Raw genomic sequence first — 230686 nt, forward strand, 5'->3', positions numbered from 1 at the left:
CCAGCAGATAATGCACTTCCAGTGCACGCGTGATCTTCATGCGGTCATTGGGATGCAGCCGGCGCGCGGAGACGGGATCCACCTCACCCAGCTGCCGATACAGCCAATCCGCCTCCTTTGTTTCAGCCTGTCGCGCCAGATGTGCTCTGAACTCCCAATCAGCTGGCGGGCCTTCCCACAGGCCATGCAACACCGTACGCACGTAAAGCCCGGTCCCCCCGACCAGCAACGGAATCTTTCCGTTGCCGTGCAATCGGGCGATTTCGGCCAACGCCTGCCGGCGGAATTCGCCTACGTTGAACGGCTGATCCGGCTCGACCAGGTCGATGAGGCGATGCGGCACCCCCTGCCGTTCGGCCAGGGTCGGTTTGTCAGTCCCAATGTCCATCCCGCGATAGACCTGCCGGGAATCCGCCGTCAGCACCTCAGTGCCCAACGCCTTGGCCACCTCAATGGCAATCCCGCTCTTCCCAACGGCCGTGGGACCGACGAGCACGACAAGCGGCCTTGCCGCTTGAGAATTGTGCCTTATGAATTGCGAATTATGAGGTCCGGCCGCCATGTCAACCTTAACGCTTCAACATTGGCCGTTATCGTGCTCATGCGCGCCCGAAGATACGGGCCAGTTTCTCTTCCGGCAGGCGGAGCGCCACAAGTCGCCCGTGCGGGCAGGTCGGCGGCAGGCCTTCCTGAATCCACTCCTCGACCAGTCGTTTCATTTCTGGCAATTCCAGCGCACGGCCGGCGCGCACCGCTCCGTGGCAAGCGAGCGTTGTCATCACCGCGCGCAGTTTCGTGTCGAGGGGCGAGGCCGTACTCCACTGCGACAGGTCGTCCACCAGATCGAGCACGAGAGCGGCATAGTCCAGCGGCTTGAGCAGCGCTGGCACCGCGCGAATGACAAAGGTGTGCGCGCCAAACGGCTCCAGTGTCAATCCGGCCTGCTGGAGCTCGGACAGATGGCGATGCAACAAGACGGCACCTGCCGCTGGCACTTCGACCGTTTCCGGGATAAGCAGCGGCTGGGACGGCACCGCGGTGCCGAGCCGAGTTCGGCAAAATCGTTCAAACAGCACTCGCTCATGCGCCGTGTGCTGATCGACTACGCAGAGTTCTGATCCGATCTGCACCACGATGTAGGTACGGTCGATCTGGCCTAATGGGATCACATCCTGGGCTAATACGGATGTGTGGGCCGCTGCCGATTCCTGTACCATACCCACGCCCGCTGTCACTTCGGGGCTAATGTCCGCCAAACTTGTCTGCGGCCCCATCTGTGTTATCGCCTGAGGGACCGCCTCATTCCAGATGACGAATGACGGTTGGCGATTGACGAAGCCCGGATCCGGCCTCGCCTCCGATCCGATGGCTGCGCCGACCGCCTGTCTGACCATCTGAAAGAGCTGATCCTGATCGGCAAACCGAACCTCCCGCTTTGTCGGATGCACGTTCACGTCTACGCGGTCGGGATCCACGTCAACGAACAGTACAAACTGCGGGTGCTGCCCCTTAGCCAGATAGGCGCCGTAGGCCTGATAGACCGCCTGCACCACGGCGGCATGCTTGACCGCTCGTTTATTGACAAACAATTCCTGTGGATTGCGTCCCGATCGCTGATGCGCGGGCTTGATCGAGAAGCCAGCCACCGTGAGACCGCCCCGTGCTCCGGATACCACCACCGACTGCTCGACAAACCGCAGACCATAGACTTGGAGGACACGGTCACGGCAGGAGAGTGCGGCCGGATAGTCACACACCTCCTGCCCATTGTGGGTCAGCCGGAACCGAACGGCGGGCCAGGCTAACGCTGCCTGCTGCACGGTCTGGCAGATGTGGGAAAATTCGGTGGCCGTGGTCTTGAGAAATTTCTTGCGGGCGGGCGTGTTGAAAAACAGGTCCTCGACTTCGATCTGCGTACCAGGCGCCGCAGCCGTATCCTCCGATTTCACGAGTGCGCCGCCGGCCAACCGTAGTCTGGTTCCGGCCGGCTCACTTCGCGGCGCGGTCACCAGTTGCACCTTCGACACGGACGCGATGGACGGCAGCGCCTCGCCGCGAAACCCGAGGGTCCGGATGGTAAAGAGGTCGTGTTCGGACCGCAACTTACTGGTGGCGTGACGCTGGAAGGCCAGCGCGGCATCCGCCGGCAACATGCCCTCTCCGTCGTCGCTGATACGGATGAGCTTGCGGCCGCCGTCCTCGATATCGACCGTGATCTTCGTGCTGCCGGCGTCTAAACTGTTGTCGACAAGTTCCTTGACGACCGCGGCGGGTCGCTCGACCACCTCCCCGGCGGCGATCCGGCTGACCACCTCGTCCGGCAGAACTCGGATTTTTCCGACGCGGCTGGCCACGCTCATCGCAGTTCTGCGAGCTTGCCTTTCGCCAGCTTGGCCTCGTTGGAATCCTTGTAGTCCTGGAGCACGCGCTTGAGATATTCACGCGCCTTGGCGGTATTGCCTGTTTCCACCGCCGCCAGGCCAAGCTTGTAGAGGGCTGGGGCGACTTTTTCGCTGGTGGGATATTCCGTAATCACCTTCTCAAACGAGTGCGTGGCCCGCACATGGTCTTTCGACCCATAATAGGACTCGCCGAGCCAATAGTGCACGTTCGGCACGAGCGAGGTAGAGGGGAAATCCTGGAGAAACCGTTGAAACCCGCTGACGGCCAGATCGTAGCGGCCGTTGAGATAATCATTGTAGGCCAGATTGTACGCCGAGGTCGGTGAAATGTCCGGCGTGCCGGGGAGCGCCTCAGGACGGGGCGGCAGCGTCACCGGCTTCGCCTGGCGGGACGGCTCGGCCGGGAGCGGGTCCGTCTTCACCGACAAACCCGACTGCCCTTCTTCCAACTTCCCGAGCTTCCCCTCCAACGCTTTCAAACGCGCCGTCAACTCATCCAGCTGTTGTTTGAGGCCGGCGCTGACTTTCACACCGTCGCCGGCGTCCGTTCCCCCTCCTCTGGATTCCAGCGCCTGCAGACGCTTTTGCGTCTGCGCCTGCATCTTGGTCACAGTGCGTAAATCTTCGCGGACCTCAACAAAATCGGTGTGTGTGGCACACCCGGCCAGCGTTGCAATCAGCACCAGACCGAACAGCCGCGCGGTGATGGACAGGCAATGGGCCATACGCTCCTACTGGTGATCGTACTGCGGAAAAAGGTTACTGCGGTTGCGCCAATTTCTCCAGCGCCTTGCCGGCCTCGGGCGTTCTCGGATAGGCCTCGACGACCTGCTTGAACGCAGAGGAAGCGCGCGCCTTGTCGTTCAGCGCGGCATAGGCAAACCCCTTCTTGAGCAGGGCAGCCGGCGCCTTGGCGCTGTCTGGATAGGTTCGCTGCACGCGATCGAAGGCCTCTACTGCCTGGGCATAGTCCTTGGCGCCATAGTAACTCTCGCCCATCCAATACTGGGCATTGGCCGCCAGCTTTGAATTGGGATGATGCTCGATGAACCCCGCAAACTGCTTTCGGGCTGCCTCGTAATCGCCGTCCTTAAAGGCCTGGAGCGACCGTTCGTAGCTCTTCTCTTCACTAATCCCGGATGGTTCATTCGGTGCAGGAGCCACCCCCGCCGCGGTAGCGGCCCCCTCGTCTCTCGCCTGACGGGTGTCGGCGGCGCCAGTTGCGCGCGTTGCCCTCTTCCCTTCTTTTCCCTCTTTGCCGGGCTTGGCGCCCTTGCTCGCGCCGGCCTGCCCCATGCCTCGCAATGCCTTGGCCATCTCGTCCAGGCGGCGGTCCTGCTCGGCTTCCCGCGCCTCGATCGCCTCGCCGACCGTCCGCAGCGCCTTGGCCACTGAATTCACACTCTTGTTGACCTCCGCGACGTGCGCGGACAAGTCGGCCGTCTGCTGCTCGTCCTGCGTGAGCTTGTCGCTGAACTTGGTCAGTGCCACCTTGAATTCCGTCAGCACCTGTCCGAGCTGTGCCAGTTGCTTATCCTGGCCGTCCAGCCGCGCATCCACGGTCCTGGCCAGCGTACCAACGGTCTCCGCCAATTTCACCAGTTCCCCATGTGTGCGGTCACGCTCGGTTTTCAGCAGATTGGCCTGGTCGTGCTGAATCTTTTCCAGGACGTTCAGCCGCGCGGACGTCTTGTTGTCCACATCGTCCAGTCGCCGCTGCATGGCATCGAACCGGTTGGCGCCCTTGTCCAAGTTGCCGCGCAGCTGCGGCAAATCTTCCTCGCGAAGCGTCGCGAGCTCCTGCTTAAAGCTCGCCCGGGCTTCCCCGATCATCTGATCGAGGTCCGCCCGCGCCTTGGCGAGCTTGGCGGACTGGTCCTTATCCTGCTTGACGAGGTCGGATGGCTGCACGCAGCCGGCCATCCCAGCCAGCAGCACACAGATGCTCACTACCCCTGCGATTTGAATGTGCCCGCGTCTTTGCCGCTCGCCGCTTGCCACGCGCCCCTTGCCCTCTTGGTTTATTTCACCTTCACCACGAGATGGCCGCGCCGGTTCTTTTGATAGCAGTCTTCATTTTGTTCGCGGCAGAACGGCCGGTCCTTGCCGAACGATGCCACGGACAACCGCTTGGCTTCCACGCCTAGATCCACCAGATAATTGCGTACGGCCTTGGCCCGCTTCTCACCCAACACCAGATTGTAGGCCTGCGTGCCGCGCTCATCGCAGTGCCCCTCGATCGTAAGCGCCCTGGCCCCATTTGCCTTCAACCACTGGGCATCCGTACCCAACGATTTCTTGGCGTCGTTCGTGATTGCCCAGCTGTCAAACGTGAAGAACGCGTCCTGGAGGCCGGAGCCGGCCGTCGCCGCCGCCTCCTGCTCCATTTCCTGCATCCGCCGTACGTCCGAGGACGGTTCGGCTTTTGCCACGGCAACGTTGTCCCTGACTCGCTCCTCCCCCGGAAGCGTCAGCGGCGCCGGGAGCGCCGGTTTCGCCTCGGCTGTGGTTTTCGAGCCCGACGTCCCCTCGATTGTTTTACTGCACCCCTGCGCAAACAGCACGAGGCATCCCACCATCATCATCGCGCAAATGGATCGACTCATTATAATCACCATTCCCCCCCCTGAATCGGACATGATTATCGCTTTTCCGCAGCTGGCCCCACCCTGGCGATCTCGACGGGCGACCAGGCGGGCATACTATCGCGGCCGCTAGCGGAGGTCAATTGCTCCTGTTCCTTGCCATCACTGTTGATCATGTAGAGATGGGTCTTCCCTCCACCTGTCGAGCTGAACACCAGATGCCGCCCGTCCGGAGACCAGGACGGCGAGTCGTCGACTCCCGCACCCGATGTTAATTGCTGCCGTTTCTGCCCATCCGGACTGATCAAGCAGATTTTGTACTGCCGCTGCTCGTTCCGGCACACGTAGGCAATCCAGTTGCCGCGCGGCGACCAGGCCGGTGCCGCATTGTAATCGCCGTCGAAGGTCAGCCGGCGGACATTGGAGCCATCGGCGCTCATCAAGTAGATCTGGGGCCTGCCGCCCCGATCGGACGTGAAGGCCAGCTCCTGCCCGGTCGGCGCCCACGCGGGCGACAGATCGCCCGCCGAGTGGACCGTGAGCCTCGTCAGCGCCTTGCTCTGCATGTCCATTGTGTAGAGTTCTGAATTGCCGTCCTGGCTGGTGGCAAATGCCAGCTTCGTACCATCCGGCGAAAGTGCCGGCGTGATATTCAATCCGGCCAGTGACACCAGCGATGACCGCTTACCGGTCGCCAAATCCAGCATTTCGATAGTCTGCCGCGTCCGGCTCTGATAGGACGTGAAGACAAGATACTTGCGGTCCGGCGACCACTGCGGCGTGATATTCAGAAATCCGTCGGCCGTCAACTGCCGAGCTCCGTGCCCGTCATATTCCATGACAAACAGTTCCTTGGCACCCTTGTGCTCCGATACATAGACGATGCGCGTCTGCGCGATGCCCGGCTCGCCGGTGTAGCGGGCGACCAGCTCGTCTGCCAACCGGTGCGTCATCTGCCGCAACAAGGGCCTCGATCCGACATACCGCTTGGCCGCGCCGATCTCTTCGCTGCCGTCGTCATAGACAAACCGATCAAGCAAATAATCGGGCTCGCGTACGCCGATCACGCCCCAGACCAGCACCTTGATGCCGGCGCCGACCGCCTGGGTGAGTTTGGATTTATCCGGTTCCCCGGTCGCCGGGAGCCCCACGCCCAGTCTGCCCGTCTCGGCCACGGCGAAGACCTGCGAGCGGCGCAGATCGGCCGCCAGCACGGCGGCGGCGTCCTGTCCCGGATGCGCGGGCACCGTGCCATCCTGAAAGCCCAGTACGCCGATCGGGATCTTTTGAAAATCCGGACGCGTGGCTTCAAGATAGACGTCCGCAGCATCGGATTCCAACAACGCTCCGGCCAGTCCGACTCCTGCCAGACCTAGCATGCAGCTCGCCAGCATCCTGGCTGCACGACTCCGTAGCATCATCATCCGACCTCTTCGGCCACGATAAAAGTAAAATGCGTCTCCAAGATGTCCTCTGTCACGGACGGCGGAAAGGCCGGCAACTGCCCGACTGACTGGACCGCCCGCTTGCCCGCATCGTCGTAGTACCCGTTTCCTGACGCGCGCTCAATTTCCACGTCGCTGATCCTGCCGGACCGATGCAGGCGAAACTTGATCACGACCTGATGGGATTTCCCCGTCAAATTGACCGGCGGCGCCACCCACTGCTCGCTGATCCTGGCCTGTACCAGGCTCAGATACCGGCCCAGCCCCGACGGATCACCCGTCGCCTGAATGGCCGTGACCGGTTTCAGCGACGCCTTTGGTTTCGATGCGACAACCGGTTGCTGGTGCGGCTGCTTCAGCGCGTCCAATTCCCTGGCCACGTCGGACAGTGACGGCGGTTTCTCCCGCAACTTCGTATCCACTGGCACGTCAGGCAGCTTGTTGAGTACGCTGCGCGAGCCCGGCTGGACCGGCTTGTAGTCACCCAGTCGCGGTGCCGCCGGCGCCTGCTCGATCCCCTTGAGCGCAGCCCGCAATTTGCTGTCCGCCGCTTTTGCCGCGATCGTCTCCTTGAACGACGGCAACACCGGCGTCTTTGACGCGATCGGCGCACTGGCCCGCGCCCTTGGCTCCGCCTGCTTCGGGGTCGGCGGGGGAGCGGCTGGCGGCGCAGCCTGGGGAGACGGCGCGACCGGGGCCTCGGGCTGAGGTTCCGGCTGGGGCAGCGCGACCAGTGTCACGTGCGTGGCCGTCATTCGTTCCACTTTGGGCGGCAAATGGAACCCCGCCACAGCCGCCAGCACTGCCAGATGCAGCGCCAGCGACACGATGACCATACGCCGCAGCGGCGCCACCGAGACATCGGGCTTTTCTGCCTCGCTCCATGCCGGCCATCCTGAAGGCAGTGCCGCCGTCATCGTTCCTGCTCCAGTCCTATTGGATCCGCTCAGCCGTCGCCTGCGCGCCAGGCACGGGATCCGTCACCATCCCGAGTTTTTCGATACCCGCCCGCTTGACCTCGTCCATCACCTGCACCACAGTCCCATAGGGCACGGCCCGGTCCGCCCGCAAGTAAATCGAGACGTCCGCGTTCTGCCGCTTGGCCTGCTTCAGTTTGAAGCCAAGTTGATCAAGATTCACCGGATCCTTGTCCAGGAACACTTTTTGATTGCGTTCAATCGTCAGGACAAGCCGCTCCTCCGCCTTGATCGTGTTGCTTTTGGAAGTCGGCAGATTGAGATCCATCCCGCGGTAGAGCATTGGTGCCGTGACCATGAAGATGATCAGTAGCACCAGGACCACGTCCACGAGGGGAATGATATTGATCTCAGCAAGAAACCGGCGCCGCCGCGTATCGAACATCATGGAACGCGGGTTTCCACTTTCGTCCGCGTCGGTAGCGCATTTAACAATTCGATGCTAAACGACTCCGCGCGAAAGACCGATTTCCGGATTCGGGTTAGAAAATAATTGTAGGCGATCACGGCAGGGATAGCTGTCAGCAGGCCGGCCGCGGTGGCCACCAGCGCCTCCGCCACGCCGGGCGCCACAGTGGAAATACTGGCCGTGCCCATCCTGCCGATCTCCTGAAAGGCATCGATGATCCCAAGCACCGTGCCCAGCAGCCCGATAAATGGCGTGATGTTGCCCGTCGTCGCCAGAAACGGCAGAAACGATTCCTGCCTCGAAATCTGGCCCTCCATAACGTGCCTGACGACGCGCTCCAGGTACTGGCGGTCCGGCGTGTCCTCCGCGTGACGCGCGTCATGCCCAGGGGCAATGCGATCCATAATACTCAGAAACACGGCCGCGCTGGGGCTCACCGTTATACGGCGGGCCTGCTTCCGCAGATCATCTCGATCCTTCGTGTCCGTGTAGGCATTGAGGAACCGCTGCTCTTCGCGGTCCGCCGCACGGAAGCCCCGCCATTTTGCGATGATGATCGCCCAGGAAACGACCGAGAAGATGAGAAGAACGAGCAGGACCAGCTTGGAAACGATTCCCAGCGATGCCATCGTGCCCACGGCGCTGGTCGGCATAAGGCTCCCTACAGTCACTGCGCCGCACAGGGGCGGCGCAGTGACCAATCAGAACATCTGGAACCAGAAAATTGGCGGGGCCGACGGGATTTGAACCCGCGACTTCCAGATTGACAATCTGGCGTCCTAACCAGGCTGAACGACGGCCCCGTTAACAAATATGAGACGGATATAGGCTGAAGATCAACGAAGGGGAAAAGGCCGTAAAAAATATATGGCCCACGTTCGCCTGCGTACTCTGCGTCCCCGCTTTTTCTCTCCCCTGTTGGTAGGCGGAACAGGGATCGAACCTGTGACCTCTGCCTTGTAAGGGCAGCGCTCTACCAACTGAGCTATCCGCCCGAATATTTAAAATTGCCAAATAATCGGCGATGGTATCAAGGCCTTTACGGGATGTCAACCGCACTAAATCGTCATCGGTAATGACTGCACCGTGGCGAGCAACCACGAGGCTCGTCCCCTTCCATACGCTGCCCCCCCGCACAACGCATCACCTGGGACTGGCCCCCTTCACTTCTTCAGCATGCGACGTGTCTTCCGCGGGAACCGGTCCCGGTGGAGTTGTTTGAGCCGCGCGCGCTCCACATGCGTGTAGATTTGCGTGGTCGCGATGTCCGCGTGTCCCAACATCGCCTGGACGGAGCGCAGATCCGCGCCATGATCCAGCAGATGCGTCGCAAAGGAATGTCGCAGCATGTGCGGCGAGACCGGCTTCGTAATCTGCGCCTGCCGCACCCGCGCGCGTAGCAGCTTCCAGAATCCCTGCCGCGTCAGTCTGCCACCGCGCCGCGTGACGAAAACATGGGGAGAGGTCCGTTTCTTCAACAAGACCGGCCGTACTGCCTCAAGATAGGCATCGAGTTTGCGCCGGGCGGGCTCACCCATAGGCACAACCCGCTGCTTGCTCCCCTTACCCTGCACCAGCACATAGCCGACCGTCAAATTCACCTGCGCCTGCTCAAGCCCAACCAGTTCCGACACGCGCAACCCGGTGGCATACAGCAATTCGAGCATCGCCGCATCGCGGACGTCCTCCGGTGTGTTGCTGGCTGCCACCCGAAGTAGCCGGTCGACTTCATCCGCCGTCAACGTCTTAGGCAGGCGCAGCCAGCGGCGTGGCACCGTGACGTCGGTGACCGGGCTGAGTCGGATCAGCCGCTCCCGGGACAGAAACCCGAACAATCCGCGCACGGCGGAAAGGCAGCGGCCCGTGGAGGCCGGCGAGAGCTTGTCTTGCGTCAGACTTCCGACGAAGTCCGTGATGAGTTGGCGTGAGACCCGAGCCGGATCGCTGATACGACGGGCTTTGAGAAAGAGGTGCAGCTTCCGCAAATCATTCCGGTAGCTTTCGAGCGTGTTGCGCGCGACTCCGCCTTCGATGCGCAAGGTGCCGAGATACCGGTCGATAAGCCCCTGCATGTCCATGGAATGGCTCGACTATAGCGAAGCCTCCGCGCGAAGACAATCACGCAACACGCACCCTGCATTGCCTTGACACCCTTGCGCGCGCCTCCGTATAGTCGGATCAACATCCAATACCCCCTGATGCAAATTTCTGCTGGCCGCACACGATCCCACGCCCTGCTTCTGTTGGCCGTCATGCTTCTCGCAGCCCTTTCGGACGACGCCGCCATCGCGCAAACGGCGACACCCGGCCCGCCGAGCGAGCGGGCCGCGGAGATCATGATTGAACAGGCACGGGGGCTAATCGAAACGCACCAGGACGACGCCGCCGTGGCCACGCTCAAGACTTTTCTCTCTGCCTATCCCAATTCGGGGTTCGCGGGCGACGCCCACCTGCTGCTGAGCACGGCGCTGCTTCACAACAAACAGCCCACCGAAGCCTTGTTTTACCTCGAACAGCTCATAACGGAATATCCGACGTCTCCGCTGATCGACCGCGCCCGCCTGCTTCTGGCAACGGCCCATGCCGACCTCGGCAATCTGGACCAGGCCCTGGCCTATCTTGCGGAAGCTCGCAGCCTCAATGATTCAGCGGACACCAAGCGCGAGGCGCTCAAGCTTAGCGGGGAGACCCTGATCACCAAGGGCGATTTCCCGCACGCCATCCAGGTCTGGCTGGACGAATTAAATCTATCCCCTGAGGAGGAACGCCCCGCCGTGCGCGAGCGCATCCGGACGCTCATTCAGGACAAAATGGACCGCAAGGGGCTCCTTCGCCTGCGGGATGCGTACCCGACCACCTTCCCCGGCGACCTCGCGCTGATTCGCCTGATCGAGCTGTACACCGCACGCGGCGAGGACCACCAGGTCGAACGGAATCTCAGAGTCTTTCTGAATCGGTTTCCCTCACACAACTATGCTAAGACCGCTTCGGAAAATCTGCAGGTATTGAAGGGCCGGCTCAAGGCCAGCCAGCATGTCCTTGTCGCCCTGCTGCCGACCTCCGGACGGCAGAGTCCCTACGGCACCGAGGTCTATAATGGGATCAAGCTGGCGCTCGAAAAAGGCCGGGACACGCTCGGCCTGACGTCGGTTGGCTTGATCGTCGTCGACAGCGAGACCGACCGCAATCTGCTGAAGTTTCAACTCTGGGACGTGCTCAACGAGTACAAACCGCTGGCCGTCATCGGACCGCTCTATTCAAAGGACCTGCCGCTTGCGGCGGAACTGGCCGAGAAAACCAATACGCCGTTCATCACACCGACCGCCGCGCTGGCCGACGTCCGCCGCGTGGGCGGCTATCTGTTCAACACGGCGACAAGCTTTTCACAGCAAGCCCGCCGGCTCGCCGACTATGCCATTCAGTATCTCGGCTACAAGCGATTTTGCATCCTGCACGCCGACACGGCCTACGGACAGGAGCTGGCTCGCCTGTTTGGCCAGGAGACGAAACAATTTGGAGGGGAAATCATCGCCGTCGAGTCCTACAAAGAAACGGACATGGACGTCGGCGCTCAGATCAAGCGTCTGAAAGCCGAGGACCTCAAGAAGCACGGCCACGCGAAGACCGTCCCCATGAGCAAGGGCGGCACACGCGTCGTGTACGAGCCGGGCTTCGACGCGGTGTTTCTGCCCGGCCGATCCGCGCAGATCGGCCTCATCACTGCGCAACTGCTCTTTCACGATGTGAAAGTTGGGTTTCTCGGCAACAGCACATGGAACTCGCCGGATCTGCTGCGCTATGCCGACCGCACGATCGAGGGGGATGTCTTCGTGGACGGCTTCTTCGCGGACAGCCCCGATACGACCGTACATGATTTCGTTGTCCGCTACCGCCTGCGCCACCAGACGGACCCGACAAGTTTCGCTGCGCAAGCCTACGATGCTACACGGCTTGCGCTTGAGGCGATCAAGCGCGGTGCCACGACCGGTCGCGCGGTTCGCGAGGTACTCGCCAACGCCCCTGACCTGCCTGCGCTCAGCGGCACGGCGGCCTTCGGCGCCAATGGCACGCTCAACCGACGGCTCTATGTGATCGAGATCAAAAAAGGGAAGTTCGTCCAGGTCGATTGATGAACTCGCTGCCGCAAATCCTCCAGACGATTTCCTACATGGCGCTACCGCTGCTGCTAGCCATGGTGCTTCACGAGTACGCGCACGGCTGGGTCGCCGACCGCTACGGCGACTCCACCGCAAGGATGGACGGGCGCCTGACGATGAACCCGCTGGCGCACATCGATCCCTTTGGCACGGTGATCCTGCCGCTGCTCTGTCTGATCCTGCCTGGCGGTTTTTTTCTCGGCTGGGCTAAGCCGGTCCCGGTCAATCCAGGACGGCTACGCAATCCGCGCCGCGACATGGCGTTGGTCGCTGCGGCCGGCCCCGGCATGAATTTGTTATTGGCCATTGCGAGCGGACTCCTGCTAAGCGGGCTGCTGGCAATCGATCCGACCCTCATGGCCTCCTGGCCGCCGCAGCCCGGGCAGTCCCCGCGCCGCGATCTCCTTGGCATGCTGCTGCTGCCGATCGCCGCCATGGCGCTCTACTCCGTCTTTATTAATGTCCTACTGATGGCGTTCAACCTCATTCCCATCCCGCCGCTCGACGGGGGACGCATTCTGGTGAGCCTGCTGCCGGCCGGCCCTGCCCTCACCTTGAGTCGACTCGAGCCCTATGGCATGCTGCTGATCGTGGCTCTGATCATGTTCGATCCACAGATCCACTTTATTCGTCTCATCACTGGCACGCTCGTCAGGGCGATGGCCGGCACCATTCTCTCCACCACAGGGGTGATCGAGTGAGCGCGCCGATGGCCGGCAAACCGCGCGTCCTCAGCGGCATGCAGCCGAGCGGGCTGCTACACCTAGGGAATCTGCTGGGCGCCCTGGAGAACTGGAAGGATCTTCAGGAAACGCACGAGTGCTTCTTCTTTGTCGCGGACTGGCACGCGCTCTCGACTAATTATGAAAACACATCACGCATCAAGGAATTCAACCGCGAACTGCTGATCGACTGGCTCGCAGCCGGCATCGATCCGAACCGCTCCACGGTGTTTCTCCAATCTCGCGTGCCCGAGCACGCGATTCTTCACTTGCTGTTATCCATGATGGTGCCTATCCCCTGGCTGGAGCGGAATCCCACATATAAGGAAAAGCAGCAGGAAATCGCGGAGCGCGATCTCTCGACCTACGGGTTTCTCGGCTACCCCGTCCTGCAGGCGGCCGACATTCTCCTGTATAAGCCGGACGTCGTGCCGGTCGGCAAGGACCAGTTGCCTCATTTGGAACTTACACGCGAAATTGCCCGCCGGTTCAACATGCTCTACAAGCCGGTCTTCACGGAACCGAAGGAGCACCTCACAAAGTTTCCCAAGGTGATGGGTACCGACGGCCGGAAGATGAGCAAGAGCTACGGCAATACAATCAATCTCTCCGACGCCGAACCGGTCGTGCGCCAGAAACTAAAAACGATGGTCACGGACCCCGCGCGCGTGAAACGGACTGATCCGGGCAACCCGGACGTCTGTCCTGTCTTCGAATTTCACAAGGTCTTCTCGCCCCAGGCAACCATTGACCAGGTCACCCGTGACTGCCGGACTGCCGCCATCGGCTGTATTGATTGCAAAAAGATGGTCGCGGATGCGATGGTAGCACGCATGGCGCCCATCTGGGAGGGCCGGACGAAGATGAACGCGAAACCGGGCCAGGTGGAGGAAATCGTGCAGGATGGCAGCGCGCGCGCCGCCGCGGTGGCGCATCGGACGCTGGAGGAAGTCAACGACGCGATGAATACGGGGCAAGGCGGACTATGAGGGCCCGGTCATTGACTTCGATGACGCGGCCTAAGTACGATACCGCCCTCGGTGCCGGTCGGAACGCGACCGGCATTTTTTGTTTGTCGGATTTGTAATCGCGGAGCCTCACGCAAGCATGTCCATTCGGATCGGCATCAACGGCTTCGGACGGATCGGACGCAACGTACTGCGGGCCTCGCTAGGCAACTCTGCCTTCGAGTTTGTCGCTATCAACGACCTGACCGACGCCAAAACCCTCGCCTATCTCCTGAAATACGATTCGGTCCACGGCACGCTCAACGCTGAGGTGGACGCCCGGGAGGACAGCCTGGTGGTTGACGGCAAATCCATCAAGGTCCTGGCCATGAGGGACCCCAAGGAACTGCCTTGGAAGGCGCTGGGCGTGGACATCGTGATCGAATCCACTGGACGCTTCACCGACCGTGAAGGTGCCAGTAAACATCTTTCTGCCGGCGCCACTCGGGTGATCATCACTGCCCCGTCCCCGAATCCGGACGCCACCTTCGTCATGGGTGTCAATGAACAGACCTACGACGCTGCCAAACACACTATTATTTCCAACGCCTCCTGCACGACCAACTGTCTCGCGCCCGTGGCCAAAATCCTGCTGGAGCAGTTTGGCATCAAGCACGGCATCATGACGACGATCCACTCCTATACAAACGATCAGCAGTTGCTGGACCTGCCGCACAAGGATTTGCGGCGCGCGCGCGCCGCCGCCCTCTCGATCGTCCCCACGAACACCGGCGCCGCCAAGGCGCTGCATCTAGTGCTGCCCCAATTGAAGGGCAGGCTCGACGGCATGGCCATCCGCGTACCGACGCCGAATGTCTCGCTCGTGGACCTGACAGTGGAAGTCGAGAAGGACTGCGACGCGGCGTCCGTCAACGCAGCCTTTAAGCAGGCCTCCCAGAGTTCCCTCAAGGGCATCCTGAAATATTCCGAAGCGCCGATTGTCTCTGTAGACCAGAACGGCGACCCCCATTCGGCCACGCTCGATGCTCCGCTGACGACGGTCGTCGATCGCCGTAGTGTCAAAGTGCTGGCCTGGTACGATAACGAGTGGGGCTATTCGTGCCGGGTCCGCGACCTGATCGCATTCATCGCATCGAAGTCCTGATTGGATCCCAATCGCAACCGCACGGCTATGACGACACGTAAGCAAACAATCGAAGACGTCGTACTGCGCAACAAACGCGTGCTGATCCGGACCGACTTCAACGTCCCACTCGACCACGCGCTGCAGATCGCCGACGACACCCGCATCCGCTCCACGCTCCCGACCATCAACCGCGCAGTGGACGAAGGCGCTAAGGTCATCCTCTGCTCGCACCTGGGACGCCCTACAAGCCAGACCGACACGAAATACAGTCTGGCGCCCGTCGCCAAACGGCTCCAGCGGCTCCTTGGTAAGGAGGTCACCTTCGCGCCGGACTGCATCGGGCCTTCGGCGGAAAGGCTCGTCGGCAAGATGAGCCCGGGTGACGTCCTGCTGCTGGAAAACCTGCGGTTTCACGCTGGCGAGGAAAAAAATGACGAGGCCTTCGCGAAATCCCTAGCGGCCTTGGCCGATGTCTACATCAACGACGCCTTCGGTGCGGCGCATCGCGCCCACGCGTCCATTGTCGGCATCACTAAATTCGTCAAGACCGCCGCCTGCGGCTACCTATTGAAAAAGGAAATCGAATACCTGGAGGGCGCAGTCGCTAATCCGATGCGCCCCTTTGTCGCGATTCTCGGTGGTGCCAAGGTGTCCGGAAAAATCGGCGTCATTGAAAATCTCGGCAAGCGCGTAGACAAGGTTATCATTGGCGGCGGCATGGCCTTTACCTTCATCAAAGCCATGGGCATGGAAATCGGCAGCTCGCTGGTCGAGGACGGCATGCTCGACTTCGCGCGCGGCGTGCAGGAGCACGCGCTGGCGCGCGGCGTGAAGTTCTACCTGCCGGTCGACTGTGTCGTGGCCGCCAGCCGCGAGCCAGGTGCCGAGACGAAAATCGTTCCCGTGCAGGAAATCCCCAAGGGCTGGTATGGGCTGGATATCGGACCGGCCTCCGTTAAACTCTTTGGCGAGGCGGTGCAAAACGCCAAGACGATTCTCTGGAACGGTCCTATGGGTTTATTTGAGAACGACGCCTATGCGCGCGGCACACAGGCAATGGCTCACTCGGTCGCCAATGCCTATGCGCTCACGATTATCGGCGGCGGCGACACGGCCCTGGCCGTCCATCTCGCCGGCGAAACTGAAAACATGTCCTTTATTTCTACCGGAGGCGGCGCCGCGCTCGGACTGCTGGAGGGCAAGGAACTTCCCGGGCTGGCTGCGCTGCCGGCCATCACCGCGTGAGCACCGCGCCCTGCCGCATCAGACACGCCACTCCCCACGAGGTCCCGTGCGCCGCCACCTGATCGTCGCCAACTGGAAAATGCACAAAACGGCTGTGGAAGCCGCCGCCTACGTTCGCCGACTCGCGCCGCTTGTCCGTCAGGCTGCGCACACTGAAATCGTCTTGGCGCCGCCGTTTACCGCCCTCTCCGTCGCATCGGTGCCGGCGGGCCGCCGGTTTGCCTTCGCCGCGCAGAACCTTCATTGGGAAGACGCCGGGGCGTTCACAGGAGAAGTGTCGGCACGGATGCTTGTAGCGCTGGGCTGCACCTACGTCATCGTCGGGCACTCGGAACGCCGGCGGCTGTGCGGCGAAGACGATTCGGTCATCAATAAAAAAATCCTGGCCGCCACCGGACACGGTCTCCGTCCGATTCTCTGCATCGGCGAATCGCCGGCTGAAAGGCGGCAGGGACAGACGACCCGCGTGGTGACCCGTCAGCTTCAGAAGGGCTTGCGCGGGATTACGTCGCAGGACGCGCGGCTGCTCACGATCGCCTATGAGCCGGTCTGGGCCATCGGCACCGGCATCGCAGCGTCGCCCGAGCACATCCACGCCGTGCACCTGACGATCCGGGCCTGCCTCGTGAAAAAATGGGGCGCGCGCGTAGCCAACCGCATGCGGATTCTCTACGGCGGCAGCGTCAATCCGGACAATGTCGTGGCGTTTGTGCAATCACCAGAAGTGGATGGCGTACTTGTCGGCGGCGCTTGTCTTGACCCGCGGACCTTTGCTAAGATCGCGCGCCGGTGTTAATCGCCTAACCGACCCCAAAAGGAGCCCATGTATACCCTGGCCGTCATCATTCACGTGCTGGTCTGTTTTCTAATGATTGCGTCCATCCTGCTGCAATCCGGCAAGGGTGCGGAGATCGGCGCGGCCTTCGGCGGCTCCAGCCAGACGGTCTTCGGGAGCCGCGGCCCGGGCACATTTCTTAGCAAGGTCACCATCGCAGCCGCCATCATTTTCATGTTGACCTCCATCAGCCTGGCCATCCTGTCCAAAGAGCGGACCTTCTCCTCGACCGTGATCGACCTCAACAAGCCGGCTCCCGCTGCCCCGGCCCATCAGGACGGCGCCACACACGACGTCCCGGCGACCGGCACAGCGACGCCTTCGGCCTCAGAACCGACCAAGTAACAAAAAGCTAAGCGCATGGCTTATAGCGAACGGCTATGCGCAGATGTGCCGTTGGCAGAATTTCCCGGCAGGTCTCATCTCGGCTGTTCAATGGGTCTCTGCGCAAGACCGCAGGAAACCTGACGACTGCGGCCTACGCTTTTCGGGATGTCGCAAGGAAGCAGGCGACTGAGCGCGCGGCTAGGAGCCTTTAGCAACCGACGTCAGACGCGGGTGAGCCACGCGGAGTGAGCCTTGTCCTCTCCGCGCACAATCTCGAAGAAAGTTTTTTGTAGTGACTTCGTGATGGGCCCTGGCTTTCCATTGCCAATCGTGCGCCCGTCCAACTCGCGCACTGGCGTCAGTTCTGCCGCAGTGCCAGTGACAAACACCTCATCGGCCACGTACATGGCGTCACGCGTGAACCGCTCTTCCGCCACGGGAATGTTCCGCTCCCTTGCCAGTTGCATGACGGCGTTGCGGGTGATGCCTTCAAGAATCGAGGTCAGCGGCGTCGTGATCAGCCGGCCACCGCGCACGATAAACACATTCTCCCCCGTCCCCTCAGCCACATAGCCGTCCGGGTCGAGCAGGATCGCCTCTTCGTAGCCGTCCGCCTTGGCCTCGCACTTGGCCATAATCGAATTGACGTAGTAGCCCGACACCTTGGCCCGCGTCAGGGACACATTGACATGATGACGGGTAAAGGACGAGATTTTCCCTCGAATGCCCTTCTCCAGCCCTTCGTCGCCCAGGTAGCTGCCCCATTTCCAGGCCGCGATGGCCACCTTGATCGGATTGTCGCCCGGAAAGAGCCCCATGGCGCCGTAGCCGATATAGACCAGCGGACGGATGTAGCAGGCGTCCAGCTTGTTGACCCGCACGGTTTCCACGATCGCGTCGGAGATCTCCTTCCGGTCAAACGGCATCGTCATCAGGCAGATGTGCGCCGATTCGAACAGCCGGTCCACGTGCTCAGGCAAGCGAAAGATGGCAGAGCCGCTCTTGCCCTTGTAGCAACGGATGCCTTCAAAGGCTGCGAGTCCGTAATGGAGAGAATGGGTCAGAATGTGGACGTTGGCGTCCGCCCATTTCACGAACTTCCCATCCATCCAGATTTTTTCACTTGGCTCCAGCATCGCGCGAACTATAACAGCGGCTGCGAAGAAGCGTCAAGCATTCGGCCGGAGTGATATGCGGGTTGATTCGCGGAAACAGCATCGCACTGCCGCGCCGCGCGTGTCACTATTTTTTGTCGAGTACGCACCACATTCGCCGCGTCTGCGATTTCTGGTCAGAAATTATCTGTCCCGTAAAGAAGCTCACATAGTAGGCCAGGATGTGATCGGACGGGTGCGGCGTTGAGGACCAGAAAATGTCCGACCGGATGTTCGAGAAGGGATGTCCGTCCGGCAGCGACGGATCGTTACGGCCAAGCTCAATGAGCATGGCTAGTTCGTCCTTGGTCGGCGCGCGCCAGCCTGTCTGACCGCCAACTGTCTTCGTCTTGCACCGCGTGACCGACGCGCTCCAGACATCAAACTCCTTGTCCGGCGCCTGTTCCCAAATCAGGCCGGTCTTGCTGTCCTTGACCGCCTCGCCATTTAACAGCGGCGTGAACCGGTCAGCAGCAGTCGCCACGCTGCCCACCTCCAACAGTATTGCGAAAACAATCACCCCACCGCGCACGAAGATTCTCTCCTTAAATGTGGTCGCATCATACGCCTCCGCCCGACCTCTGTGAAGCTGTCCCAAAGAGTCAAAATGAAAGCCGCCTGCGCTTGACACTCTGAAAGACCTCATGTTACAAACGAGGTCGCTCACGGACTAGTGAAGTCATCTTTAGGCCCACCAGTTGCCGTAAGCACTGAAACCGTTCTCAGTTTGAGGATGTTCAAAAAGGCCGACCCGCGCGAGTGCAGTGCGCGAAAAGCCGAGGTGTACTGCGTCTAAGTACGTTGGGGCGGGACGCAAGCGAGAACACCGCTGGCGGGGATTTTCACCATCCTGCAAGAAGGCATAAGATGTACGCAATTGTTCAAACAGGTGGGAAGCAGTATCGGGTTCAGCCCGGCGAAGTGCTCCAGGTTGAGTCCCTTCCGGGTAACGCCGGCGATACGGTCGAGTTGAAACAGGTTTGCTTAATCAACGGCGACAAGGGGCTTCAAGTAGGCACGCCCTGGGTGGACAGGGCCTCAGTGAAAGCGGAAATCGTCCGTCAGGGCCGCACCCGCTCGATCATGATTTTCAAGAAGCAGCGGCGGAAAAACTACCGGCGAACCAAGGGACACCGGCAGGGTTTCACGCAGCTTCGCATCACGGCAATTTCAGCGTAGCGAAACCGGGACGCGCCGGTCGTGAAGCGTCAAGCCCAACACTAAACGAAATCTGCTTCACGAAATACGAGGAACGTAAACCATGGCAACAAATAAAGGCGGCGGATCTACCAGAAACGGCCGTGACAGCAATCCCCAGTATCTCGGCGTGAAAGCGTACGGCGGTCAGACGGTACCCGCCGGCACGATCATCGTCCGCCAACGCGGCACTAAGTTTTTTCCCGGATTCAACGTGGGCGTTGGCAGGGACCACACGATCTTTGCCCGCATCGCTGGCGTCGTTAAGTTCGAAGGGGAACGCGCTCGTCGGCGGGTTAGCGTCTACCCGTCTGAGTCCTAACCACGCCTTTCTCGCGGCTTCTTCCAGAATCTCGCTAAATCCGCTATCCTCTCCCCAGCCGCGTTCAGGCGGCTGGGTCGCGCTATTGGAATTTCTATGTTTGTTGATGAAGTCAAAGTTTTCGTGAAAGCCGGGTGCGGCGGCAACGGCGTGTGCAGTTTCCGACGGGAGAAGTTCGTCCCGCGCGGCGGACCTGACGGCGGCGACGGCGGCAACGGCGGCAACGTTATTATGGTCGCCTCACGGCGGCTGACGACACTACTCGACCTTCGCTACCAGCAGCAGTACGAAGCCGGGAACGGCGGCAACGGCGGCGGCTCCCGCTCGCACGGAAAAACCGCGCCCGACGTTGTCATTCCGGTTCCATTGGGCACGATCATCAAGGACGGGCAGACCGCCGAAATCCTGGCTGACCTGACGGCGGAGGGCCAGCGCCACGTCGTCGCACGCGGGGGGCGCGGCGGGCGTGGCAACTCGCACTTCGCGACGTCGACCGTGCAGGTCCCCACGCGCGCCGACCCCGGCACACCTGGCGAGGAACGTTGGCTGCATCTCGAATTGAAACTGCTGGCCGATGTCGGCCTCGTCGGATTTCCCAACGTGGGCAAGTCCACGCTGATCGCGGCGATTTCAGCCGCACGGCCCAAAATCGCCAACTACCCGTTCACCACACTCGTGCCGAACCTTGGCGTTGTGGCAGTGGACGACGAACAGAGCTTCGTTATCGCTGATATTCCGGGCCTCATCGAGGGCGCGCATGAGGGGAAAGGCCTTGGTACGCAGTTTCTCCGGCACATCGAGCGAACGACGTTTCTGCTTCACCTCGTGGACATCTCTGAGTGGGCCGATGATCCGGTTGAGAGCTTCGAGACACTGCGCCGCGAACTGACCGCCTACGATCCCTCGCTCAAAACGCGGCCCTTCGCAATCGTCGGTACCAAACTGGATCTCAAGGGTAAGGGTACGCGGCTTGACGAATTGAAGGCTTTTTGCAAAAAGCGGCGGTTCAAATTTTTTGCGGTATCGTCCGCCACGCGCGAGAGTCTGGATCAGTTAGTCCAGTACATAGGCCGGCGCGTCGCCACGCTGAGGGCTGAATGCGAGACCGTCTCTTAAAAGACGCGACACGTGTCATCGTGAAGATTGGCAGCAGCCTCGTGGCGTCCAAGGGTATCGGTTTGCGTCCGGAGCGGATCGAGCAGCTCGCCGCTGACATTGCCGCACTCAAGAAAAGCGGCCGCGACGTGCTGGTCGTCTCGTCCGGCGCCATTGTCTCCGGCATCCGCAAACTCGGCCTCACGGCCTACCCAAAGAACCTGCCGGAGAAGCAGGCCGCCGCCGCCGTCGGCCAGAGCCGGCTCATGTGGGCCTATGAGAAAGCCTTCGAAGCGCTCGGGCAGAAGGTCGCGCAGGTTCTGCTGACGCAGCAGGACCTGGCGGATCGTAAGCGGTTCATGAACGCCCGGAACACGCTCACCGCCCTTCTCGAATTCGGTGTGATCCCGATCATCAACGAAAATGACACGGTCGCCGTGGAGGAAATCCGCTTCGGCGACAACGACAACCTGGCCGCGCTCGTCGCACATCTTATTGACGCAGACCTACTGGTGATTCTTTCCGACGTGGCCGGACTCTACACGGAGGACCCACGCACGAACAACCAGGCTACGCTGATTCCGGTGGTCGCCGACATCACGAAAGATATCGAGCGGCGGGCTGGTGCTACGCAGAGCTTCGAAGGCACTGGCGGCATGGCTACCAAGATTCAGGCGGCCAAGAAAGTCGCTGAATACGGTGGCGCCACGCTCATTCTGAGCGGCGAGCCGTCCGGACTCCTACCATCCATTTTCGACGGGGCTGAAGCCGGCACGATCTTTCTGCCGAAGGGCAAGCGGCTGACCAGCCGGAAGCACTGGATCGCCTTCACGCTCAAAGCCAAGGGCCAGCTCACGCTCGACGACGGCGCGATTGACGCCCTCGTCAAGCGGGGCAAGAGCCTGCTGCCCTCCGGCATCACGGCCGTGAGCGGCGAGTTCAACGCCTGCGATGCCGTGGCCTGCGTGGACCGCCATAAAAAAGAAGTCGCTAAGGGGCTGGTGAATTTTTCTTCGGACGCACTGAAGCGGATCAAAGGCATGAAAACCGCCGAGATTCAGAAAGTCCTTGGCACACAGGAATACGATGAAGCGATCCACCGCGACAACCTCGTGATCCTCTGAAGGTCGAGGGTGAGGCTGCGTACGGAGATGAAAAAACTATCCTCGTTTCACCCTTAACCTTAACCTGCCCTATGCGCATTGGCTTATTTGGCGGCACATTCAATCCCATCCATAACTGCCACCTGACAATTGCGACACAAGTTCGCACCCGCTTTGCTCTTGATCAAGTTCTGCTCATTCCCGTCGGGGATCCGCCGCACCGATCGAACCGTGATCTGGCGCCGGCTGCGCACCGCCTTGAAATGGTCCGGCTGGCTATTGCCGGCAACCCGACCCTTGCCGTTTCCGATGTTGAAATCCGTCGTCCCGAAAAATCCTATTCGATCGATACCGTCCGGATTCTGCGCCATCAGTATGGTGCCGGGGTAGACCTCTATTTCATTCTCGGCCTTGACGCCTTTCTTGAATTCCCCAGCTGGCGGCAGGCCCCGGAGTTATTGGCGCTCTGCCATTTCGTCGTCGTGTCCCGCATGGGCGTCTCTTTCGTGCCGCTGGCAGACCGCCTGCCCCTGCCGAAGCTCTCCCGCCAGGCGCTCGAAGACCTGGATCGTCGAGTGACCGACCGACTCGACGTCCCGGTCCCCGGCGGCACGAGCCTAGCCCTGCTGTGTCTGCCACCCTGCGATATTTCAGCCTCGGACATTCGGCAGCGGATTCACAGCCGGTCCGACGTCGCCTTATTGTTGCCGGCCTCTGTCAAATCTTATATAATGGAGCATAACCTTTTTCAGGAGGAGCTCAATCGTCCCGGATTCTAAGGCTAGGGCCCTCGCTATCGCGCACGCGTCGCTCGAGAAAAAAGCTGACGACGTCGTGGTCCTTGATGTTGGGAAGCTCACCTCCGTAGCCGATTATTTGGTAGTCTGTTCGGGCGGGTCGGACCGCCAGGTTCGCGCCATCGCGGATCACATCGATGGCAGCCTTGCCCAGCAACAGATCTCCCCCCTCAGCATTGAAGGCCTCTCCTCGTCGCAGTGGGTGTTGCTGGACTATGGGGATGTGATTGTGCACATCTTCCGCGCTGATATCCGCCATCACTACGCGCTCGAACGCCTCTGGAGCGACGCAGCACAGACGCGCGTCACTGATACAGAACCTGCGTCGGCTCTGGCCGCCGCAACGGCGCCCGCACGCGCCGGATGGTCCCGCACACGGGAGCATCGCTAGGTTATGCTGCGCCTGCTGCTCACCGTCTTCGTCGTGATCGTGGCCGTTGTGCTGGCCTTTCGATTCCACGAACTCAACCCAAACTCCGTGACGCTCCGCTTGAGCGCTGGCGCCGGATACGAACTTAGCCTCGCCTCGCTGGTCCTGCTGTCCATTGCCATCGGCGCTGGACTGGCCTCGTTGCTCGTCGGCATTCGCGAAACGATTCACGCCATCATGAACTTGCGCGGCGACCGGCTGCTCCGGCGTAAAAGCAAGGTCGCGACCCTGCACCGCGAAGGGACCAATGCATTTCTCTCGAAGCGGACGGCGGAGGCCATCGGCCTCTTCCAGAAGTGCCTCTCACTCGACCCCAACCATGTGGACTCCCTGCTGTGGCTGGGCAACATCTACCGGACGGAAAAGAATTACACTGAAGCTATCCGGCTCCATCGCAAGGCGCGCAGCATCGAGGAGGGCAACATCGCAGTGTTGCTGACCCTGGTCAAGGACCTCGAAGACGCCAAACGGTTTGAGGAGGCCCTCCAAGTCCTTCGTGACATTCTCAAGCTGGACTCCGCCAACCTGACGGCGCTGATGAGCAAACGCGACCTGCTTATTCGCCTGGAATCGTGGCACGAGGCACTGGAGATCCAGCACCGCCTGATGAAGGCGCACCTGACGGAAGCCGGCCAGCAACGGGAACGTACCGAGCTCGTCGGCCTGACCTATGAGGTCGGCCGGCACCTGCTCGAGCGTGGCAAGCCAGACAAGGCCCGCCACTATTTCCGTGCGGCCATCAAGCGGGACAAGCAGTTCCTGCCGGCCTACATCGGCCTTGGCGAGATCCTGGTGCAGGAAGGCAAAACGAAGAACGCCGCAGAAATTTTCGAAAAAATCTATACCAAAACGGGCAATATGGTTCTCCTGCACCGTCTGGAAGAACTCTATCTGGAGATGGGCGAGCCCGGTGAGATTATCCGCGTCTACCAGCAGGCCATCCAGCGGGATCCCCGCAGTCCAGCGCTCAAGTTTTATTTGGGCAAGCTGTTCTACCGCTTGGAGATGGTGGACGAAGCCTACGATCTGCTCTCCGGTCTGGAGGGACCATCGGACCAGATGGCCGACTACCACAAAATCATGGCTAATTTGTATCTGCGCAAGCAGCAGATGGATCTGGCCATAGACGAATTGAAGAAGGCCCTTGGCTTCAGGAAAAGGGTCGTCGTGCCCTACCGCTGCACCCAGTGCCAGCATGAGTCCGCCGACTGGTCGGGCCGCTGCAGCCGCTGCGGTGCGTGGAATTCGTTCGTGGCGTTGCCCTGGGTGGACGCCTCCAGCGGGGCCACGCAGGCCGACGAACGCCAGAGCGAACCCCGGTCCATCGCCTACCGCGGCATTGGAACGCCCTACGAAACCTTATGAAAGGAACCGCGCCGATGACTGCGTACCAGACCTATGCTGAGAAAGCGCTCCGCGACGAAGTCCTGACGCGTACTGAGTGTCGGGACGTGCTGGCGACGCCGGATGCCCGCGTGATGGATCTGCTGTCAGCCGCCTTCACAGTGCGCGAACGCTATTTTGGCAGGAAAGTCCGCCTCCAGATGCTGCTCAACGCCAAGAGCGGCGCTTGCCAGGAGGACTGCGGCTATTGCTCCCAATCATCCGCGTCCACTGCTGACATTGAACGGTACGGGCTGGTTTCAAAGGAGTCGATGCTGGACGGCGCGCGCCGCGCCGCTGCCTCCAAGGCGCAGCGCTACTGCGTCGTCATCAGCGGGCGCGGCCCGAGCGACCGGGAGATCGAAGCCATCGCGGACGCAGTTCGCGCCGTCAAGCGGGAGATTCCCATCCAGGTCTGCTGTTCCATGGGATTGTTGAACGAGTCCCAGGCCCGTGCGCTGAAGGCAGCCGGCGTGGATCGCATTAATCACAACCTCAACACCAGCGAGGCCTACCATCCGTCCATCTGCACGACGCACACCTACAAGGACCGCCTCGACACGATCGAGCATGCCCGCGCTGCTGGACTGGAAATCTGCTCCGGCGGCATCATCGGCATGGGCGAGCAGGACGAGGACCTGATCGATCTGGCGCTAGCGCTGCGCGAGGTCCGACCGGATTCCATCCCCTTAAATATGCTGCACCCGGTTGAGGGAACGCCACTGCAAAACTGCAAACACCTGACGCCGCAACGCTGTCTGAAAATTTTCAGCCTCTTCCGATTCCTGCACCCGCGCACAGAACTGCGCGTGGCGGGTGGGCGCGAGTTCAACCTCCGCTCGCTCCAACCGATGGCCCTCTACGCCGCCGACTCCCTCTTCGTGAACGGTTACCTAACCACTCCGGGCCAGCTCGCGCCAGATGCCTGGAAGATGATCACCGACCTGGGCTTTGAAATCGAAGTGGACTACGCTTCGCAGAAGTGCTGAAATCAGCCCTCAGCCCGATAAATGGAAGCCGCCCGCTCCCCCATTCATAGTTCTACGCTCACTCGTACCTAAGCCCGTTCACAACCGATTGGTTTGACGCCCACACGGCCGGCAGATAACTGGCCACCAACGCCACGCCGACCGCCAATACGACGCCCTCAAGCACCAGCCAGGCGGGAAACTGGAACTGGATGGTCCAGCCAAAGGATTGCTTGTTAACCACGTGAATCAGCACCAGGGACATCAAGACCCCGCCGGCCACGCCCAGAGCAGCGCCTAACGCACCGAGATAGAGACCTTCCCAGAGAATCAACCGCCGAATCTGCCTGGCGCTGGCGCCGATTGCCCGCAGCGTGGCCAGTTCGCGCTGCCGCTCCAGCACCGATGTCAGCAGCGTATTAACGATACCCAGCAGCGCGATTGCCACCGCGATGCACTCTAACGCATAGGTTACCCGGAAGGTCCGATCAAAGATCGCAAGAATTTCACGCCTGATCTCCGCATTGGAAATCGTCACACTCTGTCCGACCTGTCCCATGACCTCGTCCACCCGCCTCCGCACCGTGGCGGCATTAGCGCCCGGCATTAGATAGACCGCAATGACCGTCGTCGTGTCGTCATCCCACAGCGACCGATAAAGCGAGCGATCCATGACCAGCTTGCCACCATCAGTCGCGTAATCGTAGAACACGCCCATTACGGGAAATGACCGCTCGCCTTTAGGTGTCCTGAGTGCGATCGCCCCACCAACCTGCACGCCCAGTTTGCCGGCCAGCACCTCCGACACCACGACGCCCTGCTCCGATACGGCCCGGTGCAACCGCTCCGTCGAGTCGCCCTCCAGAAACAGATAGCGGCTCCTTTCAGCGTGCACCCGCAGGTCCCGCGCGACCAGCGAAACGGGCCGGCCATCAATCTCGACGGACACGTCCCGGTACGTGTCCACGGCTGCCACGCCGGGGACGGCAGCCGCCAATTCGCGCCAGGCGAGCGGCAGCCTCTTGGTCCGCGTGCCGTTGTCTTCACCTGCCAGCCAGTCGGGAGACGCCACGACCAAATCGGCCATCACCGTCTGATTGATCCAGGCCTCGACCGTCTGGCGAAAACTCTGGATCATGATCCCGACGCCCAGCATGATCGCAATACCCACCATCAATGCCGACACGGTGATCGCATTGCGCCCGGGCGCGCGCACGATCTGCCCGGCCGCGATGAGCCCCAGGACGCCCAGCTCGCCCGAGCGCGCCGTCTGCACGCGCGTCGCCAACACGCCGCCACGTTGCACCAACAACGGTGCCAGACAGGAGAGACCCAGCAACAGGCACAAGGCTGCCGTGTAGCCAAAGACCGGCATGCCGTGGACCGGGCCCGGGATCGCCAGTACGCCGGCTAGCGCCAGACACCCGACACCAAACCAGGCGAATACACTCAGGTGAACGGTTTGCGTCTGTTCGTATTCGCCTGGCGCCAGGGCCCGGGCCGGCGCGGTGCGGGCCGCGTTCCAACTCGGCGCCAATGCCCCCAACACGGCGACTGCCGCACCGATGAGTCCGCCTTCGCACAGCAGCGCCAGCGTGAGCGGCATGGTTACGTCCACGGCCCCCACCGGCGCATAGAGATCCGATACGGTGCGCCCCATCAACAAGACCAATCGCTGCGCCAACAGCACGCCCCCTCCGCTGCCTAGCATCCCGCCAATCACACCCATCACCGCCGCTTCGACGGCGAACAGCACACCAATGTCGGCACGTGAGCAGCCTACGGCACACAGAATACCAATCTCACGTCGGTGCCGGACGACCGAATAGTCAACCGTGTTGTAGATAAGAAACAAGCCAATCAGCAGACCAACGCCGCTGAGCGTCGCCAGATTGAGCTGGAAGGATCGTACCATCCGTTCCACTTGCTCATTGCGACGTGCTGGGCGCTGGACGGTCAGCGGCGGCGGGAGCGCGGCGGCAATGGCCGCCGCCACGTCAGATGTCGAACGGGCAGGATCCGTCACCAGATCGATCCGGTCCAGTTTGCCGAGCGATCCAAACAGCGATTGTGCGGCGGCAATGTCCATCACCGCCAGGCGTTCCCACGCCATGTGGATCCCCGCCTCTGACTCCACCACGCCGCGTACCACGAGTCGGTGCACTGACGTTCCAATGCGCACATCGAGCGCATCGCCTGCCGCAAGCTCCCAGTCAGACGCCAATTGCGCGCCGATGAAGACCGCGTTCGGCTCCAGCAGCGGATCAAGGGTCAGCGCCGCCCCCTCTCTGGTCCGGATCCGGAACGATCGGAGGTCTGCCGTTTCGAGCAGATCAAACCCCAGCACCGTGAGCGAGCGTCCCTGCTGCGCCCCCGACGCCACGCGCACCCCCTGCTGAAGGACCGGCGAGGCCGAGACAACCCCCGGTATATTCCGCAACAGGCCGATGACCCGCTCGTCCACGCCCAACTCACTGCCGGAGACCTCAAGCGTGGCTTTTCCGGCCACCGTAAGCACCGTCTCCTGAAACGATCGCAGCACCTCCACATTAGCCGTGCGGATGGCGACCGACACCGCCACGCCCAGCGCGATGCCGAGCACGGTCATTACCGTGCGGATCGGCCGCTTTACCAAATGGGACCGGGCAATCATCAAAAACGCTGTCAGCATTTTGTCGCCCCCAGCCCCTTCAGGAGTCCTACGTATTTACCGATACGGAACGTGTGCTAGATTTTATCTACTGTAATCTTCAGCACCATCCTTGATATGGAGGAAGGGCTCGGTGCTGTTTGTACAGCGCAAGACGAGGTGTTAGACAGGTTCCAATCAGGCGGCTGCCTCCCGCCCTGACGTCTCGTCACAAGCAAATTCTCTGCCTTGTAGCCGAAAGACTGACGAATTGTGAAATCGGAAACCGTTGCGGTTCACCGATGCAATCCGATGCAGACGCTGAAAGTCCGGAATGTGGCGCCACGGCTCCAGCAGGCTCTCGTACTAGGCTGTCGGCCAACTAACTTTCTGTCGTGACGGGCCCTTATAATCCCCTCAATTTTCCGATGCAGGCGTCCGGAGAGGCATAACCCTTCTTCTCAAGTACCGCGGCCAGTTCGGCCTGGATACGGCCGAAGACGCCCAGCCCCTCGTCCACCAGCACGGTTCCAATTTGCACGGCCGAAGCGCCACAGAGGAGATGTTCGAATACGTCCTGCCCGGACACCACGCCGCCAGTGCCGATGATCGGCAGCTGCCCCTTGAAACGCGTCCAGAAGGCGTGGACATTGGCGAGCGCTACGGGCTTGATGAGCGGCCCGCCAAGGCCGCCGAATCCACCTTTCGGCTTAATCACCACGGTTTCCGTTGCCGGATCCAGGACTAACCCGTTACCGACTGAATTGATGAGTGACAGAAAATCCACGCCTGTGCGCCTGAGTACCTGCGCCATGGCATCGTGGTGCGCGGGATCGAAATAGGGCGGCAACTTCACGCCCATCGGTACGGTGATGACCTTCCGCACCCGTGTGATCAGCCGCTCCGATGCCTCCAGGTCGTAGCCGATCTGCGGCTTTCCCGGAATATTGGGACACGACAAATTCACTTCGATCAAGTCCGGCTTGCTGGCGTTGATGGCGGTCGCAATCGTGAAAAAATCGTCCTCGCAGAGGCCGGCCACGCTGGCGATCACCGGCTTGCCAAATGATTTGAGTCGCGGAATGAGCTCTGCGTAGGCACGATAGCCCAGATTGGGTAGACCCATCGAATTGATGGAGCCCCCAGGGAAGGCATAGTACCGGGGCGTCGGATTGCCCTGCCGCGATTCGACCGTCATGGATTTGGTGACGATCGCCCCGGCTTCAGACCGTCCCAGTGCCTCCAATTCCTCTCGCGTCACACAGAGGGCACCCGCCGCATTCATCAGGCAGGTAGGAAACCGCACGCCCGCGATGGTGACAGAGAGATTGGGGCTCACGCGGTCACCTCTAATCGGCCGTCCCGCATTCGGCAGATCCGGTCGGCGCTCCGCGCCGCCTCTTGGCTGTGCGTGACGAGCAGAACGGTTTGCTTCAATTCCTTCGACAGGGACCGTAGCAGGGCGATGATGCTCTCCCCGCTCTGCGAATCCAGATTGCCCGTTGGCTCGTCGGCCAGAATCAGCCTTGGCTTGTGCACGAGCGCCCGCGCAATGGCCACCCGCTGCTGCTCGCCCCCGGACAATTCACCGGGCCGGTGTTGCCCGCGCTGTTCCATACCGACTCGCGTCAGACTATCGGCCACGCGTGTCCGAACGGTCCCACGGGGAGCGCCCTGGAGCAACAGCGGCAACGCGACATTTTCCTCCGCGGTCAGCGTGGGCAGGAGATGAAAAGACTGGAAGACCATGCCGATGAGCGAGCGCCGCAGTTCTGTCCAATCGCCATTCGACAGAGCGCGGGTCGACCGCCCGTCAAGCTGCACCTCCCCCGATGTCGGATGGTCAAGCCCCGCCACCAGATTGAGCAGCGTGCTCTTGCCGCATCCGCTGGGCCCCATCAGAGCGCAAAACTCGCCGTCTTTCACATGCAAACTGACATCCCGGAGCACCGGCACATCAGCTTCAGCACGGCGATACGATTTTGAGACATGCTCAAGTCGGATCACGGTGCCGCCTGCGATGACTGCCATGACATTAGTCCCTCATACCATACCCGCTCGCGCCCTCACAACCAGATGGATCGGAGTCGTTACGGATCAATGTTGAACGTTCAATTTTTAATTTTCAATTCAATATTCGGCACCCGACAGTGAAGATTTCATATAAGAGTTTCCACCATGCCACTGTTTTTCTAAGTTATAGATTTTAAAGGATTGCCCCTTGGCGGGGCCAGATGATTTAAACCTCGGACTCCTGAGCCAAGAATACGGCAGAACACGCTGCGAGGCCGGGGCCACGGAGGTTTACGTCGGCGCCCTCGCGAAAACGGTTTGCCCGATCTCCCAACGATACGCACGGCCCGCCAGTGTCATGTATTGTCATGCGGAATAGCTTGACATTTTTCTGACCTGCTTCTATCGTCAGTTCTTGGTGTTTAGGATCCGGACAAGCACGACGATGGCCGCATCCACACAGAACGATTTACTGACAGCGGCGGAAACCTGCCGCCACCTCAAGGTCACGCCGCGCACGCTCTATCGGTACATCCAGAACCGCCACATGCCGGCCTTTAAGCTGGGCAAGGAGTGGCGGGTCGTGCGCTCCGATCTGGACCAGTGGTTGTGCAGCCAGCCCCCTGCACAACATCGTTCAGTCTGAAAGGACGTTCGCGCGAATGTTTTCCGGCGAGTACAGTTGCAAATTGGACGAGAAAGGTCGCTTCCTTGTACCGACCCTCCTGCGCGAACAGCTCGAAGCCGAGGGCAACGGCGTCGTGTTTCTCAAGGGACCGGAACGCGCGCTTTGGGCCTACTCGCCGGCCGAATGGGACAAGGTGCTGGAACGGACGCGCGCGAAGCTCGACGAAGACCAGAGCCGGCTGTTCATGCACTTCGTCGTCGCGGAAGCCGGGACGTCCGACGTAGACAAGGCCGGGCGCATTCTCATCCCCGGCAAACTTCGCAAACTGATCCCCGTGGAAGACGATCAAGAAATCGTGATCATTGGCCTCTACAACCATCTCGAAATCTGGAACCCCTCCGAGTGGCGGCGCTATGTCAGCACCTCGGAAGACAAGCACGAACAGAACCTGAACAAGATTCTGAATCTTCTGTAATCCTTTGCCGCGACGCGCACTCAGACGCCTCAGCCATCCCGCGCCAGTGCCCGTGCGCCTGACCTCCTATCGAACCGGCGCGGCAGCCTCCTCCGCGCGCCCGATCATTCCCGTTGCCATACCGCGCACGAAGCGGATACACCCGGCGCTGGCGGGTCTCCCGACGCAGGCAAAGCACAGAGCCGTAGCCTTTCACGCAGCCGTCGCACCGGACCGACTGACGATCACGTTGCCGGTACCGCCCAGCATCAATCATCAATATGCGACTGTGAACAATCGGCGGCTTCTATCCGCGGAAGGGCGCGGGTACAAGTCAGAGGTCGGACACCATGTGCTGGTGGCCCTGGCCAAATCCCCGCACCGCGAGACGCTGCGGCACACACTGCAGACGAACTATCTATCTCTGGCTGTCCGGTTCTATTTCGCCTCGCCGCTCCGGCGTGACGTGGACAGCGGCCTGAAGATCACCCAAGACGCCCTCTGCGAGGCCTTGGGCATCAACGACAACCGAGTCCTGGAAATCCACCTTTACAAAGCCCTGGACACCACCTATCCCCGCATCGAACTGGCCCTGACTACGATTACCCGATAGTCCAGGTCCATTTCACTCGTATCTCAACGCATCAATCGGATTCAATCGTGACGCTTTGTTGGCCGGGTACAGCCCAAAGAACAGACCAACGACAAGCGAGAAGGCGAAGGCAGAGACGATGGATTCGACCGAGATGATCGTCGGCCATCCGGCAATCGCCGTCGTCATACGCGCCGACAGCACACCCATCACGATCCCCAGCAGCCCGCCGAAGAGACTCAATGTCATAGCCTCGATCAGAAACTGCAAAAGAATATGACGCCGCTTGGCGCCTACGGCCATCCGCACGCCAATCTCGCGCGTCCGCTCCGTCACGGACACTAAGAGAATATTCATGATGCCGATGCCGCCAACGAGCAACGAGATGGAGGCGATGGCAAACATCATGACCGTAAGCGTCTGCCCCGTCCCCTCCTGCACCGAGGCGATGTCGACCTGCGTGCGGATGGTAAAATCATCCGCCTGCTCGGGCTGGAGCCTGTGCCGCGCCCGCAGCACCTCGCGGATCTGCGCGTCGGCCTCCGGCAGATCTTCCGTCCGGTCAGTGGAGGCGAAGATGGCCCCGATGGAGCCAAGGAACTGTGTCCCCAGCACTTTCCGCTCTGCTGTGGTAAAGGGGATGAAAACAATGTCGTCTTGATCCGTCCCCTGCGCTGACTGGCCTTTGGGAGACAACACACCGATCACCGTGAAGGGCACATTCTTGAGCCGGATAGTCGCCCCCACCGGCTCCTCGCCTGGTTCGAACAGATTGCCTACGACCGTCTGCCCCACCAGCGCCACGCGTGCGGCCACGTCCATGTCCATCTGCGTAAAGGGCACCCCGCTCGCAAACAACCAATCCCGCACCATCAGATAGCTGGGAGAAATCCCATTGACCGGCGCATTCCAGTTCTTGTTGCCGTAGACAATCTGCATCACGTCCCGCTTACCCCAAGCTGTATCGGTCAGTAGCGGGACCCGTTTTTTCAAGTCCAGCGCGTCGGCCACGGTGAGCGTCACTCCGCTACCCTGCCCGCCGCGCACGCCGCCCGTCGTCGTGGCGCCGGGCAGGATGATGATGACGTTGGTCCCCATGCTGGCCACCTGCGAGCGCACGACGGCCTTGGCGCCTTCGCCGATGCTGGTCATGGCGATGACCGCGCCGACGCCGATCACGATACCCAACACCGTGAGGCCAGCGCGCAGGCGATTACGTCCGAGAATACGAAAGGCCGTGGTGACGGTGAGCAGAATGAACGCGCCCATCTGGAGCCCCCATCAGTCGAGAAGCGAAAATCGTGAAATGTCAGAAGCTGGAATCATGTCCCCGGCCTCCCCATGCGTCTACCGCTTCACGCTAAACGTCTCATGCATCTTCACCCAATCTTCCTGCACCTGCCCGTCCTTGATGACGATTTTGCGAGCGGCATAGGCCGCGATGTCCGGCTCGTGCGTCACGACCAGCACGGTCATGCCGTCCTGCCGATTGAGACTTTCGAGGACAGCCATAATCTCGCGACTAGATTCAGTGTCGAGGTTACCGGTCGGCTCATCGGCAAGCAGGAGTGTGGGCATGGTCACCAGCGCCCGGGCGATGGCCACTCGCTGCTGCTGACCGCCGGAAAGCTGCGCTGGATAGTGGTGCTCGCGTCCAGACAATCCCACGCGCGCCAGCGCCTCCACCGCCTTGGCCCGCTGCTCGCGCAGCGAGAGCCCGCGATAGAACAGCGGCAACTGTACGTTCTCCAGCGCGCTAGTTCTTGGAATTAGATTGAAATTTTGGAAGACGAAACCGATCCGATGGTTGCGGAGCTCGGCCAGCTCATCGGTCTCCATCCGCCCGACGTCGATCTCGCCCATCCGGTAGCTGCCACGGGTGGGCGTGTCAAGGCACCCGACGATGTTCATGAAGGTAGATTTGCCGGAGCCGGACGAGCCCATGATCGCCACGAACTCGCCCTGGTCAATGGAGACGGTGAGGCCGCGCAGCGCCTGCACTTCCAGGTCGCCAAGCCGGTAGATTTTCCAGACGTCCTGACAGTCGATTAAGGACGCCACGTGCGTACCTCGTTGTGCGTGAAGCGTGGCGCGAGGGCAGGACCACGTGGATGCACAACTAAGAACGAGCGACGCTTCACGGGGTCACAACCCGCGATCCCGTCCGCCTGGCCGCCGCGGTTGATGCGGCCCCCCGCCACCGAACCCCGGAGGTAGATTATTCGACCGCGTGGACTTCAGCGCTTCCAATCCGACGATGATGGAATCGCCCTCCTTGAGGTCCCCACTGGTGATTTCGGTGACCAGTCCATCAGAAATCCCAGTCTGCACCGCCACCGGCTTCGGATCACCGGACGCATTCATTTTCCAGACTGTCTTCGCTCCGCTCCGCTCTTTGAGCGGCGCCGCCCCCGGATGGCCAGATGACCCGCCCGCGCCCTCGGTCATTTTGGGCGGCACAAAGCGCAGCGCGGAGTTCGGCACTTTCAATGTGTCGTCCTTGCGCGCGACGACAATGGAGACGTTCGCCGTCATGCCTGGCTTCAACTGCAGGCCCGTATTATCCACGTCGACGACAACGTCGTAGGTCACCACGTTCTGCACGCTGATCGGCGAGTTGCGTACCTGGCGGATCTTGCCCTGGAACCGCTGGCCCGGATAGGCGTCCACCGTGAACGCAACCTCCTTCCCTTCCGTGATGCCGCCGATGTCGGCCTCGCTCACGTTCGCGTTCACCTGCATCTTCGTCAAATCCTGAGCGATCATGAACACCACAGGGATGGACATGCTGGCATTTATCCGCTGCCCGACTTCGACCAGACGCGAGATGACGATGCCGTCGATGGGTGCCTTGATGACGGTATAGGTCAGGTCGAGCTCGGCCGCCTCCAGCGCCGCTTGTGCCTGCTTGACCGCGGCTTCCGCCACGGCCAGTTGCGCCATCGCGCCTTCGTGAGCGGTCACAGCCACGTCTACATCGTTCTGCGAAACAAACTGCTGTGTGATGAGGGACTGCACCCGGTCAAGCTCGCGCTTGCGTTGCAGGAGATCGGCCTTGGACTTGAGCACTGCCGCCTTAGCGTTGGCCAGATTCGCCGACGCCTGGTCGCGCCGCGCACGGTACGGGAAGGGGTCGATGCGGGCGACCACGTCGTTCTTCTTCACGACGGAATTGAAGTCCGCGTGAAGGCTTTCTACCATGCCCGTCACCTGGCTGCCGACCTGGACCATTGTCACAGGATTAATCGTACCGGTCGCATTGACGACCGACACGATCGCGCCCCACTCGACCGGCACGGTCTTGTAGCGGACAGGAATCTTCCGCTCGCCGCTAAAAAATACGTAGCCCCCTATGGCCACGCCCACCGCGAGAATGCCAGCGATCCAAATCACTTTCCGTGTCATGCTGTGGTATCCATACACACTGTGCTTGCACTCATTGTGCAGCCAAACCGGCTCAAACGCAACAGGCCATCCGCCGGGTGGAGAATGGCCTGCGCAGCGCTGCGACCGCGGCGCCTATACGCCGCGAGAGTCCCCGTTGTTACTGGGAAGCAGTGATCCGATCCTTGATGGCGTCAAGCTTCGGCTTTGGCAATATGCCTCGCAAGACGAGTTCCTGTTTCACCTTGTAGGGCCGTCCGGCGACCACCTTGGCCGCCTCCTCCTGGGTGAGCCCGAGCATTTCGAGCTGCTTCGACAAGGCGGTATTGACGTTCACAAGCCCGGCAGCAGCCGGATCCGCAGGCGCAGAGGTCGGCACCGGCGCCACGGGAGCAGCGGGCGGCATCGGCACGGCCATCGGAGAGGCCGGCGGTTCCTTGATCGCCCTCTGGTACTTGGTCACCGTGGCTTTGAGCGAATCATTCTGCTTCTTCAGGGAGTCATTGACCTGTTTGAGCGCGCGGTTCTGCGCGGCGAGATCGCGCGAGCGCTGATCCAGATCACGCATGCGGGAATCCTTGCCGCCTCGTTCTTTGTCCAGACTGTCGTTTAGACGCTGCAACTCGGCGGAGGCTAGTTCGGCATCCGCCGTTAGTTTGCTCTTCTGATCCCGAAGACTTTTGACCTCGTCTTCGAGAGCCTTCTTTTGCAGCTGCACCCGCTCGGCCTTCTCTTTCGCCTCCTGGGTATCCGCCATCGCCTGCTCGTACTTACTCGAACTCACGCAGCCACTTGCGACCATCGCCGCTAGCGCCAGCACACCCATCACTGCTCCGCTTTTCATGTCTTCCTCCACCACCGACCAGAAAAAACTCCAAAACTTACGACTCTGTGTAGTGCATCCCATGAAATTTGTCAACCGAAACAATGATTTATCGTGTTTTCGGCTTCCGTGGCTGATGGGTCGCCCACTCGACAGGCCGGACAGACACAATACCGCTCAGCATCAGCCCTAAGCCCATCCCGCTTGGAAGGCCGGGCATTCGAAGAGTTGACGCCGCCCAACAACTCTGTGAAGATGCGCGCCGCCATGAATGTGTGGGGGCCGGAACTGGCTGTCATTCTCGGGATTGTTGAAGGACTCACCGAATTCCTGCCGATTTCTTCCACCGGCCATTTGATTCTCATCGGGCACTGGCTGGGTTTTACCGGCGAGACCGCGGCGAGCGTCGCGATTTCCATCCAACTGGGCGCAATCCTGGCCGTGGTCGTCTACGAGCGACAGAAACTGTCCGCTTTTTTCTCGCAGGCCCTAACGGAGCAGGCGTCGCTCAGAGCATCGTGCGGGACGACCGGTTGGATGGACGCGCTCACACAATCAATGACCCAGCACCGGAACCTCTGGTTTCTGATCGGCCTCTTCGTGGCCTTTCTCCCCGCAGCCGTCCTCGGTCTGCTAAGCCACCACTGGATTGAGACCCATCTGTTTAATCCGCGCACCGTTGCCATCGCCTCCATCATAGGCGGGGGCATCATCATGGGCGTGGAGGCGCTGAAACTCAACCCGCGCGTAACCCAGTTGGGGCAGGTCGGCGTGCGGACGGCTTTCTGGGTCGGCGTGGCCCAGTGCGTCGCCCTGATCCCTGGCGCCTCCCGTTCCGGCGCCACGATCATCGGCGCCCTGCTGCAAGGCATGGACCGCAAGACCGCAACGGAATACTCCTTTTTTCTGGCCCTACCGACATTGATCGCCGCAACCGGCTACAAGCTGTTGAAATCGGCAGCCACGTTTTCCTCGCACGACCTGATGGCGCTTGGGCTGGGCATGATCGTCGCGTTCTTCGTGGCTTGGGCGGTCATCGCCGGCTTCCTGACCTTTGTCCAGCGGCACAGCTTGATGGTCTTTGCCTATTACCGCATCGCCATGGGCGCACTAGTACTCTGGATCATTCCGTAGAGAGGAACTGTTGGGCTGCTGCTACCATGAAAGCCTACGCCCCCTGAGCGGCGGACAACAAAGACACGCTTCACTCCGACGTGATGAGGACCGATAAAGCGCCAGCGCTGCAACTGGCGAAGGGATACCTGCCCAGCTAAGCGAGGCCGATACGGCGGTCACAACCAAAGACGATCAGTACTGCTACACCCAGCCGATATTATTTTTCTCAACCGAAAAGCAGAAACAGTTCTACGCAAAGAGCGGATCTATCCTGCCGCTTTCCGCTTAAACTTTAGCTAATTCTTCAACTGTTGTGGCGCGGGCTCTGCTTCGTGCTTCTCGAAAGCCAAATGATAGACCAGGAAGCAGACGCCGGCACTGATGGCCGCATCGGCCACATTGAAGGCCGGCCAGTGATACGCACCAAGGTAGATATCCAGAAAGTCGATCACTTCGCCGAACCGCACACGGTCCAATAAATTTCCAATCGCCCCTCCGAAGACCGCCGCCACGCTGAGCTGCCCGATCCAATGCGTGGGCTTTAGCCGTACGAAGATCGTGCTCAATAAAACCAGCGCAAGGATGGACGTCACCCCAAAAAAGGCCAGCCGAAACCCGCTGCTGCTGGACGCCAGAATGCCAAAGGCCGCGCCGGGGTTGCGGATGTAGGTGATGCTGAAGAAATCTGGCACCACCGGAATGGACTCGTGCAGCCGCATGGACTGCGTGATCTGGAGTTTCGTCGCCTGATCGAGCAACACGGTGATGACGCTGACCAACCCCAGCAGCACGTAACGGGCCGTCGGCTTACTCACTGGATTACCTCCACGCAGCGGTCGCAGAGGGTCGGATGATCCATGAACGTCCCAACCGCCGGCCGGTAGTTCCAGCAGCGCTCGCATTTGCTGCCTTTAGCCTTAATGATTGTGACAGCAAAGTCTGGCTTGAGTGGCAGATTTGTGACTGGCTTCAGATTAACCTGTGACACAATGAACAAACTCGGGAGAATATCTTTATGACGGTCCAGAAGTTTAAATTTGTCTGGATTAGCTTCAATCAGCACTTCCGCTTCCAGTGAGGACCCAATAGTTTTGTCCTTGCGTTGGATTTCCAATTTGGCCTGTACGTCAACTCGAACTTCCAACAGTTTCTCCCACTGCGCTGCAAGTTCCTTGGCTGGCTTACCATCTGTCCATTTCGGAGAGGCCTCCGGGAACGATGCCAAATGCACGCTGGCCGCCTCCTTGCGTGCCGCCTCTGGCAACATCTGCCAGATTTCATCTGCCGTGAAGCTCAGCACTGGTGCCATGAGCTTCGTTAGCGCCACCACCACATCATACAAGACGGTCTGCGAGCTACGCCGCTCGTGCGCGTCCTTGCGGAAGGTGTAGAGCCGGTCTTTCAGAATATCGAGATAGACGGCACTCAAATCTACCGCGCAGAAATTATTCAGCGTGTGGAAGATGGTGTGGAATTCATAAGCGTCGTAGGCCGTTTGGACTTTTGGAATCAGTTCGCCCAGTCGCAGTAGTGCCCAGCGATCTAATTCCGGAAGCTTCTCGTAGGCCACCCGGTCCCGAGCCGGATCAAAGTCGTAGAGATTGCTCAGCAGAAACCGGCAGGTATTGCGGATCTTGCGATAGGCCTCAACGAGATGGCCTAGGATCTCCTGTGAGATGCGGAGGTCTTCCCGGTAATCCTGCGCGGCGACCCAGAGCCGGAGAATTTCCGCTCCGGATTGCTTGATGACGTCCTGTGGTGCCACCACGTTACCGACCGACTTGGACATTTTCTTTCCCGCTCCATCCACGACAAAACCGTGGGTGAGCACCGCTTTGTAGGGCGGCTGACCGTCCGTCGTCATGCCGGCGAGTAGCGTGCTGTGGAACCAGCCGCGATGCTGATCCGAGCCTTCCAGATAGAGGCCCGCTGGCCACCACTGATGTGGTTTGAGCACGGCCGCAAAGCTCACACCCGACTCGAACCAGACATCGAGAATGTCTTTCTCCTTTTCAAACTCCTTTCCCCCACACGAACAGACCGTTCCAGCAGGCAGCAGTTCAGCCGCTGTTTTCTGGAACCAGACATCTGCGCCCTGCTGCTCAACCAAGCCGGCCACATGCTCGATCAGTCTTTGATCAGCCAAAACTTTTTTGCAGGCTTTGCATGTGAATCCAGGAATCGGTACGCCCCAGGACCGCTGACGCGAGAGGCACCAGTCTGGCCGGTTCTCGATCATGCCGAAAATGCGATCGCGCCCCCAGGGCGGAATCCAGCCCCTGCGCGCGGCCATCTCATCAATGACGCCAAGGGTCTTTTTCCGAAGATCGTTTTTCTCCATCGAAACGAACCACTGCTCCGTCGCACGGAAGATCACCGGCTGCTTGCATCGCCAACAATGTGGATAGGAATGGCTCAGGCTGTCCGATCCCAGCAGTACGCCTTTCGACTTGAGCGTTTCAACAATCGCAGGATTGGCCTTAAAAACATGCTGGCCCGTGAAGTCGTTTACGCGCGCAGTAAAGCGTCCCGCGTTGTCGACCGGTGCAAGGATTTCCAACTGCTCCGCCTTTGGCGCGACGGCGTTATGCTCCAGCACAAGGATATAGTCCTCCATGCCGTGCCCGGGCGCGATGTGCACACAGCCGGTGCCTTGCTCCAAAGTGACGAAGTTGCCAAGCAGCACCGGTGAAATGCCATCCGTCAGCGGACGCTTTGCTCCGAGCCCCTGAAATACCTGTCCCTTTTTTGCCCCCAACACCGTGAAATCCGACACCGCACAGGCCTTGGCAAATGCATCCACCAGTGGCTTGGCGATGACGTAGGCCTCGCTGCCAACCTTTACCACGGCATAGTCGAACTCCGGATGGAGACAGACGGCCTGATTAGCAGGAAGCGTCCAGGGCGTGGTGGTCCAGATGACCACGGAGAGTGTGTTGACGCCGGAGAGTGCAACGCCGATCTTTTTTTCGACAGTTGCCGGGCCATCCACGAGCGGAAACTTCACATAAACCGACGGCGAGGTGTGATTCTCGTACTCCACTTCCGCTTCCGCCAGCGCGGTCTGGTCCTGTGTACACCAGAGAACTGGCTTGAGGCCCTTGTACACACAGCCCTTTGCGACAAACTTGCCGAACTCGCGCAAAATTGTCGCCTCGTAGCCCGGGTTCATCGTCAAATAGGGATGGCCCCAGTCGCCCAGCACACCCAGACGCTTGAACTCGTCGCGCTGGATCGCGACATATTTCTCAGCGTAGTCGTGGCAGAGCTTGCGGATCGCCGTGGCATCCAGGTCTTTTTTCTTGTCGCCTAACTCTTTCAGCACTTGATGTTCGATCGGTAGACCGTGGCAGTCCCAGCCCGGGACATAGGGCACGTGGAAACCAGCCATTGTTTTCGACTTGATGATGATGTCTTTGAGGATTTTGTTCAGCGCATGGCCGATATGAATACGGCCGTTCGCGTAGGGTGGCCCGTCGTGCAGTACAAACAGCGGACGGCCTTTCCCCGCATGCTGAATCTTCTCGTAGAGCCGCTCCTCCTCCCAACGCGCGAGCATCTCGGGTTCCCGCTGCGGCAGGTTCGCCTTCATCGGGAAGTCAGTCTTGGGCAGGTTGAGGGTCGCTTTATAGTCCATTGTTTCGAATTAAGAACGGTGAATGATGAATTGTGAAGTGCACGGGTGGTTGAATCCGAAATTCAACCTTCGGCTTTCACAATTCGAAATTTCCAGTTAGCTAATCGCCATCATGCGGTCAAGCGCAACCTTGGCCCAGCGTTTCTCGTCATCCGGCACCACGATGGAATTGGCGACATGCCCGCTGGCCAGGTTTTCCATCGCCCAGCAGAGGTGAGGCGCATCGATGCGGAACATGGTAGCGCACTGGCAGACTGTGGAAGAGAGGAAGTAGACGTGCTTGTCGGGCTGCTCTTTCTTGAGTCGGTTGACCAGGTTCAATTCCGTCCCGACCGCCCAGGCGGTGCCAGCCGGCGCAGCCGTGACTGTGCGGATGATAAACTCCGTCGAGCCAACCTGATCAGCCTTGTTGACGACATCTTCGTGGCATTCCGGGTGTACGATCACCTTGATGCCAGGATATTGTTTACGGAAATAGTCCACGTGCGCCGGCTGGAACATCTGGTGCACGCTGCAATGCCCCTTCCAGAGAATGAGCTTCGCGCGCCTGATCGCCTCCACGCTGTTGCCGCCGCGGGGCTGGAACGGATCCCACACAATCATCTCCTCGCGCGGTAGGCCCATCTTATTGGCCGTGTTGCGGCCAAGATGTTCATCGGGAAAGAACAAAATCTTTTCGCGGCGCGCCCAGGCCCACTCGATCACCGCGCGCGCATTAGATGACGTGCAGGTGATACCGCCGTGCTCGCCACAGAACGCCTTAAGCACTGCCGCAGAATTCACATAGACCGCCGGCAGGACGGTCTCTTCGACCGGAATCACGCGGCCGAGTTCGTCCCAACACTGGTCTACCTGCTCGATTGCCGCCATATCGGCCATGGAGCAGCCGGCAGCCATGTCCGGCAGGATCACGGTTTGATTGGAGCGGCTGAGAATATCAGCCGTTTCGGCCATGAAATGGACGCCGCAGAAGACGACGTACGGACGGTCGGATTGCCGCTCGGCGATCTGGGCCAGCTTGAGGGAGTCGCCACGAAAATCTGCATGCACAATAACTTCGTCGCGCTGGTAGTTGTGGCCAAGGACCATCACGCGGTCGCCGAGCGCGCGCTTGGCCTCGGCGGTTCGCTGGAAGAGTTCTTCAGCGGAACGTCCTTGATATTCAGCGATGGTTCGCGGCTCAGAGGTGATGGCCTTCACGATCTCACTCCCCCCGCCCAACCCCTCAAAACTCCACGGGTTGTGAATGCGTTGCCATTGTACGCGAGGAGTTTCAGACAATCAATGCTGCCTGCACGGCAGTGACCGCCCTACTGCGGGGAACGATGCGCGGCCATCTGCGTCGTGCGGGGCCTGAAAAAATCCTCAATGTGTTCTGCGAATACCCCTCTTGTTTGTTTGGACCTACAGCCTAGCGTTTGGCACGCCCTCTTCACCTCATCACGGCCGGCAATGCCGGACAGACTCGTCGTTGACATTCCAAAAAAAAGGGGAGTACGATGCGGCGTAGCTAGGGGGGCCTTGCGGCTGAGATGTGGCCCGCGCGCCACACTCCCTCTGAACCTGACCTGGATAATGCCAGCGTAGGGAAGCGGACAGAGCGTGGATCCTTTCAAACGCCGCCGTTCCCTCCGCTGGGAAATGCCGGCGTTTTTATTTGGGCCAGCAGAAAGGACACGCTATGAGTCTCACGGGAAACGGCTCCAACGGCCACAAGGGGAATGGCAGCGGCCACACCCCCACCGCCTCTCTGACAACGACCCCCTTCCCAGCCTCTCGAAAGGTCCATGTGGACGGCACACGCGGTGTCCGCGTGCCGATGCGCGAAATTAGCCTGACTCCGACCCGTTCGACCAACGGCGACGCGCCGGTGCCCAATTCCCCAGTCACCGTCTACGATACGTCCGGTCCCTACACGGACCCGGCCGCGACGATCGATGCCCGCAAGGGCCTCGCGCCTCTGCGCTGGCAATGGATTCTGAATCGCACCGACGTGGAACAATTGACCAATGTGTCATCTGAATATGGCCGACTGCGTGCGGCGGACCCCAAACTGAACGAACTGCGGTTCCAGCACATTCGCAAGCCGCTGCGCGCCAAGCACGGCATGAATGTTTCCCAGTTGCACTATGCCCGCAAAGGCATCATTACGCCGGAGATGGAGTTCATCGCGATTCGTGAAAATCAATCGCGCGAGTTCGCCCTTGAGCTAATCGCTAGAAACGGACACGGCGGCGGTGTTGCGCAGCATCCTGGCCAATCATGGGGCGCCAAAATTCCAGATAGGATCACACCTGAGTTCGTGCGCGACGAGGTCGCCCGGGGCCGCGCGATCATCCCGGCCAACATCAACCACCCAGAAAGCGAGCCGATGATCATCGGCCGCAATTTTCTCGTCAAGATCAACGCCAATATCGGGAACTCAGCCGTCGCCTCTTCGATTGAAGAAGAAGTCCAAAAGATGATCTGGGCCATCCGCTGGGGTTCGGACACGGTGATGGACCTCTCCACCGGCAAAAACATTCACGAAACCCGCGAATGGATCATCCGCAACTCCCCCGTGCCCATCGGGACCGTGCCGATCTATCAGGCGCTGGAGAAAGTCGGCGGTAAGGCAGAAGACCTGACTTGGGAAATTTACCGTGACACGCTGATCGAGCAGGCTGAGCAAGGCGTGGACTATTTCACAATTCACGCGGGGGTGCGCCTGCGTTACGTACCGATGACCGCGAAGCGGATGACCGGCATCGTCTCTCGTGGCGGGTCCATCCACGCCAAGTGGTGCCTTGCGCATCACGAGGAGAATTTCGCCTACACGCACTTCGAAGATATTTGTGAGATCATGAAGGCCTACGACGTCTCCTTCAGCCTCGGGGACGGCCTACGCCCGGGCTCCATTGCTGACGCCAACGACGACGCGCAGTTTGCCGAACTGGAAACGCTGGGTGAACTCACCCAGATCGCCTGGCGCCACGATGTACAGGTAATGATCGAGGGCCCCGGCCACGTTCCGATGCATCTCATTCAGGTCAACATGGAGAAGCAGCTCAAGGAATGCCACGAGGCGCCCTTCTACACGCTGGGGCCGCTGACCACGGATATCGCTCCGGGCTACGATCACATCACGTCCGGCATCGGCGCTGCGATGATTGGCTGGTACGGCTGCGCGATGCTCTGCTACGTGACGCCGAAAGAACATTTGGGCTTGCCGGACAAAGAAGACGTGAAGGTCGGCGTCGTCACCTATAAGATCGCAGCCCACGCCGCCGATCTCGCCAAGGGACATCCGGGCGCGCAGGCGCGGGACAACGCCCTTTCTAAAGCTCGGTTTGAGTTCCGATGGGAGGATCAGTTTAATTTGTCGCTGGACCCGGACACGGCGAAGGATTTCCATGACGCCACTCTGCCAGACAACGCAGCGAAGGTGTCACATTTCTGCTCCATGTGCGGTCCGCATTTCTGCTCGATGAAGATCACGCAGGACGTGCGGGACTATGCCGCAAAGAAGCAACTCGACGAGCAGCAAGCCATCCAGATCGGCATGAAGGAAAAGTCGGACGAATTTAAAAAAACCGGTGCGGAAATTTACCGTTGAGGCAGACCATGGTCAAAAAACCAACACCCGCCCCATTAAGGGAACGTGACATCACCCGACAGATCGCCCGGGAATACTACAAAGAGTTCGACCAGCTCATCGAGAGCGACGTCATCATCGTCGGCGCGGGGCCATCGGGCCTCATCTGCGCGCACGATCTCGCCACGATGGGCTTCCGCACACTGATTGTGGAGCAAAGCCTCTCGCTGGGTGGCGGCTTTTGGTCCGGTGGCTATCTGATGAACAAGGCGACCATCTGCGCGCCTGCCCATGAAATCCTCGAAGAACTCAGCGTCCCCTGCAAGAAGATCAAGGACTGCGAGGGCATGTACATCGTGGACCCGCCCCATGCCACCGGTGCCCTGATCCACGCCGCCTACAAGGCCGGCGCCAAGCTCATGAACCTGACCCGCGTAGTGGACCTCATCCTGCGCAAGGATGGGCTACTGGAAGGCGTCGTTGTGAACAACACGACCGCCGAGATGGCCGGCCACGACATTATCCATGTGGACCCGATCGCGCTGGAGAGCAAAATCGTCGTGGATGCCACTGGCCACGATGCCGTCGTGGTCCACCTGCTGAATAAGAGGAATCTCTACAAACAGGTGCCGGGCAACGGTGCCATGTGGGTGTCTCGTTCTGAGCAGGACGTGATGGACCACACGGGGGAAGTCTATCCCAACTGTTTCGTGGTAGGATTGGCCGTGGCCGCCGTGCACGGCACCCCCCGTATGGGCCCGGCCTTCGGCTCCATGCTCCTATCAGGACGCTACGGCGCAGAGCTCATCAAAAAGAAGCTCAAACAGGAATAGCACGCATCATTCAGTACGCGTCAAACGAGGCTTTCTTCTGCACAGTTGACACATGACGGCTAACGACTGACAATTGACCACCCATGGACGTCCAAGATTTCCTCATACAAGGCGAAGGCCGAGAAGAAGATAAAAAAGAAGCCTGGCGTTTTTTCCAGCAAGCCTACGAGTACCAGATGAAAGGCGACCTGGAGGAAGCCGTAGACCTCTACAAGAAATCCATCGCGACCCATCCGACGGCCGAAGCCTATACCTTCCTTGGCTGGACCTACAGTTTTATGGGCCGGCTCGACGACGCCATTGAAGAATGCCGCCACGCCATCAAAGTGGACCCGGAGTTTGGGAATCCCTACAACGACATCGGCGCTTACCTGATCGAGCAAGGACAATTCGATGAAGCCATCCCCTGGTTTCAACAGGCCATGCAGGCCAGACGCTACGAAAGCCCGGCCTTCCCCCACCTAAACCTTGGCCGTGTGTACGAAAAAAAGGGCCAGTGGGACCGGGCCATGGACTCCTACAAGCAGGCGCTGACGCTCAATCCGCAGTATGCCCTGGCCAAGAAAGCGCTGGGCCGGCTTATCGGAATGCTCAACTGACCTGGCTTCTCCGGCGTATCTCGTTTTTAGGCTTGTTTCGGTGACGTCCGATCCGATGAACCAGATGATTTGAACAAACCAGATAAACCCAATGAACCAGAAAACCGTGCTGATCGCTGTCAACGACATTTTTTTCTACACGAAAGTCCGTGATGCGCTGCTGCCCCACGGCTATGCGCTGGAACGAGCACGCTCGCAGGAAGAGGTACCGGCCAAGGCCGCCAGTTTCAGCCCCTGCGCTATGATCCTGAACATGAACGACGAGAAGTTGAACGCCTTTGAGGCGCTGGCGCAACTCAAGGCGCAGGAACAGCTCAAAACTCTCCCCGTGCTGGCCTTTGCCAACCACGAAGAAGTGGACACCTGGAAGCGGGCAAAAGAGCTGGGTGTGACCAAGATTGTCTCGCGCAATGAATTCTCGTCGCGCACGCGCGACCTGCTTGAGGAAATGTTGAATGTTCGATTGTGAATGTCGATTGCAACGTTACCTATCCGCCCTCTCACAATTTTCATGAAGCGCTCATCTCTACACGACCGGCACACCGCACTTGGGGCCGTCTTCAGCGAGGTTGCCGGCTGGACAATGCCGAAGCACTATGGCCACTCTGACGCTGAGTACAAGGCCGTGCGAAACAGCGTTGGTATCGCCGACCTGTCGCACCGCGGCCGGCTCAACGTCGTCGGTGACGACCGCGTAAAATGGCTGCAGGGAATCATTAGCAACGATCTCCTGCCGTTGAAGCCAGGCCAGGGCCTCTACTCCAGCTTTCTCAACCACAAGGGTCGGATGCTGACCTACTTCCGCGTGTATTTACTCGCTGAATCGCTGCTCGTTGAAGACGTGGGTGAAATCGGCGAAGTGACGCTGCAGGCATTCAAAAAATTTCTACTCTACGGCACCAAAGCCAAGATGGAAAGCTGGGCCGACTCCCGTGGACTCTTACTGGTCAGTGGTTCAAAGGCCGCCGAGCTGATCAAGGCTGCCTTCGGTGCCGACGTAACCGGTCTGAAACCGATTTCCTGCCTCCCCTATGAAATCACCGGGCAGCAAGGGCTATTCCTGAGGACAGAAGAAACTGGCGAAATGGATGTGGAACTTTTGCTGCCGTCAGATGGTTTGGCCGCAGCGTGGGATCAGTTGCTCAAGGCCGGTGCGTCAATGGGCGTGCAGGCCTTTGGAACCGACACACACAACGTCCTACGCCTGGAAGCAGGCCTCCCCATGGCCGGTCATGACATCACAGATGAAATTGTCCCGCACGAGGCCAATCTTGAGGGCAAAGCCTTCAGCCTGTCGAAGGGCTGCTATCCGGGGCAGGAACTGATTGCGCGGATGGATACCTATCACAGCGTACGACGACATCTCGCTGGATTGACGCTGAGCAATGCAGAGATTCCGAGCAAAGGTGACAGGCTATTCAGCGGCGATCGCGAAGTCGGCTGGATCAGTAGCGCGGTGCAGTCACTGGCGACTGGGAGCGTGATCGCACTAGGATTCCCCCTGAAAGATTTCTGTGCACCCAACACCGTGCTGGAGGTGGAACACGACGGCCGTCGATATCAGGCGACGGTACACGCACTCCCCTTCTACACCCGCCGCTGATTACTTTTCTGGAGTGCGAGATTCAGAAACCGCTTTGGCGAGCGCCAGCAAGCTCTTGCGCGCGTCATCATCAAGCGCCAGCGCGATGTGGGCTTCTTCTCCGTGCATCAGACGAAGGCTCAGGAACGGTTCTTCCTGCCGCTTTTCCTTGTTTTCCCAAGCCGCGTCCACGAGCTGCACCTTATCCAGCTCACCAACTGAGATAATGTCGTAGCGGAAATAGGAATCGCCGATGACCATGTCGAAGAAAACCTTGCCGCCCGTCAGCAACAGTACGTTGAACCGCCCCTGTTCCTCATAGCCTTCCGGCAAAAACTTATTGATGTGCAGCAGCGCGACTTTGCGGTCGCCCAGCGCCGCCTGGACATTGACCTTCAGTGCATCGTAGTCGATCTGCAACGCCTGCTCGTCTGGGCTTGTCGCATCCGCCGCCGCATCCCTGATTTTCTCGAAGACCTGTCCCGCCGTCATTGCCCCTGCCATGTGTACTCCTTCGTCAAATTGGATGGCTGCAAACGGATGGCACAGTACCCGATCGCGCTTTCGGATTGCAAGCGACCTACAGGGCTTTGATTGCGTAGGTGAATCGAGTGCGCCCGGTGTCATCGACGATTTCCAGCCGCAGCTCGGTCTTTTTCACCGTGATCACGCCAAAATTGTAGAAGCCCCCTTCGCTGTGCAGGGTTGCCGGCTTGAAAGCGGGGTCGGGTGGCAGAGGCAGGCCCGGAGCGGCCGACAGAGGCCCAACGATAAACTCATGGAAATCCGCTGTGCCATCATTGTTTGGATCGTAGGCATTGACCTGCGTGTAGTGGACGTCGCCGGCCAGCCAGATGACGTTGCGGACTTGGCGCTTGCTCAGCGCATGGATGATTGCACGGAGTTCCGTGTGAAACCCTGTTCCGTCCATTGCGCCCACCCAACTGTCGTTGCCCGGGACCTGGACCGTGCCTCCCTTGGGATTCGACAGCGGGACGCTAGTCACGATGAATTTCCAGGTGGCGGGCGAACGGTCCAGGCTGTCGATTAGCCATTCGCGCTGCGCCGTCCCGAGCATGGTCTTGGCCAGCCCATCCGGCTTGGCGTTCAGATCACGATATTGGCGCGTGTCGAGAATAAAGACCTCGGCGTCCGCGCCGCGGCGAAATGATCGATAGAGCCTTGCGGGATCGTCCGCCGGAGTCCCGATGGGCCAATATTCGAGAAACGCCTGGCGGCCGGCCGACATCTGAGGATCCGCGAGACCTGAAAAATTGTTCCGCACCTCATGATCATCCCAGATCGTATAAACTGGAATGGCTTCCAAAAATCTCTGCAGCGCCGCCGAGCCCCGCTGATAGCGATGCTTGGTGCGATACTGCTCGAGGGTCGATGCCACAAAGTCCGCGCCCGGCACGTTCGGCGGCGAGGGGCAGGTGTCGTCGGCATAGATCGTATCACCTAGCATGATGAAGAAATCCGGCTTGACTTGCAGGATGCGGTCAAAAATCGGATAGCCGCCCCAGAGATCGCGGCAGCGCTTCTGGCCACCCAGATCGCCGCTCCACGCGAACATCACTGGCTCGCTGCGGGTGTCTGCCGGTGCGGTGCGGAACGTCCCACTCCCCGTCTCTTCCACAATTTGTCCAGTGGACAGCGCAGCGGACCGACGTGCCGTCACGCGATATCGATAGGACGTCGCGGGCTGGAGGTTATCGATTGACACAGTAGCGGTGAAGCTCTGTTCCGGAGACGTCGTGAGAGCGCGAGTCCCCGTTAACTCCGCCCCCCTTCCGTCAGGCGCCCACTCGAGCTCAACACGCGCGGGGCCGGACGTCCGGAACCAGATGCGGGCCGTGCGGCTAGTCACGTCCCCACTGGCCACACCCTGGGGGAGCGGTACTGTCGTCACCGCCACCTTCTCATCGGATGCCGGCGTGGCGACCGGCGGGGCCAACTGCCCGCCCATGCAACCAATCAGAAGGAGCAACACTGGAACTGGTAGACCGATTGTCCGAAGCAACACAATCATGATGCGTCTGACATACTGGAATGGCTGGAGTGCGTCAAGCTGTGCTTTCGAGCCGCGCGTGCCGCCTTGCAATCCCGCCGGACGCTCCGGCATACTGCCGTCACGGAATTAGGTATGAGTGACTACGGCACCTGTCTTGTTCCCAACTGTACGCAAAAGCCTTATGCCCCGGCGGGCACCTGCACGGCTTGCAAGGATCATTTTCTGGAATTCCTGAAGTGGCGGCGGCGGAAGAGCGCGCAGATGTTTCACTCCTATGCCGCAATGACCATGCCGGAGCGAGATGACGTGGCGGCGGAATGGCTCAAAACCGTCAAAGTCGAATAAACGACACGTTACTCGTCACCCGTTATTCGTCATCTGTTCAAAAAAATGCACCGTTCTCGTCTACGATTGACGCATGGCGTCTGCGCTATCGCATCACTGGCGAGCCGTGGTGATGGATGATTTTCCACTCCTCGCCCACCCGCTCGTAGAGGTTTGTCGCCAGCACCTGGCTTACCTGCTTTTCGTCTGCTGATTGTTGCGCCGTGATATTCTCCGTGCAGATCACCCAGGCTACATCGCCCGCCACTTGGATCTGAATCTCCGTTAGCTCGAACCGCATGGCAAAGGTGTTGTTGAAGATCAGCACCCAGGAATCACGCACCTCCGGCCAGCCGACGCGCAGCGCCCAGCCCGGGTGGACACAGGTCACATACTCCTGATGCGCCCAGAGGCGGTCCATCTGCGCGATGTCCAGACTTTCGAAGGCCAAGTAAAACGCCTGATTGACGCGGGTGACTTCTTCGATTCGTTCTTTAATCATGGGAGTCGTCCACGTATGCCGGTCAGGCCGACGCTAACATGCGTACTTCTCGCTGCGGCAACGGCATCTCAATCCGATGGGCACGAAACTGCTCGATCACGGTTTGGTAGAGCTCCGCCTGAGCCGTTCCGTAATCGGTGATCTTCACCCAGGGTTGAATCGACAACACGATCGCGGAATCGCCAAGTGTTGCAATCCCCACAAGTGGCTCCGGATACTTCAGCACGCGCGGATGGATTGCAACGATCTGCCGCGCCAGCCTGAGCGCATCCGTCAGATTGCTTCCATAGGCCACGCCGACCGATAGGTTCAACTGACGCATCACGCCGTAATTGCGTAGGACCTCACCTACGATCTCCCGATTGGGCACCACCACCTTGGACTGATCCCTATGGCGCAGCACGGTTGAAAATAGGTCGATCGACACCACTTCGCCATGGACGCCGATGATCTCGACGTACTCGCCAACGCTGAAGGGCTTGGTAATGATAATCGTCAGGCCAGCGACCACGTTGCTCAGGACGCCCTGCAACGCGAGACCGGCACCGAGACCGGCAACGCCGATACCAGCGATCAGCGGCGCGATCTGCACGCCGAATTTATCGAGCGCTGCAAGAACCGCGAAGGCGAACACGCCGCCCCGCACAACCCGAGCGATGAGACTCCTTACCGGCGGCTCCATATCCTGGCGGTCCAGCCAGCGCTGCACAGTCCCGCCCGCCCAACGGGCCAGCAGTGCGCCTACCGTCAAGATGGTTAGCGCCCCGAGCACCTGCAATCCGTAGCGGAAAGCCAGATTCGTTACAAGATCCATCCAGGACATGACGGCATCCGGTGTCATTTTCACATTCATGAGCGGGCCTCCTTGTAGCGTCCTGACTGCCAATTCACAAGCCAGACACCTACGAGAATCAGTACGATACCGGCAATTTTTGGCGCGTCCATTGCCTCACCCAGAATCATGACCGACAGCAACAGCGCGGACACAGGAATCAGATTGATAAAAATGCCCGCCCGCGACGGCCCCACTCCCTTCACCCCATGAAGCCAGGCCTGCTGGCCGAGGGCTGTCGGAAACACGATGAGAAACATCACTGCCAACCAAGCCGAGGTTGTGACGGAGTCCGTGCCCACAGCCAGCGCTTTTTGATCCGTCCACAGCAATGGAATCTGCGGCAGCAGCGAAAAGGCCAGCGTCGTCCAGTTGACTGTCAGCGGTGAGAGCCGCTCCATGATATGGCGACCGCCAATCGAGTAGAGTGCCCAGCAGACCTGCGCCAGCACGACAAGTGTACCACCCAACCATGGATTGGCGCCCGCTCCTCCAGATGCTCCCGCCGTGGATACAAGCGCCACACCGCCGAACGAGACCGTGCAGCCCAGCACCACGACGCGAAACGGCAGATCACGAAGAATAACAGATGCCAGCAGTGCCGTGATGACCGGCGCGGCCCCGATGATGACGCCGCCCACCGCCGCCTCCACGTAGCGAAGGCCAAACAGCGTCAGCAGATGGTTACCCAGCACGCCGAGGCTCAACCCCGCCAGCGTGGCCAGGTCGCGCGCCGACAACTTGGTCGTCGCCCCCTCCTGCCACCACCACAACGGAACCAACAGGGCCAACGCCCCGAACCCGCGCAGCATCGACACTTCGACCACCGACAGGGAGCCAAGGGCCCACTTCTGCGCGACGATTGAGGCGCCCCACGACACCGCCGCGAAGGTCAGCCCGCCGAAGGCGATCGTTTCGGAAGATTTCATCATCGCTCGCATCTCGCGAAGCGTATCGTAATGTACGTCGAGGAGAAGATTTTCTTCACGCTTCACGCTTCAGATCTCGTGGCTTGACAACAAGGACGCCATCGCGGATGGTCACAAGCACAGCGTCCACGGACTGGTCCCCGGCCACAGTCCGGTTTAATTCTCGAATGGCCGCCGTGGAGTCATCCGGCGGAGACTGCTTCAAGACACCCCCGGACCACAGGACGTTATCGATAAGAATGAATCCAGATGGTGACAGCAGCTCCTTGGCGCGCCGGTAATAATTGACGTAGTTGACCTTATCCGCGTCGATGAACACAAGATCGAACGGACCGGTCACCGTCCGCATCGTCTCTAGCGCCGGACCCAGCTTGATGTCGATTTTCCCGCCCTGCGGGCTCTTTGCAAAATACTTCCGGGCAAGCGCGGCCGGTTTCTCGTCGATCTCGCAGGTGATAACTTCGCCGTCGGCCAGCAACGCCTCCGCAAAACAGAGCGCGCTGTACCCAGTGAACATCCCGATCTCCAGTACGCGCCGGGCACCGGACACTCGCGTCATCATTTTCAGAAATGCGCCCTCAAGCGGGCCCACGATCATCTGCGGCAGGTCCATTGTACGATAGGTTTCCTCGCGAAGCGCCTTACACACCTCAGATTCCGCCCATGAATGGGAAGCGGCGTAGTCGTCGATGTCGGGGTGCCTCAGGTCTTTCATTAGTAACCCATGGCTGCATTTAACTTTGCCAGGACGACCGGCGGCACGGTGAATTCGTGCGGCACCTCGATCCGGTGTGGCACCAGCAGGATCGTATGAAACGAAATATCGCGGATTCCCAACTTGAAGTCTGGCCGCTCGGGCGTGCTCAATTCGACTACCTCCACGGAATTCGTAATCGCGCCCGTGTCCTGCGGGCTGTAATGCGCAACCACCGCCTCCAGAATATTCAGTGCCTGCGTGTTGGGCTCGATGTCCTTAGAAGCCTCCCGCAGTAGCGGCACGACCGCCTGAGCTTCCTTCGCCACGTTGAAATTTGCCACCCGCCCCTTGTGTCGCAGGGACATGAGATCGTTGTCCAGATCCTTGCTGAAGGCACCGTAGGCATAGCGGAAGAATTCGCCGTGAAACCCCTTCACGCCCTTATTGAACATCTGCAGCGCGGAAAGAAACGCCAGCTGCTGGAGCTTGACATCGTTCATGAGCGTAGGCGGCTGGTCATCCTGCGCATCATCGCGGGCACGGTCGAGGGATTCCACCTGGCACAGCATATACACGAGCAACGCACGATCTACAGCGATCTGATCCGGCTTGCGCATGGCGGGACTATAGTGCGCCATCTGATTCGGGGTCAATGCGATATTTCCCTGCTTGACGCGCTTTGGCCAAATTCGTTTTAATACCGCCCATGCCGGTCCGGCCCCCCACGCACAAGCCGCCCAAAGATATTGGCTTGCTCAAGGACCACTTGGCCAAGCATCAGCTCAAGCTGACACGCCAGCGCGAGGAAGTGCTGGCCGTCTTCCTGCAAAACGAGCACATCACCGCTGAGCAGATGTACCGCCTGCTCAACAAAAAGGACCCGCATATCGGCCTCGCCACCATCTACCGGACCCTGAACCTGTTCTGCGAGGCGGGACTGGCCCAGGCCCGCCACTTTGGCGCGCAGACGCAATACGACAACGTCGCCCACAAGGGGCATCACGATCACCTCATCTGCACTGGCTGCGCCAGGATCGTCGAATTCGAAAACGAGGAAATCGAGCGTCTCCAGAGCCAGGTCGCGTCCCGCCACGGCTTCACGATCACCAGCCATAAACTCGAGCTCTACGGGCTGTGCTCCCGCTGCCGTCACTGACGGACACTGAAAAACCGCCTCCTCACATTCATTAAAAATTGACGACTTTCCTGTTTTTTTGGTATCGTATTGAGAAGATGAATCAATATCGTTTTCACAATCTGGCGACGATGCTCGCCTTCTGCGCCTGTCTCGTCGTCGGGGCCGCCGTCCCGGCTGCCGAGCCAGACACGCTGGTCGTCTATTCGGGCCGCGCCGAGCGGCTGATCAAGCCCGTACTGGACGCGTTCCAAGCCTCGAGCGGCATTCGGGTCGAGCTCCTCTCCTCCGGTACGACCGAACTGGTGAATCGTCTCCGGGCCGAAGGCTCGCGGACGCCGGCTGACGTCTTCATCACGAATGACGCCGGTAGTCTGGAACGGGCCCGCGAATTGAAACTGCTGCAGCCGGGCAATCTCTCTGACGTAGACCGCGCCATCCCCGCCCCCTACCGAGCGGCGGACAATAGCTGGATCGGGCTGTCAGGCCGGCTCTGGGTGATTGTGTACAACAAGAATCTGGCAAAACCATCCGACGTGGCGTCTCTCCTCGATCTGGCCGAGCCCAAATGGAAGGACAAGATCGCGATTCCCAATGCCGGCAGCGAATATCTTCAGGCCGGCGTCTCTGTCATGAAAGTTGTCCATGGCGAGGCGCGCATCAAGCAGTTTCTACAGGGGTTGAAGACCAATGCCGGCGCGCAAATCTATGGAAAAAGCTCGCAAATCGTGGAGGCGGTAGCCAAGGGGCAGGTCGTACTGGGTATCGTCAACCACTATTACATCTACCGCCATCTGGGAACCACGCCCGATGCCCCGATCGCGCTGCTCGTGCCCGATCAGCAGGAAGGGAAAATGGGTGCGATTTTGAACGTCGCTGGAGTCGGCATCACGGCCCAGACTAGGCATCTTGATGCCGCCAAGCGGCTCGTCGCCTTTCTGGCGTCCGAAGCGGGACAAAAACAATTCGCCGATCTCAACAAGGAATACCCGCTCCGGCCTGATGTCACCGCCGACCCGGCGCTGCCGGACCGCGAACAACTCCGCATCGCTGCCGTCCCGTTGACCCGTCTCAGCGAACTGCGCGAGCCAGCCATGGCACTTATCGAATCGGTCGGCCTTCGGTAATTCCATGTCGGCCCTCACCGCCGTCAGACACACCGCCGGCAGCCCCTTGTCAGTGCTTGCGCTGACCGTCGCTGCGCTCTTGCTGGCCCCGCTACTCTACGTGGTGACGCTGGCACTCTCAGTCGATCCCGCTGTCTGGCAACGTCTGTGGGCCACACGTATTCCAGAACTCCTAACCAACACGGCATGGCTGGCGGCCGGCACCGCTTTGGGGACCTGCCTTCTCGGTCTCTCGCTTGCCTGGATTGTCGTCCGCTACGAATTCCCCGGCCGTCAGATCTGGGAATGGGCCCTCGTGTTACCGTTGGCCATGCCGACCTACGTTTTGGCTTATGTCTATGCGCATCTGGCCAGCCTTGGTGGCCCGCTCGACGACCTGTGGCAGCACTTCGCCGGTCCGCAAAGCCATCTGCCTTCGCCGCAGAGCCTTGGCGGCACCACGCTGGTCATGACGCTGGCCACCTTTCCCTTCGTGTATCTGCTCACCCGAGTTGCGCTGCTGAACTACAATGTGTCGTTCGACGAAGTGGCCCGTTCGTGCAACGCCTCCCGCCTACGCCGCCTGTTTGGTGTTACACTGCCGTTGTTGCGGCCGGCCATTGTTGCCGGCTTGTCGCTAGTGATCCTCTATGTCGTGTCAGATTTTGGTGCCGTGTCCCTACTCCGCTTCCAGACACTGACTTACGCGGTCTATCAGCAGATGACCGGCCGCTATGATACCACCGCCGCCGGTGCCTTGAGCCTACTTCTGGTCATCTTCGCCCTGCTCTTCTTCGCAGCTGAACGCTGGTTCCGTCAGCGCAGCCGTTTCTACCAATCGAGTGGACGTTTCCGAACATGGGACCGCTGTCGCTGCGGCACGGGAGGCACGACACTGATCCTGCTTTATCTGGGCCTCGTCCTGGGTGCCGCATTTCTCGTACCGGCCGGCCTGCTCGTCGAATGGAGTCTTTCTGCCATTGCACAGCACGCCGTGGATCAGCGCTTTTGGGGCTTTGCCGGAAACAGCATGATGCTGTCTGGACTGGCGGCCACCGTGGCCGTTCTGCTGGGCACCCCGCTGGCATCGCTCGCCAGCCGAAAACCGTCCCGCGTGAATCTATTCTGTCTGCAGGCGGCTTATGCCGGCTACGTCGTGCCGGGACCGGTCGGCGCACTCGCGCTGCTCGTGCTGTGTTTGCACTTCGCACCCTGGTGGTACGGCACGGCCGTTGTCGTCGTGCTGGCCTACGTGATCCATTTCCTGCCGGCCGGATTGCAGTCGCTCGAGCCAGCCTTTCAGCAGATCAACCCGAACATCGAAGAAGCGGCGCGCTCGCTTGGCCTCAATGCCTGGCAAGCCCTGCGCCGCGTTACCCTGCCGCTGATCAAAAACGGATTTCTGGCCGCCTGGGTGCTGATGTTTTTACAGAGCATGAAGGAATTGCCTGCGACCTTGCTGCTCCGTCCGGTCGGTTTCGACACGCTGGCCGTGCGGGTCTGGTTGGAAGCGAGCGAGGAATATTACCAACTGGCCGCCCCGGCTGCACTGCTGATCGTCCTGCTGGCACTGCCAGCCTTGTGGCTACTCGTGGCCAGGGACTGGCGGGCATCGATGCGCACATGAAACCGACTGTCTCCGCACAACCAGACTATGGTGCCGCTTCACAAACCCACAGCCGGCGGCCTGTCGTCCTGGACCTCCGTGCCGTGAGCTGCCGGTACGGCAAAGATCGGGCTGCGATCATCGACATTTCGCTCACGGCACAGGAAGGCGAAATCCTTTGCCTGCTCGGCCCATCCGGCTGCGGCAAGACGACCACGCTGCGGGCCATCGCCGGATTCGAACCGGTGACGGACGGCGAAATCCGGCTCGGCGGACAGCTCGTGTCATCGCCGGATATCTGCACGCCACCGGAAACGCGGCGCGTCGGTATGGTCTTTCAGGAATATGCCCTATTCCCCCATCTGCGCGTGGCCGACAACGTCGCCTTCGGACTGCACGAGCTGCCCCGCGAGGAACGCACCGCTCGCGTACAGCGTATGCTCACGCTGGTCGGCCTGACCGATTTCGCACGCCGCTTTCCCCATGAGCTCTCCGGCGGCCAGCAGCAGCGCGTGGCGCTGGCACGTGCACTCGTCCAACAGCCGGTCGTGCTGCTATTGGATGAACCATTTAGCAATCTCGATCCGGACATGGCGAGTAAAATGCGGCAGGATCTGCACGATCTTCTGCGGCAGACAAACACCACAACCGTTCTGGTGACCCACGATCACAATGAAGCCTTCGCCATGGCCGACCGCATTGCCGTGCTCAACAACGGGCGTCTGGAGCAGTTCGACACGCCGGAGACGGTTTATCACACGCCGTCCACGCCCTTTGTCGCAGATTTCGTCGGGCAGGCCGACTTCATTCCGGGCACCATCCACGGTGACCTTGTGGCCACGGAGGTCGGAGAATTCCCGACTTCGTCGGAATACCGGGGCGGTGCCGACGTGGAGGTTATGGTCCGGCCAGACGACATTCACATTCTCCCGCTAGCCACGGCCAAGGCCTATATTCAGGCCCGGCAGTTTCACGGCTCCGAAAATCTCTACACGATCAGCCTGCCATCCGGCCGGATCGTGCACAGTAGCGAACCCTCGACCACTGTGTATCCCGTCGGTACGCCGGTGGAGTTGCACGTCATCGCCACTCACACGGTCCTCTTCGAGCGACACACCAACCGCTCCTGACCGCCGGCAGCGGCCCCTCATGTCGCAAGCCAGGAAGCAGGCATCCGGAAGCCCAAATATTGTATTGACAGCATACTGCCATTTTTGTTATTGATACTAATTATCAAATTCAATTTTTAGCGCTCGCTGCGCAAGGACTGTCGCATGGAAGGCTTGAAAGAAGCGGTGGATTACGGGGTGATCGGGCTACTCCTGGCGCTCAGCGTCTGGTCAGTAGCCGTGGCCGTCGAGCGCTGGGTGTTCTACCGCCGCGTGGACGTGCGCCAGTTCCCCTCTCTGCAGGAATGTGAAATTGCCCTGACCCGGCGACTGGTGATCATCGGCACGGTCGCCGCCAACGCCCCCTATATTGGCCTGCTGGGCACTGTGCTGGGCATTATGCTCACCTTCCATACAATGGGTACCTCCGGCACCATGGCTGTGAGCACGATCATGATCGGCCTAAGCCTGGCCCTCAAGGCCACGGCGGCCGGGCTACTGGTGGCCATTCCCTGCGTGGTCATGAACAACGTGCTGCGCCGCCGCGTGACGGAATTGATCGCCCACTACAAGGCCTCGCATGGATCGTGAACTCGACCAGATCAATGTGATCCCGCTTGTGGACGTCATGCTGGTACTGCTGGTCATCGTGCTGACCACCGCCACCTTCATCACCACCGGACAGATTCCGGTGGACCTGGCCAAGTCGAAGCAGGCGGGCGACCGGAAAGACGTGTCGTTGATCCTCACGTTGACGAAGGAAGGCCAGCTTTTTCTGAATGAGCAGTCCGTGACGCGGGAGGGCCTCCAAATCGCGATGGCTTCTCATCCGCGCGAATCGCTGGTTGTTGTGCGCGCCGACCGCGTGACGCTGCTGGAACGATTTGTCGAGGTCGTGGATGAGGTCCGTGGGCTGGGATTCCGTCAGGTCAGCCTGGAAGTAGTGAAACTGTGAGTACGCTAGCAATGCCCGACAACCAGCTGATCCATTCCTCTGCGTTCAGCTGGGCTTTTTCGGTCCTGTTCCATGCCGCCGCTGTCGCTGCAGCGGTTGTCGTACTGTCGGATCTCCGCCTGGCGCCGCAGCCGGAGCCCTTCAAATGGGATGTCTCCGTGGTCGAGCCGATGATGCAGCCCAATACGACGCGCCAGGCACAGCCGACACCGCCGCCCCCCCCGCAGCAGGAACCGAGCAGCGAACCGGTGAAACCGCAACCGGTGGTTCAGGCGGTGCAGGCCGTTCAGCGTGTGGTGCAGCAGGAGGTGCGGACGGTCACGCCGGTCGTGCAGCCAACCCCTCAGCCGATGGAAACTATCGCCAGAACTGCGCAGCCGATCGAGCCGGTTGCTGCGCCGATCCAGCCAGCCGACGCCCCTGCAGCCCCCGCCGCCGCTCCAGCCGTCAGCTCCGAACCGGCCCCTTCAACCGTCGCCGCCGCGGCGGTGACGCAGATGCCGGTCCGGTCCGCGCCGGCCCCACAGCGGGACTATGGCTGGCTAGCCGAAACGCTCCGGGACCGGATCGAGGAATTGAAACGCTATCCACCGATGGCCCGGATGAACAACTGGCAGGGCAAGGTCGTGCTCAAATTCGTGGTAAAGGAAGACGGGACGGTGGAAAATCTTGAGGTCGTGCAGAGTTCTGGCCATACCGTGCTCGACGAGGCAGCGATGGATACCATCCGACGCGCCTCCCCCTTGCCCCTGAAGCACGAACTAGGCAAGCCGCGGGTCACCTTCCAGTTCCCGATCAATTACATGTTACGTTGATCAGGAGGTGTTATGAGTATCCGGTATCGATCACTAGCATTCGTCGTTCTGGCCGGCAGTCTGTACGCAGCCACCATTGGATTGGCCGGTGAATTGGCCACCAAGGAACCTGAGGAAGTTGCCGACGAAGAGAAAATTAAATGGGCCCAGGCCGCCAAGATCTCTCTCATAGAGGCAATCAGAACGGCCACGATGCACACACCGGGGCAGGTCATCGAAGCGGGACTCCACGCCATCCACGGCCGCCTACTCTATGAAGTCGAGGTGGTAAGCAAAGACAACCGCGTTGTGGAACTGCTCGTAGATCCCCAAACCGGCAAACTCATACAGCAGGGAGAACTCAAGAAATGATTTCGCCAGCCATGAAGCTTGGAATCCCCATCCTGCTTGCCATGCTCCTGACTTCCGGTCCGGCCGCTGGGGCGCAGGGCAAGGCGGACAAATCATTCCAGGCTGTCCTGACCGACGCCCAGGGCGTCGAAACAGACGTAAAGAACGTCATTTTCTATTGGGAGGAAAAGATCAGCGAGGTGGCCTTTGTCCCCCACGAACTCAAGCAGATCCCAGTCAAGCGTGGCACGACAACGGTCAATGTCAAGTTCGACACGATCAAGATTATTGACGTGAAGCCGTCATCTGACCCCAAGATCCTGCCTACGCTGATGATCACACTGACCAACGGCAAGACCGGCGAATTTACGCTGGCGATCGACGGCAAGTTTAAGGGTGAGTCAGACTTCGGTGAAGTTGAACTGCCCGCCAGCGGTTTAAAGAAGGTGGTTTTGAAATGAGCCGCACGACTTCAGTATCAATGGAACTTTTCTGGTTGCCACGCCCCCCGACCACCCATCGCTATGATGGGATGGTTGTCGTTTCCCTGATTTAACCAGCCCTACGAAAGGAACGGTCATGCATCCCGATATTGTAAAATTGAGAATGAGAATTATAACTATTCCTGTTGTTTTGCTAGCTCTCACCGCAGGGGCAGGGTCGGCCTCCTCTGCCCGAGCGGCGGACGCCGATGCGCCGATCGTGCTCGATGAGCCCGTCAAAGCTGAAACCAAGAAGCCAGACGAAAAGGCGATCAGGCTGCCTCTGACCGAGGTCATCGGCCTTGGCGAACATGCGTTGGAGCACATCCCCGGATCCGGCCGGGTCGTTACGAAGGAGGATCTGGAGCAGAACCACCGCTTTACGATCAATGAGGCTCTGCGCGAAGTCCCGGGCGTCAACGTGCGAGACGAGGATGGATTTGGTCTACGGCCGAACATCGGCATCCGCGGCCTCAACCCGACTCGGAGCACCAAGATTCATATCATGGAAGACGGCGTGCCCATTATGCTTATGCCCTATGGGGACCCCTCCTCCTATTACTTCCCCCCGCTCTTCCGGTTTGACCGGATCGAGGTGCTCAAAGGGAGCGGGCAATTGCTCTACGGCCCGCAGAGCGTCGGCGGTGTCATGAACCTGATCACGCGTATGCCACCCGCCACGCCGGAGGGCCACTTCCAGCTCACTGGCGGCAACCTGAGCTACGTCAACACGCACCTCGACTACGGAGGGATGTGGGGCAAAAGTGGCTATTTTGTGGACTATACGCACTACCAGGGCACCTCACCGCGCTTTTTCCAAAACCGGACTAAGGTAGACGACGTGACGTTCAAGAACGTGCAGGAACTGAGCGACCGTACCACGATCCTCTCGAAGTTTAACTATTATCGGGAGGATTCCAACATCGGCTACCAGGGCATCACGGAGCAGCAGTGGGGCCAGGACAAACATCATTCGCCGTTTCATAACGACAACATGGACTTTCGGAGACTCGGATTTCATGTAGCGGTCAATCACATGCACACCGCCAACCTGACTTCCACGACCAACTTTTTTGGACACTACATTTCACGGGATTGGGGGCGGCAGATGCAGGATAAGGACGGTGTTTCAGGAGGAACCTGCACACTCTCATCTGGCAGCGTGGGTGGCGACTGTGTCACCGGCAACAGTATTAACGCCAGTGCCACCCAGGCGCTGCCAGCCAACGGGCGGTTCGTCAATGCCCGCAAGTACTGGGTTTACGGCGTGGAACCACGGTTCCACCTGGACCACAAGCTGCTGGGCGTAAACTCAGAATCGGACTTCGGCGTCCGCTATATGCATGAACAGTCGGAGCGCAAGCAGTTCATCAACATCTCTTCAGGCATCGGGACGACATGCCCGACGACCCAGACTGGCTGTCTGGGCGAGGACACGCTGCGCACCACCAACGCCTATTCGATGTTCTTCCAAAACCGGTTCCACGTTACCGACAAGGTTACGATCACGCCCGGACTCCGCGTGGAGCACGTGAATTACGATCAGCTCAACAAACGCTCCAATAACGGCGTTGGTGCATTCGCAAAGAGCCACCTCACCGAGGTGCTGCCGGGCATTGGTATAACCTACTCGCCGGTCAAGCAGTACACAGTGTTCGCCGGCGTCCATAGGGGATTCGCGCCGCCGCAGATCTCCGATGCCATTCAGTCCGATGTCGTGACGGATCTGAAAGCGGAAAAAAGCATCAACTATGAAGTGGGCCTGCGCGGGCAACCGGTCCACTGGCTCGGCTTCGAGACGACCCTATTCCGGATGGACTTTGAGAATCAGATCATTTCGCAGACGGTGGCCGGCGGCTCAGGCTCCACAAATACCAATGCGGGACGGACAGTCCACCAGGGTATCGAGCTGGGCACCAAGATGGACCTGCTCGATTTGGCGCGGAACCGGCCGGACAAAAACGAGGACATAGTGCTCGATTTGAATTACACCTGGGTGGGCCAGGCCGAATACAGGGGTGCACGGAACAGCACCATCACGGGCTCCGCACTTCTCACTGGAGAAGCATCGACCTTCAGCGTCACCGGGAATCGCCTCCCCTATGCGCCGAAGAACATGCTGACCGCGGGACTGGGCTACGCCAACCGTGGCTGGGGCTTCGACGCGCGAGTGGAATCTCAGTGCATCAGCGACATGTTCGGCGACGACCGGAACACTCACAATCCGACGCCGAACGGCCAGCGCGGCATCATCCGTGGCTGGTGCGTCGTGAACGCCTCGGCCAACCAGTACGTGAAGGCGATCGACACGACGCTCTTCCTCACTGGGAAAAACCTATTCGATCAGCAGTTCATGGTGGACCGGACTCGGGGCATTTATCCGGGCCTGCCGCTGCTGGTGCAGGGCGGCGCGAAGTGGACGTTCTAGCCTTGATGCCAGAGCATCCAGAGACGGAACCGACGTGCGCAACATGGCCACCGCGACTACCGTCACGGTGGCAGAGCCGGTTCAGTCGGGCACGTATCAGAAAAAACCGGGAACGAGCGGACGGGCCTGATCAGCCGGCTTCCTTGTAGCCGCAGTCCTGGTTGCGACACTGGATGCTGGTGCCGCTCTGTTTACTAATCTTCTCGACCAGGAACGGCGCCTTGCAGTTGGGGCAGACTTTGTTGACGGGCTTGTCCCAGAGCGCGAACTCGCAGTTGGGATAGTTGGCGCAGGCGTAGAAGGTGCGGCCCTTCTTGCTGCGTTTCTGGACAAGGTTGCCGCCATCCTGTGGGCATTTGACACCGAGCGGAATGGCTTTGGTCGTCTTGCAGTTCGGATAGGCCGAGCAGGCCATGAACTTGCCGAACCGACCGATCTTGATCACCATCGGCGAGCCGCATTTCTCGCACTTCTCATCAGTGGTCATGTCCTGCTTGGCGATGATCTTCACCGTACCGTCCGGCAGCCGCTCGAAGTTTTGCGTGTTCCGGCAAGGCGGATCCTCTTTATAGCCCGGGCAGGCAAGAAACTTGCCGTTTCGCCCCCACTTGATTTCCATCATCCGTCCGCACTTTTCGCAAGCGATGTTGGTCGGCGGCTCGACGATATCCTTGGGGCCCGCAATGTCCTTGGCCTTCTCCATGTCCTTGGCAAAGGGCCCGTAGAAGTCCCGCACGGCCTTCACCCAGGGCTTCTCCCCTTCCTCCACCTCGTCGAGCTCCTTTTCCATCAGCGAGGTGAAGTCCACGTTCAGAATGTCCGGAAAGCCCTTGATGAGAAAATCGTTGACAGTCTTGCCCGTCTCGGTCGGGATGAACCGGCCCTCGATCTTCTCGACATACTTGCGGTCCTGGATGGTTGAAATGATCGCTGCGTAAGTCGAGGGGCGACCAATGCCCTTCTCCTCCAACTCCTTGATCAGCAGGGCCTCGTTGTAGCGCGGGGGCGGCTGGGTGAAGTGCTGTTTGGGCACGATGCCCGGGACCGTCTGGCCGTCCTGCTGCATTAGCTTGAGCTTTTCACCTTCGGCCAGTACCGGCAGTTGTCGTTCGGCCTCTTCGTTCTCCTGGTCTGCCTTGCGGCTCTGCTCGGTGAGCTCGGCGTCCTGGCCTTCCATATAGACCGCGAGATGGCCGGGGAATTTCACCACCGTCCCGTTGGCTCGAAAGACATACCGCTCTTTCGTGGCCTGCGGCACACAGTCCACCCGCGTCACTTCCATCACGGCCGGCGACATTTGTGACGCGACGAACCGGTTCCAGATTAGCTTGTAGAGCTGATAGTGATCGCGATCCATGAACTGTTTCACGGATTCGGGATCGCGATGCGCGGAAGTCGGACGGATCGCTTCGTGCGCCTCCTGTGCTGCCTTCTGCGTTTTGTATACGTTGGGCGTCCCTGGCAGGTACTCAGCCCCAAACCGCTCGCGGATGATCTGCCGCACATCTTCCGTTGCTTCAGCAGAGATGCGGGGCGAGTCGGTACGCATATAAGTGATCAGCCCAACCGGTCCTTCCTTGCCGATTTCCATCCCTTCATAAAGCTGCTGGGCAAGCGTCATCGTTTTGCGAGCCGTAAACCGAAGCTTGCGCGACGCTTCCTGCTGCAGACGGCTGGTGATGAAGGGCGCGACCGGGTTGCGTCGCTTTTCCTTCCGCTCGATGGATTGCACCGCGAAAGTCTTGCCCTGAACGTCGGCCACGATTTTCTCAGCCACTTCGCGTGACGGGACAACTGCATCCTGGCCGTTGAAGCTGTGCAGGCGCGCGTCAAACGGCGGCGGGTTCTTACCGGCCAGCGTGGTGGTGATGGACCAGTATTCCTCCGCCCGGAAGGCTTCGCGCTCCAGCTCGCGGTCACAGATCAGCTTCACCGCCACGGACTGGACACGGCCCATGCTGAGCCCGCGGCGCACCTTCTTCCAGAGCAGCTGGCTGCCTTGATAGCCGACAACGCGATCCAGCACCCGGCGGGCCTGCTGCGCATTGACCAGCTTCATGTCGATTTCACCAGGCGACTGCAACGCGCGCTTGATGGCGGATTCAGTGATTTCGTTGAAGCGGACACGGAAGATCTTCTGGTCGGCTGGCTTCTTTTTACCCTTGGGCTTTTTTCCGCCTCCGAGTTCCTCAGCAATGTGCCAGGCAATGGCCTCGCCCTCTCGATCCGGGTCGGGCGCCAGGTAGACTTTGTCCACTTCCTCAGCTTTTTTCTTGATGTCGGCCAGCACCTTGGCCTTGCCTTTGATAGTGACGTAGTGCGGCTTGAAGTCGTCGTCGAGATCCACGCCGAGCTTGCTCGTCGGCAGATCCTTCACGTGGCCAACCGAAGCCATGACCGTATAACCGCGCCCCAGATACTTAGTGATGGTCTTGGCTTTCGCCGGGGACTCGACAACGATGAGCGACTTTGCCATTTGACAACGATCCTAAACGTGTTGTGAACGAATCAGCACTGCAGGGGCTGAGATATATACCCGAGTCGGGCGATTTTCAAGCTTCTGCACATTTTACCCCCCTGATACAACCAGGCTCCGGCGGTTCACAGATTACGCTTATCAGCTCCAGCCGGGCGTGGAGCCGCACCACTGCATCAGAGCGCGACGATGTCATATTGCTCTAAATGTAGCAACGGATCGGGCTTGATGACGAACTTGACTCGGTACTCGCGTTGTATGGATTCGACCCCGCCATATTCCTCCCCGCTGAGCAACTCGGCTACGGTGGGGTGCACGCCGATGACAATGATCTGATCGTCTGTCGTGCCTTCGAGCCGCTGCAGCTCGCGGAAGACCTCGTAAACCACTGTCGTCGGCGATTTCGTGTAACCACGCCCGTCGCAATAATGGCAGGGCTGCGACATGGTACGCAGCAGGTCCTCGCGTACGCGCTCTCGCGAAATCTCGATGAGTCCCAGGTCCGAAATCCGGGAAATGCGCGTGCGCGCCTTATCGCCCGACATAGCGTCCACCAGTGCCTGGTACACGCGTTCGCGATTTTTCTCCCGCTCCATGTCGATGAAATCGACGATGATGATGCCGCCGATGCCGCGCAGCTTGATCTGGTATGCAACTTCCTTGACGGCCTCAAGGTTGTTCTTGAGGATTGTCTCCTCCTGATCACGTTTGCCGACGAACCGGCCGGTGTTGACATCGATAACCGTCATGGCCTCGGTGTGATCGACGACGATGTAGCCGCCGGACTTGAGCCACACCTTGCGGCTCAAGGCACGAGCGATCTCCATTTCCACACCCAGATGATCAAACAGGCTCTCCTCTCGATTGTAATAGTGAACGCGCGAGACCTGATCGGGCAGGAAGCGTTTCACGAAATCACGAACGGCGTCGTATTCCTCCTTCGAATCAATGAGTAGACGATCCACCTTCTTTGAAAACAGATCGCGGACGATACGGAAACTCAAGGACAGGTCCGCATGCAACAAAGCGGGGGACGCCCCGCGCTCGCGCTTGCTCAACACATCGTTCCAGAGAGCTTCGAGAAACTCCACGTCGGAACCCAGCTCCTCCTCCTTCACACCCTCGCTCACCGTCCGCACGATGAACCCGTGGCCCGGCTTGCGCAGGCGCTTGACGATCTCCTTGAGGCGGGCCCGCTCCTCGTCGCGGGGAATCCGGCGGGACACACCCACGTGCTCGACGCCCGGCATGAACACCAGATACCGCCCCGGCAGCGAGACGTAGGTCGTCACGCGGGGACCTTTTGTCCCGATCGGCCCCTTAGAAATCTGGACCATCAGCTCCTGCCCCTCTTTAATCAATTGTTCGATGGGCTGGCTCGACTGGCGGCGCTTCGGGACTTCCCCACCCTTGTCGCCATCTTCCTCGTCGCTATCGATCAGCGTGTCGCCCGCCTCCGCGTCAACCGAGAGATCTGATACGTGCATGAAAGCTGCCTTGTCCATCCCGATATCGATGAACGCGGCCTGCATGCCGGGCAGCACCTTGACCACCCGGCCCACGTAGATGTTTCCGACAAAATCCTTCTGTTTGGCGCGATCGATGTACAAATCCGTCATCACGCCGTTATCTAAGACCGCCACGCGGGTTTCCTCCCGCGAGACATTAATCGCAATTTCTTGTCCCATACTCACCTTCTGCGCCGATCGCCGACGCGCTGATTAATAGAGCAGCGTCAGTCGACGCTGTGTAATGTTGAGCACCCGTCCCAGCGCAGCCATTATGGCCACGGTCGAACTGCCCTTAATTCATGATGGAAGCGGGATTGCTCCATGCCTTCCTGAATTTCATTTTAGTAAAAGAGAGTCAGACGCCTCCGTTTGATGTTCAGCAGCAGGCCTAATGCCGCCATGGTGGCCACGGTGGAACTTCCGCCGTAACTCATCAGGGGAAGCGGGATGCCCACGATAGGGAAAACTCCCGCCGTCATACCGACGTTGATGATCAGGCAGAACGACAGCATCGCGATCAGGCCGGCGGCCAGCAGCGTGCCAAGCATATCCTTGGCTTTGACCGCAATTTCTAGCGACAACCAGATCAAGCCCGTGAACAGTCCCAGCAGCACCAGCACCCCTAGAAATCCCCATTCTTCCGCATAGACGGAAAACACGAAATCGGTGTGCCCCTCCGGCAAAAACTTCAACTGGCTCTGCGTCCCGCCGTAGAGGCCTTTCCCCAACACCTCGCCCGACCCGATCGCGATGCGCGACTGCAAGCCATGATAGCCCCTCCCACTCGTGTCGTAGGCGGGATTCACGAAGGTCATGATCCGTTCGCGCTGATAATCATGCAGCGATTCCCAGACCGCCTCCCAGGCAAACGGAAACAGCATCACCGCAAATAGCAATAGCAGCCCCATCGCCTTGGACCGCATGCCGACCACCAGCAACATCGAGAGGTAGACCGAGAAATAACTCAACCCGCTGCCCAAATCGGGTTGCTTGACGATCAGCAGCAACCCGGGGAGCATGATCAGCCCCGGCAGCACCACCCGCTGCGTCCAGCCCTGGCGTGGACTCTTCGCATAATAGGTCGCCAGCGTCAGCACCAGCACCAGTTTGGCAAACTCTGACGGCTGGAACACCAACGGGCCGATGGGAATCCAGCGCTGCGCGCCGTGGCTGGTCTTGCCAGCCACCAACACGACGGCCAGCAGCACGAGCAACAGCGCATAGAGCACATAGGACATTCGGGCGATCTTGTGGTAGTCCACCATCAGTGCGACGACAAAGGCCACGCACCCAATCCCGATCCACCCCAATTGTTTGAGATACATCGGCGTCCCCAGCTGCGCGTAGGTCACGCTGTAGATGGACAGGACACCGAGCGACAGGATCGCCGCGATCAGGCCGAGGAACCGCCAGTCGAACTTGTCGAACGCCAGCGAGTGGTTGTCCAGCATACGGTCAATCATGATGGCTCCGCATCGCGACTGCCACGCGCGGCGCGTCTCTCGTCACCGACTCCATCGGCTTTGATTTGATATAGGCTTCGATCACCTGCCGGGCCAGCGGTGCCGCCGCCGTGCCACCGTGCCCCATGTTTTCCACGAGCACCGCCACGGCGATGTGCGGATCGTCGGCCGGTGCATAGGAGACGAACCAGGCATGGTCACGCAATTTCTTGGCGACATCCCTATTTTTCTTTCGGTCGTTTTTCTGGGATACCGTCTGCGCTGTCCCAGTCTTACCCGCAATCCTGACCAGCGGCGTGCGTGCCCGGGCGGCTGTGCCACGCGTGACCACCCCTTCGAGCGACTCGTGGAGCAGTTCGTAGGTTTCCGGCTTGAGCGCGAGCCGGGGACGTGGCACGGACGGCAATTCCAGCACCTGCGTCGTCGCCCGATCCTTAATGGCCCGCACGACGCGCGGGCGAAACGACTCGCCGTTGCTAGCCACCGTCACCATGACCATCGCCATCTGCATCGGCGTCACGGTCGTGTAGCCCTGCCCGATAGCGACCGAGATCGTCTCGCCCGGCAGCCAAATTTCGTTTTTCACTCGCGTCTTCCAGGCCGTAGATGGCACGATCCCGACCCGTTCGGACGGCAGCTCCACGCCGGTCTTTTGTCCCAGCCCGAACCGATCGGCATACTCCGCGATCGCATCGATGCCCAACCGATGACCGATCGTATAGAAAAACACGTCGCAGGAGTTCACGATCCCGTCCACGACATCCATCATGCCGTGGCCCTGTTCCTTCCAATCGTGATACACGCGCCTGCCGAACGGAAACCCGCCCGTACAGCGGACCTGCGTGCTCGTGTTCACCGTACCGGTCTCGAGCCCGGCCGCCGCCACGATGATCTTGAACGTCGAGCCCGGTGGATACTGCCCCTGCAAGGCGCGGTTGGTCAGCGGATGGCTCTCGTCCGTGACGATCTTATCCCACTGCTTGGGCGTCAGTGCGTGCGACAAGATGTTCGGATCGAAGACCGGCCGGCTTGCCATGGCTAATACATCGCCCGTCCGTGTCTCGATTGCTACGATGGCGCCGGCCTCCTCGCCCAACAACTGCTCGGCCAGCGTCTGCAAGTGGACATCGATCGTCAGATAGAGATCGTCGCCGGCCTGTGGCTTCTCAACCTCGACCGTCCGCTTTTCATGGCCCAGCGCATCCACCTCGACCAGCTTCTGCCCGACACGCCCGCGCAAAAACCGGTCGTAGGTTTTTTCAACCCCGTACTGGCCGATGATGCTGCCCAGGTGCAGCTCGGCATAGTCTGGCTTCTCCAGCTGATCCGACGACACTTCGCCCACGTAGCCCAGCAAATGCGCGGCCGTGGAGCCACCGGGATAATTCCGCTGGGACTCCGCGCGCACCGTCACACCTGGCAGATCCAGCCGGTGAGATTCGATCAGAGCCGCTTCGCGAAGCGTCAGCCCATCCTTGACCTTCCGCGCAAGCAGTTTACTACCGCGTTCGGCCAGTTTTTTACGGACTGTCGTCTCATCGAGGCCGACGAGCTTCACCAGCGCCTCCTCGAGCGCCTTGCGGTCCTTCACATCCTCCAGTGTCACGTAGAGACCGAAATTGAGCACGTTGTTGGCCAAGAGCACGCCCTGCCGGTCGTAGATCAGGCCGCGCACCGGTTCCAGCACAACCGCCCGCCTCCGATTGTTCTCTGCGAGATCGCTGTAGTAGCTCCCCTCACCCACCTGGAGATACCAGAGCCGGCCCGTGAGCACCCCCACCACTAGGAGCAGACTGATCTTGAACAGCGATAGCCGCTGATGAAGGTCCCTCAGTTCCTCTCGCCGTATCCCGTGATCTGTGCTCATACGGTATGGCCGTTACACCAGCGCGTCGTCTTGCTTGAGCAGTTTTTTAGCCAGCACCCAGTACAGCGTGATGCCCAGCACAGTGTCGAGTGCCGCCTCCGGCAGGAGCACTGATTGGGCTACCGCCAGGGCCTCTTCGTGCTGACCCGCGCCGGTGATGAGAAACACGACGCCCGATGCAAGCGATAGCCCCGCCAGCACCGCCCCCGCGGAGACGAGTGTGGCACGGGTCAGATAGTGCCCTGCGACGCCAGCGATAAGGCCGACCGCCCCCTTCGCCAGCGCATTGGTCCATCCATCGCCGGCTGAAAACAAATCCTGCTGCAACCCCAGCAACAGCCCCATCCCCACGCCGTCCGTCATGCGGCCAAAGAGACCGATCAGACTGATGGCCACCACGCACAGATCGGGCCGGATCCCGCCGACGCTGGCATGCTCGAGCACCGTCACCTGAACCGGCACAAGACCCATCGCCAAAGTCAGATAGAGCAGCGACTTCATGACGGCTTTGCCCCTTTCGCAGCAGCTGGAGCAGCAGGCTCCTCGGCGCGCGGCGTCGTCACCACCAGCACTTCCTCCAGTTTCGTAAAGTCCACCTCCGGCTCCACGTCAGCCGCCTGAAAAAGCACCCCCTCCTCCTTCTCGATCCTTGTGATGGTGCCAATCGGCACGCCTTTGGGAAATTTGCCCGTGAGTCCGGACGTTACCACTGGATCACCCACGCGCACCGTCGAGAGCAGCGGAATGTATTTCAGGCGGGCTTTGCCGGCGCGCGTGCCCTCGATAAGGCCCTCGTCGCGTGTCCGTTGCACGAGCGCCGGCACGGCATTGTTCGGATCGGTAATCAATAATACGACAGCAGTGGTGGCGGTGGTCTTGACGACGCGCCCGACCGCTCCGGTGGGCGTGATCACACTCATTTCGACTTCGATTCCGTCGCGGGCGCCCTTGTCGAGAATGACACCCTGGTACCAGTTGGTGGCATCGCGGCCAAGGACCTGTGCCGCGACCGTGCGAGACGGCGTCCTCCCCTGGAACTTCAGGAGTTCGCCCAGACGGTGGTTGGCCGACGCCAGTTCACGCAGGTCGGCCACCTGCCCGTGCAGGAACTCAATTTCCCGTTTTAATTGCTGATTTTCTTCATGGATGTTGCGAAGAGCGACGTAGTGGTCCCAGGCGCCCCCGGCACGGCGGTCCGCCTCGGAGAACAATTCAAGCGGCAGCGAGACGATGTCGGCGAGAGGCACTCCGATGGCCTGGAGCAGCCCCCGGCTGTGTCTGGGCAAAACGAGCACAAACAATAGCAGGCTTGCGCAGAGCGCGAGCAGCACTCGCCTAATTACAGATGTCGTTCGAAACATGAACCATCCCTGGGCGGGATGGGGCCCTTACCGCGAGCTGCTGTATTGGGACACCACCGTGACCTTGCGCAGCAGGTCCAACTCGTCCAAGACTTTCCCGACCCCCAGTACAACGGAAGTCAACGGATCGTCTACGGTGATGATCGGCAGATTAGTTTCCTCCCGCAGCCGGATATCCAGGCCTTTCAGCAAGGACCCGCCCCCGGTTAGAACAATCCCACGATCGATGATATCGCCAGCTAGCTCCGGAGGGGTGTTCTCCAGGGCCACCTTGATCGCATTCACGATCGTACTGATGGGCTCCTGAAGCGCCTCCCTAATTTCAGCGTCATCCACCCACAACGTTCTGGGGATGCCCGAAATCAGGTCCCGCCCTTTAATCATTAAGGTCTTTTTCTGCTCGAGAGGATAGGCCGAGCCGATCTCCAACTTGATATGCTCGGCCATGTGTTCCCCGATGAGGAGGTTGTACTTTTTCTTGATGTAATTCAAAATTGCGTCTTCCATGCGGTCGCCAGCCACTTTGACGGATTCGCTGTAGACGATACCGCCCAGCGAGATAACCGCGATGTCTGTCGTGCCCCCACCGATATCCACCACCATGTTGCCGGATGGCTCGGTGATCGGCAGCCCGGCCCCGATGGCAGCCGCCACCGGCTCTTCAATCAAGTAGACCTCGTGCGCGCCGGCCAGCTCGGCGGAGTCGCGCACCGCACGCTGCTCCACCTGCGTAATGCGCGACGGCACCCCGATGATGATCCGGGGCCGCACGAACATGCTGCGATTGAGCGCCTTGTTGATGAAATAGCGGAGCATGCGCTCGGCCATTTCGAAGTCCGCGATCACACCCTCTTTCATCGGACGGATCGCCGTGATGTTGCCTGGCGTACGGCCGAGCATCTTCTTAGCCTCCGCGCCAAAAGCCAGCGCCTGCTCGGTCTTCTTCTCGATCGCCACAACGGAGGGCTCGTTCAACACGATACCTTTACCGCGTACGTAAACCAGCGTCGTCGCAGTGCCAAGATCAATTGCAATGTCGTTGGAAAACCAGCCGAGGACTTCCGAAACAAATCCCACTGTCTGCTCCCTTATGCCCGCTTACTCGTGTAATTCCAATTGACCACTATCCAGGACCTGCGTCCGCGCGATTTCGTCACCAAGCCGGGCGCCCTGGTCGTTTCCAATCAGCAGCAGCGCTTCAAATAGCACGATGCCACCCGCCAGCAGCCAGCCGACATAGGGCACCAGAACTAACAGATACGCAAATACCAGCGGCAGATTGCGAATGATGGATTCCCTGAACCCCGAAAATTCCTTCGTCCGTGGCACCACCGTCTGCAACCCGATCAGCCGCTTCCCCAGACTCTGCCCGCCGGGAAATCCGTCGGCAATCAGCGCGTATGCCAAACCGGCGAGCCAACCGATTGGTGATAGTACCTGGCTGGACGCCGCCACCAGCAATCCATCAATCGCCTTGGCGAGGAACCGGTTGAGGACGTGCGCTTTGGGATAGACCCCGGTGTACAACGGGCTCGTTTCCCACGTATCCTCCGCCAAGCGACCTCCTCGCAACGGGCCGCAAAGTATAACAAAACTCCCCCGAGATCACAAATTTAGCCCCGCGAAGGTCGAATAGGATTCCTGCCCTTGCGTTTCACTGGAACGACCAGTAAAATCGCCCTCGCTATGATTAAACTACTGCGTGAAGGCAATTATCGGTATCCGTGGCTGCTCAAGGGCGCCATGGCGGCGATCGCTATCACGTTTATCGTCGGCATGGGCTGGTGGGGCTACGGCGAGGCACAGTCCGACGCGGTTGCCACCGTCGGCCCGCTCAAGGTCTCGCGCGACGAGTTCACGCGCCGTCACAAAAACATTTACGAATTCAGCAAAAAGCAGAAGCTACCCGACACGTTCAAGGAAGAAGTCCTCAAGGAGATTGCCGTCGAGCAGATTGTCGAGGAAAAACTCTGGCGGCTCGCGGCCGAGGAGATGAATCTGGCTGTCTCTGCTGCGGACCTGCGCGACGCCATCATGCAAATCAGGGATTTTCAGACCAACGGACAGTTCGATCCCGAGTTGTACAAGCGCCTTCTGGCCTTTAATAAGCTGACCCCGGCCCAGTTCGAAGCGGAATACTCCAGCCGTTTGCTCGGCGACAAGGCCATGACCGTCATTCTGGACGCCGTGGCACTGACACCGGCCGAACTGGCCGAAGCCAAGGCCCTCATGGCCCGCCCGTCTTCATCCGAACCAGTTGCCGGCCTGTCTGCCAACGACCGCATTCTCCAGGACATGCTGGTTCAGAAGCAACAGCGCGCGCTGGTCGCCTTTAAAGACGCCATGCGCACGAAGGTGCAGGTGACGATCAGAAAAGAAATACTCTAGAATCGCCCCGCATTCACTCTCGCCCTACTGCACCAACATCGCATCCCCGTAACTGTAGAACCGATACTTCTCCCTGACCGCCTCGGCATAGGCCCTGCGAAGCGGTTCTATGCCAGCGAAGGCTGAAACGAGCATGAGCAAGGTCGTTTTCGGCAGGTGGAAGTTAGTCATCAACACGTCCACAACCTTGAAGCGGTAGCCCGGGGTGATGAAGAGACCAACGTCGCCCTGCCTAGGTTGTACGGTGCCATTTGAAGATGCGACTGACTCAAGTGTGCGCACAACCGTGGTGCCCACCGCCACAATCCGACCACATGATTTTTTGGTTTCGTTGATCGCATCCGCCGTGGCCTTGGAAATCTCTGCCCATTCTGTGCCCATTCGGTGTTCTTCGATTTTTTTCGCTGTCACAGGACGGAACGTAGCCGGCCCGATGTGGAGCGTTACCGTGGCAGTCCGCACACCCTTGGTGTTGAGCGCCGCCAGCAGCCGCTCCGTGAAATGCAGCCCCGCCGTCGGTGCGGCAATCGCACCGGCCTTGCGCGCAAAGCGCGTCTGGTACCAGATTTTATCCAGTTCGGTGGGCTCACGTTTGATGTAGGGGGGCAGGGGCATCCGCCCGACCATCTCAAGCAGCGCAGGCACAGAGGAGGAAAACTGCATGATGATCCCGCCCGCTCCCTGCTCCATCACCGTCGCGGTCGCACCGCCGTCCAGTTCGATCACCTGCCCCTGTTTCGTACCCTTGCAGAGCACTTCCCAGCAATCTGTTGCGACCGGCCTGACCAGCACCAGCTCCACTTGCCCGCCGCCCGGTTGTTTGCGTCCGCTCAGGCGTGCCGCGAGGACTTTCGTATCATTGACGACGAGGAGGTCACCGGAGTTCAGCAGCTCCGACAGGTCCGCAACACGACGATGACCACAGGCCTCACCGTTCTTCGGTACAACGAGGAGGCGCGCTTGATCGCGCGGTTCAACTGGATGATCCGCAACCAACGAAGGATCGAATGGAAAATCGAATTCGGAGAGGAGCATTACTGTGCGAGCGCTGATGCGCGACGGATTTCAGTACCCGGAAAGTAGTAGGAGAGAATGGTGGTGTACGGATAGCCGCGCTCTGCCATTTCCTTAGCGCCCCACTGGCAAAGCCCCACAGCGTGGCCAGAGCCGCGTCCCGACAGAACCACCTCCATCCCCATGGACTCCACGTTGAACTGCGTGCTGAGGATAACCGAGTAGCCGATCAGACGGCGAAAATCCTCCCCTCGCAGAATCAATTCGCCGCGGGAATGAAGAATCCTGAGCTTGGTCACCCGGCCGGCCCTGCTGTAGGCAAAGGGCGTGAGGCTCGCAATCGCGCCCACGTCCACGCCCTGCTTTCGGAACGTCGCTTCCAAGTCAGCGAGTTTTAATACCGCACGCCACTGGTAGCGCGGCGCGTTTACGTCAAAGGGGCAGTCCACGCCTTTTAAGTACGGCAAGTCCTTGGACCAAACATTCATCGCATCTTCAGTCGGGCCGGCCGCCGTGGACGAAAAAGCCGCATAGATCGGCGCGTTTTGATAGGCCACGGCCAGCCCGCGCGTGGATTCTACCGCCTTCTGCACACGCTGATCCACGCCCTGCCGCCCCTGATAGACCTGGTCCTGAACGGTTGAAACGAGATCGTACTCGCGTGCCTTGTTCAGCATCCGCTGATAGAGGGCATAGGTCCGCGCGACAACGGCCTGGGCCTTGAGCGCCTCCAGATGCCAGCCCGGCGACATTTCGGCTGGCACGACACCCTTGATGTATTCCTCCAAATCCACATCGTTGACGAGGGCCAGCCCGCTCCCGCGCGTCAGCACTTTCAACCCCCCGCCGACCGCCAGCGGCTTCGCATCACCATTCCCGCTCGTCACTACCAGATCGCCACCGCGGCTGCGGATCGTCACGACATCGGCTGACACCCTCACGCCGTTGAGTGCAATTCCGCCCGCCGCGGGGCTGACCACGACCGAACTGGAAAAGGCGCGGGTGTCCCTATTCGGCACATGGACCATCACGCCTCGCTGGGCAAAGATTTCGACCCGCTGCACGTCCTGCTGCATCAGCACGCGCACCGTGTCATCAGCAAAACTGATTCCGGGGAGTAGGAGGACGCACGCTGCGAACAACGCCGCAACCGGCATGGTTACCGTTTCGAGAACAGATAGATGAGCAGGCTTAACACGACACTGATCACAATGCTCGTCGTCAGCGGAAAGTAAAAACTGACCCCCTCTCGCTTGATGGAAATATCACCCGGGAGTTTCCCAACCCAGCCGAACCACTCGCTTAACGGCCCACTTTCAGCGTGCCCCTTGGCCAGCAACAGGACGACTATGCCAGCGAGCATCAGCAGCCCGCCCGCCACCAGCAGCATCTTTCCCAAGCCGTCGAGTTCCGGCATGGTCCGGCTCACTTGATCAGATGTTCCGCAATCTGAATGGCGTTTAGCGCCGCCCCCTTGCGTAGATTGTCGGACACGACCCAGAGATTCAGTCCATTCGTGATCGAGAGGTCTTCGCGGATCCGGCCGACGTAGACCGCGTCTTTGCCGGACGCATCGATCGGCATGGGATAGAGCTTCTTCAAAGGATCGTCGTAGACCAGCACACCCGGCATGGCCGCCAGCGCCGCGCGCGCGTCGTTGGGTGAGAGCGCGCGCTCCAGCTCAACGTTGATTGCCTCTGAATGACAGCGCAGCACCGGCACACGCACGGTGGTCGCGGTGATCCGCATTGTTGGCGCTCCCAGAATCTTCTGCGTTTCACGGACGATCTTCGTCTCCTCCGAGCAGTCACCATCCTTGCCGAATGACCCGATGTGCGGGAGTAAATTAAACGCGATCTGGTAGGGATAGACCTTGGCTTCCACGTCGCGGAAAGACAGGAGCGCTTTAGCCTGGTCGACCAGCTCGTCCATGGCGGCCAAACCGGTCCCCGACACCGATTGGAACGTCGTCACCACCACCCGCTTGATGCCCGCCGCCTCCTGAAGCGGCTTGAGCGCCATGACCAGCGGCGTGGTTGTACAATTTGGGATCGCTACAATGCCGCGTGGCATTTGTGTCAGCGCCTGCCCGTTGACTTCCGGCACGACCAGCGGCACATCAGCGTCCATGCGGAAGACCGAACTGTCGTCGATCACAACCACACCGGCAGCACCCAGCTTTCTGCCGTATTCCTTGCTAATCTCGTCAGTCGCGGAGATCAGCGCAAAATCCACGCCGGCGAAGGACGCCGACGGTGTCAGTTCTTCGATCTTCCACTCACAGCCCTGGCAGGGCATCGCATTCCCGGCTGACCGCTTAGATGCAAACAGACGTAGGGATTCAATGGGAAATTTTCGTTCCTCAAGAATCTCAAGGGTTTCCTTCCCCACGGCGCCCGTGGCGCCAAGGATCGCAATGGTATAAGCTGGTTTCTTCTTTAACATGACTCTAGGCTGCGATCATCCGGATCCGGTGATTGAATGTGTCCGCAATATACACGTTCCCGGCGCCGTCCACCACCACCCCGAAAGGGTAATTGAGGCTGCCGGCCAGCGGATTGCCCCCGTCTCCTCCAAACTGCGCTTGGCCGCTGCCTGCGAGGCGGGCGATGATCTTTTTCTTTTTGTACCAGCGCCGGAGCAAATGGCTGTCGGAATCCGTGATCAGTAGATTATCCTCTGCATCCAGCGCGATGCCATAGGGACGGGACAGGCTCGTTGAAAACTCGTTGGCCATGCCAGAAAATCGATATTCGCTCCCGTCACCCACCACCGTGCTTATGATGCCTGACGCATCGATCTTTCTGATCCGCCCGGCAAAAGTATCCGCAATATAGAGCGTGTCATCGGGACCGAGCGTGAGTCCGCTGGGGCCCGACAGACCAGCCTCCACCGCCGGCACGCCGTCACCCGTGTAGCCCGAGTCGCCCGTCCCCGCCACCGTTGTGATGATGCCGGTGGTCAGATCGACTTTGCGCACGCGATTGTTACTCTGGTCGGCGATATAAAGTTGATTCTTGCCGTCCACTGCTAGCGCCGCCGGCTCGTTCAGAGCTGCGGCCGTTGCCAGGCCCCCGTCTCCCGAATAGCGATGCTGTCCCGTGCCGGCAATTGTCGTGATCACACCGGTCTTCGCATCGACTCGGCGCACGCGATGGTTCATCGTATCGGCAATATAGAGGTGCCCGTGGCGATCCACCGCTACCGCGCCAGGAAAATTCAGCGTGGCCTTCGTGGCCGGACCGCCGTCACCGCCAAACCGCCCAGCCTTACCCTGACCAACGATATATCGAACTGTTCCGCTCAAATCGGTTGTCTGCACAAACTTCTGCGCCGTTGAGGGAGACGGATCGGCAAAAGGATCCTCGTCCTCTTTCGGCATAACCGCCAGCGCTGGACCGCTTGAGCCGTTCCCCTTCTCGGGATAGCCTGCGACGGTTGTAATAATGCCAGTAGCCAGGTCGACGCGGCGGATCACATGATTTTCCGCATCGGCGATATAGAGAGCGCCCGCCCCCAAGGCAAGCCCCTTTGGCTCATTGAGACAGGCCTCGACCGCGGGCTTGCTGTCGCCGGAGTGACCGAGCTCGCCGTTGCCGGCAAGGGTGCCGATGCAACCGGATGGGATTGAAACTGAGTGGGGTCCGGGCACGGTCAGTCCTTGAGATTCTTCAGAATCGCCGCACCCATTTCCTTCGTCCCTACGAGTGTCATGCCAGGCGTGTGGATTTCCTTGGTCCGGCAGCCCTGCGCAAGCGTCTTGACGATCGCCCGCTCGACCGTCTCCGCTTCCCTATCGAGCTTAAAGGCATAGGACAGCATCATGGCCACCGAGGCGATGGTCGCGATGGGATTGGCGAGATTCTTCCCGGCAATGTCGGGCGCGCTGCCGTGGATCGGCTCGTACATGCCGGTCTTGGTACCCACGCTGGCTGAGGGCAACATGCCGATTGAGCCGGTCAGCATTGCCGCCTCGTCGCTCAGAATGTCGCCGAACATGTTGGTCGTCACGATCACGTCAAACTGTTTTGGGTTGCGGACAAGCTGCATCGCGCAGTTGTCCACGTACATATGGCTCAGCTCGACGTCCGGATACTTCTTGTGCACGTCAATGACCACGCGGCGCCAGAGTTCGGACGACTCCAGCACGTTGGCTTTGTCGATGGACATGACTTTCTTCCGACGTCGGCGGGCCGCTTCGAAGGCCACAACGGCAATGCGCCGGATCTCCTGAGTGGTATAGACCTCGGTGTTAATCCCCTTTTCACCACCTGGGATTTTCCGAATCCCCTTTGGCTTACCGAAATAGATACCACCCGTCAGCTCGCGCACGACGAGAATATCGATTCCCTCAACCACCTCGCGCTTAAGCGTCGAGGCATCGGCCAGCATCGGATAGAGTTTGGCCGGGCGCAGATTGGCGTAGAGACCCAGTTGCTCCCGCAGGCCGAGCAATGCGCGCTCAGGCCTGATGGAATAATCCAGCCCTTCCCACTTGGGACCGCCGACTGCGCCGAGCATCACGGCGTCGCTGCTTTTGGCCAACGCCAGCGTCTTGAGCGGCAGCGGCTTGCCGGTCAGGTCGATAGCTTGACCGCCGACCGGCGCCTCGATAAACGTGAACCTGTGGCCAAACTGCTCACCGATGGCCTTAAGCACCTTGACGGCCTCGGGCACGATCTCCTGCCCGACCCCGTCGCCCGCCAGTACAGCAATCGTCGCTTTCATACTACCGTCCCTGCTCCTTTCACTCCGTCACGGTTTCGTCTTCCGGCTTCCACGCCGGATCTACCAGGCACAGAAATTCCAGATTCGCCGTCCCCGTATTCTCCACCCACTGTTGGCCCTTCGGCGGGACATAGACCACCGAACCAGCTTCGATGTCGGCCGACTCCTGATCGATCCGGAACCGCCCCTTGCCGGCCAGAAAATAATAGACCTCCGAAGAGGCCAGCCGGTGGCGTTTCGACTTCGCGCCAGGCTTGATGAGGCCATGCGCGAGGCTAAAGCCCAGCGCCACCGTCGCTTTGCCCGGATGCAACAATTCGCGAAGAAGGGTATGGTCGCCCGCTAGAAATTCCGGACAATCCTTGAGCTTAACGACGTGCACACTCCCCCCAAGATGCGCAACAAGCTCTTCAGCAAGACTGCAGCGAGTCAAAAGAGACGGCGCACACCTCTCAATACGTTAAGCCTTTGAGCGATGCAAGGACGCCGCTGGCGCTTTTTTCAACATGCCGCTAGACGAGCCCGATCTTTTGATCGGGGCTACTGCTCTTGGATGCCCAGAACGACAGTTTGTTGAGCGCATTTAGGTACGCCTTGGTCGATGCGACAATGATATCGGTGTCGGCTCCGTTGCCGATGGCAGCGTTGCGGCCCTCCTCCAGTTTGACCGCCACTTCGCCCTGCGCGTCCGTCCCGCCCGTAATAGCCTTCACTACATAGCTCAACAGCCGGCTCTTGGTGCCGAGCATCGCCGCAATCGTGCGATAGGCCGCGTCCACTGGGCCATCACCCGTGCCGGTTTGCTTGACAGCCTGCCCATCGATCAGCAGTTCCACCGTCGCCGTTGGCACCTCTCCCGTGCCGCTCTTGACGTAGAGCGATTTCAACGCATACCGCTCGGGAATCCGCCGCGTCTCCTCCGAGACAATTGTTTCAAGATCCTCTTCGAAAATTTCTTTCTTCTGATCAGCGAGCCGCTTGAAACGCTCGAATGCCTGGTTGACCTCCTGATCGGACAACTTGTAGCCCAACTCCTCCAGCCGCTGCCGAAACGCATGCCGGCCCGAGAGCTTGCCCATGACCAATTGCATCTTGCCCAGTCCGACGGACTCGGGCCGCATGATCTCGTAGGTACTCTTCTCCTTGAGCAGCCCGTCCTGGTGGATGCCGGACGTGTGCGCAAAGGCATTGGCGCCCACGATCGCCTTGTTCGGTTGTACAACCATGCCGGTGATCTTACTGACGAGCCGACTGGTCTTGGCAATCTCCTGGGTGCGGACCTTCGTGTCGGCCTCGTAGAAATCCTTGCGGGTCCGCAATCCCATGACAATTTCTTCCAGTGAGGCATTACCGGCCCGCTCGCCAATCCCGTTGATCGTACACTCCACCTGCCCCGCGCCCGCCGCAATGGCCGCCAGCGAATTGGCGACAGCCAAACCGAGATCGTTGTGGCAGTGGACCGAGATGACGGCCTTCCTGCTGTTCTTGACTTTCTTCCTGATCATGGCAATCAACTGTCCGAACTCGTCTGGCGTGGCATAGCCGACGGTGTCCGGAATGTTAACCGTTGCGGCGCCGGCCGCGATGACCGCCTCGATGACTTCGCAGAGATAAGTGACGTTCGAGCGGCTGGCGTCCATCGGAGAAAACTCGACGTCCTTTACGTAGCCGCGCGCCCGCTCGACCATCTCCACCGCCCGCTTGAGCGCTTCCTTGCGCGTCATGCGGAACTGGTGTTTCAAATGAATATCTGACGTGGACAGAAACGTATGGATGCGTGCCTTAGATGCGCCCTTGAGGGCTTCCCACGCACGGTCGATATCCTCAGGCCGCGCGCGCGCGAGGCTACAAATTGTCGGTCCTTCGACCTCCTGCGCCACCTGCCGCACCGCCTCGAAATCGCCGGGCGAGCTGTAAGCGAACCCCGCCTCGATGATGTCGACGCCCAAGCGGGCCAGTTGCTTGGCGATCATGACCTTTTCCTCAAGGTTCATGCTCGCCCCCGGTGACTGTTCCCCGTCCCGTAAGGTCGTATCAAAGATGCGGATATTACGCGTGGTCATAACTCACCTCTTCTCAAGCTGGCACACAGCACAAACAAAAAAGCCTCCGCCCTGGGGCTTTATGCCAGGGACGAAGGCGTTCCGCCCTCCGTGGTACCACCCTGATTCAGCGCCGGGCTCCTTGGTTGCAGTCCCGTCGCCCTCTGTTTGACCCGTGTCGTGGGTCATGCGGGATTCCCTACTCCTAATTCAGGAACCAGGCTCCGAGGCCAGTTCAGCGACGTGCAACACCGGCTCGCACCACCCGCCGGCTCTCTGCAGACTGCGCGATCGCCTACTATTCCTCTTCGTCGCCCTACTCTTTCGTCTCCAGCACTGGCTGCGATTCCACCGGGCGCTTCCCGGTCAGTTTGAGCACCAGTTGCACGCCTTTCTCAATTGGACCGGACACAGCATAACACGCGAACACGATGAATAGCATCGCCTGCGGCCAGGCAATCACCAGCATGATCATCAGGATCGCCAACACCAGATTGTCGAAATGCGCCCGCCCACTAAACTTCAGATCCTTAAAACTCCGGTACTTGATCGTGCTGACCATCAAAAAGGACAGCGCCATCGTCAGTACCAGCACCGCCACGGGCTTACTGGATAGGCCGAGCTGAGCCACCTCGCGGTCGAAGATCACCAGCGTGGCCACCACACTCGCAGCCGCTGGGATCGGCAGGCCCATGAAATATTTACTCTCGCTCGCGGCAGTCATCACGTTGAACCGCGCCAGCCGCAGCGCCCCGCAGGCCACGAAGGCGAACATCACGGACGGCCCGAGCATGTCGTAGACGCTGAGCGCCCAGCCGTAGATCAGCAGCCCTGGCGCTACCCCGAACGCCACGAGATCGGCCAGCGAATCGTACTCCACGCCAAACTGGCTTGTGCTATTCGTCCACCGGGCCGACTTGCCGTCCAGCATGTCAAAAATCAGCGCGATCATGATCGCCACAGCCGCCGCGAAGTAGTTGCCGTGGAACACCGCCAGCACGGCGTACAGCCCACTGAACAAGTTTCCCGTCGTCAGCAGATTCGGAATTAGGTAGACGGCCCGGCGCCGTTTCGGTTCTTTTAAAAAAGCCGTCCTCATCTTACAGTTCCCCGAAGAGGGTTTCCCCGCCCTTCACGTGATCGCCTACTTTGACCTTCAACTTCGTCCCCACCGGCAGAAACACATCCATCCGAGAACCGAACCGGATCAGCCCGAACCGCTCGCCGCAAACTACGCTCTCGCCGGGCTGCACCCAGCAGACGATCCGACGCGCGATCAGACCGGCGATTTGCACACAGAGCACCTTCGTTCCTTGCGCCGCCCGGATCAGCAGGGCGTTCTGCTCGTTTTGCAACGTGGCTTCCGGCCGACTGGCCACCAAGAATTGGCCTGGTTGATAGGTCACCTGCTCCACCGTTCCCTTGCAGGGAATCCGGTTTACATGCACATCGAAAATATTCAGGAAGATACTGATCCGTACGCACTTGCCTTTGAGAAAGCGTGACTCAGTCTCTTCACTGATCTCGACAATCTTCCCGTCCGCTGGTGCCACCACGATCCGGTCGGCTTGCGGTGCCGACCGTTGGGGGTTTCGGAAGAACCAGGCCGTGAACAGCGCCACGGCACCAAAGGCGGCTGCGATGCCCGTCCACCCCAGCATCCCTGCGGCCACGGCTGGCGTGCCGACAGCAGCCACAAACGGAAGCCCTTCCTTGACAATCGGTATGCCGACCGCGCGATCAGACATAAATTCAGTTACCAGTGGTCAGGTTTCAGTTTTCAGTACGCCCTGATCCCGAACTGCAAACTGAAAACTGCCTGCAGGGAACGCCTGTTCAGTTTTTTGCCTTGTCGACAAGTTTGCCGCTCTTGAGCCACGACATCATGGCCCGCAGCCTTGCTCCGACCTCTTCGATTGGATGGGCTTCGCCTTTCTTGAGCAACGCGTTGTAGACTGGGCGATTCGCCTGGTTTTCCAGCACCCACTCGCGGGCGAACTGGCCACTCTGGATCTCTTTCAGGATACGCTTCATTTCCTGCTTGGTTTTGTCCGTCACGATGCGCGGACCACGCGTCACATCGCCATACTTGGCCGTCGTGCTGATGGAGTAGCGCATGTTAGCAATGCCGCCCTCGTACATCAGATCCACGATCAGTTTCACCTCGTGCAGACATTCGAAATAGGCCATCTCCGGCGAATAACCCGCCTCGACCAACGTCTCGAAGCCCGCCTGGATCAGTGAGGTCAGGCCGCCGCAGAGGACCACCTGTTCGCCGAAGAGATCGGTTTCCGTCTCCTCGCAGAAGTTCGTTTCAATGACGCCCGCGCGGCCGCCGCCGATCGCACTGGCATAGGCTAGGCCGACCTTGCGAGTGTTGCCGCTGGGGTCCTGATGGATCGCCAGGAGGCAGGGTACGCCGCTGCTTTTCGTGTATTCCGACCGAACGAGGTGCCCCGGGCCCTTGGGTGCCACCATGAACACGTTGACGCCGGCCGGTGGGACGATCTGACCGAAATGGATGTTGAAGCCGTGGCCAAAGGCCAAATAGGCCCCGTCCTTTAAATTCGGCCCGATGTGCTGGCGATAAATGGCCGCCTGCGCCTCGTCCGGCGCGAGAATCATGACGACCTCCGCCGCTTTCACAGCATCGGCCACCGGCATGACTTTCAGCCCGCCCTGCTCCGCCTTCCTCCACGAGGCGCCCTCGCGGAGACCGATGACGACATTGACGCCGCTTTCCTTCAGATTCAGCGCGTGGGCATGGCCCTGACTGCCGTAGCCGATAATGGCCACCTTCTTGTTCTTAATCTGCTGCAAGTCAGCATCTTTGTCGTAATAGACCTTCATCACTCGCTCCTCACAAGTAAAAATGTTGCCTGAACAATCGGCGGACGGGCACTCTACTACTCTTTGGCGATCCGCTTGGGATGGGTCATGGCCGGCCGGATCGGCTCCCGCGCGATCGCCACGCGGCCGGTCCGGATCAGCTCCTTGATGCCCAGCGGCTGCAGGAGGTTGATGATCGCCTCGATCTTCCGCACGCTTCCCGTCACCTCGATCGTGTAGGTGCCCGGCGTCGAATCAATGACATTGGCGCGAAAGATGTCCGCGATGCGCAGCGCCTCGGCCCGGTCCTCCGACTTCGTGTGCACCTTAATCAAAGCCGTCTCCCGCTCAACAAACTCGTTCTCGCTGAGGTCCACAACCTTGATCACGTCGATCAGCTTGTTAAGCTGTTTGACGATTTGCTCGATCCGATCGTCTCCAGTGGTGACGATGGTCATCATGGACGTGGAGGGGTCGAGCGAGGGCGCCACCGAGAGGCTCTCGATGTTGAAGCCACGCCCGCTGAACAGACCGGCAATGCGCGACAGCACGCCGAACTTGTTCTCCACGGTCACGGAAATGATGTGTTCCATGTTCCCTTCAACAGTGATGAGTTTTCAGTTGTACGTTCCCGGTTCACCGAACACTAACAACTTAAAACTGACCACCCCGTTCTCACCGCTATGCGGTGAGAACGGTGTCCTTGTCCTCGCCTGCGACCGGAGTCGGCGCGCCGGCTTTTTGCTTCTGTTTCAACTCCGGCGGATCGGCCAGAATCATCTCGTGATTGCAGCCGCCAGCTGGAATCATTGGATAGACGTTCTCGTATGGATAGGTCGGCACGTCGAGAAACACCGGCTTGTCGATCGAGATCGCTTCCTTGATCGCGCCGTCCAGCTCCGACACGGTCTTCGCGCGCAGACCGACCGCCCCGTAGGCCTCGGCCAGCTTCACGAAATCCGGGTAGACATCCAAAAAGCTGGACGCGTACCGGCCCTCGTAGAACAAATCCTGCCATTGCCGGACCATGCCGTGGAAACCGTTGTTGAGCACGACAACCTTTACCGGCAGCTTGTTCACCACCGCGGTCGCCAACTCCTGCGTATTCATCTGCACACTACCGTCGCCGGCGATGCAGAGGACCAGCCGTCCGGGGAAGGCCGCCTGCGCGCCCATGGCCGCTGGGAAGCCGAAGCCCATCGTGCCCAGCCCGCCGGAGGTCAGCCACCGGTTTGGCTTGGCCAGCTTGAAGTACTGCGCCGCCCACATCTGGTGCTGCCCCACATCGGTCGAGACAATCGGATCGCGGTCCTTTGTGAGTTCGTAGAGCCGCTTCACGACATGCTGCGGCTTGATCGGCCCATGGGCATCCTGCTGATAGGCCAGCGGATGCGCCTGCTTCCAGTCGTTGATCTGGTCCCACCAGGGCTTCCGCAGTTCCTTCTGATCGCCGTTTACCGTGGCCTTAAGAACATCGACGAGCTCGCGGAGCACGGTCTTGCAGTCGCCCACGATCGGAACGTCCACGTGAACGTTCTTGCGGATCGATGTCGGGTCGATGTCGACATGAATAACCTTCGCATGCGGGCAGAATTCCGAGACCTTGCCCGTCACCCGATCGTCGAACCGCGCCCCCACTGCAATCACGAGGTCAGAGTAGTGGATCGCCATGTTGGCCCAGTAGGTGCCGTGCATGCCCAGCATACCCATGGAGAGCGCATGCTCACCCGGAAACCCGCCCAGCCCCATCAACGTCATGTCCACCGGTAACTGGCACATCTCCGCCAACTCGAGAATTTCCTGCGAGGCTTCGGAGAAGATCACGCCGCCGCCAATATAGAGCACCGGCTTCCTCGCCTTGGCGATCAGCTCGGCCGCCTGCTTGATCTGCCACTTGTTGCCATCGTAGGTCGGGTTGTAGCCGCGCATCGAGACGGAGGCCGGATACTTGAACTCCGCCTTGTTCATGGATACGTCCTTGGGAATGTCCACCAGCACGGGGCCGGGGCGCCCGGTCGTCGCGACGTAGAAGGCTTCCTTGATCGTCGTCGCGAGATCATTGACATCCTTTACGAGGAAATTGTATTTCGTGCAGGGGCGGCTCAGGCCGATGTTGTCGGCCTCCTGGAACGCGTCGTTGCCAATGAGGCTCGTGGGCACCTGGCCGGAGAAACACACCAGGGGCACGGAATCCATGTAGGCGTCGGCCAGCGCGGTGATCACGTTTGTCATGCCGGGGCCAGACGTCACCAGCGCCACGCCGGCCTTGCCAGTGGCCTTGGCGTAACCCTCGGCCATATGGCCGGCGCCCTGCTCATGGCGGGTCAACACAACCTGAATGTCCTTCTGTTGATGCAACACGTCGAAGATTTTCAGGACGACGCCGCCCGGAAGGGCAAAAATCGTCTTAACGCCTTCTTTTTTAAGGCATTCCAGAAATATCTCCGCGCCGGTGAGCTTCATCGGTTCACCCTTTCCTCAAACGGAAAATTCTGTTCAAAAAACAATAGGATAGAGCATACGATACTAGCATCGCCTTTGACGGCAAGTCAACCTTTTCACTCTCTGGCGCAGAGGATCCGCCGTGCCTGAGGTCATTATTTATTCCCGGCCGGACTGCCACCTTTGCAACGTGGTCGAACGCATCGCCAAAACAGTCCAGGCCGAGCATCCTTTCATCCTCACCCGAATCAATGTAGACGAGACATCCGACCTCGCCATCCGCTACGGCGAACGTGTGCCGGTGGTGCTGATTGACCAGGTAGAAGCCTTCTCGGGCACGGTCACGGAGGGAGAGTTTCGTCGAGCGATTGAGAGAGCAAACAGGCAAGGACTGCGGGGTGTGATACGGTCTTTCTTCAGGATATTCAAAAAGCCCGTCAAGTCGTAAGCTGCAGGGGGCCACGCCGCCAGGGATAATGAGCGTCACCAGTGAGACATATTTTTTAACATGTCGTAAGAACACGGGCCACCGCGAAGACGGCGGGCGGGCTTTTTCAACATCCTGCTTAAAGGGCGCGAGGGAGAGGGCCTATAAGCCGGATTCTGTCCCGTTTGTGACGGGGATGATCATTTCTCTGGGGCCCGGATTACTTCGGGCCTCATGCGACCTACCCGGGGGCCTGACTGAGCCAGCCGTTCCGAGACTCCCATATGGTTGAGCCTCGGAGTGCCCCCCTATTTGGTCTTGCTCCGGGCGACGCTTGCCGTGCCGTTCATGTCACCATGAACGCGGTGGGCTCTTACCCCACCGTTTCACCCTTACCTGAGCCTCGCCAGATTCATTCCTGAGCCTGGGGGGCCATCGGCGGTCTGTTCTCTGTTGCGCTTGTGTCGGATCGCTCCGCCTGGGTGTTACCCAGCGCCCTGCCCTTGGAGTCCGGACTTTCCTCCAGCCTTGCGGCCAGCGATCATCCGGCCCTCTCCCTCGCGCAGCCTCACTATAACAACCGTCCAGCACTCGGGCAAGCAAATTGACCGTCTGTACAACGTCTGTTACAGTCCTCACCGATTCACGCTCCCTCCGGGATGTTCATAAAGACCTTTCAGAAAGGACGCCGCGAGCAAAAGGCCGAAGCGTACGCTTGTCAGCACGTTGAGGATTTATGCGATGCGAGAACGCTGCTGGCAGCTTTTTTCAACATCCAAGCAGTATGGCTGCAACCGGCATGACGACCTCGGGAAATCGGATTGGCATTGATGAGTCCGGCAAGGGCGATTACTTCGGCCCCTTGGTCATTGCTGCCGCCCACGTGACGGGCGAGCTCGAGCCGGAGCTGCGCCTCATGGAGGTACGGGACAGCAAAAAGATCTCCGACGGGCGCGTGCTGGAGATCGCCGGGGACCTGCGCCAAGCCTGCAAATACAGCATCGTCGTCATCGGCCCACAAAAATACAACGAACTCTATCCCAAGTTCCGTAATCTCAATCGCCTACTGGCCTGGGGACACGCGCGGGCGCTGGAAAATTTACTGGAGCAGGTGGACTGCCCGCTGGCCATTGCTGACCAATTCGGCAATGAACGGCTCATCCTCAGCGCTCTGAAAGAAAAAGGGAAGAAGATCCAGTTGATCCAGCGGACAAAAGCCGAGTCCGATCTGGCCGTTGCAGCTGCTTCGATTTTGGCCCGCGCGGAATTTCTCTTTCGCCTCCAACGCCTCTCAGAGGAAGTAGGTACGATGCTGCCAAAAGGGGCCACCCATGTCGAACTAGCTGCCAAAATGATCGTCAAAAAGCACGGAGAAGAGCGGCTCGGCATGGTTGCCAAGCTGCACTTCAAGACTACGAAAGCTGTGTTGGGACAGACTGAGGAGAGCTAAACCGACTCACCCGCTTCGTCCTGCTGCTTTTTTACCGTGGCAGCGGCCGCAGGGACTACTTCCTCCGCCGCCGCCCCCTCCCAGTAGAGCATGCGGTGGCAATAGTTGCAATTGAGCAGCAGATCCCCGCGCCGGACCTGGGCGACAAGCTGAGGCGGCAATTGCAGCTTGCAGCCAAAGCAGATGCCGTTGCGGACCGGCGCCAGAGCCTGATCCTTACGCGAGGCCTTCAGCTTCGTGTAGCGCGCCAGTAGATTTTTCTCGACGTGGGCCGAGGCGTCCCTGTGCTTCTGCTCCAATTCGACCAGCTCAGCCGTCAGTGACGCCTGCTGCGCGTCGAGTTTTGATTTTTCTTCCGCGAACAGCTTTTCGGCCTCGGCTTTTTTGGCTTGGGCCTCCTTGGCCGCCTTCTGCTGCTGCTCGAGCCGCTCCATACACATCAGAATACGCTCTTCGATCTCACCTTTTTTCTTGTTGGCCATTTCGATTTCGAAAAGATGTGCCTGATACTCCTTGTTGGTCTTGAGCTCGCTCAGTCGCGTGCGCATCTTTTCCGTCTGGGATTCGTGCGCCTCCAGATCCTTTTCAAGCGACCGTTTTTCTTTGTTCGCGGTGTCGAGCGAAGCGGTCAGATCGTCCAGTTGCTTTGTCGCGTCATTGAGCGGGGCCTGAGCGGTTTCGAGAAGGACAGGAAGCTTGCGCTGGGAGTCTTTGATCTCCGACATACGGAGATCGAGGGTCTGCAAATCAATAAGCGGACGCAGTTGCGGATTCAAAGAGGCCTCTGAGTGGATACGCCGTCACGATGGTCACAGTAACACAGCGCCAAAGACATCTACAACGACACATTTAACTGCCCTCTGAGAAATATCACTGGCAGGGCTTGCGACCGCGTCCGCAAATTTAAGGACCTGCCACCTCGCCAGTGCGATCTTGAAACCACCCCCCGCCTGAAGGGGGTATCCACCAGCTCAAGCGAAGCGTGGTATGGTGGGCCCACCAGGATTCGAACCTGGGACCAAGAGATTATGAGTCTCCCGCTCTGACCACCTGAGCTATGGGCCCTGTCCTTAGCTCATTCCATGGCGCTGGCACTCGGACGACCCATATTCGCTGCCCCATCAACCCTACCGCGGTCATCCCACGCCGGGAAAAGATTCAAGTCCTCTATTTCTCTACAGGCTCTCGACGAAGCTGCGGAGCTTCTTGCTCCGGCTCGGATGCCGCAGTTTGCGCAACGCCTTGGCTTCGATCTGGCGGATGCGCTCGCGGGTGACTTCGAAGTCCTGGCCAACTTCCTCCAACGTATGGTCCGTGCTCTCGCCGATGCCGAACCGCTTCCGCAGCACCTTTTCTTCGCGTGGCGTCAGCGTCTCCAGCGCAGTGCTGATCTGGCGCTGCAGATCGTAGCGGATGGCTGCGTCTAGCGGGGAGACCGCCTTCTTGTCCTCGATGAAATCCCCCAGATGGCTGTCTTCCTCCTCGCCAATGGGCGTTTCCAGTGAGATCGGCTCACGCGCGATCTTGAGGATCTTCCGCACCTTGTCCAGCGGCAGATCCATCCGCTCGGCAATTTCCTCCGGGGTGGGTTCGCGGCCGAGCTTCTGCACCAGATGCCGCGACGTGCGGATCAGCTTATTGATCGTCTCAATCATGTGCACCGGAATGCGGATGGTGCGCGCCTGGTCAGCGATGGCGCGGGTAATCGCCTGCCGGATCCACCACGTCGCGTAGGTGCTAAACTTGTACCCGCGCCTGTACTCGAACTTGTCCACCGCTTTCATCAGACCGATGTTGCCCTCCTGGATCAGGTCTAAGAATTGGAGGCCCCGATTCGTGTACTTTTTGGCAATGCTGACAACCAGTCGAAGATTGGCCTCAACCAGCTCCGCCTTGCCGCGCTTCATCTTGTCGTCGGCCAGGTCGAGGTGTTTGACGGACTCCTTGAGATCCTCGGAGGTCATCTTCGCCTCTTCGGACTCGATCCGCCTGATCTTTGCCCGCGCCTCAGCCACGATCTTCTTGATAGACAGGAGCGACTCCTCAGGCAAGCCGCATTTCCGCTTTACGGCGAGCAAGCCGCGGCGATCGCGTGACAGCTTGCGCAGCAGTTCGGCCCCCGCCTCACCTGACGCGCCCAGCCGGCGATAACAGTTGCTGATCTCGCGCTCAGCCGACCGAATTTCCTGTGCCACCTGGCGCACGCGCTGCACCAGCTTGTCCTTAAACAACGGGTGAAAATTGATTGCCTCGATCCGCTCCACCACCGGCACGCGCACGTCTTTAATCTGCGCCTTGATCCGCTTTTGCTTGACCGGATTGCCCCGCGCCGCCCACAGCTTCTTGTAGAGTGCCACCACAGGCGTACTGGGCCGACGCACCTTGGTGAGCGCCTCGAGCGTTTTCTTGCGAAGCTCGGTGTCGTCCTGCTCCATTTCCTCGCGCTCTTCCTGGTCCATCTCCTCATCGTAGGCCGTCTGCGCGACTTCGCGTACGCTGAGCTTCTCCTTCTTAATCTGCTCTGAAATCTCCAGCACAGTCTTTATGGTCATCGGCAGGCCGAAGACGGCCATGGACATGTCCTTCTTGCCCTCTTCGATTCGCTTGGCGATTTCGATTTCGCCCTCACGGCTCAGCAGCGCGACGCTGCCCATTTCCTTAAGATAGAGCCGGACCGGGTCGTCGGTTCGGCTCAGCACGCCGGGCGTGAGATCAATCCGCTTCTTGTTGCCCTCAGACCCCTCCTTCTCCTCATCCTCGTCGTCGGACTCCGCATCACGCGCCTTTGACGGCTTCTTGGCGCTGCGCGCCTGTTCGCCTTCCGGCGCATCCACGATCTCGATGTCCATCTCGCCGAAGATCGTCATGAGGTGGGTCATCCGCTCAGACGACACCAGCTCGGCCGGCAAGGAACTGCTCAGCTCGTCGTAGGTGATAAAGCCCTTATCCTTGCCGATGGCGATGAGCTTTTTGACTTCTACCAGCATTTCGTCTTTAGCCATACCCGTCTCCTCACACGCTGTTAAAAAAGACCACCAGCTTTGTTCTCGCATCGCTCGGGACGTTGACGTACCGACAAACGTACGCCTCGGTCCCTCACTCGCTGCGGCCGTGCTGGACGGCCTTTTTGAACAACCTGACCTCTATGAAACTCCTGGCGCAGCAGAAACCGCTGTCCGCTCCGATTTCTTCAACCGCAACGCATTGACCGCATCGTTCAACTGTCGGGCTTCGTCAGCCCGCCCCGCCTGCTCTGCTTCGCGAAGTTGCACGATCAGGCGACTCATCGTGCCTTCGAGGTGTTTGCGCTCCAGCCGGTCCAAGCAATCCGCCACGTGCTGCCGCACGTCGTCATAGGGCTGCTCCGACAGCGAGAGTTCCGTCGCCACCGTGGCGCAGGCCACATCAGCCAGGGCCTCATCCAGCGTGGCCCGCACAGACACGCGTCCTTCATCTAGCGACCGCAGCGCGATCTCCACAATCCGCTTGCAGGCCGGCATCGAAAAAAGTTCGACCTCCAGCCGCTGCACGTCCGTCGGTAGCAACTGCCCTTGCAGCAGCAGATGGATCAGATCGCGTTCCTCCGGGGCACCTTTGAACCTAGCGCCAGTCGGCGCCGCGGCCGCGGCAGGCGCCGCTCGGCGCGCCAAGCGCCCCTCGCGCGGACGCAGTTCCGGATAGCGCTCGATCAGCCGCTGCTGGTTCACGCCCAGCCGCTCGGCCACCTGCTTTGTGTATTCCTCCTTCTCCAACCGGTTGTTCGTCTTCTGAAGGATGCGCAACACCTCGTCCACGCTGCGAATGCGGTCCTCGATGGACGTCGAGCCCACCTTGGTCAAGCTGTGTGCGACGGAAAAATGCAGCAGGCTCGGCGCGGCAGATTGCAATTGCGCAAAGGCCTCCGTGCCCTGATTGCGGATGAACGTATCCGGATCGTCTTCGCCCGGCAGCGAAACCACCTTCACGCCGAGGCCGCTGTCCACGAAGAGGTCTAGCGTCCGCAGCGCCGCGCGCACGCCCGCCTCATCCGGATCAAACAGCAGCACGACCTTGTTGACGTAACGGCGGATCGTTCGAATGTGATCGGGCGTCAGCGCCGTGCCGAGCGTGGCCACGGTATTTGTGATCCCCGCCTGGTGCAGCGCGATCGCGTCGAAATACCCTTCCACAATAATCAGTGTATCCGCCGTCTTGCCGGCCGCCCCCCGCGCCTTCTCCAGCAGATAGAGCGCGCGCCCCTTGTTGAAGAGCGGCGTCTCCGGCGAATTGAGATATTTCGGCGAGCCCTCGCCCAGGATGCGCCCGCCAAAGCCGAGCACCTGCTTGCGCAGGTCGCAGATCGGCAGCATCACGCGCGAGCGGAACCGGTCGTAGTAGCCGGAGGGGTCTTTCAGGTTTCGGCCCCCCCCGTCTTTCTGCACAATCAGTCCGGACGCCAACAACTCTGGAATCGTGTAGCCGGACTTCAATAAATGTTTGAGCAGGCCGTCCCACGTCTGCGGCGCCCAGCCGAAGCCGAAACTCTCGACCGTGTCCTCGAATATGCCCCGGTCTGCGAGATAGAGCCGCGCCTCCCGGCCCACCTCGGCCTGGGCGAGATTGCTCCGGAACCAGGCTTGCGCCGCCGCATTGATCTGCTCAAGTTTCTCACGCTGGCCCGCCTCCTGCGAGGGCCGCACGCCGCGGACTGTCGGCACCTCGATACCGGCCTTGCGGCCCAGCTCGCGGACGGTTTCGGGAAACGACGTGCCCTCCATTTTCATGACGAAGGAAAAGGCATTGCCGCCCGCGCCGCAGCCGAAGCAATGGAAAATCTGCCGCGAGGGGCTAACCATGAACGACGGCGTTTTTTCGTTGTGGAAGGGACAGAGGCCTTTGAAGTTCTGGCCGGCCTTGGTCAGACTCACGTAGCCAGAGACCACATCAAGGATATCGGTACGCTCTTTGACCTGCTCGATGATCTCTTGGGGAATCAAACCGCTGCTCACGCCGGTGCCGCTCCTTTGCCTGTGATACCGCGCACCGAATCTGCCGAGATGGACCTGGAAAGGCTTGAAAAATCAGCACAGTCAGCCCCGAACTGTATCAGACGGGAAAATGTGAAGTCAACGGCGACCGCGGCGAAAAAATCCGGCTGAACTCCCCCAGCAGCCCGCCTTGAACATGCGCCGACGAGCCACTACGATGGGTGCCCGTGCTGCTGGCCCCCCGCCGGCGATGACCCACTGGGGAGAGACCGTGCACACTGCCCTCAACACCCAATTGTCTCGATCATTTTCACTTCGTCATCGGTGAGCGTGAATTGCTCGCAGAGAACATTGTCCGCCATGTGCTGCGGGCTTGTCGTACCGGTCAGTGGCTGCATGCCGATCTGCAGGGCGAAGCGGAAGATCACCTGCGCCACGCCGGTTTTATACCGCTGCGCGATGGTCCGCATCGCTGGCTCAAGGAAAAGACCCTGGTTGGCCGTCAGCAGTGAGAAGCCCTGATAGATGAGCCCCTGTCTGTAGCAGATAGCCCGTACGTCACGATCCCAGCCGAAGGCTGCATAGCAGCGGTTCTGCACCACCATCGGTTTGACCTGCGCCTTCTCGCATAGAAGCGTCAGTTGCTCCGCAGACACGTTACTTACGCCAATCATTTTTGTTTTGCCGGCCTTGCAGAGCGACTCGATCGCCGCCCAGACCTCCCAGTCCATCTCACTCAGCCCGCGCCGGACGTAAGGCCCGTGCAGCACATACGAATCCAGATAGTCCGTGTGCAGATGAACCAGTGAGCTGTCGAAGGATTGCCGCACCTGGGTCGTGAGGTCGGCATGGGGGTCGTAGGGTGTACGGTGGTCCTGGCCGTTGGTCGGAGTGAATTTTGTCTGCAGAAAGAGCTGCTCGCGCCCGATGCCCTGCTTCGCCAGCGCCAGCAACGCCTCGCCCACCCTCGCCTCGTCATAATGGATGAGCTGATTGGCCGTATCAATAGCTCTAAAGCCCGCCGACACGGCCTGCAGTACGAGGCCGGTCGTCGCCTCCTTCTTCCATGCTGTCCCGTACATGAACGAGGGCATGGCAACCTGATTGTAGGCGGTAATCGTCATGGAATGGGTGAAACCAGAATAGCGTATCTCATGAAGCATATCCAGTCTCCTACCGGCTCAATTCCTGAAATACGCGCCCCGTTTTACACGCGACGAGATACGCGGTGGGTCTTGCATCAACGGGGTGCTCGACCGCACAATGCCGCACCATTTTGAGGAGACTCCCATGCGCCCCACAAACGCCTATGCCGCCACAACCGCCAAGACGCCGCTCGCCCCCTTCTCCATTCAACGGCGCGAACCGGGCCCGAACGACGTGGTAATCGACATCCGCTATTGCGGCATCTGCCATTCCGACCTGCATCAGGCACGAGATGAATGGGGCGGCGCGATCTTTCCGATGGTACCCGGGCACGAAATCATGGGCACCGTGGTCCAGGCGGGTGCGCAGGTGCAGCGGTTCAAGGCCGGAGACCGCGCCGGCGTGGGCTGCCTCGTGGATTCCTGCCGTGTCTGCCCTTCCTGCAAGAAGGGCCAAGAACAATATTGCGAAACGCACGTGGCCTGGACCTACAACGGTCTTGAGATGGATCTAAAAACGCCGACCTACGGCGGCTATTCCACACAGATTGTCGTGGACCAGCGCTTCGTACTGCGCGTGCCCAAGACACTCCCGCTCGATGCGGCCGCCCCCCTGCTCTGCGCCGGCATTACCACCTACTCTCCCCTGCGCCACTGGAAGGTGGGAAAGAAGGACAAACTCGCCGTGGTTGGACTTGGCGGTCTGGGTCATATGGCCGTGAAAATCGGCGCGGCGCTGGGCGCGGAGGTGACGGTCCTGAGTCATTCGAACAAGAAACGGAAGGACGCCGCCCGGTTCGGTGCGGATGACTTCGTCGTCGTTTCCGATCCGTCGGTACTCGCCAAACTCACCCGCCGGTTCGATTTCATCCTCGACACAGTTTCGGCGCCCCACGATCTAAACGCCTACCTCGAATGCTTGAAGACCGATGGCACGATGATTCTCGTCGGCGCGCCCGAGGCGCCGACACCACTCGGCGCCTTTCCGCTCATCATGCGGCGGAGACGGCTTGTTGGCTCGCTCATCGGCGGCATCGAGGAAACGCAGGACATGCTCGACTTCTGTGCCAAACACAAGATTCCCGCCGATATCGAGACAATCCCGATTCAGCAGGTCAACGAGGCCTACGAGCGCATGCTGCGCGGGGACGTGCGTTACCGGTTTGTGATTGATCTGGCATCGCTGAAGTGAGGCAGGAACGGAAACTAGCTACTTGAATAATCCGATTCTATCGGCGCGATGTTGTACTGAAGCTCCAGGTCGAATTCGTCAATCAGCTCGTTGACCGCGCGAGCGCCCTGGTCTGAACGGACTTCGTTGATGACCAGTTCGATGGCCATGCCGGCATGTTCCCCATACTGCGCCATTGCTGACTCAATGCGTTTGCGGGCTTCATCAAGATTCATGACAGCTATCTTCCTCGTGCAGCGGGCAGTCGAACAGAACCGGGTGCGCTGGGTCTTCTACGGCAGACACGCAACGGGAGCATGCCAGGTGGACCGCTCACCCCAGGGCCTGCAGCAACGCGCGCATTTCGGGAACCAGATCAACTCCGCCATTCGAACGGCCCGATACGGCTGCGCTGATGCCGGCCTGAAGCACGGCTCTCGCCTCCTCCTGCCGACCCAATTTGACTAACGCACGTCCGAGCGCCAGATGCGAAGCCACGTGGACGGGATCGAGCTCGACAGCCACGCTTAGATGCTCGACGGCCTCGTTCATATCCCCGCCCTCCTGGAGGATCTTGTTCCCAAGGCCATACCGCCCAAGAAACCCCTTTGGATTTCTGGATACCATGAGACGAAATGCTTCAATATCCATACCGCCTTTATATCATACCTGCGAACGGAGGAAGAGCGGCTTTTCTCTTACTTAATCCCGAAAGTACTCGTCCCATATAGCTTGCGCGCTGGCCGCAATGGCGTCGTGATAGCGATTTGATCGGGACGGGATTTCGCTGTTCGTCTCTCTACAGCACCGGCGATAGACCTTCCCCGGCCGCTACGCGTGGCGCAACTTGGCGCACTCGCCAGGGAAAGTCGGTGTGCGGATGGCCTGCGAGAAATGCATCCGTCATGCCCGTGGCCGCGTTGCGCCCCGCTGTTTTGGCTCTATCGGCCGCTCTTATGCCGCAGCAACGGAGGGCCCAGCGGAAGCAGTTCCCGGTTGGTAAAAGAGGCCGTCAGACTGCCAACCGCGTGGTAGAAGGCCAGGAAGCCGACGAGGATATGCAAGATACCGGGAATGGTTTCGGTCAGAATGTCCAAGCGCGCGAGAAATGTGGTGAAGAACGTGACGGTGATCACCGCATGCAGAATACAGAGCGCGGTGTTTCGAAAGGCTGTGAGATAGACCATGACGGCCGAAAATATGAAATAGACAAAGTTGATCGGCGCATAGAGCACCATGCTCAACTGAAACGTCGTGCTGGCGCTGACCAGCTTGGCCGTGCAGACGGTCGTCCAGAAAAATCCGTACATCGTCAGCGCGGTGCCGCCAAGTTGCTCATGGTAGCGGATGTCGGTGATACCGGCCAGAATCTGCACGATGCCGCCAAAGAGCAGCGCGATGACCAGCGTCCCGATGCGGTCTTTTTCGGGAATGTACCCCAGTTGTGCGACGCCCAATGTCAAGGCGCCAACCGCCAGTCCGAACAGCCCGATGGCCAGCACATCAATCCGGCGATGATACGTGTCGTCAGCCATATCCCCCCCTACCGACGATAGGAGCGGCACGAACTTGACTGTGTCGCGTGCCTATCCTGGCGGCCAGTGCATGGGGCGTCCGCCCAGCACATGCAGATGCAGATGGAAGACCGTTTGGCCGCCGAATTTCCCTGTGTTGATCACAAACCGGTAGCCGTCGTCAGCGATGTTCTTCTGCCTTGCCACCGTACCGCCGGTCAGCATCAGATGCCCGAGCAGACCGGCATCGGCCGCCCCCAGCTCGGCCACGGACGCCGCGTGCCGTTTGGGAATGACGAGAAAGTGGATCGGCGCCTGCGGGCTGATGTCGTCGAAGGCCACACACTGATCGTCCTCATAAACGATCTTGGCGGGCACCTTCTTCCCGACGATCTTGCAGAAGAGGCAGTCGTTCACTTCGTTGCACCTTTTTCCAGTGCCGAGTTCACCTTTGCTTTGAGACCGGAGACGCCATAACGATTTGCCAGCTCACGGTAGATCTCATCCGGATTAACATCGTGATAGCCCAGCGCGACGAGCGTATGAAACAGGAGGTCGGCCACTTCATAGACGATCTCATTCTTTTTGCCACCCTTCGCTGCCAGCGCGACTTCACCCGCTTCCTCGACGACTTTTTTGAGTACCTTATCCACACCGCCTGTGAGCAGTGTCGACGTATAGGACTCCGCTGATGGATGCGCCTTGCGATCCTGAATAGTCCGGTAGAGCGTGTCGAGGATGCCGGCGCCGAACCCGTCCGTGGTTTTTTCCAGCTGCCCCGACCCGTCTCCGCGCATGCGCAGGAAGAAACAGGTCCACGCGTTGGTGTGACAGGTCGGGCCCATCGGCTCCGCCTTGACCAGAAGCGTGTCACCGTCGCAGTCAACGAAAATGTCTTTCAGAAGGAGCCTGTTGCCGGAAGTTTCGCCCTTCTCCCAGATCCGCTTACGCTCACGGCTCCAGAAGTGAATAGTCTTCTTTTCCAGTGACAATTGGAGGGACTCCGGATTCATGTAGCCCAGCATGAGAATGGTTCCGCTCCGCCAGTCTTGGATGACGGCTGGAATCAGACCCTGCTTGTCCCATTTCAGGTGGTTGAGATCCATGGCTTCCAACTTTACGCGATGCGCTAGACCTGCTGAACCGAACGTTCCTTCACTTCCCAATTCCTACTGCGCACTTTATCCTTTCCCCGCAACCTCATCATTCATACTGCACACGCCTAACTGCGCACCGCGATCCCGCGCCCCCGCAAATACGCCTTCGCCTCCGGAATCGTGTGCGTGCCGTAGTGCAAAATGGAGGCGGCCAGCACCGCGTCCGCTTTTCCTTTAGTGAAGCCGTCATACAGATGTTCCAGCGTGCCAACGCCACCCGACGCGATCACCGGGATGGACACGGCGCCGGAGACCGCCGCCGTCAATTCCAAGTCATATCCGCTTTGCCGGCCGTCCTGATCCATGCTGGTGAGCAGGATCTCTCCCGCACCGTGGTTTTCCATTTTCTTTACCCACTCGACGACATCAATGCCTGTTGCCGTGCGCCCGCCATGGGTAAACACTTGCCATCCTCCTGTTGCACGCCTTTTCGCATCAATTGCCACAACGATGCACTGCGTGCCGAACCGGGCGGACGCCTCGCGCACGAATTCTGGCCGCTCGACCGCCGCAGTATTGATACTGACTTTGTCCGATCCGGCTGTCAACAGATTGCGTATGTCCTCAAGCGTACGGACCCCGCCGCCGACCGTGAGCGGCATGAAGACCTGCTCGGCCGTGCGGGCCACAACGTCCAGAATGGTTTTGCGGTTTTCGTAGGTGGCGGCGATGTCGAGAAAGCAGAGCTCGTCAGCGCCGTCCGTATCGTAGGCCTTGGCGATTTCGATCGGATCGCCGGCGTCTCGCAGGTTGACGAAGGAGATCCCCTTGACCACCCTGCCGTCTTTGACATCTAAACACGGAATGATGCGCTTGGTGAGCATGGGAGCCAACAATGAACCAAGAACTATGAATGACGAACGGACAATTTACATTCAACTTCGGCGTTCATGCGTCATTGTTCACGAAGCGGCCACGGCGTTAGCTTTCGCCAGATCGATTTTACCTTCGTAGAGCGCCTTGCCGAGAATCGCGCCCTCGACATTCAATCCCATTGCCTTGATGGCTGTAATGTCCTTGAGGCTCGATACGCCGCCGGAGGCGATGACTGGCACCGGCGATTCGTCCACGATAATCTTGAGCGAGATGAGGTTGGGGCCCGCCATCATACCGTCCTTGGCGATATCGGTGTACAGGATCGCGGCCAGCGCTAGACCCGAGAGGGACTGGATGGCAGCACGAGCGGTGATATTGGTGATGGTCTTCCAGCCGTCGGTTGCGACGAGACCGTTCCTGGCGTCCACCGCGACGACCACACGCTGAGGAAATATTTCCAGGATCTCCTCCAGCAAGGAGCGCTCCCGCAACGCCGTCGTACCCATGACGACGCGCTGGGCGCCGACACCGAGATAGGATCGCACCGTGTCGAGCGAACGGATGCCGCCTCCCACCTGGATCGGGACGGACACGGCGCTGACGATCGCTTCGACGTGCGCAAGATTTTTCGGCTCGCCTTCGAAAGCCCCGTTCAAGTCCACAACGTGCAGCATCTGCGCGCCCTGATCCTGCCATTTGCGCGCCATGTCGACTGGATCCTTCGAATAGACCGTGGCCTGGTGCAAATTGCCCTGCGTGAGGCGAACGACCTGCCCGTCCTTCAAATCGATTGCTGGAATGACAATCATGACTTACCGCTTTGCTTTCGCACCAAAGGGAAACTTCTCGACCAAGTAGAAGGTCCCGTAGTCGACCAACTCATCCGCCGTGACAAACACGAAGCCGCGTTCGAGGGCGCCCTTGGCGTCTTCTGTCAGCGGTTTTTGCTTTTCGTAATAGTTGCCGACCCAGAGCGTCGTCCCGTCGGCTGCTACTAGTTTGACCTCGAAACCGACCGCCGCCGTTTCGCCGCCCAGCTTGCTCCCCTTCCGTTCCTGATAGACGAGTACGCGGCCGATGATCGCCGCGTCGAGCGACATCTTCACCGCCACCTTGGCCGCGCGCTGTTCGTGATTGATCTCACCCTTCAGCGCCTTGAGCGCCGCCGCCGCATCGTCAGGCGAAAAGACCCGAAGCCCCTCCCAGTTCTTCAGCTTGCCGTAGAAGGACCGCGTGACCCGCTCGGCTGCCGTGGCCGATACGCCCAGCGGAACCGGCTGAACCCGCTCGCCGGACGGGGGGACGGAGACGGAGATATCCGACCGCTTGGCGCCCTGCGGGACGGTGATTTCGTCGAACCGGTTGACATCCGTCGTCTGCGACGTCATCAGTGCCTCGAAGGGCAGCACCACGACCGTTTTGACGCGATACTGACCGATCTTCGGCGAGACGTCTGAGGTGACTTTGGGCGTGAAGGCGCAGGCCCCGAGCATGAAGACCGTGAGTACGTACGCCGTGAGGCACGCAGCCTTTGCGAGATCGTTCCTCATCCGGTTTTCACTCCTTACGCCTTCCCTCCCACGGCTATGTGCGCCAGGCTCCAAAGTTTTTGATGAGTCGCAGCCCCGCCGCCTGGCTCTTTTCCGGGTGGAATTGACAAGCGAAAATATTGTCTTTCCAGACGCTCGACACAAACGGCGCGCCATAGTCCGTCATCGTCGCCACCACCGCGCGGTCGCGCGGTTCCACGCAATAGGAATGTACGAAGTAAAACGGCTCCCCGGACGCGATGCCCGTCAGCGGCGGTGCCTCGCGTTGGACGACCACGCCATTCCAGCCCATGTGCGGCACCTTGAGTTTCTCCGCGTTGCTCGCAGACGAAAACCGCACGACTTTTCCTGGCAGCACGTCCAAGCCCTTGTGCACGCCGAATTCCTCGCTCTCCGTAAAGAGCAGTTGTAGCCCCAGGCAAATACCCAAGAACGGCTTGCCCGCGGCAATCGTACTGCGGATGGGCTCCACCAGGCCATATTTTTCAAGATTGGCCATGCAGTCGGCAAAGGCTCCGACTCCGGGGAGCACGACGCGATCCGCATCCTTGATCGTGCGCGGATCGCGTGTCACGACTGCCGCATGCCCGACCGTCTCGAAGGCCTTCTGCACGCTGCGCAGATTGCCCATGCCGTAGTCAATGATGGCGACTATCGTCATCCGTTACTCGTCACTCGCCATTCGTAGAGCACTCGCCCTTCTCCGGCGAATGACGGATGACGACTAACGTCCTTACAGGCTCCCCTTAGTGGACAACACGCCTTTGACGCGTGGGTCCAGCGAGGTCGCCTGGTCCAGCGCCCGCGCGAAGGCCTTGAACGTCGCCTCAATAATGTGATGCGGGTTGCGCCCATACAGCACGTTGATGTGCAAATTAAACGCACCCCGCGCCACGAAGGCTTCGAAAAAATCCTGGAACAGATACAGATCAAAGTCCTTGATGCGTCGGTTCGGCAGTTGCGCGTTGTAGACGAGGTACGGACGCCCGCTGAGGTCCACCGTCACCTGCGCCAGCGTCTCGTCCAGCGGCACCGAGGCGAATCCGAACCGCCGGATACTCTTCTTATCGCCCAGGGCCTGCTTAAGCGCGTCGCCCAGCACGATACCGATGTCCTCAACCGTGTGGTGATCGTCGATGTGCGTGTCGCCCACAGCCTTGATGGTCAGGTCGAAAAACCCATGCCGGCCCAGCAGGTCGAGCATGTGGTCGAGGAACGGGATCGGCGTCTTGATATGGGTCCGCCCCGTCCCGTCCAGCGTCCAGTCCACGCAGATATTCGTTTCCTTCGTCGTCCGCTTGAGGACTGCCCGTCGCGCAGAGTCGGCGCCGCGGGCGCGCCGCGGCTTGGCTGTTCGTGTCGGTGCCATTAGAATCGAATCTCCAGTGAATTGGCGTGGGCGTCGAACCCCTCCATGTTGGCGATACGACGCAGATGATCCTTGACCCGCATCAGCTCGTCCTTGCTGTACGCAATGATGTTACTCTTCTTCGCGTAGTCGTCGAGCGACAGCGGCGAGAAAAACCGCGCCGTCCCGCCCGTGGGCAGGACGTGATTCGGCCCGGCGATGTAGTCGGCCACGGCGGGCGGGGTATAGCGCCCCAAGAAAAGCGCACCCGCATGCCGGACCTTTTCGAGATAGTCGAACGGTCGCTCCGCCGTGAGCGTTAGGTGCTCCGGCGCGATCTCGTTGGCCACCTCGATCGCCTCGTCCATGTTGTTGACCACCATGAGAACGGCATGGCGCGCGAGCGCCTTGGCGACGATAGGACCGCGCTTGAGCTTCTTCACCTGCTCAGACAACTGCCGGCCCACCTCGCGCGCGAGTCGCTCCGACACGGTCACCAGCCACACCTGCGCATCCTCGTCGTGCTCGGCCTCGCACAACAGATCGGCCGCCACGTGCGCCGCCTTTGCATGTTCGTCCGCGACCACGAGCAACTCACTTGGGCCCGCGACCATGTCGAGCGCCACCTGCCCGTAGAGCATCCGCTTAGCTGTCGCCACAAAAATGTTGCCGGGCCCGACGATCTTGTCCACCCTGGGAATCGTCTTCGTACCATAGGCCATAGCGCCGACCGCCTGCACGCCGCCGATCCGGTAGACCTCGTCCACACCGGCAATATCGGCCGCCACCAGCAGATAGGGGCTGATGACGCCCTTAGGCGCGGGCGTGCACATGACGACGCGTTTGACGCCCGCTACTTTGGCCGGCACCGCGCACATGAGCACCGTGGACGGGTATATCGCCTTACCGCCCGGCACGTAGAGACCAACGGAATCCATCGGCACGACCATCTGACCCAGCGTCGCGCCATTGTCCTGATACATCCAGGTCTTGCCGCGCTGCCGTTCGTGGAAAGCCATGATGCGCTGCGCAGCAAAACGGAGCGCGTCCCCTTCTTCCTTACGGATGTGGTAATAGGCCTCCTTGATCTGCTGCGGACTCACGCGGAACTGCAGCGGCTTCAGCGAAGCCCGGTCGAACTTTTTAGTGTAGCGAATGATGGCGTTGTCGCCGCCCCGCTTTACTGCGGCGAGAATCGTCCTAACGCTCGAGTCCACCTTGCCATTCGCCGCGCCGGCGCGGCCGGCAATTTTCCTCAGGACCGCCTTGAAGGCCTTGTCCGAACTTGAGAGCACCTTGATCATCGCATCCCCCGCTTCTTATTTACCCGCGGCGACTGCTGGGGCCTGGCCCGGCGGCGACGCAGGCGCGCCATGAGTTCGGCAATCTCCTCGTGCTTCATCTTCAGGCTAGCGCGATTCACGATCAGCCTCGCCGTGGATTCCGCAATCACCTCGACCTCTTCTAATCCATGCGCCTTGAGCGTACGGCCGGTGGACACGAGATCCACGATGCGATCAGCCAGATCCACCACCGGCGCGAGCTCAATGGATCCGTAGAGCTTGATGATTTCAACTGGAATCCCCTTCTGATTGTAGTACCGCTCCGTGACGTTCGGATATTTTGTCGCCACGCGCAACTTCGCCGAGAGACGCTCGCGCACCGCGTGCCCCTGCTTTGCGGCGACCGACAGGCGGCAGCCGCCGAATTGCAGATCCAGCGGCTCGTAGACGTCGAGGCTCTGCTCCAGCAGCATGTCCTTCCCGACCACACCAACATCCGCCGCGCCGTACTCGACGTAGGTCGGCACATCGCTCGGCCGAATGATCATGAACGTGAGGTCTTTTTCGGGGCACTCGATGATCAGCCGCCGGCTTTCCGCCGACACGCTCTTACCCGCATAGCCTGCCTTCTTGAACAAGGCAATAGCCGGCTCCAGCAATTTCCCTTTCGACAACGCTACTGTGATCATGCCTGCCCCTTTGCCATCTGGCCGGCCCCCGGCACTCGTCTGATCGCCGCACCCAGCCCGTTAAGTTTCTCCTCGATCCGCTCGTAGCCGCGGTCCAGATGGTACACCCGCGCGATCTCCGTTTCACCCTCAGCCGCCAGCCCCGCCACGATCAGTCCCGCGCTCGCCCGTAGATCGGACGCCATGACCGGCGCCCCGCTGAGCTTCGCCTTGCCCGTCACGACCGCGTGGCTGCCGTCCACCTTGATCTCCGCCCCCATGCGCCGTAGCTCCGGCACATGAATAAAGCGGCTTTCGAACACCGTCTCGTTGATCACGCTCGTGCCGTCGGCCACGCACATGGCCGCCATCACCTGCGCCTGCATGTCGGTCGCGAACCCGGGGAACGGATAGGTCTTCACGTCCACGCTCTTCAGCCGCCTGGCTGCTTTAACGCGCACCGACTCCTTGTCCTCGGTAATTTCCGCGCCCATTTCCCGCAGCTTCGCGGTGACCGCCTCCAGATGCTGCGGCCGGCAGGCCTGCACGCAGACGTCGCCATTCGTGATTGCACCCGCCGCCAGAAAGGTGCCGGCCTCGATCCGGTCCGGAATGACTTCGTGATCAGCCCCGCGCAAGTCCTTGACCCCTTCCACCATAATCAGATCCGTTCCCGCTCCCGTAATGCGCGCGCCGCGCTTGACGAGAAATGCCGCCAGATCCACGATTTCCGGCTCTTTCGCTGCGTTCTCAAGCACTGTCGTGCCATCGGCCAGACAGGCCGCCATCATCAAATTTTCCGTCCCCGTCACCGTTGGATAATCCAGGCAGATCCGCGCACCCTTGAGACGGGAGGCCGTTGCCTTGATATACCCATGCTCGACGGTGACCCGTGCCCCCATCTTTTCCAACCCCGCCAGGTGCAGGTTCACCGGCCGGGAACCGATCGCGCAGCCGCCGGGCAGCGACACCGTGGCCTCGCCCCACCGCGCCAGCAGCGGGCCCAATACAACAACCGACGCGCGCATCGTGCGTACCAGATCGTAGGGCGCTTCGGAGGAGCGCACTGCATCCATCTTCATCGTTACACGGTCGCCCTCGGCTTTCACCGACGCCCCCAGCATGCCGAGGAGCTTGCCCATCGTGACCACATCCACTACGCGGGGAACGTTCGTCACCGTGCATTCGCCACCACCCAGGATGATCGACACGAGAATCGGGAGCGCGGCGTTTTTCGCCCCGCTGACTTTCACCTCGCCCTGCAACCGCTTTCTACCCGCGATGATGATCTTATCCATGGTCTTTTAACTATGAATGATCAATGATGAAGTAGGCACACGCACCGAAAAAGTTGGTTCTGCCCATCGTTCATCATACTTCATCGTTTCTGCGCAATGACCACCCGTTCAATGCCAGCTGCGTCTGTCCGAGTCTTCATGGCACCGTAGCGGCCCGTTGCCTCAATGAGCGCACGTACTGCTCCTGCCTGCCCCCGTCCGACTTCGAGAATTATCCAGCCAGCGGCGCAAAGCATCTGCGCCGCCTCCGGCACCAGGCGCCGATAAACTGCCAGGCCGTCTTCGCCGGCCGCCAGTGCGAGACGCGGTTCATAGAGCCGCACTTCCGGCTGCACCATATCCCAATCGCGCTCGGCAATATAGGGTGGATTGGAGACGATCACGTCCACCCGACCGGCCATACCCTGCTCGCGCAACGGCACCAGTAAATCACCTTCCAGAAACGTCACCTGCGCTAGCACGCCATGACGCGCTGCATTCCGCTGCGCGATCCGTAACGCGTCGGCAGAACGGTCAACGGCATACAGTGCTGCTTGCGGAACCCGGCACGCCAGCGGCACTGCGATACAGCCTGAGCCTGTCCCGACGTCGGCAATGACCGGATGCGCCTGCGCCGTCACGCGGAGAATTGTTTCGTCGACCAGCAATTCCGTTTCGGGCCGCGGGATCAGGACGCCGGGCGCGACGGAGAATTCCAGCCCGCAAAACTCCTGCGTACCAAGCAGATATTGCAGCGGCTCGCGGCTTGCGCGGCGCGCAAGCAGCGCTTCTGTGCGGCGCAGCGCACTCCCCTCAACCGGCTGGGCCCCTTTCACGCGCACTTCAAGTGCTGTCATTCCCAAGGCATGCTCAAGCAGCCACGCGGTTTCGCGCGCAGCGTCCTCGATGCCGGCCTGCGCAAGCTGCACCCTGCCCCAGCGCAGTAGGTCGCCGACGGTCACGATCCGCGCATCCGTCAGTGTGCCCATCAGGAGGCCTCCACCATCTGTTTCGTCTGCGCAGCCTTCAGGGCTTCAATCATCTCGTCCAGAGTGCCCTCCATGACCTGGTCGAGCTTGTGCAGCGTCAGACCGATGCGGTGATCCGTCACGCGGTTCTGCGGAAAATTGTACGTCCGAATCTTCTCGCTCCGATCGCCCGTCCCAACCTGCGACTTGCGCTGCTGCGCGATCACGGCCTCCTGCTTGTCCTTCTCCGCCTCGACGATCCGCGTGCGCAGGGTCCGCATGGCCTTAGCGCGGTTCTTCAACTGCGACCGCTCGTCCTGACACGTAACGACCACGCCGGTCGGAATGTGCGTGATCCGTACGGCTGACTTAGTCGTATTGACGCTTTGCCCGCCGGCACCTGAGGAGCAGAAGGTATCGATACGCAGATCATTCGGATTGACCTGCACTTCGACTTCCTCCACTTCCGGCATCACCGCCACCGTCACCGTCGAGGTGTGGATGCGTCCGGCGGCTTCCGTAGCCGGCACCCGCTGGACGCGGTGCACGCCGCTCTCGTGCCTGAGCTGACCATAGGCCCCCTTACCTTCGACCAGCAGGACGACATTCTTGTAGCCACCGATGCCGGTCTCGTCTGCCTCCATCAACTCCGTTTTCAACCGTTTCCGTTCCGCGTAGCGCATGTACATACGCAGCAGATCGCCAGCAAACAGCGCGGCCTCCTCGCCACCGGCGCCCGCCCGGATTTCCACAAAGATGTTCTTCTCGTTGCGTGGGTCCTTTGGCACTAGTAGCTCCATTGCCCGCTCTTCCATCTGGCTGCGCCGTCCCTGAAGCGTACGAACTTCCTCTGTTGCGAGCGCCTTCAGACCGGCGTCGACGCCGGCATCTCTGAGCATCTGCTCTGCATCAGCGAGCTGTCTTGTCAGTGCCTGGAATTCGGCAAAGAGGTGCGCGATTTCCTCCAGATCGCTACGCTCCTTGTTGAGCTTGCGCAGCTGCTCAGGCTGGCTGAGGACGGACGGCTCCGTGAGCTGGCGCGTCAGCTCGTCGAAGCGCCTGGCCGTGGTTTCCCACTTAGCCAGCAGCAACGCTTCCTTAGATTCTGCCGTGTTCGTGTCAGCCATAACTGCGCTTACAAAAGACAGCGGGCACCTGCCCGATCAAGAATTATGTCTCGCGTTACTCCGCCCCGCACCGCATTTCAGTCCGAAATCCGTCAAAAAAACAGAGGGACCCTGCCCCTCAACGAAGCAGGGTCCCTCTGGTGACTCGCGCTAATGAATCAGGCTTGCGATCGCGCCACCCTTACTTCGTTTTCTTGGCGTACTTCTTGTTGAACCGCTCCACACGCCCTTCCGTATCCAAGATCTTCTGCGTACCCGTGAAGAAGGGATGGCAATTGGAGCAAATGTCCACCTTGAGGTCGCCGACCGTCGTGCGCGTCTTGAACTTGGCTCCGCAGGCGCAACTGACGTTGGCTTCCCGATACACCGGATGAATACTTTTTTTCATTTCTCTCTCCTCAGCGAAAAGCAAATAGCCAGCAGCCGGCATGCTCGAAGCTATTCGCTCCGAGCTCTTAGCGTTATCTATTCATCGACTGCAGAAATTCCTGATTGTTCTTGGTGCCACCGATTTTGTCGATGAGAAACTCCATGGCCTCCATGGTCCCGAGCGGGCTGAGCACCTTGCGGAGAATCCACATCTTGTTGAGCCGGTCCTTGTCCACCAGCAGCTCCTCCTTGCGGGTGCCGGACTGTGCAATGTCGATCGCGGGGAAGATCCGTTTATCAGCCAGTCGGCGGTCAAGATGCACTTCCATGTTACCCGTGCCCTTGAACTCTTCAAAGATCACGTCGTCCATACGGCTGCCGGTGTCCACCAGGGCCGTAGCCATGATAGTGAGGCTTCCGCCGTTCTCGATGTTGCGAGCAGCCCCGAAGAACCGCTTCGGCCGCTGCAGCGCGTTGGAGTCCAAACCACCGGAGAGCACCTTGCCGCTGGGCGGCGCGATCGTGTTGTAGGCGCGCGCCAGACGGGTGATGCTGTCTAGCAGGATAACGACATCCCGTTTATGCTCGACGAGGCGCTTGGCCTTCTCCAGCACCATCTCGGCCACCTGTGCGTGACGCTGGGCCGGCTCGTCAAACGTGGAGCTGATCACCTCCGCTGCCTTGACCTGTCGCTGCCAGTCCGTGACTTCCTCCGGACGCTCGTCGATCAGCAACACGATGAGCGCAACCTCGGGATGATTCTTGATGATCGCGCGTGCGATGGCCTGGAGCAGCATCGTTTTGCCGGTGCGGGGTGCCGCGACGATCAAGCCGCGCTGCCCCTTGCCAATCGGGGTGGTCAACTCCATGATCCGCGTGCAGTATTCTTCCCGATCGTACTCCAGCTTGATCCGCTCCTCGGGGTAGAGCGGCGTCAGGTTGTCGAACAGGATTTTGTCCCGCGCAACTTCTGGCTCTTCGAAATTGACCTTTTCGACTTTCAGCAGGGCGAAGTAGCGTTCGCTTTCCTTGGGAGGGCGAATCTGGCCAGAGACGGTATCCCCGGTGCGGAGGTTGAAGCGGCGGATCTGTGACGGCGAAATGTAGATGTCGTCGGGACCCGGCAGATAGTTGGAGTCGGGCGCCCGCAGGAATCCGAACCCGTCCGGCAGGGTCTCCAGCACACCCTCTCCGTAGATCGAGCCGTTTTTCTCAGTCTGCGCCTGCAGGATGGCGAAAATTAACTCCTGCTTGCGCAGATTTGCCGCCCCTTCAATTTTGAGATCGCGTGCCACCTCGTTCAGATCCGCGATGCTCTTCTGCTTCAACTCAGCCAGATGCATGGTCTTCTCTTCCAACATGTTGCCTATCCACCTCCCTGCAATCGGGGCCGCACCCCGGTTCACTCTCGTTTCTACCCGCTGTCCTTCTGGATGTCCCTTGAGGCCGTACGACGATGATTGTGTGATCCGGAGAGGATACTGCGCAGCGCTGAGGCTGGGCCCCGAGTCTCCTTAATCGCCTAACGGGCATCGCCTAGGCCCGCATGTGTGTTCCCGCTCCACTGAACCGGTGTACGAATGAATGGTTGCGAGATTCGTTCCGGAACGTATGACTGGGAGTTGGAAGTCTGTTTACAAATCAGGAAAGTACTGTCGCCCCATACTATTCGGCTGGGACCGTTTTGTCAACAGATTTTCTGTCGCGCGCGCGTTCATTGCGCGGGCTTCGCAGTTTGTGCTAAAACCTGAATTCAGAGTTGGAATCATTGTCATGTCAAAACACGACGACGAATATCCCGATCGCTTGTTCAGTCTCTCGGAGGCAAACCGGCTCATCCCCACATTGGAAGAGCATCTGACCGCCGTCAAGCGCGGTAAGTCCGTGTTGATTGAAACCAAAGACGAGATAAAAAAAGCCAGTAAAAACGCTCAGTTCGGCGGTGGTAGCTTTGTCGCTCCGCATTACATCTTGGCTTTGGAACAGATCAATGACCATCTCCGGGAAATTCAGGAAATGGGCGTGCTGGTGAAGGATGTCGAAATGGGCCTCTGCGATTTTCCGCACCTCTACAAAGGGCGCGTCGTCTATCTGTGCTGGAAACTCGGCGAATCGAAAGTTGGCTGGTGGCACGAAGTCCACAGCGGCTATGCCGGACGCCAGCCGCTCGACAGCGATCATTGCTAACCCCTCGCGCACGTCCGCTCTCATTTCTCATTCACCCATGAAATTCGTCATCCTTGGATTCGATGGCCCTGATGGACAGGAAAAGCGCAAGCTCCACCGCCCGGCCCACCTAGCCAATTTGGAGCCGCTGGATAGGCAGGGACGCGTTGTGATTGCGGGTCCCCTCACTGACAAGACCGGCAGCCTGATCATTATCGAAGCCGATTCACAGGCTGAAGCCGAAGCCTTTGCTCAAAACGATCCCTATACAACTGGTGGAGTCTTTACCCGCGTCGAAGTCCATCCCTTTATGCAGGTCCTGCCCAAACCAAAAGAGTCCCGCTAACCATCACTCGACCGAGCTAGATGTTTCACAACTGGCAGGACTATTTTCTGTATTGACCCGACTAACCGCTTAATCCTCTCTTGCTGTTCACAACACTCTCTGCCCGCTTCCAGAAGGGTCAACTGACCAAAGATGCTCGTGACTGCACCGGCTCCCTCGATTCCAACAAGACCCGCGTTAAAGTCGCTGGCTTTTCGAGCATCCCTGATCCATAGCCATTTAATATTTTTTGCGATCCCCTCTAAGCATACGAATTTATTGGACAAGATTCCCATATCGTCGTTGACAGTTCCGTTGCATCATCGTTATACTCCGACGACTTGATTGCGCGTGCCATGTCCGTTAAGTCAGGCATCGGCCCGAAAGGCCTAGCACCCTCTACCTGGGTAGCTCTTAATTCCGTTGGGGTGGGCCTTCTGTGGGCTTGCAGAAACGACCGAAAAAAGCATAAAGTACGCGCACATTTGCGGTTGTTTAAGGATTGTTCTTTATCCTGCGAGGACTGAGACCTTGCAGCATACTACCAAGGGGTTTACGGGAATGACCCAGTACCGCGTCCTGCCTGGCCCTGAACACTTTCTGCCGCCCGCCGCGGCCTCCATGGGCATCCGGTTGCCCAACCCTGGTGAGGCGCACATCAACGGCGTAATTGTCCAGGAAGAGAAAGCTTTCGAGGAAGCGGCACGCCAGTTCCTGCTGGCCAAAGTCCCGACAATCTTTCCGGGGCCGTTGGTACTCTGGGCCTGGAACGAAAAGGCGGCCAAGAAAGCGGCGGCCATTCGACACCTATACAACACGATCAAAGAATGCGTGACGCCCCAGCAGCATGCCATGCTGATTCCCATGCCGGACTACCGGCCGAAGTATCCGAAGATCAACCCCGAAGTCGAGATCAACCCAAACCACCCGAACCTGACCATCTGGCACAACAAGATCGACGCCTGCATGTTCGTCGGCGTCCATTGTCACCAGGCGAACCTATCCCTGAAGATCATCCGCGGCGGCACGTCCTGTTACACGGTCGCGATGTGCGCCCAGGCGGGCCACGAGGACGCCATGCTGTCCTTCCGCGATGCCACCGCCGACAAGATCATGAAACTGGCCGAGACCGTCAAGCGACTCAAGGGCAGCGTCAAGTTCGATCCCAACGCCACGCGCAAAGCCGTCAGCTAAGCACACAAGGAGGCCGGACCATGGCGGAGAATAAATCCTTCATCGGCACCCAGAACAAGAAAAACCAGACCTACACAGACGCCTGGAAATTGCTCCACGAGGCGCCTCGTACCCCGTCGTTCTTCACGGGCAGCGAGGTCATCAAGGAAGCCATCCGGCGGGCCAGCTGCGACGTGATGATCGCCTACCCCATCACCCCGCAGAGCGAAGCGGCCGCGCTGATCGGTGAGCTGTTCGCGGAAGGCTACATCGGCGACTACTTCCGAGGGGAGAGCGAATTTGCGGTCATGAGCCAGTGCGCCGGCGCAGCCTTTGGCGGCGCGCGGGTGTTCACGACAACGGCCGGCCCAGGCACGATGCGGGCCATGGAAAACTTCCCGATGTGGGCGGGTGCGCGGCTGCCGATCCAGATGATTGTCACCTGCCGCGGCATCAACTCGCCGCTGTCGATCCAACCAGACACGCTGGAAATCGCCTACCTGCTGAATACCGGCATGCTGGTGTGGCACGCAGAGACCGCGCAGGACTTCTTCGACTGGATTCTTAAGGGCTACATAGTTTCCGAGGAACCGGACGTGCACCTGCCACTGGCGCTCTGCTGCGACGGCTTCTTTGTGACGCACACGAAGGACGTCGTCAACCTGACGCCGGCGGACATGTGCCTGCCTCCCTACGACCCCTATCGCTCGCCGGTCCCGTGCATGGACATGGAATGTCCCCCGGTCCGGATGATGCGCGATCCCTTCGTTATGAAGAGTAACTACATCAGCTATGCCACGCATGCCAGCTGGCAGCAGGAAGTTTGGGCAGCGATCGAGCGGTCGCGCAAGCACTCGATTAAGTGGCTGGATGGCCTGATCGATACTGAGAACATCGACGCGGACATCATGATCGTGGCCTCCGGCACCGCCGTGTCACAGGGCCGCGAAGCGATCCGCTTGCTGGAGGACGAGGGGGTCCGTTGCGGGCTCGTGAAAGTCAAAACCTTGCGGCCCTGGCCGGGCGACGAAATCCGCGAGGCGACGAAGAACGCCAAGCACATCTTCGTGCCGGAGTTCAACGTCACCGGCTGGCTAGCCAAGGAAATCCGGGCCACGATCCCGAACAGCGACCGCGTGCATGCCGGCCCGCACGTGTGCGGGGGCATGACAATGCCGCCGGAGATCATCGTCTCCGAGATCAAGACCACGCTGGGGATGCAAACTGTTTCCCTGGCCGGCCGCGGCAGCTGACCGGTTGTTCGCAAATACGAATTCGAGCGCCCCAAACGAGGAGGCAACATGAGCAAGGAACGCATCAAGATTTCTCCGGACCTGTTCGACATCATGCCCCAGGATTATCAGGATCTGGTTAAGCGGGCCACCTACGGTAAGGAGGACCGCGGCTGGAAGGACATCGGCCAGGCCAAGGAATTGATCGAGGAGCATTCGCTCTGCGCCGGCTGCCCCGAATCCATGGCGTTCCGCTACATTCTGGCCTCGCTGCCGGCCCCGGAAGACACGGTCATGGTCGGCTCCACCGGCTGCACCAGCTTAGTGTTTCCGATGGTGGCGGTGCACAACATCCACTCGTTATTCGGTAACCAGAACGCCATCGCCTCTGGCCTCAAGCGGGCACTGACGGTCCGGTTCCCCGGCAAGGTCAAGGACGTCGTGGTGCTCGCCGGCGACGGCGCGACGGTGGACATCGGACTGGACATGACGCTTCAGGCCTGGTTTCGCCAGGAGAAGTTCACCACAATCTGCTTTGACAACGAGCTCTATGCCAACACAGGCGGTCAGGAAAGCGGTTTGATGCAAAAAGGCTTCGTGGCCAAGATGGCGCCAGTTGGCAAACTATTCGACAAGGTGCGCCTCCCCGAGATCGCCCGTGAGTCCGGCTGCCACTACGTCGTGAATTGTACGGTGAGCAAGCCGTCGCTCGTCGAGAAGGTGATCCGGAACGCGGTGCTGATCGCTCGCGAGATCGGTCCAACCTATCTGCAGCTCTACACGCCCTGCATCCTGGAGATCGGCAAGAACAGCATGGAGGGCCTCCAGGAAATGCGCGATTCGGAGAAACCGACCGAGCGGTTCGCCTACAAGGAATACGTCAGCGAGCCGGCCAAGCAGTTCCTGGCCGAACTGGCTGCAAAGGACAAGGAACGGAAGGCTGCGGCCAAGCAACTGGCCGGCGCTACGCAGGAAGCCTAGACCGGAGTAAAAGGAGCGCGCGATGATCAAGAAACGGCTCAATATCCGGATGTCGGGCCTCGGCGGACAGGGCGCCGTCACAGCAGCCCACGTCATGGCCATGGCCGCCAACAAGGACGGCAAGTTCTCGATCTCCAACCCGTTCTTCGGCGCTGAAAAGCGCATGGCTCCGGCAGAAAGTTACTGCCGAATCGGCATCGAGCGAATCTACGACCGTGGCGAGCTGGTCTTCCCGGATGTGATCGAGGTGTTCCACCCGCAGGTGATTACGATGGGCAAGAGCTATACCATGCCCTTTTACTCGGGCATCAAAGAGGGCGGCGTCGTCATCATCAACTCGGGACTGCCCCTGTTGTCCGACGAGGACGTCCAGCGGTTGAAGGATTTGCACGTGGCCCTGTTTTACATCCCCGGCACCGAGATCGCGTTGGAAGTAGCCGGCACGGAGCTGTCCACGAACATGACGATGATCGGCTCGGTGGCCGGCATCACCAAGTGCGTGTCCATGGAAGCCTTGGATGCGGCACTCCAAGAACGATTTGGCAAGAAGTTCGTCGCCTCCGGCGGTACGGCGTCGCTGGACGAAGCAATCAAGAAGAAGTTTGCCAAGAAGGAAATGCTGCTCCAGAAAAATCTGGCAACCGTCAAGCGGGCCTACGAAATCGCCTCGGAATGGGCGGAAAAGAACAAGATTGAGCTGCGCGTCGGCAATCCTGCCGTCGCCGCGTAAGGAAGGATTCGCGCTCTCATGTACAATGTCGCGCAAGTCATTGATGAAAAGTGTGTGGCTAAGAAGGGCTGCCGGCTCTGCATCATGTACTGTCCGGAAGCCAATTGCCTGGACCTCAACGCCCCCAAAATGGTGGCGGAGGTCACCATCAGCCGCTGCAAGGGCTGCGAGTTGTGCGTCGTCGTCTGCAACGCCGCCAAGCACAATGCCATCGAAATGCAGGCAGTCGGCGCCACGGGGAAATTGATGTCCCACAAGGGTGAATCGGCGGCGCTGGGTCAAGCCTACCAGGGCTGACCGGCCTCCCCGACCCCAGCACAGACAACCCCATGGCTTCGGCCATGGGGTTTTTTTCTGGTACGAAAACCATGGAATCTGAAGACAACGTCCTGTCCGGCCTGTTCGAGGAAATCAAGGACCTGATGGTCCGGTTTCCCAAGGCGCTGCAACAGCGATCGGCCGAGATCGCCGCCACGGGGAAGGACCCCGAGGTGGCGACCAAGCTGCGGGGTGGGGCCGAGGCCATGAAGGACAGCGGGAACATCTATCTGTCCTGGGCCAAGCATTACGTGTCTCTGGCGGAGGGAAACACCGACGCGACCGACGAGGATGAAGACGAGACGGAAGATTTCGATGTGTGAGTTGTTTCGAACCAGCCAGCAATTTGTGCTAGTATAACCTACACCATCTGCCAAATACCGTTCCCCGGTAGCTCAGTTGGTAGAGCAGCCGGCTGTTAACCGGCTGGTCGCAGGTTCGAGTCCTGCCCGGGGAGCCAGTAACAAGGCCCGTTGGTGCGTTGCACCAACGGGCCTTTAGATTGCCTGCAGTCGCCTACTCCCCAATTACTTGGACAATGACCTCGCGTGACCTTGCTCGGGTATCGAAATCTACGACTGCAAGCTGCTGCCACGTCCCCAGCTCCAATTGTCCGCCGTTAAATGGAACTGTGACAGATTGCCCCTGCAGCTGCCCGCGCAGATGACTGTGGCCATTGTCCTCACCGGGATTCCTGGTATTGTGCTGCCACTTTGGATCGGCCGGTACCAGCCGATCCCACAGGGCCTTCGTGTCAGTCCTGATCCCCGGTTCATCTTCAATGATCAACACGGACGCCGTCGTGTGCTTGATGAACACCGTCACAATGCCAGCCTTAAGAGCAGCGCCATCGAGAGCCTGCTGTACCCGCGAGGTGATATTCTCGACCTGCGTATCGCCCGACATCGAAATTTTGAGCGGAAGACTATAAACCGGCATTATCCCCCCTCGTTCATCGAATGCACATAGGCCATCTCTTTTCGTGAAAGCGCCTGCCCGCGGGCCTCGCTGAGAATTCGATCAAATGCCCCTTCGGCCGCTAAGCCCTTGATCGCACTAACAACGGCATCGGAGAGAATGCCGTCCCCCCGCAGTTTCTCCAAATACGCGAACGCTTCCTGCGCCCGCTCTTGCGTCCGCGTATAATAATCCTGGCCACGCTCCCGATTGTTGTAGGCTTCAAACTGCTCACAGGCAACCAGAGTTTCTGCCAGCTGCCGCACCCAAGCCGGTGACTGTTGAAGTTTTTCCGGATAGTAATAGTAGAGCATAACCCGTTGCATCCAGGGAGACCATCGCACGCGCAATTTATTCAAGGCGGGCTTGGTTCGCCGTAGTACTCGTGCTAGTCGCCGCGCATAACCCAACCGCATCTCCACCTGCTCGACAGCCCAAGAGTCCATTAGGATCCCGGCCATACCTAACTCATCACGATAGCGGGCCAAAAAAGCCTCTGTTTCCCTGCCGTATGGAGTCCTTGGATGCACGGCCCGCCACTCGCGTGGCCGCGTGGGAATGCCATGTTGTTTGGCCCAAGACCAGATGCGGCCAAACAGTTTCCGATCAAGCCCCGCCCGTCCCAGATCATGCAGCAAGCAGGCAATCTGATACTGGACCAGCCGTTTCGGATCATGGCCCAGGCGAAACGCAACCGCCGCACACATGCGTGCGGTTCGAAGCGCATGCGCGCGATCGTATCCGCGAATTACTTGGCCCGGTTTGCGGGGGTTGGGATAGTCGTAGAGACGGAGGAGCTTGGTGGCAAGGGAGCGGGGAATTAAGAGCGGAGCCGCCTTCATAATGCTGCGGATGATAGCAGAGGAGCGAAGATAATTCACGATGTCGCGTTGCGCGACGCCCTATTAGTGTATAAACGGCTGCGGTAACGCCAAAGCCGGATAGGCGCGGCGCGCGCCGATGTGGCGGCTGCGATGAAGGTGAGGATGTGGCACAAACGTCTTACCGTTTTTCCTTATGCGCCGCGTGTTTGCGGCAATACGAGCAATACTTCTTCAGTTCGATCCGGTCCGGATCGTTCTTCTTGTTCTTCGTCGTCCAATAGACCGATTTGCCCGGCGATTCGCAGCCGATACAGGCCACGGCAATGACTTCACGCATGATGCATCCCCTCTTTCCTTGCTAAATCTTTTCTCCGGCCGCCCGCATTTCTGAAACCACCGGAGCCAGGCCTCGTTTGTTGATGATCTTCATCCCGTGCGCTGAGACCGACAAGGTGATCCAGCGATTCTCTTCTGTCAAAAAGTAGCGTTTGCGCTGTAGGTTCGGCACAAATCGCCGTCTCGTCTTGTTGTTGGCATGACTCACGTTGTTTCCCGACACCGGCTTCTTCCCGGTCACCTGACAATAGCGTCCCATCATTCCTCCTTTTCGTTGATTCGCTGGCCTGGCTGTCCGTCATGCGCTCGGGAGATCAGCCACACCACCGCTGTCCCAGAGCGTCACGGCAATCTGACAGCATCGACAGAGTTGCCATATCTCTCCCGTCGCCGCGCGCCGTTCTAAATCGTCCACAACTCGAATGCGGGTGACGACATCACGGCCTTCACTGTGTTCGCGCAGATTGCAGAGCTCACAACCCCGTTTGTCCACTGCTTGAATCTCTTCGAGATCAAACATCAGCTCAGCCCTCTTCCTCCGGTAACAAGTCGTGCCGTTCAGCGCGCATGTGCCGCTTTTCCCATGTCGGTTTCTTGAAGGGATCACGAAAGGCACGCCACAGCTCTTCGTCCAGGGCAAGCTCCGCTCTGGTCAACAGGCACGCATCTAGCCGCCGTTTCAAGTAGACGCGATCAATCTCCTCGCCCATGAAGGCCAGTTCAATCCGGCGATCCCCAAATTCGAGATCCCACACCTTGCGCAGTTCGTCGAGTGCCTCCTCTTCATTCGGCCAGTGCCGATCCGGAATCGCCACCCACCAGCGGCCTAGCCGCTCGTAGAGGCAGTTGGCGCCAGCCTGCGACCACATATAACAAGTCTTCGGTTGTGAGGCGATCCAGAAATATCCTTTGGACCGCAGCACACCCAGCCACTCCTCTTGCATTAACAGCCAAAATCGGAACGGATGGAACGGCCGTTTCGCTCGATAGACGAACGTCCCTGTTGCACGATCGCCTTTTGGCAGCGACGTCCCGCTCAACGCATGCATCCAGCCGGGTGTGATTTCTAGCGCCGCCCCCTCATGAGAGCGCGTAGTCTCTAGCAACAAGGGATCGCGGTCTCCCTGAGACACCGCCATGCACCCTGCATCAGGGTTGACCTGCCAAAGAAACCGCTCAAGACGCTCCCGCTCGACCGGTGTCACACGATCGCACTTGCTCAGCACGAGCGTCGTGCTGAATTCCAGTTGATCCGCCAGTAATTCAGCGAGGGTTCGCGCATCATCCGGTCCCGTGCCGAGCCCCCGCTCACGGAGCGTGGTCCCGGACTCATAGTCTTCCCAAAAACGCTCCGCATCAACGACCGTCACCAAGTGGTCCAAACGCGCGACAGCGGAAACGGTGACCCCCTCGGTCTCATCGGCATCGAAGAGATTGGCGATCAGGAGCGGATCCGTGCTACTTGAACTTTCAATGAGAATGGTGTCGTATTTGCCCAAGCTCGTCAGCCGAATGATTGCTTCAGCGACATGCTGACGCAAGGAACACTGAGTACATGCAGCCGTCAACTCGACAAGAGCTTCACCACGAAGGTAGTGCTCTCCGCCAAAAATCTCGATCTCGCCAGTTAATCCGCTCAGGTCGTTCGTGATGACCGCCGTCCGCGTTGGATTCAGTTCACGCACCAGACGCCGAAGCACTGTCGTCTTCCCGACACCGAGAAAACCTGATACCACGATAACGCTTACCTTGTTACTCATACCGCTTCCTCTCAACGCCTGGGTTCTCAACCCACTCCGACTCAGCTCCAACGCGGAAACGGATCCGGATATTTCTGCCAAGCGGGTTTGCCCTCGGCTAGCTCCGTATCGGTCAGCAGGCATGCGTCAAGGTCTGCACGGAGCGCCGCCTCATCCATCCGCTGACCGATGATGACGATCTGTTGGCGCCGGTCGCCGAAATTGGGATGCCACATCGCCTTGAGCTGCGCCTTCACCTCAGCGGAGTCGGGCCACTGCTCTTCCGGTATCATGGCCCGCCACCACCCCATCGGGCCGAGTTGCCACACAGTCCCAGCCAGCGACAACAGCCCGATAAACTCCAGCCGGCCAGCCAAATACACCAACCCTTTGGCGCGCAACACGCCGGGCCAAGGTCGGCTCAACTGGTCCGCCAACCGCTGCGCATGAAATGGGCGACGACTCCGATAGACAAAACTTGCAATGTCGTATTCTTGGGATTCCGAACGCGTGCCTTCGCGCAGCGTTTTCATCCACCCAGCCGCCTGCGAGGCTCTGGCGAATTCGAATCGTCTCGTATTGAGGATCTCTGCTGGTGATACGTGCCCATATTGCACTGAGCGGATCACCGCGTCTGGATTCAACGTTGCGAGAATCGTTGTCAGTTCCTGCAGAGCCTGCGGTTCCATCAAGTCGGTCTTGTTCACAACGAGCACGTTCGCAAATTCCACCTGATCGATCAGCAGATCGGTGATGGTCCGCTCATCCTGCTCGCTCACCGCCAGGCCACGCTCTTTCAACTCCACGCCTTCTCGATAGTCGTGGAGAAACCGCGGGCCGTCCACTACCGTGACCATGGTATCGAGCCGCGACAGGTCGGCCAACGCCTGCCCCTGCGCGTTTTCAAACGTAAAGGTCTCCGCTACCGGCATCGGCTCTGAGATGCCAGTTGACTCGATGAGCAGATACTCAAACCGCCCCTCTTCCGCTAGCCGGGCGACTTCGTTCAGCAGGTCTTCCCGTAACGTGCAACAGATGCAGCCGTTGCTCATTTCCACTAGCTTCTCTTCCGTGCGACTTAGCGCCGCACCGCCGTCAGCCACCAGCAGCGCATCAATGTTTACCTCGCTCATGTCGTTCACAATCACCGCTACGCGTAACCCTTCCCGATTGTGCAGTACGTGGTTAAGTACCGTGGTTTTTCCTGCTCCAAGAAATCCCGACAAGACCGTCACCGGCAACCGCGCCGTGTCCGTGCGCATCTACCGCTCCTCCGACGTCGTCGACAGACCATCCGATTCCACCACTGTTTCCGTTGGCGGAAAGCGGTCCGGCTTCCCTTCCCACGACGACCGCCCGGAGGCCCATTCCGCTTCCGTCACCAGACAAGCGTCCAGCTTCGCCGTCAGCGCTGCATGATCCATTCGTCGACCAATCAGCACCAGTTCTTGACTGCGATCGCCGTACTCCGGATCCCACACTCCCTGGAGGCGCTGATATTCTTCTTCCTCTTCCGGCCAATCATCCTTAGGCATCGCGGCATACCAGCGCCCGGCCCACCGTACGTTGCCGGTCCCGCCCGCCTGCGACCACAGCCCGATGAGATCCGAGCGCGTGGCGATCCAGAACAGCCCCTTCGACCGGAGGACGCCAGGCCATGACTCCTGGAAGCAGTACCAGAGCCGCTCTGGATGAAACGGACGCCTAGCCCGGTACACCATAGTGGTAATCCCGTATTCGTCGGCCTCGGACCGTTCGTGCCCGCGCAAGGTTTTCATCCAGCCTGCAGCCTGGCTGGCCCGCTCAAAATCGAAGGCCCTGGTGTTCAAGATGACGTTGAGATTAATTTGCCCGTGCCGAATCGAGACACACCGCGCTTCAGGGTTCAACGCGGCAAGGATGGCCGTCAGTTCGCACAGCTCGCTCTCGGACACCAGGTCCGCCTTGTTGATCAGCAGCACATCGGCAAACTCGACTTGATCGATGAGCAGATCTGTGATGGTGCGCTCATCCTCGCCGCCGACGCCGAGCCCTCTGGCTTGGAGATCCTCCGCTTCGTGATAGTCTTTGAGGAAGTTGACCGCATCGATGACAGTAACCATCGTATCCAGTCGCGCGACGCCAGTCAGACCGCCTCCCGATTCGTTCTCAAATTGAAACGTCTCAGCGACCGGCATCGGTTCCGAGATTCCCGTCGACTCGATTAGCAGATAGTCGAACCGCCGCGCCTCTGCCAGCCGTGCCACTTCCTTCAGAAGATCTTCTCGCAAGGTGCAGCAGATGCAGCCGTTGCTCATCTTGACCAGCTGCTCGTCGGTGCGGCTCAATTCGGCCCCTCCTTGCTCGATCAGCTTCGCATCGATATTCACCTCGCTCATGTCGTTGACGATGACCGCCACACGCAACCCTTCTCGATTGTGTAGCACGTGGTTGAGCACGGTGGTCTTCCCTGCGCCAAGAAACCCCGACAGAACTGTCACTGGCAAGCGCTGATCAACTCTCCCAGTCTCAGGAACGGGCTTTGTCGTCACATGAGTTGCCATCAGTCTCCTCCTTGTCCGAATCTCCGTCGTCGTGGGCATCGGTCTGGGCGAGCGCGCGGGCGAAGGGATCGTCAAATCGTCGCCAGCTGGATTCACCCTCCAGCACCTCCGCCGGTGTCAACAGGCAGCGCTCAAGTTGTCGTCGCCAGTCCACGGCATCCAAGTGATAGCCGATCCAGCCGAACGTCTGCCTCCGGTCGCCGAACTCGACGGACCACTGCCGCTTGAGCTCTGCCTCAAACGCGGGATCGGCGGGCCATTGGTCCCGCGGCGTGGCCGCCCACCAATCTCCGATACACTCAAAATGTCTCGATCCGGCCGTCTGCTCCCAGGAAAAACACCGCTCCGGTTGAGATGCGACCCAGAAATGCCCTTTGCACCGAAGCAATCCCACCCAATCGGATTCGATCAGATCCCACAAACGCTCTGGATGGAAGGGGCGCGTGGCCCGAAATACCCCCATCGCCCAGTGAACCGATGAAATCGTCGGCAGTGGCGCACCTTGGATGAGCTTGGCCCAGCCGGGCTGAAAACTGATCGGCATCGAGGCCGGCATCCGTGCTCCAAGGATTTGTCCTGCCAGATTCGATTCATCCGCCATCAACAAAATCATGGCTTCCGGGTTCAACGCTTCAAGCAGGTGCCGTAACCGCCGCAGCTTTCCGCTCGGTAGCCCCTCCGTCTTGGACAGCACCAGCACCGTCGCATACTCCACCTGGTCCACGACCAGTTCAGAAATCGTCCGCCCGTCATCCGTTCCGCAACTCACACCGCGAGCCTGCAAGTCGTCCACGGTGTGCAGATCGCCCCAAAAGGTCTGGCTGTCAACCACCGTAACCAGGTGATCGAGTCGTGCCTTTGATGCCAGCGGCTCTTGGTTCTCCCAGGCATCGTTGAAGACTTCGGCAACGAAGACCGGCTCGACCAATCCGGAACACTCCACCAGCAGTCGATCAAACCGTTCCATGGCGGCGATCGCCATAACGGCGCTCGTCAAGCTGTCGCGCAAGGAACAGCCGACGCACCGCTCAACCAACTCGGCCAGGACTTCACCAAGGCTGAATATGGTCACTCCTTGCGATCGACAGAAGTCTGCATCCAATCCGGCATCGCTGCGGTCATGGACTAGTAGGGCCACACGCCCGGAGGCTCGCTCGGTGAGGAGTTTCCACACCATCGTGCTCTTCCCGGCTCCGACAAACCCGCAAACGACAGTGACCGGAAGCCGGCTACCATCCGACTCGGTTTGTGCGGGGGGCTCAGACAGCGGGATCGCCACGACGACCTCCCGCTGCACCACGGCCTCGATATTTCTTATTAAATTTCTCGACTCGCCCTTCGGTATCGATGATGCGCTGCGTTCCCGTATACAACGGATGCGAGTACATCGATGTGTCGACTTTGTAAATTGGATAGGTTCGTCCGTCTTCCCAAACCGTCGTCTGATCGGTCTGCACCGTCGACATCATTACCCAACGCTTGCCGATCGCGACATCGTGAAAGACAACCGGACGATAGCCCGTCGGATGGATACCAGGTTTCATCACGTCTCCTTGCGCTCAGCCACGAACGCCGGCTACCAGCTTGATTTCCGCACGCCGGGAATCTCACCCTTCAGCGCGTGCAGGCGAAAGTCGATCCGCGACATGTCGAATCGGCCCACATATCCCCGCACGCGCCCCGAGATCGCACAGCGATTGCGCACCCGGACGGGCGACGAATTCCTCGGCAATTTCTGTAGCGACTGCTGTGCCTCCTGCTTCTGCTCCTCGGTACTCGCCTGCCCCTTGATCACCGCTTTCAACGCCTTGCGCCGCTCAGCATACTGCGCGACCAATCGCTTGCGTTTCTCGTTTCTTAATCGACTGCTCAACTTTGCCATACGCTCTCCCTTCCGACTTCAACACAATGGATTCGTCGTCCTAGCTTACTCAGTAGTCTGATCGCCCACCGAACGGCAACATTGCCATATGCCGCGCACGTTTGATCGCACGGGCAATTTCTCGCTGCCGCTGCTGACTATTCCCCGTCATGCGACGAGGGAGGATCCGTCCATTCTCTGTGATGAATCTCCGCAACCATTCGACATTTTTCCAATCCACGGGCGTGATCACATCGATCACGCGACGTCGTCGTTCTTCAGGCATGCATCGCTCCTTAGTTGACTGGACTGAGATTGGCTCCGCCGGTCCCTCACCGACTCTTTGCCTAAACGTCACGCGTAACACGTGAGGACGTCAGACACGGACAAGTCCGCGCACTGACGGAATCAACACGATGCGAAGAGATCAACCGAGAACGGGTGGACCGCGAGACTGAAGGGTGAGGGCCAGCAGAATCGAGAAAATCTGCGGCATTGAGATCGTGACAGGATGTGACGGAACCAGCACGGACGGCAGGACGGGGACCGCTCCGGACAGCCCCGAACTGGCAGCCCATTCCAACCATGCGTGGATATCGATGTCGGAGTGACTGGCATCTCCCGCCTGCATAGCCGAGTAGTGGTCGACGAGGAGATAAGGCAAGGGCAGCGCAACCAGTACATAGAGCACTGCCACGGCAGCGACGAGTACTCGTCGAGGCAATGCTATCTGCACCGATCTCAGCACGGGATTACACCAATCCATAGCGCGCTTCACATTTCAGCGCACTTTCGTCGAATTCTTGTGCGCCTACACCGACCCACTGTCCCTGCTGGACTGTAAAACATTGCGCGCAGGTCTGGTCATAAAAGGGCGATAGGCCGATGATCCACTCACGGGAAAACTCTCGTTGGTATTCCTTGGGGAGGAAGGCCATGAACCCGGACGGTGGTGGTGAAAACTCGGACATCTCAACTCCTACTGCACCGCGACGGGCCCCGGGACAGTCCCCTTCAGTTCACGCACTTTGTCGGCCAGACGGATAATATGCTCCGGCGTGATGTCGCGAAACGATAACATGGCATCCTCGTGCCCAGCCTGCGCGCACATTGCCATGGTGTAGCAATTCGTCCCGCCCCGCACAATTTTCAAGGTCAGATTCGCTTGATGGCAATGGACCCCGATAAACAAACACGCATCGATCCGGTTGTGCCAAATCGTCAAGTTTGGATGGTTCGGGTTGATCTCAACCTCTGGATTGATCTTCGGATACTTGGGTCGATAGTCCGGCATTGGAATCAACATCGGCTTCTGATTGGGCCCCACACTCTCCTTCAATACAGTAAAGAGGTGACGAATCGCCTTCGCCTTCTTCTCGGCCGTGGGCGTCCAAGCCCACAACACCAGTGGTCCCGGGAAGATCGTTGGCACCTTGGCGCTCAGGAAGCGCCGCGCCGCCTCCTCCATCGCCTGCTCCTCACGCACGATATACCCGTGCACGATCGCTTCGCCTGGATTGGGCAATCGCACACCCATGCTGGCCGCAGCCGGTGGTAAAAAATGCTCGGGCCCAGGTCGAACCTCGTAACGCACCGCAGGAGTCCTCACATTATTAAATGCAATTCATTTGCAATACTGGCGGCATCATACACGGATAGAATCTCCGATGCAAGACACCCCATTGGCTCTATGGATCGGCGTCCTATCCCGCTCCGAACCCATCGGGACAATCAGCATGGTAGAGTCCGACCTCCGGTTCGAAAAACGGCAACGGGTGTACGTCCTTCATCCCAACCTCACCTCGGCGAGTCGCTGACAGGAAGCCTAGAAGCCAGAAGCCTGCCGGCATCGAGCGCGCCGTACGTCACAATCAGATCGGCGCCAGCGCGGTGCATGGCACTGAGTGATTCCAACAACGCCTCTTCGTAGCTGAACATGCCAATTGCTGCAGCAGCCTTGAGCATGGCGTACTCCCCACTCACGTGATAGACCGCCACTGGAAGAGTTGAATGGCCCCGAACGAGAGACACGATGTCCAGATACGGCAAACCGGGTTTCACCATCAGCCAATCTGCACCCTCGTCTTCATCCAACCGGATTTCCTTCAACGCCTCGCGGTGATTCGCGGGATCCATCTGATAGGTCCGCTTGTCACCGACCCGCGGGGCGCTCTCCAGGGCTTCACGAAACGGCCCATAGAATGCTGAGGCATACTTCACAGCATAACTGCAGATGCCGACCTGTGAGTAGCCTGCCGCATCCAATGCCTCACGGATCACCCCAATCCGTCCATCCATCATGTCTGAGGGAGCCACAAGATCCGCCCCAGCCTGCGCTTGAACTACGGCCATCTCCGCCAACAACGGAAGGGTCGCATCATTGTCGATCTTTCCATCAATCACCACTCCGTCATGCCCGTCCGATGAATAGGGATCGAGCGCCACATCACTGAGGATCAGCAGATCTGGCGCCGCGGCCTTCAGGGCGCGGATTGCCCTCGCCATCAACCCGTCCCGGTTGCGACTTTCCTGTCCTCGCGGGTCCTTGAGGTGATTCGGTACCACCGGAAACAACGCGATGCCGGCGAGGCCAGCACGGGACGCTTCCGCGACCTGCTCGATAGCTTGGTCGATCGAGACCCGCGCGCAGCCCGGCATGGAGGCGATCGGCGTGACCTGCCCGACCCCTTCCTGCACAAACAACGGCCAGATCAATTGCTGCGGGGCCAGTTGATCCGTCGATCGCCTTGCCCGAAGCGTTGTCCGTGTACGATGGAGCGAGGACGATTCGCAGCGCGTGGGTGGAATCGAGTGAAGGTTCATTCCCAAGGCTCTTTGACCATTCGCATCAGACAGTCGATTGCCCAAGTCGTGAGCGGTTGCCCTTCCATCACGTTCGACCAGATCGCTTCCCATCGGATGACCGCTGGAGAAATTCTGAATCCCTTGCTCTCCACGGCGGCCCGCATAGCCGATGTCGGCCACTCCACGACTTGATTCCATAACACCCGCATGGCCGGATTGATCCCTTCATCCCCAAGCGTCGCACGCAAAGCTGCGACCCCCTCCAACGCCCAGATGTCGGGATAGGACGGGCGAACTGGTACGAACACCTGGTCGGCTGCACGCAGAATGCTCGTTGTCATATCGGACAACATCGGCGGTCCGTCGACGACCATCCACTCAAAGCTCGGCGCAAATCTGGATGCTTGCTCGTGCACGATCGGCTGAATCTGCGAACGGGCCACGACACGGAATTGTTCTCCCCAGTGGCTCGCCCATTCACTTGCCGTCCCTTGCACATCCGCATCCAGCAAGAGTACGCGAGCCCCCTGCTCCGCCAATGCCATCGCGGTCGCAATCGCCAGGGTCGTCTTTCCCGTGCCGCCCTTCTGGTGGAGAAACGCGACCGTGCGCATGGATCCCGCTCACGCGGCGCGGGGCTCCCAATGTCGAATCCGCCCCCCGACAACAGTCATTATGACTCGACCCCGCACCGGCCATCCGGCAAACGGCGTATTCCGCCCCTTTGAGAGGAACTGCTCTGGATCAACGACCCATTCGCGCGTACGATCCACCACGACAATGTCGGCTGATACTCCGGGCGCCAATGTACCACCCGGCAATCCCAACAACCCGGCCGGCTTGCTGGTCAAACACTGCACGGCACGCTCCAGAGGCAAGACACCCTGCTCGACAAGCCGCAGCGTCAAGGCCAACGCCGTCTCCAGTCCCACGATCCCGAACGGGGCTCGCTCCATACCCCATTGTTTTTCATACTCCGCGTGAGGGGCATGGTCTGTCGAAATCGCGTCGATGGTTCCGTCTACAAGCCCCTCCAGTAATGCGTCTCGGTCCCGCTCACTCCGTAAAGGTGGATTCATCTTGGCATTGACGCCCTGCTCGCGAACCGCTTCGTCGGTCAACGTGAAATGATGCGGACAGACCTCGGCCGTCACCCGCAAACCCTTGACCTTGGCCTGACGCACCAGGTCTACCCCGACCGCCGTGCTGAGATGTGCGACATGGAGTCGTGCACCCGTCTCTTCGGTTAGCCTGATGTCTCGCGCAATCATTCGAAACTCTGCGCCGGTTGGAATGCCCGGGACCCCCAACACACGCGACACTGGCCCTTCGTTCATACAGCCACAACCGGATAGGATCAGATCCTCGCAATGGTCAATCACAGGCAGATCGACATCCGATGCCTGCTTCATTGCCTGTTGCATGACCTCATCATTCATCACCGGCCGCCCATCATCCGACAGCGCGACACAGCCCGCCTCTTTCAAGGCTCGAAAATCGGTCAACTCACGGCCGGCTGCCCCCTTGGTAATCGCGCCGATCGGATAGACCTTGGCACGATCGGCTTCGCCGGACTTCCGCTTAATGAACTGCGTCACTGTCGGCTCATCGTTCACCGGCTTCGTGTTCGGCATACAGCAGATCGACGTGAAGCCCCCTGCCACGGCTGCCGCCGTCCCGGTGGCGATGGTTTCCTTATATTCAAAGCCTGGCTCACGCAGATGGACATGGAGATCGACGAGGCCCGGCAACACCAGCAACCCTGTGATATCCAGACGCGCTGCCTCCCGGGGAGGAGCCTCATCCGGCGAGACCACCGCATCAATCACTCCATCTCTGATCCACACATCGGCTTTGCCGTTCCAGCGGCCCGGGTCAAGCACCCAGCCGCCGGCGAGGATCAGGAAGGAGGGCTGCTCCTCGGTATTGAACCTATTGACCATCCACCACCATCAAGCCTAGTATCAACGTGCCTCGGCCCTTCTCACGAAAGGAGTTCTCCGATGAGCGACCACCCCATCCATGAGCATCACGCCCATCAGCACGGAACGAACTGTGGGCATCTGGCCGTCCTCCATGACGGTCATATCGATTATCTCCATGACGGACATCTTCATCATCCGCACGGCGACCATGTCGATGAACATCGGCTCGGTATCACCACGCAAAACCCGGCGGGATGCACCCCCACCCATCGCTGCGAAGGGCATGAGTCCGAACATCGCCATGGCCCGAACTGCGGACATCAAGCGGTGCCGCACGGAGACCATATTGATTATCTGGTCGCCGGCCATTTGCACTTCGCCCATGGCGCGCATTGTGACGACCATGGGGCCCTACGACTCGCGTAGGAACGATTCGTCACTATCGGTGCGGGACGCCTGACTCAACGACGTCCCGCGCTTTGCGCTCAGCCGTTCTAGAAACCCGCTTACCTCTGCTGGTCGCATCTGATCGAGCGGTATATCGACTTCTAGAAACACACCATCCCGTAGCGCAAACAGCCCGTGCGCGATGCGCTGATGATCCTCCACGCCGACTCCAAACGCCGACACAAAGGCCTCTCGACTCGCCGGATCCGCACAGCAGAGGGAATAGCCTGCGGCGCGAACATTCGGATGAAACCGGTCGACTTCTTGCCAGTGCGCCTCATGATCCGCTGAGACATGGACAATCTTGAGATCCAGCAACTGCCCACGACCACGCTCTTCCAGATCCACGATCTGTGCAAGGCACGCGTGTTTCTGGATGTTCGGCAATGTGGAAACCACGACCAGCCCACGGCAAAGTTCATCCGCCGTAAGCGGTGTATCCGCCAACCTTGCAGCCGGAATGGTGAACTCGACGGTCAGGCGCTCTCCAGGAGATGGAGTCCGTCCCTGTAAATTAATGACCCGCTCTCCCAACTGTGCTTCCCTGCTCATCCCCCAAACTTCCTTCGTTAATGCGCGAGCATCGTCAGCATTGCGATCGTCACCATGCCGGCGATCATCATGGCGAACTGCAACACCCCCTTGGCCGCCCCCATGCGCCCGTGCAGACCAGGGACCAAGTCTGCCAGGCCAATGTAGAGAAAACTTGCGGCTGCCACGCTGAGGGCATAGGGCACGATCGCCTCCGCGTAGCCGAGGCCGCCATAGGCGGCAACGGCCCCGACCAGCGTCCCCAGCCCCGAGAGCGTGTTCCAGAAAAAAGCCTTCCAGCGAGAAAACCCACTCGACAGGAGGATGGTGAAATCGCTGAATTCTTGCGGGACTTCATGGCCCAACACCGCGAGCGTCGTGACGAGACCGAGTCCCGGTGAGGCTACGCAGGCCGCACCGATGGCAATGCCGTCAGCGGTGTTGTGGACGGCATCGCCGATCAGCACCAGCATGCCTGTGTGCGTTCCTCCGACCGGCGCATGATCATGAGCCTGGCCGGTGCCACGAGGGCCCTCAGCAGGTTCCTCCCCGTGCGCATGTCGCCAGATCACCGTCCACTCCAGCACGAAAAACAGAACAAGCCCACCCAGAATCGACAGTCCTACTTCGTAGCTAGGAATATGCTCCAAGGCCTCGGGGATCAGCCCAATGATTGCGGTGGCCAACATCGTGCCTGTGGCATAACTCAGCAGATACGGCATCGCCCGATGCCGCCAGCCGTCGGGAACGAATAAGATGACGGCAGCAGGCAGCAGCGCCCCCAGGCTCCCAAGCAGCCCCATCAGAACGACGAATTCCCAGGACGATTCGGCAGGAAGCGTCATGATAGGCGTTTCTTCTCTCGATAATCGGCATATCGCTGTTCACAGGGGGCAATCGACGAATCTCCCAAGAATCGTGACCACTCACTATGGGTGGAGACATCGACACCCTCGGCCCGAGCTTCCCGCTGGAGGACAACCTGAAGGTCAAGGAGCAGGTCTGACTCGTCGATATCGGCCTCCGAGTCGGCCCGCAACTGGGCAAACATTGCTCGGTAGATGCGCTTGAGTTCGTCGAGCGAACAATCAAGTACAAAGCGGTTCTGCTGTTTCGTGATACGTGATTCTAAAGGAGACATGGCACTCCTCGATCTCTCTGTCCGTTCGTGCGCGATCCTGACCTGTCAAGCTGGCATCAGACAGGTCAGGAGTGTTTGATGACAGGACGCGGGATTGTAATTTCGACCGATCAACACCAGAGCGGGATCCGGTTCCTGCGAAAATCGAACCACGCCGACCCACCGCGTGACCGGGGAGGCATACTGAATCTCATACAGCTCCTGCTCACCGGAAAACCGGCAGACCCCTTTGACCCGATCAAGACCAACCGGAAGATGGTCGAACCACTCGACAAATCGACCTCGATGCAGCGGACCGGTCAGGGGAATCGTCGTCACCATCGGATGCGCAGGAGTCGATCCAAACGCCACATTTCCAACTCGTCGTTTAGGCCGCTGTGCGTGCGGCTGAAGCACCACCACAGGGTCCACAGCAGCCTGCGACACCTGCCACAGTCTGGCATGCCCTCCATCACGAATCAGCGCCGTTCGAAACCGTTCCCGTTCGACGGGGGAGTAGAGATCTTGCTTGTTCACGATCACTTCGTCTGCATATTGCATCAGCGTCGTATATCGACAACCGATGGGACGCCCGGCAGGTGGAACGCTCGGTTCGATGACTGCGATCACTTTCTCTAACCGCACGAACGCGAGACAAGCGGGGTCGGTCACGGCCTCGATGACGTCTTCGATGGTAGCAATCCCCGAGCACTCCAGCACCACCACATCGACCCGCTGTTGCCCAACAAGCTCGGCCAAGCCCTCGGTAATCCCGTCACGGGCATCACAGCAAACACAGCCTTTGGTAATGTTCCAAACGGCAGCGGCTGAGCCGCCAGCATGAGCGCCATCCAGACTGATCGCACCGGCTTCGTTCATTAGCACGCCGACTCGTTTGCCGGCATCGCACCAGAACGCGAGCAGCTGCATCAGCAACGTCGTCTTGCCAGCGCCCAGCGGACCCGCCAGAACATATAGCGGCACCCGACTGGATTCAGTCATCGGCATGAGGCGGATGCTCCTGTTTGACCCGAGGCAGGAGCTCCGTCAGATTGCATGGCTTGTGAGTGATATCGAGTTGCGGAAGAATGATTTTCTCCATCCCCAGACGGCAGGCGCCCGTGCTGCCGGGTAGGAGAAACACGATCGTATCGCCACAAACGCCGGCATCCGCTCTCGACTGGATCGTTGACGTACCGATCTCGCTGAAACTCATCCAGCGAAACAGTTCGCCGAACCCCGGAATCGGCTTGGTGTAGAGAGACCGGACCGCATCCGGCGTGACATCGCGCTGCGTCACGCCAGTTCCACCCGTCACGATAACAAACTCCACTGTCGGATCGGCAATCCAACCGGCGATGATGCCCCGAATGGTTTCATGGTCGTCCTTGCACAATTTGCGATCCGCCAACCGGTGCCCGGCCTTGGTGAGCCGCTCGACGATCAGACTCCCACTCGAATCAGTTTCGGCGGTCCGCGAGTCGGACACCGTCAAGACAGCGACCCCCACAGAAACTCGCTCCTGAACCCTGGCATTCATAGATATCCTTCTTTCAGTTTGAACTTCCCGCCTTCTTGCATCATGACGTCCTCCTTGTCGCACCACTCCATTGTGTCGTTTGACGTTTCCTCCGGCGGACCGGCTTCACCAGACAGGTCTCCAGGCCTTCAAGAAATCGTTGCCATGGCGCACGTCGTCCGATGACCACGAGTCTGGCTTGTGATTGCCTCACCCCTCTATAGGGAGTCAGTGCCAACGACCCCATGATCCATTGAAGCTCTTGATACCCAGTTCGGCCGTGCACTTTCACGAAGCCCTTCATGCGGATCACGGATCGCTCGAACCGCTTTAACCACGCTTCGAGACGAACGGGATCAAACGGTTTAAGAATCTTGAAACTCCCGCTCTGATACCCGGTCGCTGAATCCTTCACCGTGCCCTGTTGAATCGATGGGGTCTTCATCATTGCCGCTCCCGCAAACAGCCGGTCCACCTCAACCTCGGCATGTACCGCCCGGACGATTGTGGCCGTTGAATTGACGGCCTTGATGCCCCGTTCCACGAGATCAGCCTGGTGCCTGTTGATTTGATCGAGCTTATTCAATACCACCACATCGGCCTGCTTGAGATGGTCTTTGGCTGCAGACCAGTAGGCCCCGAGCTTCAAAAACCGAGGCCCGTCGACCATGACGATTACTGACGCCAAGGCCCCTCTGGTTCTTGCATTTGACTGGGCCAGCGCCTTCTCAACTCCCACAATCACTTGCCTGGTATCCGCCAACCCCGTCGTCTCAATAAAGAGCGGTGCCCCCTGTGTCCGTTTCACCAAATGTCCCACTTTTTTGCTGAACTCTCCCGACAGATCGCAGCAGATACAGCCGCTGAGCAGTGCCTGGAGTTCGATATCGTTCGAGCGAGGATGGTCATGGAGCAAGGCCCCATCCACATCGACTTCCCCAAACTCGTTCATGAGCACGGCCGGTTTTGCCCCCCTGTCCAGTTCATGGGCCAGTACCCGCTTGAGCAGAGTGGTTTTTCCGCTCCCCAGAAATCCAGCGATCACATAGATCGGTGTCACCTTGCTGCGTCGGCGGGCCTGATCAGTGCCGGTCATGATGTGACTCCTGCTTGCCGGCCGCCGCTTCAATATCAGATAGCCCGACCTCCGTAGCCGTCTTATGGATCTTGTACTGATGCGTATCGCCCGGTCCTTTAAGAACGGCGATCACGGTTTCAATTGGCGGACAGCCTGGCTCACGACACTCCAATTCCGTGACCAGGACCGTCGTCTCATCGTTCAGTTGAAACACGTCCCGCGCCCAGGCTTTAATTCGATCGGTCTGATCCACCGGGATTGTCCGTTTCCCACCGAACAGGTTCATGCCCGATCCTCAATGCCGTGCACGGAAAAGAGCGACACCGCACCGTCACTGGCGCCGGTTGCTAACAAGGCATCGGTGGAACTCCAGGCCACGCAGGACAATCCACACGTCGTGTTCACTTCCTGGCTGAGCAGCGGCTTGGGCGTCTGCGGTTCCCAGATGCAGAGCAAACCCTCTTCTCCCACCGTCGCCACAAGCGATCGGGTGGGATGGCAGGCAATTTCCTGAATCCATCCTCGATGTCCCTTGAAGAGCCGACCACCAGTCCCTTCGAACTTCTTCATATCCCACGAGACCAAGGACGGGCCGGAAGCAGTGAACAGGTTGAGCCCGTGATGGTCGAATCGCACCGAGGTGACCTTCACGGGGTAGCCGGACATGTGCCAGTTTTGCTCACTGTCCGTTCGGAACAAATGGACTGACCCGTCGAGGTTGCCCGAGGCCAGATATTCCCCGTTTGGACTTACGGCAATCGTCAGTAACGCTCCGTCATACGGGAAGGAACGAATCGGCTGCTCCTGGCCGACCCTCCACAACCAGGCCCCGCCGTAGGCAGAAGCGACGACACCGCCTCCACGCGGCATCCAGGTCAGGGCTGAAATCGTGGTCTTTTGCACTGGAACTTTTGCGGCGAGTTGAGGCGTCGACGCAGGGTCAATATTCCAAATAGAAAGCTCTTTTCCTGCCGATGCGGCCAGGGACTGGCCGTCTGGCGACCAAGCCAGGTGTTCCACCCACGCCCCCTGCCCGCCAACGGGAAGCGCTGCCCGCTCTGCCCCTGTGTCCGCATTCCAGACTCGGACGACGCCATCTTGGCCCCCTGTCGCCAGATCCTGCCGCGTTGGATGCCAGGCCAGCGTGAGGGCTGACGGCTGATGCCCCTTCAGCTCACAGATAGGGGTGAGCGACGCCGCTTTCCACACTACCACCTGGCCCGACGCAGAACACGCAGCAAATCTGGCCCCATCGGATGCGAATGCCACGCGATGGACATAGTCCCCAAGCATGGCTTGCCCGATCGAACTGAGCCTAACCGCCGCTTGGCGCTTGGCTAGACGAGGCACGATCGGAACCCCTTCGTCAGCGCATCCCGATCCAAGTCTTTCCCGATGAACACCAGCTGGTTATTGCGGACTTCACCGGATTTCCAGGCACGGTCCGCCTTCCCGTCGAACAGCATGTGCACGCCCTGGAACACAAACCGATGGTCACGGCCTTTCACGTTGAGAATGCCCTTCATCCGATAGATCTTCGTCCCCATCGTACTTAGCACTTCGCGGAACCAGTCGTTCACTTTCCCCTCATCGACCAGTCCATCCTCAACGAGGGCCACGGAAAACACATTGGGATCATGCTGGTGCGCCTCTTCTCCAAGGAAGTTGGGGTCGATTTCAAGCTTACGACTTAAGTCAAATGCGCCGATATTGAGCAACCGGGCGATCTCGATCCGGGCATCTTTCGTCCGGTGAATCTTGGCCATCACATTGATGCCCCGAATACGTGCTTCCAACTTGTCGACTTCGCCGGACGGGACGAGATCGATCTTGTTTAACAAGATGACATCGGCAAACGCGATTTGCTCCTTGGCCTCTGGACTTGTGTCGAGATGCTCCCAAATATGTTTGGAATCGACGACGGTCACGATGCCGTCGAGCAACAGCCTCCGCTTCATCTCATCATCGACGAAGAATGTCTGTGCAACCGGCGCAGGATCGGCCAACCCTGTTGTCTCAATCACCATGTAGTCAAATCGATCTTTTCGCTTGAGAAGATTCCCGATGATCCTGATCAAATCGCCACGCACGGTGCAGCAAATACAGCCGTTGTTCATCTCAAAGATCTCTTCATCTGCCCCGATGACGAGCTGATTGTCGATTCCGACCTCACCAAACTCGTTGACGATGACCGCCACACGTTTGCCGTGCTCGGTCGTCAAGATACGATTGAGTAACGTCGTCTTTCCGGCTCCCAGAAATCCCGTCAAGACCGTCACCGGCACCGGAGCCATCAGGTCAGCCGTAGTCGCCATGCGCGCCTCCTCTTAAGACTGAATTGAGAAACCACTTTGGCACCTTCGTTGGGAGAAGATCGGATGCCGTTCTTCTGGATAGAGAAGAACGTCCGCCCTCTTGAGTGTCGGATTCCGAGTGGCGGAACGCGACATCAACCCGATCTTCCCCGCACAAGGTGCAGAAAGACACACTCTAGGTACAGACGTCCTACTCCGAGTGTTCGCGGGACGTGTCGGCCGCGAAGGTGTGTTCCAGCAGCAATGGCTGGAGCGCCAACACCAACAACACGTAGCCGACGACGAGAGCCCACCGGCTCACCGTCCTGAGGCAGGCCGTTACCGGCATTGGGGGCACCATCCAAAAAACTCTAAGGCATGTCCATCTACGGAGAACCGAGTTTGTTCTTCTACGAGCTTTGTCAGCTTCTCCAATGGGCAGAGCATCAGATCGACGATCTTGCCGCAACTACGGCACTGAATATGATGGTGGTGCGCTCGGCCATGAACCACCTCATACCGCATCTGCCCTTCATGAAACCCGACGGGATTCACCAAACCAAGCTCTTGGAGCATGGCCAGGTTACGGTAAACCGTCACAAGATCGACACTGGTTTTGGCCTTAACCACACCCGCGTGCACCTCGGCCACTGTAACAGGGAATGCATTGCGCTCGAGAACGGCGAGAATGGCCTTTCTGGCCTTCGTCAGCTTCTTCCCGCCAGCCTTGAGACTCTTCGCGATCGCAGCTTCCACGGGACCTCATATATGCAACTAAATTGCAATTACCAGTTCGGGCCGTCACATGTCAAGCCACGGCCCCTGCACCTACTACGAACAAGAAAAGGTTACACTTTCGGTTACACTAGCGGAGTAAAGTTGGCAGCGGGGCGGTTCTATCAACCTCGAACCTGTTGAAAAAACAGCATGTTTTCTGGAGCCGGCGACTGGAATCGAACCAGCGACCTGCGGTTTACGAAACCGCTGCTCTGCCAACTGAGCTACGCCGGCATGCACAAGGACGGTAGCGGCAGGTAAAGTGCGGCCATCATACGCAGGATACGCGCAACCTGTCAACGAGAGCCGCCCGTAGACTATCAGCGCCTCGCCGCATTCCGCTGGCTGGCATATTCACGGATTTTGATCGAGGTGCCCAGTTGACTCTTCACACCCTGCGCGAGCACCAGGGCCGCTTCGTTGACGATCTCCGCCAGACCCCGGACATCGCAATTCTGACGTGAGGAGTCGACGCTTCCCTTCCATTCCGTCTTGATGCCTTTTGTATAGATCACCGCTCCGGCAGCATCCTGAAACGTCACGGTCGCTCCCAACTCAATAGTCACGTCATGACTCTTATCCGCCTGACGGGGAATCAGAAGTCTCACATTCTGCAATCCTATGGTGACCGAAACCGTGCCGTCCGTCTTTCCCTTGAGCTGCTCCGGATCAATCCGCACACGTTCAAATGCCAGCCCAATTTGACGAAGCAATGCATAGGTAAGCTGCTCACCGTAGGCAATCGTCCGCAACTGCTGACACGCATCGTTGTAGCTGAGCGTCGCGTCCGTTACGCTTCGATCGACAGTCAGAACAACAGCCAACGGCAGCCAGTATCCCTGGGTATCGCCGGAGCTGCGCAATGGAGACCAGCCGCACCCGGTAGCCCCGCTCAGAAGAGCCAGCATCAATCCAGTGACAGCTATTTGCTTCTTCATCGTCTCTTTTCTCAAGACGTCCGCCTGCGCGCTGGCTCAGATATAACTGGATCGGCCAGAAAAGACAATCAGCGGGCAGTCCCTACCCCTCGATCCTGCGCTTGGTCGAAGGATTGACAGGCCCACCGACCGCCGCTATGGTCGGGGCATGGATACGGCCGTGACGGTCCGTCTTCGACTCATCGCTCAGTTGATTCGACTGCCCAGCCAGACTGGCACACTGCTGCTGATGGTACCTACCCTCTGGGCGTTGATACTGGCCTCCCATGGCCGTCCCGATCCAATGTTGATCGCCCTCTTCGCATTCGGCTCCTTCCTAATGCGGAGCGCCGGCGTCATTTTGAACGACGCAGCCGATCGTCGCTTTGACAGCCAAGTGGAGCGGACCAAAACCCGTCCGCTGGCCAGTGGCGCGCTAGCACTGCCCGAGGCGGCGATCATCCTCCTTGTACTGCTGGTGTGCGCCAGTGGACTGCTTCTGTTGCTCAACCAGCTGGCACTGAGATTGAGCCCGGTTGCCTTGCTCTTGGCCATCCTGTATCCCTTTGCCAAGCGCATTTTTCCACTCCCGCAGGCCGTGCTGGGAATCGCCTTCGGATGGGGCGTGGTAATGGCGTGGGCGGCAGCGGCCAATGCGCTCGCCCCCGAGGCCTGGCTGCTGTTTGCGGGCACCATCGCCTGGGCCGTGGCCTACGACACCATCTATGCCCTGCAGGATCGCACCGACGACGAGCGTCTCGGAATCAAATCATCCGCCATCCTGTTTGGGAAAAATACCTGGCTGGCCGTTGCCATCAGCTTCGGCACGATGGCGGCCTGCCTGGCGCTGGCCGGATGGCTGTCCGGAATCGGCGTGGTGTTCTACGGCGTGCTGGCGGCCTGTTGTGGATTCGTGAGCCAACAGGCTTGGACGATCAGAAACAACGTGTCCGCCCAAGCGGCTTTTGCCATGTTCCGGCAACATGTCTGGATCGGTTGGGCGATCCTAGCCGGGTTTTGGATTGGATTCCTCTAAAAGGCGTGGACAGAAATGAGGCGGGGCCTATTGCCCCGCCTTTTGAATCGGGTTTTCGGGCTTCGGCGCGCGCAGCGTCGCGACATACAGGGTGACCGCCTTGGCATCCTCGTCGCTCAAACCAAGATTCGGCATGCGCGTAGTCGGCTTCATGGCCTGCGGATACTTAATCCATCGGTAGACCCACGTCGGATTCAGGCGGAACCCCGCGCGGTCCAGAGCCGGCCCCACGGCCCCTCCCGCCTCACCTACCCGGTGACAGGCATTGCAACCATATTTATTCGTGTACAACTGCTTGCCATGCTCGACCAGTTTGTCAACCTGTTCCGGCTTCATGGTTAGATCAGGTCTTGGCACCGCCGCGAACTTGGGCCGCTCCTTGAAATTGGTCACGGCGGCCTGCGCGACATCAAGCACCTTCTTGGCTTTCACAAAGGCATCCTGCTCCTTTGCATAGACCGCCTCGTCCGTATCCTTCCCGCTCTTTTCGGCCTCGTCGTCAGCTTTTTTTTGGGCAGCTTCAAATGTTTGCTTAACCTGATCGAATTGCTGTTGCGCCGTCACCTTCTCGCTTTCGAGCTTCTTCATCCGCCCAGCGATGTCGAACTCAGACTTCATGCCGTGGAGCGTCCGGACATACGCCACGATCGACCAAACTTCCTCTTCAGACAACGTGTATTTCAACGTCGGCATGGTCGGCACGGCGAATTCGTCGTCGCCGATCTTGTCGCCCTTGTCTGGCGTCGTGTCTTTCATGTCGCGCCAAATCGTATTAAAGATTTCCTCGTCCTTGTACGTAGACATTTCGCTCTTATTGGACAAATCTTTTGGGCGCGGGTCCGGCATCTTTGCCCAGTTATAGCCCTCGTTCTGGCGTCCGTGCTCGCCGTGGCAGTGCATGCAATAGTGCGCGTACAGATTTTTCCCCTTGGCCACCTGTTCGTTCTGGAACAGGGCGCACCCGGCCACACCGGCTCCGGCGGCAATCGTCGCCAGCACGCCTACGACCGCAAGTTTGTGGATTGCCATTCCCCTGTTCATGTTCATGCCGCCGGCCCTTTCTTCAGCTTTCGGATCACCACGAACTCAAATCCGGCGGCAAGCCCGATTGCCAGCACGGCATAGAGAGCGGGCGAATAGTCTGCCGGCGGATCGACCCTGAAATACCACCAGGACGACACCGCCTTCTGCCCACCCTTTTCCCTTAGCTCGCCGCTGGCAGGGTCCTTCTGACCGTCCCAAATGGCAAAAGCGATATTGCTAAACGTGCCTGGCTGGAATTGGGTATCGTGCTCCTTGTCGTCGGTGATGACCGCTCGCTTAAAGACCACCTTCCACTTGCCATTCTCATAGACGCTCTTGCCCGTGACATCCTGGGAATCCTGGACCTTCAACGTCCCGAAACCCTTGGCCGTCATATCGAGCGCCTTGCCATCCTTGTTCTTCCAATACCAGATGTTAACTGGTCCGCCTTCCACCTGTCCCATCGGCTGCCCGTGCGCAAAATGCGCCTTCTTGTCGCCGACCATGAATTCAATTGCGGCAGCATCGTCCGCATCCTGCGTCGGATCCTCATACTCCAGCAGGATCGCAACCTGCTTACCGTCGCTAAGCCCGCGGACCTTGACGTCTTTCACCGTCGCTTCCTGAATCCGCGGCTGCCAGTGTACCTGGGGAGACATAGGGAACTGCGCCGCCACGGCGGAATTCCACGCTGCGGCCGTGGGATCATCGGGCACCGAGCTGACCAGCGCCGCCCGCACCGCCACGCTCTCCTGCGCCCACGCGGAGCCCACCCCCGCCGTGCTAGCCAGCAGCGCCGCGCCTGCGAGTCCCGCTCTCCAGAGTGCCGTCTGATTCGTCATGATCCCCTTACTCCCACGTCCGGGGCTTCTGACCCGCCCCGTCGTACTCGCCCATGATGATCTTCCATATTTGCTCGTCTTTTAACTCGACCTCCCACCGCGGCATGGCGGACTTCCACGGCATGCCCTCGACAGAAAGGCCAACGCCGCCCTTCTTGATGCGCCAGAACAGATAGCTTTCCTGCAACATCGCGATCGTCGTGGGGTCCTTGAAATTAGCCGGGGGAGGATTGAAGCCGCGCGCGGCTGGCCCCTTGCCGTCAAACTGGCCATGACAGGGAGAGCAATAGGCCGCGTACAATCCCTTCCCCTGCATAATGTTCTCCGGCGTATTCGGCACGGGATTCGACAGCCCCGTAAACTCACCCGGCGGCGCCGGGTGGATGGTCCGATTTTCGGCCGGCGGCAACGCGCTGGGTGCCGTGCTCGCGTAGGTCTCATAGCCGATGAACAGCGGAAAGAGCGCCAGCACGACGAAACGAGCCGTTTGCATAGCCCCGGCCTGCCGTTCTCCGCTAATAAACCGGAACACTGGGCCAAGAAACTCTTCCATGGAGCCGCCGGTCAGGGTCTTAAAAATCATAATCCCGGCGATGGTCAGTGCGATGTACAGCGTGATGAGACTCGCCGGCAGCGGAGCCGAACCAGGCAGATTCGGCACGACCAGCTTTAGAAATAGATAGATGACCGCGATGAGGATTGCCGGCTTGATCAACGCTCCGCCCATGAGTGTGCCCTCCCCGCTTCCCGTTACTGCCCGTGAACCATGGCCACCAGGCCTGCGTCCGCCTTCATGTTCTTCTGCTTCGCCTTGTCCGTGACCGGCGTCTTGCCTGGAACCGCAGGTGCTGCTGGAACTGCAGCGGGCGCGCCGCCGGGCACTTCGATTTCAGACGGGCTGACCGTGATCGGCTCGCCGCTCATCTGCTGCAGGAATGCGATCACCGACAGAATTTCGTTCTTGGTCAGACCGATCGGGTTCTTGTTGATATACGGCATACGGGCCGGATATTCCTTGGGAACCCCCTCGTGCCGGTAATCCAGATAAATGTACGCCTGCGGCTGCGTCAGACTTTCGTACATGAACTCGCGGCTCAGCTTGGCCCCGATGCCCTTGAGATCTGGGCACCGCGCCGCTTCACTGGGCCCGATTGAATGACACAGCGCGCACTGGCCTTTGCTGAAGAAAATTTTCTGGCCGATCACCGCCATGTCATTGGCCGTCTTGATGCTAGCCACATCGAACTTTTCCTCCACCGGCGGCAGCGAGGCCATCTGCGGCACGCTCAGGGCCACCAGCGAGAAGAGCCCCAGGACGATCATCACGAACCCAATCACGCGCGGAAAGCGCGATTGGATAAAGAGCAGGATCGCGACGCCCGTTCCGACGACGCCCAGCCCGATTAACTGCAGCATTGCAACTTCGCTCATATGCCCCCGCTAGTCAGATCGAAGGTTCAAATTAATGTCCGCCACCCGCCTTCGCCTTGTCCCCCATCGTGGCCACCCAAAAGATGAAAGCGACGAGCATGCAGAACGCGAAGGTGTTTAGCGACATGAAGGCCGCCGCATATCCCAATGCTGGCGAATAGGCGTAGGGTGACGAGTCACGCATCACACCATAGATGTGCCAGTGCACGCGGGACGATGACCGCGCGTAGCCCATCAGCGTCATGAGCAGGATGACCATGATCGCGTTGAGCACCAGCGCGTAGCCGGCCCGAGGCGGCATACGCCCCCAGATCATTTCCGTGGTCGTCTTGGCGCTCTTGAGAAGCAACGCGGTCAGTGGCGTGATGGTGACCATGACGAAGAGGACGATCAGCACCTGCGCCACCGAGAAGTAGTTAATGCGGACAATGGCCGGCACAAAATAACCCCAGACGCCAAGCACAATCACAACTAGTGCTGCCACGACTAACACACCGCTCATGACCGACTTGGCCATCTTGGCCCAGGTAGCGGTTTCCTCCTTGCCCGCGCGCCAGTACATGATGAAACTCATGAACGTAACCAGAATCATGAGATTGGCGACCGTCATTTTGGCCGACATAACACCGAAAGCACCGAGCAGCGGGTGATGTGTACCGCCCAGCTTGCGTGCCTCCTCTAAGCTCGCCACGAGTGAGTGTGGCGTCATCCACACACCCAGGCACAACAAGAGAATCACCAGCATCGCCATGATCGGCTTCTTGTATTGCTGCTCCGATCCGGGAATGCGGTGCGTAATACCTAGCCAGAAATAGTAGTTTGAACCGAGGAATAGCACGCCGATGAGCATGGCTTGCAGGATGAACAGCCAGGAGAGGAATCCGCCCATCAGCGTAATGCCCATCTGCTGATTGTACTGATAGACTTCCCGCATCAACCAGTAGCCTGCGAAGGGCAGCGGCAGCAGGCCGAAGACGCCGATAAAGTTCCCGACATAGCCCATCCAGTCGTAGTGCTCACGCTCCTCCGGCGTCTTCGCCGACAGGTAGCGCACCCCGGCGTAGGCGCCACAGATGTACCCTCCCAGGACAACGTTGGCGATCAGGCGGTGGATGTTAACGGGCCACCACGTCGGATTCCACGTGGCCGCCCAGGCACGCTGCAGGTCCGTGCCTTCCGAAATGACGACGGGGCTCGCCTGAAAGGTCGCCCAGGAGTTCGGCACGACCATGATGAAGAACGCAAAGACGTTTAGCAGGAAACCCAGAAAAATATGGAACGTCTTCTTGCCGCCATCCTGCATGACATCCCAGCCGTACCAATAGAGATAGAGCGTCGCCGTTTCCAGCAGGAACAGCAGGCAGTAGACAACGAAGGACGGGAAGAAGATATCCGACAGATAGGCCATTAGCTTAGGGTAAAAGCCGATCAGCAAAAACAGGAGGATGCCGCCAAACAGGGCCGTCGTTGCATAAGAAGAGGTCAGGAGCTTGGTGAACTCCTTGGCCAGCTTGTCGTACCGCTTTTCGCCGGTCTTCCAGCCCACGACTTCGCAGAGCCAGGCAAAAATCGGCACACCCAGCACGAAACCAGCCAGCAACAGATGGAGCTGGGCAACGACCCAGACGATATTCCGACTGCCGCCTAACTGCGGAAGGTCTCGGTAGGCCGTCGCCGCCTGAGGAGCCGCCTCCTCTGCCCAGCCCGCCACGGGAAACCCCAGCGCGCCAGCCAGCAACGCCAATCCGGCGATGGACAGCATCCACCAGCCCCGGCGCGAACCCTGCTCTCCTGACAACCTGTCATGCCTCATGAACAACTCCTTCACGCCAGTGCTGGTCAGGCCTTCGACTTGCCGGCGGCCAGCTTCTTTTCAGGGGCCCTGGTCTTTTTGTTATTCTTCGCCTGTTCTTCCAGCGCCTGCACGGAGGCTTCAGCCTGCGTCAGGATACGATCGGCTTTTTGCAAGGCGTCGGCAGGCTTGAATGGAGGCGGCGCCTTTTGCTCATCTTTTTTGTACGATTCGTGCGGATGCGGCGTGGTGACGGGAATCGTCGCCCACAGCAGAAATACCAGCATCGCTCCGGCGGCTGAAAACGCGATCAGCATCAACGGCTGATCAGCCGGGACGCGCATCAAATCCCAACGGGTGATGAGTTCCGAATAGGCAGCTCCGGTAGGACGGTTGCCATCTGCCACGCGCTGCACCATCCACCCAACTACAGAACATCCGATCACGAGTAACGCCAGCAACACGGACGCCGCCGCACTGCCCCAGAGGGTGAACTCCACACTGATCCGCTCGGCAACCGGCAGCGCCTTGAGCGGGCCGAACTCCAGGACCGCCTGCGTGACCGCCTTGGCAATGCCCACCGCTCCACCGGTGACCACAGTTGCAACGATTTCTGGCGCGCTGTCGACACTGCCTTTGAGGACCGGCATGCCGGCCAGCACGATGCAGAGCAATGGGAAAAACACCAGCCCAAAGCCCGCAATGCGCCCCCAGAGCGCCGCGCCCAGACCATCCGTCGGCTCCACACGGAGTTTTTCAAGGAAGAACGTTTTACCTGTTACGCCCAACGCCCAGATGTCGATCGGGATGGCCAGGAGAAACAGCAGGCCCAATCCGACACCTTCGCTCAGATGCAGATCCAGTGCAGCCTGCGCAAACGGCAATCCCAGCACCGTCACCGGACTGGCAAAAAGTAGCAGCAGCGCCAGACCCGCCTTGGCCTCCAGTTGCAAGGAGCCCATCATCATCAACACCAAGGCCAGTGCGAGCTTGATGGGAATGCCCGTCCAGCAGGCATCCCAGAGAAGCGAAAGTCCGGTCCTGAATGAGGCCATGCGACCCTAGTCTAAAAATTCACGATTAATGATCGCGGACACGGTAAAGATCAAAATGCTGGCCATGACAACGATCCAGCCGATTAGCGCGAGGGGCCGCTTAAAAATATTGCGTTCTGGGCTACGGTCGATAAACGGCAACGCCGCCAGCAGGGCCATGAAAGCGCCAGGCAGCGCAATGGCGCCCAGGAACTGTCCGAACTCACCGGCAAAAACCTTCAAGCGCAGCAATTGGAATAGGAACAGGAAGTACCACTCCGGCTCCGGATGGTAGTCACCAGGGTCGGGGGTCGCCTCTTCCAGCAACACTACCGGCTCCCACCGAGCTAGCGCGCAAATCGTGAGGAACACAGCGGCCATTGCCACCATGTCCTTCCAGATCTGTCGCGGGAAGAAGTAGTCGGTCTTGGCGTTGATCTCCTCAGGTGTGCCGCGGAACGGACCAGCCGGCCCCGCCGACCGGAACAGGAACAGGTGTAGCCCCGCCAAGCCCATCAGCGCCGCCGGCAGGATCATGACGTGAATGACGAAAAACCGCGTCAGTGTCATCTGCCCCGGCGTGGCCCCGCCTTTGAGAAACCGCGCCATAAAATCGCCGACGAGCGGCGTTTTGTCCATGATCTCAACTCCGACAGTCGTGGCCCAATAGGCGCGCTGGTCCCACGGCAGCAAATAGCCGGTGAACCCGAAGCCCATGACGATGCCGAATAGAGCTAATCCAACCAGCCAGATCATCTCGCGTGGTTTCTTATACGCGCCCCAGAGAAAGACCTGTGACATGTGTGCAAAAACCATCACCACCATCGCCGAGGAGCCCCAGAAGTGATAGCTGAGGATAAACCAGCCGTAATCCACCTCGTGAATGATGAACTGCGTGCTGGCGTAAGCATGGTCGGCACTGGGTACGTAGTAGAACATCAGCAGCATGCCCGTGAGCGCCTGCATGATGAAGATGAACAGGAGGCAGGAGCCCATGACATAAGCCCAGCGCGACCCGCCAGGAACGGGCTCGTTGAGCATCTTGGCCTGGAGAGTCTTCAGACCCACCCGCTCATCGACAAAGGCGATCACTTTTTCAAGCAGCTTGGGTTCGGCGCTCATTTAGACAATCCGAATCTGAGCCTTGGTGCCGGCCTTGAATTCCATGTCGATGATTTCGATGTTGCCGCCTGCGTCCACGCGGATCGGCAGCGTGTCCAGCGCCCGCGGGGCCGGCCCATCCAGCACCTTGCCCGCCGGGTCATAGATGCTCAGATGGCAGGGGCAAAGAAAGATTTCCTTGCCCAGCTTCGGCACCTTGCGCCACTTGTAGCCGCACCCCAGATGTGGGCATTTACCGGAGAACACCACGTAGGGCACGTTTTTCTTATTGGTCCAGACCACCCTGCCCGACGAGTCCCGAAACTCTATGTCCTTGCCTTGATAAACGTCCTCGAGCACGCTCGATGACGCCTTGAGAATCCAGACGTTCTTGTCGATCTCGGCCTCGGGCATGAACGCTTCCTTGACCTTCTTCTTGTACTTAAACTGGATGCCCACATCATCCGCCTTGATCTTACTGACGTTGCCGATCTTGAGCCATCCGTTGTCGAACGGCGCGTACATCGGCTTCATCAGGTAGCGGAGCACCGGGAAAGCCATGAGCAGGCCGATCAGCCCACCGATTGCATGCGTAAAATTCGCGAAGAACATGCGCCGCGGCACGCTCCGCTCGAGTGGCGGCAGCGGCACCAGTACCTCGCCTGGCTGCACATGAAGATGGTCCTCGAGATGGGCAATCTCGACTTCGTGGGTCGTCACGTAGTCGTCGCGTTTGAGCGCGGGGAACTGCATTAGCGCGCTGGCAGCTGACCGCAACTGGACCAAATCGCCGGCCACCGACTGCACCTCCGCCATGGGAATCTGGCGGGGCGGTGCGCCGTTACCCCCGACGACGATGTGGCTCAGCTCGTGCGTAAGCGGATCGACGATGACGTGCGTGACCTCGCCAACCTCGCGATCGCTGCACCGCACCTTTGATTTCAGCTTCGGCTGCTGCATGCTACTTTTTCTTGATTGGCTTCGGCGTATTCACCGAAGGATTTTTCAGCGTGGCGAGGAAGGCCACCAGGGCGTCGATGTCCTTCTCCTCCATTAGTTCCTTATATTTATCTGGCATCTTCTTTTTCTCGTATTCCTTCTCGAAGCCTTCGGCCATCCAGCTCTGCGGATCGACGATCTTCTGTTTGAGCTCGTCCAGCTTGAGCAGATTGCCGATGTTATCTAGTTCCGGACCGCGCTTCTTCCCGCCCTCGCCGAAAAGCTTGTGGCAGTTGTAGCACTCTTGCAGTTGCCACTGTTCCTTGCCCAGTGCAATGACGTCGCCGGCTACGAGCCCGACCCCGCCCGACTTGCCCCCACTGCCTGCCGGCGCCACTTCCGTCGGTCCGCCCAGCGTCTGAATGCGCGCCATGATGCCCGTCGCTTTTTCATCGAGTGCCTTGGCCCGCGCCAGCAATTCTTCGGCTTTACCTTGCTCGGACGCCCGCTTCTTGGCCTCCAGCAGCTTGGCAATCTTCCCCTTTTCGTCCTCCGGGTCGTACTGCGGCCAGAGCGACGCGCCGCCGATGTAGACCACCGAGAGCACCAGATAGAAGGCTAGCAGCGCCACAACGGCCTTGAACCCGCTCAAGGCCGGCACCGGCGGCGCATCCAGCAGGATGAATACCGCCGTGCCCAGCATGGTATAGGCCACGAACATGTAGCGGAAGATTAGCGGAAACCCAAGTACTGTGGCGGCGCCGAAGAACGCACCGCCGATGATCGCTCCGACGATTCCCTTCTTGATCACACTGCTGAGAAAACTTGGCTGCTCGCTCATACCACCCTCTATCAAAAATGAAGTGCGGCTCGCGCTACTTGGCGCCGGCCGGAACCGGGCTGCCCTCGTGAACATGCCCCTTCGGCTGGGCCACACGCAGCGTCAGGATGATCGCAAAACTGACGACCAGATAAAACACCAGTGTAATGCCCGTGATCCACCAAGCCGAATAGGCCAGTGTGGGCGTAAACGATTCCACCGTGAAGTCAGGCACCAGATTGTACGTGTGAAAGTACTTACGCAGCAGGGACCGGACCGCTCCCATCAACCCCATAGTCCAGATCGCGCTGAACGCCAGGAAGATCAGCACGAACTGGGAGGCGAAGTCGATCTTCCCCCACACGATTGTGCCTTGCGTAATAGCCCGGTTATAAATGATGTAGCTGACGACGGTCACAAACACCAGCGTGATCGCCGCGGAGTTCTTCGCTGGCATCAGCGCCAGGAAATTCCACGCGCTGGGCAGTTCCAGTTCCTCAACTAATTTGGCCCCTGTCGCCACGAATCCGTGGGGCGTCATCCAGATGGCATTCCCCACGATCACCATCAAAAACGACACCTTGATCGCGGTGAGGGATGACACCGTGAACGGAATAAACCGCCCCAGTACAACCGGGATGAGCACCAGCGGCACCAGCACGGCCATCGACCTGGGGTCAGGTACTGGGAACAGCGTCCACGTGTAGGTCATGACAAAGGGCAGCGCCACCATGACCAGCACGGCGAGCACGGTAATCCGTACCCGCTCCACCCCCTCGATGCGCTTCATGCTCAACCATATATAATAGTTGCTTGCGAGGAAGATCAGACCGATCATGGCTCCCTGCATCTCGAAGAACATCGAGAGCTGATCGGCCATCATGTAGGGGCAGATCGACGCGTCATAGTCGCAGAGTTCGTAGGCCAAGAGGTAGCCCATGAACGGCAGGAACAGCAACGCGCCCACGCCGATCATGTTACCGACAAAGCCCATCCAATCGTAATAGGCCCGCTCCTCGTCGGACTTCGAGAACATATAGAGGTACGCCGCGATCAACCCGGTGATAAACCCCCCGAACGTTACGTTCCCTACCAGGCGATGGAGGTTGAGTGGCATCCAGCTGTAGTTGAAAATCTTGTCCCACAGCGTGGCCGTCTGAATGAATTCAACGACCGAGACGCCCTCGGCCTTGACCGGCGTGTTCATAAACGAGGTCGGTCCATCGATCACAAAAAGCGTGACCGTGCCGATGATGTTCAGCAGGACGCCCAACGCGATGTGCCGCGCCTTCTTGTCCCCCTTCCACGAATCCCACGTATAGAAATACATGTAGAGGACGATCGTCTCCGCGATGAACAATAACGGGTAGACAACGGCGAAGATCAGGAAGAAGTGATTGATGAGCCACGTTGTGAACTGGGGATAAGTGGCTAGCAGCACGAAGATGAACAGGCCGCCGGTCAGCGCGGTCATGCTGTAGAGAATGACCGTGACCTTGATCACTTCCTTGGCGAGCCGGTCGTATCGAGGGTCCTGCTTGCGATATCCCAGCCACTCCGAGATCACCACAAAGATCGGCGCGCCAAGAATGAACCCGGCGAACAGGATGTGGAGTTGGGCGACGATCCAGACCGCCGTGCGGTTACCAGTATATGGAAACTCTGCCACCGGCGCGCTTGGCACCTGGGCGTAGGCCGTGGCGCCACAGACCGCCAGTAGGCCAACGAGCATCAGAAGACTCCGCTGCCACGTTTTCATGGTATCCGTCGCCCTCCTCTCCTGCACCTCAACCTACTTCTTTGTGTCCGCAGCCGGGGCTGCGCCCTTCGCATCCTTGGCGTCGGCCGTCGGAGCCGCTCCGGCCTCGTAGTGCACCGGCTCCCACGCCTTCTTGCTCGCATTCCACTGTTGGCCCTTCAGACCAAAACTGCGCTCGAAGGCGACCAGCTTCCACCGGTCCTCTTCGGAAAGCTTACTCTTCCAGGCCTTCATCTTGGTGTTTGGAACACCCTCGGCAACGCGCCAGAACCAAACCGAGTCTGAATAGAGTTTCATACGTTCCGTGACGCGGAAATCGCGCGCGCCCGCCTTGACCGGCTTGCCGTCCTTGCCGTGGCAACTGGCGCAATTCACGTCCGGGTTGGTTTCCCCAATGAACAGCTTGCGGCCCTCTTCCACGATCTTATCGTCAGCCCACCACTCCGCCGGCATATGCTTGTCGGCGTACTCGGCCGGAGGATCGGGCGGCGCCACGATCGGCCCCTCACCCCCGCCTTCGCCCCCGCAGCCTGAGAGGAGCGCGCCGGCCCCAACCACTCCGAAAAACATCACCGTATGAAGCCATGTCTTAGAAGTCATACAATCCACCTTCCCCTTTCTAAACTGATTCTGCTGCTCGCTGAATTGCTACCGATTTTTTCCCTTACCGCCCCTTGGATGCTTTTTACGCTTTCCCATCAGTGCGAAGCCGACGCCCGCTACTACCACCGCACCCGCTCCATAATAAAACCAGGCCGGCGGCTTATCGGATGCCGTTTCGCACCCGGTGCCGAAATTGACTGCCACTTTGCGCTCGCTTTGGATATCCTTGACATCAAACTGCGCCGTGATCCGCTGTTCCACACCCTGGGCGGTGACCAGGATTGGATCGCCTTTGTTGTCGTTGTGGAGGTGTAGCGTGACTTTGTAGTAGCCGCGGTCGTCCGTCAGCACGTTCGCGCCGACCGACACCCGCGTATCTTTGGCCATGACCTGCGTGCCGGCAACCGGCTGGCGATTGTCTCGGCAAACAAACCCCTCGATAGTGAAGCGATGGTCCACCTCATGCGTCGCCCACACTACCGAAGCACTGGCGAACAGCACGCTGAGCAAGCCCGCTGCCAGCTTCCGCGTGATCTGCCCGTATGTCGCGCTTCCTATCACTACGTCTCCCTTATCGATTTAGCATAGCTACCAAATCAAGTCAATGAGCCACGGGACCAAACTGCTCCCGTGAATCGACAGTGCTGTTTCAGGGTTTATGCATTTTGTAGGATCACTGCCCTGCGCGGGACCGCTCCGAAGTCAGCCGTAGGAGCAAGAGACAAATTGGGAGCGGCCAGTACGAGCGAGGAAGGAATGCGCCTTACAAATGTCCGCGTGCCCTGGCTTCAGCCTCAACGCGCTGCGATTCGGCACGCCGATCCGATTCCTTCTTGGTTGCCCAGGCCTCCCAGGATTTTCCCGAAGCCGTATCCTCGCCCGTGAAGGCAATGGCGGTGACATTGGCATAGGAAATTGTCCTAGTTCCACCCGATGAAGGGAACATGTGGAGTACCGGACAGGACCCAGCAGACTCGCGGTTATAGATGTAGCCGACTACTGTTTCGCCCGACACCAGCGTCAGTGTCACGTCGCCACGATAGTCAAAGGCCTGCTCGATTGCCTTGGCGGTTTCCGCAGGGGATGCCGGGCGAAACGTCCGCCCTTCGGGCGACTGGCCGGCCGCCGTGTGGTTTTTGGTGTCGGTCATGAGAGGGGGAGCCCGCCCTACTAGCGCGCGGTCGGAATCAGCGTGAGCTTTGCGGTGCGCGCAAACCCTGACACGGTACCGAACGTATCATTGACGGCCGAGGCTTCATAGCCGCAATGGACCATGCACTCGGCGCACTTTTCATTGTTCCCGGTGCCGTAGTGATCCCACTCCGTTGTATCCATCAACTCGCGGAAGGTCTTCGCGTAGCCGTCCTGCAACAGATAGCAGGGCCGCTGCCAGCCGAACACGTTGTAGGTGGGATTGCCCCAAGGCGTACACGCGTACTCCTTCTTTCCCATTAGGAAGTCCAGAAAAAGCGGCGACTGATTGAACTTCCAACCCCACTTAGGCCGACTAAGGATCTTGGCAAAAAGCTCTCGGGTCCGAGCGCGCTTGAGGAAGTGCTGTTGGTCCGGTGCCTTCTGATAGCTGTAGCCGGGCGAGATCATCATCCCTTCCACGCCCAGATCCATCATCTCGTCGAAAAACTTCCGGACGCGATCCGGGCTGGCATCGTCAAACAGCGTCGTGTTCGTCGTCACGCGATGCCCGCGCTTCAGGGCCTCCTTGATCGCCTTGACGGCAATCTCGTAGACGCCGTCACGGCAGACAGCCAGGTCATGCTCGCTTTTCAACCCGTCCATATGAACGCTGAAGGTTAAATACTTGGACGGCGTAAACTCCTTGAGCTTGCGCTCCAGCAAAATTGCGTTGGTGCAGACGTAGAGATACCTCTTCTGTTTCAGCAACCCCTCAACGATCCGCCCGATTTCCGGATGAATTAGGGGTTCCCCACCGGGAATGGCCACGATCGGCGCCCCGCATTCCTCGGCCGCCGCCCAGCACTGTTCCGGCGACAGGTGTTTGTCGAGCACATAATCTGGATACTGGATCTTCCCACACCCCGCGCAAGCCAGATTGCAGCGGAAGAGCGGCTCCAGCATTAGCACGAGCGGGTAGCGCTTCACGCCCTTCACCTTCTGCGTCAGCACATAGGACGCAACCGTATACATCTGGGACACGGGAACGGCCATGAAACTCCTTGATTGTCGTTGAGGACTGCCCGTTGGGCGGCCCAGCCCTGCTACAGACGGGAGGAATAGTATCACCCGCCTTTTTGATTCGTCAATGAACGGGCGGCGATCCTGCCTCCAACGTAGCCTGAGCGCCTTCTTATTATCGCGCGCTCCCTCGGCTTGACCGCCGCGCGAGCGCGGCACCGCTTCCGGTGCTAGGTTCGTTGGAACAACTGGCGCGGTACTGCCGGCGGGATTGCCACCTGAGTATTTTGTGTCGCGCCCAATACTCGCGTACGATAATAATCCCGAGGCGACACGCTTCGTAGCGCCTCAGTTCCTGGATATCGCAAATGAACACTTGCGCGGGCGCGCGGAGTGGAGGCGCCGGGCGGGTTCGAACCGCCGCATCGCAGTTTTGCAGACTGCTCCCTTACCACTTGGGTACGGCGCCTTCGGCGGGCATTATAACAGAGTTGCGCAGTGAGAATGGAGAGCTCCCGAAGCAGACCGGCGATAATGGCTACCGTTTATTGGGCAGGACGGGAATCTCGCGGCGCGCTGAAGAAGAATCCGGACCCTGCTGCGCCTGCATCCACTCAGTCAGGCCATTGTCATCCTGATGATGCGGTGCCGGCGCGACCTCCCCGCCGGCCTCTTCCGTTTCTTTTTCCTTTGCCATGATCTCGACTTCCGGAATCAGCACGTCCAGCAACTGGTCCATCGGCACCTTGCGAACCAGCTTGCCCTTCTTGAAGAGAATCCCAACGCCCTGACCGCCCGCAATGCCGATGTCGGCTTCCTTGCCTTCGCCAATGCCGTTGACCACACAACCCAGCACCGAGACATTGAGCGGTGCCTTGATATGTGCCAGTTTCTTCTCCAGCTCGTTGGCCATGCGGATCACATCGATTTCGACGCGGCCGCAGGTCGGGCAGGCGATCACGTTGATGCCGCGGTGGCGTAGTTCGAGCGATTTGAGAATTTCGAAGCCGACCTTGACTTCCTCGACCGGATCCGCCGCCAGCGATACGCGTAACGTATCCCCGATGCCCTGCGAAAGTAGCCAGCCTAATCCAATGGCCGACTTCACGGCGCCGGTCATGGCCGTCCCAGCTTCTGTAATGCCGATGTGAAGTGGATAGTCCGACTGCATGGCGAACATCCAATAGGCATCGATCGCGTGCCTGACGTCGGACGCCTTGAGCGATACCTTCATGTTGGTGAAGCCCTCGTCCTCAAGCGCGTGCACCGCATTCAAGGCCGATTCAGCCAGCGCTTCCGGACTCGGCCAACCGTATTTATCCAGCAGCGGACGTTCCAGCGATCCCCCGTTGACGCCGATGCGGAGTGGAATCCCGCGCTCAGTCACCACCTTAATCACTTCCTGCACCTTCCACCAGGCCCCGATGTTACCAGGATTGATGCGGACGCAATCCACGGTCTTGGCCGCTTCCAACGCCAGCTTGTGGTCGAAGTGAATGTCGGCGATCAGCGGCACGGTCATCTGCGCCTTGATCTTGGGCAGTGCCGCCGCGGCTTCCATATCGGGCACGGCCACGCGGATGAGTTCACAGCCGACCGCTTCGAGCTGCTGGATCTGCTCGACAGTCGCCCGCACGTCGCGGGTGTCAGTCGAACACATAGACTGGACGGCGATCGGTGCGTCGCCGCCGATCTTTACCTTCCCAACCTTGACCTGTTTTGTTTTTCGCCGCGTGATCTGCATATCGTTAAACCGTATCGCGTCGTTCGTGAAGCGTGCCGTGTGTGACGAGGTCTAACTTCCCTGCTCGTCTCCGTCCGCGCCCTTCAAGCCAGGAAACGACACGCCCTTGCCGCCTTGCACGGCGCGTAGACGGTTGGACGCTGCCGAAGACACCGCCCCGGGGGCTGTGGTCATACGGGTCCACAGAGCCTTCGCTTCCTTATAGATACCGTCTTCCGTCAAGCCGTACTTTTCACGGAGCATCTCCTGCGGCCCCTGCTCGATGTACCAGTCGGGTAGTCCCAAGAGTTTCGTCGAGATGTTGGTGATGCCCTGCTCGGACAGAGACTCCAACACCGCAGACCCGAACCCGCCCATTGTGGAGCCTTCCTCAACCGTGACCAGACACCGCACACGCCTGGCCAGCGCTCCGATCAAGTCGTGATCTAGGGGCTTGACGAATCGCGCGTTCACCACCGCCACCGACAGCCCCTCTTTCTCCAGCCGCTCGGCCGCATGCACTGCGTGCCACACGGTGACACCGACCGCCACGATGGCGAGATCGGTCCCGTCTTTCAGCAGTTCGCCCTTGCCAATCGGCAGCGTCTTCATCTCCTGGTCCATCGGCACGCCAAGACAGGTCCCACGCGGATAGCGCACAGAGATCGGTCCGTTATGCGTCAGGCTGGTTTTCACCATATGCTGCAATTCGTTTTCGTCTTTTGGCGCCATGACGACCATGTTCGGCACGTGCCGTAGAAAGGCATAGTCGAATGCGCCGTGGTGCGTCGTGCCGTCTTCGGCGACGAGCCCCCCGCGGTCGATCAGAAATGCCACCGGCAGGTTCTGCGTTGCCACGTCGTGCACAACCTGGTCGTAGGCGCGCTGGAGAAACGTCGCGTACATGCACACAGCCGGCCTGATGCCCTGCGTGGCCAGACCCGCGGCAAAGGTGACTGCATGCTGCTCGGCGATGCCGACGTCATAGAGCCGGTCCGGAAATGCTTTTTCGAACGCCGTCAGACCCGTGCCTTCGCACATGGCCGCGGTGATCGCCACAACCTGCTTGTCCTCGCGCGCCATCTTTGTCAGCGCCTCGACTGCATGCGCCGTGTAGCTGAGTCGTGACGGCTTTTTCGCCGGCGCCCCAGTTTCGCGTACAAAGGCCGGGCAGGCATGGAACCAGACGGGGTTCTTTTCCGCCGGCTCGTAACCGAGGCCCTTCTTGGTGATCACGTGCAGCAGGACGGGCCCCTTGAGCTTCTTCACATGGTCGAGAATCGGCAACAGATGCTCGAAGTTGTGTCCGTCGATCGGGCCGACATACTGAAAGCCCAATTCTTCAAACAGCAGCCCCGGCAGAATCATGCCCTTGGCCAATTCCTCGGCACGATACACCATCTTCTGCACGTCCCGACCGATGTGGGGGATTGCCTGAAGCAAATGCCGCGCCTCTTCCTTGATCTTGGTGTAGAACTCACCGGTAAAAGTGCGGTTGAGATAGGCTGAAATGGCGCCGACGTTCTTCGAAATCGACATCTGGTTGTCGTTGAGAATCACCAGGAAGTCGCGCTTGGAACCGCCTGCGTGGTGCATGCCCTCAAGCGTCATGCCGGAGGTCATCGCACCGTCGCCGACCACGCAGACGACCTTATGGTGCTCATTCTTCTGGTCGCGCGCCTCGGCCATGCCGAAGGCGGCCGATACGCCAGTGCCCGCATGGCCCGCGTTGAACGTGTCATAGCCGCTCTCTTCGCGCTTGCAGAATCCGCTCAACCCGCCCGACTGGCGGAGCGTGCGAAATTGCTCGCGGCGACCGGTCAACAGTTTGTGAGTGTAGGCCTGGTTGCTGGTATCCCAAACGATCCGGTCTTCGGGCGCCTCGAACACGTAGTGCATCGCCACCGTCAATTCGACGACGCCGAGATTCGAGGCGAGATGCCCGCCGACGCTGGAGACGGCGGAGATAATCTCCTCGCGAATTTCCTGGCACAGGGCCGGAAACTCCCCGGGGGTCATCCGCTTCAGGTCGGACGGACCGTTGATCTTCTTAAGCGATGACATCACCAGACTCCTTTAGTCCCGCGACACGTGGGGGGGGGATCATTAATGGTAAGGACACACCGGAAGCGTGCCCAGGACCTGCGTGTAGCGGTCGTTTTGAGAAATTTGTAGAGACAATTTGTCACAGAAATCCTTTTTCTGTCAAGGCCTTAGGCTTTTCGAGCCTTAGAGGGCACGGTCAAAACCGATAGGTGACAGTTGAAAAACCTCATCACCCCGCATGACGACACACTAAAAAGGATAATCCAGCCCCGCGAACACCGCCCCACCCTCCTTGCTGTACCCCCAGTCAATTCGGCCGACCGTACCGGGACGGACGATGCCCCGGAACCCGATCCCCGGCGTCACCTCATAGTCCTTGAGCAGACGCTTGTGGAACGTATTGAACGTCTTGCCCATGTCTACGAATGGCGCCACTTCGAACTCAGCCATGACGTTCGTTACCCGCGCGCGCATGATGTGAATGCGCTGTTCAATGTTGAGCACGGCCAGGTGATTGTCAATGAACCGGTCCGTGCCGTACCCGCGCAGATTGTTCTGGCCGCCGAGCGAACTCCGTTCGTAAAACGGCACCTGGAAGCCGTGTGTCGTCTGAAAATCAGCCCGCACGACCAAAATCATTTTTTTCGTTTCGCTCGGGAACAGTTTCTTGATCTCCAGCTCGGTCCGGGTGTACACCGGATGCGTCCCATTGCGAAAATTCTGGTTCAACTCGGCAAAGCCGGTGACCTGCGTCCCGACGGTCGGCGATATGAGGTTGTCCCGCGTATCGTAGTGAAAGGTCATCCGGTGCCCGTAGATGGCCGCCCCCTGCATCCCGTCGACGTTGGCGAAGCGCTCCATCGAGTAGGGCAGTTCCGTGGCGCCGCCCCGCTGGATACGGACCTCTCGATAACGTTGCCCAATGGCCACCTGCGTGACTTCGTTTAGGTACGCGCCGAACTTCCAGTTGGCGCGGACTTCGCGCGCCGTATAGTTGGTCTCGTTCTCATCGACCGTCTGCTGGCTGATGCCAAAAAAACGGGACGTCGCATTCTTAAAAAATGACCCGCCGAAGGCCAGGGCGTACCGCCCGTCGCTCAGCGCCGGATCTAGGTAACTGTAGACCAGTTTGCGTTCGATCCGCTCTGTGAGCGAGGCCTGAAACCGCGTCTGCCGCCCACCATCGTCGTATTTGAACAGATTGTAGGTGCCGCGCACGCCCACGATTGAATTGCGGATGAGCATCGGGGCATGAATGTATTTGAGCTCCCCGCTCTCGTCCGCCACCAGGATCGGTACGATCAGTCCGGCGTCGTTGCCATCGTTACGCGTGGTGGACGCGGTGGGAACAGGAAAATAGGAGGTGTCGGCCCGCGCCGTCTCGGCGGACCACGGCGCGGTGGCCACCAGCACGGCCACCAGAATCAGGGCCCGCCCGAACATCACGCTTGCCATGAAAGGGAACGTCCGTACGGATGCGTTACGGCTTGTCCGCTTTGATCTTCACGAACTGATCAGACTTCTCGCGGAGCTTCTTGACGAGATCGTCGTAGCCGGACGTGCGGATGATCTTCTCAAACTGGCTGCGATAGTTCTTCACGAGGCTGATGCCGTCGACCACCACATCATAAATGCGCCAGTCGCCGGATTTGTTGAGCAGACGGTAGTCCAGGGGGATGTCCGCCTTGCCCGAGGAAACCCTGGTGCGAACCTCGGCGTAGTCCGCTTCCTTGCGCTCATTGAGATAGTGAACCTGCTCGCCTGAGTAGCCCTCGATCCGGTCAGCATAGGAATTCGTCAGCAGCTGCCTGAACAGATCCGCAAATTCTGTCCGTTGCTGTTCGTCCAGCTTGGCCCACTGCGCCCCCAGCGCCCGCTTTGCCATGTCCTCGTAGCTGAACCGCTCGCTGATAATCTTCTCCATCTGCCGGTGCCGTTCCGCCACCCGATCGGGCTTCTTCAGCGCCTCGTCGGACAGCACTTGAATCAGCGTGTCGATGCTGCGCTTGATGGCCTCCGTCGCTGTCTCACCCGACCAGACCGCCCCTGGCCACGCCAACGCGCATCCGATGATCATACTCACGATGAATCGCTTCATGGTCCGCCTTCCTTACGCTTACCCTTCTTAGGATTACTTCACCTTGCCATGCACGTACTGACTAACCAGTTCCTCCAGATCCAGCCCAGACTCCGTGTCACGGATCCGCCCGCCCGGCTTCAACTCGGACCCGCCGCCACCCAACGACAACGATACGAATTTCTCCCCGATGATCCCCCGTGTCTTGACCGACGCAATCGTATCGTCATAGAGCGTGATACCTTGGTTGACCGCGAAGGTCGCCACCGCGCGGTCCTGCTTGAGCCGAATCGACTGCACCCGCCCGACCTCCACACCGGCGATTTCAATCGTCGCGCCCGGCCGCAGACCGGACACCGTGTCGAATTCGGCTTCGATGTGGTAACGGTCCCCGCCGATCACCTCGAGCTTGCCGAGCTTGATCGACAGGTAGCCGAGGCACCCGATGCCGATTAGCACGAAGACACCGACCACCAGTTCGAGTTTGGCTTTTTCCATGTTTATCCTCAGACTCCGTCCGTTAACGTTTCGAGGGCACCGTCCCGCCGACGGTGATGAATTCTTGAATTGAGGCATTGTCGATGCGCTGGAACTCGGCCGAAGGGGCCATTGCGGCGATCCGCCCCTGCTCCAGCATCGCCACCCAATCGGAAATGCCAAAGATCTCCGGAATCTCATGGCTGACCATGATCGCCGTGAAGCCGAACATCCGGTGCATCGCCAGGATCAGCTCGTGAATCGTGTTCGCCATGAGCGGATCGAGCCCGGTGGTAGGCTCATCAAACAGGATGATTTCCGGCTCCATTACCAGCGCACGCGCTAAGCCCGCCCGTTTCTTCATGCCGCCGGAGAGTTCCGCTGGAAACTTGTGTCCCATGCCCGCCAGCCCCACCTGATCGAGCTTTTCTTCCACACGCCGCGCGACCTCCGGCTCCGGCGCCCGCAGCTTCTCGCGAAGCGGAAATGCCACGTTGTCGAAGACGCTCAACGAATCAAAGAGCGCGGCCCCCTGGAAGAGCATCGCGAAGCGCTTCCGCACATCATTGAGCGCCTTGCTATGCAGCCGGGAGATTTCCGTGCCTTCCACCCACACTTCGCCGCGATCCGGCTGCAGCAGGCCAATCATGTGCTTGAGCAGCACGCTCTTGCCCTCGCCGCTGCGGCCGATGATCGTCGTGAGCTTCCCCTTAGGAATCTCCAGCGTCACGCCGCGCAGCACGGGCTGTTTGCCGAACGTCTTGTGGACATTGACCAGCTTGATCATAAATCGCCCCCGGTCAGAGTGCGCCTGCGGGGTCCGACATTTTCTTTCCAAAACTCAACCGCACCCCTGGCCTCACCCGTCCTCACAAGAGCACCGACGTCAGGAAATAATCCCACACGAGAATCAACACCGAGGACAGCACCACCGCCCGCGTGGTCGCCGTACCCAGCCCCTCCGCGCTCATCTCCGTGTAATAGCCCTTGTAGCAGCAGACCCAGCTCAAGATGAGCCCGAAGCTGATCGATTTCCAGATGCCGCCGTAGACGTCCTTCCATTCCACCGCCGTCTCAACGGAATTCCAGTATACCCCCGCGTTGACACCAAGCAGATCCACGCCTACCACGTAACCACCGTAGATGCCGACGACGTCGAAGAGCGCCACTAACAGCGGCACGCCGATCAGGCTGGCCAGGATCTTGGGTGCGATCAGATACTGCAGCGGATTGACCGCCATCGTATCCAGCGCATCGATCTGCTCGGTGATACGCATGATGCCAATCTCGGCCGTCATGGCCGAGCCTGCCCGCGCCGTTACCATCAGCGCCGCCAGCACCGGCCCCAATTCACGGATGATACTCAATGCCACCGCCGTACCCAGTGCCGCATCCGAACCGTATTTTCTCAGCGTGTAATAACCCTGGAGCCCCAGCACCATGCCGGTGAACACCGCGGTCAGCACGATGACGAAGGTGGATTTGAAACCGATGAAATGCAGCTGCCTGACGGCCTGAAAAAACCGGAACGGCGGGCGCGTCATCCAGCCGAACGTCGAGAGCAGAAACAGAAGCATTCGCCCCATTTCCTGAATGATGGCAAGCCCCGTGGCGCCCAGTCGTTGAATCACCGTTGTCACATCAACCCTTCCCGCTCTCCGACAGCTCGTCAAGCCACCGGGAATAAAACAGGCTCATCGCCTCTGTCGCCGCGTGCATCTGCCTCCGCAACCGCCACAACCCCGCCAAGCACGATGGGTTGGCGACGCAGGCGACCACACCGGTGAGCCGGTCGGCCGGCCGTGTGAACAGATTTAAGTCCACCGGCAGGCTTTCGTCCCGCAGATCGGAGACGTGCCGCACGATCGCAAACGGAATCGCCAGCCCGGCCGCCCCCGCCCCCAGCATCGCGCTTTCCATGTCCACGGCGATGGCGCCCGTCCGTTCCGCCACTGCCTGCTTTTCCGCTGCATGCCACAAGATACGCAGCGACGTCACGAACGAGCCGATGTGCGTCGGCATTGCCATACGCGCCGCCGTTTGCTGCACCGACGTCACGGCTTCGCTCGAGCAGGTGTGACGCATGCGCTCGCACGCGGCGCGGTCGTCCGCTTCGATCCGGACATCCGTCCCGATCAGGAGCTCGCCGATCCGAGCCGGCGTCAGTGCCCCCGCCAAACCAGCCGAGACAACCAGCCCGATCTCATACTTCTGCAACACCGAATGGCAGGCGGCGGCCGCCTTGTCGAGCCCCACGCCGGTCTGCACCAGCACAATCTCCTGACGGCCCCGACGTCCCAGCCAACAGCGCGTGCCGTCATGGTCATTCCGCCGAACATCGTCCAGCACCCGCCTGATCGCGGCACACTCCCACCGCGTCGCTGTAAAAATTCCGACCTGCTTCATGCAGTGCACGGACGTTGGCGGGAGGCGGGCTCAGAGTCTAGGCCCAAACGTGCCCGCTGCGCGCACGGCCTGCCGCAATTCGTCCGCCCGCGTGGTCCCGCGCGCCCGAATATTCCGATACATCGACAGCGCCCACAACGGGAAATACTGGCAGTACCAGTGGTAGCGGAGATAGAACACTCGCGGGAAGCCGGTGCCCGTGTGCTGAATCTCCTTCCACGAGCCATCCTCCCGTTGATGGCGCAGCAGATAATTGATCCCGCGGACCACGCTGATGGAATCCGCCACGCCCGCCGACAGCATCGACAGGAGCGCCCAGGCCGTCTGCGACGGCGTGCTCTCGCCGCGGCCAGCCAGGCTCTGATCAGCATAGGAGAGGCATGACTCACCCCAGCCACCGTCGGGATTCTGCTTCAACTCCAGCCATTGCACGGCGCGGCGAACGTAGGGCGAGGACATGTCCTCGCCGATTCCCCGCAAACCGGCCAGCACCGACCAGGTGCCATAGATATAATTCACGCCCCAGCGCCCGTACCAGCTGCCGTCCGCCTCCTGTTTCTTCTTGATGAACGCCAGCGCCTTTTTTGCGGCCGGATGCGTGCGGTCATAGCCCAGCACGCCCAGCATTTCCAGGCAGCGCCCGGCCAAATCCTCCGTCGGCGGATCGAGCAGCGCTCGGTGGTCGGCAAAGGGGATGACGTTGAAGATCATGTGATTGTTGTCCACATCGTAGGCGCCCCAGCCGCCCTCGGCGCTCTGCATAGCGAGCACCCACCGGTAGCCGCGGCGGAGGGACTCCACCTGCGCCTCCCGGTTGGTCATCTTGAGCTTGGCCAACGCCATGATCACGACGGCCGAGTCGTCCACGTCCGGAAAGCGTTCGTTCTCGAACTGAAAATACCAGCCGCCAGGCTCGGCGTCCGGAGCGGAGGATTCCTTCCAGTCGCCGTCCGTCGTCGTCTGCTTGGAGATCATCCATTCGCCGGCTTTGAGTAGCGCGGGATGGGTCTGCGGTAGCCCCGATTCGATCAGCGCGTTCACAGACAGCGACGTGTCCCAGATCGGTGAGAAGCAGGGCTGCAGATGCAGCGTCTCGATCTGCACCTTTCCTTCACGAACCGTTTCATAGACTTCGAGATCCTCGATTTCATTAAGCGCCTTGGCTAGTAGCGGATGGTCCGCGCTGTAGCCCAGACAATGCAGCGCCATGGCGGAATTCGCCATGGCCGGATAGATGGCGCCGAGCCCCCCGCTGCCGCGCATGTGGTCCAGCATCCAGACGATCGCCTTCTGGACCGCTGTCTCACGGAACGCCTGGTAGCGCAGCCGCTCGTAGAACTTGAGCACCTTGTCGAGCGAGATAAAGAAATTCTTCCACGTGAACCAGGCCGCGTCCTTCCGGAACGGTGGCACGCGGTCATAGCACACCTTTTCGCGCGGGATAGCGTAGAGCTCCGCAATGCCCTGTTCCTCAGGAATCCGGCAGACCGGCCGGTGCGCAAAGATCACCAGCAGGGGGATCAGCACCACCCGCGTCCAGTAGGACACTTGGTAGAGGCTAAAATAAAACTTTTTGGGCAGCAGCATGATCTCGGGCGGCATACTGGGGACACCACGCCAATCATACTGATCGAACAGTGCCAGAGTGATCTTGGTGAAGACGTTGGCTTCCGTCACCCCACCCTTAGCCAGAATGCCGTCGCGCGCGCGCAGCATGAAGGCTTCTGCCGGCGAGACGCCCGAAAGCTTCAACGCGAAGTAGGCCTTCACGGAGGCGCTGATTTCTGACGGCCCGCCCGAATAGATCGGCCAGCCGCCGTCCTGTAACTGCGTGGCTTTGAGATAGCGAACCGCTTTTCGTTCGCGCTCCGGATCCGAGACGTTGAGGAATCGGCGGAGCATGAGGTATTCCGACGTGAGCGTCGTGTCCGCCTCGAGTTCGGCGACCCAGAAACCCTCTACCGGATGCTGGCGATCCAGAATCCACCGTTGGCTACGACGAATGGCCTCGTCCACCGCCTCGTGCGAAGCCGCGTGAGCCATCCGCCGCATGGACGTGTCAGGCGGATGCACGGGATGCGGATTGTGTGAGACGATCTTTAGGACGGCCTTCGGCGCATAGGCCTCGACCCTTTCCCGGACTGTGTCGGGAACGGAGGCAAAGAAACGATCCGAAAGCCGCGCAAGTAAGCGCTTCCACTGCTGCATTGGGATCCCTTGGAAATCCTGACGCCGCGGGGCACCCATGGACAGAAACAGCGCCCGCCTTTAGCCGGAACGCAGGCACCCGCCAGGAATTTATTACTTACAGGGCAGGTTTATAACAAAGGCGTTACCGGCAGTCAAGGAATAGCAGGCACAACCCGTTGAAGTGTTTCGGGTTTCGGTCAGTTTACGCAGGCTGAAGGTCGGCGAGCTTGACCGAAATGGTTTTGGATACGCCCGGCTCTTCCATGGTGACCCCGAACAGCGAATCGGCCACCGCCATTGTGCGCTTGTTGTGGGTGATGACGAGAAACTGCGCATCGGCCGCTAGCTCGCGGAGCACGGTCGTGAACCGGCCGATATTTTCCTCGTCCAGCGGCGCATCGATTTCGTCCAGAATGCAGAAGGGTGTGGGCCGGATCAGGAAGCTGGCGAAGATCAGCGCCATGGCGGTCAGTGTCTTCTCGCCGCCCGAGAGCATTGTGAGCCCCTTGAGCCGCTTACCCGGCGGCTGCGCGGCGATGTCCACCCCCTGTTCCTCGTCCTTCGGTTTACCTGTTTCGGGATCGAGTTCCGGCTCGACCATCACCAGTTCAGCCCGGCCGCCCGGGAACAGGCGCCCGAACACTTCCCCGAACTTGGTCTGCAACTGATTGAACGTGTCGTCGAACATCTGTTTCGTGGTGCGGTTGATCTTCACAATGATTTCCTTCAGCGACTGCACGGACTGTGACAGATCAGCTTCCTGCGTCGTGAGAAATTTGTACCGTTCCTCTAGCTCGCGGTGCTCCTCAATCGAGGCCAGATTGATCGGTCCCATTCGTTCCAATCGTGTCCGGATCTTCTGTAACTCCTCGCGGAGCGAAGCCATGGCCGCCGCCTTCTCGTCGTTCGTCGGTGCCGCAGCCTGCTCCGGCTCGCGTCCCTGTGCATCCTCAACAGACACCTGATAGGTGCCGGTCAATGTCCCCTCAACCGTCGCCAACTGTGTGCGGATTTCCGCGCGGCGGACCTCGACGCCCACGCGGGCTTCGCGGCTGGCTGTCAGCGCCTGTCGCGCGACATCAAGCTGCTGTTCAATCTGCCGCGCCACCTGCTGGTCCAGCGCGTGCGTCTCCTGCGCCTTGACCAGGTCCTGCCTCAAGGCCGCCACATGCATGTTCAATTCTTGGAACAAGGCCTCGTGCGTCGCGCGCTCGGAGTGACTAACCGTGATAGACGTGCCCAGCGACGCCAGCTGGTCCTGGAGCGATTGCCGGCGCGCCTGGCCATCCTGCTGCGCCTGTTGCAGCCTCGCCATATCGGTCCGGACATGCTCACAACGGACCCGCACGCCCTCTGCCGCCACACGCGCTTCCGTCAGCATTCGCTGCACAGCCAGATACTCACCTTCCATTGTCTTTAAGATGTTGTCCAGTTCGGCAAGGCTCGCCTCCCGCGCCTCGCGTTCTTTCACGAGCGATGCCATGCGGGCCTGCTCGGCTTCGCCGATTTGCACTTCCAACTGTTGCCGCTGGACAATGAGCACTTCCCGCTCAGACGTTAATTGAGCAATCGAGGCAGCCTGCTGCTCCCTGGCGTGCACCAACTTGGCCTGCTGCTGCTCCAGTTCCTGAATTTCGCGGCGGCGCTGCAACAGCCCGCCGGTGGTGCCGCCGGTCATCACGCCGGCCGCATCCAGCACGTCCCCGTCAAGCGTCACAAAGGTGGGGCCGTCCGGCGCCGTCCAGTTACCGGCTTCCCACAAGGCCACGGCGCGCTCCAAGGATTCCACCACCACAACGCCATCGAACAGAGTGGCGCAGATGTCCTGCGAATGAGTCGTCGCCTTGACGAGCTCAGCGGCCAGCCCCAGCACGCCCACCTGCCCCTTGAGGCCATCCCACCAGGCCTGCGCCCGACCACTCATCGACCAGCGGGGATTGACCGGCACAAACGTTCCGCGTCCAAGCCCTTGCTGTTTCAAGAACGCGATGGCCTGCCGCGCATCAGCGGGCCGCTCCACCATCCACGCGCGTAACCGTTCGCCCAGCGCCGCCTCCATGGCGCGCTCGAATCGCGCAGGCACCTCCAGCCATTCGGCCACGGCATCCTTCACACCGGCGCAGGACTTGCGCAGCGAGGCCACGCTGGCATCGCCCTCACGGCCATAGCCCATCTCCTCGCGCACGACGCTCGACAGCGCCTGCGTCCGCGATTCGACGGAGGCTAGTTGCTCCTGCTGTTTGTGCCGCTGCTGCTCAGCCTCTCGCATCTGCCCGTCGAGCTGGCGCAGGCGCTGTTCGGCTGCGTCCCGCTCCTGCTTTAACTTGACGACACGCTGCTCTGCCTGCTGCCGTTGCGCAAAACAATTTTCGATCCGGGCCTTGGCCTCGCCCGACAGAGCCTTGGGCGCGAGCGACGCGCCCGACAGATCGCCTTCGGGCAGAGCAAGCGACAGCAAGCTGCGGCGCGACTGCTCTGCCTGATCGAGCGTGGCGGCACGACGCTCGGACGCCGCCTGCGCCAGCCGTTCCTGCTCGGCCAGTTTCTCAGTGCCTGCCGATAATTCGGCCTCGGCTCGCGTGAGCCGCTCACGGCAGTCCACCAAATTCGCCGCCGCCCGTTCCCGTTCGGCATCCAACCGGGCAATTTGCTCCTTTGCCTGTTCCCGCTGTTGCTCGAACAGCTCGGCACGGCTCCGTTCGACTTCAACCGTGCGCAGGGCCTGGGCCTGCTGCTGTTCAATTCGACCGACATCCTCCCGACGGCGCATGAGCGCATCGTCGCCGTGCGTTAGGCGAACGCGGACTTCTTCGAGTTGCATCACGAAGCGGCCCTGCTCGGCTGCCTGGGCGGACTCCCGTTCAGCCAGTACGGCGAGCTCGGATTCGACGGCTTGGTTCCGTTCCGTGAGCCCGCGATGTTCGTGAACCAGCAAACGGATCTCCAGCGTCCTCGCCTCGTCCTGCAATACCTGATACTGCTTGGCCTGCCTCGCCTGGCGATCCAGCGCGTTGAGCCGCTGCCTCACCTCCGCGACAATGTCCTTCACGCGGCTGAGATTCTGCGTGGTCGACTCCATCTTGCGGAGCGCCTCAGCCTTTTGCTTTTTGTACCGAACGATGCCGGCCGTCTCCTCGATCAGTTCGCGACGCTGCAACGGCGAGGCGTTGAGAATCTCCTCGATCCGCCCCTGCTCGATGACCGTGTGCCCTTTTGTGCCCGCGATCGTGTCCATCAGCAAGCTGCGGACGTCTTTCAGACGGCAGGGGACTTTATTGATGAGATATTCACTATCGCCGTTGCGATAGAGGCGACGCGCGACCATGATTTCGTGGTAGTTGCCGAATTCGGCTGGTAGTAGCGGCGACTCGCCCGGCTGAGGCTCCGTGAGACCGCTCATCACCAACGCTACTTCCGCCATACCGAGCGGCTTGCGCGTTTCGGTACCGTTGAAGATGACGTCCTCCATCTTCTCGCAGCGCAGGGCGGATTTTGGACTCTGCTCCCCCAGTACCCAGAGGATTGCGTCGACGATATTGCTTTTACCGGTGCCGTTGGGGCCCACAATGGCGGTGACGCCAGTGGGGAAATTGATCCTGGCTTCCGCGAAGGATTTAAACCCGGTCAGCTCCAAGGTCTTGAGATACATGCACTCCTCGTCTGATGTTCGCAGCGATGGCGCGGAGCACAAAAATTTGACGCGTTGTAGCATGGCTTGCGGGCAAAAGCAAAGAGAAAATACAGGATACTGTGGGGAACCTGTGGACGACCTACCAGATGTAGTAGGGGCCCAGCTAGGACTTAGCGAGCGGTTGAATCGAAACCAGTTCCTTGGGAAGCGAAAACTCAACGTCCTCTTCGATCACTGTGAGTTCCTCAAACTCGTTGGCACCATGGCTCTTCAGATAATTCACCACCTCGGTCACCAGCACTTCCGGCGCCGACGCCCCGGCAGAAATCCCGACTGCCTTGGCATGCTTAATCCAGTCCGGATTGATGTCGGAGGAGGCATCGATCAGGTACGACGGAATGCCGTAATTCTCCGCCAGCTCGCGCAGCCGGTTGGAGTTAGAACTGTTGGGCGAACCGATGACAAGAATCACGTCCACCCGCTTAGTCAGCTCCTTCACGGCGTTCTGGCGATTCTGTGTCGCATAGCAAATGTCTTCCTGGTGCGGCCCCTTGATGTGGGCAAACCGGCGATGCAGCGCGCTGACGATGTCCCGACACTCGTCCACGCTGAGCGTGGTTTGCGTCACATAGGACAGCTGTGTCGCATTGCTGACCTGCAATTTGTCAACGTCGGCCACCGACGAAACCAAGTGAAACTTGTCCGGAATCTGCCCCAGTGTCCCAATCACTTCCGGGTGGCCCGCGTGGCCAATTAGAATCAATTCATAGCCCTGGCTGTAGTCCCGGTTCACTTCATTGTGCACCTTAATCACCAGCGGGCAGGTCGCGTCGATCACTTTCAGTCCGCGACGATTGGCTTCCGCCCAAACTTCCTTGGCCACCCCGTGCGCGCTGAAAATCACGATGGCGCCATCCGGCACCTCGCTCAGCTCCTCTACGAACACCGCACCCTTCTGACGCAGGCTGTTGACCACATGGCGGCTGTGCACGATTTCGTGCCGCACATAGATCGGCGCCCCGTAGGCCTTGAGCGACAACTCGACGATGTCGATCGCCCGGTCTACACCGGCGCAGAACCCTCTGGGACTCGCAAGGTAAATCTTCATAGGCTCGTGCTGCGTCCATCTCAGTGAAGCACGGGGTGAGACGGGCGTATCTCGTGAAGCAAGACGCGCAAAAACTGGCGGCTACCTTACGGCAGCGGGGACCATTTCGTCAATCGAATTGATGCGTATTTCAACTCGTTCCTTGACACTTTTCAGCCAGACCGATAGTCTGCCCTCAGGATGGCATCCGCCTCCACCAAAAAAATCCTCATCGTCGAAGACGAGCGGGATATTCTTCAACTCGTCAAACTCTACCTCGAAAAAGAAGGCTACCGCACTCTGACCGCAGCCAATGGCAAGGATGGCCTGGCCACGGCCCTGTCCGATCACCCGGATCTGGTTGTGCTCGATTTGATGCTCCCCGAAATGGACGGACTGGAAGTCTGCAAAAGGTTGCGGGCCGAACCGAAGACCGCCGCCCTGCCCATCCTCATGCTGACAGCCAAGGCGGAGGAATCGGACACGGTCATAGGCCTCGAGCTGGGCGCCGATGATTACGTCACTAAACCCTTTAGCCCCAAAACGCTCGTCTCCCGCGTCAAGGCCCTGTTCCGCCGCGTGGACCGCGCGCACGACGAAGCGCCGACCCGCTCCACTTACGGCTCGCTGGTGCTCGACCGTGCGCGCCACGAAGTCACCGACAAGGGCCGCGAGATCACGCTCACGGCCAAGGAGTTCGGCCTGCTTGATTATCTGCTCCAGCACCCCGGCCGCGTCCTAACCCGCGAGGTCTTGCTCAACGCCGTCTGGGGCTACGAATACTACGGGACCACCCGAACGATCGACGTCCATGTGCGCCGACTCAAGCAAAAGATTCCCCTGCTCGACGAGGCGATCGCCTCGGTCAAATCGCTGGGCTATAAGCTACGGGACCTATGAATGAGGACCTCTGAGCGATGAACGAAACTGCACTCCGAACGTTCTAACTTTAGCGGACACCGTTCATCGTTGCACCAGTTATGACGCTCTCCATCCGCTGGAAAGTCGCCCTCGGCATTCTCCTCGCCCTCACCGTGGGCATGGCCGTGGCGGGCCTGCTGGCCTTCCGCTCGATCGAACAAATGGAACTGGTGCGCGCCAGGGAGGCGTTGACCGCGCGCACCGGCCTCGCGGCCCTCTCACTCCGACCATTCTTGAACGATTTGAAGACGCCTCCCGCCCGGTTACAGGCCATGGCGAAGGACCTCGGCCATCACGCGAGCGCGCGTGTGACGGTCATCGACGACACGGGCCGCGTGCTGGCCGATAGCAGCATGGCGGACGACGCCGTGGCCGGCATCGAAAATCACCGCGCGCGGCCGGAAGTCGCGGAGGCCTTTGCCGCTGGTCACGGTATGCACATTCGTACCAGCGAGACCACCGGACAGCGGCTCTTCTACATGGCCATGAAGATCGAGCGCGACGGATCGCCCATGATCGTCCGGCTTGCCCTGCCGCTGACGGCCCTGGAAAGCCGGGTTGCCGATTTCCAGCGGGCCCTCGCGATCGCTTTCGGCGCAGCCTTTGTCATCGCCGTGCTGGTCGGCGTCCTCATCGCCCGCAGCCTGACGCATCCGCTGCTGGAAATTGCCGGGGTCGCCAGACAGCTCGCGCAGGGCACCTTTGGCCAGCGCATCCAGACCGCCTCCCGCGACGAGGTGGGCCAGTTGGCCGCCACGCTCAACCAGATGGCGGACCGCGTGGACCAGGATTTCGCCGCTCTGCGGCGGCTTGAAAGCATCCGCAAGGACTTCGTCGCTAACGTCTCGCACGAACTGCGCACGCCGCTCACGTCCATTAAAGGCTATGTCGAAGCACTGCTCGACGGCGCCAAGGACAATCCCGAAGAGGCCGCACGATTTCTTCACATCATTCTCAAACAGAGCGACCGGCTGAATCTGATTCTGGAGGATCTGCTGCAGCTCTCGCAGATCGAATCCGGCCGCGTGCAGTTCAAACAGGAACCGGTCTCGCTCCGCGTCATCGCGGAGCGGACGCTGGCCTCGCTCAAACCCCAGGTGGAGCGCAAGGGGCACACGGTTACGATGGTGCTGCCTGCCGACCTGCCGCCAGCCACGGGGGACGAAGGCCGACTGGTGCAGGTGATGATCAACCTGCTCGATAATGCGATTAAATACACACCGGACCGCGGCACGATTCGGATCGATGGCCGCCGCGTAGACGAGGGCTGGATCGAGGTGAGCGTGACCGACACCGGCCTCGGCATTCCCGAGACAGACCGCCCGCGCGTCTTCGAGCGGTTTTACCGGGTGGACAAGGCCCGCTCCCGCGAGCTAGGCGGCACCGGCCTCGGCCTCTCGATCGTGAAGCATATCATTGAAGGGCACGGGGGGCAGGTCTGGGTAGAAGGCAACCCGCCCGCGGGTAGCCGTTTCGTCTTCCGCCTGCCGGTCGCCGCGGGCGCGCCTGCGTCCGCTCAACTGAATTTGGAAATACCGACGTAGAGCAGGCTTGCCATCAGCGCCGCCCCGGGCAGCGTAAAGAGCCAGGCGTACAGAATCCGGCCCGTCACGCCCCACCGCACGGCCGAGAGTCGCTTCACCGCGCCCACGCCCATAACGGAGGACGTGATCGTATGCGTCGTACTGACCGGCAGGCCGATGTGCGCTGTGGCCAACAGGACAGCCGACGCGCCGGTTTCTGCCGCGAAGCCGTGCACCGGCTCCAGCTTAGCGATCCGCATGCCCAGCGTGCGGACGATCCTCCAGCCGCCCGACGCCGTGCCGAGTCCCATCGCCAGCGCGCAGGCCAGCACCACCCAGCCCGGGACCTCCGCCGTCTGAATCTGTCCGGCCGAGAGCAGCGCCAGCGTGATGATGCCCATGGCCTTCTGCGCATCGTTAGCGCCGTGGCTGAAGGCCATGAAGCTAGCTGAGAGCAGTTGCAGTCGCGCGAACAGACGCGTCCCTATGTTGCGCTGCGTGCGAAAAAACAACCACGTCACGCCGACCATCAGCAGAAAACCAACCAGAAATCCACAAAACGGTGACAGCACCATTGCCTCCAGCACGGAGCGGAGCCCGGAGAATTTCACGGTCGCCCAGCCGCCGTGCAGGACGGAGGCGCCAACCAGCCCGCCGATCAGCGCATGCGACGAACTGGTTGGCAGACCCAATAAGAGAGTGCAGAGGTTCCAGAGGATCGCGCCGCCCAGCGCGGCGGCAACAACGGCCTGCGTGACGGAGGACGGCTCCACAATCCCAGTGCCGATCATCTTTGCCACCGACGTGGACATAAACGCCCCTGCGACGTTGAGCACCCCGGCCAACAACACGGCAGTCACGGGACTCAGTACGCGAGTCGAAACTACAGTGGCGATGGCGTTGGCGCTGTCGTGCCAGCCGTTCGAAAAATCGAACAGCAGCGCGAGCACGACGACGAGCAGGAGCAGGCCGGAAAGCTCAGGCATGCGGAACCCGTACGGTGTGGCGCGTGCCGCATGACGCGTCCGCATCCGAAAACGCGCTGCGCTCGGCTTGCCTGGCGGCTCGCCGAGTCGGACGCATCATCAGATACGTTTCAGAATTTCCTAGTGGTGTTTTAATGCGATGCGCTCCAGGATGTTGGCCACGTCTTCACAGCGGTCCGCACCGTCCTCAAAAGCCTCGTAGATTTCCTTCCACTTGATGACGGCGATTGGATCCTTCTCGTTTTCGAAGAGGCCCGAGATGGCGTCGCGCGAGAGCCGGTCCGCCTCGTTCTCGAGGCTATTTACCCGCACGTTGCAGTCGTTCATATCGGCATGCGGTTTGCCCAGCATGTCTACGCCTGCGCCCACCGCAACGGTCGCCTGATAGAGAATGTTGGCGAGCTTCGCTGCCGTCGGCGTCGGTTTCGTCACCTTGAACACGACGAATCGGTCAGCAATCGCCTCGGCCAGATCCAGGATGTCGTCCAGCCCGCCGGCCAGCGCATGGATATCCTCGCGGTCGATCGGCGTGATGAAAGTCTGGTTTAGCTTACGGGCGATGTCGTATGTGATACCGTCACCGATGTGCTCCACGTCCTTGATACGCTTCGCCTGCTCCAGCGGATTTTCATAGCGCTCCATCATGTCCTTGAGCAGCCGGCTGCCCTCGATGGCATTGCGCGCTGCCTGCTTGAACATCTCGAAAAAGGCCTCTTCCCGTGGAATCAGACTGAACATACTCTTGGCTCCTCTTCCCTCATTCGTTCCCTTCCTTGGCTTCGTGACGCGCCCGACTTGGCGAGTCGCCAGGCATGACGCAAGCATCTCGTTTCGGGCCCGCGCTTCACGAAATACGAGATGCGAGCGACGCTCACCCCCATCTCACTAGCGCCGTCCCCCAGGTCAATCCGCCGCCGAAGGTGCCCAGCAGCACCAGATCGCCTCGCGAGACGTGTCCTTCCCGCACCGCATAGTCCAGCGCGATGGGGAGCGACGCCGACGAGGCATTGCCGAACCGGTCCAGCACCGCGTACATCTTCTCCGGCGGAATCTGCAAGCGCTCCAGCACCGTGGCCAGCAGCCGCCCGTTAGCCTGATGAAAGACGACCCGGCCCAGATCGCGCACCCCGACGCCGAATTCCTTGAGCGTGCCCGTCACCGCCTCCGCCAGCCGCTTTACGGCCACGCGATAGAGCGGCACACCCTGGATACGGATCGCATGCTCGCGCGCCTGCACCGTCTTCGCGCTGGCCGGATTCCGCGAGCCGCCCGCCGCCATGCCGATCATGCTGTAGCGGCTGCCATCCGCGTGCAGCCGCACGCCGAGAATGCCGGGCGCCGCTGGCCCCGCCATCTCGCAGCCCTCGACTACCGCCGCGCCAGCCCCATCGCCGAACAATATGGCTGTGGCTTCATCCGTCGGGTCGATAAACCGCGATTTGATCTCGGCCGCCGCTACAAGACAGCGCCGGGCCTGTCCGCTTGCGATCAGCGCATTTGCCATGGAGAGACCGTAGAGAAAGCCCGAGCAGGAGGCCGCCACGTCGAAGGCCGCCGCGCGCCGGGCCTGGAGCCGGGCCTGGATGAGACAGGCCGTTGATGGAAATGTCATGTCGGGGGACGTCGTCGAAACAAGAATGGCATCGAGAGAATCCGGAGACACGCCCGCCGCCTCGCAGGCCGTACGAGCCGCTCGTTCAGCTAGATCGGAGGCGGCGTCCTCATCGGCTGCCCGCCGCCGGGCCTTGATCCCCGTGCGCCGCTCGATCGCAGCGGCATCAAGCGCCAACGACCGGCTGACCTCCTCATTGCCGACAATGCGGCTAGGCAGATAGGATCCGGTCCCGATGATTCTGCTCCCCCGCACGTCTCCTCCCGATACCAGACACGCACTCCGCGAACCATCGCGCGCGACGCGGCAAATTATAGGGGCCCTTTGAGGGAGCGTCAATGGCGTTGCACGGTCTGCACGGTTAATTGTAGGTTAAATCCACCTCGCAATTTGCTATTGCTGGAACGATTTGTTAGGGTCACGTCCATGACGTTGTCTGCGCAGTTACTAACTTCACCTCGGCTTGCCGTGGCGCTCTGCGCCACCCTAGCGCTGGTCTCGGCTGCCGGCTGCTCCAGCAAACCAAAGCCGGCTCCGGGCGATCAGGCCGCCGTCGGCAGTGCGACCGACGAGCAGATTTTCATTGGCGACACGGTCGAAAAGAACTACGATCCCAACGTCATCATCAAACGGGCCGAGTCCTTCTTCGACAAGGAGGAGTACGCGGAAGCCGTCATCGAATACCAACACTTTCTGGACCTGCATAAGGTCCACCAGCTCGCGCCTTACGCGCAGTACCGGCTAGGCGAAAGCCACTTCAAGATGATCAAGACTCATGACCGGGACGGTAGCCCTGTTGCGCAAGCACTGGCCGCCTTCGAACGGCTGCTGCGGGACTTTCCGGGCAGCCGGTGGGAAGCGGACGCACAGGAAAAAATCCGCGCCTGCCACAACACGCAGGCGCAGACCGCGCTATTCGTCGGCAAGTTCTACCACCGGCGGGAAGCCTACCTGGCTGCGACGCACCGGTTCGAAGCCATCCTCAGGGACTTTCCGGACCACGACGTGACCGAGGAAGCCCTCTACTACCTGGCCAGCTCCTATTACGAACTGGGCCTGGGCGACTGGGCACGGAGCGCGCTCGTCGCTTTTGAGGCCCGCTTTCCCAGCAGCAAATTGGCGGAGGCGAGTCGGAAAATGATGGCCCAGGTCAACACCAAGCCCGGCGAGCCGCTGACACTCGCCTCCCCCATCGCGAGCTTCATCACTAATGCCCCGGCCGTGAGCGTCTTCCGGCAACCGGAGGCTACCTCAGGCCCGGCTCCTGTCGGCATGAGCCCCTCCTCGCTACGTTAACATTGGGGGCTGCGGGCGGACCTTTCTCTGTGCTCACCCAGAGCGCAGAACTTCTTGCACGGCCGCCCTGGATGATCCGTGGTGCGCGCTGTTTCTCGCCCGCTCACCCCACGCGTGCCAAGACAAGGGCGTTTTCCGAGGCAAGCACGTTCTGATCCTGCCCCTTCTGTACGCACAGGGGCAGTCCGGTGCGACGCCTCTACTGTCCCACGTACCAGCCGATACCGTGTTGCTCGAGAAAGCTCGTGATGATGGTGAGCGAGTTGAGGTAGATGAGCGAGCCGACGACAATCAGCAGCACGCCGCAGACCGCCGACACGCCCCACAGGTAAGCCCGCACATGCTTGAAGGCGGCCAGGAACCGATCCACGCCCAGCGCCGTCGCGAAGAGCGGCAGGGCGAGGCCCATCGAATAGGACGCCAGCAGCGCCACGCCATTGAGCAATGAGTCTGTCGTGCTGGCATAGAGCAGAATCGTTCCCAGCACCGGCCCCACGCAGGGCGTCCAGCCGGCGGCGAAAGCTACGCCCACCAGCACCGAGCCGGCATAGCCAGCCGGCCGACTCTTGAAATGGAACCGTTTTTCCGAGGCGAGAAACTTCAGATTAAGCACGCCTAGCAGATAGAAACCGAAGATGATGATCAGGACACCGCCCAGCTTGCGCACGAAATCCTGATAGGTGATCAGCCACTGGCCAATCAGGCTGGCCGAGGCGCCGAAGGAGATGAAGACGATCGAAAAGCCGGCGATAAACAGGAGCGCGTTGACAATGATTTCGCGCTTGTGTCGGCTGCGCTCCTCTGCGCTCGACAACTGCTCGATCGAGAGCCCGCTGATATAGGAGATGTACGAGGGCACCAGCGGCAGCACGCAGGGCGACACGAAGGACAGCAGTCCCGCGCTGAAGGCGGCAAAGAGCGAAATCTGGCTGAGTGAATTCATGCCTGGCTCCGTCAAGCGGATCTCGTGAAGTGTCTCCCTAGGCGAGCTACCAGGCGAGACGGGCACATCTCGCTTCCGGATGCGGCTGCGTCACGCTTCACGAGGTACGACATGCGCATTCTGCCCCTACCGTGCGATCAACGCGGTTTTGATCATTTGCTTGGCTTCCGGACTCTCCCAATCCCGGGCGCCGAAGATGCGGTGCATGATCGCACCGCGCCGGTCGATCACAAAGGTCATCGGCAGGCTGCGCGCCCCGTAAGCCAGCCCCACACGGTAATCCGTGTCGTGCAGGATCGGGAAGGTCAGGCCCAACTGATTTTGAAACGGCCGTGTCACCGCCACGCCCTGCTGATCGGTAGAGACCGCCAGGATTTCGAAATCCTTCCGGTCGAATTCACGGTAGAGCGCCTCCATCGCCGGCATTTCCACGCGGCAGGGGCCACACCAAGTAGCCCAAAAATTCAAAAACACGATGGAGCCGCGGTATTCAGCCAGCGTCACAACATTGCCGGCAAGGTCGTACAACTCAAAATTCGGCGCGACGTCGCCGACTTTCAGCACGCCGCGCTTGAAGCGCGGCACCGGTGCCGGCTCCGCCTGTGCTGACTGTGGAGTGGCTGCTGCCTCCGGAACTACCTCGGGCTTCGGCGCATTGTCGCAGCCGGCCAACAACAACAGCGCTAGGGTCAGTGACGCATACCACGTGAAGCCATCGCCTCGACGAGCCACCAGGCAAGACGGGCGGATCTCGTTTCCGAATGCGGCCGCTTCACGCTTCACAAGAGATGCGCAATGTGGCATGACATGAACTCACGTGGAGGCTGGGACTTTCACCGTTTTGGGTGTGACGCCTAAGAGACCGGTGAGTACGGTCAGACTATCGAGCCGGGTCCAGTCGCGCGGGCCGATGACGATCTCACGGATCACGCCCTCGCGGTCAATAATGAAGGTCTCCGGCACGCCAGTCCGCTTGTAGGGCATGTCCGTCCTACCCCAGGAATCCACCAGCACCGGAAAGGTCAGGTTCATGCTCTTAAGGAAGGGCGGAATATCCTTCGTCGTCGTCACGCGGTCGATGCTCACGGCCAGCACCACCAACCCGTCCTTCTCGAAACTCTTGTACAGCACCTGCATGGAGGGCATTTCCTCTTTGCAGGGCTTGCACCAGGTGGCCCAGAAATTTAGAAAGACGACCTTGCCACGCAGATCGGACAGTTTAACGGATTTGTCGTTCAGATCGACGAGCGCAAAATCCGGCGCCTGCTTCCCCACCGCCAGCGGCTCGTACTTGGAACTCTGCATCCAGACGAGACCGAGCACCGCCGCGAACACGCCGATTGCGCTCAACGTAACGACCAGCCGGTTGCCCTTTGCAGGCACTTCCGACTTCTGGGGCGAGTGTGTGGCGATAAGATTGTCAGCCATTTGTCAAATCAAGGTTGAGGCTAACGGAAAAGGGGCGCACTTAGTCCGAACCTCAACCAGCCTGTCGGGATTAGGCATATGCATGCAACCCCGACAGGAGGAAATTCACGCCCCAGAAGCAGAAGATCACCATCAGGAAGCCGAACACGGCGTAGATCGCCGCGCGCCGCCCCTCCCACCCGCGGGTCATTCGCGCGTGGATGTAGGCCCCGTAGATCAGCCATACGATCAGCGACCAGGTTTCTTTCGGGTCCCAGCTCCAGTAGCCGCCCCACGCATAGTTGGCCCACATAGCGCCGAGGATGATCCCGAAGGCCAGCAGCGGAAAGCCGATCATGATCGCCTTGTAGCCCAGTTCGTCGATCGTCTCCAGATCGGGCAGCACGCTCAGCAGCCGCGACCCCGTTCCCTTGCGTTCGGCCCGCTCGCGCATGAGGTACATGACGCCCAGCCCCCCGGCCATCGCGAAAGCCGCATAGCTCGTCAGGGTCACTGACACGTGGATGTAGATCCAGTAGCTGTTGAGCGCCGGCACCAGCGGGTCCGCCGTTTGGTAGCGATAGGGCAGCAGTGAGGCCGCACCCATCGCGATGAAGCCGATCCCGACCACAAAGGCACCGATCGTCCGGATGCGGTAGCGGAACTCCAGCAGCACGTAGCCGAGGATGATTGCCCAGGACACATAGGCCATTGCTTCGAATTGATTCGACCAGGGCGCAAAGGTTCCGGAGTGTTTCATGCGCTCATAGGCCCGCGCTAAGAGCGCCGCCGTATTTACCATCCAGCCGAACACCGTGATGATGGTAGCTACCTGCCCGATCTGCACGGCCCAGCCGCTGTCGGACTCGGTCGTCATGCCATCCGGGCCGCCCGCGGTCGCCAGTTGCATGACTGGCTTCCGCACGAACACGTAGGCGACGTAGAGCGTAAAAGCCGCCAGGTAGAGCCAGAAGGTCATATCAAAAAGAAATAGCGACCGTAACATAAGTCCTCCACGATTCAGGCTATAGGCTACAGGAAAACCGTTCCGCCCAAAAGCCTCAGGCGGTTAACGTTTTGATCCTCTCCGTCAATCTCCGAAATTCTTTATTGAAATCAATCTGGTTCTTGTGCGTCGTGCCGCCCATGTGTACGGTCACACCCTGACTGCTAGTCTTGTCCGGAATCACCTTGAACCACAGCCGTCGGTGATAGATGAACGACGAGAGCGTGATCCCCACCACGATCATCGTCGAGCCAATCCAGACGATGTTCACGCCAGGATCCCGGGTAATCTGCAGCCCCGTGAACTTCCGCGGCTGGTAGCCGACCAGTTCGAACCGGTACTTTGAGCCCGGAATGTCGAACAAGTCCGGGTAATGATAGAAAATCCAAGGCGTCGCTTCCAAGTTGCTCGTCTTCGTCCGTTCGGCCAGATCCAGCTTAATCGCTGGATTCTCGTGGTCCGCCGTCTTGGAGAAGACTTTCTTTTCCGCCGAATTGAAGCCGAAGTCCGCCACGAAATCAGAGAGCGTCAGCGTCACGCCCAGCGTGTCCAGCGTCGCCGCCTGCTTCCACTTCAAATCCACCGCCTGGAGCACCTTGCCCGTATTCTTGTCCTTCACCTGCACGCGCGCTACGTCCACCTGGTCCCAAGCGTCCCCATAGCTGGACTGATAGAACCAGATGCCCTTGTACACCAGCGGATCGTTGACCGTGATGGTCTTGTGCGCCTTATCCTGGCCCTGCTCCAGCACGGTCAGCGTGCTGTTGTAGGATTTCACCGAGCCGTTTTCATGGTAATCAATCCAAAATTTATCGATGCGTAAATCAAAGCTGCCCTTGGGGATGTGATAGGTCTGGCCTTCAAGGCACACGCCAAACTCCTGAAACCCATACAGGCTCCCGATCAGCCCGCCCAGCACGATCACCGTCGCGCTCAGATGCGCCATATGCGCGCCCACGCGGCCCATGATGCCTTTGGTCGCGTAGAGCGTTACTTCGTGCGGCTCGTTCTTGGCCAGCACCATGTAGCCCTTCTGGGCGAGGTGTTGCACGAGATCCTTCGCTACGTGTTCCTTTGTGCCGCCCGCGGATACTTCCATTGTGTTCTTGAGATTCTTGATAAACGGCAACTGCACACTTACTTTGTCCTGGTGCATGGACCGCCAGATACTGGGGAACCGCTGATAGAAGCAGGTCAGCGAGTTGATGCAGAGCAGCGCGAGCAGGCTGGTGAAGTACCAGGTGTGATAGATGTCCGTCCAGCCCAGCCGCACGAACCAACGGTAGGCCTCCTCGCCGTATTCCTTAATGTAGACGTCGGCACGCTCATTCTGCTGGATCACGGTGCCGATCGTCGCGGCTACCGCAATGATTAGGAACAGGAACATAGCCAGCTTGATCGAGGCGAAAAACTCGATCAGCTCGGCCTTGACCTCGCTCCAGTCAGGTCCGGATGCCGGCTTGGGAGCCGACTGTCCGTTTAACGCTTCGGTGTTACTGCTCATTCAGCAAGCACCCTTACTGCTTGAGGTTCGACATCCCTGGTTTTGAGACCAGCAGACACGCCCACAGTAGGTTCAAAATACGTCCAACCTATTGAAAGCCCATGGAAATACCATCGCATCCTACACGCCGCCTTGAAAGACTGTCAATCCTTCTGGCCGCCATCGAAAAAAGCTTGTTTATGCTTGACAAATCAAGCACTTGAGTGAGATAGTTCCGCGCACGTTGCTTGCAGTTGGCCCCGACGCCCTTCTGCCACAAAGCACGCACCACCAGACAAGAGACACGCAGCAAGGAGTACTTGGAAATGACCCAGAGAAACTTTTTGTTCACGTCCGAATCAGTTACCGAAGGACATCCGGACAAGATCGCCGATCAGATTTCTGACGGCATCCTGGACGCCATGTTGGCGCAGGACAAAATGAGCCGGGTGGCCTGTGAAACCGTCCTGACTACCGGTATCGCATTCGTGGCCGGCGAAATTTCCACCAAGGCCTACGTCGAAATTCCCGATCTCGTCCGCAGCGTCATCAAGGACGTGGGCTACACGGACGCGAAGTGGGGCTTTGACTACCACACCTGCTCGATCCTGACTTCCATTCACAACCAGTCGTCGGATATTGCCCAGGGCGTGGACTCGGGCGGCGCGGGCGACCAGGGTCTTATGTTCGGCTACGCCTCCAACGAGACGCCTGAGCTCATGCCCATGCCCATCGTGCTGGCGCATAAACTGACGCGCCGGCTGGCCGAAGTGCGGAAGAAGAAAATCCTTCCCTGGGTTCTGCCGGACGGCAAGTCACAGGTTACCATTGAATATCGTGATGGAGCGCCCGCGCGCGTGGACACCGTTGTCGTCTCCACCCAGCACATGGACAGTGTCACGAACAAGCAGATCGAAAAGGACATCATCGAGAAAGTCATTAAGCCGGTCATGCCCAAAGGGCTCTACGCGCAGGAGAGCGTCAAGCATCACATCAATCCGACCGGTCGCTTTGTTGTCGGCGGGCCAATGGGCGACACCGGCCTCACCGGCCGCAAGATCATTGTGGACACCTACGGTGGCGTGGGCAGCCACGGCGGCGGGGCGTTCTCGGGCAAGGACCCCAGCAAGGTGGACCGCTCGGCCTCCTACATGGCGCGCTACATCGCCAAGAACATCGTGGCAGCAGGCCTCGCGGAAAAGTGCGAAATCCAGCTTGCCTATGCCATCGGTGTGGCCGACCCTGTCTCCATCCTGGTCAACACGAAGGACACGGAGAACGTGGAGATCGAGCTGATCGATAAGCTCGTGCGCAAGCACTTCCCGATGACCCCGCGCGGCATCATCGAGCACCTCAAGCTGCGCCGGCCCATCTACCGAGCCACCGCGGCCTACGGGCACTTTGGCCGCAACGAGCCAGGCTTCACCTGGGAGAAGACTGACAAGGCCCGGGTGCTTGCAAAAGAAGCTGGGATCTAAGCACGCAGGCGAAGGTCAAGTTAAAAACAGAACATCAGTTACGCAAGGCTCAGGAGAGGAACGGGAGCAAGTCCCCCTTCACCCCAGCCTGCGCCTTCTTTAAAGGAGACACCGTGGATCACGACGTGAAGGACCTCACTCTGGCCGACCAGGGCAAACTCAAGATCGAATGGGCCGAACAGAGCATGCCCGTGCTCCGGCTGATCAAGCAGCGGTTCGCCAAGCAGCAGCCCCTCAAGGGCGTGCGCATCACCGCTTGCCTGCACGTGACAACCGAGACGGCCAATCTTGCAAAAACCCTGAAGGCTGGGGGTGCAATAGTTCGGCTCTGCGCGAGCAATCCTCTGTCCACACAGGACGACGTGGCCGCCTCGCTCGTGCAGCATGAGGGGATTCAGACCTTCGCCATCAAGGGCGAGGACAACCGCACCTACTACGAGCACATCGAAGCGGCCATTGAGCACAAGCCGCAGGTAACGATGGACGACGGCGCAGACGTCGTCTCAGCCCTGCACTCCTCGCACAAAGCCCTGCTCAAGCATGTGCTGGGCGGCACGGAAGAAACAACAACCGGCGTCATTCGGCTGCGGAGCATGGCAGCGAAGAAAGTCCTGAAGTTCCCGGTGATCTCCGTCAACGACGCGGACACCAAGCACCTCTTCGACAACCGCTACGGCACCGGCCAGTCCACGCTGGATGGGATCATTCGTGGCACCAACCGCCTCGTCTGCGGCACAACTGTCGTGGTCGCGGGCTACGGCTGGTGCGGGCGTGGGGTGGCCATGCGGGCGAAGGGGCTCGGAGCGGATGTCATTGTCACCGAGATTGATCCGGTGAAGGCGATCGAGGCCGTTATGGATGGCTTCCGCGTGATGCCAATGGAAGATGCGGTGGTGGTCGGCGATTTCTTCATCACCGTCACCGGCAATCTCAAAGTCATCCGTGGCGCCCATTTCGCAGCGATGAAGGATGGGGCCATTGTGAGTAACTCGGGCCACTTCAACGTAGAGATCGATATTCCGGCCCTGGAGAAGCTGGCGAAGACGAAGCGCATGGTGCGGCCGGGGGTCGAAGAATACAAACTACACAACGGCCGGCGCGTGAGCCTGCTGGGTGAAGGACGTTTGGTGAACTTGGCGCTGGCGGAGGGCCATCCGTCGTCGGTGATGGATATGAGCTTCGCAAATCAGGCGCTGGCAGCTGAGTACATTTATAAGAACTACAAGAAGCTGGAGAAAAAGGTATACCCGGTGCCAGTGGCGATTGATAAGGAGATTGCAAGGTTGAAGCTGGCTGGGATGGGGATGAAGATCGACAAGCTGACAAAAGAACAAGACAAATACTTGGCTTCGTGGGAAATGGGAACATAAAAAAATAGTTTCAAGAAAGTTCAAGGGCCCGCGGGCTTACCCCTCAGCGGGCCTTTTTATTTTCGGAAAGAAATAAAAGCCGGCTCTGGCTGGCAGGCCCCGTGCTCTCTGAACGCGCACGCAAGATCCATCCGGTTTCCAAATAGCGGCAGCTCAGTTGCAAGTTCCGCTATAACTATCTCGAGAGGGAGCGTTTCTATACGTTACAGGAGGGACCGGTGTTGAGCGAACGCGGGCGCCATCACTACACAACGCCGCGCCCGCACCGCTCACGGGGGTATCGCCCCCCAGTCACGGGATGATCACCCCACAGCCGGTGCGTGCATGACTATCTGGGCCAGCGACCTAACATCTAGAGAGGAATCAATGATGCGAAAGCTCCTGTGGTGGTATCTCGTCAGCCTGCCCCTACTGGGACTGCGGACGGTCCTGCAAGTTCTCGCGGTAGCGTTCCTCCTTCAGTGGGCGGGGGACTCTCTAAGCAACGCGGTGGCGGTCGCCACCGTAATCGTCTGGATCGTCGAGAGACCGCTGTACTTCTACGCGGCGAGATTTGTCGATGCCAAGGCCTGAGGGAAGAAAAGCGGAACCGTTTCGGCTGGTGACCAACGGTGTGCCGTCCCTGCTCCCCTGACCAGCGAATGACACCATCGCAAGAGGGGCGGGGTGCTCGTCACCAGTCAGTGATCGAACCAGGGTGTAAGGCTCGGCACCACGCCTCAGAAAAAAAGATTGCCCGCCCTTCCTCTGCCTGCCTCATACTGCTCGCAACTCCCGTTATCCGCCTGTTCTCCTAACAGTCATCACGAGTCGGACTCGTAATATTCTAACGAGGAAAGATTTCGCTTACTCAGACCCCCGGCAGTACTCTTCTTGCTCTTCTTGTCAGGACGATGGGCGCGCACCTGGTGTCGCAAAATTCGTTGGATGCGCTGATCAAATCCCTCCGTGGCACTGACGCCATGGGTCTGAACGTGCTGCTGGACGAGGCGCTCATGCCGCTGGGCCGAGTGATCCGCAAAACACGCGTGGTGGCGGTGCTCAATCGCCACGGCAACCACGTGCCCGACAAATTGTATCAATTGCACCCGGCCTAACGCACGGCTTGAGCGAATGGGAATTCGGCGCCAGCGGGCTGGCGCCACGCACCCGGCGGAAAGAGTTCTTCGAGCTGGATGATCTGCTGGACGTCGCGCCGGTGACAGGCGACCCCTATGACGGCGGCAGGATGCGGAATCGGACCTCATCCACCAGTGAATAGGCCGTCGCCTTTTCCCCCTCAAACAATCCGCAGCGGTAGGACCCTGGCACCCAGCCTGTTTTGGGCGGCGTCAGCATAAAATAGCCGTACTGGTCGCTCATGGACATGGACACCCGGTCCTGCGCGAGCGTACGCTGTTCGCCTGCCGCTTCGGAGCTCTCCAGCACGCATTGCGCCGCGAGCGACACGGCATCGTAGGACGCCGAGACCAGCCCGAAGACCAGATAAATCTCCTTCTGCGCCGAGGGGAAACTGTCCCCAGGATCGATCGGGATGAAATCGTGCTCACCGGTCGGAAAGTCGTCACGCATGACTTTCCCAGCAGGAATCACAAACCGGAACCAGCTGAAGTCCGCATCCCGCCCCATGAGCGAGACCTTGGCATCAAGTATCTTTTGCGGCTTCAGCCGTTCGAGCGCCTGCCGGTAGAATTCCTCCTCCGTGAGCGTCGCGTGAGAGGCACCGTCGGACGGCGGAGGGTTCACCGCTAGCTCGTCCTTCAATTTGTCGGCGTGCGGCACATGCGGACGGACTTCGTCGAGCCACTTCGACAGCTTCGCCTTGTCCAGTATGCGCATGCCAGCCGGCAGCGTCACGCCCTTGTAGTGCGCCTCAAACTCGACGGCCGTGTCGTAGAGCACCTGAAAGTGGACAAAGGCATCCTCCCATTTCTGCAGTTCCACGAAGCACTGCCCCATGCGAAAGACCGTATCGGCATAGTCCTCCTCGCTCGGGTCGAGGTTGAACAGGTTACCAAAGACCGCGACGGCGTCCTTGCAGCGGCCGAGTTGCATGAGGACCAGGCCCAATTGGTGCGTGGCCGTGGGATCACGCGGATTTAACGCTACTATCTTGCGGTACACCGGCTCGGCCTCCGCGAACTTGCCCGCAGCGAAGAGCCGCCAGGCGTCCGCGCGGATCAACGCCCATTCTTTCCGCTGCTCCGGCGACACTGACGAGGGCTGGTACGGCTCGAACCGACGGCCCCGGTCCTGACTACCGTAGATGACTGTGCGCAGGTTTCTGGCAGGCAATTCCAGCGGTGAGCCGGGCGGCAGTCGCTGCAGCACGTACTGCACTTCTTCATCAGCGCCTTGATAGTCAAGCAGGTCGAACCGCGCCCGGGCCATGCCCAGCCGCCAGCTGAGCAGGTTCGGCGCAAGCTCCACAGATTTTCGATACGGCTCCAGCGATTCCTCAAGGCGGTCGAGCTTGCGAAGCTCCTGCGCCAGTTTCAGATGGACAAGCGGATTCCCGGGATCGGCCTGCGCGATCCGCCTCAGCTCCTCGATGGCCTCGTCAGGATGGCCCGAGCGGACCAGCACACTCCATTTGGCCCAGCGGACGTCAAGCGCGCCGGATGTTTTAGCAAGCACCACCTCGTAGGCCTGCACTGCGTCGATCGGACGGCGGGAGGTAGAAAAAATATCGCCGCGCAGTTTGTGCATTCGCACTGACGTGGGATGGTCCTGCAACCACTGATCGAGCGCCTCCAACGCCCCACTGACAAATCCGCTTTCCCATTCGCTCCGGGCGCGCGCGGCCACCTGCGCTTCGGAGAGAATCAGTTCCTCTGAAAAGACGGAGAGCTCCGGCACGAGCAGGCACAGCGCAACAGCACAGACTGTCGGTCTGATCACACTCACAGTGGCTTCATTATACCTGGACAGACCGCCTCACCGCTCGTCGTAGAACCGGTCGAGCATGGCATGGAACAGCTCGTGGCCTCAGACATCAGAATTGTCCTTTGTGGAGTAGCTCGCAGTCGTCCTGGACCCCAAAACCTCCTTCACTGTATCCGTCATGCTCATAGGACGCCCCGCCATCGTGAACTTGAGCGCGTTACTAGCCCATCGTCCAGGCCCGCTCTTGCGCACCGCGGGAGAGCGGTGGCGTCCCGTAGAAGCGCGGCGAGGTTTTTTGACCTCATGCGTTTCGTCATACAACACATCGGTGTGGCCGTTCATCTTCACGCAGCCGTCAGCGCCTACACCCGCAGTACTGCCACCCGTCTCGCTCTGTTCATCATCCCTCTCCGTCCGATCATGGCGAGGAGCATTCTACGTTTGTGCTATAATCCGCCGCAACGCTTCGTTCTAAAAAAACCTGATATGGCGACTGTCACCTACGATCCCGCGCTGGCTCGCGCCCTGATCCTTGACGAGCTGTTTGATCTCTCACTCTACAAAACCCTGCGGGCAATTTCGCCCGACTTGCAGTCCAGACGGGTGCTCGATGAGCTGATCGTCGTCGAAACCCAGCACCTAGCCTTCTGGCAGAAGTTTTTTGACGCCCCGCGCGCGACCCTCGATATCGGACGCCGGTTCAAACTCCGGCTGTGCATCCTGATCTGCCACCTCTTTGGCTCCACCGCCGTCCATCTGATATTAGAGGCGATCGAAGTCCATGGCGTGCGAAAATACCTCTCGCTCTGGCAGGTTTATAAGGATCAGCCGCTCGGCCATGCGCTCAAGGACATCCTCATAGACAAGTTCAAACACGACGATGTGTTGGTCACGCAACTGACCGCCCGCAAGATCAACCCTGAGAAGATCCGCAATATTTTTCTCGGCCTCAACGACGGATTGGTGGAAATTCTTGGCGCAGTGAGCGGCTTCTTTGGGGTGTTCGGCGACGCACTGACGGTCCTTATCGCCGCCTCGACCACGGCGATCGCCGGCGCCATCTCCATGGGCGCCGGTGCCTACGCGGCCCTCAACTCCGAGCAGGAGGTCAAAACCACCGACTTCAATAAGAAGCAGTTTCTTGGCGAGACTTCTGAGTCGCTCGACATGGAGGAGACACCACTGGCCTCTGCCTTTTTCGTGGGCGGAGCCTATCTCGTGGGGGCGCTGGTCCCGGTGCTGCCGGTGCTCTTTGGCGCGACTACCGCGCTGGCCTCGGTCGTCACCGCCGGTTTTGTGGCCGCCATTCTGACCTTCATCCTCGCCTTTCTCTCCGGCATGGACGTCGGCCGGCGCATCACCATGAACCTTGGCATCATTGCCCTGGCCGTGGGCGTGACCTATGTCATCGGCCTCGCCGCTAAGCACCTCTTCGGGATCTCGGTCTGACCTCGCCCCGAACGGGTGCAGCGAAAACCTCGTTTGTGGTATCTTTGCCTCCGCTGCACCACTTTGAAGAACCGCCGGATGCTCAAAAAGGCTGTCCGGCAAGGCCCCAGCAAGCAAACAGGCGCGGCGTACATTTTTTCGGTATGTTGAGCCTTTGAGCGATGCAAGGACAAAGCTGGAGGCTTTTTTTTCAGCGTCCGTAAAGGAGAGCGGTCCCATGCTGATGAAAGGCAAAAAGGGATTAATTATTGGCGTCGCCAATAAGCACAGCATCGCTTGGGCCATCGCGGAAGCAGCCGCCCGGGAGGGTGCCCAACTGTTTTTCAATTACCAGAGCGAGCGGCTGAAAGAAAACGTAGAGGAGTTGGCCAGCACTGTACCGGGCTCCAAATGCTTCCCCTGCGATGTTGGCAACGACGCCCAGATCGACGCGCTCATGCAGCAGGCTCAGAAGGATTTCGGCGGGCTGGACTTTCTGGTTCACTCGGTCGCCTTCGCGCCGCGTGAAGAACTCACGGGCGAATTCCTTAACACGACCCGCAAGGGTTTTGCTACGGCGCTGGACATCAGCGCCTATTCGCTGATCGCTGTCACCAAGGCGGCGCTGCCGCTGATGAGCGCCGGGGGCTCCATCGTCACCCTCACCTACCTCGGAGCCGAGCGCGTCGTGCCACACTACAACGTGATGGGCGTGGCCAAGGCCGCACTGGAAGCGAGCGTGCGCTACCTGGCACATAACCTCGGTCCTAAAAACGTCCGTGTTAACGCTATCTCGGCTGGTCCAATCCGCACGCTGGCCGCGCGTGGGGTGTCGGGCATCAGCAAGATGGTAGACCATCACCGCGAATTCGCCCCTCTGCGCCGCGCGACGGAGCAGTCGGAATGCGGCGACACGGCGCTGTTTCTTTTGAGTGATCTTGGCCGCGGCATCACCGGCGAAGTGCTCTACGTGGATGGGGGCTACCACATCCTCGGCACCCTGGCTAGCCTGGAGTAGTCGTTCCTTGACACGCATGCCCCAGCGGGAGGGCCAAAACCGTGTCGCGCGGGCATCCTCATCCCAGCTCTCTGTCGGCATGAAAAGCTGACACGAGCGATTGCAGGCCGCCTAGGGGTTGTTCAACGTCCGAGCGCTGCCTTGACGGTCGCACCGATTTCGGCAGGATTCTGACACACACGTACACCGGCCGCTTCGAGAACCTTCATCTTTTCGGATGCCGTGCCCTTGCCGCCAGAGATGATCGCGCCCGCATGGCCCATGCGGCGGCCCGGAGGCGCCGTAATGCCCGCAATGAAGCTCACCACCGGCTTGCGGATGTTCTTCGTGATAAATTCTGCGGCCTTCTCCTCGGCGTCGCCGCCGATCTCGCCAATCATGACAATGGCTTTGGTCTCCGGATCCTGCTCAAAGAGCGGCAGCACGTCTACGAAGCTGGTGCCGTTGACTGGATCGCCGCCGATGCCGACGCAGGTGGTTTCGCCCAAGCCCAGTGTCGAGAGCTGGTGCACGGCCTCGTAGGTGAGGGTCCCGCTGCGGGAGACCACGCCAACAACGCCCTTCTTATGGATGAAGCCCGGCATGATGCCGATCTTGGCCTCGTCTACCGTGATAACGCCGGGACAGTTCGGACCAATCAGGCGAACCGGACGGTTCCGGATGGCCCGCTTCACCCGCACCATGTCGTTGACCGGAATGCCCTCAGTGATGCAGATGACGAGCTTGACGCCCGCATCCGCCGCCTCGAGGATCGCATCACCGGCAAACGGCGGGGGCACGAAAATCAGCGACGTGTCGCACTGGGTTTTCTTCACCGCCTCGCGGACAGTGTTGAACACCGGAATGCCCTCGACCTCCTGCCCAGCCTTCCCCGGCGTGACGCCCGCCACGACCTGCGTGCCGTAGGCCTTACACTGGGTGGCATGGAACGACCCCTCCTTGCCGGTGATCCCCTGCACGACAACCCGTGTATTCTTATTAACCAGGATGCTCATGAGTGTGCTCCTACTGAAGCCGAGGGTTTCGACCGCTTCCGCCCGGTCATGCCCACGATTTTCAGTGCCGCTTGCCAGAGGTCATCTGCCACATCCAGCTTGAGACCCGACTCCTTTAAGAGCTTGCGGCCCTCCTCAGCGTTGGTGCCCTGCAGCCGCACGACCAGCGGGACAGTGATCTTCACCTCCTTGGCGGCTTCGATCACGCCGTGGGCAATGCGCTCGCAGCGGACAATCCCACCGAAGATGTTGATGAAGATACCCTTCACGTTCTTGTCCTTGAGCAAGATGCGGAAGCCGGCCGCGACGGTTTCCTTCGTGGCGCCCCCGCCGACGTCGAGGAAATTAGCCGGCTCGCTGCCCGCAAGCTTGATAACGTCCATCGTCGCCATGGCGAGACCCGCGCCGTTGACCATGCAGCCGATGTTGCCGTCCAGCTTCACGTAGTTGAGGTTGTTGGCCGAGGCCTCGATCTCCAGCGGCTCCTCTTCGTTCAGATCGCGCATGGCCTGCACGTCCGCGTGCTTGAAAAGGCCGTTGTCGTCGAAACCGACCTTGCCGTCGAGCGCGATGAGCTTCTTGTCCGTGGTGATGACGAGCGGATTGATCTCGACCAACGCTGCATTCTTTTCCATGAACAGCTTGTAGAGATTGCTCAACATCTGCACGAAGGGGTTGATGACGGCGGGCTCGATCGCGTTGAGTCCCAGCGCGAAAGCGACGTTGCGGCCGTTGTAGCCCTGGAAGCCAACAGCCGGATCGATCGGCTCCTTAATGATCTTCTCTGGCGTTTTGGCGGCGACTTCCTCGATTTCCATGCCGCCCTCGGTGCTGGCGATGAAGGTCGCCCAGCCTGTGTCGCGGTCCACGAGCAGACTGAGATAGAGTTCCTTGGCAATACCGGCGCCTTCTTCGATTAGCAGGCGGCGGACCTTGCGGCCCTTCGGCCCTGTCTGGTGCGTGATAAGCGTCTTACCGATCAGCTCTGTGGCCAACCCCGGCACCTCGGCCTGGCTCTTGGTGATCTTCACGCCGCCCGCTTTGCCGCGGCCGCCGGCATGGATCTGTGCCTTGACGACATAGACCGGCGTGTTCAGCTCCTTCGCCCATTTCTCGGCCTGTAACGGCGTCTTGACCTCCTTCCCGCGGGGCACGGGCACGCCGAACTGCGCGAACAACGACTTCGCCTGAAATTCATGGATGTTCATTTCTTCTCCTCAACAACACGAGTACCAATAGCATGTAGCGCATCGCCGGATTTGCACATTTCGGCCCTTAAGCTATTTGCCGTTGGCTACCAGCTACCTGCTATTCTTTCTTTGCGTATGCAGGAAAGAGCATCGGCGAGACAACGTCGGAAGACACGCGGTGTTTTTTGGCTTCGTCCTTAAATTTCTTGACGTGATCCAGCGTGAGCTTGCCCTGCGGCATGGACTTGGCGCGCGCCGCAGCCGTGAGGCCGGAGCGCTTACCGTAGACCATGAGATCGAGCAGCGAGTTACCCATCAAACGGTTGCGGCCATGTAGCCCACCGGAAGCCTCACCTGCGACGAAGAGGTTTTTCACATCCGATTCACCATGCGTGTCGATCTTGACGCCGCCGTTTTGGTAGTGGAGCGTGGGATAGATCAACACCGGGTCCTTGGCGATATTGATGCCAAACCGCTCATACTGCCGGACCATTGCCGGGAAATGCTTGAGCAGCGTCCCCTCGCCCTGTTCCGCCTCGAGCAACGGCGTGTCGAGCCAGATGCCGATGCGGCCAGACATGGTCCGGATGCCGCGGCCCTCCTCGCACTCGCGGATGATGGAGGAGGAAACCACGTCGCGCGTGTCAAGCTCGTTGACAAACCGCTCGCCCCTGGCGTTGACAAGATGGCCGCCCTCGGAACGGATACCTTCGGTCACCAGCGCGCCGATCAACTGCTCTGGATAGACCGCGCCGGACGGATGGTACTGGAACGTGTCAATGTGCATCAGCTTGGCACCCATCCGGTAGGACATCGCTAATCCATCGCCGGTCGCGCCATAGTGGTTGCTGGTCGGAAAGCCCTGGATGTGCAGCCGGCCGATGCCACCCGTGGCGAGAATGACCGTCTTGGCCGCCACGATCAAAAAGCGCTTATTGTCGAGATCGCGCAGGACCGCGCCGGTGCACCCCCCCTTGTCGCTCAGCAGTTCGACCGCGGCGGAGAATTCCAGGAGCTGAATTTTTTGGTTGAGCACCTCGTCCTTAAGTACCCGCATGATTTCGAGGCCCGTATAGTCGGAGGCGGTAACGAGGCGCGGCCTGGAGCTGCCCCCGCCCTTCTTCACATGCAGGTTGCCATCAGCATCCCGGTCGAACAGTACACCGAGCTCGAGCAGCCACTTGGCGATGGAGGGCCCCTCTTCGACCATGACCTTGAGCAGATCGTGGTCGTTCTTCATGTGACCGCCCTTGAGCGTGTCGAGGAAATGCGTGACCGGAGAGTCTTCCTTGGTGACGGCGATTTGCATGCCGCCCTGCGCCATGACCGTGTTGGAGTCGCCCAGGCGGAGCTTTGTGGCTAGAAGGACCTTCGCGCCCTGCGCGTGCGCGTGCAACGCGGCTGCACAGCCAGCGCCCCCGCCGCCCACCACGAGCACGTCGCACGTGTGCGCGGGCGTGAGGCCGAGGTCCATCGGCACCGAGCTATCGCCTTCGAGCAGCGACGCCAGTTCGCGGACAGTCTTTTCACCCTCGTTCGGACCAAACTTGATGGGACGGTAGGCGTTCTCGCGGAAATCCGGGTGGTACTTCGTGATCAGCGTGTCGCGTTCGGCTGGTGTGTACTTGGGCAACACCTGCTTGCGGCGGGCGTCGCGGGTCTTGTGGACGATTTCCTGAAGTTTATGAATGTCCATGGTAGGGTGCCGTTACTCGTCAATCGTAATCGCAGACCAAAGTGAACTTTTAATTGCTTCGCGAATTACAGATGATCAGTGGCGAATGCCGTCTTTTCACTTTAGTTCCGCGCAGGCCTTGACGAGCTCCTGCTCGTTCATCTTCATCACCTGCTCCCAGTCACCCTGGTACTTCCCGTCGGTGATCTCCTTGATGCGATGATCGAGTTGTATCGGCTTTTCGACGAAATGCGCGCCGTGCGCACGGCTGGCGTAGAGCGCGACCAGATTGGGTGCGATGTCCGCGATACAGACCGGGGTGCAGAGGCCGCACATGACACAATCCATGAACATCTCGGAGACAGCCTGGAAATCCCCGAACACGGCGCGCCAAACCCCCTCACGCACATCGATTGTTTGCGGGCAGGCTTCCGTGCAAGCGTTGCAGTTGCGGCAAAGCGGCGCTTCTGGATAAAGCGCGAAGAGGTCCTGCTTAGGGTCCTTGAGCTGCCGGATGTCGTAGGTTGCCTTACGGGCCGGAAACGGCGGCACCATCGTGAAGGACATACCGTCCTGCACCGTTGTTTGGCAGGCGAGACAGGTGCGGACTTTCGGATCGTCTTTTGTCCGATAGTACGTCGCGCAGGCGCCGCAGAAACCGGCAAGGCAGCCGAGGCCACGGGTGACCTCCTGCCCCGCGTACCAGAGCGCCTTCACGACGGTGATCCCCTCCGGCACTTGGTAGTTCTTGCCGGCGATTTCCACCATCACCATCTTCGGATGGAGGACTTCCTCCTGATCGATGACGTTTTCCTTATTCACATCGGCCATGCTGAACATCCTCTCGGAACGAACAGGGAGCGAGAAGTTATCATACCTTCCCGCTCCCCGTATTTCCACCGTAGAAGTACCGACGCTTAGGCGAACGAGTCGATGATCCTGTTCAGCGTCGCGCTCGGCCGCATCGCCTTGGAAGCCTTGGCATCGTCAGGGTGATAGTACCCACCGACGTCCTGCGGCTTGCCCTGCGCGGCCAGCAATTCCTGATCGATCGTCTTCTCGTTGTCGCTCAGTTCCCTGGCGATCTTCGAAAATTTCTCGGCGATCTTCTTGTCTGCGGTCTGCGCCGCCAGAGCCTGCGCCCAGTAGAGCGCCAGGTAGAAGTGGCTGCCGCGGTTGTCGATCTCGCCGACCTTACGAGCGGGCGACTTGTTGCTCTCAAGGAATTTGGCGTTGGCCTGGTCCAGCGTGTCCGCCAGGATCTTGGCCACCAGATTGTTGCCCGCCTTTGCCAGATGCTCAAGCGACGCAGCAAGCGCGAGGAACTCACCTAGCGAGTCCCAGCGGAGGTAGCCCTCCTCCTGGAACTGCTGCACGTGTTTCGGCGCGGAGCCACCGGCGCCCGTCTCGAACAGCCCGCCGCCGTTAAGCAGCGGCACGATCGAGAGCATCTTGGCGCTGGTGCCGATTTCGAGAATCGGAAAGAGATCGGTCAGATAGTCGCGGAGAACGTTGCCCGTGCAGGAGATCGTATCCTTGCTATCCTTCATCCGCTCCAGCGAGAAGCGGCAGGCATCGGCCGGAGCCATGATTTTGATCTCAAGACCAGTTGTGTCGTGCTTCGGCAGATAGGCGTTCACCTTCTTGATCAGCTCTGCGTCGTGCGGACGGTTCTTGTCGAGCCAGAACACCGCCGGGGCGCCGGTCGCCCTGGCGCGGGTTACAGCCAGTTTCACCCAGTCCTGGATCGGCGTATCCTTCACCTGGCAGGCGCGCCAGATGTCGCCCTCTTCGACCTTGTGCTCGTGCAGGACCTTGCCCGCCGTGTCCACGATACGGATGGTCCCGTTGCCAGGCGCCTTGTAGGTCTTGTCGTGCGAGCCGTACTCTTCCGCCGCCTGCGCCATGAGGCCCACGTTGGGTACGCTGCCCATTGTCTTAGGATCGAAGGCGCCGTGCTGTTTGCAGAACTCTACGACCTCGCGATAGACCGGGGAGTAGCTTCCATCGGGAATCACACACTTGACATCCTGCAACTTGCCCTCTGGGTTCCACATCTTGCCCGAGTCACGGATGACCGGTGGCATGGAGGCATCGATGATGATGTCGCTTGGTACATGCAGATTGGTGATACCCTTGTCGGAATTCACCATCGCCATCGGCGGCCGCTTCTGATAGACGGCCTTGATGTCGTTCTCGATCGCCTGGCGCTGATCATCTGGCAGCGACTTGATCTTTGCATAGACGTCGCCCAGCCCATTGTCTGGGTCTACGCCTAGCTTCTTGAACGTGTCCGCGTACTTCTCAAAGACGTCTTTGTAGTAGACGGTGACGGCGTGCCCGAAGATCTTCGGGTCTGAAATCTTCATCATAGTCGCCTTCATATGGAGCGAGAAGAGGATGCCCTTTGCCTTGGCATCCTCGATCTGCTCCTCGATGAACTTGCGCAGCGCCTTCACGCTCATGAACGTGGCGTCCAGCACCTCACTGGCCTGCAACGCGACTTTTTCTTTCAAGACCGCCGTCTTGCCATCCGCGCCCACGAACTCAATCTTCGCCGTCGTCGCCGCCGGTATCGTCAGAGACTTTTCGTTTGACCGGAAATCACCGCCCTTCATGTGGGAGACGTGCGTCTTGGAGTCCGACGACCAGGCGCCCATCTTGTGCGGGTATTTACGGGCATAGGCCTTGACGGAGAGCGGCGCACGGCGGTCAGAGTTTCCTTCGCGCAGCACCGGATTCACCGCGCTACCCTTCACCTTGTCATAGCGGGCCTTAATGTCCTTTTCCTTGTCGTCCTTTGGATTTTCTGGATAGTCCGGCAGTTTATAGCCCTGCTTCTGCAACTCCTTGATCGTCGCCACCAGCTGCGGGATCGAAGCGCTGATATTCGGCAGCTTGATAATGTTGGCTTCCGGCGTCTTGGCCAGCTCGCCCAGCTCGGCCAGCGCATCGTGCTGCTTCTGCTTGTCCGTCAGAAACTCCGGGAACACCGCGATCACGCGGCCCGCCAGTGAGATGTCACGCAGCTCCACCGTGACACCCGCCGCCTTGGAGAAGGCATTGATAATTGGCAGAAACGAATAGGTCGCCAGCATCGGAGCTTCGTCGGTCTTTGTGTAGATGATTTTGTCTGCTTTTGCCATGGTGGTTATCCTCGTTCGTATGTGGGGTGGTTTTTAATTAAGCGCGTTCAACGCCGAGCCGGCCTTGAACCAGGTGATCTGCTGTTCCGTCATGCTGTGATTCGCCTGAATCTTCACGTCGCCGCTCTGCTTGTGCACGACGACCGTGACCGGCTTGCCCGACGCCAGTTTGTTCAGATCCACGATGCTCAACCGGTCGCTAAGCTCGATCTTCTCATAGTCCTTCGCATCGGCAAAAGTCAGCGGCAGGATGCCCTGTTTTTTCAGATTGGTCTCGTGAATGCGGGCGAAGCTCTTCGTGATGACTGCCCGCACGTTGAGGAACCGCGGGGACATGGCCGCGTGCTCGCGGCTGCTGCCCTCGCCGTAGTTCTCGTCGCCGACCACGACCGAACCGATGCCCTTGGCCTTGTAGGCGCGGGCGATCTGCGCGATGGTCAGGTTCGCCTCACCTGTCAGCACATTGGTCCCCTTGCCGGGCTCACTTCCGAACGCGTTGGTGGCGCCGAGGAACATGTTGTCGCTGATCTTGTCTAGATGGCCGCGGAACTTCAGCCACGGACCGGCCGGTGAAATATGGTCGGTCGTGGTTTTCCCCTTGGTCTTCAGCAGGAGCGGCAGCTTGTCGAAATCCTTGCCATCCCACTTCGGGAAAGGTTGGAGAAGCTGCAGACGCTCGCTCGTCGGCGGAATGTCCACCGTGAGCTTGCCGCCGTCCTTCGCCGGCTCCACGTAGCCCACCTCGCCCTTGGCAAAACCCTTAGCCGGGAGTTCCTCGCCCTGCGGCGCCTGGAGCTTGAACTCCTTGCCGTCGGCGCCCTTGATTGATTGATGCACCGGATCGAAACCGAGATCGCCGGACAGCGCGTAGGCCGTCACGATCTCGGGGCTGGCTAAAAACGACAGCGTTTCGTTGACGCCGTCGTTGCGGCCCGGAAAGTTCCGGTTGAATGTGCTGACAATGGACTCTGCCCTGCCCTTCACTGCATCCGCCCGCTTCCACTGTCCGATGCAGGGGCCGCAGGAGTTCGAGAGCACGGTCGCGCCCATTTGCTCAAACGTCTCCATGAATCCGTCGCGCTTCATCGTGTGATAGATGCGCTCCGAGCCCGGCGAAATCAGAAATGCCGTCTTGGCCTTGAGCCCGGCCTTGAGGCCTTGCTTGGCAATGTGTGCCGCGCGGCTGATGTCCTCATAGGAAGAATTTGTGCAGCTGCCGACCAGCGCCGCCTTAAGTTCAACCGGATAGCCCTTCTCCTTCGCTTCAGCCGCGATCTTCGAAATCGGCCGCGCCAGGTCGGGCGTGTGCGGACCGACCACATACGGCTCGAGCTTCGAGAGGTCGATTTCGACAACCTCATCGAAGTACTGCTCCGGGGACTTGTAGACTTCCGGATCTGCCACGAGCAGTGCCTTGTTGGCCTGCGCCAGATTTGCCAGATCAGCCCGGTCCGTAATGTTGAGGTACGCGACCATCTTCTGGTCAAAGGGAAATACCGAGGTTGTCGCGCCCAGCTCGGCCCCCATGTTGCAGATGGTACCCTTGCCGGTGGCGCTGATCGTCTCAGAGCCCGGGCCGAAATACTCGACGATTTTGTTCGTGCCGCCCTTCACCGTCAGCAGGCCGCACAGGTAGAGAATCACGTCCTTGGGCGAGGCCCAGCCGCTGAGCTTGCCGGTCAGCCGCACGCCGATTAGTTTCGGATGCAGCACCTCCCACGGCAATCCGGCCATCACTTCGCCCGCGTCCGCGCCGCCGACGCCGATTGCCAGCATGCCCAGCCCGCCGCCATTTGGCGTGTGCGAGTCGGTGCCGATGATCAGGCCGCCGGGAAACGCGTAGTTTTCCAGCACCACCTGGTGGATGATGCCGGCGCCCGGCTTCCAGAAGCCGATGCCATACTTCTTCGCCGCGGAGGCTAGGAAGTTGTAGACCTCCTTGTTCTCGTCCAGCGCGCGGAGCAGGTCCTTCTCGGAGCCCATCTCGGCCCGGATCAAATGGTCGCAATGGATCGTGCTCGGCACGGCCGCCTGCGGCTTGTTGGCCTGCATGAACTGCAGCATGGCCATCTGTGCCGTGGCATCTTGCATAGCGACCCGGTCGGGCCGCAGCGCCAGCATCGCCTTGCCGCGCTCCCACACCTGCGTATCGAAGTTGTCCGCGTGCGAGACGAGGATCTTCTCCGCCAGCGTCAGGCTCTTGCCAAATTTCTTGCGCGCCTTATCGATGACGCCCGGCATCTTCGCATAGAGTTGCTTCATCATTTCGACCGACATGGAATTCTCCCCCTCGCTGAAGTCTTCGATGTTTCAGCCGTCAATTTTCAGAGCCACAGGTTCCGAAAACCGCCGGTTGATCATCGAATACTCGTTAACGGCAGCACTTCCCCCCACCTACTTTAACGGGGGGACCTCCCGCCTCTTTGGAGCCGCGTAATTCACCAGATAATCGAACAGCCGGATCAGGCGGCTGTCTTGCCGCTTCTGGTCCACCCAGTGGCCAATCAGGCCGATGGTCCGGGCCAGAATGAAAAACCCGTTCAAACTCTCGACCGGGAAACCGAGATCCACCAGTACGGCGGCCATCGTGCCGTCTACGTTCAGGATCAGATTATCCTTTTTCGCCGCCGTCACCTGCTCCACCGCCAGCGCAAAATCGAGACACGGCGTCTTGATGTTGAGGCCCTTGACGTAGCCAACCAGTTCCTTCACGCGCTTGTCCGGATTGCGCAGGCTCTTCACGCGGTGGCCGATGCCAGGGACCGGGCCATGGTTCTTCTTCATATAGGTTAGGAAGTCGTCCACGGTCATCTTGTTGTCCACAGCATGCTTGAAGAACCGCCCCGCGTCCGTCACAGCACCGCCGAAGCGCGGCCCGATCATGATGAGGCCCGCTGCCACCGACTGCGAGAGGCCGATGCCCGCGCAGGCCGCCAGGATTGTCCCGTAAGCGCCGCTCACGCAGGGCCCGTGGTCGGCCGAGAGTATGAGGATGCGCCGGATGATTTCGGCTTCCTGCCGGCCGATGAGCCGCTTGTCCCACAGCAGACCGATGATATGCGGAATGTCGTAACCCTTATTGATGAGTTCGGAGGCGGGATAGCCGTCGTAACAGGGCTCGTCACCGCGGTCGTCGCTGATCGTCGTGCGGATCAGCGGCGCTACCATGACTTCCTGCGCCTTCATGGCCTCTTCGACGGTCTTCGGGAGCTTTGGCAGATCGGCCGGGGCCGCCTCCGCCGCCTTGATCTCCCCGCTCTTCACGAACCCTTCGTAGGCTTCCTTAATGGCCGGGCCCAGCGCACCGAACGTCGGCGGCACGATAGCGCCCGCTTTCTTAAGCGCGTCGGATTTTGCGCGGGCAGAGCCCTCGCCCTTCATGCCTTCCTTTGCGCCCGCATGGCCGAACTTCATGCCCTTGGGCAGACTCTCCTGACAGAAGCCAGAGACAACGCCGATCAGCTTGATGCGCCGTTTCTTCGCGCCATACCACTCGGCCGCGCGCTCTTCGAGGTCGCCGCCCATTTCGCCGACAATGATGACCGCCTTGGTCTGCGGGTCCTTCTCGAACATTTCGAGGTAGCTCACGTAATCAGTACCGGGATAGGCGTCGCCGCCGATGCCGATGGCCGTCGTGATACCGTCAGCGAACTGTGAACAAATCCAGATGATCTCGTTGGAGAGGCCGCCCGACTTTGTGATGACGCCAAACGAACCTTCGCGATACAGCTTAGATAGGACCAGATTGTCGTAGGCGCCGCCGATGACACCGAGCCGGCAGGTGCCGGCTGAGATGATCCCGATGGACGAGGGGCCGTTGAACGTCTTACCGAGCTTGCGCGCGTGAGCACCAAGCAACTTGGCGTCTTTCTCAGGCACGCCTTCCGTGATCATGGAGACGAGCTTGATCTTTGGATCGTCCAGCGCTTCCATCGCAGCCTTGCAGGCCCGGTCTGCGCCGACGTAGACGAGCGTGGTATTGAGCGACGGATGGTTCTTTGTCGCGTCGGCCACCGTCTTGTAGATCGGCACCGCGATGAGGCCGCTGCCAAACTGGATTTCGTAGGTCTTGCCGGCATCAGGCGGATAGACGAAAGCCTCGACGTAGAAGTTTTTCTTGTTCAGAAAGCAGAACTCCGCCATGCGGCGCGCGGCGTTCACACCCGCCTGCCCGCCCTGAATCACAACGCGAGTGTCTTTGCTGGCCAGAATGCTCATCGAAATGTCCTCTCCTCAAAACTATGAACTACGCAGGATGAATTCAGAACTTGGGATGAGTCCGCCGTTCATCATTCACGCTTCATCGTTCAGCGTTATTTACCTTTCAGCGCCATATCTACGATGTCGGTCAGCGGCGTCGTGCGGTCGTAGACGTGGATATCAAAGCCTTCGTCCTTCAGCGCACGCATTGCGTCCAGGCCTTCCTTCTCGCGCGGCCCCCCGCGGCGCACCCAGATTTTGACTCCATTGAGCTTGCCCTCAGACTTGGCCTTGCGGAAGCCGTTGATGATGCCGCCGAAGGTTTTCTTCACATCCGTGAAGTTAGCGATGGCGCCGCCGACGATGATATTCTTGATGCCAGGCAGCGAGCAGACCTTGTCCGTCAACACTTCGACCGCCCAATCCGGCGGATCGCCGGAATATTCGGCATAGTTGGCGAGCTTGCCGCCGCGCGCGACCACCGCGTCCGAATAGTAGACGCTGGCGCCACCGCCCGCTGGGAGCATCGCCGTGTCGCCGCCGGGGATTTCGATGAACTTGACCGAGCCTTTGATCTTGGAATCCACGGCCATGACTTCGAGCTCGTGCTTGCTGTAGGCACGCCCAAACTCGGCCGCGAAGGCGAAATTCCAATCGGGGTGGCGGAACTTGGCGTCGCCGTCAAGGAGCGTCACGGCGTCGAGCGCAACGAACTCGCCGTCCCCGCGGGCCACGACAGGATTGACTTCCAGATACTGCGCGTCTTCGCTGTCGAAGCAGGTGAACAGTTTGCCGGCAAATTCGGCCATCCGCTTCGCCGCATCGCCCATGAAGCCGGCTTCCCTGGCCAGCTTGTCCAGTGCGCTCTCAGTGGGTTTCTCGCCGACGTTCAGGCAAAGCCGCTTCACACGATCCCAATTTGATTCCACTTCGATGCCACCGCAGTTAGCGATGAGAATTTCCACGCCCTCACGCGTGGACTTCACCGCCGCGTAGTACTCGTCCTTGTGCTCAACCATCTCGGAAACGATCACCTGCGAGACCTTGATGCTCCCGACCTCGCGGCCCAGCATTTCCTTCGCCGTGGCGACCGCGCTCTTGAGGTCGAGGCCAACCTTCACGAGGCCCAGCTTGAAGCGGGAGCCCAGCGCCTCATGGGCCTTCGCCACAAGCTTCGCCGTCTTCATCCAGTCGTTGGCTTCGCCAAGCTTTGCCAGTTCGTCCGCCGACGTGACAACGACATAATTGGGGACGGCGATGCCCCACTTTTTCATTAACCCCATGCCGGGGCCCTCGAGCACCTTGGCCATTGCACAAACTCCTTACATGTTAAGTTCGCTCCGACCGCAGGATGGTCAAAAAGACCGTCTGTGCGGCCGCAGTGAACGAAGAGGCGAGGCGCACGCTTTTCGGTACGTTGAGCCTCTGAGTGAAGCGAGAACAACGCAGGTGAATTTTGCCCATTCCTGCGTTAAAAGGCAGCGGAGTGTAACGGAGTTGCCAGGCAGACTCAATCCACCAAACGGACTAACACGACTAGACAAAAGACCTACCCCGCCTACCGACCTGTCCATTCTCAACCTGCTGAAATCAAAGCAAAAGAACTATAGTGTAGGCAAGCTGGCCAAGCAGAGTCAAGAGTGAAGTTGCTTAAAAAAACTCGGAAGGTGTTGAATTTTAAGTGTTTTATTAGCGTGCAAGCCTCTGGCATGACGGACAGATAAAGGAACTGCGCTGGTCCGCTCCTCGTAGCCGTTTGATGGTCGTACCGCAGCGGCGCGGGCAGATTTCCCCATGTTTGCCGTAGACAAGATGGCGCCGCTTGTAGCGGCCCTCGCTGCCGTCGGGCGCGAAAAAATCGCGGACGCTGGAGCCACCATCCTTGATCGCCTGCGCCAAAACCATACGCATTTCCGAATAAAGCTTGTTGATCGTAGCCTCGCTGAGCCGGTGCGCTAGCTGATTTGGATGGAGCTTCGCGCGGAAGAGAATTTCATTCGCGTAGATATTGCCGATCCCCGCGATGAGCTGCTGGCGCATGAGCAGCGGTTTGAGCCGCCCACGTCGGTTCCTGATCAATACGTAAAACTCTTCTTTTGAAACTGTCAGCGGATCGCAGCCGAACCGCTTCGTGACAAATCGCTCGAGGCCCGCTTGGTCCAGCAGGTAGAGTCGCCCGAAGCGCCGCGGATTCCAGTAGCGGAGATCAGAGACTTTTCCGCCCTCCACCGTGAGCACGAGATGCGTGTGCTTTTGATAGCGCAGCGCAAGCGGACCGAAGAGCAGGAGGCCCGTCATGCCAAGCTCGGCCACAAGGTAGCGTGTCTCCACGTTGCGCGTAAAGGCCAGCGCCACGCTCTTGCCGTGGCGAGTCACGCCAGTCAGGCAGGCACCAGCATACCAGGGCAACGTGGACAGTCCCTGGCGCACGATGTCGTCCCGACCAACCCGACAGTCTTTGATCGTGGCACCGAGGAGCCGGTCCCGTACCTGCCGGGCAACGACTTCCGCTTCGGGCAGCTCAGGCATGGGAAAACCATGAGCCGAGAGGGGCGGGGTGCACGGGGTACTGGAAAAACATGGTCAGGCGGTGGTCGGACGGCTGTTATCGTTATTCCGGACCTACAGAACGTATTGAATCGTGACGCTCAGATTCGGCAGCGGTGTGGCACCCACCCGCCGCGACTTCCGCAGCCTTCCGGCATCGTTGTAGAGGACCCCCTACACACAGCCGAGATACGCTATCACCATCAAGACGGTGCGACCCATCTCCGCGTGACAGCAGACCACCGATCTTTTTGTTCGGCGTATGCTGTTCAGGCCAGACCCCGGCTTCGTAGACCTGCGCCGGCGACGCCCGAGTAAATTCCACGACGGGAATCGTGCCGAACAAGAGGCCCGGCGCCTTCCTCGCGCCCTCGCCAGGCCCCACAGTAAGTTTGTCGGTCACGAAATGCATGGGGCCATTATAGCGGGGGGCGTGTCAGAACCGCACTGGGATTTTCGCGCGGTTGCGGATGGGAAGATCAGAGGCCTATACTGGCTGTATGGTCAGCCCATCTGCTGATGTCGTCGCTTCCCGTCTCAGTGGTGTCAAATGCGCCATCTGCAAAATGTCCGATTTTGGCGTGGATACCCGTACCAGCGATTGGAAGGGCATCTGCAAGAAATGCTTCTACACGTTCCCGGTCCACACGGACATGGAATTCTACCTGCGCACACAGCCCGACGTACCCTACCACATGAAAACCGTCCCCTGCCCCAAGTGCCAGAAGGCCGGCGTCGATTTGGATTTTCGCATCGTCCTCTCCGTGCGCGAGGCCTACTACTTTGTCACTTGCAAGACCTGCGGGCACCAGTTCCCGGAAAGGTCGTTGCTAGAGGCATTCGAATAATGGTTGGGTTATAATGCCGCCATGAATGACAAGAAGCCCAAAGACCCAGCCCCCGCGCCGAAACCGCGCAAGGAGATTCCCCTCGTCTCCGTCCCCAACGACCGCGACATGATCGCGGACGAAATGGCCGATCTGTTTGAGGAAGATAAGGTGAAACATCACCACGGCGGGACCGAACCAGAAGCCGACTGACGGCTGCCCTCCCTAAAGATCCCCAACTTCGTTCTCGATCGCCCGTCACTCTGTGAGATGCCCCCAACCGTATGCCTTAGTCCCCGGTCTTCCCACGGCCTCGTTGGATGACTTTCTTGATCAGCCTGCCGAGAAAATGCTCCCCTTCCACATTGTTGAAAATTTCAATTGCTCCGGTGTTCGTTCGGTGCACAGAGGGACTACCCAGGCCTCCCATCCCCTCTCAAGCTCATACCGGTCTCACAATTTCCACAACCGCCTCTTTCTCAATCCGCCCCATCGAAGATTGACGCCCCTTACGTTCCTTTCGCACGATCTCGCTGATACGGACGATGGCACCGCGGTGCCAGTGGTCGAACGCAGCATTTGACTCCGACCTAAGCCGATCCTGCCGGCCGACTTCCGACCTGCCTGCCTCGTTGCACAGCCAAGCCCGCTTCTCCCCCTTCATCTCCCTCAGCTCACTCACCACGCGATGCACATCCCGCCGCCTTGACGCGATCGTCTTGCCATCCTTTCGCAAAATTACATAGGAAAACTTCAGCGCGTCCTTGATGAAGCCAACTTCCCGATCGATCGCCTTCACGATGGCCGGTGGCGACCAAGACCGCTCTTCGTGGCACCAGTCCTCAGCTTTCACCAGCGCCGGACAGGGTTTCTCGTGCAGACAGGGGCTGTAGACCGTGCAGACCCGCTCTGCCAGCAGGACATCGCGGACGTGAAGCAACCCACGCGACGTGTCTCTGAGCGCTGGCTCCACGACGATCAGGGAGCCGTGCGGCGGCAACAAACCGAGCAGATTTCCCACAAAAGTGGCACGATGCGCGCTGTCATCCCCAACTTCATTCAGCACATTGGCTGCCACGATCAGATCGAACCCGTCCGGCCGCCGCGTACGCAGATCTTCCAGCCAGCGCCGCCTGTTCAAATCCGCCTTAGTCGTAATCAGCGTCGCAGATTTTACGCCGGTCGTCCTAGTGTATTCCCCCCACAATCTTTCCGCATCGTGCAGCGCCGGTTGCGACTGGTCCACAGCCACAATCTCAACGGCGCGCGGGATATGCTGCTCGTACAGCCAGTCCAACACGGCCAAGGCTCCGGTGCCGGGGCCGCTACCGACATCCAGCACGTGCAGCGGTTTATCGGCCGGCTCGCGCAGCACGTTGTATGGCAGCTCGTTCAGTAGCATCTGCACCTTGGCCAGATTGACCGGAAGAAAATAGGCCAGATAACCGGCGCGACGGGTCGCCTCATCCAGATACTTCGTCGGTAGCGCAGTTCTTGCCTTTGTGAATAAATGAGAGAGTTCGGTCACTGCCTGAGCGAGTTTGTCGTGCGAAACCCTTGTTTCTTCAATGGCTCGGGAGAGGACCTGGAGAAGCGCCGGCGAGATGCCTGTCGAATCCTTATCGTTGAGGACGCGCATGGCCTAGTGTATGCTCACCTTATCAGAGGGGGCAACCATGACGAATGAAATTATGAACGCCTATAAAGACGTCGAGCTCGCTGTCGAACACTATACAAAGCTTCTGCAGGAGCATGCCACGCTGGTTCAGAACATGGAGCCGCCGGGGTCCGACAAGGTCGTGCGCGTGACGCAGGGATCGCGGGCAATGCGGGACAGCGCGATGATTTATCTGTCTTACGCGAAGTACGTCGCCTATGGCATGCCTGAAAGTACGGAAATGATCGACGACGACGCAGAGTTGCAGGGGTAGCGGGTACTGAAAAAGGCCCCGGGCTTTATTCTCGCCTCGCGCGACCCTCTACGCACCGAAAAGCGTATGCCTCGGTTGCTCGCTCGCGGCAGCTGCGCCAGCGACCCTGTTGAATATCCGTCGATTTGACCATATTTGAAAAAAATAAAAGGGCCTGACCCCTGCTGGGATCAGGCCCTTTGTTGTGGACTAGCCGCTTAGATACTGCGCATGAAGTGGGCCACCTCGTCTTGATTGACGGTGCCCATGATTGAGGACAATGCGACGTTCGTGGACTTCTTTCCGGTCAGGCCGGACTCGACCTCGTCCACAATCAACTCAACCGGCATGGACTGCCCGCCATAGACGCGTGGGCCGCCAATGATCTTGGCCTGGGAGTGGCCGTAGATTGCCGTGGCCACTTCCTTGGCCAACCAGCCGACATAGTTGAATTCGGGGACCACGATGAGCTTTGCAGTCTTGCAGAGCTTGCGCAGTTCCTGCGTGGGAAACGGACGCAGCGAGCGAACCTTGATCAGCCCGACGTTGTAGCCCTTCTCTTTGCAGATTCGGACTGCTTCGCGCGACTGCGCGGCGGCGCTGCCGGACGCAATGATGATGGCATCCGCGCCTTCGACATTTTCAGCCGTCAACAACCCACCCATGTACTTGTTGATGTACCTACGCGAGCGCTCGACTGCCGCCCAGACTTCCTGCTGCCAGACCGCGTGGATGTTGTAGGCCATGAAGTTCGACTTCTGGACCGGGGCGTCGCGCGAGAGACGTGCGGGCGGATTTTCCGCGTCCAGCACCGGCACTGCACCGCGCCATGCTTCGCGCGGTGGGAGCTTGATGCCGCGATCCTGCATACGCACGTAGCCACGCGCGTGGGTGACAAAGAAGCCGTCGCAGCAGACACCGACCGGCAGGGTCACGTCGTTCTTTTCGCTGATCGTGAAACCCGCCATCGTGAAATCGAACATGTCCTGCTGGTTCTCGGCGTGAAACACGATCATGCCGCAGTTGAGGAGGTACGAGACTTCAATGTTGTCCGGCTGAATGGCTAGCGGCGCGTTGACGACGCGGCAGGTGAACATGGCCACAACCGGCAGACGATGTCCGGGCCAAGAGGCGATGCCTTCTAGACCGCGCAGCGTGCCAGGACCGGCTGTCGCCGTGTAGCAACGGACGCCCGCGCGCGAGCCCCCCGCGATCGCCGCCATGACGCCAACCTCTTCCTCGCCGCGGTAGTATTCTTTCACATAGCCTTCGCCGTAGAGCACGCCGACGAGCTGCATGGTTTCGCTCTGCGGGGTGATCGGATAGGCGATGGCCAGATCCACGTTTGAGCGACGGATGGCCTCCTTGGCCGCCTCGCTGCCCGTGATGAACTCCTTGGTGCGCGGCGCTTCATGAAACATGTACTCAGGCGTCACGACCTTCTGCTGTTTGGCGTCCGCGTGCGGATCTTTCTTCGCTGCGGACGGAACCGCCGCGGTGCTGGTGATCGGATCGCCCTGCGGATTGGTCTTGGTTTCGCTCATCGTGTCACCTCTCGGCTGGAGATATTGAGGGGCGCCGGCCTCAGGCTTCGCTCTGCATGTTTTCGGCCTTGTGCCCAAACGCGGCCGCACTAGCCGTGTCGCTGCCGGGCATGAATGTCAACGGATTTGTGTGGGTCTTTCCGCCGTGCACCTTCGACTGCGTGCCAGTAAAGCGCACGTTCTCGCCGTTGGCCACCAGCTTGAGGCCCAATTGCTCGCGGACGCGCTTGGTGACCTGCGCCATGCGCCGCAGCTTGGCGGCATCGCAGTCGCGGACGGTCATCATCGCATCCTCGTGGCCCTGCTCGGCGCAGAGGGCGGTGGTGCAGCAATTCGTCCCTGCCCGGATCATCTTCAGCGTGAGGTTCGCATAGTGGCAATGCACACCGATGAAGATGCAGGCTTCGATCTTGTTGCCCCAGATCGTCAGGTTCGGGTGATTGGGATTGATAACTTCCTCGTGGTCAATCTTCGGATACTTGGGCCGATAGTCCGGCATAGGGATAATGAGCACTTCAGGGATTTGCGCGGCAATTTCAAGCACCGCCTTGGCCTTGTCGGCCGCGTGATCGTTCCAGTTCCACAGCACGAGCGGGCCCGGGAAGATCGTCGCGTTCGGGCTCGTGAGCATAACCCGCGCGATCTCCTCCATGACCGTCTCTTCGTTGGGCTCGAGGATACCGTACTTAAGCCCCTGCCCTGGATCAGGCAGCATGACGCCGAGCTGCGCGGCGGACGGCGGATGGAAGCCGGCCGGCCCCGGGACAATGATGCGTTCCTGCTCGTTCGATGTGGTGGTCTTGCCCATCGCGTTACCCGACCACCGGGCTGGCCAGCACCGCTGTGGTGCTCTTTTCGCCGTAGGTGATGTTGTCGGTCAGGGCCGCCTTGGGAAGTTGATCGATCATGATCATCTTGATGGCGTTGTTCTTGGCCATGTTGTCACAGACCCACACGCACTGCGCGCAGCCCTTGCAGCGGTCCACCGCCACGTAGGCCGAGCCGTACTTGAAGCCCTTGTCCTTGCCCATCTCGTCGCTGTAGAGGATGGTATTAGCTTCGGGGCAGTACTGCGTGCAGAGCTTGCAGCTCTTAGCCGCGCAAATTTCAATGCTAATGTCCGCCACAAGATACATTGCTGATCCTTTCTCCCGTCCGAGTCCGCTTAGACCGCCGCGGCCACCGGCGCCGGCACATCAACTTTGGCGATGCCCTTTGCCGCCCAGCCCTTGTCCGCTGCGTAATTCCAGCCCGCGCGAATGACGGCCATGTTCTTGTCGATGAGTTCCTGTTTCTTCTTAAACTTCCGCTCGACGACACTGTCCAGTGCGGCCGTACCGCCCGAGACGACAAAGCCTTTGCCGAGGAAACGGTCCTTCACGGCCTGCTCCAGACCCGGCATGCTCGTCAATCCGGTAATGGCACCGATGCAGCCCATCAACGCCATATTCGTGGCGAGGTCCATGCCCGACACTTCCAGCGACAGTTTCGTGGCCGGGAAATAGTAGAGCTTTGCGCGGCGCTCATCGAGCTCACGCTGCTGATCCTTGTGCAGCCTCATCGGTCCGTCGTTATTGATCAGCGCAATCCCGTCCTCCTTCAACCCGAAGTAGAACGGCATCGTGTAGGACTTGCCGTGCGTGATGACCTGCGGGTGGAAGATGATGATGATGTGCGGGAAGGTGATCTCGCCAATTTCGTAGATCGGCTCGTCCGACACGCGGACGTAGCTCTCGACCGGCGCCATGCGCTTTTCCGAGCCGTAGAACGGAACGATGGTGCTCTCACCGCCTGCGTTGATCACGGCCGTGCTGAGAATGTGCGAGCCGGTGACGACGCCCTGCCCACCCACACCCGCCATGCGAATGTTAAAGCGTTTTGCCATGAGATCCCCCTTGAGCGAATTCCGGGTCGGTGATCAGGCCTTGTCCGGCAGCGCCGCCGTCGCACCGGCTGGCTTCGGGAGATACTCCTTGTAGCCGTAGCGCTCGGCGAGATACTGCTTGGCTTCGTCGCTGATGTACTCGGTGAACGCGTAGCGGTCGTTCTCGACCGTCTTGGCATCCTCCATGACCTTGTCGGTCGGAATCGCATACTCGATGTTGCAGGAGGTGTAGGCCTGTATGTAGCTGGCGCCGACTTCGCGAGCGACCAGCACGGCCTTCTTGATCACGCTTTCCACTCGGCGTGGATTGTTGGGCACCACCGTGGCGACATAGGCGCAGCCCGCCAGCTTGGCAAGGCCGACCATGTCCATCTTGTCGTACTTCTTGCCGAGTGGAGCCATCTTGAGCACGGCACCGCGGTTGGTCATGCCGCTCTCCTGTCCGCCTGTGTTGCCGTAGACCTCGTTATCGAGCATGATCGTGGTGAACCGTTCGTGGCGGAACCAGGAATGTACGACCTGCTGAAAACCGATGTCCGCCGTGCCACCGTCGCCCGCCATCACGACCACATCCTTTGGCTTGTCGCCGAAGCGGAGCCGCAGGCCCCGCGAGAGGCCGCTGGCCACGCCGTTCTGGTCGCCGTAGTTGCCGTAGACAAACGGGATTGCCGCCTGCGAGATGGCCAGGCGTCCGCAGCCTGCGGTGCCGACGGTGATGGTGTCTTCGGGATTGGGGAACGCGATCATGGCGAGACGGATGAAGAGGGTCATGGCACAGCCAGCGCACATCGGGTGCTCTTCCAGCACCTCTTTGAAGCTGCCCATCTGCGACACGGTGACCTTCTTGCCGAACGGACCATGGTCGACCATGTCCCGGTATTCCTTGGGCATGAACTTGTCGAACCCGGGGGTGAACTTCACGTAATCGAGACTCATGTGGGCCTCCTTACAGGGCTTGCTAGGCCAGCGGCGCTTTATCGGTTTATCGAAACAATCGCCGCCGGATAAAAACCGTTAAGTGATTAGAACTCTCTGATTCTCTTCACCTTTTCATCCAGCTGAGCAGGCGAATCTTAGCAAAAATACGGAAATTGTGTCAATTCAGAAAATCGCGGACCCGCTGGCCCGATCCTCACGGGGCGGATCGTATAACTTCCCTAATTTTAATGCAACTTAACAGAAGGCCCACCCCCTCTAAAAGAAGGCCTACCGGGGCCTTTCTCCACTAGGCCCATTGGCCCCAACCCTATTTTTCGCTTACCTTGACGCTTTTGCAAAGCGTTCTCTATAATAGAGGCGATTTTGAGAAAATTTCCAACGTGATCGGCAGATTTTCATGGCAAAAACGCTCAGCACAAAACCGATTACTATCGAGTCGCTCGACCGCCTTAAACGGACGGCGGCCGAGCTTGCACGGGCCGCGAAGCAACGCTTCCGGCACTGCCGCTATGCTGATCTGCGCCTCGAAATTTCGGAAACGAAATATGCATCTGCAGAAAACGGCGCTGGCAAATCCGCGCAGGACGACTATACGTTTGGCTTCGGCATCCGTGTGCTGGCTGGCCATCCCCTCGTCGCGCCCGGCTACTACGGCCACCGGCTTGGCAACGCCGACTTTCCCAAGCTAGCTACCCTCCTGCATAACGGGCTCCGACACGCCTACGACCGGGCCATTGCCAATGCCCAGCAAAAGGAACAGACCCGTGCCAAGTTCAAGGGGCTGGGTGACAGCCTCACCGGCCTTGCGCTCGCACCGATCGAGGTCCACCAGGACAGCCTCAAGGCGGAATATGCAATCGACCCCCGCTCAGTGCCACTGGCGGAAATTTGCCGCTACACGGCCGAAGTCTCGCGCGCGGTATCTAGCCTGGGCTCACACATCCGCTACAACACAATCGCGGCAACGACCGGACTCTGGCGCGAGCTGTTCGTGAGCTCCGAGGGCACAATCATCGACCAGACCTTCGCCAACACGCTGGGCTGGTGCTCGGTAGTGGCCGAAAACGACACGGCCGACCAGTCGCTCTCCGATTACATCGGCCATCAACGCGGCTGGGAGACGATCACCGAAGGCACGCGTAGCGAATTCATCCGCCACCTCGATTTACTGACATTTTCTACACGTCTCGGTCGTGACTGTTTACAATTGATCGACTCGCCTCCGTGCAAAGCGACCGACAAGGAAGTCGTCGTCGTCACGGACCCACACTACAACGTGCTCAAGGCGCACGAGATCCTCGGCCACCCGACCGAGCTGGACCGCGCGCTCAAAATGGAAACGGGCTACGCGGGCCGGAGCTGGCTCTTCCACTCGCTGACAGACAATCAGCTCGGCAAACCAATCGCCTCGCCGCTCGTCTCGGCCTACTCCGATCCCGCGCTGCCAGGCCTCGGCCACTATGCCTACGACCACGAGGGCACGCCCGCAAAGAAGGTCGTGCACATCGAAAAGGGCATCTTCAAAGGTTTTATGAACAGCCGGCAGACGTCGGCGATCATCGGTGCGGAGCCGAACGGCTCCTACAAGGCGACAGAAGCCTCGATGGTGCCGCTTATCCGCATGTCGAATACCGTGTTCGGCGCGGGGCCGCACGATCCCGAGGAAATCATTGCCGACGTGGACCGCGGCTATTACCTCGTCGGCCACCGCACGCCATCCATCGCCGAGTCACGCGAGAACTTCAGCATCTCGGCGCAGAAGGTCTATGAGATCCGCAACGGCCAGCTGGGCCAGCTCTACCGGGGCGGCGGCATGACGGCCGACACAAAAAACTATCTGACGAAGGTGGATGCGGTCGGGAAGGATTTTTGCCTTGGGCCGATTCCGAATTGCGGCAAGGGCCAGCCGATGCAGATCAAGCGGCTTGGCAATGGCGCACCGACGATGCGCAGTCGGGCGAAACTGACAGGAATATAATTGTGCGCTCGCTGACCGAATTGAAAGCCGCCACGCAGCGCGCGCTCGCGCTGCTGGCCCGCATGAAGGATGTGCGGGAGGCGGAGGTCTACGCCTCGAGCACCGGGCAATTGCTCTGCCGGCTCAATTACACTTCGCACATTCCCTGCAACGGAGTCGAGGAACCCAAGTCCACGGACACCCACGGTATCGGTATCCGCGCCGTCTTCACCGGTGACGGGACGCTGCGCATTGGCTTCGGCAGCGAGGCGCGCGACCTCACGGCCCGGGGCATCCAGCGCGCGATCGAAAAGGCCCGTGCCAACGCCGTGCCGGACCCGGAATTCGTCTCGCTACCTGCGCCTACCGGCGTGGCCGCGCAGAAGATGGCTGCCTATCACGACCGCAAGATCATGGGCGTGACTGACGCTGCCCTTGTAGAAACCGGCTGGCGAGTCGTGCAGGAGGCGCTGAAAACTTTTTCCGGTGCCGATGTCTTGGCCAAGCTGGCCGGCTCGAATGAGAAACTCTCGGCGCTCGGCTTGATCGTCGGCGGCGACGTGGCTCTGTTCCGCCAGCGCGTGGCCATCGCCTCGACCGCCATGCCGAAAGTTCAGACCGACGAATCCACGTTCTTGACTTCGACCGTCACGGCCATGGTCGAGGGCAAACAGGCTAAGGGTACCAGCTACACGGCTGCTACCCACCTTGCCAGGTTCAAAGGCGAGACTGGTTCCGGCGCAGCAGTGCACGCGATTCAATCCACCGGCGGCCAGCGCCTGCCGAGCGGGACCTATCCCGTCGTGTTGGGGCCGCAGCCAGTCGCGGATTTACTGACGAATGTCCTCTTGCCGAGTCTGAGCGCCGATGCCTTCTACAGTAGCCGCTCGGCGTTCCTTGGAGAGATCGGCCGCACGGTCGCCTCGAATCTGCTGAGCATCTATGATCAAGGTGCAGCCAAAGGACTTGTCGGTACACGCGCCCTCACCTGCGAAGGGTTGCCGACCGGACGCACGGACCTGATCGCGCGCGGCATCTTGAAAGGCCTCCTGTCGAACCATTACGAGACACAGCGGCTGCTGCGCGATCCGCAAGCGGGACGCAAACTCGGTCTCAATCCAAAAGAGCACCGAGAAGTCCTGACGCCGCGTAACGGATTCCGGCTTTCGAGCCAGGGCGGTCGGCAGTTCGATGCACAACCGACAATCGCTGCGACTAACGTCTGCATTGAGGGCTCCGAGCCGCAGACGACGGACAGTCTGCTGCGCCTTGTCGGCGACGGCGTCTATATCGGCCGCATCTGGTACACCTACCCCATGAACGGCTTACGCGCAGGCGATTTCACCTGCACGGTGACAGGCGATACATATATGATCCGCGGCGGCAAGCTGGCCGCGCCGATTCTTCCGAACACACTCCGCATCACGGGCAACATTCGCACTCTGCTACAGCATGTGCTGGGCGTGTCGAAACAAACGACGCCGATGGTCGGCTGGGGCGCCGATGAAGTCATCTACGCGCCCGAGATCGCGCTGCGCGAGCTGAACGTAACGGAAATCGCCCAATTCATGAAAGCGGTGTAGTCTCCGCCTACGACCATGCCACTGCGCGTCATCATCCCAGGCGAGCAAGACGGAGCCAACCACGTTGGCGGCGTACACAAACGTCCGCCCGTGCCCGACGGCACGCCCAAAGCCGAGTGCCCTAAGTTCATGAGCCATGGGCCCTGCGGTGGGGTACGCAAGGGTGGCTTCTGCGAAGTCTATCCGGAGATGACCTGCCCCTGGGTGACGTTGTACTTCAAGTTGGAGGAAATCGGGCAAACGGATTGGATGAAACAGGTGTAAGGCCGTCAAGCGTCGCTCGTGAAGTGCGAAGCGCCCAAAGCCAAAATGAGATGCGCTTTGTGAGATACGAACGACGCCCCAGGAACGACAGAAAATTGATGAGGAGTTGCACGTGAAGCGCACGACGAGAAAGATACCGCGCCTTGGCTACAACGCGCAGCATGCCACGAGCGGCCTGCATGCGAAGCTGCCGGCAATCGAGACCTTCCCCAATCAGTATCAGGGCTACGAGATCACGATCGAGATTCCGGAGTACACAGCCATCTGCCCCAAGACTGGCCTGCCCGACTTCGGCACGATCACCCTACGCTACACGCCAAACAAGGACTGCCTCGAATTGAAGTCGCTCAAGATGTACATTCACGCCTACCGGAACCTCGGCATCTTCTACGAGAACGCCGTGAACCGGATCCTCGCCCACGTCGTCGACGCGTGCAAACCGGTCAGGGCGACCGTGACCGGCCGCTTCACTGCCCGCGGCGGACTTTCCTCCACCATCGAAGCGTCCTACCCATAAACCATCGGCATCAAGTGCCCGCCGCGCCCGACCGATAACAGCATGGATTCCCGTGCGCCCCGAACGGGCCGGCCCGTGTAAGGATGCGAGAGCGGGAACGACCGCTGCGCGCCCACCAGACACCCGACAAGCAGGAACGGCAGAATGCTGGACCGCACCCCGCTCTGGCCGTCCACAGGCACAAGCACCATCGCCACCCAGAACGACAGAGCCCAGGCCAACAGCGTCTACAGAGATACCGTGCTGTGAAATATGACGCCCTAGTGATAACTCTCGGAATCGGACGGATACTTCCCCTGCTCCACTTCCTCTTTGTAGCAGCGCAGGGCCTGGAGCGCGTCGGCCTTGAGGTGGGCGTAGGGCTTGAGAAACTTCGGCGCAAAGCTGTCGAGGAGGCCCAACAGATCGTGTAGCACCAGCACCTGCCCGTCGCAATGCGCGCCCGCGCCGATGCCGATGGTGGGAATAGTCACGGTGGAGGTGATTTGTTTCGCAAGCGATGCGGGGATGGCCTCCAGCACCATTGCAAAGGCACCGGCCGCTTCAAGGGCCTTCGCGTCGGCGATCATCGCCTCCGACTGCATCCGGTCCTTCCCCTGCACCTTGTAGCCGCCGTATTGGTGGACGGACTGCGGCGTCATGCCGAGGTGGCCCATGACCGGAATGCCGAAACGGGTTATAGCCTGCACACGGTCGAGTACCGGCGCGCCGCCTTCGAGCTTCACCGCCGCCGCTCCCGCCTGGATCAAGCGGCCAGCATTGCGGACCGCTTCCTCCACGCTGACCTGATAGGAGAGAAACGGCATGTCCGCAATCACAAGCGCACGCTGCGCGGCACCCGCGACAAGTCTCGTGTGATAGTACATGTCTTCCATCGTCACCGAGAGCGTATCCGGCTTGCCCTGCACAACGACGCCCAGCGAGTCGCCAACCAGGATTGCTTCGATCCCTGCCTGCTCGACGATATTCGTGAAGAGCGCGTCATAGGCCGTCACGAGGATCAGCTTTTTGCCCTCGCGCTTGTACTGCTGGAATGCTGGAACGGTCATCCGTACCATGCGGAAATCCTACCACAGAAAAACATAAAATGAGAAACGTCCCCGCCTTCGCCTGAGGTTTGAGCGAGTCCGACAACTCCCTTGGCAATTTCGCACGCGCGCCAGCGTAGAGCGTGGAACGGGAACGGAGAGAAATCAGCCCAATTCAGCCTTTGTTAGAAGGTCTGGAAGGCGATCGGTGGCTTTCAGCACCATCAGATGCACGCCGTCGCAGTGTGGGCGCACGGCCTTGATCGTCCGGAGGGCGATGTCGATACCGACTTCCTGTTCGTGCTTAGGGCCAGCCGCGCGCAACTCGGCGACCGTCTCAGTAGGAACGGAAATGCCGGGGATGTTCGCGTTGAGAAACTCGGCCATCTTAGCCGAGCGTAGCAGGAGAATCCCCGCCAGTACTTTCGCCTTGAACGGCCGGACGGTTTGCATGAATTTGGCGAGGTGTGCCGTGTCGTAGATGGCCTGAGTCTGAAAGAAGGACGCCCCGGCCCTCACCTTGGCTTCGAATTTTGCCAGCATTGGCCCCTGCGGATCCATTTCAGGCGTGACCGCCGCGCCGATCAAGTATTCGGTCACCCCGTCGAGCTTGTTGCCGGCCAGGTCGCACCCTTCGTTGAAACCCTTGACCAGTTGCATGACCTGCACAGAGTCCAAATCGTAGACTGGCTTGGCATCCTTGTGGTCGCCGACCGTTGGATAATCGCCGGTCAGGCAGAGGATGTTTCGGATGCCCAGCAGATGCGCACCGAGCAGATCAGACTGCATGCCGATCCGGTTGCGGTCGCGGCAGGTCATCTGCATGACCGGATCGTGTCCCATGTCATGCAGCAGTTTGCACACTGAGAGTGAGCTGGCCCGCATGATTGCCGCGGTGTTGTCCGTGACGTTCACGCCGCTCACACGCCCAAGCAGCAGCTTGGCATTATCGAGGATGAGCTGGACGTTAGTGCCTTTTGGAGGGTTGTACTCGACAGTGACGGCGAATTCGCCGCGGTCGAGAATTTCCTTAAGACGTCTACGAGGACCGGTGCTCATCTCTTATGTTCCTACTACAAATTGTGGGGTGCTCAGAAAGTCATCTGCCAAGGCCGCGGGAAGTGCGGCGCCCAAGGCGTTTGCAGGGCCCCGCAGGTAGAGGAGCCACCACGAACGAAGCTAGGGCCTCTTTCAGCATTCTAGCCATTAGCGGCGAAGCGCTTGGCTGATTCGACCGTATTGTTCAGCAGCATGGTGATCGTCATTGGACCGACGCCGCCCGGGACCGGCGAAATCCAGCCAGCCTTCTGGCTCACCGGCCCGAAATCCACGTCCCCCACAAAGGACTTGTCCGGCAACTGATTGGTGCCCACGTCGATCACCATCGCACCGTCCTTGACCATGTCGGCCGTCACGAACTTGGCCTTGCCGATCGCCACGACGAGAATGTCCGCTTCGCGGCAGAGCGCTGGCAAATCTTTCGTCTTTGAATGACAGACGGTCACCGTCGCGTTGCGATGCAGCAACATGAGCGCCACGGGTTTACCCACGATAGTGCTGCGCCCCACCACCACCGCCCGCTTTCCCTCGATGCCCGCGTCAGTAGATTCGATCATCGCGATGATGCCCTTGGGTGTGCAGGCTTCGAACGTCGGATTGCCTTCGAGCAGACGGCCCAGATTGTAGGGGTGAAATCCGTCCGCGTCCTTCGCGGGCGAGACGGCGTCCAGAATCACCCTGCTGTCAATGTGCTTCGGCAACGGCAACTGCACGAGGATGCCGTGCACTTTTGGGTCCTCATTTTTCTTTTTGATTAGGGCCAGGAGGTCGGCTTGACTCGTCGAGGCCGTCAGCTTGTGCTCATCCACGTAGATGCCCGCCGCATCGCAAGCCTTCTGCTTATTCTTAACGTAGAGATGGGAGGCCGGATCGTCGCCGACCAGGATTACCGCGAGACCGGGACGCACCCCCGTCTTTGCGTGGAGCTCAGCCACATCTTTCGCCATACGCTCACGGATGGATTGCGCCAGCACCTTGCCATCGATCAATTTCGCCGCCACGTGTTCCTCCTAGGGATGGATGATGAACTATGACCGATGAACGGGTACTGCCGATCCGGCTTTTTTAGTTCAACATTTATCATTCGTACTTCCGACTTACTACGAGCCCGCCGAACAATAGCAAGGCGTTTCCGGCCAAGTCAACGTGGCCGGCACGTTTCTTGACAGGCTTTCCGCGCGACGAGTACGATGCGTCGTGAACAGCCTCGTAAAATTGTTTCTCCTCTGCGCCACTGCCCTGCTAACCGCCAATCCGGTCTTCGCGCTGCAGGTCACCGGCCTGCAAGGGCCGCAGCATTTCATCGCCGATCCTGGCTGCGACTGCTACTTCATCTCCAATGTCAACGGCGAGCCCGACGCCCGAGACAACAACGGCTTCATTGCCAAGTTGGACCGCGATGGGAAAGTCATTGCCTCACAGTTCATCCACGGCGACAGCCACACACCGTTACACGCGCCAAAGGGCATGGCAGTGGTGGGCTCAACGCTCTACGTGGCCGATCTCGACGCGCTGCGCGCCTTCGATGTGAATACCGGCACACCGGTGGCGACCGTGACCTTCCCCGGCCTGCCGGGGCCGATCGCGCTCGTGGGCGTCGCAGCTGATGCAAACGGCCTGCTCTACGCCTCTGACATGAACGCCAGCATCATTTATAAGATCGAGCCAGCGAAGCAATATGCCGCGTCCGTCCTGGCGCGCGGCGACGCGCTGGCTGGGCCGCGCGGGCTTGCCGTGCATCCGAAGACCGGCCACGTTATCGCCGTGAGCTGGGCCAAGGGGCACATCGTGAAGATCGCGGCGGACGGCGCAGTCACGGAATTCGTCTCCAACGGATTTTTTACTTCCCGCTTCCGCAACCTCGACGGCATTGATTTCGACACTTGGGGGAACATGTACGTATCTGATCTGACGGCCGGAAAAGTCTGGCGCATGCGCCCTGACGGCCATTTTAATGTGATTGCCGAATATCTGCCAACTCCCTCCGGCATCAGTGTGGATCGTGCGCGCAACTTGATCCTCGTACCCTATCTCTACGGCAACGCCGCTGAGATCAATGGACTCGAAACACCGGGCAAATCCAATAAGCAGAAACGAACACTGGCCGATTACGGCTTCACAGGGGGGCCGGAAAACAAGTGAGCAAGTGCGTTTATTGTCAGGGAAGAAAAGGCAAGCGGTCGTGTCCTGCGCTCAACGGGACAATCTGCAGCCAGTGCTGCGGCGAGCACCGGCTCCTACGCATTTCCTGTCCGCCCGACTGCGAATATCTGGACGCGAGCAGCGACTATCAGCAGAAACGCGCTGGCGAACAGTTCGCGCTCGCGCGCAAGGAATTCTACAAGATCCTCTTTGCAAAAGAACAGGAGAAGGGCGCGGCATTATTCAATTTTATCGAGACCGTTACGTTCAGCTACTTCTGCACGAGGCGAGACGGGCAGGACGGGGAAATCATCGCGGCACTGCAATCGCTCCGGCGGACGCTGAGTCCGCTGCACATTCCCGCCGCTCCGGCGCCGGTCTTTGCCGAACACCTCAAACGGGAATACGAGGCCTTTAGTAAACAGAAGGACCAGCCGGGACCAGATGCCGGCCAGGCTACGGAACTACTGGATAAAGCCATCCAGTTCGTAACGGATTTTTCAGGTGCAAGTCTGCAGTCGCGGCGCTTTCTTAATGGATTAGTTGGCTACATCAACACGTTTCATCCGCAGATTGCGGAGCATCTCTCCAAGCAGCATGAAGGCGGCCGCATTGTCCTGCCTGGCCAGATGGCCAATCAACTCACCCCGTCCACCCACGGGCCCTGAGGCAGCGGACTGCCTCACCATCCCCACGGCGCCGACTGCAGGCACTATCACTCGCTATGTGCTTAAAAACAAATGGCATTGCGATAACACTTCACTACTTCTTGCCGGTCGTTATTGGCTGTACGGTCAAAACTCATGCTCAAATACTCAACGACCTTTCGCATAGCTTCGGCTGAACGCATGGCATTTGCGTAGATGCTATCTACGGCAAGTGTCAGAATGAACGGCTACTCTACGATCGTCACGGTCATTTCCACTCGCTGCACCGGATTGTCCCGACTGTCCCGTGGCTGCTGTACGATCTTGTCCGCTACACCAATCCCCTTTACTACCTGCCCGAACGCTGTGTACTGATGATCGAGGAAATTCGAGTTTTCTACACAGATGAAGAACTGCGAGCTGGCGCTGTTCGGATCGTTGGCCCGCGCCATCGAGAGGATGCCACGTTTATGAAGCACGTCGTTGAATTCAGCGTCGATGTTCGTGCCAGACCCACCCATCCCGTAGGCCGCCTTATTACTGAGATCCTTGGTGTTGGGATCGCCACCCTGTATCATGAAACCAGGGATTACCCGATGGAAGATTGTCCCGTTGTAGAAGCCCGACTTCGCCAGCTTGATGAAATTCTTCACATGATTAGGCGCCTTGTCTGAGAAAAACTCGATCTCGATTTCGCCAAACTTAGTGTTGATGATCGCCTTGGACCCCTTCGTGGCCTTTTTCTCCTCTGCCTGGCCCAATCCGACTGTGACGAACAGCAGACTTGCCATTACACTTACTGCCACTAATGATTTTAACAATCCGCTCATGGTCACATCCTCCTTTAATTCGTATCTCATCGCACGCATCCCGTGAAACGCAAACAGGACAGTCTTGCCCACGAGATAGGCTTCACGTTTCACGATTCACGCAATCCAGCGCCTGTCGCGCCGCCGCCTGTTCTGCTTCCTTCTTGCTCCGCCCTGTGCCGCATCCCATGATTTTCGCCTGTATCGTCACCTGCACCTCGAATTGCTTCTGGTGGTCCGGCCCTAATTCTTTTGTCGTCACGTACTGTGGCGTACTGTCATACTTCCGCTGACACCACTCTTGTAGTTGCGTCTTATAATCATCGGATGGAAGTCCGGCTCCGCTCGTAGCCTCGTGCAATTCCTGTGCAAAAGCCTTGAGCGCGAACGCCCGCGCAGCCTCGATGCCGCCGTCCCGATAGACTGCCGCCAGTACGGCTTCAAGTGTATTGGCCAGGATCGATTCTTTGTCTCGTCCCTGCGTCAACTCTTCACCCCGTCCCAGCCGGATAAGCCTTCCCAGATCGAGCCGGCGGGCGGCGCGGGCCAGCGAGGCTTCGCTGACAAGCCGCGACCGCAGTTTCGACAGCGTGCCCTCGGTTGAATCAGGACAAGCCGCCACCACCTGCTCGCTGACGATCAGCGCCAGTACGGCATCACCCAGAAACTCCAGTCGCTCGTTGTCCCGCAGACTCTTGTCCTTGAGTTCGTTGACGTGCGAGGTGTGCGTCAGCGCCTCGTCAAGCAGGCGGGCGTCCTGAAACATATAGCCGATGGCTTGCTGCGCTATGTCGAGTGAAGTCCGCGCCATAATTAGAAAATGGTCGGTGGGAAGCAGCGGACGGCTGGACAAGGAAATTGCGCGTCGATCACTGTTGAAGAAAATCCTGTTCTGGCAACCTGCTATTAGCTGTTCGCTATTCTCTTGAACAGGAGACACGCGTTTACACCGCCGAAGCCGAAAGAATTGGAGAGCGCCACGAGTACCGACGCCGGGCGCGCTTTCCAGGGGATGTAGTCAAGGTCGCAGGCCGGATCGGGGCTGTCCAGGTTGATCGTGGGCGGCAACAGATTGCGGTGAATCGCCAGGATGCTGAACACGGCCTCGATGCCGCCGGCCGCACCAAGCAGGTGGCCGGTCATGGACTTGGTCGAGCTGACCGGAATACGCTTGGCCTGTTCGCCGAAAACCTGCTTGATGGCCCGCGTCTCGATCGCATCGGCCATCGTCGAGGTGCCATGCGCGTTAATGTAGCCAATATCCTTCTTTGAAATCTTTGCGTCCTTGATTGCCAGCTCCATGCAACGCACCGCGCCTTCGCCTTCCTCTGGCGGAGCCGTGATGTGATAAGCATCGGCATTCATCGCGTAGCCGATCAGCTCAGCGTAAATTTTCGCGCCGCGCCGCTTGGCCCGTTCCATCTCTTCCAGCACGACGATGCCCGCCCCCTCCCCCAGCACGAAGCCGTCGCGGTCCTTGTCGAAGGGCCGGCTGGCTTTCGTGGGTTCGTCATTGCGGAACGAGAGTGCCCGCGCCGCCGCAAACCCGGCTACGCCCAGCGGCGTGATGGCCGCCTCCGCGCCGCCCGCCACCATCGCGTCCGCCTCGCCGTGCTGGATGAGCCGAAAGGCGTCGCCGATGCAGTGATTACCTGTCGCGCAGGCCGTGACCGCGCAGGAGTTTGGCCCTTTGGCGCCAATCCGGATCGCCACCTGGCCGGAGGCCAGATTGATGATAGTCATTGGAATGAAAAAGGGCGAGACCCGGTCCGGCCCCTTCTCATTGAGGATCGTATGGTAGGACTCGATGGAGCCGAGACCACCGATGCCAGAACCGATGTAGACCCCGACGCGCACGGCATCCTCGGGCGAAACCTTCAAGCCCGCGTCATCCACCGCCATCTGCGCCGCAGCTACGGCGTAGTGGATGAACGCATCCATCTTTTTGATTTCTTTTTTCTCGATGAAGGCGGTGGGGTCAAAGCTCTTCACCTCACCGGCAATTTGCGCGGCGTACTTGGCAGGATCGAATTTGGTAATGCGTCCGATGCCGGACTGCCCGGCGGACAACGCAGTCCAGGTGGGCTCCACGCCGATGCCGAGCGGCGTGATCAGCCCCAGCCCTGTGACAACGACCCGACGTCTGCCCAGTTCCGCCATCGCCGTTCCGGAAACCTGCGCTACATCTTTTCCTTGATATAGTCGATCGCCTTGCCGACCGTTAGAATCTTCTCGGCGTCCTCATCAGGGATCTCGATGTCGAACGCCTCCTCAAAAGCCATGACCAGCTCGACCGTATCGAGCGAGTCGGCACCAAGATCGTCCACAAACTTAGCGTCGGGGACGACTTCGTTTTCCTCCACGCCGAGGTTCTCTGCGATGATCTTTTTCACTTTTTCTTCCACTTTCGCATCTGCTGCCATAGTCGCGCGTACCTCCTCCCGCGTTATGCCATGAGCATGCCCCCATTGACATGCAACACATGACCCGTGATGTACCCGGCTTCATCGGACACCAGAAACTTTACCGCTTCCGCGATGTCAGACGGCTGGCCCAGCCGCCCGAGCGGAATCTGATTCGACAACATCTCCTTCACATCCGCCGACAGCCCCTGCGTCATCGCTGTGTCGATGAACCCGGGTGCGACGGCGTTAACCGTCACGCCGCGGCTCGCATATTCCCGCGCCACCGTCTTGGTAAATCCCATGACCGCTGCTTTGGACGCCGCATAGTTGGCCTGCCCCGCGTTGCCCATTGCACCCACGATGGAGGCGATGTTGACAATCCGCCCATAGCGGGCCTTCGTCATCGGCTGCAACGCCGCCTTCGTGCAATTGAACGTCCCGTTCAGGTTCACTTGCAGGACGAGGTTCCAGTCTTCTTCCTTCATCCGCAGCAACAGGCCGTCGCGCGTGATGCCGGCGTTGTTGACGAGAATGTCCACTTTGCCCCAGGCCTTCATCACCTGCTCGATCATTACCTTGGTGTCGTTGGCATCCGCCACGTTGACCTTGAGGTTGAGCGCCTTGCGGCCCATCTTTTCGATGGCGACCACGGCTTCCTGCGAGCGGCCGAGATCCAAATCAGCCACTGCCACATCAGCGCCGGCCTTTGCCAGTGTTTCTGCGATGGCCCGACCGATACCCTGCGCACCTCCTGTCACGATGGCTGTTTTACCTGCAAGCGACATGCGTTGTTTCTACCCCCACTATCCTGCCGCGACTGAATCTCTTCTCTCGTGAAGCGTATCTCGTTTTCGATTCAGACGTTTCACGTTTCACGCTTCACGCCCAACGAATTGAGCGTCGCTTCGAGCGACGGCGAATCGTTGACGTTCAGCAGCTTTACCTCTGGCACGATCCGTTTGATCAAGCCGCTCAGCACCGTGCCAGGCCCGACTTCGATAAAGGTCGTTACGCCCATGCTGTGCATCGCCTTTACCGAGTCTTCCCACAACACCGACGACGGTAACTGTCGTATTAGCGACGCTTTGATCTCTGCCGCCGTCTTCAATGCCTTCGCTTCGGCATTGTTCACCAGTGGAGTTTTCAGATCTGACCAGGCCGTCGCCGCCACGTCTTTTGCCAATCGATCCGCCGCCGACTGCATGAGCGGCGTATGCACCGGCACACTCACCGGCAGCGGAATAGCCTTCTTGGCCCCCTTAGCCTTCGCCACTTCGATTGCTTTTTCGACCGCCGCTTTCGTACCCGCGATCACGACCTGGCCAGGCGAATTGAAATTGGCCGCGGCCACGACTCCAGCCGCCGAGGCTTCCTTGCATGCCTCGCGCACCACGTCCGGCGCCAATCCGAGAATCGCTGCCACCAGCCCACTGCCCGGCGGCACCGCCTCGGCCATGTATCGGCCCCGCTTCTGCACCAGCGCGGCCGCATCTTTAAAGGTCAGCCCACCCGCTGCTACCAGCGCGGAATATTCGCCGAGACTGTGCCCCGCAACTGCGACCGGCGTGAGCCCGACCGGCTCCAAAACCTTCCAGGCGGCAATGCTCGCGGTGAGCAGCGCCGGCTGCGTATATTCCGTCAGATTCAACTGCTGGGCCGGCCCGTTGAAGCACAGGTCGGCCACATCGTAGCCAAGGACCTCAGACGCTTCCCTGTAGACCGCCTGCACCGCGGGATGCGCATCGTACAACGCGCGTCCCATTCCAACCGATTGCGATCCCTGGCCAGGAAAAACCAAACCTATTCCGGAACCCATGACGCCGTATGATATGGGGGATTCCTCGTCATAATGTCAATCGGAAAAAGCGTCGCGCGGCGTTGCTGAAACGCCGTGCGTTAAGAAGCGTGCAAGATACGTTTCACGAAACCCGCTTAACGCCTTTTACCAGCGCATGACAGATGTGGCCCAGGTGAGCCCGCTGCCGAACGCTGACAGCATGACGAGCTTGCCTTTCGTGATTCGGCCGTCACGCACGGCCTCGTCCAACGCGATCGGAATGGACGCCGCCGAGGTGTTGCCATAGCGATCCACATTCATCACGACCTTATCCATCGGCAGGTCCAGCCGGTTAGCCACCGCCTTGAGAATGCGAGCATTCGCTTGATGCGGCACATACACGTCGAGATCCTTTACGGTCAAATTGTTGGCCGCCAGTGCCTCGCGCGCCGACTCTTCCAGCGTCTTGACCGCCACTTTGAAGGTTTCGTTGCCCCTCATTTTGATGTACTGCAATTCATCGGCCAGCATCTTTTCGGTCGGCGGCATCCGCGACCCACCGCCCGGGACGCAGATCAGATTCCACAGCGAACCGTCGGAATGCAGATGCGACGAGAGAATGCCCCGGTGCTCCTTCGTTGCGCTCACCACAACTGCTCCCGCACCATCGCCAAACAAAATGCAGGTGTTACGGTCCTGCCAGTTTGTGATGGAGGACATGACCTCGGAGCCGATTACCAGCACATGGCGCATGCCAGTCCGCACGTAGGCGTCCCCGACCGCGAGTGCATAGACAAAGCCGCAGCAGGCCGCCCCGATGTCGCAGGCCGCCGCGTTCGTCGCGCCGATACGATGTTGAATCAAGCAGGCCGTGGAGGGCAGCGGCGAATCGCCCGTGCAGGTTGCCAACAGAACTATATCGAGGTCGGAGGCGGCGACGCCGGCAGCCGCCAGCGCCCGCTCAGCGGCTTTCACGCCCAAATCAGAACAGGCTTCGCCCGGTGCGGCGAGCCGACGCTCGCGAATGCCCGTACGTTCGACGATCCACTCATCGGATGTCTCGACCATCCGCTCCAGATCAGCGTTGGTAAGTATCCGCTCCGGCGCGTAGAAGCCAGTGCCGGCGATTCGCGCCCTCACTCGGCGCCTCCCAACGCAGGCGGCTGGTGCACGGCGAGGCTCTGTTCGATATCACGGCGGATATTTTCGATCACGCGCCCGTCCACCATTCGCTTAGCCTGCCGGATCGCATTCTTGATAGCCTTAGCCGACGAACGGCCGTGCGCAATGACGCTGACGCCGTTGACGCCCAGCAGGGGTGCACCGCCGAATTCGGCATAGTCGGTCTTGCGCTTGAGCGCGAGCAGCGGCGCGGCGATGAAAGGATAGGACAGCCGTCCCAAAAACGAGCCGGCAATTTCCTTCTGCAGCAGTTTCTTGATTGTCTCGGCAAGGCCCTCGGAAATCTTCAGCGCCACGTTACCAATAAAGCCATCGCAGACGATGACGTCGGCGCCGCCTGCGTAGACGTCCCGCCCCTCAACGTTGCCAATGAAATTGATCCGGCTGGCTTTGAGCAGCTTCAGGGCCTCCTTCGTAACTTCATTGCCCTTACTCTCCTCCTCGCCAATGCTGAGCAAGCCCACGCGTGGATTCGGCTTGTCGTAGAGGTCCTTCGCGTATTCGTGACCCATGATACCAAACTGGACCAACTGGCTTGCCGTACAGTCCACATTGGCGCCTACGTCCAGCATGACCGCGGTGCCGGTCAGCGTCGGGAGCGTTGTGGCAATCGCGGGACGTTCGACGCCCTTAATCCGATCGAGCACGAAGATGGCAGAAACGACGCTGGCGCCCGTGTTGCCGGGGCTCACCACCGCATGCGCCTCGCCCGACTGAACGAGCTCGTTCGCGATCCAGATGGAGGAGTTGCGCTTCTTGCGCGCGACCTGCGCCGGCGACTCATGCATGTCCACGACCTGTGACGCGTGGCGGACGGAGACGCGAGAATCCGTACAGCCGGTGCGACGGAGCTGTTCGCGCAGTTGCACCTCGTCGCCAACCAATACGACGGCTACGCCAAACTCCTGTACGGCCAGAAACGCACCCTCGACAACGGGGGCGGGGCCATGGTCCCCGCCCATCGCGTCGACGGCGATTGTGAGTATCGATGTGGTCACGGCCACCGGCTTAGCACCGTGAAACGACGGCGATCAGGATTCTTCGACCGCGATGATCTGCGTGCCTTTATAGGTCCCGCAATTGAGACAGGTTAGATGCGGCAGCTTCGGCTCGTGGCACTGCGGGCACACGGACAGACCAGGCGCTGCGGATTTCTTGCGCTTCCAGTTCGCGCGCCGCATGTCGCGTCGCGATTTTGAGTGTCGGTGTTTCGGATTTGGCATGGCGTCTCCTTACCTCAGTCTCACTTCTTATTGTGTCCGGCCTGCTTCCCGCCGCGCGCCGGTTCCGCAGCCATCTGCGCCTTCAAGGTTGCCAGCACGGCGAAGGGCGAGGCCTTTGCCTCCTCCCGGCACCCGCACCGGCGTTCGTTCCAGTCCTGCCCGCACACCGGGCACAGCCCCTGGCAGTCCTCCCGACACAGCGGCTGCATCGGCGCATTGAGAATCAGGTGCTCGCGCAGCATCCCGTCGAGCACGATCTCCTCGCCGGTGTAGGCATAGAGGTCGTCGCCGGTTTCGTCGGCGGCCCCGCGGTCCTCCGATTTCTGCTCCTGCTCCGCGTCCTTGTGGAACTCCCCAGCCACAGGTAGCCGGAGCGCCTCGTCATACTCTTTCAAGCACCGGACGCATTGTCGCCGTACCGTTCCCGTCAGCATTCCGCTCACGTGCACCACGGCTCCGACCTTCAGCGCCTGCGCCGCGAGGGACAGGCCGCTGGGGATCTGCACTTCGTCCAGACTGAGCGCCAGCTCGTCCGCCAGCACGTCACAGGACAGGCTCAATCCGTCGCGCGGAATTTCCTGGAGATGGAGAACCGGCAAGGCCATGGGTCTCACCGCAAGGCCAACTGCGAGGTGGTTCGGATATACACGGAACCCCCCCGGCAAGTCAAACCGACGTCTCCTCAGTACTCCTCGGCAAACGATAGCATCGCGATCGACCGGGCCCGCTTGATCGCGATCGTCATATCCCGCTGGTGGCCAAGGCAGTTGCCCGACATCCGGCGAGGGACGATCCGGCCGCGCTCCGTTAGGAAATTTCGCAGCAACCCGATATCCTTGAAGTCAATCGGTGTCTTATCCGCACAAAACCGGCACTGCCGCCGCCGCTGAAACAACCGTCCTCCGCCTCCACCGCCGTCACGTTCCACGCTAAGTCCTCCTCGTTACAATCTACCCTTGAGGTTCTTCTTCGAAACCTGGCTCGTCCATCGCGCCGGCGTCGCCGCCACCGTCCTGCCGCTTTGGCAGGAACGTGACGGTCTGCGCCACGACCTCGTGTTTGCTGCGCTTCTGCCCGTCCTCCGTCTCCCAGCGCCGCTGCTGGAGCCGGCCGTCCACGATGACCCCGTTGCCCTTGCTTAGATACTGCCCGCAATGCTCGGCGGTTTTCCCGAACACCACGATGTCCACAAAACAGACCTCTTCCTTCATCTCCTCAGCCTGGCGATACTTGCGGTTCACCGCCAGCCCAAAGCTCGCCACCGGCGTGCCGTTGGGTGTGTAGCGCAGCTCCGGATTTTTCGTGAGGTTGCCGATGAGGATGACCTTGTTAAAACTCGTCACGCATGCGCTCCCTCAGCCACCGGAGCCGGTGCCGCCGGCTTGGCTGGCTGCTCGTGCTCGACACGTACGGTCAGGAATTTCAGTACGGAATCCTCGAGCCGGTAGGCGCGCTCGAGCTCGTCGACGACAGTCCCCGCCGAGCGGAAATGGATATAGACGAAGGTCCCGCGGCGCTCCCCCTTGATCTCGTAGGCCAGCTTCTTCTTGCCCCAGTTCTCGAGGATGAGAATAGACGCGCCCGCTTTTTGAAGCAGGCTCTTCATCTTCTCGATGAGCTGATTAGTTTCGTCGTCCGATGCGGACGGACGGATGATAAAGATAGACTCGTAGAGCTGCATATAGTCGTCCTCCTGGTCAAAGGCCCCGGAACCAAGTCCGGAGCGAGGGATGAGCGCATCGCTACAAACGATGCAAGTGCCCGAAAATTAACACAGTCCTAAACGGACTGTCAAACCGCTATACATTAAAGCGGAAGAAGACGATGTCGCCTTCTTTCATCACGTAATCCTTGCCTTCCAGACGAAAGAGGCCCTTTTCTTTCACCTTGGCTTCCGACCCACAGGCGAGGAGATCATTATAATGGTAGGCCTCGGCGCGGATGAAACCCCGTTCCATGTCGGAGTGGATCTTGCCCGCCGCCTGTGGCGCTCTGGTCCCTTCCAGAATCGGCCAGGCCCGCGACTCCTGCTCGCCGGCAGTGAAGAAAGTGATGATCCGGAGCAACTGGTAGGCTTCACGCGTCAAGCGCACGAGACCGGACTCGGTGAGACCCATGCCTTTCAGAAAGTCGGCGCGTTCCTCTTCAGGCAGCGAGGAGAGTTCTGCTTCCAATTGTCCGCAGATCGTGACGACCCGCGCGCCCCGCTTGTCGGCGAACTCCCGCACCCGCTTGACCATCGCCTCGTCCGCATTTGGCCCTTCTGACACATTGGCGACAAAGAGTACCGGCTTGGCAGCCAGCAACTGGCATTCATCGAGGATGGCCCGCTCCTCCTGTGTCCACGGCAGATTGCCCAACCATTCGCCCTTATCGAGCAATTCCAGAAGCCGCTGCACGAAAGCCATCTCCACCGCCGCCTTCTTGTCACCGGCACGGACCTTCTTCTCCACCTTCTGTTTGCGGCGGTCGAGCGTGTCCAGATCGGCCAGCATCAGTTCGGTTTCAATGACACTGATGTCGCGCAACGGGTCTACCCCACCGCTCACGTGCACCACATCGGTCCCCTGGAAACAGCGCACGATGTGCAGGAGCGCATCCACCTCACGGATGTGCCCGAGAAATTGATTGCCGAGCCCCTCCCCCTTGCTCGCGCCCTCAACGAGGCCGGCGATGTCGCGGACTTCCAGCGTGGCCGGTGTGGTTTTCCTGGATGAAAAAATCTCGTTGAGTTTCATCAGACGCGGATCGGGCACCAGGGCAATACCGGTGTTTGGTTCGACCGTGGCAAAGGGATAGTTGGCCGCCAGCGCCCCGCCGCCGGTGAGCGCATTGAACACTGTGGTTTTGCCGACGTTCGGCAGGCCAATCATGCCGCAGCAGAGTCCCATCAGTGCGCGTCCCCTTCCTCATCAGCCGCCTTGTCGCGGATGTTGAATTGATTCATAGCCGTGGAGACACCTCGGTGGATCAGACATTCCAGCGCGTCCACGACGTACTCCAGGCACGGCTCGTATATTGCCCGTTCTTCGCGCGCTACCGGCTCCAGCACGTAATCTGCCGCATCCTGTGCCGGCGCAGGCCGACCAACACCGATTTTCAGCCGCACGAACTGCGCAGTTCCCAGTGTCTCGATCACGGACTTGAGGCCGTTGTGTCCACCGTCGCCACCGGCTTGCTTGATCCGCATCCGGCCTGGAGCGAGATCAAGATCGTCGTGAATCACGATGAGATCGTCAGCGGTGAGCTTATGTTCTCTGAGCAAGCCCAAAAGCGGAGGCCCGCTAGCGTTCATCCAATCAAGCGTGCCGGCCAGTTCAATTCGCTCCGATCCAAGCCGTCCGGAACCTCGCTGCATGGTGCCGCGGGGCGCGAGCGCAATAGACCATCGAGCGGCGGCCCGCTCAATGGCCCACATGCCGACGTTGTGACGGGTTAGGGCGTAGGCCCTGCCGGGATTACCGAGCCCAACGATGAGACGCACCGCTACTTCTTCTTCTCGGCTTCCTTCTTTTCAGCCTTGGGAGCTTCCTTGGCAGCGCCTTCCTTGCCTTTTTCGGCCGTGGCCGTGGCGCCCGCCTTGGCATCGGCGGCAGGTGCACCACCTGCCGCAGCTTCCGCAGCTGCCGCTGCTTCCTTGCCCTTGGCCATGACCTCGGGCTCCTTGCCCTCGCCAGTTGTCGCCGTGCTGGTGAGCAGCGCTTCGAGCTTGGCATCAGACATCGGTACCGCCACGCTGACCACCATCAGCTCCGGATCGTCCAGAAACCGGACACCCGCGATCGGCGTCAGCTCCTTGAGATGGATGCCTTGGCCGATCACCAGTGCCGAGGCGTCTACGGGAATCGAATCCGGCATGGCGGACGGCAGGCATTCGACATGAATCTCGCGCGTGTTGTGCTGGAGAATACCGCCTTCCTTCACACCGGCCGGCTGGCTGCCGATAACGCTGACCGGCACCTTGACGCGGATGGGCTTGTCCATCAGCACCTCGAAGAGGTCGGCGTGCAGCACGTCGCCACTGACGGGATCGAGCTGATAGTCCCGCAACAAGGCGACGCGGTCGGCCTTCTTGGTCGCACCGGCAATTTTCACGTTGATCAGGACCGTGCTGCCAGCATGCGCCCGTAGAATGGCCTTCAGTGTGTCAGGGTTTAACGTCAGGAGCACGCACTCGCCCTGTCCGTACAGTACGGCCGGCACCCGCCCCTTCCGACGCAACTGACGGGCCGCACCCTTGCCCAACCCGGTTCTGGTTTCCGCTGCAAGATCGAATTTCATGGCTGCTCCTCGCTCCTCTCTCCTAGTAATATCAGATCACGCAAACAGGGACGTGACCGACTCTTCGTTGTGAATTCTCCGAATGGCCTCGCCCAGCAGCGGCGCGACTGACAGCACGCGCAGCTTCGAGCAGGTTTGCTCCTTGCCGTTAAGCGGAATCGTATTGGTCACGACCACTTCCGTCAACGGTGACTGTTGCAACCGTTCCAGCGCTGGCCCCGACAGAACAGGATGCACGCAACCGGCCCAGACGGACTTGGCCCCCTTATTTGCAACGGCCTGCGCACCCTGCACAATCGTCCCCGCCGTGTCGATCATGTCATCCAGTAAGATCACATGCTTGCCCTCGACGTCACCGATGATGTTCATCACCTGCGCGTTATTGGGCCCCTCACGTCGCTTGTCGATGATTGCCAGGTTAGTCTGCAGACGCTTGGCGAAGGCCCGCGCCCGCTCCACTCCGCCGGCGTCCGGCGACACAATCACGACGTCCTTCAAGTCCTTTCCGAACTGCCGGTTGATGTAATCCAGCAGCACTGGCAGCGCATACAGATGGTCCACCGGAATATTAAAAAATCCCTGGATCTGTCCCGCATGGAGATCCATGGTCAGCACGCGGGTGGCGCCCGCCGTCTCAATGATATCGGCCATCAGCTTTGCCGTGATCGGCACCCGCGGCTGATCTTTTCGGTCCTGCCGGGCGTAGCCGAAATAGGGAATCACCGCCGTAATCCGGTAGGCCGAAGACCGCTTCAGTGCATCGAGCATGATCAGCAGTTCCATGATCGACGTGTTGACCGGCGTGCAGCACGACTGCACCACGAACACGTCCGCTCCGCGGACATTTTCGTCGATCTTGATGCGGATCTCCCCGTCGCTGAAAGACGAGACCGTGGCCCCCCCTAACTGGACTCCCAAATGGCTGCAAATCTCCTTTGCCAGCGCGGGGTTGGCTGTTCCAGAAAACAGTTTTAGCTGGTTGTCCAGACCCATGAACTCCTCATTTAACCGAACAGCGAACTGTAGCGGAAAGAGTACGAAATTGTCAACGAAACGTGGGGATAATCAGACGTCGAAAACACAGGATAGGGGGCCAGCTCCAGCGGGTCCGGCAAGCACCCGCCAGCCATTGATTGCGCCCAATGCCCGCCGGGCGCACACTGCAGACGCCTCGTCGCTAAACACGCCGAACACCGTGGCGCCACTGCCTGACAGCATGGCAGCTTCGGCGCCGGCATCGCGCAGGGCCTGCGCCACCTTCGCCAGTTCGGGATGAGACGGCCCTACGGCGGCTTCAAAATCGTTCTCCATCAGCGGGATGACTTGATCCCACGATGCCGTCGCACCGCCTACGACACGCCGCAGTGAATCAGCTAGCGGGGCTACGCTGGAGCGGCGCATGGACAATTGTTCATAGGCCCATTTCGTTTCGATTGGGAACCCGGGGTTTACCAGCACTATCCAGCGCCGGCCGGTCAGCGTCACGGCTTCGACGGCCTCACCACGTCCAGTCACCACAGCGGACGGAGCGCAGAAAAAGAACGGCACATCACTGCCCAACGGCGCACCCACCTTCATCATGTCCGTCAGGGACCAGCGGAGTGCAAATAATTCATTGAGCGCCACGATGGTCGCCGCCGCGTTGCTGCTCCCACCACCCAACCCGGCCGAGACCGGGATGCGCTTGGTAAGCGTAATGGCGAGACCCGCATCCCGACCTACTGCCGGACCTGCCCGCTCCAGTACGGCTTCCACCGCCCGGTAGATCAGATTCCGCCGATCGGTCGGCAGCGAGACGTCGTCGCATGCCAGATGAATGCCCGGCTGTCCCGGCGTGGTCCGAACAGCCAGCGTGTCCGCAACCTCTACCGTTTGCATGAGCGACCAGAGATTGTGGTAGCCATCCGGGCGACGATCCAGGACGCGGAGCACCAGATTGACCTTGGCCGGGGCGTGAATGTGTATCGACCGGTTACTGGTCATGCGCAACCTCATCCTCGTCCCTGTCGCGCTCACTTGCGATGCCGAACTTGCTCAAACGATACCGCAACAATCGCGCGTTTAGGTGCAGCAATTTAGCCGGATTTTACTGTGTTTTGAAGCTTGGGACAATCCGATAAAACGGATTATGTGCAAACGAAGCTTTGGCAGGCACCGGCTCAGGGCGGAGAGACTTGTCCGACGTTCAGACGAGACAATCCTCGATACAAATAGTGCACTCCAGACCCGATAGTAAGCGTTACCATAATATAGAGGAGGGGCTCGACAAGCGGTACCTCCATCTGCCGGGACAGCGCGATGACCGAAACCAGCAGATAGATCAGCTGGGCAACTGTGGTGCCCTTACCCAGAATCGTCGGCGCGATATCAAGATCAGACTCGGTCAATTGTGCCAGCAATGTTCCAGCAAAGAAAATCACGTCACGGCTGACGACTAGAAGGACGACCCACAGCGGCACCCGATGGAGCACCGACAGGGTAACAAAACCGGAGGCAAGCAATAGCTTGTCTGCGAGCGGATCGAGATACATCCCCAGCTGGGTCCGCTGGTTGGCCGCCCGGGCGATAAACCCGTCCAGCGCATCTGTCAGACCGGCCACCAGCAACACGCCCAGAGCCCAGCCATACCAGGTGTGGAGCATAAATCCGACAAAGACAGGAGTTAGCAGAATTCGAAGCAGCGTAAGGCTGTTGG

The 230686-nt window shown here is 59.8% G+C and carries 236 protein-coding genes, 6 tRNA genes, 1 other RNA gene, 2 pseudogenes and 1 riboswitch (2 of these 246 only partly in view); of the genes and pseudogenes, 67 read left to right on the forward strand and 178 right to left on the reverse strand.

From position 1 onward, the window contains the following. The 12 genes from miaA to xerD form a co-directional block, all read right to left on the reverse strand. Nucleotides 1–562: the 5' portion of a tRNA (adenosine(37)-N6)-dimethylallyltransferase MiaA gene (gene miaA / locus FJ248_00275; GenBank protein ID MBM4119326.1), read on the reverse strand. The gene continues 473 nt to the left of window position 1, outside the view; 562 of the gene's 1035 nt are visible here — the first part of the coding sequence; the start codon lies at nt 560–562; its stop codon lies beyond the left edge, outside the window. A gap of 37 nt (nt 563–599) precedes the next feature. Then, nucleotides 600–2360, reverse strand: coding sequence for a DNA mismatch repair endonuclease MutL (gene mutL / locus FJ248_00280; protein ID MBM4119327.1), 1761 nt, complete (start codon nt 2358–2360; stop codon nt 600–602). Beyond that, on the reverse strand, nt 2357–3127 hold the full coding sequence (gene ybgF / locus FJ248_00285; protein MBM4119328.1) for a tol-pal system protein YbgF: 771 nt from the start codon (nt 3125–3127) through the stop codon (nt 2357–2359). Before ybgF (FJ248_00285) ends, mutL begins: the two co-directional genes overlap by 4 nt. A gap of 34 nt (nt 3128–3161) precedes the next feature. Next, a complete protein-coding gene (ybgF, locus tag FJ248_00290) occupies nt 3162–4352 on the reverse strand; it encodes a tol-pal system protein YbgF (GenBank protein MBM4119329.1) in 1191 nt (396 codons plus the stop codon). Between the two features lie 71 nt (nt 4353–4423). Then, complete coding sequence (locus FJ248_00295; GenBank protein ID MBM4119330.1) at nt 4424–5041, reverse strand: hypothetical protein; 618 nt, start codon at nt 5039–5041, stop codon at nt 4424–4426. 2 nt (nt 5042–5043) lie between these two features. Beyond that, nucleotides 5044–6411: a Tol-Pal system beta propeller repeat protein TolB gene (gene tolB / locus FJ248_00300; protein ID MBM4119331.1), complete on the reverse strand. Its 1368-nt coding sequence runs from the start codon at nt 6409–6411 to the stop codon at nt 5044–5046. After that, complete coding sequence (locus tag FJ248_00305; protein ID MBM4119332.1) at nt 6408–7349, reverse strand: TonB C-terminal domain-containing protein; 942 nt, start codon at nt 7347–7349, stop codon at nt 6408–6410. Before FJ248_00305 ends, tolB begins: the two co-directional genes overlap by 4 nt. A 16-nt stretch (nt 7350–7365) precedes the next feature. After that, on the reverse strand, nt 7366–7797 hold the full coding sequence (locus FJ248_00310) for a protein TolR (GenBank protein MBM4119333.1): 432 nt from the start codon (nt 7795–7797) through the stop codon (nt 7366–7368). Next, nucleotides 7794–8471 carry a hypothetical protein gene (locus FJ248_00315; GenBank protein MBM4119334.1) on the reverse strand — a complete coding sequence of 226 codons (678 nt, stop codon included), beginning with the start codon at nt 8469–8471 and terminating at the stop codon, nt 7794–7796. Before FJ248_00315 ends, FJ248_00310 begins: the two co-directional genes overlap by 4 nt. A gap of 72 nt (nt 8472–8543) precedes the next feature. Next, nucleotides 8544–8621: transfer RNA gene (locus FJ248_00320), tRNA-Asp, on the reverse strand. Between the two features lie 116 nt (nt 8622–8737). After that, nucleotides 8738–8813: transfer RNA gene (locus FJ248_00325), tRNA-Val, on the reverse strand. A gap of 168 nt (nt 8814–8981) precedes the next feature. Then, a complete protein-coding gene (xerD, locus tag FJ248_00330) occupies nt 8982–9890 on the reverse strand; it encodes a site-specific tyrosine recombinase XerD (protein MBM4119335.1) in 909 nt (302 codons plus the stop codon). Nucleotides 9891–10016: 126 nt separating this feature from the next. On the opposite strand from xerD, the gene FJ248_00335 reads away from it, so the two are divergent. The 7 genes from FJ248_00335 (at nt 10017) to secG (ending at nt 17216) form a co-directional block, all read left to right on the forward strand. Continuing rightward, nucleotides 10017–11948, forward strand: a complete 1932-nt coding sequence (locus FJ248_00335; protein ID MBM4119336.1) for a tetratricopeptide repeat protein — start codon at nt 10017–10019, stop codon at nt 11946–11948. Next, nucleotides 11948–12676, forward strand: a complete 729-nt coding sequence (locus FJ248_00340; protein ID MBM4119337.1) for a site-2 protease family protein — start codon at nt 11948–11950, stop codon at nt 12674–12676. Before FJ248_00335 ends, FJ248_00340 begins: the two co-directional genes overlap by 1 nt. A gap of 8 nt (nt 12677–12684) precedes the next feature. Continuing rightward, entirely contained in the window at nt 12685–13686 is a 1002-nt protein-coding gene (gene trpS / locus FJ248_00345; protein ID MBM4119338.1) for a tryptophan--tRNA ligase, read from the forward strand. A gap of 118 nt (nt 13687–13804) precedes the next feature. Next, nucleotides 13805–14809: a type I glyceraldehyde-3-phosphate dehydrogenase gene (gene gap, locus FJ248_00350; protein ID MBM4119339.1), complete on the forward strand. Its 1005-nt coding sequence runs from the start codon at nt 13805–13807 to the stop codon at nt 14807–14809. Between the two features lie 27 nt (nt 14810–14836). After that, complete coding sequence (locus FJ248_00355; protein ID MBM4119340.1) at nt 14837–16036, forward strand: phosphoglycerate kinase; 1200 nt, start codon at nt 14837–14839, stop codon at nt 16034–16036. A gap of 46 nt (nt 16037–16082) precedes the next feature. Then, the gene (locus tag FJ248_00360; protein ID MBM4119341.1) at nt 16083–16832 is read left to right on the forward strand and encodes a triose-phosphate isomerase; all 750 of its coding nucleotides are present in this window, start codon (nt 16083–16085) and stop codon (nt 16830–16832) included. Nucleotides 16833–16859: 27 nt separating this feature from the next. After that, entirely contained in the window at nt 16860–17216 is a 357-nt protein-coding gene (gene secG / locus FJ248_00365; protein MBM4119342.1) for a preprotein translocase subunit SecG, read from the forward strand. Nucleotides 17217–17419: 203 nt separating this feature from the next. Here secG and FJ248_00370 read toward each other — a convergent pair whose 3' ends face one another. Both FJ248_00370 and FJ248_00375 read right to left on the reverse strand, forming a co-directional pair. After that, nucleotides 17420–18334: a branched-chain amino acid transaminase gene (locus FJ248_00370; protein MBM4119343.1), complete on the reverse strand. Its 915-nt coding sequence runs from the start codon at nt 18332–18334 to the stop codon at nt 17420–17422. A gap of 106 nt (nt 18335–18440) precedes the next feature. Beyond that, nucleotides 18441–18998: a DUF1566 domain-containing protein gene (locus FJ248_00375; protein MBM4119344.1), complete on the reverse strand. Its 558-nt coding sequence runs from the start codon at nt 18996–18998 to the stop codon at nt 18441–18443. Between the two features lie 221 nt (nt 18999–19219). On the opposite strand from FJ248_00375, the gene rplU reads away from it, so the two are divergent. From rplU to bioB, 8 genes are all read left to right on the forward strand, one after another. Next, on the forward strand, nt 19220–19531 hold the full coding sequence (gene rplU / locus FJ248_00380) for a 50S ribosomal protein L21 (protein ID MBM4119345.1): 312 nt from the start codon (nt 19220–19222) through the stop codon (nt 19529–19531). An 82-nt stretch (nt 19532–19613) separates the two neighbouring features. Beyond that, complete coding sequence (locus FJ248_00385) at nt 19614–19871, forward strand: 50S ribosomal protein L27 (protein ID MBM4119346.1); 258 nt, start codon at nt 19614–19616, stop codon at nt 19869–19871. A 96-nt stretch (nt 19872–19967) separates the two neighbouring features. Further along, nucleotides 19968–20987, forward strand: a complete 1020-nt coding sequence (obgE, locus tag FJ248_00390; protein MBM4119347.1) for a GTPase ObgE — start codon at nt 19968–19970, stop codon at nt 20985–20987. Further along, a complete protein-coding gene (gene proB / locus FJ248_00395; protein ID MBM4119348.1) occupies nt 20969–22090 on the forward strand; it encodes a glutamate 5-kinase in 1122 nt (373 codons plus the stop codon). The genes obgE and proB overlap by 19 nt, the downstream gene beginning before the upstream one ends. Nucleotides 22091–22161: 71 nt before the next feature. Next, nucleotides 22162–22848: a nicotinate (nicotinamide) nucleotide adenylyltransferase gene (gene nadD, locus FJ248_00400; protein ID MBM4119349.1), complete on the forward strand. Its 687-nt coding sequence runs from the start codon at nt 22162–22164 to the stop codon at nt 22846–22848. Next, nucleotides 22832–23257, forward strand: a complete 426-nt coding sequence (rsfS, locus tag FJ248_00405; protein ID MBM4119350.1) for a ribosome silencing factor — start codon at nt 22832–22834, stop codon at nt 23255–23257. The genes nadD and rsfS overlap by 17 nt, the downstream gene beginning before the upstream one ends. Nucleotides 23258–23260: 3 nt before the next feature. Next, complete coding sequence (locus FJ248_00410) at nt 23261–24661, forward strand: tetratricopeptide repeat protein (protein ID MBM4119351.1); 1401 nt, start codon at nt 23261–23263, stop codon at nt 24659–24661. A gap of 14 nt (nt 24662–24675) precedes the next feature. After that, a complete protein-coding gene (gene bioB / locus FJ248_00415) occupies nt 24676–25668 on the forward strand; it encodes a biotin synthase BioB (GenBank protein MBM4119352.1) in 993 nt (330 codons plus the stop codon). Between the two features lie 58 nt (nt 25669–25726). Here bioB and FJ248_00420 read toward each other — a convergent pair whose 3' ends face one another. The 3 genes from FJ248_00420 to FJ248_00430 form a co-directional block, all read right to left on the reverse strand. Continuing rightward, the gene (locus tag FJ248_00420) at nt 25727–28318 is read right to left on the reverse strand and encodes an FtsX-like permease family protein (GenBank protein MBM4119353.1); all 2592 of its coding nucleotides are present in this window, start codon (nt 28316–28318) and stop codon (nt 25727–25729) included. Between the two features lie 364 nt (nt 28319–28682). Next, entirely contained in the window at nt 28683–29561 is an 879-nt protein-coding gene (locus FJ248_00425; GenBank protein ID MBM4119354.1) for a dihydroorotate oxidase, read from the reverse strand. 50 nt (nt 29562–29611) lie between these two features. Beyond that, nucleotides 29612–30283: an ABC transporter ATP-binding protein gene (locus tag FJ248_00430; protein MBM4119355.1), complete on the reverse strand. Its 672-nt coding sequence runs from the start codon at nt 30281–30283 to the stop codon at nt 29612–29614. A gap of 451 nt (nt 30284–30734) precedes the next feature. Between FJ248_00430 and FJ248_00435 the strand changes: the two genes are divergently transcribed. The 3 genes from FJ248_00435 to FJ248_00445 are packed head-to-tail and all read left to right on the forward strand — an operon-like array spanning nt 30735 to nt 31984. Then, nucleotides 30735–30935, forward strand: coding sequence for a helix-turn-helix domain-containing protein (locus FJ248_00435; protein ID MBM4119356.1), 201 nt, complete (start codon nt 30735–30737; stop codon nt 30933–30935). Nucleotides 30936–30951: 16 nt separating this feature from the next. Next, nucleotides 30952–31392: a division/cell wall cluster transcriptional repressor MraZ gene (locus FJ248_00440; protein ID MBM4119357.1), complete on the forward strand. Its 441-nt coding sequence runs from the start codon at nt 30952–30954 to the stop codon at nt 31390–31392. Continuing rightward, nucleotides 31382–31984, forward strand: a complete 603-nt coding sequence (locus FJ248_00445; GenBank protein MBM4119358.1) for a RusA family crossover junction endodeoxyribonuclease — start codon at nt 31382–31384, stop codon at nt 31982–31984. Before FJ248_00440 ends, FJ248_00445 begins: the two co-directional genes overlap by 11 nt. 12 nt (nt 31985–31996) lie before the next feature. Here the strand turns inward: FJ248_00445 and FJ248_00450 are convergent, their stop codons facing one another. The 4 genes from FJ248_00450 to FJ248_00465 form a co-directional block, all read right to left on the reverse strand. Next, the gene (locus FJ248_00450) at nt 31997–33232 is read right to left on the reverse strand and encodes an FtsX-like permease family protein (protein MBM4119359.1); all 1236 of its coding nucleotides are present in this window, start codon (nt 33230–33232) and stop codon (nt 31997–31999) included. 78 nt (nt 33233–33310) lie between these two features. Continuing rightward, nucleotides 33311–34024 (reverse strand): ABC transporter ATP-binding protein, encoded by a 714-nt coding sequence (locus FJ248_00455; GenBank protein MBM4119360.1) that lies wholly within the window; start codon nt 34022–34024, stop codon nt 33311–33313. 84 nt (nt 34025–34108) lie between these two features. Then, nucleotides 34109–35368 (reverse strand): efflux RND transporter periplasmic adaptor subunit, encoded by a 1260-nt coding sequence (locus tag FJ248_00460; GenBank protein MBM4119361.1) that lies wholly within the window; start codon nt 35366–35368, stop codon nt 34109–34111. A gap of 139 nt (nt 35369–35507) precedes the next feature. Beyond that, nucleotides 35508–36191 carry a hypothetical protein gene (locus FJ248_00465; GenBank protein MBM4119362.1) on the reverse strand — a complete coding sequence of 228 codons (684 nt, stop codon included), beginning with the start codon at nt 36189–36191 and terminating at the stop codon, nt 35508–35510. Nucleotides 36192–36437: 246 nt separating this feature from the next. Between FJ248_00465 and FJ248_00470 the strand changes: the two genes are divergently transcribed. Further along, the gene (locus FJ248_00470) at nt 36438–37304 is read left to right on the forward strand and encodes an undecaprenyl-diphosphate phosphatase (GenBank protein ID MBM4119363.1); all 867 of its coding nucleotides are present in this window, start codon (nt 36438–36440) and stop codon (nt 37302–37304) included. A gap of 278 nt (nt 37305–37582) precedes the next feature. Here FJ248_00470 and lspA read toward each other — a convergent pair whose 3' ends face one another. The 3 genes from lspA to nadA all read right to left on the reverse strand — a co-directional run bounded on the left by lspA (nt 37583) and on the right by nadA (nt 42123). Continuing rightward, nucleotides 37583–38188, reverse strand: coding sequence for a signal peptidase II (gene lspA / locus FJ248_00475; protein MBM4119364.1), 606 nt, complete (start codon nt 38186–38188; stop codon nt 37583–37585). Beyond that, on the reverse strand, nt 38098–40923 hold the full coding sequence (ileS, locus tag FJ248_00480; GenBank protein MBM4119365.1) for an isoleucine--tRNA ligase: 2826 nt from the start codon (nt 40921–40923) through the stop codon (nt 38098–38100). The genes lspA and ileS overlap by 91 nt, the downstream gene beginning before the upstream one ends. 96 nt (nt 40924–41019) lie before the next feature. Continuing rightward, nucleotides 41020–42123, reverse strand: coding sequence for a quinolinate synthase NadA (gene nadA / locus FJ248_00485; protein MBM4119366.1), 1104 nt, complete (start codon nt 42121–42123; stop codon nt 41020–41022). A 302-nt stretch (nt 42124–42425) separates the two neighbouring features. Further along, nucleotides 42426–42530, forward strand: a riboswitch (TPP riboswitch). 74 nt (nt 42531–42604) lie between these two features. Between nadA and thiC the strand changes: the two genes are divergently transcribed. The 5 genes from thiC (at nt 42605) to FJ248_00510 (ending at nt 47532) form a co-directional block, all read left to right on the forward strand. Further along, on the forward strand, nt 42605–44518 hold the full coding sequence (thiC, locus tag FJ248_00490; GenBank protein MBM4119367.1) for a phosphomethylpyrimidine synthase ThiC: 1914 nt from the start codon (nt 42605–42607) through the stop codon (nt 44516–44518). Nucleotides 44519–44526: 8 nt separating this feature from the next. Beyond that, nucleotides 44527–45330, forward strand: coding sequence for a thiazole biosynthesis protein (locus FJ248_00495; protein ID MBM4119368.1), 804 nt, complete (start codon nt 44527–44529; stop codon nt 45328–45330). 83 nt (nt 45331–45413) lie between these two features. After that, the gene (locus tag FJ248_00500) at nt 45414–45929 is read left to right on the forward strand and encodes a tetratricopeptide repeat protein (protein MBM4119369.1); all 516 of its coding nucleotides are present in this window, start codon (nt 45414–45416) and stop codon (nt 45927–45929) included. Nucleotides 45930–46020: 91 nt separating this feature from the next. After that, nucleotides 46021–46398 (forward strand): response regulator, encoded by a 378-nt coding sequence (locus FJ248_00505; protein MBM4119370.1) that lies wholly within the window; start codon nt 46021–46023, stop codon nt 46396–46398. Nucleotides 46399–46440: 42 nt separating this feature from the next. Then, entirely contained in the window at nt 46441–47532 is a 1092-nt protein-coding gene (locus FJ248_00510) for an aminomethyl transferase family protein (protein ID MBM4119371.1), read from the forward strand. Here the strand turns inward: FJ248_00510 and FJ248_00515 are convergent, their stop codons facing one another. Both FJ248_00515 and FJ248_00520 read right to left on the reverse strand, forming a co-directional pair. Continuing rightward, nucleotides 47533–48015: a hypothetical protein gene (locus FJ248_00515; GenBank protein MBM4119372.1), complete on the reverse strand. Its 483-nt coding sequence runs from the start codon at nt 48013–48015 to the stop codon at nt 47533–47535. It abuts the gene before it with no gap. Between the two features lie 76 nt (nt 48016–48091). After that, nucleotides 48092–49636, reverse strand: coding sequence for a hypothetical protein (locus FJ248_00520; protein MBM4119373.1), 1545 nt, complete (start codon nt 49634–49636; stop codon nt 48092–48094). A gap of 21 nt (nt 49637–49657) precedes the next feature. Here FJ248_00520 and FJ248_00525 point away from each other — a divergent pair, with 21 nt between their 5' ends. Further along, nucleotides 49658–49870 carry a hypothetical protein gene (locus FJ248_00525; GenBank protein ID MBM4119374.1) on the forward strand — a complete coding sequence of 71 codons (213 nt, stop codon included), beginning with the start codon at nt 49658–49660 and terminating at the stop codon, nt 49868–49870. Between the two features lie 85 nt (nt 49871–49955). On the opposite strand, the gene FJ248_00530 is transcribed toward FJ248_00525, so the two are convergent. The 5 genes from FJ248_00530 to FJ248_00550 are packed head-to-tail and all read right to left on the reverse strand — an operon-like array spanning nt 49956 to nt 53426. Continuing rightward, a complete protein-coding gene (locus tag FJ248_00530; GenBank protein ID MBM4119375.1) occupies nt 49956–50351 on the reverse strand; it encodes a nuclear transport factor 2 family protein in 396 nt (131 codons plus the stop codon). A 22-nt stretch (nt 50352–50373) separates the two neighbouring features. Then, on the reverse strand, nt 50374–51174 hold the full coding sequence (locus FJ248_00535; GenBank protein ID MBM4119376.1) for a mechanosensitive ion channel family protein: 801 nt from the start codon (nt 51172–51174) through the stop codon (nt 50374–50376). A gap of 26 nt (nt 51175–51200) precedes the next feature. Next, a complete protein-coding gene (locus FJ248_00540) occupies nt 51201–52115 on the reverse strand; it encodes a DMT family transporter (protein ID MBM4119377.1) in 915 nt (304 codons plus the stop codon). Nucleotides 52116–52167: 52 nt separating this feature from the next. Beyond that, the gene (locus FJ248_00545) at nt 52168–52827 is read right to left on the reverse strand and encodes a methyltransferase (GenBank protein MBM4119378.1); all 660 of its coding nucleotides are present in this window, start codon (nt 52825–52827) and stop codon (nt 52168–52170) included. Beyond that, a complete protein-coding gene (locus FJ248_00550; GenBank protein ID MBM4119379.1) occupies nt 52827–53426 on the reverse strand; it encodes a hypothetical protein in 600 nt (199 codons plus the stop codon). Before FJ248_00550 ends, FJ248_00545 begins: the two co-directional genes overlap by 1 nt. An 89-nt stretch (nt 53427–53515) precedes the next feature. On the opposite strand from FJ248_00550, the gene FJ248_00555 reads away from it, so the two are divergent. The 10 genes from FJ248_00555 to FJ248_00600 all read left to right on the forward strand — a co-directional run bounded on the left by FJ248_00555 (nt 53516) and on the right by FJ248_00600 (nt 62775). Next, the gene (locus FJ248_00555) at nt 53516–53965 is read left to right on the forward strand and encodes a transcriptional repressor (protein MBM4119380.1); all 450 of its coding nucleotides are present in this window, start codon (nt 53516–53518) and stop codon (nt 53963–53965) included. A 77-nt stretch (nt 53966–54042) separates the two neighbouring features. Next, the gene (locus tag FJ248_00560; protein ID MBM4119381.1) at nt 54043–55071 is read left to right on the forward strand and encodes an extracellular solute-binding protein; all 1029 of its coding nucleotides are present in this window, start codon (nt 54043–54045) and stop codon (nt 55069–55071) included. Between the two features lie 4 nt (nt 55072–55075). Further along, entirely contained in the window at nt 55076–56677 is a 1602-nt protein-coding gene (locus tag FJ248_00565; protein ID MBM4119382.1) for an iron ABC transporter permease, read from the forward strand. Beyond that, a complete protein-coding gene (locus FJ248_00570; GenBank protein ID MBM4119383.1) occupies nt 56674–57786 on the forward strand; it encodes an ABC transporter ATP-binding protein in 1113 nt (370 codons plus the stop codon). Before FJ248_00565 ends, FJ248_00570 begins: the two co-directional genes overlap by 4 nt. Nucleotides 57787–57930: 144 nt before the next feature. Continuing rightward, nucleotides 57931–58356, forward strand: coding sequence for a TonB-system energizer ExbB (gene exbB, locus FJ248_00575; GenBank protein ID MBM4119384.1), 426 nt, complete (start codon nt 57931–57933; stop codon nt 58354–58356). Further along, nucleotides 58346–58720, forward strand: coding sequence for a biopolymer transporter ExbD (locus FJ248_00580; GenBank protein MBM4119385.1), 375 nt, complete (start codon nt 58346–58348; stop codon nt 58718–58720). The genes exbB and FJ248_00580 overlap by 11 nt, the downstream gene beginning before the upstream one ends. Beyond that, complete coding sequence (locus FJ248_00585) at nt 58717–59535, forward strand: energy transducer TonB (GenBank protein ID MBM4119386.1); 819 nt, start codon at nt 58717–58719, stop codon at nt 59533–59535. The genes FJ248_00580 and FJ248_00585 overlap by 4 nt, the downstream gene beginning before the upstream one ends. Nucleotides 59536–59547: 12 nt before the next feature. Then, nucleotides 59548–59886, forward strand: a complete 339-nt coding sequence (locus FJ248_00590; protein MBM4119387.1) for a hypothetical protein — start codon at nt 59548–59550, stop codon at nt 59884–59886. Further along, on the forward strand, nt 59883–60326 hold the full coding sequence (locus FJ248_00595) for a hypothetical protein (GenBank protein ID MBM4119388.1): 444 nt from the start codon (nt 59883–59885) through the stop codon (nt 60324–60326). The genes FJ248_00590 and FJ248_00595 overlap by 4 nt, the downstream gene beginning before the upstream one ends. A gap of 118 nt (nt 60327–60444) precedes the next feature. After that, nucleotides 60445–62775 carry a TonB-dependent receptor gene (locus FJ248_00600; protein ID MBM4119389.1) on the forward strand — a complete coding sequence of 777 codons (2331 nt, stop codon included), beginning with the start codon at nt 60445–60447 and terminating at the stop codon, nt 62773–62775. A gap of 130 nt (nt 62776–62905) precedes the next feature. Here FJ248_00600 and topA read toward each other — a convergent pair whose 3' ends face one another. The 8 genes from topA to FJ248_00640 all read right to left on the reverse strand — a co-directional run bounded on the left by topA (nt 62906) and on the right by FJ248_00640 (nt 73040). Continuing rightward, a complete protein-coding gene (gene topA / locus FJ248_00605) occupies nt 62906–65251 on the reverse strand; it encodes a type I DNA topoisomerase (protein MBM4119390.1) in 2346 nt (781 codons plus the stop codon). A 176-nt stretch (nt 65252–65427) separates the two neighbouring features. After that, complete coding sequence (locus FJ248_00610; protein ID MBM4119391.1) at nt 65428–66939, reverse strand: Rne/Rng family ribonuclease; 1512 nt, start codon at nt 66937–66939, stop codon at nt 65428–65430. Nucleotides 66940–67103: 164 nt separating this feature from the next. After that, nucleotides 67104–68225 carry a rod shape-determining protein RodA gene (gene rodA, locus FJ248_00615; GenBank protein ID MBM4119392.1) on the reverse strand — a complete coding sequence of 374 codons (1122 nt, stop codon included), beginning with the start codon at nt 68223–68225 and terminating at the stop codon, nt 67104–67106. Next, nucleotides 68218–70092 carry a penicillin-binding protein 2 gene (mrdA, locus tag FJ248_00620; protein MBM4119393.1) on the reverse strand — a complete coding sequence of 625 codons (1875 nt, stop codon included), beginning with the start codon at nt 70090–70092 and terminating at the stop codon, nt 68218–68220. The genes rodA and mrdA overlap by 8 nt, the downstream gene beginning before the upstream one ends. Before the next feature lie 12 nt (nt 70093–70104). Next, entirely contained in the window at nt 70105–70593 is a 489-nt protein-coding gene (locus FJ248_00625; protein MBM4119394.1) for a hypothetical protein, read from the reverse strand. After that, complete coding sequence (gene mreC / locus FJ248_00630) at nt 70590–71453, reverse strand: rod shape-determining protein MreC (GenBank protein ID MBM4119395.1); 864 nt, start codon at nt 71451–71453, stop codon at nt 70590–70592. Before mreC ends, FJ248_00625 begins: the two co-directional genes overlap by 4 nt. Nucleotides 71454–71480: 27 nt before the next feature. Beyond that, on the reverse strand, nt 71481–72530 hold the full coding sequence (locus FJ248_00635; protein ID MBM4119396.1) for a rod shape-determining protein: 1050 nt from the start codon (nt 72528–72530) through the stop codon (nt 71481–71483). A gap of 21 nt (nt 72531–72551) precedes the next feature. Beyond that, nucleotides 72552–73040, reverse strand: a complete 489-nt coding sequence (locus tag FJ248_00640; protein ID MBM4119397.1) for a hypothetical protein — start codon at nt 73038–73040, stop codon at nt 72552–72554. Nucleotides 73041–73139: 99 nt separating this feature from the next. Between FJ248_00640 and FJ248_00645 the strand changes: the two genes are divergently transcribed. Next, complete coding sequence (locus tag FJ248_00645; GenBank protein ID MBM4119398.1) at nt 73140–73841, forward strand: hypothetical protein; 702 nt, start codon at nt 73140–73142, stop codon at nt 73839–73841. Between the two features lie 24 nt (nt 73842–73865). Here FJ248_00645 and queA read toward each other — a convergent pair whose 3' ends face one another. The 13 genes from queA to ilvB all read right to left on the reverse strand — a co-directional run bounded on the left by queA (nt 73866) and on the right by ilvB (nt 86917). Next, a complete protein-coding gene (gene queA / locus FJ248_00650; protein ID MBM4119399.1) occupies nt 73866–74876 on the reverse strand; it encodes a tRNA preQ1(34) S-adenosylmethionine ribosyltransferase-isomerase QueA in 1011 nt (336 codons plus the stop codon). Next, entirely contained in the window at nt 74876–76012 is a 1137-nt protein-coding gene (locus FJ248_00655; GenBank protein MBM4119400.1) for a SpoIID/LytB domain-containing protein, read from the reverse strand. Before FJ248_00655 ends, queA begins: the two co-directional genes overlap by 1 nt. A gap of 2 nt (nt 76013–76014) precedes the next feature. After that, the gene (locus FJ248_00660; protein MBM4119401.1) at nt 76015–76272 is read right to left on the reverse strand and encodes a DUF2905 domain-containing protein; all 258 of its coding nucleotides are present in this window, start codon (nt 76270–76272) and stop codon (nt 76015–76017) included. Nucleotides 76273–76280: 8 nt separating this feature from the next. Then, the gene (locus tag FJ248_00665) at nt 76281–77300 is read right to left on the reverse strand and encodes an aspartate-semialdehyde dehydrogenase (GenBank protein MBM4119402.1); all 1020 of its coding nucleotides are present in this window, start codon (nt 77298–77300) and stop codon (nt 76281–76283) included. Nucleotides 77301–77304: 4 nt separating this feature from the next. Continuing rightward, on the reverse strand, nt 77305–78507 hold the full coding sequence (locus FJ248_00670; GenBank protein MBM4119403.1) for a hypothetical protein: 1203 nt from the start codon (nt 78505–78507) through the stop codon (nt 77305–77307). 2 nt (nt 78508–78509) lie between these two features. After that, the gene (gene leuB / locus FJ248_00675; GenBank protein ID MBM4119404.1) at nt 78510–79583 is read right to left on the reverse strand and encodes a 3-isopropylmalate dehydrogenase; all 1074 of its coding nucleotides are present in this window, start codon (nt 79581–79583) and stop codon (nt 78510–78512) included. A gap of 19 nt (nt 79584–79602) precedes the next feature. Continuing rightward, nucleotides 79603–79965: a cupin domain-containing protein gene (locus FJ248_00680; GenBank protein ID MBM4119405.1), complete on the reverse strand. Its 363-nt coding sequence runs from the start codon at nt 79963–79965 to the stop codon at nt 79603–79605. A 130-nt stretch (nt 79966–80095) separates the two neighbouring features. Then, entirely contained in the window at nt 80096–81646 is a 1551-nt protein-coding gene (locus tag FJ248_00685; GenBank protein ID MBM4119406.1) for a 2-isopropylmalate synthase, read from the reverse strand. Between the two features lie 295 nt (nt 81647–81941). Further along, a complete protein-coding gene (gene pssA / locus FJ248_00690) occupies nt 81942–82724 on the reverse strand; it encodes a CDP-diacylglycerol--serine O-phosphatidyltransferase (protein MBM4119407.1) in 783 nt (260 codons plus the stop codon). A 1-nt stretch (nt 82725) separates the two neighbouring features. After that, nucleotides 82726–83373, reverse strand: coding sequence for a phosphatidylserine decarboxylase family protein (locus tag FJ248_00695; protein ID MBM4119408.1), 648 nt, complete (start codon nt 83371–83373; stop codon nt 82726–82728). Nucleotides 83374–83461: 88 nt separating this feature from the next. Then, nucleotides 83462–84475, reverse strand: a complete 1014-nt coding sequence (gene ilvC / locus FJ248_00700) for a ketol-acid reductoisomerase (GenBank protein ID MBM4119409.1) — start codon at nt 84473–84475, stop codon at nt 83462–83464. 56 nt (nt 84476–84531) lie between these two features. Next, nucleotides 84532–85047, reverse strand: a complete 516-nt coding sequence (ilvN, locus tag FJ248_00705; protein MBM4119410.1) for an acetolactate synthase small subunit — start codon at nt 85045–85047, stop codon at nt 84532–84534. A gap of 88 nt (nt 85048–85135) precedes the next feature. Further along, nucleotides 85136–86917 carry a biosynthetic-type acetolactate synthase large subunit gene (gene ilvB / locus FJ248_00710; protein MBM4119411.1) on the reverse strand — a complete coding sequence of 594 codons (1782 nt, stop codon included), beginning with the start codon at nt 86915–86917 and terminating at the stop codon, nt 85136–85138. A gap of 121 nt (nt 86918–87038) precedes the next feature. On the opposite strand from ilvB, the gene FJ248_00715 reads away from it, so the two are divergent. Continuing rightward, nucleotides 87039–87344, forward strand: coding sequence for a glutaredoxin family protein (locus FJ248_00715; GenBank protein ID MBM4119412.1), 306 nt, complete (start codon nt 87039–87041; stop codon nt 87342–87344). 128 nt (nt 87345–87472) lie between these two features. Here the strand turns inward: FJ248_00715 and rnpB are convergent. Then, an RNA gene (gene rnpB, locus FJ248_00720) (RNase P RNA component class A) lies at nt 87473–87880 on the reverse strand. A 227-nt stretch (nt 87881–88107) separates the two neighbouring features. Here rnpB and rnhC point away from each other — a divergent pair. Then, on the forward strand, nt 88108–88773 hold the full coding sequence (rnhC, locus tag FJ248_00725) for a ribonuclease HIII (protein ID MBM4119413.1): 666 nt from the start codon (nt 88108–88110) through the stop codon (nt 88771–88773). Here rnhC and FJ248_00730 read toward each other — a convergent pair. The 5 genes from FJ248_00730 to FJ248_00750 all read right to left on the reverse strand — a co-directional run bounded on the left by FJ248_00730 (nt 88770) and on the right by FJ248_00750 (nt 94864). Beyond that, entirely contained in the window at nt 88770–89498 is a 729-nt protein-coding gene (locus FJ248_00730) for a hypothetical protein (protein MBM4119414.1), read from the reverse strand. The genes rnhC and FJ248_00730 overlap by 4 nt on opposite strands. Nucleotides 89499–89761: 263 nt before the next feature. After that, nucleotides 89762–89838: transfer RNA gene (locus FJ248_00735), tRNA-Met, on the reverse strand. A gap of 110 nt (nt 89839–89948) precedes the next feature. Beyond that, nucleotides 89949–91775: an RNA polymerase sigma factor RpoD gene (gene rpoD, locus FJ248_00740; protein MBM4119415.1), complete on the reverse strand. Its 1827-nt coding sequence runs from the start codon at nt 91773–91775 to the stop codon at nt 89949–89951. A gap of 141 nt (nt 91776–91916) precedes the next feature. Further along, the gene (locus FJ248_00745) at nt 91917–93761 is read right to left on the reverse strand and encodes a DNA primase (protein ID MBM4119416.1); all 1845 of its coding nucleotides are present in this window, start codon (nt 93759–93761) and stop codon (nt 91917–91919) included. Nucleotides 93762–94024: 263 nt separating this feature from the next. Further along, on the reverse strand, nt 94025–94864 hold the full coding sequence (locus FJ248_00750) for an aldo/keto reductase (protein ID MBM4119417.1): 840 nt from the start codon (nt 94862–94864) through the stop codon (nt 94025–94027). A gap of 166 nt (nt 94865–95030) precedes the next feature. Between FJ248_00750 and FJ248_00755 the strand changes: the two genes are divergently transcribed. Next, nucleotides 95031–96077: an NAD(P)-dependent alcohol dehydrogenase gene (locus tag FJ248_00755; protein MBM4119418.1), complete on the forward strand. Its 1047-nt coding sequence runs from the start codon at nt 95031–95033 to the stop codon at nt 96075–96077. 14 nt (nt 96078–96091) lie between these two features. On the opposite strand, the gene FJ248_00760 is transcribed toward FJ248_00755, so the two are convergent. From FJ248_00760 to FJ248_00840, 17 genes are all read right to left on the reverse strand, one after another. Further along, nucleotides 96092–96292, reverse strand: coding sequence for a hypothetical protein (locus tag FJ248_00760; GenBank protein MBM4119419.1), 201 nt, complete (start codon nt 96290–96292; stop codon nt 96092–96094). A 97-nt stretch (nt 96293–96389) separates the two neighbouring features. Further along, complete coding sequence (locus FJ248_00765; GenBank protein MBM4119420.1) at nt 96390–96707, reverse strand: tetratricopeptide repeat protein; 318 nt, start codon at nt 96705–96707, stop codon at nt 96390–96392. A 290-nt stretch (nt 96708–96997) separates the two neighbouring features. Further along, nucleotides 96998–97591: a hypothetical protein gene (locus FJ248_00770; GenBank protein ID MBM4119421.1), complete on the reverse strand. Its 594-nt coding sequence runs from the start codon at nt 97589–97591 to the stop codon at nt 96998–97000. Nucleotides 97592–97642: 51 nt separating this feature from the next. Then, nucleotides 97643–97987, reverse strand: a complete 345-nt coding sequence (locus FJ248_00775; GenBank protein MBM4119422.1) for a histidine triad nucleotide-binding protein — start codon at nt 97985–97987, stop codon at nt 97643–97645. After that, entirely contained in the window at nt 97984–98676 is a 693-nt protein-coding gene (locus FJ248_00780; protein ID MBM4119423.1) for a bifunctional phosphoribosyl-AMP cyclohydrolase/phosphoribosyl-ATP diphosphatase HisIE, read from the reverse strand. Before FJ248_00780 ends, FJ248_00775 begins: the two co-directional genes overlap by 4 nt. A 116-nt stretch (nt 98677–98792) precedes the next feature. After that, nucleotides 98793–99551: an imidazole glycerol phosphate synthase subunit HisF gene (hisF, locus tag FJ248_00785; GenBank protein MBM4119424.1), complete on the reverse strand. Its 759-nt coding sequence runs from the start codon at nt 99549–99551 to the stop codon at nt 98793–98795. A 78-nt stretch (nt 99552–99629) separates the two neighbouring features. Further along, nucleotides 99630–100352 (reverse strand): 1-(5-phosphoribosyl)-5-[(5-phosphoribosylamino)methylideneamino]imidazole-4-carboxamide isomerase, encoded by a 723-nt coding sequence (gene hisA, locus FJ248_00790; GenBank protein ID MBM4119425.1) that lies wholly within the window; start codon nt 100350–100352, stop codon nt 99630–99632. Between the two features lie 3 nt (nt 100353–100355). After that, nucleotides 100356–101093 carry a hypothetical protein gene (locus tag FJ248_00795; GenBank protein MBM4119426.1) on the reverse strand — a complete coding sequence of 246 codons (738 nt, stop codon included), beginning with the start codon at nt 101091–101093 and terminating at the stop codon, nt 100356–100358. A 34-nt stretch (nt 101094–101127) separates the two neighbouring features. Continuing rightward, nucleotides 101128–101748 (reverse strand): imidazole glycerol phosphate synthase subunit HisH, encoded by a 621-nt coding sequence (gene hisH, locus FJ248_00800; protein MBM4119427.1) that lies wholly within the window; start codon nt 101746–101748, stop codon nt 101128–101130. Between the two features lie 78 nt (nt 101749–101826). Continuing rightward, on the reverse strand, nt 101827–102462 hold the full coding sequence (gene hisB, locus FJ248_00805) for an imidazoleglycerol-phosphate dehydratase HisB (GenBank protein MBM4119428.1): 636 nt from the start codon (nt 102460–102462) through the stop codon (nt 101827–101829). Further along, nucleotides 102462–103745 (reverse strand): histidinol dehydrogenase, encoded by a 1284-nt coding sequence (gene hisD / locus FJ248_00810; GenBank protein ID MBM4119429.1) that lies wholly within the window; start codon nt 103743–103745, stop codon nt 102462–102464. Before hisD ends, hisB begins: the two co-directional genes overlap by 1 nt. Then, entirely contained in the window at nt 103742–104413 is a 672-nt protein-coding gene (locus tag FJ248_00815; protein ID MBM4119430.1) for an ATP phosphoribosyltransferase, read from the reverse strand. Before FJ248_00815 ends, hisD begins: the two co-directional genes overlap by 4 nt. Then, nucleotides 104410–105690 carry a UDP-N-acetylglucosamine 1-carboxyvinyltransferase gene (murA, locus tag FJ248_00820; GenBank protein ID MBM4119431.1) on the reverse strand — a complete coding sequence of 427 codons (1281 nt, stop codon included), beginning with the start codon at nt 105688–105690 and terminating at the stop codon, nt 104410–104412. The genes FJ248_00815 and murA overlap by 4 nt, the downstream gene beginning before the upstream one ends. An 80-nt stretch (nt 105691–105770) precedes the next feature. Then, complete coding sequence (prmC, locus tag FJ248_00825) at nt 105771–106658, reverse strand: peptide chain release factor N(5)-glutamine methyltransferase (GenBank protein MBM4119432.1); 888 nt, start codon at nt 106656–106658, stop codon at nt 105771–105773. Next, entirely contained in the window at nt 106658–107764 is a 1107-nt protein-coding gene (gene prfA / locus FJ248_00830; protein ID MBM4119433.1) for a peptide chain release factor 1, read from the reverse strand. Before prfA ends, prmC begins: the two co-directional genes overlap by 1 nt. Nucleotides 107765–107945: 181 nt before the next feature. Further along, nucleotides 107946–108152 (reverse strand): 50S ribosomal protein L31, encoded by a 207-nt coding sequence (rpmE, locus tag FJ248_00835; protein MBM4119434.1) that lies wholly within the window; start codon nt 108150–108152, stop codon nt 107946–107948. A 73-nt stretch (nt 108153–108225) separates the two neighbouring features. Then, entirely contained in the window at nt 108226–109476 is a 1251-nt protein-coding gene (locus tag FJ248_00840) for a transcription termination factor Rho (protein MBM4119435.1), read from the reverse strand. 430 nt (nt 109477–109906) lie between these two features. On the opposite strand from FJ248_00840, the gene FJ248_00845 reads away from it, so the two are divergent. The 9 genes from FJ248_00845 (at nt 109907) to FJ248_00885 (ending at nt 115518) form a co-directional block, all read left to right on the forward strand. Continuing rightward, nucleotides 109907–110320, forward strand: coding sequence for a DUF2203 family protein (locus tag FJ248_00845; GenBank protein MBM4119436.1), 414 nt, complete (start codon nt 109907–109909; stop codon nt 110318–110320). 37 nt (nt 110321–110357) lie between these two features. Beyond that, nucleotides 110358–110645 carry a YciI family protein gene (locus FJ248_00850; GenBank protein ID MBM4119437.1) on the forward strand — a complete coding sequence of 96 codons (288 nt, stop codon included), beginning with the start codon at nt 110358–110360 and terminating at the stop codon, nt 110643–110645. A gap of 540 nt (nt 110646–111185) precedes the next feature. Beyond that, on the forward strand, nt 111186–111818 hold the full coding sequence (locus tag FJ248_00855; GenBank protein MBM4119438.1) for a carbon monoxide dehydrogenase: 633 nt from the start codon (nt 111186–111188) through the stop codon (nt 111816–111818). A gap of 20 nt (nt 111819–111838) precedes the next feature. After that, on the forward strand, nt 111839–113050 hold the full coding sequence (locus FJ248_00860; GenBank protein ID MBM4119439.1) for a ferredoxin oxidoreductase: 1212 nt from the start codon (nt 111839–111841) through the stop codon (nt 113048–113050). Between the two features lie 48 nt (nt 113051–113098). Next, a complete protein-coding gene (locus FJ248_00865; GenBank protein ID MBM4119440.1) occupies nt 113099–114010 on the forward strand; it encodes a ferredoxin oxidoreductase in 912 nt (303 codons plus the stop codon). A gap of 22 nt (nt 114011–114032) precedes the next feature. Then, the gene (locus FJ248_00870) at nt 114033–114740 is read left to right on the forward strand and encodes a ferredoxin oxidoreductase (protein ID MBM4119441.1); all 708 of its coding nucleotides are present in this window, start codon (nt 114033–114035) and stop codon (nt 114738–114740) included. A gap of 18 nt (nt 114741–114758) precedes the next feature. Next, nucleotides 114759–115037 (forward strand): pyruvate ferredoxin oxidoreductase, encoded by a 279-nt coding sequence (locus FJ248_00875; protein MBM4119442.1) that lies wholly within the window; start codon nt 114759–114761, stop codon nt 115035–115037. 71 nt (nt 115038–115108) lie between these two features. Then, nucleotides 115109–115381, forward strand: coding sequence for a hypothetical protein (locus FJ248_00880; GenBank protein ID MBM4119443.1), 273 nt, complete (start codon nt 115109–115111; stop codon nt 115379–115381). Between the two features lie 61 nt (nt 115382–115442). Beyond that, nucleotides 115443–115518 (forward strand) — tRNA-Asn (locus FJ248_00885). Nucleotides 115519–115574: 56 nt separating this feature from the next. On the opposite strand, the gene FJ248_00890 is transcribed toward FJ248_00885, so the two are convergent. The 18 genes from FJ248_00890 to FJ248_00975 form a co-directional block, all read right to left on the reverse strand. Then, nucleotides 115575–115997: a YjbQ family protein gene (locus FJ248_00890; protein MBM4119444.1), complete on the reverse strand. Its 423-nt coding sequence runs from the start codon at nt 115995–115997 to the stop codon at nt 115575–115577. Beyond that, nucleotides 115997–116896: a hypothetical protein gene (locus FJ248_00895; protein MBM4119445.1), complete on the reverse strand. Its 900-nt coding sequence runs from the start codon at nt 116894–116896 to the stop codon at nt 115997–115999. The genes FJ248_00890 and FJ248_00895 overlap by 1 nt, the downstream gene beginning before the upstream one ends. Before the next feature lie 121 nt (nt 116897–117017). Further along, the gene (gene rpmG, locus FJ248_00900; GenBank protein MBM4119446.1) at nt 117018–117176 is read right to left on the reverse strand and encodes a 50S ribosomal protein L33; all 159 of its coding nucleotides are present in this window, start codon (nt 117174–117176) and stop codon (nt 117018–117020) included. A 21-nt stretch (nt 117177–117197) separates the two neighbouring features. After that, on the reverse strand, nt 117198–117434 hold the full coding sequence (rpmB, locus tag FJ248_00905) for a 50S ribosomal protein L28 (protein MBM4119447.1): 237 nt from the start codon (nt 117432–117434) through the stop codon (nt 117198–117200). Between the two features lie 39 nt (nt 117435–117473). Next, on the reverse strand, nt 117474–117695 hold the full coding sequence (locus FJ248_00910; GenBank protein MBM4119448.1) for a hypothetical protein: 222 nt from the start codon (nt 117693–117695) through the stop codon (nt 117474–117476). A 4-nt stretch (nt 117696–117699) separates the two neighbouring features. Next, entirely contained in the window at nt 117700–119058 is a 1359-nt protein-coding gene (locus FJ248_00915) for a GTP-binding protein (GenBank protein MBM4119449.1), read from the reverse strand. Then, nucleotides 118977–120176 (reverse strand): GTP-binding protein, encoded by a 1200-nt coding sequence (locus FJ248_00920; GenBank protein MBM4119450.1) that lies wholly within the window; start codon nt 120174–120176, stop codon nt 118977–118979. The genes FJ248_00915 and FJ248_00920 overlap by 82 nt, the downstream gene beginning before the upstream one ends. Further along, the gene (locus FJ248_00925; GenBank protein MBM4119451.1) at nt 120177–121457 is read right to left on the reverse strand and encodes a GTP-binding protein; all 1281 of its coding nucleotides are present in this window, start codon (nt 121455–121457) and stop codon (nt 120177–120179) included. Beyond that, the gene (locus FJ248_00930; GenBank protein ID MBM4119452.1) at nt 121423–122634 is read right to left on the reverse strand and encodes a GTP-binding protein; all 1212 of its coding nucleotides are present in this window, start codon (nt 122632–122634) and stop codon (nt 121423–121425) included. Before FJ248_00930 ends, FJ248_00925 begins: the two co-directional genes overlap by 35 nt. 82 nt (nt 122635–122716) lie before the next feature. Continuing rightward, a complete protein-coding gene (locus FJ248_00935; GenBank protein ID MBM4119453.1) occupies nt 122717–123001 on the reverse strand; it encodes a type B 50S ribosomal protein L31 in 285 nt (94 codons plus the stop codon). Between the two features lie 32 nt (nt 123002–123033). Beyond that, on the reverse strand, nt 123034–123339 hold the full coding sequence (gene rpsN / locus FJ248_00940; protein MBM4119454.1) for a 30S ribosomal protein S14: 306 nt from the start codon (nt 123337–123339) through the stop codon (nt 123034–123036). A 49-nt stretch (nt 123340–123388) separates the two neighbouring features. Next, a complete protein-coding gene (gene rpsR, locus FJ248_00945; protein ID MBM4119455.1) occupies nt 123389–123604 on the reverse strand; it encodes a 30S ribosomal protein S18 in 216 nt (71 codons plus the stop codon). 141 nt (nt 123605–123745) lie between these two features. Further along, nucleotides 123746–124042, reverse strand: a complete 297-nt coding sequence (locus tag FJ248_00950; GenBank protein MBM4119456.1) for a hypothetical protein — start codon at nt 124040–124042, stop codon at nt 123746–123748. 28 nt (nt 124043–124070) lie between these two features. Next, complete coding sequence (locus FJ248_00955; GenBank protein ID MBM4119457.1) at nt 124071–124289, reverse strand: hypothetical protein; 219 nt, start codon at nt 124287–124289, stop codon at nt 124071–124073. Nucleotides 124290–124297: 8 nt separating this feature from the next. Then, nucleotides 124298–124855, reverse strand: coding sequence for a carbon monoxide dehydrogenase (locus FJ248_00960; protein ID MBM4119458.1), 558 nt, complete (start codon nt 124853–124855; stop codon nt 124298–124300). Nucleotides 124856–125115: 260 nt separating this feature from the next. Continuing rightward, nucleotides 125116–126141, reverse strand: coding sequence for a porphobilinogen synthase (gene hemB / locus FJ248_00965; protein MBM4119459.1), 1026 nt, complete (start codon nt 126139–126141; stop codon nt 125116–125118). Next, on the reverse strand, nt 126138–126737 hold the full coding sequence (locus tag FJ248_00970; protein MBM4119460.1) for a ParA family protein: 600 nt from the start codon (nt 126735–126737) through the stop codon (nt 126138–126140). Before FJ248_00970 ends, hemB begins: the two co-directional genes overlap by 4 nt. 9 nt (nt 126738–126746) lie before the next feature. Further along, nucleotides 126747–128066 carry a dihydroorotase gene (locus tag FJ248_00975; protein ID MBM4119461.1) on the reverse strand — a complete coding sequence of 440 codons (1320 nt, stop codon included), beginning with the start codon at nt 128064–128066 and terminating at the stop codon, nt 126747–126749. 60 nt (nt 128067–128126) lie between these two features. On the opposite strand from FJ248_00975, the gene FJ248_00980 reads away from it, so the two are divergent. Then, nucleotides 128127–128474, forward strand: a complete 348-nt coding sequence (locus FJ248_00980; GenBank protein ID MBM4119462.1) for a hypothetical protein — start codon at nt 128127–128129, stop codon at nt 128472–128474. Here FJ248_00980 and FJ248_00985 read toward each other — a convergent pair. The 12 genes and pseudogenes from FJ248_00985 to FJ248_01040 form a co-directional block, all read right to left on the reverse strand. Next, on the reverse strand, nt 128460–129047 hold the full coding sequence (locus FJ248_00985) for a hypothetical protein (protein ID MBM4119463.1): 588 nt from the start codon (nt 129045–129047) through the stop codon (nt 128460–128462). The two genes, FJ248_00980 and FJ248_00985, sit on opposite strands and share 15 nt — an antisense overlap. A gap of 17 nt (nt 129048–129064) precedes the next feature. Further along, entirely contained in the window at nt 129065–129829 is a 765-nt protein-coding gene (locus tag FJ248_00990; GenBank protein MBM4119464.1) for a ZIP family metal transporter, read from the reverse strand. 101 nt (nt 129830–129930) lie between these two features. Next, nucleotides 129931–130167: pseudogene (locus FJ248_00995) on the reverse strand (hypothetical protein). 45 nt (nt 130168–130212) lie between these two features. Further along, a complete protein-coding gene (locus tag FJ248_01000) occupies nt 130213–131154 on the reverse strand; it encodes a hypothetical protein (protein ID MBM4119465.1) in 942 nt (313 codons plus the stop codon). Then, a complete protein-coding gene (gene moaB / locus FJ248_01005) occupies nt 131141–131686 on the reverse strand; it encodes a molybdenum cofactor biosynthesis protein B (GenBank protein ID MBM4119466.1) in 546 nt (181 codons plus the stop codon). Before moaB ends, FJ248_01000 begins: the two co-directional genes overlap by 14 nt. A 40-nt stretch (nt 131687–131726) precedes the next feature. After that, nucleotides 131727–132761 (reverse strand): GTP-binding protein, encoded by a 1035-nt coding sequence (locus tag FJ248_01010; protein ID MBM4119467.1) that lies wholly within the window; start codon nt 132759–132761, stop codon nt 131727–131729. Beyond that, complete coding sequence (locus FJ248_01015; GenBank protein MBM4119468.1) at nt 132748–133029, reverse strand: hypothetical protein; 282 nt, start codon at nt 133027–133029, stop codon at nt 132748–132750. Before FJ248_01015 ends, FJ248_01010 begins: the two co-directional genes overlap by 14 nt. After that, nucleotides 133026–134093: a hypothetical protein gene (locus FJ248_01020; GenBank protein MBM4119469.1), complete on the reverse strand. Its 1068-nt coding sequence runs from the start codon at nt 134091–134093 to the stop codon at nt 133026–133028. Before FJ248_01020 ends, FJ248_01015 begins: the two co-directional genes overlap by 4 nt. Further along, entirely contained in the window at nt 134081–135037 is a 957-nt protein-coding gene (locus FJ248_01025) for a GTP-binding protein (GenBank protein MBM4119470.1), read from the reverse strand. Before FJ248_01025 ends, FJ248_01020 begins: the two co-directional genes overlap by 13 nt. A gap of 339 nt (nt 135038–135376) precedes the next feature. Then, nucleotides 135377–135793, reverse strand: a complete 417-nt coding sequence (locus FJ248_01030; GenBank protein MBM4119471.1) for a transcriptional repressor — start codon at nt 135791–135793, stop codon at nt 135377–135379. 179 nt (nt 135794–135972) lie between these two features. Further along, a tRNA-Thr gene (locus tag FJ248_01035) sits at nt 135973–136048 on the reverse strand. A gap of 86 nt (nt 136049–136134) precedes the next feature. Then, nucleotides 136135–136752 carry a hypothetical protein gene (locus FJ248_01040; GenBank protein ID MBM4119472.1) on the reverse strand — a complete coding sequence of 206 codons (618 nt, stop codon included), beginning with the start codon at nt 136750–136752 and terminating at the stop codon, nt 136135–136137. Nucleotides 136753–136900: 148 nt separating this feature from the next. On the opposite strand from FJ248_01040, the gene FJ248_01045 reads away from it, so the two are divergent. Continuing rightward, nucleotides 136901–137767: a 4-hydroxybenzoate octaprenyltransferase gene (locus tag FJ248_01045; GenBank protein ID MBM4119473.1), complete on the forward strand. Its 867-nt coding sequence runs from the start codon at nt 136901–136903 to the stop codon at nt 137765–137767. Nucleotides 137768–137794: 27 nt separating this feature from the next. Here FJ248_01045 and FJ248_01050 read toward each other — a convergent pair whose 3' ends face one another. From FJ248_01050 to ispH, 26 genes are all read right to left on the reverse strand, one after another. After that, the gene (locus FJ248_01050; protein MBM4119474.1) at nt 137795–138814 is read right to left on the reverse strand and encodes a c-type cytochrome; all 1020 of its coding nucleotides are present in this window, start codon (nt 138812–138814) and stop codon (nt 137795–137797) included. Further along, a complete protein-coding gene (locus FJ248_01055; protein ID MBM4119475.1) occupies nt 138811–139632 on the reverse strand; it encodes a hypothetical protein in 822 nt (273 codons plus the stop codon). Before FJ248_01055 ends, FJ248_01050 begins: the two co-directional genes overlap by 4 nt. Before the next feature lie 7 nt (nt 139633–139639). Then, nucleotides 139640–140359 carry a cytochrome c gene (locus FJ248_01060; GenBank protein ID MBM4119476.1) on the reverse strand — a complete coding sequence of 240 codons (720 nt, stop codon included), beginning with the start codon at nt 140357–140359 and terminating at the stop codon, nt 139640–139642. Between the two features lie 23 nt (nt 140360–140382). Then, nucleotides 140383–141063 carry a cytochrome c gene (locus FJ248_01065; protein MBM4119477.1) on the reverse strand — a complete coding sequence of 227 codons (681 nt, stop codon included), beginning with the start codon at nt 141061–141063 and terminating at the stop codon, nt 140383–140385. A gap of 31 nt (nt 141064–141094) precedes the next feature. Next, nucleotides 141095–142876 (reverse strand): hypothetical protein, encoded by a 1782-nt coding sequence (locus tag FJ248_01070; GenBank protein ID MBM4119478.1) that lies wholly within the window; start codon nt 142874–142876, stop codon nt 141095–141097. A 26-nt stretch (nt 142877–142902) separates the two neighbouring features. After that, nucleotides 142903–143910 (reverse strand): hypothetical protein, encoded by a 1008-nt coding sequence (locus FJ248_01075; protein ID MBM4119479.1) that lies wholly within the window; start codon nt 143908–143910, stop codon nt 142903–142905. Between the two features lie 6 nt (nt 143911–143916). After that, the gene (locus FJ248_01080) at nt 143917–145011 is read right to left on the reverse strand and encodes a cytochrome bc complex cytochrome b subunit (GenBank protein MBM4119480.1); all 1095 of its coding nucleotides are present in this window, start codon (nt 145009–145011) and stop codon (nt 143917–143919) included. Next, entirely contained in the window at nt 145012–145950 is a 939-nt protein-coding gene (locus FJ248_01085; GenBank protein MBM4119481.1) for a ubiquinol-cytochrome c reductase iron-sulfur subunit, read from the reverse strand. It abuts the gene before it with no gap. Between the two features lies 1 nt (nt 145951). After that, nucleotides 145952–146845 (reverse strand): c-type cytochrome, encoded by an 894-nt coding sequence (locus FJ248_01090; protein MBM4119482.1) that lies wholly within the window; start codon nt 146843–146845, stop codon nt 145952–145954. Further along, nucleotides 146805–148508 carry a hypothetical protein gene (locus tag FJ248_01095; protein ID MBM4119483.1) on the reverse strand — a complete coding sequence of 568 codons (1704 nt, stop codon included), beginning with the start codon at nt 148506–148508 and terminating at the stop codon, nt 146805–146807. Before FJ248_01095 ends, FJ248_01090 begins: the two co-directional genes overlap by 41 nt. A gap of 33 nt (nt 148509–148541) precedes the next feature. After that, complete coding sequence (locus FJ248_01100; GenBank protein MBM4119484.1) at nt 148542–149108, reverse strand: cytochrome c; 567 nt, start codon at nt 149106–149108, stop codon at nt 148542–148544. 48 nt (nt 149109–149156) lie between these two features. Further along, the gene (locus FJ248_01105; protein MBM4119485.1) at nt 149157–149672 is read right to left on the reverse strand and encodes a carboxypeptidase regulatory-like domain-containing protein; all 516 of its coding nucleotides are present in this window, start codon (nt 149670–149672) and stop codon (nt 149157–149159) included. Between the two features lie 202 nt (nt 149673–149874). Continuing rightward, nucleotides 149875–150261: a hypothetical protein gene (locus tag FJ248_01110; protein ID MBM4119486.1), complete on the reverse strand. Its 387-nt coding sequence runs from the start codon at nt 150259–150261 to the stop codon at nt 149875–149877. 20 nt (nt 150262–150281) lie between these two features. Then, nucleotides 150282–151298, reverse strand: coding sequence for an adenosyl-hopene transferase HpnH (hpnH, locus tag FJ248_01115; GenBank protein ID MBM4119487.1), 1017 nt, complete (start codon nt 151296–151298; stop codon nt 150282–150284). 361 nt (nt 151299–151659) lie between these two features. Continuing rightward, nucleotides 151660–151734: transfer RNA gene (locus tag FJ248_01120), tRNA-Cys, on the reverse strand. Nucleotides 151735–151803: 69 nt separating this feature from the next. Then, complete coding sequence (ispG, locus tag FJ248_01125) at nt 151804–153009, reverse strand: flavodoxin-dependent (E)-4-hydroxy-3-methylbut-2-enyl-diphosphate synthase (protein MBM4119488.1); 1206 nt, start codon at nt 153007–153009, stop codon at nt 151804–151806. Between the two features lie 51 nt (nt 153010–153060). Next, nucleotides 153061–155052, reverse strand: a complete 1992-nt coding sequence (gene dxs / locus FJ248_01130; GenBank protein ID MBM4119489.1) for a 1-deoxy-D-xylulose-5-phosphate synthase — start codon at nt 155050–155052, stop codon at nt 153061–153063. Between the two features lie 231 nt (nt 155053–155283). After that, a complete protein-coding gene (locus FJ248_01135; protein MBM4119490.1) occupies nt 155284–156489 on the reverse strand; it encodes a hypothetical protein in 1206 nt (401 codons plus the stop codon). Nucleotides 156490–156514: 25 nt separating this feature from the next. After that, a complete protein-coding gene (locus FJ248_01140; GenBank protein ID MBM4119491.1) occupies nt 156515–157132 on the reverse strand; it encodes an ABC transporter substrate-binding protein in 618 nt (205 codons plus the stop codon). A gap of 33 nt (nt 157133–157165) precedes the next feature. Continuing rightward, a complete protein-coding gene (mlaD, locus tag FJ248_01145; protein MBM4119492.1) occupies nt 157166–157609 on the reverse strand; it encodes an outer membrane lipid asymmetry maintenance protein MlaD in 444 nt (147 codons plus the stop codon). Nucleotides 157610–157631: 22 nt separating this feature from the next. Then, the gene (locus FJ248_01150; GenBank protein MBM4119493.1) at nt 157632–158375 is read right to left on the reverse strand and encodes an ABC transporter ATP-binding protein; all 744 of its coding nucleotides are present in this window, start codon (nt 158373–158375) and stop codon (nt 157632–157634) included. An 82-nt stretch (nt 158376–158457) separates the two neighbouring features. After that, nucleotides 158458–159228 carry an ABC transporter permease gene (locus FJ248_01155; protein MBM4119494.1) on the reverse strand — a complete coding sequence of 257 codons (771 nt, stop codon included), beginning with the start codon at nt 159226–159228 and terminating at the stop codon, nt 158458–158460. A gap of 1 nt (nt 159229) precedes the next feature. Next, a complete protein-coding gene (locus FJ248_01160; GenBank protein MBM4119495.1) occupies nt 159230–159994 on the reverse strand; it encodes a hypothetical protein in 765 nt (254 codons plus the stop codon). A gap of 30 nt (nt 159995–160024) precedes the next feature. Continuing rightward, a complete protein-coding gene (shc, locus tag FJ248_01165; GenBank protein MBM4119496.1) occupies nt 160025–162202 on the reverse strand; it encodes a squalene--hopene cyclase in 2178 nt (725 codons plus the stop codon). Between the two features lie 184 nt (nt 162203–162386). Continuing rightward, entirely contained in the window at nt 162387–165896 is a 3510-nt protein-coding gene (locus FJ248_01170; GenBank protein MBM4119497.1) for a hypothetical protein, read from the reverse strand. 82 nt (nt 165897–165978) lie between these two features. Beyond that, nucleotides 165979–166923, reverse strand: a complete 945-nt coding sequence (gene ispH / locus FJ248_01175) for a 4-hydroxy-3-methylbut-2-enyl diphosphate reductase (protein MBM4119498.1) — start codon at nt 166921–166923, stop codon at nt 165979–165981. A gap of 180 nt (nt 166924–167103) precedes the next feature. Here ispH and FJ248_01180 point away from each other — a divergent pair, with 180 nt between their 5' ends. Both FJ248_01180 and FJ248_01185 read left to right on the forward strand, forming a co-directional pair. Next, on the forward strand, nt 167104–167802 hold the full coding sequence (locus tag FJ248_01180; protein ID MBM4119499.1) for a response regulator transcription factor: 699 nt from the start codon (nt 167104–167106) through the stop codon (nt 167800–167802). A gap of 80 nt (nt 167803–167882) precedes the next feature. Continuing rightward, nucleotides 167883–169367 carry a HAMP domain-containing protein gene (locus tag FJ248_01185; GenBank protein MBM4119500.1) on the forward strand — a complete coding sequence of 495 codons (1485 nt, stop codon included), beginning with the start codon at nt 167883–167885 and terminating at the stop codon, nt 169365–169367. Here the strand turns inward: FJ248_01185 and FJ248_01190 are convergent. From FJ248_01190 to fabH, 3 genes are all read right to left on the reverse strand, one after another. Then, complete coding sequence (locus FJ248_01190; GenBank protein ID MBM4119501.1) at nt 169340–170332, reverse strand: inorganic phosphate transporter; 993 nt, start codon at nt 170330–170332, stop codon at nt 169340–169342. The two genes, FJ248_01185 and FJ248_01190, sit on opposite strands and share 28 nt — an antisense overlap. 120 nt (nt 170333–170452) lie before the next feature. Beyond that, nucleotides 170453–171070 carry a DUF47 domain-containing protein gene (locus tag FJ248_01195; GenBank protein MBM4119502.1) on the reverse strand — a complete coding sequence of 206 codons (618 nt, stop codon included), beginning with the start codon at nt 171068–171070 and terminating at the stop codon, nt 170453–170455. A 133-nt stretch (nt 171071–171203) separates the two neighbouring features. After that, nucleotides 171204–172199 carry a beta-ketoacyl-ACP synthase III gene (gene fabH / locus FJ248_01200; protein MBM4119503.1) on the reverse strand — a complete coding sequence of 332 codons (996 nt, stop codon included), beginning with the start codon at nt 172197–172199 and terminating at the stop codon, nt 171204–171206. 171 nt (nt 172200–172370) lie between these two features. Between fabH and bamD the strand changes: the two genes are divergently transcribed. Continuing rightward, nucleotides 172371–173240, forward strand: coding sequence for an outer membrane protein assembly factor BamD (bamD, locus tag FJ248_01205; protein ID MBM4119504.1), 870 nt, complete (start codon nt 172371–172373; stop codon nt 173238–173240). Nucleotides 173241–173439: 199 nt separating this feature from the next. On the opposite strand, the gene FJ248_01210 is transcribed toward bamD, so the two are convergent. The 5 genes from FJ248_01210 to FJ248_01230 all read right to left on the reverse strand — a co-directional run bounded on the left by FJ248_01210 (nt 173440) and on the right by FJ248_01230 (nt 178100). Then, nucleotides 173440–174183, reverse strand: a complete 744-nt coding sequence (locus FJ248_01210; protein ID MBM4119505.1) for a cytochrome c biogenesis protein CcdA — start codon at nt 174181–174183, stop codon at nt 173440–173442. A gap of 126 nt (nt 174184–174309) precedes the next feature. Continuing rightward, nucleotides 174310–174987, reverse strand: coding sequence for a TlpA family protein disulfide reductase (locus FJ248_01215; GenBank protein MBM4119506.1), 678 nt, complete (start codon nt 174985–174987; stop codon nt 174310–174312). A 9-nt stretch (nt 174988–174996) separates the two neighbouring features. Next, nucleotides 174997–175611, reverse strand: coding sequence for a TlpA family protein disulfide reductase (locus tag FJ248_01220; protein ID MBM4119507.1), 615 nt, complete (start codon nt 175609–175611; stop codon nt 174997–174999). A gap of 70 nt (nt 175612–175681) precedes the next feature. Then, complete coding sequence (ccsB, locus tag FJ248_01225) at nt 175682–176596, reverse strand: c-type cytochrome biogenesis protein CcsB (protein MBM4119508.1); 915 nt, start codon at nt 176594–176596, stop codon at nt 175682–175684. A gap of 55 nt (nt 176597–176651) precedes the next feature. After that, on the reverse strand, nt 176652–178100 hold the full coding sequence (locus tag FJ248_01230; protein ID MBM4119509.1) for a cytochrome c biogenesis protein ResB: 1449 nt from the start codon (nt 178098–178100) through the stop codon (nt 176652–176654). 305 nt (nt 178101–178405) lie between these two features. Here FJ248_01230 and FJ248_01235 point away from each other — a divergent pair, with 305 nt between their 5' ends. The 4 genes from FJ248_01235 (at nt 178406) to FJ248_01250 (ending at nt 182024) form a co-directional block, all read left to right on the forward strand. After that, the gene (locus tag FJ248_01235; protein ID MBM4119510.1) at nt 178406–179557 is read left to right on the forward strand and encodes a methionine adenosyltransferase; all 1152 of its coding nucleotides are present in this window, start codon (nt 178406–178408) and stop codon (nt 179555–179557) included. A 113-nt stretch (nt 179558–179670) separates the two neighbouring features. Continuing rightward, a complete protein-coding gene (locus tag FJ248_01240) occupies nt 179671–180927 on the forward strand; it encodes an adenosylhomocysteinase (protein ID MBM4119511.1) in 1257 nt (418 codons plus the stop codon). A 366-nt stretch (nt 180928–181293) separates the two neighbouring features. Next, nucleotides 181294–181500: a hypothetical protein gene (locus tag FJ248_01245; GenBank protein ID MBM4119512.1), complete on the forward strand. Its 207-nt coding sequence runs from the start codon at nt 181294–181296 to the stop codon at nt 181498–181500. Between the two features lie 335 nt (nt 181501–181835). Continuing rightward, nucleotides 181836–182024, forward strand: a complete 189-nt coding sequence (locus FJ248_01250; GenBank protein MBM4119513.1) for a hypothetical protein — start codon at nt 181836–181838, stop codon at nt 182022–182024. Between the two features lie 115 nt (nt 182025–182139). On the opposite strand, the gene FJ248_01255 is transcribed toward FJ248_01250, so the two are convergent. Further along, nucleotides 182140–183834 (reverse strand): tetratricopeptide repeat protein, encoded by a 1695-nt coding sequence (locus FJ248_01255; GenBank protein ID MBM4119514.1) that lies wholly within the window; start codon nt 183832–183834, stop codon nt 182140–182142. Between the two features lie 63 nt (nt 183835–183897). On the opposite strand from FJ248_01255, the gene FJ248_01260 reads away from it, so the two are divergent. Both FJ248_01260 and FJ248_01265 read left to right on the forward strand, forming a co-directional pair. Next, complete coding sequence (locus FJ248_01260; GenBank protein MBM4119515.1) at nt 183898–185262, forward strand: hypothetical protein; 1365 nt, start codon at nt 183898–183900, stop codon at nt 185260–185262. Between the two features lie 217 nt (nt 185263–185479). Next, nucleotides 185480–186259, forward strand: coding sequence for an enoyl-ACP reductase (locus tag FJ248_01265; GenBank protein MBM4119516.1), 780 nt, complete (start codon nt 185480–185482; stop codon nt 186257–186259). Between the two features lie 122 nt (nt 186260–186381). On the opposite strand, the gene sucD is transcribed toward FJ248_01265, so the two are convergent. The 9 genes from sucD to mutM form a co-directional block, all read right to left on the reverse strand. Then, nucleotides 186382–187254, reverse strand: coding sequence for a succinate--CoA ligase subunit alpha (sucD, locus tag FJ248_01270; protein ID MBM4119517.1), 873 nt, complete (start codon nt 187252–187254; stop codon nt 186382–186384). Beyond that, nucleotides 187251–188462 (reverse strand): ADP-forming succinate--CoA ligase subunit beta, encoded by a 1212-nt coding sequence (sucC, locus tag FJ248_01275; protein ID MBM4119518.1) that lies wholly within the window; start codon nt 188460–188462, stop codon nt 187251–187253. The genes sucD and sucC overlap by 4 nt, the downstream gene beginning before the upstream one ends. A gap of 100 nt (nt 188463–188562) precedes the next feature. After that, the gene (locus tag FJ248_01280) at nt 188563–190140 is read right to left on the reverse strand and encodes an FAD-binding protein (GenBank protein ID MBM4119519.1); all 1578 of its coding nucleotides are present in this window, start codon (nt 190138–190140) and stop codon (nt 188563–188565) included. Nucleotides 190141–190236: 96 nt separating this feature from the next. Continuing rightward, nucleotides 190237–190950, reverse strand: a complete 714-nt coding sequence (locus FJ248_01285) for a 4Fe-4S ferredoxin (GenBank protein ID MBM4119520.1) — start codon at nt 190948–190950, stop codon at nt 190237–190239. An 86-nt stretch (nt 190951–191036) separates the two neighbouring features. Continuing rightward, nucleotides 191037–193265 carry an NADP-dependent isocitrate dehydrogenase gene (locus tag FJ248_01290; GenBank protein MBM4119521.1) on the reverse strand — a complete coding sequence of 743 codons (2229 nt, stop codon included), beginning with the start codon at nt 193263–193265 and terminating at the stop codon, nt 191037–191039. Between the two features lie 33 nt (nt 193266–193298). After that, entirely contained in the window at nt 193299–195542 is a 2244-nt protein-coding gene (locus FJ248_01295) for an aconitate hydratase (GenBank protein MBM4119522.1), read from the reverse strand. A gap of 117 nt (nt 195543–195659) precedes the next feature. Continuing rightward, nucleotides 195660–197483, reverse strand: a complete 1824-nt coding sequence (locus tag FJ248_01300; GenBank protein MBM4119523.1) for an ATP citrate lyase — start codon at nt 197481–197483, stop codon at nt 195660–195662. 95 nt (nt 197484–197578) lie between these two features. Beyond that, nucleotides 197579–198775, reverse strand: coding sequence for an ATP citrate lyase (locus FJ248_01305; GenBank protein MBM4119524.1), 1197 nt, complete (start codon nt 198773–198775; stop codon nt 197579–197581). Nucleotides 198776–199154: 379 nt separating this feature from the next. Beyond that, complete coding sequence (mutM, locus tag FJ248_01310; protein MBM4119525.1) at nt 199155–199994, reverse strand: bifunctional DNA-formamidopyrimidine glycosylase/DNA-(apurinic or apyrimidinic site) lyase; 840 nt, start codon at nt 199992–199994, stop codon at nt 199155–199157. A 518-nt stretch (nt 199995–200512) separates the two neighbouring features. Here mutM and FJ248_01315 point away from each other — a divergent pair. Beyond that, nucleotides 200513–200860 (forward strand): hypothetical protein, encoded by a 348-nt coding sequence (locus FJ248_01315; GenBank protein ID MBM4119526.1) that lies wholly within the window; start codon nt 200513–200515, stop codon nt 200858–200860. Nucleotides 200861–201281: 421 nt separating this feature from the next. On the opposite strand, the gene FJ248_01320 is transcribed toward FJ248_01315, so the two are convergent. After that, complete coding sequence (locus FJ248_01320; protein MBM4119527.1) at nt 201282–202478, reverse strand: methyltransferase domain-containing protein; 1197 nt, start codon at nt 202476–202478, stop codon at nt 201282–201284. A 37-nt stretch (nt 202479–202515) separates the two neighbouring features. Here FJ248_01320 and FJ248_01325 point away from each other — a divergent pair, with 37 nt between their 5' ends. Beyond that, complete coding sequence (locus FJ248_01325) at nt 202516–202770, forward strand: hypothetical protein (GenBank protein MBM4119528.1); 255 nt, start codon at nt 202516–202518, stop codon at nt 202768–202770. A 197-nt stretch (nt 202771–202967) separates the two neighbouring features. Here the strand turns inward: FJ248_01325 and FJ248_01330 are convergent, their stop codons facing one another. From FJ248_01330 to FJ248_01350, 5 genes and pseudogenes are all read right to left on the reverse strand, one after another. Then, nucleotides 202968–204293: a ferredoxin oxidoreductase gene (locus tag FJ248_01330; protein MBM4119529.1), complete on the reverse strand. Its 1326-nt coding sequence runs from the start codon at nt 204291–204293 to the stop codon at nt 202968–202970. A gap of 40 nt (nt 204294–204333) precedes the next feature. Next, complete coding sequence (locus tag FJ248_01335; GenBank protein MBM4119530.1) at nt 204334–205101, reverse strand: 2-oxoglutarate:ferredoxin oxidoreductase; 768 nt, start codon at nt 205099–205101, stop codon at nt 204334–204336. Between the two features lie 97 nt (nt 205102–205198). Continuing rightward, nucleotides 205199–205429 (reverse strand): annotated as a pseudogene (locus tag FJ248_01340) (hypothetical protein). A 29-nt stretch (nt 205430–205458) separates the two neighbouring features. Further along, entirely contained in the window at nt 205459–206178 is a 720-nt protein-coding gene (locus tag FJ248_01345; GenBank protein ID MBM4119531.1) for a ferredoxin oxidoreductase, read from the reverse strand. A 33-nt stretch (nt 206179–206211) separates the two neighbouring features. Then, nucleotides 206212–207114, reverse strand: a complete 903-nt coding sequence (locus tag FJ248_01350) for a ferredoxin oxidoreductase (protein MBM4119532.1) — start codon at nt 207112–207114, stop codon at nt 206212–206214. A 400-nt stretch (nt 207115–207514) separates the two neighbouring features. Here FJ248_01350 and FJ248_01355 point away from each other — a divergent pair, with 400 nt between their 5' ends. The 4 genes from FJ248_01355 (at nt 207515) to queF (ending at nt 211438) form a co-directional block, all read left to right on the forward strand. Then, the gene (locus FJ248_01355; GenBank protein ID MBM4119533.1) at nt 207515–209095 is read left to right on the forward strand and encodes a TldD/PmbA family protein; all 1581 of its coding nucleotides are present in this window, start codon (nt 207515–207517) and stop codon (nt 209093–209095) included. Between the two features lie 2 nt (nt 209096–209097). Then, on the forward strand, nt 209098–210657 hold the full coding sequence (locus FJ248_01360; GenBank protein ID MBM4119534.1) for a hypothetical protein: 1560 nt from the start codon (nt 209098–209100) through the stop codon (nt 210655–210657). 15 nt (nt 210658–210672) lie between these two features. Next, the gene (locus FJ248_01365; protein MBM4119535.1) at nt 210673–210921 is read left to right on the forward strand and encodes a hypothetical protein; all 249 of its coding nucleotides are present in this window, start codon (nt 210673–210675) and stop codon (nt 210919–210921) included. 133 nt (nt 210922–211054) lie between these two features. Further along, a complete protein-coding gene (gene queF / locus FJ248_01370; GenBank protein ID MBM4119536.1) occupies nt 211055–211438 on the forward strand; it encodes an NADPH-dependent 7-cyano-7-deazaguanine reductase QueF in 384 nt (127 codons plus the stop codon). Here the strand turns inward: queF and FJ248_01375 are convergent. The 4 genes from FJ248_01375 to folD form a co-directional block, all read right to left on the reverse strand. Beyond that, nucleotides 211429–211629 carry a hypothetical protein gene (locus tag FJ248_01375; GenBank protein ID MBM4119537.1) on the reverse strand — a complete coding sequence of 67 codons (201 nt, stop codon included), beginning with the start codon at nt 211627–211629 and terminating at the stop codon, nt 211429–211431. The two genes, queF and FJ248_01375, sit on opposite strands and share 10 nt — an antisense overlap. Nucleotides 211630–211698: 69 nt before the next feature. After that, the gene (panB, locus tag FJ248_01380; GenBank protein ID MBM4119538.1) at nt 211699–212487 is read right to left on the reverse strand and encodes a 3-methyl-2-oxobutanoate hydroxymethyltransferase; all 789 of its coding nucleotides are present in this window, start codon (nt 212485–212487) and stop codon (nt 211699–211701) included. Between the two features lie 144 nt (nt 212488–212631). After that, nucleotides 212632–213525 carry a 5,10-methylenetetrahydrofolate reductase gene (locus FJ248_01385; GenBank protein MBM4119539.1) on the reverse strand — a complete coding sequence of 298 codons (894 nt, stop codon included), beginning with the start codon at nt 213523–213525 and terminating at the stop codon, nt 212632–212634. 140 nt (nt 213526–213665) lie between these two features. Beyond that, entirely contained in the window at nt 213666–214526 is an 861-nt protein-coding gene (folD, locus tag FJ248_01390; protein MBM4119540.1) for a bifunctional methylenetetrahydrofolate dehydrogenase/methenyltetrahydrofolate cyclohydrolase FolD, read from the reverse strand. 196 nt (nt 214527–214722) lie between these two features. On the opposite strand from folD, the gene FJ248_01395 reads away from it, so the two are divergent. After that, nucleotides 214723–215667: a hypothetical protein gene (locus FJ248_01395; GenBank protein MBM4119541.1), complete on the forward strand. Its 945-nt coding sequence runs from the start codon at nt 214723–214725 to the stop codon at nt 215665–215667. Next, on the forward strand, nt 215664–216335 hold the full coding sequence (locus FJ248_01400; protein ID MBM4119542.1) for a hypothetical protein: 672 nt from the start codon (nt 215664–215666) through the stop codon (nt 216333–216335). Before FJ248_01395 ends, FJ248_01400 begins: the two co-directional genes overlap by 4 nt. A gap of 227 nt (nt 216336–216562) precedes the next feature. Here the strand turns inward: FJ248_01400 and FJ248_01405 are convergent, their stop codons facing one another. The 19 genes from FJ248_01405 to FJ248_01495 all read right to left on the reverse strand — a co-directional run. Then, the gene (locus FJ248_01405) at nt 216563–217105 is read right to left on the reverse strand and encodes a peptidylprolyl isomerase (protein MBM4119543.1); all 543 of its coding nucleotides are present in this window, start codon (nt 217103–217105) and stop codon (nt 216563–216565) included. Nucleotides 217106–217226: 121 nt separating this feature from the next. Further along, nucleotides 217227–217937 (reverse strand): ribonuclease III, encoded by a 711-nt coding sequence (gene rnc / locus FJ248_01410; GenBank protein MBM4119544.1) that lies wholly within the window; start codon nt 217935–217937, stop codon nt 217227–217229. A 92-nt stretch (nt 217938–218029) separates the two neighbouring features. Further along, nucleotides 218030–219283 carry a beta-ketoacyl-ACP synthase II gene (gene fabF / locus FJ248_01415; GenBank protein MBM4119545.1) on the reverse strand — a complete coding sequence of 418 codons (1254 nt, stop codon included), beginning with the start codon at nt 219281–219283 and terminating at the stop codon, nt 218030–218032. A 20-nt stretch (nt 219284–219303) separates the two neighbouring features. Continuing rightward, a complete protein-coding gene (gene acpP, locus FJ248_01420; GenBank protein MBM4119546.1) occupies nt 219304–219546 on the reverse strand; it encodes an acyl carrier protein in 243 nt (80 codons plus the stop codon). Nucleotides 219547–219569: 23 nt separating this feature from the next. Continuing rightward, nucleotides 219570–220313 carry a 3-oxoacyl-[acyl-carrier-protein] reductase gene (gene fabG / locus FJ248_01425; protein ID MBM4119547.1) on the reverse strand — a complete coding sequence of 248 codons (744 nt, stop codon included), beginning with the start codon at nt 220311–220313 and terminating at the stop codon, nt 219570–219572. An 80-nt stretch (nt 220314–220393) separates the two neighbouring features. Next, nucleotides 220394–221344: an ACP S-malonyltransferase gene (gene fabD / locus FJ248_01430; GenBank protein ID MBM4119548.1), complete on the reverse strand. Its 951-nt coding sequence runs from the start codon at nt 221342–221344 to the stop codon at nt 220394–220396. 126 nt (nt 221345–221470) lie between these two features. Further along, the gene (locus FJ248_01435; protein MBM4119549.1) at nt 221471–222445 is read right to left on the reverse strand and encodes a ketoacyl-ACP synthase III; all 975 of its coding nucleotides are present in this window, start codon (nt 222443–222445) and stop codon (nt 221471–221473) included. Next, a complete protein-coding gene (plsX, locus tag FJ248_01440; protein ID MBM4119550.1) occupies nt 222442–223449 on the reverse strand; it encodes a phosphate acyltransferase PlsX in 1008 nt (335 codons plus the stop codon). Before plsX ends, FJ248_01435 begins: the two co-directional genes overlap by 4 nt. 69 nt (nt 223450–223518) lie before the next feature. Then, on the reverse strand, nt 223519–223710 hold the full coding sequence (locus FJ248_01445) for a 50S ribosomal protein L32 (GenBank protein MBM4119551.1): 192 nt from the start codon (nt 223708–223710) through the stop codon (nt 223519–223521). A 20-nt stretch (nt 223711–223730) separates the two neighbouring features. Then, a complete protein-coding gene (locus FJ248_01450; GenBank protein ID MBM4119552.1) occupies nt 223731–224144 on the reverse strand; it encodes a DUF177 domain-containing protein in 414 nt (137 codons plus the stop codon). A 248-nt stretch (nt 224145–224392) separates the two neighbouring features. Beyond that, the gene (gene rpsR / locus FJ248_01455) at nt 224393–224638 is read right to left on the reverse strand and encodes a 30S ribosomal protein S18 (GenBank protein MBM4119553.1); all 246 of its coding nucleotides are present in this window, start codon (nt 224636–224638) and stop codon (nt 224393–224395) included. 22 nt (nt 224639–224660) lie between these two features. Further along, nucleotides 224661–225053, reverse strand: a complete 393-nt coding sequence (locus tag FJ248_01460) for a single-stranded DNA-binding protein (protein ID MBM4119554.1) — start codon at nt 225051–225053, stop codon at nt 224661–224663. After that, the gene (rpsF, locus tag FJ248_01465; GenBank protein MBM4119555.1) at nt 225050–225391 is read right to left on the reverse strand and encodes a 30S ribosomal protein S6; all 342 of its coding nucleotides are present in this window, start codon (nt 225389–225391) and stop codon (nt 225050–225052) included. Before rpsF ends, FJ248_01460 begins: the two co-directional genes overlap by 4 nt. A gap of 118 nt (nt 225392–225509) precedes the next feature. After that, nucleotides 225510–226601 (reverse strand): redox-regulated ATPase YchF, encoded by a 1092-nt coding sequence (ychF, locus tag FJ248_01470; GenBank protein MBM4119556.1) that lies wholly within the window; start codon nt 226599–226601, stop codon nt 225510–225512. After that, on the reverse strand, nt 226601–227194 hold the full coding sequence (locus FJ248_01475; protein ID MBM4119557.1) for an aminoacyl-tRNA hydrolase: 594 nt from the start codon (nt 227192–227194) through the stop codon (nt 226601–226603). Before FJ248_01475 ends, ychF begins: the two co-directional genes overlap by 1 nt. Nucleotides 227195–227196: 2 nt before the next feature. Continuing rightward, the gene (locus FJ248_01480) at nt 227197–227991 is read right to left on the reverse strand and encodes a 50S ribosomal protein L25 (protein MBM4119558.1); all 795 of its coding nucleotides are present in this window, start codon (nt 227989–227991) and stop codon (nt 227197–227199) included. A 36-nt stretch (nt 227992–228027) separates the two neighbouring features. Further along, nucleotides 228028–228978, reverse strand: a complete 951-nt coding sequence (locus FJ248_01485) for a ribose-phosphate pyrophosphokinase (GenBank protein MBM4119559.1) — start codon at nt 228976–228978, stop codon at nt 228028–228030. A 78-nt stretch (nt 228979–229056) separates the two neighbouring features. Next, the gene (gene ispE, locus FJ248_01490; protein ID MBM4119560.1) at nt 229057–229986 is read right to left on the reverse strand and encodes a 4-(cytidine 5'-diphospho)-2-C-methyl-D-erythritol kinase; all 930 of its coding nucleotides are present in this window, start codon (nt 229984–229986) and stop codon (nt 229057–229059) included. Between the two features lie 164 nt (nt 229987–230150). Beyond that, nucleotides 230151–230686, reverse strand: the 3' portion of a protein-coding gene (locus FJ248_01495) for a hypothetical protein (GenBank protein ID MBM4119561.1). It continues 112 nt past the right edge of the window; 536 of the gene's 648 nt are visible here — the last part of the coding sequence; the start codon falls outside the window, past its right edge — the gene reads right to left on this strand; its stop codon occupies nt 230151–230153.

The sequence above is a fragment of the Nitrospira sp. genome (genome assembly GCA_016873435.1).
GTDB lineage: Bacteria > Nitrospirota > Nitrospiria > Nitrospirales > Nitrospiraceae > VGXF01.

Bases quoted from the DNA above. Each gene is read 5' to 3' on its own strand.
- FJ248_00730 (MBM4119414.1), bottom strand. From the start codon at position 89,498: ATGTCGGAGATCAAAGACTCCCAGCGCAAGCTTCCTGTCCTTCTCGAA.
- FJ248_00665 (MBM4119402.1), bottom strand. From the start codon at position 77,300: ATGTTAAAGAAGAAACCAGCTTATACCATTGCGATCCTTGGCGCCACG.
- FJ248_00610 (MBM4119391.1), bottom strand. From the start codon at position 66,939: ATGGGACAAGAAATTGCGATTAATGTCTCGCGGGAGGAAACCCGCGTG.
- FJ248_00660 (MBM4119401.1), bottom strand. From the start codon at position 76,272: ATGCCGGAACTCGACGGCTTGGGAAAGATGCTGCTGGTGGCGGGCGGG.
- FJ248_01160 (MBM4119495.1), bottom strand. From the start codon at position 159,994: ATGAAGCAGGTCGGAATTTTTACAGCGACGCGGTGGGAGTGTGCCGCG.
- hpnH (MBM4119487.1), bottom strand. From the start codon at position 151,298: ATGGCCGTTCCCGTGTCCCAGATGTATACGGTTGCGTCCTATGTGCTG.
- mlaD (MBM4119492.1), bottom strand. From the start codon at position 157,609: ATGGAAAAAGCCAAACTCGAACTGGTGGTCGGTGTCTTCGTGCTAATC.
- FJ248_00935 (MBM4119453.1), bottom strand. From the start codon at position 123,001: ATGAAACCTGGTATCCATCCGACGGGCTATCGTCCGGTTGTCTTTCAC.
- FJ248_01055 (MBM4119475.1), bottom strand. From the start codon at position 139,632: ATGACGAATCAGACGGCACTCTGGAGAGCGGGACTCGCAGGCGCGGCG.
- rpsN (MBM4119454.1), bottom strand. From the start codon at position 123,339: ATGGCAAAGTTGAGCAGTCGATTAAGAAACGAGAAACGCAAGCGATTG.
- FJ248_00760 (MBM4119419.1), bottom strand. From the start codon at position 96,292: ATGAATCTTGATGAAGCCCGCAAACGCATTGAGTCAGCAATGGCGCAG.
- lspA (MBM4119364.1), bottom strand. From the start codon at position 38,188: ATGCGAGCGCTGCTGGAACTACCGGCCGGCGGTTGGGACGTTCATGGA.
- hisA (MBM4119425.1), bottom strand. From the start codon at position 100,352: ATGATTGTCATTCCAGCAATCGATTTGAAGGACGGGCAGGTCGTTCGC.
- FJ248_00765 (MBM4119420.1), bottom strand. From the start codon at position 96,707: ATGGATATTGAAGCATTTCGTCTCATGGTATCCAGAAATCCAAAGGGG.
- FJ248_01210 (MBM4119505.1), bottom strand. From the start codon at position 174,183: ATGAATTCACTCAGCCAGATTTCGCTCTTTGCCGCCTTCAGCGCGGGA.
- FJ248_01280 (MBM4119519.1), bottom strand. From the start codon at position 190,140: ATGGACATTCATAAACTTCAGGAAATCGTCCACAAGACCCGCGACGCC.
- FJ248_01365 (MBM4119535.1), top strand. From the start codon at position 210,673: ATGCCACTGCGCGTCATCATCCCAGGCGAGCAAGACGGAGCCAACCAC.
- FJ248_00590 (MBM4119387.1), top strand. From the start codon at position 59,548: ATGAGTATCCGGTATCGATCACTAGCATTCGTCGTTCTGGCCGGCAGT.
- plsX (MBM4119550.1), bottom strand. From the start codon at position 223,449: ATGGGCGGGGACCATGGCCCCGCCCCCGTTGTCGAGGGTGCGTTTCTG.
- rpmB (MBM4119447.1), bottom strand. From the start codon at position 117,434: ATGGGACGCTATTGTCAGGTGACCGGGAAGAAGCCGGTGTCGGGAAAC.
- FJ248_00930 (MBM4119452.1), bottom strand. From the start codon at position 122,634: ATGGTGTGGAAACTCCTCACCGAGCGAGCCTCCGGGCGTGTGGCCCTA.
- FJ248_00450 (MBM4119359.1), bottom strand. From the start codon at position 33,232: ATGGGCGCGTTCATTCTGCTCACCGTCACCACGGCCTTTCGTATTCTC.
- FJ248_01070 (MBM4119478.1), bottom strand. From the start codon at position 142,876: ATGAGGCATGACAGGTTGTCAGGAGAGCAGGGTTCGCGCCGGGGCTGG.
- trpS (MBM4119338.1), top strand. From the start codon at position 12,685: ATGGCCGGCAAACCGCGCGTCCTCAGCGGCATGCAGCCGAGCGGGCTG.
- FJ248_00855 (MBM4119438.1), top strand. From the start codon at position 111,186: ATGACCCAGTACCGCGTCCTGCCTGGCCCTGAACACTTTCTGCCGCCC.
- moaB (MBM4119466.1), bottom strand. From the start codon at position 131,686: ATGAATGCCAGGGTTCAGGAGCGAGTTTCTGTGGGGGTCGCTGTCTTG.
- FJ248_00570 (MBM4119383.1), top strand. From the start codon at position 56,674: ATGAAACCGACTGTCTCCGCACAACCAGACTATGGTGCCGCTTCACAA.
- FJ248_00985 (MBM4119463.1), bottom strand. From the start codon at position 129,047: ATGAGCAGGGAAGCACAGTTGGGAGAGCGGGTCATTAATTTACAGGGA.
- bamD (MBM4119504.1), top strand. From the start codon at position 172,371: ATGACGTTGTCTGCGCAGTTACTAACTTCACCTCGGCTTGCCGTGGCG.
- FJ248_00795 (MBM4119426.1), bottom strand. From the start codon at position 101,093: ATGAGGAACGATCTCGCAAAGGCTGCGTGCCTCACGGCGTACGTACTC.
- FJ248_00550 (MBM4119379.1), bottom strand. From the start codon at position 53,426: ATGCGCAAGCCGGATCAGATCGCTGTAGATCGTGCGTTGCTCGTGTAT.
- hisF (MBM4119424.1), bottom strand. From the start codon at position 99,551: ATGCTCACCAAGCGCATCATTCCGTGTTTAGATGTCAAAGACGGCAGG.
- FJ248_01185 (MBM4119500.1), top strand. From the start codon at position 167,883: ATGACGCTCTCCATCCGCTGGAAAGTCGCCCTCGGCATTCTCCTCGCC.
- rpoD (MBM4119415.1), bottom strand. From the start codon at position 91,775: ATGGCTAAAGACGAAATGCTGGTAGAAGTCAAAAAGCTCATCGCCATC.
- hisD (MBM4119429.1), bottom strand. From the start codon at position 103,745: ATGATCAAGGTGCTCTCAAGTTCGGACAAGGCCTTCAAGGCGGTCCTG.
- proB (MBM4119348.1), top strand. From the start codon at position 20,969: ATGCGAGACCGTCTCTTAAAAGACGCGACACGTGTCATCGTGAAGATT.
- sucC (MBM4119518.1), bottom strand. From the start codon at position 188,462: ATGAACATCCATGAATTTCAGGCGAAGTCGTTGTTCGCGCAGTTCGGC.
- FJ248_01075 (MBM4119479.1), bottom strand. From the start codon at position 143,910: ATGGCCTCATTCAGGACCGGACTTTCGCTTCTCTGGGATGCCTGCTGG.
- FJ248_00880 (MBM4119443.1), top strand. From the start codon at position 115,109: ATGGAATCTGAAGACAACGTCCTGTCCGGCCTGTTCGAGGAAATCAAG.
- topA (MBM4119390.1), bottom strand. From the start codon at position 65,251: ATGGCAAAGTCGCTCATCGTTGTCGAGTCCCCGGCGAAAGCCAAGACC.
- FJ248_00335 (MBM4119336.1), top strand. From the start codon at position 10,017: ATGCAAATTTCTGCTGGCCGCACACGATCCCACGCCCTGCTTCTGTTG.
- FJ248_01085 (MBM4119481.1), bottom strand. From the start codon at position 145,950: ATGCAGCAGCCGAAGCTGAAATCAAAGGTGCGGTGCAGCGATCGCGAG.
- FJ248_00375 (MBM4119344.1), bottom strand. From the start codon at position 18,998: ATGAGGTCTTTCAGAGTGTCAAGCGCAGGCGGCTTTCATTTTGACTCT.
- nadD (MBM4119349.1), top strand. From the start codon at position 22,162: ATGCGCATTGGCTTATTTGGCGGCACATTCAATCCCATCCATAACTGC.
- ilvC (MBM4119409.1), bottom strand. From the start codon at position 84,475: ATGAAGGTCTATTACGACAAAGATGCTGACTTGCAGCAGATTAAGAAC.
- ybgF (MBM4119328.1), bottom strand. From the start codon at position 3,127: ATGGCCCATTGCCTGTCCATCACCGCGCGGCTGTTCGGTCTGGTGCTG.
- FJ248_01060 (MBM4119476.1), bottom strand. From the start codon at position 140,359: ATGGGCGGAGCGTTGATCAAGCCGGCAATCCTCATCGCGGTCATCTAT.
- FJ248_00510 (MBM4119371.1), top strand. From the start codon at position 46,441: ATGAAGCGCTCATCTCTACACGACCGGCACACCGCACTTGGGGCCGTC.
- FJ248_01350 (MBM4119532.1), bottom strand. From the start codon at position 207,114: ATGAGTCTCGATTACGTGAAGTTCACCCCCGGGTTCGACAAGTTCATG.
- FJ248_01445 (MBM4119551.1), bottom strand. From the start codon at position 223,710: ATGCCAAATCCGAAACACCGACACTCAAAATCGCGACGCGACATGCGG.
- mutM (MBM4119525.1), bottom strand. From the start codon at position 199,994: ATGCCTGAGCTGCCCGAAGCGGAAGTCGTTGCCCGGCAGGTACGGGAC.
- tolB (MBM4119331.1), bottom strand. From the start codon at position 6,411: ATGATGATGCTACGGAGTCGTGCAGCCAGGATGCTGGCGAGCTGCATG.
- FJ248_01040 (MBM4119472.1), bottom strand. From the start codon at position 136,752: ATGAAGAAGCAAATAGCTGTCACTGGATTGATGCTGGCTCTTCTGAGC.
- rodA (MBM4119392.1), bottom strand. From the start codon at position 68,225: ATGATTGACCGTATGCTGGACAACCACTCGCTGGCGTTCGACAAGTTC.
- FJ248_00870 (MBM4119441.1), top strand. From the start codon at position 114,033: ATGATCAAGAAACGGCTCAATATCCGGATGTCGGGCCTCGGCGGACAG.
- FJ248_00420 (MBM4119353.1), bottom strand. From the start codon at position 28,318: ATGCTGACAGCGTTTTTGATGATTGCCCGGTCCCATTTGGTAAAGCGG.
- FJ248_01315 (MBM4119526.1), top strand. From the start codon at position 200,513: ATGGTCAGCCCATCTGCTGATGTCGTCGCTTCCCGTCTCAGTGGTGTC.
- FJ248_01355 (MBM4119533.1), top strand. From the start codon at position 207,515: ATGGCAAAAACGCTCAGCACAAAACCGATTACTATCGAGTCGCTCGAC.
- FJ248_00370 (MBM4119343.1), bottom strand. From the start codon at position 18,334: ATGCTGGAGCCAAGTGAAAAAATCTGGATGGATGGGAAGTTCGTGAAA.
- ychF (MBM4119556.1), bottom strand. From the start codon at position 226,601: ATGGGACTCTGCTGCGGCATGATTGGCCTGCCGAACGTCGGCAAAACC.
- FJ248_00530 (MBM4119375.1), bottom strand. From the start codon at position 50,351: ATGATTAAAGAACGAATCGAAGAAGTCACCCGCGTCAATCAGGCGTTT.
- hemB (MBM4119459.1), bottom strand. From the start codon at position 126,141: ATGAACCTTCACTCGATTCCACCCACGCGCTGCGAATCGTCCTCGCTC.
- acpP (MBM4119546.1), bottom strand. From the start codon at position 219,546: ATGGCAGCAGATGCGAAAGTGGAAGAAAAAGTGAAAAAGATCATCGCA.
- FJ248_00595 (MBM4119388.1), top strand. From the start codon at position 59,883: ATGATTTCGCCAGCCATGAAGCTTGGAATCCCCATCCTGCTTGCCATG.
- FJ248_00755 (MBM4119418.1), top strand. From the start codon at position 95,031: ATGCGCCCCACAAACGCCTATGCCGCCACAACCGCCAAGACGCCGCTC.
- FJ248_00915 (MBM4119449.1), bottom strand. From the start codon at position 119,058: ATGCCTGCTGACCGATACGGAGCTAGCCGAGGGCAAACCCGCTTGGCA.
- fabG (MBM4119547.1), bottom strand. From the start codon at position 220,313: ATGTCGCTTGCAGGTAAAACAGCCATCGTGACAGGAGGTGCGCAGGGT.
- dxs (MBM4119489.1), bottom strand. From the start codon at position 155,052: ATGTCATCGCTTAAGAAGATCAACGGTCCGTCCGACCTGAAGCGGATG.
- xerD (MBM4119335.1), bottom strand. From the start codon at position 9,890: ATGCAGGGGCTTATCGACCGGTATCTCGGCACCTTGCGCATCGAAGGC.
- FJ248_00875 (MBM4119442.1), top strand. From the start codon at position 114,759: ATGTACAATGTCGCGCAAGTCATTGATGAAAAGTGTGTGGCTAAGAAG.
- FJ248_00460 (MBM4119361.1), bottom strand. From the start codon at position 35,368: ATGACACGGAAAGTGATTTGGATCGCTGGCATTCTCGCGGTGGGCGTG.
- sucD (MBM4119517.1), bottom strand. From the start codon at position 187,254: ATGAGCATCCTGGTTAATAAGAATACACGGGTTGTCGTGCAGGGGATC.
- leuB (MBM4119404.1), bottom strand. From the start codon at position 79,583: ATGAAAGCGACGATTGCTGTACTGGCGGGCGACGGGGTCGGGCAGGAG.
- FJ248_01195 (MBM4119502.1), bottom strand. From the start codon at position 171,070: ATGTTCAGTCTGATTCCACGGGAAGAGGCCTTTTTCGAGATGTTCAAG.
- FJ248_01260 (MBM4119515.1), top strand. From the start codon at position 183,898: ATGGAACAGCTCGTGGCCTCAGACATCAGAATTGTCCTTTGTGGAGTA.
- FJ248_00340 (MBM4119337.1), top strand. From the start codon at position 11,948: ATGAACTCGCTGCCGCAAATCCTCCAGACGATTTCCTACATGGCGCTA.
- FJ248_00560 (MBM4119381.1), top strand. From the start codon at position 54,043: ATGAATCAATATCGTTTTCACAATCTGGCGACGATGCTCGCCTTCTGC.
- FJ248_01010 (MBM4119467.1), bottom strand. From the start codon at position 132,761: ATGACCGGCACTGATCAGGCCCGCCGACGCAGCAAGGTGACACCGATC.
- FJ248_01000 (MBM4119465.1), bottom strand. From the start codon at position 131,154: ATGCCGATGACTGAATCCAGTCGGGTGCCGCTATATGTTCTGGCGGGT.
- FJ248_00495 (MBM4119368.1), top strand. From the start codon at position 44,527: ATGGTCAAAAAACCAACACCCGCCCCATTAAGGGAACGTGACATCACC.
- FJ248_01135 (MBM4119490.1), bottom strand. From the start codon at position 156,489: ATGGCAAGCGTGATGTTCGGGCGGGCCCTGATTCTGGTGGCCGTGCTG.
- queA (MBM4119399.1), bottom strand. From the start codon at position 74,876: ATGCTCCTCTCCGAATTCGATTTTCCATTCGATCCTTCGTTGGTTGCG.
- FJ248_01245 (MBM4119512.1), top strand. From the start codon at position 181,294: ATGATGCGAAAGCTCCTGTGGTGGTATCTCGTCAGCCTGCCCCTACTG.
- FJ248_01265 (MBM4119516.1), top strand. From the start codon at position 185,480: ATGCTGATGAAAGGCAAAAAGGGATTAATTATTGGCGTCGCCAATAAG.
- FJ248_01215 (MBM4119506.1), bottom strand. From the start codon at position 174,987: ATGCCACATTGCGCATCTCTTGTGAAGCGTGAAGCGGCCGCATTCGGA.
- FJ248_00975 (MBM4119461.1), bottom strand. From the start codon at position 128,066: ATGGTCAATAGGTTCAATACCGAGGAGCAGCCCTCCTTCCTGATCCTC.
- FJ248_01385 (MBM4119539.1), bottom strand. From the start codon at position 213,525: ATGAGCACCGGTCCTCGTAGACGTCTTAAGGAAATTCTCGACCGCGGC.
- FJ248_01150 (MBM4119493.1), bottom strand. From the start codon at position 158,375: ATGATCAAGCTGGTCAATGTCCACAAGACGTTCGGCAAACAGCCCGTG.
- exbB (MBM4119384.1), top strand. From the start codon at position 57,931: ATGGAAGGCTTGAAAGAAGCGGTGGATTACGGGGTGATCGGGCTACTC.
- FJ248_00695 (MBM4119408.1), bottom strand. From the start codon at position 83,373: ATGTCTGATCGCGCGGTCGGCATACCGATTGTCAAGGAAGGGCTTCCG.
- FJ248_00435 (MBM4119356.1), top strand. From the start codon at position 30,735: ATGGCCGCATCCACACAGAACGATTTACTGACAGCGGCGGAAACCTGC.
- ispE (MBM4119560.1), bottom strand. From the start codon at position 229,986: ATGAGGTTGCGCATGACCAGTAACCGGTCGATACACATTCACGCCCCG.
- FJ248_00890 (MBM4119444.1), bottom strand. From the start codon at position 115,997: ATGCCGGTTTATAGTCTTCCGCTCAAAATTTCGATGTCGGGCGATACG.
- rpmG (MBM4119446.1), bottom strand. From the start codon at position 117,176: ATGCGTGAAGTCATTGCCGTGGCCTGTATCGGCTGCGAATCGCCGGGC.
- hisB (MBM4119428.1), bottom strand. From the start codon at position 102,462: ATGGCACCGACACGAACAGCCAAGCCGCGGCGCGCCCGCGGCGCCGAC.
- FJ248_00425 (MBM4119354.1), bottom strand. From the start codon at position 29,561: ATGAATGCGGCGGGTGCCCTCTGTGTGACGCGAGAGGAATTGGAGGCA.
- FJ248_01170 (MBM4119497.1), bottom strand. From the start codon at position 165,896: ATGCTACAACGCGTCAAATTTTTGTGCTCCGCGCCATCGCTGCGAACA.
- FJ248_01095 (MBM4119483.1), bottom strand. From the start codon at position 148,508: ATGAAAACGTGGCAGCGGAGTCTTCTGATGCTCGTTGGCCTACTGGCG.
- FJ248_00565 (MBM4119382.1), top strand. From the start codon at position 55,076: ATGTCGGCCCTCACCGCCGTCAGACACACCGCCGGCAGCCCCTTGTCA.
- FJ248_01405 (MBM4119543.1), bottom strand. From the start codon at position 217,105: ATGGCAAGTCTGCTGTTCGTCACAGTCGGATTGGGCCAGGCAGAGGAG.
- secG (MBM4119342.1), top strand. From the start codon at position 16,860: ATGTATACCCTGGCCGTCATCATTCACGTGCTGGTCTGTTTTCTAATG.
- ispH (MBM4119498.1), bottom strand. From the start codon at position 166,923: ATGAAGATTTACCTTGCGAGTCCCAGAGGGTTCTGCGCCGGTGTAGAC.
- FJ248_00580 (MBM4119385.1), top strand. From the start codon at position 58,346: ATGGATCGTGAACTCGACCAGATCAATGTGATCCCGCTTGTGGACGTC.
- FJ248_01190 (MBM4119501.1), bottom strand. From the start codon at position 170,332: ATGCCTGAGCTTTCCGGCCTGCTCCTGCTCGTCGTCGTGCTCGCGCTG.
- FJ248_01285 (MBM4119520.1), bottom strand. From the start codon at position 190,950: ATGGCCGATGTGAATAAGGAAAACGTCATCGATCAGGAGGAAGTCCTC.
- FJ248_00955 (MBM4119457.1), bottom strand. From the start codon at position 124,289: ATGTCCGAGTTTTCACCACCACCGTCCGGGTTCATGGCCTTCCTCCCC.
- FJ248_01345 (MBM4119531.1), bottom strand. From the start codon at position 206,178: ATGGCAAAACGCTTTAACATTCGCATGGCGGGTGTGGGTGGGCAGGGC.
- ilvN (MBM4119410.1), bottom strand. From the start codon at position 85,047: ATGGAACACATCATTTCCGTGACCGTGGAGAACAAGTTCGGCGTGCTG.
- FJ248_00770 (MBM4119421.1), bottom strand. From the start codon at position 97,591: ATGGCTGACGACACGTATCATCGCCGGATTGATGTGCTGGCCATCGGG.
- shc (MBM4119496.1), bottom strand. From the start codon at position 162,202: ATGCAGCAGTGGAAGCGCTTACTTGCGCGGCTTTCGGATCGTTTCTTT.
- FJ248_01015 (MBM4119468.1), bottom strand. From the start codon at position 133,029: ATGAACCTGTTCGGTGGGAAACGGACAATCCCGGTGGATCAGACCGAT.
- FJ248_00840 (MBM4119435.1), bottom strand. From the start codon at position 109,476: ATGCATCTGGCTGAGTTGAAGCAGAAGAGCATCGCGGATCTGAACGAG.
- rpmE (MBM4119434.1), bottom strand. From the start codon at position 108,152: ATGAAAAAAAGTATTCATCCGGTGTATCGGGAAGCCAACGTCAGTTGC.
- FJ248_01050 (MBM4119474.1), bottom strand. From the start codon at position 138,814: ATGAACATGAACAGGGGAATGGCAATCCACAAACTTGCGGTCGTAGGC.
- FJ248_01220 (MBM4119507.1), bottom strand. From the start codon at position 175,611: ATGGCTGACAATCTTATCGCCACACACTCGCCCCAGAAGTCGGAAGTG.
- FJ248_00310 (MBM4119333.1), bottom strand. From the start codon at position 7,797: ATGATGTTCGATACGCGGCGGCGCCGGTTTCTTGCTGAGATCAATATC.
- FJ248_00525 (MBM4119374.1), top strand. From the start codon at position 49,658: ATGAGTGACTACGGCACCTGTCTTGTTCCCAACTGTACGCAAAAGCCT.
- FJ248_00545 (MBM4119378.1), bottom strand. From the start codon at position 52,827: ATGAAAGACCTGAGGCACCCCGACATCGACGACTACGCCGCTTCCCAT.
- FJ248_00925 (MBM4119451.1), bottom strand. From the start codon at position 121,457: ATGGCAACTCATGTGACGACAAAGCCCGTTCCTGAGACTGGGAGAGTT.
- FJ248_00970 (MBM4119460.1), bottom strand. From the start codon at position 126,737: ATGCGCACGGTCGCGTTTCTCCACCAGAAGGGCGGCACGGGAAAGACG.
- FJ248_00500 (MBM4119369.1), top strand. From the start codon at position 45,414: ATGGACGTCCAAGATTTCCTCATACAAGGCGAAGGCCGAGAAGAAGAT.
- ilvB (MBM4119411.1), bottom strand. From the start codon at position 86,917: ATGAAGCTCACCGGCGCGGAGATATTTCTGGAATGCCTTAAAAAAGAA.
- FJ248_00440 (MBM4119357.1), top strand. From the start codon at position 30,952: ATGTTTTCCGGCGAGTACAGTTGCAAATTGGACGAGAAAGGTCGCTTC.
- fabD (MBM4119548.1), bottom strand. From the start codon at position 221,344: ATGGGTTCCGGAATAGGTTTGGTTTTTCCTGGCCAGGGATCGCAATCG.
- FJ248_01045 (MBM4119473.1), top strand. From the start codon at position 136,901: ATGGATACGGCCGTGACGGTCCGTCTTCGACTCATCGCTCAGTTGATT.
- FJ248_00780 (MBM4119423.1), bottom strand. From the start codon at position 98,676: ATGGATCTCAACCACCTGAAATGGGACAAGCAGGGTCTGATTCCAGCC.
- FJ248_00625 (MBM4119394.1), bottom strand. From the start codon at position 70,593: ATGAAGTCGCTGCTCTATCTGACTTTGGCGATGGGTCTTGTGCCGGTT.
- bioB (MBM4119352.1), top strand. From the start codon at position 24,676: ATGACTGCGTACCAGACCTATGCTGAGAAAGCGCTCCGCGACGAAGTC.
- rnhC (MBM4119413.1), top strand. From the start codon at position 88,108: ATGGCTGCAACCGGCATGACGACCTCGGGAAATCGGATTGGCATTGAT.
- FJ248_01235 (MBM4119510.1), top strand. From the start codon at position 178,406: ATGACCCAGAGAAACTTTTTGTTCACGTCCGAATCAGTTACCGAAGGA.
- mreC (MBM4119395.1), bottom strand. From the start codon at position 71,453: ATGTTTCGAACGACATCTGTAATTAGGCGAGTGCTGCTCGCGCTCTGC.
- FJ248_01300 (MBM4119523.1), bottom strand. From the start codon at position 197,483: ATGAGCATTCTGGCCAGCAAAGACACTCGCGTTGTGATTCAGGGCGGG.
- FJ248_00465 (MBM4119362.1), bottom strand. From the start codon at position 36,191: ATGAAAAGCGGAGCAGTGATGGGTGTGCTGGCGCTAGCGGCGATGGTC.
- FJ248_01375 (MBM4119537.1), bottom strand. From the start codon at position 211,629: ATGGTGCTTGTGCCTGTGGACGGCCAGAGCGGGGTGCGGTCCAGCATT.
- rplU (MBM4119345.1), top strand. From the start codon at position 19,220: ATGTACGCAATTGTTCAAACAGGTGGGAAGCAGTATCGGGTTCAGCCC.
- FJ248_00505 (MBM4119370.1), top strand. From the start codon at position 46,021: ATGAACCAGAAAACCGTGCTGATCGCTGTCAACGACATTTTTTTCTAC.
- FJ248_01090 (MBM4119482.1), bottom strand. From the start codon at position 146,845: ATGTTCACGAGGGCAGCCCGGTTCCGGCCGGCGCCAAGTAGCGCGAGC.
- FJ248_00555 (MBM4119380.1), top strand. From the start codon at position 53,516: ATGCCGGTCCGGCCCCCCACGCACAAGCCGCCCAAAGATATTGGCTTG.
- prfA (MBM4119433.1), bottom strand. From the start codon at position 107,764: ATGGCTGACACGAACACGGCAGAATCTAAGGAAGCGTTGCTGCTGGCT.
- FJ248_01330 (MBM4119529.1), bottom strand. From the start codon at position 204,293: ATGAGCGAAACCAAGACCAATCCGCAGGGCGATCCGATCACCAGCACC.
- FJ248_00750 (MBM4119417.1), bottom strand. From the start codon at position 94,864: ATGACGATTACCGCCTACAATCAGGTTGCCATGCCCTCGTTCATGTAC.
- FJ248_00520 (MBM4119373.1), bottom strand. From the start codon at position 49,636: ATGCCGGAGCGTCCGGCGGGATTGCAAGGCGGCACGCGCGGCTCGAAA.
- FJ248_00385 (MBM4119346.1), top strand. From the start codon at position 19,614: ATGGCAACAAATAAAGGCGGCGGATCTACCAGAAACGGCCGTGACAGC.
- pssA (MBM4119407.1), bottom strand. From the start codon at position 82,724: ATGAGGACGGCTTTTTTAAAAGAACCGAAACGGCGCCGGGCCGTCTAC.
- FJ248_01325 (MBM4119528.1), top strand. From the start codon at position 202,516: ATGACGAATGAAATTATGAACGCCTATAAAGACGTCGAGCTCGCTGTC.
- FJ248_01335 (MBM4119530.1), bottom strand. From the start codon at position 205,101: ATGGGCAAGACCACCACATCGAACGAGCAGGAACGCATCATTGTCCCG.
- mrdA (MBM4119393.1), bottom strand. From the start codon at position 70,092: ATGAGCACAGATCACGGGATACGGCGAGAGGAACTGAGGGACCTTCAT.
- FJ248_00295 (MBM4119330.1), bottom strand. From the start codon at position 5,041: ATGTCCGATTCAGGGGGGGGAATGGTGATTATAATGAGTCGATCCATT.
- FJ248_01180 (MBM4119499.1), top strand. From the start codon at position 167,104: ATGGCATCCGCCTCCACCAAAAAAATCCTCATCGTCGAAGACGAGCGG.
- ileS (MBM4119365.1), bottom strand. From the start codon at position 40,923: ATGGACTATAAAGCGACCCTCAACCTGCCCAAGACTGACTTCCCGATG.
- FJ248_00910 (MBM4119448.1), bottom strand. From the start codon at position 117,695: ATGTTTGATCTCGAAGAGATTCAAGCAGTGGACAAACGGGGTTGTGAG.
- FJ248_01305 (MBM4119524.1), bottom strand. From the start codon at position 198,775: ATGGCCAAGGTGCTCGAGGGCCCCGGCATGGGGTTAATGAAAAAGTGG.
- FJ248_00960 (MBM4119458.1), bottom strand. From the start codon at position 124,855: ATGGGTGTGCGATTGCCCAATCCAGGCGAAGCGATCGTGCACGGGTAT.
- FJ248_00655 (MBM4119400.1), bottom strand. From the start codon at position 76,012: ATGCCGGTTGCGGCGTTGTTCGCAGCGTGCGTCCTCCTACTCCCCGGA.
- FJ248_01025 (MBM4119470.1), bottom strand. From the start codon at position 135,037: ATGGCTCCGGTGCCGGTGACGGTCTTGACGGGATTTCTGGGAGCCGGA.
- FJ248_00355 (MBM4119340.1), top strand. From the start codon at position 14,837: ATGACGACACGTAAGCAAACAATCGAAGACGTCGTACTGCGCAACAAA.
- FJ248_00540 (MBM4119377.1), bottom strand. From the start codon at position 52,115: ATGATGAAATCTTCCGAAACGATCGCCTTCGGCGGGCTGACCTTCGCG.
- murA (MBM4119431.1), bottom strand. From the start codon at position 105,690: ATGGATAAGATCATCATCGCGGGTAGAAAGCGGTTGCAGGGCGAGGTG.
- FJ248_01450 (MBM4119552.1), bottom strand. From the start codon at position 224,144: ATGCTGACGGGAACGGTACGGCGACAATGCGTCCGGTGCTTGAAAGAG.
- FJ248_00860 (MBM4119439.1), top strand. From the start codon at position 111,839: ATGGCGGAGAATAAATCCTTCATCGGCACCCAGAACAAGAAAAACCAG.
- thiC (MBM4119367.1), top strand. From the start codon at position 42,605: ATGAGTCTCACGGGAAACGGCTCCAACGGCCACAAGGGGAATGGCAGC.
- FJ248_01110 (MBM4119486.1), bottom strand. From the start codon at position 150,261: ATGACCGACACCAAAAACCACACGGCGGCCGGCCAGTCGCCCGAAGGG.
- FJ248_00410 (MBM4119351.1), top strand. From the start codon at position 23,261: ATGCTGCGCCTGCTGCTCACCGTCTTCGTCGTGATCGTGGCCGTTGTG.
- fabF (MBM4119545.1), bottom strand. From the start codon at position 219,283: ATGGCGGAACTGGGCAGACGTCGGGTCGTTGTCACAGGGCTGGGGCTG.
- FJ248_00980 (MBM4119462.1), top strand. From the start codon at position 128,127: ATGAGCGACCACCCCATCCATGAGCATCACGCCCATCAGCACGGAACG.
- FJ248_00470 (MBM4119363.1), top strand. From the start codon at position 36,438: ATGAATGTGTGGGGGCCGGAACTGGCTGTCATTCTCGGGATTGTTGAA.
- FJ248_01295 (MBM4119522.1), bottom strand. From the start codon at position 195,542: ATGTCGGTCGAAATGATGAAGCAACTCTATGCGAAGATGCCGGGCGTC.
- FJ248_00865 (MBM4119440.1), top strand. From the start codon at position 113,099: ATGAGCAAGGAACGCATCAAGATTTCTCCGGACCTGTTCGACATCATG.
- FJ248_01230 (MBM4119509.1), bottom strand. From the start codon at position 178,100: ATGAGCAGTAACACCGAAGCGTTAAACGGACAGTCGGCTCCCAAGCCG.
- FJ248_01065 (MBM4119477.1), bottom strand. From the start codon at position 141,063: ATGAGCGAAGTTGCAATGCTGCAGTTAATCGGGCTGGGCGTCGTCGGA.
- rpsF (MBM4119555.1), bottom strand. From the start codon at position 225,391: ATGCAGCTCTACGAGTCTATCTTTATCATCCGTCCGTCCGCATCGGAC.
- FJ248_01480 (MBM4119558.1), bottom strand. From the start codon at position 227,991: ATGAAATTCGATCTTGCAGCGGAAACCAGAACCGGGTTGGGCAAGGGT.
- FJ248_01100 (MBM4119484.1), bottom strand. From the start codon at position 149,108: ATGACTTCTAAGACATGGCTTCATACGGTGATGTTTTTCGGAGTGGTT.
- FJ248_00315 (MBM4119334.1), bottom strand. From the start codon at position 8,471: ATGCCGACCAGCGCCGTGGGCACGATGGCATCGCTGGGAATCGTTTCC.
- FJ248_01320 (MBM4119527.1), bottom strand. From the start codon at position 202,478: ATGCGCGTCCTCAACGATAAGGATTCGACAGGCATCTCGCCGGCGCTT.
- FJ248_00645 (MBM4119398.1), top strand. From the start codon at position 73,140: ATGATTAAACTACTGCGTGAAGGCAATTATCGGTATCCGTGGCTGCTC.
- FJ248_01290 (MBM4119521.1), bottom strand. From the start codon at position 193,265: ATGGCAAAAGCAGACAAAATCATCTACACAAAGACCGACGAAGCTCCG.
- rpsR (MBM4119455.1), bottom strand. From the start codon at position 123,604: ATGCCTGAAGAACGACGACGTCGCGTGATCGATGTGATCACGCCCGTG.
- FJ248_01080 (MBM4119480.1), bottom strand. From the start codon at position 145,011: ATGAGCGCCGAACCCAAGCTGCTTGAAAAAGTGATCGCCTTTGTCGAT.
- FJ248_00600 (MBM4119389.1), top strand. From the start codon at position 60,445: ATGCATCCCGATATTGTAAAATTGAGAATGAGAATTATAACTATTCCT.
- FJ248_00990 (MBM4119464.1), bottom strand. From the start codon at position 129,829: ATGGGGCTGCTTGGGAGCCTGGGGGCGCTGCTGCCTGCTGCCGTCATC.
- FJ248_00850 (MBM4119437.1), top strand. From the start codon at position 110,358: ATGAAATTCGTCATCCTTGGATTCGATGGCCCTGATGGACAGGAAAAG.
- FJ248_00515 (MBM4119372.1), bottom strand. From the start codon at position 48,015: ATGGCAGGGGCAATGACGGCGGGACAGGTCTTCGAGAAAATCAGGGAT.
- obgE (MBM4119347.1), top strand. From the start codon at position 19,968: ATGTTTGTTGATGAAGTCAAAGTTTTCGTGAAAGCCGGGTGCGGCGGC.
- ccsB (MBM4119508.1), bottom strand. From the start codon at position 176,596: ATGTTACGGTCGCTATTTCTTTTTGATATGACCTTCTGGCTCTACCTG.
- mutL (MBM4119327.1), bottom strand. From the start codon at position 2,360: ATGAGCGTGGCCAGCCGCGTCGGAAAAATCCGAGTTCTGCCGGACGAG.
- panB (MBM4119538.1), bottom strand. From the start codon at position 212,487: ATGACCGTTCCAGCATTCCAGCAGTACAAGCGCGAGGGCAAAAAGCTG.
- FJ248_00305 (MBM4119332.1), bottom strand. From the start codon at position 7,349: ATGACGGCGGCACTGCCTTCAGGATGGCCGGCATGGAGCGAGGCAGAA.
- FJ248_00845 (MBM4119436.1), top strand. From the start codon at position 109,907: ATGTCAAAACACGACGACGAATATCCCGATCGCTTGTTCAGTCTCTCG.
- FJ248_00535 (MBM4119376.1), bottom strand. From the start codon at position 51,174: ATGTCCTGGATGGATCTTGTAACGAATCTGGCTTTCCGCTACGGATTG.
- FJ248_01140 (MBM4119491.1), bottom strand. From the start codon at position 157,132: ATGAAGCGATTCATCGTGAGTATGATCATCGGATGCGCGTTGGCGTGG.
- prmC (MBM4119432.1), bottom strand. From the start codon at position 106,658: ATGGGCACACTGACGGATGCGCGGATCGTGACCGTCGGCGACCTACTG.
- FJ248_00685 (MBM4119406.1), bottom strand. From the start codon at position 81,646: ATGACCACGCGTAATATCCGCATCTTTGATACGACCTTACGGGACGGG.
- FJ248_00815 (MBM4119430.1), bottom strand. From the start codon at position 104,413: ATGATCACAGTAGCGTTGTCGAAAGGGAAATTGCTGGAGCCGGCTATT.
- gap (MBM4119339.1), top strand. From the start codon at position 13,805: ATGTCCATTCGGATCGGCATCAACGGCTTCGGACGGATCGGACGCAAC.
- ispG (MBM4119488.1), bottom strand. From the start codon at position 153,009: ATGCAGATCACGCGGCGAAAAACAAAACAGGTCAAGGTTGGGAAGGTA.
- FJ248_00920 (MBM4119450.1), bottom strand. From the start codon at position 120,176: ATGCGCACGGACACGGCGCGGTTGCCGGTGACGGTCTTGTCGGGATTT.